The organism is Serratia sp. JSRIV004 (assembly GCF_019968705.1).
Taxonomy (GTDB): Bacteria; Pseudomonadota; Gammaproteobacteria; order Enterobacterales; family Enterobacteriaceae; genus Chania; species Chania fonticola_B.
Map to the genome: position 1 here is coordinate 1,090,132 of NZ_CP074140.1, position 230,686 is coordinate 1,320,817.

General features: G+C 53.6%; 187 protein-coding genes, 4 tRNA genes and 12 pseudogenes (1 of these 203 cut by a window edge). 137 read left to right on the top strand and 66 right to left on the bottom strand.

The features are described from left to right. The 15 genes from KGP21_RS05140 to KGP21_RS05210 all read left to right on the top strand — a co-directional run. Positions 1-814, top strand: the 3' portion of a protein-coding gene (locus KGP21_RS05140) for an efflux transporter outer membrane subunit (protein WP_371822175.1). Its footprint begins 482 nt before the window's first position; only the last 814 of its 1,296 coding nucleotides appear in the window; its start codon lies beyond the left edge, outside the window; it ends in the stop codon at positions 812-814. A 12-nt stretch (positions 815-826) separates the two neighbouring features. Next, the gene (locus KGP21_RS05145) at positions 827-2,077 is read left to right on the top strand and encodes a beta-ketoacyl-[acyl-carrier-protein] synthase family protein (RefSeq protein ID WP_094982142.1); all 1,251 of its coding nucleotides are present in this window, start codon (positions 827-829) and stop codon (positions 2,075-2,077) included. Then, on the top strand, positions 2,074-2,883 hold the full coding sequence (locus KGP21_RS05150; RefSeq protein WP_071926038.1) for a MaoC/PaaZ C-terminal domain-containing protein: 810 nt from the start codon (positions 2,074-2,076) through the stop codon (positions 2,881-2,883). Before KGP21_RS05145 ends, KGP21_RS05150 begins: the two co-directional genes overlap by 4 nt. Before the next feature lie 16 nt (positions 2,884-2,899). Next, positions 2,900-3,148, top strand: a complete 249-nt coding sequence (locus KGP21_RS05155) for an acyl carrier protein (RefSeq protein WP_021179352.1) — start codon at positions 2,900-2,902, stop codon at positions 3,146-3,148. 4 nt (positions 3,149-3,152) lie between these two features. Continuing rightward, the gene (locus KGP21_RS05160) at positions 3,153-3,887 is read left to right on the top strand and encodes an SDR family NAD(P)-dependent oxidoreductase (protein WP_209528848.1); all 735 of its coding nucleotides are present in this window, start codon (positions 3,153-3,155) and stop codon (positions 3,885-3,887) included. A gap of 352 nt (positions 3,888-4,239) precedes the next feature. Beyond that, entirely contained in the window at positions 4,240-4,800 is a 561-nt protein-coding gene (locus tag KGP21_RS05165; RefSeq protein WP_094982140.1) for a tyrosine-type DNA invertase, read from the top strand. Between the two features lie 464 nt (positions 4,801-5,264). After that, positions 5,265-5,813 carry a tyrosine-type DNA invertase gene (locus KGP21_RS05170; protein ID WP_039995509.1) on the top strand — a complete coding sequence of 183 codons (549 nt, stop codon included), beginning with the start codon at positions 5,265-5,267 and terminating at the stop codon, positions 5,811-5,813. Between the two features lie 498 nt (positions 5,814-6,311). After that, the gene (locus KGP21_RS05175; RefSeq protein WP_059199759.1) at positions 6,312-6,845 is read left to right on the top strand and encodes a fimbrial protein; all 534 of its coding nucleotides are present in this window, start codon (positions 6,312-6,314) and stop codon (positions 6,843-6,845) included. A 93-nt stretch (positions 6,846-6,938) separates the two neighbouring features. After that, positions 6,939-7,616 carry a molecular chaperone gene (locus KGP21_RS05180; protein WP_021179357.1) on the top strand — a complete coding sequence of 226 codons (678 nt, stop codon included), beginning with the start codon at positions 6,939-6,941 and terminating at the stop codon, positions 7,614-7,616. Between the two features lie 83 nt (positions 7,617-7,699). After that, entirely contained in the window at positions 7,700-10,267 is a 2,568-nt protein-coding gene (locus KGP21_RS05185; protein ID WP_094982137.1) for a fimbria/pilus outer membrane usher protein, read from the top strand. Between the two features lie 6 nt (positions 10,268-10,273). Next, positions 10,274-11,302 carry a fimbrial protein gene (locus KGP21_RS05190; protein ID WP_223537435.1) on the top strand — a complete coding sequence of 343 codons (1,029 nt, stop codon included), beginning with the start codon at positions 10,274-10,276 and terminating at the stop codon, positions 11,300-11,302. 71 nt (positions 11,303-11,373) lie between these two features. Continuing rightward, positions 11,374-11,898, top strand: a complete 525-nt coding sequence (locus KGP21_RS05195) for a fimbrial protein (protein WP_223537436.1) — start codon at positions 11,374-11,376, stop codon at positions 11,896-11,898. Between the two features lie 175 nt (positions 11,899-12,073). Further along, complete coding sequence (locus KGP21_RS05200) at positions 12,074-12,766, top strand: response regulator transcription factor (protein WP_080661042.1); 693 nt, start codon at positions 12,074-12,076, stop codon at positions 12,764-12,766. A gap of 9 nt (positions 12,767-12,775) precedes the next feature. Then, on the top strand, positions 12,776-13,477 hold the full coding sequence (locus tag KGP21_RS05205; protein WP_059199762.1) for a response regulator transcription factor: 702 nt from the start codon (positions 12,776-12,778) through the stop codon (positions 13,475-13,477). 20 nt (positions 13,478-13,497) lie between these two features. Next, positions 13,498-14,157 carry a helix-turn-helix transcriptional regulator gene (locus KGP21_RS05210; protein ID WP_166734100.1) on the top strand — a complete coding sequence of 220 codons (660 nt, stop codon included), beginning with the start codon at positions 13,498-13,500 and terminating at the stop codon, positions 14,155-14,157. Between the two features lie 109 nt (positions 14,158-14,266). On the opposite strand, the gene nadC is transcribed toward KGP21_RS05210, so the two are convergent. Next, positions 14,267-15,157: a carboxylating nicotinate-nucleotide diphosphorylase gene (nadC, locus tag KGP21_RS05215; RefSeq protein ID WP_115159084.1), complete on the bottom strand. Its 891-nt coding sequence runs from the start codon at positions 15,155-15,157 to the stop codon at positions 14,267-14,269. Positions 15,158-15,368: 211 nt separating this feature from the next. On the opposite strand from nadC, the gene KGP21_RS05220 reads away from it, so the two are divergent. The 3 genes from KGP21_RS05220 (at position 15,369) to ampE (ending at position 18,414) form a co-directional block, all read left to right on the top strand. Then, positions 15,369-16,523, top strand: coding sequence for an IS481 family transposase (locus KGP21_RS05220; protein ID WP_371822648.1), 1,155 nt, complete (start codon positions 15,369-15,371; stop codon positions 16,521-16,523). Between the two features lie 312 nt (positions 16,524-16,835). Beyond that, positions 16,836-17,204 (top strand): hypothetical protein, encoded by a 369-nt coding sequence (locus KGP21_RS05225; protein WP_223498886.1) that lies wholly within the window; start codon positions 16,836-16,838, stop codon positions 17,202-17,204. Between the two features lie 355 nt (positions 17,205-17,559). Continuing rightward, positions 17,560-18,414: a beta-lactamase regulator AmpE gene (gene ampE, locus KGP21_RS05230; protein WP_059199766.1), complete on the top strand. Its 855-nt coding sequence runs from the start codon at positions 17,560-17,562 to the stop codon at positions 18,412-18,414. 37 nt (positions 18,415-18,451) lie between these two features. Here ampE and hemL read toward each other — a convergent pair whose 3' ends face one another. Continuing rightward, positions 18,452-19,741 carry a glutamate-1-semialdehyde 2,1-aminomutase gene (gene hemL, locus KGP21_RS05235; protein ID WP_071682213.1) on the bottom strand — a complete coding sequence of 430 codons (1,290 nt, stop codon included), beginning with the start codon at positions 19,739-19,741 and terminating at the stop codon, positions 18,452-18,454. 177 nt (positions 19,742-19,918) lie between these two features. Between hemL and clcA the strand changes: the two genes are divergently transcribed. Both clcA and erpA read left to right on the top strand, forming a co-directional pair. Beyond that, a complete protein-coding gene (gene clcA / locus KGP21_RS05240) occupies positions 19,919-21,346 on the top strand; it encodes a H(+)/Cl(-) exchange transporter ClcA (RefSeq protein ID WP_115159087.1) in 1,428 nt (475 codons plus the stop codon). A gap of 89 nt (positions 21,347-21,435) precedes the next feature. Then, positions 21,436-21,780 carry an iron-sulfur cluster insertion protein ErpA gene (erpA, locus tag KGP21_RS05245; protein ID WP_021179368.1) on the top strand — a complete coding sequence of 115 codons (345 nt, stop codon included), beginning with the start codon at positions 21,436-21,438 and terminating at the stop codon, positions 21,778-21,780. Between the two features lie 54 nt (positions 21,781-21,834). On the opposite strand, the gene KGP21_RS05250 is transcribed toward erpA, so the two are convergent. From KGP21_RS05250 to mtnN, 4 genes are all read right to left on the bottom strand, one after another. Beyond that, positions 21,835-22,071 carry a hypothetical protein gene (locus KGP21_RS05250; RefSeq protein ID WP_059199768.1) on the bottom strand — a complete coding sequence of 79 codons (237 nt, stop codon included), beginning with the start codon at positions 22,069-22,071 and terminating at the stop codon, positions 21,835-21,837. Between the two features lie 224 nt (positions 22,072-22,295). Next, positions 22,296-22,910, bottom strand: a complete 615-nt coding sequence (locus tag KGP21_RS05255) for a TRIC cation channel family protein (protein WP_059199769.1) — start codon at positions 22,908-22,910, stop codon at positions 22,296-22,298. Further along, the gene (btuF, locus tag KGP21_RS05260; protein ID WP_021179371.1) at positions 22,907-23,713 is read right to left on the bottom strand and encodes a vitamin B12 ABC transporter substrate-binding protein BtuF; all 807 of its coding nucleotides are present in this window, start codon (positions 23,711-23,713) and stop codon (positions 22,907-22,909) included. Before btuF ends, KGP21_RS05255 begins: the two co-directional genes overlap by 4 nt. Position 23,714: 1 nt before the next feature. Next, positions 23,715-24,416 (bottom strand): 5'-methylthioadenosine/S-adenosylhomocysteine nucleosidase, encoded by a 702-nt coding sequence (mtnN, locus tag KGP21_RS05265; RefSeq protein WP_024483476.1) that lies wholly within the window; start codon positions 24,414-24,416, stop codon positions 23,715-23,717. A gap of 138 nt (positions 24,417-24,554) precedes the next feature. Here mtnN and dgt point away from each other — a divergent pair, with 138 nt between their 5' ends. The 3 genes from dgt to KGP21_RS05280 all read left to right on the top strand — a co-directional run bounded on the left by dgt (position 24,555) and on the right by KGP21_RS05280 (position 29,005). Further along, positions 24,555-26,072, top strand: coding sequence for a dGTPase (gene dgt / locus KGP21_RS05270; protein ID WP_115159088.1), 1,518 nt, complete (start codon positions 24,555-24,557; stop codon positions 26,070-26,072). A gap of 192 nt (positions 26,073-26,264) precedes the next feature. Continuing rightward, positions 26,265-27,671: a serine endoprotease DegP gene (gene degP, locus KGP21_RS05275; protein ID WP_059199772.1), complete on the top strand. Its 1,407-nt coding sequence runs from the start codon at positions 26,265-26,267 to the stop codon at positions 27,669-27,671. A gap of 179 nt (positions 27,672-27,850) precedes the next feature. Next, complete coding sequence (locus KGP21_RS05280) at positions 27,851-29,005, top strand: CdaR family transcriptional regulator (protein WP_071682220.1); 1,155 nt, start codon at positions 27,851-27,853, stop codon at positions 29,003-29,005. Positions 29,006-29,139: 134 nt separating this feature from the next. On the opposite strand, the gene garD is transcribed toward KGP21_RS05280, so the two are convergent. Next, positions 29,140-30,711: a galactarate dehydratase gene (gene garD / locus KGP21_RS05285; protein WP_223537437.1), complete on the bottom strand. Its 1,572-nt coding sequence runs from the start codon at positions 30,709-30,711 to the stop codon at positions 29,140-29,142. A 443-nt stretch (positions 30,712-31,154) separates the two neighbouring features. Here garD and KGP21_RS05290 point away from each other — a divergent pair, with 443 nt between their 5' ends. From KGP21_RS05290 to garR, 4 genes are read left to right on the top strand one after another with little or no spacing between them, the layout of a single operon-like run. Further along, positions 31,155-32,513 carry an MFS transporter gene (locus tag KGP21_RS05290; protein WP_024483471.1) on the top strand — a complete coding sequence of 453 codons (1,359 nt, stop codon included), beginning with the start codon at positions 31,155-31,157 and terminating at the stop codon, positions 32,511-32,513. 48 nt (positions 32,514-32,561) lie between these two features. Next, on the top strand, positions 32,562-33,893 hold the full coding sequence (gudD, locus tag KGP21_RS05295) for a glucarate dehydratase (RefSeq protein ID WP_094982131.1): 1,332 nt from the start codon (positions 32,562-32,564) through the stop codon (positions 33,891-33,893). Between the two features lie 21 nt (positions 33,894-33,914). Beyond that, positions 33,915-34,688, top strand: a complete 774-nt coding sequence (gene garL, locus KGP21_RS05300; protein WP_059199776.1) for a 2-dehydro-3-deoxyglucarate aldolase — start codon at positions 33,915-33,917, stop codon at positions 34,686-34,688. Positions 34,689-34,698: 10 nt separating this feature from the next. Beyond that, positions 34,699-35,583: a 2-hydroxy-3-oxopropionate reductase gene (garR, locus tag KGP21_RS05305; protein ID WP_115159091.1), complete on the top strand. Its 885-nt coding sequence runs from the start codon at positions 34,699-34,701 to the stop codon at positions 35,581-35,583. Positions 35,584-36,058: 475 nt separating this feature from the next. Here the strand turns inward: garR and barA are convergent, their stop codons facing one another. Continuing rightward, the gene (gene barA, locus KGP21_RS05310; RefSeq protein WP_059199778.1) at positions 36,059-38,791 is read right to left on the bottom strand and encodes a two-component sensor histidine kinase BarA; all 2,733 of its coding nucleotides are present in this window, start codon (positions 38,789-38,791) and stop codon (positions 36,059-36,061) included. Between the two features lie 67 nt (positions 38,792-38,858). On the opposite strand from barA, the gene rlmD reads away from it, so the two are divergent. The 11 genes from rlmD to KGP21_RS05365 all read left to right on the top strand — a co-directional run bounded on the left by rlmD (position 38,859) and on the right by KGP21_RS05365 (position 54,341). Then, entirely contained in the window at positions 38,859-40,196 is a 1,338-nt protein-coding gene (rlmD, locus tag KGP21_RS05315; RefSeq protein ID WP_179249330.1) for a 23S rRNA (uracil(1939)-C(5))-methyltransferase RlmD, read from the top strand. A gap of 9 nt (positions 40,197-40,205) precedes the next feature. Beyond that, positions 40,206-42,440: a GTP diphosphokinase gene (gene relA / locus KGP21_RS05320; RefSeq protein ID WP_021179385.1), complete on the top strand. Its 2,235-nt coding sequence runs from the start codon at positions 40,206-40,208 to the stop codon at positions 42,438-42,440. Between the two features lie 60 nt (positions 42,441-42,500). Continuing rightward, positions 42,501-43,295: a nucleoside triphosphate pyrophosphohydrolase gene (mazG, locus tag KGP21_RS05325; RefSeq protein ID WP_059199780.1), complete on the top strand. Its 795-nt coding sequence runs from the start codon at positions 42,501-42,503 to the stop codon at positions 43,293-43,295. Positions 43,296-43,661: 366 nt separating this feature from the next. Beyond that, positions 43,662-45,299 carry a glutamine hydrolyzing CTP synthase gene (pyrG, locus tag KGP21_RS05330; protein ID WP_024483442.1) on the top strand — a complete coding sequence of 546 codons (1,638 nt, stop codon included), beginning with the start codon at positions 43,662-43,664 and terminating at the stop codon, positions 45,297-45,299. Between the two features lie 80 nt (positions 45,300-45,379). Beyond that, on the top strand, positions 45,380-46,675 hold the full coding sequence (gene eno, locus KGP21_RS05335; RefSeq protein WP_021179388.1) for a phosphopyruvate hydratase: 1,296 nt from the start codon (positions 45,380-45,382) through the stop codon (positions 46,673-46,675). Between the two features lie 631 nt (positions 46,676-47,306). Beyond that, positions 47,307-47,840, top strand: coding sequence for a fimbrial protein (locus KGP21_RS05340; protein ID WP_059199781.1), 534 nt, complete (start codon positions 47,307-47,309; stop codon positions 47,838-47,840). Between the two features lie 138 nt (positions 47,841-47,978). Then, complete coding sequence (locus KGP21_RS05345; RefSeq protein ID WP_059199782.1) at positions 47,979-48,707, top strand: molecular chaperone; 729 nt, start codon at positions 47,979-47,981, stop codon at positions 48,705-48,707. 20 nt (positions 48,708-48,727) lie between these two features. Further along, the gene (locus KGP21_RS05350) at positions 48,728-51,295 is read left to right on the top strand and encodes a fimbria/pilus outer membrane usher protein (protein WP_223537438.1); all 2,568 of its coding nucleotides are present in this window, start codon (positions 48,728-48,730) and stop codon (positions 51,293-51,295) included. A gap of 29 nt (positions 51,296-51,324) precedes the next feature. Continuing rightward, positions 51,325-52,662, top strand: a complete 1,338-nt coding sequence (locus KGP21_RS05355) for a fimbrial protein (protein ID WP_071682260.1) — start codon at positions 51,325-51,327, stop codon at positions 52,660-52,662. A gap of 8 nt (positions 52,663-52,670) precedes the next feature. Then, positions 52,671-53,414 carry a molecular chaperone gene (locus KGP21_RS05360; RefSeq protein WP_179249332.1) on the top strand — a complete coding sequence of 248 codons (744 nt, stop codon included), beginning with the start codon at positions 52,671-52,673 and terminating at the stop codon, positions 53,412-53,414. Positions 53,415-53,579: 165 nt separating this feature from the next. Beyond that, on the top strand, positions 53,580-54,341 hold the full coding sequence (locus KGP21_RS05365; RefSeq protein ID WP_223537439.1) for a hypothetical protein: 762 nt from the start codon (positions 53,580-53,582) through the stop codon (positions 54,339-54,341). Positions 54,342-54,928: 587 nt separating this feature from the next. Here KGP21_RS05365 and KGP21_RS05370 read toward each other — a convergent pair. The 4 genes from KGP21_RS05370 to KGP21_RS05385 all read right to left on the bottom strand — a co-directional run bounded on the left by KGP21_RS05370 (position 54,929) and on the right by KGP21_RS05385 (position 61,423). Beyond that, on the bottom strand, positions 54,929-56,323 hold the full coding sequence (locus KGP21_RS05370) for an amino acid permease (protein ID WP_094982124.1): 1,395 nt from the start codon (positions 56,321-56,323) through the stop codon (positions 54,929-54,931). 140 nt (positions 56,324-56,463) lie between these two features. Next, positions 56,464-57,999, bottom strand: a complete 1,536-nt coding sequence (gene hutH / locus KGP21_RS05375; protein WP_059199788.1) for a histidine ammonia-lyase — start codon at positions 57,997-57,999, stop codon at positions 56,464-56,466. Further along, positions 57,996-59,687, bottom strand: a complete 1,692-nt coding sequence (hutU, locus tag KGP21_RS05380; protein ID WP_024483429.1) for a urocanate hydratase — start codon at positions 59,685-59,687, stop codon at positions 57,996-57,998. Before hutU ends, hutH begins: the two co-directional genes overlap by 4 nt. 398 nt (positions 59,688-60,085) lie before the next feature. Continuing rightward, on the bottom strand, positions 60,086-61,423 hold the full coding sequence (locus tag KGP21_RS05385) for an aromatic acid/H+ symport family MFS transporter (RefSeq protein ID WP_094982122.1): 1,338 nt from the start codon (positions 61,421-61,423) through the stop codon (positions 60,086-60,088). A 319-nt stretch (positions 61,424-61,742) separates the two neighbouring features. Here KGP21_RS05385 and queE point away from each other — a divergent pair, with 319 nt between their 5' ends. Continuing rightward, positions 61,743-62,414 (top strand): 7-carboxy-7-deazaguanine synthase QueE, encoded by a 672-nt coding sequence (gene queE / locus KGP21_RS05390; protein ID WP_021179399.1) that lies wholly within the window; start codon positions 61,743-61,745, stop codon positions 62,412-62,414. Between the two features lie 210 nt (positions 62,415-62,624). Here the strand turns inward: queE and queD are convergent, their stop codons facing one another. Next, a complete protein-coding gene (gene queD, locus KGP21_RS05395; protein WP_021179400.1) occupies positions 62,625-62,984 on the bottom strand; it encodes a 6-carboxytetrahydropterin synthase QueD in 360 nt (119 codons plus the stop codon). A 419-nt stretch (positions 62,985-63,403) separates the two neighbouring features. Between queD and cysJ the strand changes: the two genes are divergently transcribed. From cysJ to cysH, 3 genes are all read left to right on the top strand, one after another. Then, positions 63,404-65,206 carry an NADPH-dependent assimilatory sulfite reductase flavoprotein subunit gene (gene cysJ / locus KGP21_RS05400; RefSeq protein WP_094982120.1) on the top strand — a complete coding sequence of 601 codons (1,803 nt, stop codon included), beginning with the start codon at positions 63,404-63,406 and terminating at the stop codon, positions 65,204-65,206. Next, a complete protein-coding gene (cysI, locus tag KGP21_RS05405) occupies positions 65,206-66,921 on the top strand; it encodes an assimilatory sulfite reductase (NADPH) hemoprotein subunit (protein WP_059199791.1) in 1,716 nt (571 codons plus the stop codon). Before cysJ ends, cysI begins: the two co-directional genes overlap by 1 nt. A gap of 162 nt (positions 66,922-67,083) precedes the next feature. After that, entirely contained in the window at positions 67,084-67,818 is a 735-nt protein-coding gene (gene cysH, locus KGP21_RS05410; protein ID WP_223537441.1) for a phosphoadenosine phosphosulfate reductase, read from the top strand. A 51-nt stretch (positions 67,819-67,869) separates the two neighbouring features. Here the strand turns inward: cysH and KGP21_RS05415 are convergent, their stop codons facing one another. From KGP21_RS05415 to KGP21_RS05430, 4 genes are all read right to left on the bottom strand, one after another. Beyond that, entirely contained in the window at positions 67,870-68,196 is a 327-nt protein-coding gene (locus KGP21_RS05415) for a type II toxin-antitoxin system RelE/ParE family toxin (protein WP_223537443.1), read from the bottom strand. 13 nt (positions 68,197-68,209) lie between these two features. Then, positions 68,210-68,485, bottom strand: coding sequence for a hypothetical protein (locus KGP21_RS05420; protein ID WP_024485708.1), 276 nt, complete (start codon positions 68,483-68,485; stop codon positions 68,210-68,212). Between the two features lie 83 nt (positions 68,486-68,568). Beyond that, positions 68,569-69,651, bottom strand: a complete 1,083-nt coding sequence (locus KGP21_RS05425) for an aminopeptidase (protein ID WP_223537445.1) — start codon at positions 69,649-69,651, stop codon at positions 68,569-68,571. Positions 69,652-69,935: 284 nt separating this feature from the next. Then, a complete protein-coding gene (locus tag KGP21_RS05430) occupies positions 69,936-70,241 on the bottom strand; it encodes a LysR family transcriptional regulator (RefSeq protein WP_223537447.1) in 306 nt (101 codons plus the stop codon). 348 nt (positions 70,242-70,589) lie between these two features. On the opposite strand from KGP21_RS05430, the pseudogene KGP21_RS05435 reads away from it, so the two are divergent. Beyond that, positions 70,590-70,819, top strand: a pseudogene (locus tag KGP21_RS05435) (IS1 family transposase); the annotation flags it as partial. A gap of 622 nt (positions 70,820-71,441) precedes the next feature. Here KGP21_RS05435 and KGP21_RS05440 read toward each other — a convergent pair. The 5 genes and pseudogenes from KGP21_RS05440 to KGP21_RS05465 all read right to left on the bottom strand — a co-directional run bounded on the left by KGP21_RS05440 (position 71,442) and on the right by KGP21_RS05465 (position 76,092). After that, positions 71,442-72,435, bottom strand: a pseudogene (locus KGP21_RS05440) (IS630 family transposase). Between the two features lie 174 nt (positions 72,436-72,609). Beyond that, positions 72,610-72,717: pseudogene (locus tag KGP21_RS05445) on the bottom strand (IS3 family transposase); the annotation flags it as partial. Between the two features lie 267 nt (positions 72,718-72,984). Continuing rightward, entirely contained in the window at positions 72,985-73,563 is a 579-nt protein-coding gene (locus KGP21_RS05450; protein ID WP_223537448.1) for a LuxR C-terminal-related transcriptional regulator, read from the bottom strand. A 611-nt stretch (positions 73,564-74,174) separates the two neighbouring features. Continuing rightward, positions 74,175-74,399 (bottom strand): annotated as a pseudogene (locus tag KGP21_RS05460) (autotransporter outer membrane beta-barrel domain-containing protein); the annotation flags it as partial. Between the two features lie 784 nt (positions 74,400-75,183). Beyond that, the gene (locus KGP21_RS05465) at positions 75,184-76,092 is read right to left on the bottom strand and encodes an IS5 family transposase (RefSeq protein ID WP_223537449.1); all 909 of its coding nucleotides are present in this window, start codon (positions 76,090-76,092) and stop codon (positions 75,184-75,186) included. Positions 76,093-76,776: 684 nt separating this feature from the next. Here KGP21_RS05465 and fimA (KGP21_RS05470) point away from each other — a divergent pair. From fimA (KGP21_RS05470) to KGP21_RS05505, 8 genes and pseudogenes are all read left to right on the top strand, one after another. Continuing rightward, on the top strand, positions 76,777-77,337 hold the full coding sequence (gene fimA / locus KGP21_RS05470) for a type 1 fimbrial major subunit FimA (protein ID WP_223537450.1): 561 nt from the start codon (positions 76,777-76,779) through the stop codon (positions 77,335-77,337). A 178-nt stretch (positions 77,338-77,515) separates the two neighbouring features. Continuing rightward, positions 77,516-78,055 (top strand): fimbrial protein, encoded by a 540-nt coding sequence (locus KGP21_RS05475; RefSeq protein ID WP_223537452.1) that lies wholly within the window; start codon positions 77,516-77,518, stop codon positions 78,053-78,055. 116 nt (positions 78,056-78,171) lie between these two features. Continuing rightward, entirely contained in the window at positions 78,172-78,828 is a 657-nt protein-coding gene (locus tag KGP21_RS05480; RefSeq protein WP_223538504.1) for a fimbria/pilus periplasmic chaperone, read from the top strand. A gap of 172 nt (positions 78,829-79,000) precedes the next feature. Beyond that, a pseudogene (locus tag KGP21_RS05485) lies at positions 79,001-81,532 on the top strand (fimbrial biogenesis usher protein); the annotation flags it as partial. 10 nt (positions 81,533-81,542) lie between these two features. Beyond that, entirely contained in the window at positions 81,543-82,073 is a 531-nt protein-coding gene (locus tag KGP21_RS05490; protein ID WP_223538506.1) for a fimbrial protein, read from the top strand. 13 nt (positions 82,074-82,086) lie between these two features. After that, positions 82,087-82,590 carry a fimbrial protein gene (locus KGP21_RS05495; RefSeq protein ID WP_223537453.1) on the top strand — a complete coding sequence of 168 codons (504 nt, stop codon included), beginning with the start codon at positions 82,087-82,089 and terminating at the stop codon, positions 82,588-82,590. Positions 82,591-82,669: 79 nt separating this feature from the next. After that, positions 82,670-83,120: pseudogene (locus KGP21_RS05500) on the top strand (DDE-type integrase/transposase/recombinase). Positions 83,121-83,296: 176 nt separating this feature from the next. Continuing rightward, complete coding sequence (locus tag KGP21_RS05505; protein ID WP_223537456.1) at positions 83,297-84,241, top strand: fimbrial protein; 945 nt, start codon at positions 83,297-83,299, stop codon at positions 84,239-84,241. 71 nt (positions 84,242-84,312) lie between these two features. On the opposite strand, the pseudogene KGP21_RS05510 reads toward KGP21_RS05505, so the two are convergent. Beyond that, positions 84,313-84,545 (bottom strand): annotated as a pseudogene (locus KGP21_RS05510) (transposase); the annotation flags it as partial. A gap of 56 nt (positions 84,546-84,601) precedes the next feature. On the opposite strand from KGP21_RS05510, the pseudogene KGP21_RS05515 reads away from it, so the two are divergent. Next, positions 84,602-84,763, top strand: a pseudogene (locus KGP21_RS05515) (Tn3 family transposase); the annotation flags it as partial. 152 nt (positions 84,764-84,915) lie between these two features. Here the strand turns inward: KGP21_RS05515 and KGP21_RS05520 are convergent. Continuing rightward, positions 84,916-85,839 (bottom strand): fimbrial protein, encoded by a 924-nt coding sequence (locus KGP21_RS05520; RefSeq protein ID WP_223537458.1) that lies wholly within the window; start codon positions 85,837-85,839, stop codon positions 84,916-84,918. 444 nt (positions 85,840-86,283) lie between these two features. Between KGP21_RS05520 and KGP21_RS05525 the strand changes: the two are divergent. After that, a pseudogene (locus KGP21_RS05525) lies at positions 86,284-86,505 on the top strand (IS630 family transposase); the annotation flags it as partial. Between the two features lie 368 nt (positions 86,506-86,873). On the opposite strand, the pseudogene KGP21_RS05530 reads toward KGP21_RS05525, so the two are convergent. Then, a pseudogene (locus KGP21_RS05530) lies at positions 86,874-87,220 on the bottom strand (transposase); the annotation flags it as partial. A 150-nt stretch (positions 87,221-87,370) separates the two neighbouring features. After that, positions 87,371-88,062, bottom strand: a pseudogene (locus KGP21_RS05535) (IS630 family transposase); the annotation flags it as partial. A 37-nt stretch (positions 88,063-88,099) separates the two neighbouring features. Here KGP21_RS05535 and KGP21_RS05540 point away from each other — a divergent pair. From KGP21_RS05540 to KGP21_RS05565, 6 genes and pseudogenes are all read left to right on the top strand, one after another. After that, positions 88,100-88,577 (top strand): annotated as a pseudogene (locus tag KGP21_RS05540) (Tn3 family transposase); the annotation flags it as partial. Between the two features lie 124 nt (positions 88,578-88,701). After that, positions 88,702-90,132, top strand: coding sequence for a siroheme synthase CysG (gene cysG / locus KGP21_RS05545; RefSeq protein ID WP_223537460.1), 1,431 nt, complete (start codon positions 88,702-88,704; stop codon positions 90,130-90,132). Between the two features lie 10 nt (positions 90,133-90,142). Then, the gene (cysD, locus tag KGP21_RS05550; protein ID WP_024485711.1) at positions 90,143-91,051 is read left to right on the top strand and encodes a sulfate adenylyltransferase subunit CysD; all 909 of its coding nucleotides are present in this window, start codon (positions 90,143-90,145) and stop codon (positions 91,049-91,051) included. 12 nt (positions 91,052-91,063) lie between these two features. Next, a complete protein-coding gene (gene cysN, locus KGP21_RS05555) occupies positions 91,064-92,494 on the top strand; it encodes a sulfate adenylyltransferase subunit CysN (RefSeq protein ID WP_059199796.1) in 1,431 nt (476 codons plus the stop codon). A 1-nt stretch (position 92,495) separates the two neighbouring features. Then, positions 92,496-93,113: an adenylyl-sulfate kinase gene (gene cysC / locus KGP21_RS05560; protein WP_223537462.1), complete on the top strand. Its 618-nt coding sequence runs from the start codon at positions 92,496-92,498 to the stop codon at positions 93,111-93,113. An 88-nt stretch (positions 93,114-93,201) separates the two neighbouring features. Continuing rightward, positions 93,202-93,519, top strand: a complete 318-nt coding sequence (locus tag KGP21_RS05565; RefSeq protein ID WP_115160384.1) for a DUF3561 family protein — start codon at positions 93,202-93,204, stop codon at positions 93,517-93,519. A 48-nt stretch (positions 93,520-93,567) separates the two neighbouring features. Here the strand turns inward: KGP21_RS05565 and KGP21_RS05570 are convergent, their stop codons facing one another. The 3 genes from KGP21_RS05570 to KGP21_RS05580 form a co-directional block, all read right to left on the bottom strand. Continuing rightward, positions 93,568-94,290: an amino acid ABC transporter ATP-binding protein gene (locus tag KGP21_RS05570; RefSeq protein WP_059199799.1), complete on the bottom strand. Its 723-nt coding sequence runs from the start codon at positions 94,288-94,290 to the stop codon at positions 93,568-93,570. Continuing rightward, a complete protein-coding gene (locus tag KGP21_RS05575; protein WP_059199800.1) occupies positions 94,274-95,041 on the bottom strand; it encodes an amino acid ABC transporter permease in 768 nt (255 codons plus the stop codon). The genes KGP21_RS05570 and KGP21_RS05575 overlap by 17 nt, the downstream gene beginning before the upstream one ends. Before the next feature lie 83 nt (positions 95,042-95,124). Continuing rightward, the gene (locus tag KGP21_RS05580) at positions 95,125-95,895 is read right to left on the bottom strand and encodes a basic amino acid ABC transporter substrate-binding protein (RefSeq protein ID WP_059199801.1); all 771 of its coding nucleotides are present in this window, start codon (positions 95,893-95,895) and stop codon (positions 95,125-95,127) included. Positions 95,896-96,287: 392 nt separating this feature from the next. Here KGP21_RS05580 and ftsB point away from each other — a divergent pair, with 392 nt between their 5' ends. The 12 genes from ftsB (at position 96,288) to rpoS (ending at position 108,497) form a co-directional block, all read left to right on the top strand. After that, a complete protein-coding gene (gene ftsB / locus KGP21_RS05585) occupies positions 96,288-96,608 on the top strand; it encodes a cell division protein FtsB (protein WP_039995518.1) in 321 nt (106 codons plus the stop codon). 3 nt (positions 96,609-96,611) lie between these two features. Further along, entirely contained in the window at positions 96,612-97,319 is a 708-nt protein-coding gene (gene ispD, locus KGP21_RS05590; RefSeq protein ID WP_094982113.1) for a 2-C-methyl-D-erythritol 4-phosphate cytidylyltransferase, read from the top strand. 11 nt (positions 97,320-97,330) lie between these two features. Continuing rightward, positions 97,331-97,804, top strand: a complete 474-nt coding sequence (ispF, locus tag KGP21_RS05595) for a 2-C-methyl-D-erythritol 2,4-cyclodiphosphate synthase (RefSeq protein ID WP_021179414.1) — start codon at positions 97,331-97,333, stop codon at positions 97,802-97,804. Positions 97,805-97,807: 3 nt separating this feature from the next. Continuing rightward, positions 97,808-98,854: a tRNA pseudouridine(13) synthase TruD gene (gene truD / locus KGP21_RS05600; RefSeq protein WP_166734129.1), complete on the top strand. Its 1,047-nt coding sequence runs from the start codon at positions 97,808-97,810 to the stop codon at positions 98,852-98,854. Positions 98,855-99,236: 382 nt separating this feature from the next. Then, positions 99,237-99,962, top strand: a complete 726-nt coding sequence (locus KGP21_RS05605; protein ID WP_223537464.1) for a fimbrial protein — start codon at positions 99,237-99,239, stop codon at positions 99,960-99,962. Between the two features lie 82 nt (positions 99,963-100,044). Further along, a complete protein-coding gene (locus KGP21_RS05610) occupies positions 100,045-100,542 on the top strand; it encodes a CS1 type fimbrial major subunit (protein WP_115160386.1) in 498 nt (165 codons plus the stop codon). Between the two features lie 116 nt (positions 100,543-100,658). Next, positions 100,659-103,322 carry a TcfC E-set like domain-containing protein gene (locus tag KGP21_RS05615; RefSeq protein WP_223537466.1) on the top strand — a complete coding sequence of 888 codons (2,664 nt, stop codon included), beginning with the start codon at positions 100,659-100,661 and terminating at the stop codon, positions 103,320-103,322. Positions 103,323-103,332: 10 nt separating this feature from the next. Continuing rightward, entirely contained in the window at positions 103,333-104,517 is a 1,185-nt protein-coding gene (locus KGP21_RS05620) for a CfaE/CblD family pilus tip adhesin (RefSeq protein WP_094982109.1), read from the top strand. A 297-nt stretch (positions 104,518-104,814) separates the two neighbouring features. Next, positions 104,815-105,576 (top strand): 5'/3'-nucleotidase SurE, encoded by a 762-nt coding sequence (gene surE, locus KGP21_RS05625; RefSeq protein WP_094982108.1) that lies wholly within the window; start codon positions 104,815-104,817, stop codon positions 105,574-105,576. After that, positions 105,570-106,196 carry a protein-L-isoaspartate(D-aspartate) O-methyltransferase gene (locus KGP21_RS05630; protein ID WP_094982107.1) on the top strand — a complete coding sequence of 209 codons (627 nt, stop codon included), beginning with the start codon at positions 105,570-105,572 and terminating at the stop codon, positions 106,194-106,196. Before surE ends, KGP21_RS05630 begins: the two co-directional genes overlap by 7 nt. A gap of 267 nt (positions 106,197-106,463) precedes the next feature. Further along, a complete protein-coding gene (gene nlpD, locus KGP21_RS05635) occupies positions 106,464-107,444 on the top strand; it encodes a murein hydrolase activator NlpD (protein ID WP_172413947.1) in 981 nt (326 codons plus the stop codon). A 54-nt stretch (positions 107,445-107,498) separates the two neighbouring features. Then, positions 107,499-108,497 carry an RNA polymerase sigma factor RpoS gene (rpoS, locus tag KGP21_RS05640; protein WP_024484093.1) on the top strand — a complete coding sequence of 333 codons (999 nt, stop codon included), beginning with the start codon at positions 107,499-107,501 and terminating at the stop codon, positions 108,495-108,497. 125 nt (positions 108,498-108,622) lie between these two features. On the opposite strand, the gene mutS is transcribed toward rpoS, so the two are convergent. Continuing rightward, entirely contained in the window at positions 108,623-111,178 is a 2,556-nt protein-coding gene (mutS, locus tag KGP21_RS05645) for a DNA mismatch repair protein MutS (protein WP_094982105.1), read from the bottom strand. 551 nt (positions 111,179-111,729) lie between these two features. Here mutS and KGP21_RS05650 point away from each other — a divergent pair. Beyond that, positions 111,730-111,897, top strand: a complete 168-nt coding sequence (locus tag KGP21_RS05650) for a hypothetical protein (protein WP_172413946.1) — start codon at positions 111,730-111,732, stop codon at positions 111,895-111,897. Here KGP21_RS05650 and KGP21_RS05655 read toward each other — a convergent pair. The 10 genes from KGP21_RS05655 to KGP21_RS05700 all read right to left on the bottom strand — a co-directional run bounded on the left by KGP21_RS05655 (position 111,894) and on the right by KGP21_RS05700 (position 121,911). Continuing rightward, complete coding sequence (locus KGP21_RS05655) at positions 111,894-112,511, bottom strand: Fic family protein (RefSeq protein WP_094982104.1); 618 nt, start codon at positions 112,509-112,511, stop codon at positions 111,894-111,896. The two genes, KGP21_RS05650 and KGP21_RS05655, sit on opposite strands and share 4 nt — an antisense overlap. A 366-nt stretch (positions 112,512-112,877) precedes the next feature. Next, complete coding sequence (locus tag KGP21_RS05660) at positions 112,878-113,999, bottom strand: hypothetical protein (RefSeq protein WP_223537469.1); 1,122 nt, start codon at positions 113,997-113,999, stop codon at positions 112,878-112,880. 18 nt (positions 114,000-114,017) lie between these two features. Beyond that, on the bottom strand, positions 114,018-115,136 hold the full coding sequence (locus KGP21_RS05665) for a hypothetical protein (RefSeq protein ID WP_223498908.1): 1,119 nt from the start codon (positions 115,134-115,136) through the stop codon (positions 114,018-114,020). Between the two features lie 34 nt (positions 115,137-115,170). Then, a complete protein-coding gene (locus KGP21_RS05670) occupies positions 115,171-117,774 on the bottom strand; it encodes a fimbria/pilus outer membrane usher protein (RefSeq protein ID WP_094982103.1) in 2,604 nt (867 codons plus the stop codon). Between the two features lie 15 nt (positions 117,775-117,789). Next, positions 117,790-118,554: a molecular chaperone gene (locus KGP21_RS05675; RefSeq protein WP_094982102.1), complete on the bottom strand. Its 765-nt coding sequence runs from the start codon at positions 118,552-118,554 to the stop codon at positions 117,790-117,792. Next, positions 118,551-119,270: a molecular chaperone gene (locus KGP21_RS05680; protein ID WP_094982101.1), complete on the bottom strand. Its 720-nt coding sequence runs from the start codon at positions 119,268-119,270 to the stop codon at positions 118,551-118,553. The genes KGP21_RS05675 and KGP21_RS05680 overlap by 4 nt, the downstream gene beginning before the upstream one ends. A gap of 7 nt (positions 119,271-119,277) precedes the next feature. Further along, positions 119,278-119,844: a fimbrial protein gene (locus tag KGP21_RS05685; RefSeq protein WP_223537472.1), complete on the bottom strand. Its 567-nt coding sequence runs from the start codon at positions 119,842-119,844 to the stop codon at positions 119,278-119,280. Then, positions 119,819-120,535: a molecular chaperone gene (locus KGP21_RS05690; RefSeq protein WP_094982099.1), complete on the bottom strand. Its 717-nt coding sequence runs from the start codon at positions 120,533-120,535 to the stop codon at positions 119,819-119,821. The genes KGP21_RS05685 and KGP21_RS05690 overlap by 26 nt, the downstream gene beginning before the upstream one ends. A gap of 59 nt (positions 120,536-120,594) precedes the next feature. Further along, entirely contained in the window at positions 120,595-121,146 is a 552-nt protein-coding gene (locus KGP21_RS05695) for a fimbrial protein (RefSeq protein WP_094982098.1), read from the bottom strand. Positions 121,147-121,764: 618 nt separating this feature from the next. Beyond that, positions 121,765-121,911: a LuxR C-terminal-related transcriptional regulator gene (locus tag KGP21_RS05700; RefSeq protein WP_223500879.1), complete on the bottom strand. Its 147-nt coding sequence runs from the start codon at positions 121,909-121,911 to the stop codon at positions 121,765-121,767. A 588-nt stretch (positions 121,912-122,499) separates the two neighbouring features. Here KGP21_RS05700 and KGP21_RS05705 point away from each other — a divergent pair. Next, a complete protein-coding gene (locus KGP21_RS05705) occupies positions 122,500-123,120 on the top strand; it encodes a LuxR C-terminal-related transcriptional regulator (protein WP_094982096.1) in 621 nt (206 codons plus the stop codon). Positions 123,121-123,529: 409 nt separating this feature from the next. Further along, on the top strand, positions 123,530-124,102 hold the full coding sequence (locus tag KGP21_RS05710) for a helix-turn-helix transcriptional regulator (protein ID WP_094982095.1): 573 nt from the start codon (positions 123,530-123,532) through the stop codon (positions 124,100-124,102). Between the two features lie 103 nt (positions 124,103-124,205). Here the strand turns inward: KGP21_RS05710 and KGP21_RS05715 are convergent, their stop codons facing one another. Continuing rightward, a complete protein-coding gene (locus KGP21_RS05715) occupies positions 124,206-124,700 on the bottom strand; it encodes a hypothetical protein (protein WP_094982094.1) in 495 nt (164 codons plus the stop codon). Next, complete coding sequence (locus KGP21_RS05720; RefSeq protein ID WP_094982093.1) at positions 124,684-125,466, bottom strand: winged helix-turn-helix domain-containing protein; 783 nt, start codon at positions 125,464-125,466, stop codon at positions 124,684-124,686. The genes KGP21_RS05715 and KGP21_RS05720 overlap by 17 nt, the downstream gene beginning before the upstream one ends. Positions 125,467-125,999: 533 nt before the next feature. On the opposite strand from KGP21_RS05720, the gene KGP21_RS05725 reads away from it, so the two are divergent. The 10 genes from KGP21_RS05725 to KGP21_RS05770 all read left to right on the top strand — a co-directional run bounded on the left by KGP21_RS05725 (position 126,000) and on the right by KGP21_RS05770 (position 134,160). Next, positions 126,000-126,542 carry a fimbrial protein gene (locus KGP21_RS05725; protein WP_094982092.1) on the top strand — a complete coding sequence of 181 codons (543 nt, stop codon included), beginning with the start codon at positions 126,000-126,002 and terminating at the stop codon, positions 126,540-126,542. Between the two features lie 71 nt (positions 126,543-126,613). Beyond that, positions 126,614-127,156: a fimbrial protein gene (locus tag KGP21_RS05730; protein WP_141234349.1), complete on the top strand. Its 543-nt coding sequence runs from the start codon at positions 126,614-126,616 to the stop codon at positions 127,154-127,156. Positions 127,157-127,169: 13 nt separating this feature from the next. Further along, on the top strand, positions 127,170-129,680 hold the full coding sequence (locus tag KGP21_RS05735) for an outer membrane usher protein (RefSeq protein WP_223537474.1): 2,511 nt from the start codon (positions 127,170-127,172) through the stop codon (positions 129,678-129,680). A gap of 94 nt (positions 129,681-129,774) precedes the next feature. After that, on the top strand, positions 129,775-130,542 hold the full coding sequence (locus KGP21_RS05740; protein WP_371824842.1) for a fimbria/pilus periplasmic chaperone: 768 nt from the start codon (positions 129,775-129,777) through the stop codon (positions 130,540-130,542). Positions 130,543-130,617: 75 nt separating this feature from the next. Then, on the top strand, positions 130,618-131,220 hold the full coding sequence (locus KGP21_RS05745) for a fimbrial protein (protein ID WP_223498918.1): 603 nt from the start codon (positions 130,618-130,620) through the stop codon (positions 131,218-131,220). A gap of 61 nt (positions 131,221-131,281) precedes the next feature. Next, positions 131,282-131,749 (top strand): fimbrial protein, encoded by a 468-nt coding sequence (locus tag KGP21_RS05750; protein ID WP_223498919.1) that lies wholly within the window; start codon positions 131,282-131,284, stop codon positions 131,747-131,749. After that, complete coding sequence (locus KGP21_RS05755) at positions 131,746-132,234, top strand: fimbrial protein (RefSeq protein ID WP_223537478.1); 489 nt, start codon at positions 131,746-131,748, stop codon at positions 132,232-132,234. Before KGP21_RS05750 ends, KGP21_RS05755 begins: the two co-directional genes overlap by 4 nt. Positions 132,235-132,244: 10 nt before the next feature. Next, a complete protein-coding gene (locus tag KGP21_RS05760; RefSeq protein ID WP_223537480.1) occupies positions 132,245-132,730 on the top strand; it encodes a fimbrial protein in 486 nt (161 codons plus the stop codon). 10 nt (positions 132,731-132,740) lie between these two features. Continuing rightward, positions 132,741-133,286, top strand: a complete 546-nt coding sequence (locus KGP21_RS05765) for a fimbrial protein (protein ID WP_223498922.1) — start codon at positions 132,741-132,743, stop codon at positions 133,284-133,286. Positions 133,287-133,338: 52 nt separating this feature from the next. Next, complete coding sequence (locus KGP21_RS05770) at positions 133,339-134,160, top strand: PapG chaperone-binding domain-containing protein (protein WP_223500885.1); 822 nt, start codon at positions 133,339-133,341, stop codon at positions 134,158-134,160. 133 nt (positions 134,161-134,293) lie between these two features. Here KGP21_RS05770 and KGP21_RS05775 read toward each other — a convergent pair whose 3' ends face one another. Continuing rightward, positions 134,294-134,770 (bottom strand): hypothetical protein, encoded by a 477-nt coding sequence (locus KGP21_RS05775; protein ID WP_094982084.1) that lies wholly within the window; start codon positions 134,768-134,770, stop codon positions 134,294-134,296. After that, positions 134,763-135,560: a winged helix-turn-helix domain-containing protein gene (locus KGP21_RS05780; protein ID WP_115160364.1), complete on the bottom strand. Its 798-nt coding sequence runs from the start codon at positions 135,558-135,560 to the stop codon at positions 134,763-134,765. Before KGP21_RS05780 ends, KGP21_RS05775 begins: the two co-directional genes overlap by 8 nt. 394 nt (positions 135,561-135,954) lie before the next feature. On the opposite strand from KGP21_RS05780, the gene KGP21_RS05785 reads away from it, so the two are divergent. The 19 genes from KGP21_RS05785 to KGP21_RS05875 all read left to right on the top strand — a co-directional run bounded on the left by KGP21_RS05785 (position 135,955) and on the right by KGP21_RS05875 (position 153,406). After that, positions 135,955-136,626, top strand: a complete 672-nt coding sequence (locus KGP21_RS05785; RefSeq protein WP_172413943.1) for a helix-turn-helix transcriptional regulator — start codon at positions 135,955-135,957, stop codon at positions 136,624-136,626. A gap of 159 nt (positions 136,627-136,785) precedes the next feature. Further along, the gene (locus tag KGP21_RS05790; RefSeq protein ID WP_218519847.1) at positions 136,786-137,325 is read left to right on the top strand and encodes a fimbrial protein; all 540 of its coding nucleotides are present in this window, start codon (positions 136,786-136,788) and stop codon (positions 137,323-137,325) included. A 41-nt stretch (positions 137,326-137,366) separates the two neighbouring features. Beyond that, the gene (locus KGP21_RS05795) at positions 137,367-137,945 is read left to right on the top strand and encodes a fimbrial protein (RefSeq protein WP_223537482.1); all 579 of its coding nucleotides are present in this window, start codon (positions 137,367-137,369) and stop codon (positions 137,943-137,945) included. An 18-nt stretch (positions 137,946-137,963) separates the two neighbouring features. Beyond that, the gene (locus KGP21_RS05800) at positions 137,964-140,498 is read left to right on the top strand and encodes an outer membrane usher protein (protein ID WP_223537485.1); all 2,535 of its coding nucleotides are present in this window, start codon (positions 137,964-137,966) and stop codon (positions 140,496-140,498) included. A 14-nt stretch (positions 140,499-140,512) separates the two neighbouring features. Beyond that, entirely contained in the window at positions 140,513-141,268 is a 756-nt protein-coding gene (locus KGP21_RS05805) for a fimbria/pilus periplasmic chaperone (protein ID WP_179248821.1), read from the top strand. Between the two features lie 74 nt (positions 141,269-141,342). Further along, positions 141,343-141,777 carry a fimbrial protein gene (locus KGP21_RS05810; RefSeq protein WP_223537487.1) on the top strand — a complete coding sequence of 145 codons (435 nt, stop codon included), beginning with the start codon at positions 141,343-141,345 and terminating at the stop codon, positions 141,775-141,777. 14 nt (positions 141,778-141,791) lie between these two features. Next, a complete protein-coding gene (locus KGP21_RS05815) occupies positions 141,792-142,274 on the top strand; it encodes a fimbrial protein (RefSeq protein WP_223537490.1) in 483 nt (160 codons plus the stop codon). Positions 142,275-142,283: 9 nt separating this feature from the next. After that, complete coding sequence (locus KGP21_RS05820; protein WP_179248823.1) at positions 142,284-142,814, top strand: fimbrial protein; 531 nt, start codon at positions 142,284-142,286, stop codon at positions 142,812-142,814. A gap of 67 nt (positions 142,815-142,881) precedes the next feature. Then, positions 142,882-143,706 (top strand): hypothetical protein, encoded by an 825-nt coding sequence (locus KGP21_RS05825; RefSeq protein ID WP_209524110.1) that lies wholly within the window; start codon positions 142,882-142,884, stop codon positions 143,704-143,706. Positions 143,707-144,297: 591 nt separating this feature from the next. After that, positions 144,298-144,969, top strand: coding sequence for a tyrosine-type DNA invertase (locus KGP21_RS05830; protein ID WP_115160357.1), 672 nt, complete (start codon positions 144,298-144,300; stop codon positions 144,967-144,969). 405 nt (positions 144,970-145,374) lie between these two features. After that, positions 145,375-145,923 (top strand): type 1 fimbrial major subunit FimA, encoded by a 549-nt coding sequence (gene fimA, locus KGP21_RS05835; protein WP_024530428.1) that lies wholly within the window; start codon positions 145,375-145,377, stop codon positions 145,921-145,923. A 78-nt stretch (positions 145,924-146,001) separates the two neighbouring features. Then, on the top strand, positions 146,002-146,544 hold the full coding sequence (locus KGP21_RS05840) for a fimbrial protein (protein ID WP_021179445.1): 543 nt from the start codon (positions 146,002-146,004) through the stop codon (positions 146,542-146,544). A gap of 125 nt (positions 146,545-146,669) precedes the next feature. Further along, positions 146,670-147,338, top strand: coding sequence for a fimbria/pilus periplasmic chaperone (locus tag KGP21_RS05845; protein WP_059199855.1), 669 nt, complete (start codon positions 146,670-146,672; stop codon positions 147,336-147,338). Positions 147,339-147,420: 82 nt separating this feature from the next. Beyond that, the gene (locus tag KGP21_RS05850) at positions 147,421-150,060 is read left to right on the top strand and encodes a fimbrial biogenesis usher protein (RefSeq protein ID WP_094983302.1); all 2,640 of its coding nucleotides are present in this window, start codon (positions 147,421-147,423) and stop codon (positions 150,058-150,060) included. 22 nt (positions 150,061-150,082) lie between these two features. Further along, the gene (locus KGP21_RS05855) at positions 150,083-150,610 is read left to right on the top strand and encodes a fimbrial protein (RefSeq protein WP_161738761.1); all 528 of its coding nucleotides are present in this window, start codon (positions 150,083-150,085) and stop codon (positions 150,608-150,610) included. A 15-nt stretch (positions 150,611-150,625) separates the two neighbouring features. Continuing rightward, the gene (locus tag KGP21_RS05860) at positions 150,626-151,132 is read left to right on the top strand and encodes a fimbrial protein (protein ID WP_021179449.1); all 507 of its coding nucleotides are present in this window, start codon (positions 150,626-150,628) and stop codon (positions 151,130-151,132) included. Positions 151,133-151,145: 13 nt separating this feature from the next. Then, the gene (locus tag KGP21_RS05865; RefSeq protein ID WP_059199858.1) at positions 151,146-152,063 is read left to right on the top strand and encodes a fimbrial protein; all 918 of its coding nucleotides are present in this window, start codon (positions 151,146-151,148) and stop codon (positions 152,061-152,063) included. A 66-nt stretch (positions 152,064-152,129) separates the two neighbouring features. Continuing rightward, a complete protein-coding gene (locus tag KGP21_RS05870) occupies positions 152,130-152,795 on the top strand; it encodes a response regulator transcription factor (protein WP_094983300.1) in 666 nt (221 codons plus the stop codon). After that, positions 152,792-153,406 carry a helix-turn-helix transcriptional regulator gene (locus tag KGP21_RS05875; RefSeq protein WP_223537493.1) on the top strand — a complete coding sequence of 205 codons (615 nt, stop codon included), beginning with the start codon at positions 152,792-152,794 and terminating at the stop codon, positions 153,404-153,406. The genes KGP21_RS05870 and KGP21_RS05875 overlap by 4 nt, the downstream gene beginning before the upstream one ends. Positions 153,407-153,517: 111 nt before the next feature. On the opposite strand, the gene KGP21_RS05880 is transcribed toward KGP21_RS05875, so the two are convergent. After that, positions 153,518-154,093, bottom strand: coding sequence for a tyrosine-type DNA invertase (locus KGP21_RS05880; RefSeq protein ID WP_094983298.1), 576 nt, complete (start codon positions 154,091-154,093; stop codon positions 153,518-153,520). Between the two features lie 431 nt (positions 154,094-154,524). On the opposite strand from KGP21_RS05880, the gene KGP21_RS05885 reads away from it, so the two are divergent. After that, entirely contained in the window at positions 154,525-154,776 is a 252-nt protein-coding gene (locus KGP21_RS05885) for a DinI-like family protein (RefSeq protein WP_059199862.1), read from the top strand. 589 nt (positions 154,777-155,365) lie between these two features. Then, on the top strand, positions 155,366-155,755 hold the full coding sequence (locus KGP21_RS05890; RefSeq protein ID WP_021179454.1) for an SHOCT domain-containing protein: 390 nt from the start codon (positions 155,366-155,368) through the stop codon (positions 155,753-155,755). 149 nt (positions 155,756-155,904) lie between these two features. Here the strand turns inward: KGP21_RS05890 and KGP21_RS05895 are convergent, their stop codons facing one another. Next, positions 155,905-156,723, bottom strand: a complete 819-nt coding sequence (locus tag KGP21_RS05895; RefSeq protein ID WP_223537495.1) for a winged helix-turn-helix domain-containing protein — start codon at positions 156,721-156,723, stop codon at positions 155,905-155,907. Positions 156,724-157,442: 719 nt separating this feature from the next. Here KGP21_RS05895 and KGP21_RS05900 point away from each other — a divergent pair. The 8 genes from KGP21_RS05900 (at position 157,443) to KGP21_RS05935 (ending at position 166,656) form a co-directional block, all read left to right on the top strand. After that, positions 157,443-157,823, top strand: coding sequence for a winged helix-turn-helix domain-containing protein (locus KGP21_RS05900; protein ID WP_218519839.1), 381 nt, complete (start codon positions 157,443-157,445; stop codon positions 157,821-157,823). Between the two features lie 118 nt (positions 157,824-157,941). Then, positions 157,942-158,487 (top strand): fimbrial protein, encoded by a 546-nt coding sequence (locus KGP21_RS05905; protein WP_059199865.1) that lies wholly within the window; start codon positions 157,942-157,944, stop codon positions 158,485-158,487. A 53-nt stretch (positions 158,488-158,540) separates the two neighbouring features. Beyond that, positions 158,541-159,242, top strand: a complete 702-nt coding sequence (locus KGP21_RS05910; RefSeq protein WP_209524124.1) for a fimbria/pilus periplasmic chaperone — start codon at positions 158,541-158,543, stop codon at positions 159,240-159,242. A gap of 75 nt (positions 159,243-159,317) precedes the next feature. Next, a complete protein-coding gene (locus KGP21_RS05915) occupies positions 159,318-161,966 on the top strand; it encodes a fimbria/pilus outer membrane usher protein (protein ID WP_209524114.1) in 2,649 nt (882 codons plus the stop codon). A gap of 60 nt (positions 161,967-162,026) precedes the next feature. Then, positions 162,027-163,226 (top strand): fimbrial protein, encoded by a 1,200-nt coding sequence (locus tag KGP21_RS05920; protein WP_223498933.1) that lies wholly within the window; start codon positions 162,027-162,029, stop codon positions 163,224-163,226. A 122-nt stretch (positions 163,227-163,348) separates the two neighbouring features. After that, positions 163,349-164,533 (top strand): fimbrial protein, encoded by a 1,185-nt coding sequence (locus KGP21_RS05925; protein WP_209528810.1) that lies wholly within the window; start codon positions 163,349-163,351, stop codon positions 164,531-164,533. Between the two features lie 122 nt (positions 164,534-164,655). Next, entirely contained in the window at positions 164,656-165,234 is a 579-nt protein-coding gene (locus tag KGP21_RS05930) for a helix-turn-helix transcriptional regulator (RefSeq protein ID WP_218519837.1), read from the top strand. Between the two features lie 252 nt (positions 165,235-165,486). Continuing rightward, positions 165,487-166,656 (top strand): fimbrial protein, encoded by a 1,170-nt coding sequence (locus KGP21_RS05935; RefSeq protein ID WP_059199871.1) that lies wholly within the window; start codon positions 165,487-165,489, stop codon positions 166,654-166,656. Positions 166,657-166,700: 44 nt separating this feature from the next. Here the strand turns inward: KGP21_RS05935 and KGP21_RS05940 are convergent, their stop codons facing one another. From KGP21_RS05940 to KGP21_RS05950, 3 genes are all read right to left on the bottom strand, one after another. Beyond that, on the bottom strand, positions 166,701-168,155 hold the full coding sequence (locus KGP21_RS05940) for a carboxylesterase (RefSeq protein ID WP_223498936.1): 1,455 nt from the start codon (positions 168,153-168,155) through the stop codon (positions 166,701-166,703). A 147-nt stretch (positions 168,156-168,302) separates the two neighbouring features. After that, entirely contained in the window at positions 168,303-168,770 is a 468-nt protein-coding gene (locus tag KGP21_RS05945; protein WP_209555206.1) for a glycine zipper 2TM domain-containing protein, read from the bottom strand. Positions 168,771-169,092: 322 nt separating this feature from the next. After that, entirely contained in the window at positions 169,093-169,545 is a 453-nt protein-coding gene (locus tag KGP21_RS05950; protein ID WP_094983203.1) for a periplasmic heavy metal sensor, read from the bottom strand. A 153-nt stretch (positions 169,546-169,698) separates the two neighbouring features. Between KGP21_RS05950 and KGP21_RS05955 the strand changes: the two genes are divergently transcribed. From KGP21_RS05955 to KGP21_RS05965, 3 genes are read left to right on the top strand one after another with little or no spacing between them, the layout of a single operon-like run. Then, positions 169,699-169,872: a hypothetical protein gene (locus KGP21_RS05955; RefSeq protein ID WP_181817575.1), complete on the top strand. Its 174-nt coding sequence runs from the start codon at positions 169,699-169,701 to the stop codon at positions 169,870-169,872. Continuing rightward, the gene (locus KGP21_RS05960) at positions 169,862-171,634 is read left to right on the top strand and encodes an ATP-binding protein (protein ID WP_218519834.1); all 1,773 of its coding nucleotides are present in this window, start codon (positions 169,862-169,864) and stop codon (positions 171,632-171,634) included. Before KGP21_RS05955 ends, KGP21_RS05960 begins: the two co-directional genes overlap by 11 nt. After that, the gene (locus tag KGP21_RS05965) at positions 171,621-172,964 is read left to right on the top strand and encodes a sigma 54-interacting transcriptional regulator (RefSeq protein WP_223537496.1); all 1,344 of its coding nucleotides are present in this window, start codon (positions 171,621-171,623) and stop codon (positions 172,962-172,964) included. Before KGP21_RS05960 ends, KGP21_RS05965 begins: the two co-directional genes overlap by 14 nt. Positions 172,965-173,176: 212 nt before the next feature. Here the strand turns inward: KGP21_RS05965 and KGP21_RS05970 are convergent, their stop codons facing one another. The 4 genes from KGP21_RS05970 to KGP21_RS05985 all read right to left on the bottom strand — a co-directional run bounded on the left by KGP21_RS05970 (position 173,177) and on the right by KGP21_RS05985 (position 178,194). After that, positions 173,177-174,508 carry a cytochrome c gene (locus tag KGP21_RS05970; RefSeq protein ID WP_223537499.1) on the bottom strand — a complete coding sequence of 444 codons (1,332 nt, stop codon included), beginning with the start codon at positions 174,506-174,508 and terminating at the stop codon, positions 173,177-173,179. Positions 174,509-174,514: 6 nt separating this feature from the next. Next, entirely contained in the window at positions 174,515-176,785 is a 2,271-nt protein-coding gene (locus tag KGP21_RS05975; protein WP_371824843.1) for a molybdopterin cofactor-binding domain-containing protein, read from the bottom strand. Further along, positions 176,782-177,255 carry a (2Fe-2S)-binding protein gene (locus KGP21_RS05980; protein WP_021179470.1) on the bottom strand — a complete coding sequence of 158 codons (474 nt, stop codon included), beginning with the start codon at positions 177,253-177,255 and terminating at the stop codon, positions 176,782-176,784. Before KGP21_RS05980 ends, KGP21_RS05975 begins: the two co-directional genes overlap by 4 nt. A gap of 201 nt (positions 177,256-177,456) precedes the next feature. After that, complete coding sequence (locus KGP21_RS05985; protein ID WP_059199878.1) at positions 177,457-178,194, bottom strand: carbonic anhydrase; 738 nt, start codon at positions 178,192-178,194, stop codon at positions 177,457-177,459. Positions 178,195-178,461: 267 nt separating this feature from the next. On the opposite strand from KGP21_RS05985, the gene mltB reads away from it, so the two are divergent. Beyond that, complete coding sequence (gene mltB, locus KGP21_RS05990) at positions 178,462-179,541, top strand: lytic murein transglycosylase B (protein WP_071682374.1); 1,080 nt, start codon at positions 178,462-178,464, stop codon at positions 179,539-179,541. Positions 179,542-179,913: 372 nt separating this feature from the next. Further along, entirely contained in the window at positions 179,914-179,997 is an 84-nt protein-coding gene (dinQ, locus tag KGP21_RS29715) for a damage-inducible type I toxin DinQ (protein ID WP_363135933.1), read from the top strand. Between the two features lie 57 nt (positions 179,998-180,054). On the opposite strand, the gene KGP21_RS05995 is transcribed toward dinQ, so the two are convergent. From KGP21_RS05995 to KGP21_RS06015, 5 genes are all read right to left on the bottom strand, one after another. Then, positions 180,055-181,224, bottom strand: a complete 1,170-nt coding sequence (locus KGP21_RS05995) for an HlyD family type I secretion periplasmic adaptor subunit (RefSeq protein ID WP_059199880.1) — start codon at positions 181,222-181,224, stop codon at positions 180,055-180,057. A gap of 10 nt (positions 181,225-181,234) precedes the next feature. After that, positions 181,235-183,373 (bottom strand): type I secretion system permease/ATPase, encoded by a 2,139-nt coding sequence (locus tag KGP21_RS06000; RefSeq protein WP_223537504.1) that lies wholly within the window; start codon positions 183,371-183,373, stop codon positions 181,235-181,237. Positions 183,374-183,399: 26 nt separating this feature from the next. Next, entirely contained in the window at positions 183,400-184,797 is a 1,398-nt protein-coding gene (locus KGP21_RS06005) for a TolC family outer membrane protein (protein WP_223498941.1), read from the bottom strand. Positions 184,798-184,983: 186 nt separating this feature from the next. Then, positions 184,984-207,495, bottom strand: coding sequence for an Ig-like domain-containing protein (locus KGP21_RS06010; RefSeq protein WP_223537506.1), 22,512 nt, complete (start codon positions 207,493-207,495; stop codon positions 184,984-184,986). Positions 207,496-208,180: 685 nt separating this feature from the next. Next, positions 208,181-209,572 (bottom strand): MFS transporter, encoded by a 1,392-nt coding sequence (locus tag KGP21_RS06015; RefSeq protein WP_209524145.1) that lies wholly within the window; start codon positions 209,570-209,572, stop codon positions 208,181-208,183. A gap of 203 nt (positions 209,573-209,775) precedes the next feature. On the opposite strand from KGP21_RS06015, the gene pncC reads away from it, so the two are divergent. From pncC to luxS, 13 genes are all read left to right on the top strand, one after another. Continuing rightward, on the top strand, positions 209,776-210,264 hold the full coding sequence (gene pncC / locus KGP21_RS06020) for a nicotinamide-nucleotide amidase (RefSeq protein WP_059199884.1): 489 nt from the start codon (positions 209,776-209,778) through the stop codon (positions 210,262-210,264). A gap of 112 nt (positions 210,265-210,376) precedes the next feature. Next, the gene (gene recA / locus KGP21_RS06025) at positions 210,377-211,441 is read left to right on the top strand and encodes a recombinase RecA (protein ID WP_024485175.1); all 1,065 of its coding nucleotides are present in this window, start codon (positions 210,377-210,379) and stop codon (positions 211,439-211,441) included. Positions 211,442-211,499: 58 nt separating this feature from the next. After that, complete coding sequence (recX, locus tag KGP21_RS06030; protein WP_024485176.1) at positions 211,500-212,033, top strand: recombination regulator RecX; 534 nt, start codon at positions 211,500-211,502, stop codon at positions 212,031-212,033. Positions 212,034-212,164: 131 nt separating this feature from the next. After that, complete coding sequence (gene alaS, locus KGP21_RS06035; protein ID WP_223537507.1) at positions 212,165-214,792, top strand: alanine--tRNA ligase; 2,628 nt, start codon at positions 212,165-212,167, stop codon at positions 214,790-214,792. Positions 214,793-215,046: 254 nt separating this feature from the next. Further along, positions 215,047-215,232, top strand: a complete 186-nt coding sequence (gene csrA / locus KGP21_RS06040; RefSeq protein ID WP_004091602.1) for a carbon storage regulator CsrA — start codon at positions 215,047-215,049, stop codon at positions 215,230-215,232. Positions 215,233-215,564: 332 nt separating this feature from the next. Continuing rightward, positions 215,565-215,657 (top strand) — tRNA-Ser (locus KGP21_RS06045). A 3-nt stretch (positions 215,658-215,660) separates the two neighbouring features. Next, positions 215,661-215,737, top strand: a tRNA-Arg gene (locus tag KGP21_RS06050). Between the two features lie 61 nt (positions 215,738-215,798). Further along, positions 215,799-215,875: transfer RNA gene (locus tag KGP21_RS06055), tRNA-Arg, on the top strand. Between the two features lie 51 nt (positions 215,876-215,926). Then, a tRNA-Arg gene (locus KGP21_RS06060) sits at positions 215,927-216,003 on the top strand. Between the two features lie 179 nt (positions 216,004-216,182). After that, positions 216,183-216,749 (top strand): fructose-1-phosphate/6-phosphogluconate phosphatase, encoded by a 567-nt coding sequence (yqaB, locus tag KGP21_RS06065; RefSeq protein ID WP_024485178.1) that lies wholly within the window; start codon positions 216,183-216,185, stop codon positions 216,747-216,749. Next, a complete protein-coding gene (locus KGP21_RS06070; RefSeq protein ID WP_039996317.1) occupies positions 216,746-217,174 on the top strand; it encodes a YqaA family protein in 429 nt (142 codons plus the stop codon). Before yqaB ends, KGP21_RS06070 begins: the two co-directional genes overlap by 4 nt. A gap of 81 nt (positions 217,175-217,255) precedes the next feature. After that, positions 217,256-218,818: a glutamate--cysteine ligase gene (gene gshA / locus KGP21_RS06075; RefSeq protein WP_223537508.1), complete on the top strand. Its 1,563-nt coding sequence runs from the start codon at positions 217,256-217,258 to the stop codon at positions 218,816-218,818. A 164-nt stretch (positions 218,819-218,982) separates the two neighbouring features. After that, a complete protein-coding gene (gene luxS, locus KGP21_RS06080; protein WP_223537509.1) occupies positions 218,983-219,498 on the top strand; it encodes an S-ribosylhomocysteine lyase in 516 nt (171 codons plus the stop codon). Positions 219,499-219,751: 253 nt separating this feature from the next. Here luxS and KGP21_RS06085 read toward each other — a convergent pair whose 3' ends face one another. Both KGP21_RS06085 and KGP21_RS06090 read right to left on the bottom strand, forming a co-directional pair. Beyond that, a complete protein-coding gene (locus KGP21_RS06085; protein WP_021808138.1) occupies positions 219,752-221,041 on the bottom strand; it encodes an HlyC/CorC family transporter in 1,290 nt (429 codons plus the stop codon). A gap of 64 nt (positions 221,042-221,105) precedes the next feature. Continuing rightward, complete coding sequence (locus KGP21_RS06090) at positions 221,106-221,900, bottom strand: inner membrane protein YpjD (RefSeq protein ID WP_024530732.1); 795 nt, start codon at positions 221,898-221,900, stop codon at positions 221,106-221,108. A gap of 166 nt (positions 221,901-222,066) precedes the next feature. Here KGP21_RS06090 and ffh point away from each other — a divergent pair, with 166 nt between their 5' ends. The 6 genes from ffh (at position 222,067) to KGP21_RS06120 (ending at position 226,262) form a co-directional block, all read left to right on the top strand. Beyond that, positions 222,067-223,428 (top strand): signal recognition particle protein, encoded by a 1,362-nt coding sequence (ffh, locus tag KGP21_RS06095; RefSeq protein ID WP_021182183.1) that lies wholly within the window; start codon positions 222,067-222,069, stop codon positions 223,426-223,428. 214 nt (positions 223,429-223,642) lie between these two features. Continuing rightward, the gene (gene rpsP, locus KGP21_RS06100) at positions 223,643-223,891 is read left to right on the top strand and encodes a 30S ribosomal protein S16 (protein WP_004932501.1); all 249 of its coding nucleotides are present in this window, start codon (positions 223,643-223,645) and stop codon (positions 223,889-223,891) included. An 18-nt stretch (positions 223,892-223,909) separates the two neighbouring features. Beyond that, the gene (rimM, locus tag KGP21_RS06105; protein ID WP_021182184.1) at positions 223,910-224,458 is read left to right on the top strand and encodes a ribosome maturation factor RimM; all 549 of its coding nucleotides are present in this window, start codon (positions 223,910-223,912) and stop codon (positions 224,456-224,458) included. Between the two features lie 52 nt (positions 224,459-224,510). Further along, the gene (gene trmD / locus KGP21_RS06110) at positions 224,511-225,254 is read left to right on the top strand and encodes a tRNA (guanosine(37)-N1)-methyltransferase TrmD (protein WP_021182185.1); all 744 of its coding nucleotides are present in this window, start codon (positions 224,511-224,513) and stop codon (positions 225,252-225,254) included. Between the two features lie 77 nt (positions 225,255-225,331). Beyond that, positions 225,332-225,688 carry a 50S ribosomal protein L19 gene (gene rplS, locus KGP21_RS06115; protein ID WP_004712521.1) on the top strand — a complete coding sequence of 119 codons (357 nt, stop codon included), beginning with the start codon at positions 225,332-225,334 and terminating at the stop codon, positions 225,686-225,688. A 193-nt stretch (positions 225,689-225,881) separates the two neighbouring features. Beyond that, on the top strand, positions 225,882-226,262 hold the full coding sequence (locus tag KGP21_RS06120) for a VOC family protein (protein ID WP_021182186.1): 381 nt from the start codon (positions 225,882-225,884) through the stop codon (positions 226,260-226,262). On the opposite strand, the gene KGP21_RS06125 is transcribed toward KGP21_RS06120, so the two are convergent. The 6 genes from KGP21_RS06125 to KGP21_RS06150 all read right to left on the bottom strand — a co-directional run bounded on the left by KGP21_RS06125 (position 226,259) and on the right by KGP21_RS06150 (position 230,650). Continuing rightward, positions 226,259-226,906 carry a helix-turn-helix domain-containing protein gene (locus tag KGP21_RS06125; RefSeq protein ID WP_223537510.1) on the bottom strand — a complete coding sequence of 216 codons (648 nt, stop codon included), beginning with the start codon at positions 226,904-226,906 and terminating at the stop codon, positions 226,259-226,261. The two genes, KGP21_RS06120 and KGP21_RS06125, sit on opposite strands and share 4 nt — an antisense overlap. Before the next feature lie 118 nt (positions 226,907-227,024). Further along, on the bottom strand, positions 227,025-227,243 hold the full coding sequence (locus KGP21_RS06130; RefSeq protein WP_021182189.1) for a DNA-binding transcriptional regulator: 219 nt from the start codon (positions 227,241-227,243) through the stop codon (positions 227,025-227,027). Between the two features lie 56 nt (positions 227,244-227,299). Beyond that, positions 227,300-227,854 (bottom strand): lysozyme, encoded by a 555-nt coding sequence (locus tag KGP21_RS06135; RefSeq protein ID WP_059199889.1) that lies wholly within the window; start codon positions 227,852-227,854, stop codon positions 227,300-227,302. Continuing rightward, complete coding sequence (locus KGP21_RS06140) at positions 227,838-228,056, bottom strand: HP1 family phage holin (RefSeq protein ID WP_021808134.1); 219 nt, start codon at positions 228,054-228,056, stop codon at positions 227,838-227,840. Before KGP21_RS06140 ends, KGP21_RS06135 begins: the two co-directional genes overlap by 17 nt. Positions 228,057-228,335: 279 nt before the next feature. Next, complete coding sequence (locus KGP21_RS06145) at positions 228,336-229,100, bottom strand: YdiY family protein (RefSeq protein ID WP_021808133.1); 765 nt, start codon at positions 229,098-229,100, stop codon at positions 228,336-228,338. A gap of 203 nt (positions 229,101-229,303) precedes the next feature. Continuing rightward, entirely contained in the window at positions 229,304-230,650 is a 1,347-nt protein-coding gene (locus KGP21_RS06150) for an anaerobic C4-dicarboxylate transporter (protein ID WP_021182193.1), read from the bottom strand. Positions 230,651-230,686: the final 36 nt, after the last annotated feature.

Below are 230,686 nucleotides of genomic sequence, written 5' to 3' on the forward strand. Positions count from 1 at the left end.
AATCAGCCAGCAGACGCTGGCACTGGTGCAGTCACGTTATGCTTCCGGTGCTGCCGGACAGCTCGATCTGTTACAGGCGAAACAGTCGTTGCTTAATCGCGAGAACACCTATCGCACGTTGCAACAGCAGCGGGAAGAGAACCGTAATGCGCTGGCGATCCTGTTTAACCGTTCGCCCACCGATCGCCAGGCAGAGCGCAGCTCGCTGGACATCAATCAGGATGTGCCAATTGCCAAAGTGCTGCCGGTTGAGGTCATTGCCCGCCGTCCAGACGTGAAGGCGGCGGAAGGGCGTTTGCGAGCAGCCCTGGCCGGTTCGGATGTGGAGCGTTTAAGCTTCTATCCATCGCTGTCACTGGCTGCGTCACTCGGCTCTGCCAGCAGCATTTTCTCTCAATGGTTCAGCAATCCTGTCAGGACGCTGGGAGCCAACGCTGCGCTGCCGTTTGTGCAGTGGAACACGGTGCAATTGACCATTGAGAAATCCAATCTTGACGTCAAACAGGCGGCGATCGTCTTCCGCAGCAAGGTTTATAGCGCGCTGTCCGACGTGGATAACGCCATGTCGCAACGGCTCAGCTATCAACAGCAAAAAATCAATCAGCAACAGAATCTGCAGCTTAGCCAGCAGCGGCTGGTATTGGCTAGAAGCCAGTACCAGGCGGGGGCGGTCTCTTTCCAGAGCTTGCTGGATGCCGAGGACGATTTGCTGACCATCGAAACCAATTTGTCAGATCTACAGTACAACTACCTCAATGCCACCATGAAACTGTGGCTGGCGTTGGGCGGCGGTGTGGAAAAAACGGTGATATAACAGGATGAAGTCATGAATAAAGATGCTTTGCCACGTCGCGTGGTGGTTACAGGTTTCGGTGCGGTCACACCATTAGGGATGAATGCCGAGCAAAGCTGGGCAGCGATCATGGATTATCAACTGGGCTATCGCCATGTCGATATGTCTGCCAAGGGGATCCAGTCACGTTTCTTCGGCGTGATCGACGATGAACCCAGCCTGAAGGGCGTCCCGGCGGCGATCCGCCGTCGTCTGCCACGTTTTGCCCGTCTTGCGCTGGGGGCGGCCCGCGAAGCGATGGAGATGGCCTTCCACGGTGAGAGCCCGGCGGCGTATTACGATCTGCTGGACTGCGGCACTATCATCGGCAGCGGCTGGGCGGGTCAGGATGAAACCCATCTTAACTACGAAGGCTATCTGCGTACGGGGTTGGGCTCACCGTTTGGCTGCTTCCTGTCCATGCCGAATGCGGCTACGGCAGCGTGCAGCCTGTTCTGGGGCCTGCGTGGTTATCAAAATAGCCCGATTGCCGCCTGCGCCACCGGAACGATCGCCATTGGTGATGCGGCCGAGGTGATCCGCAGCGGCCGTGCGTCGATGATGTTGGCCGGTGCCGGTGAGTCGTTGCGTACCGATGCAGCCGTGTGGAACATCGATATTCTGCGCGCCCTGGCAAGTGAACAGGAGGATGCTAGCAAGGCCTGCTGCCCCTTTAGCCTCGATCGTAACGGCTTTGTGCTGTCTGAGGGAGCTGCCGTACTGTGTCTTGAAGAGCGCGAAGCCGCACTGGCGCGTGGGGCAACGATCTTTGGGGAGATCAAAGGCTACGGCAACTACTCCGATGCCTTTGATTTTACCGCGCCAGCGGAAGACAAGATTGCCCGGGTGAAAACCATCCAGCACGCGCTGTACCAGGCTGGGGTGACGGCGGAAGATATCGATTATATCAATGCCCATGGCACGTCCACGCCGCTCAACGATCTGAATGAGACCCAGGCAATCAAGCTGGCCTTTGGCGAGGCGGCCTACCGCACGCCGCTTTCCAGCACCAAGTCTTACTCTGGACACCTGATTGCGGCGGCGGGCAGTTTTGAGTCCATTATCTGCCTGCAGGCGTTGCAGCATCAGTTGATGCCAGCCACCTGTAACCTGAAAAATGCCGATCCGGAGTGCGATCTGGATTACATCAGTGAAGGGCACCGCCCGGCCAAATTGCAGAACATCCTGAATCTGAGCTTCGGCTTCGGTGGTGCCAACGCGGCGCTGGTCATTGGGCAGGCATGAGCATGATCCTCAACTACACCCTGCGCGATGCCGAGGAGTGGGCCGCCTTTTCCGGTGACTACAACCCGATCCACTTTGATCTGCAACACGTCCGCAAAATGGGGGCCGATCAATTGAGCGTTCACGGGATGCGGGCAATGCTGGATATGAAACGTCAGTTGAGTGCGGCGCTGCTTGCCAGCCCGCCGGAACATGACTTTTATGTATTCAGTACCCGCATGCGTCGGCCGGTGCTGTGCCAGACGCCGTATGACTTGCTGATTGGGGCTAACGGCAAACAGATCACCGGCGAGTTGTTGGATTGCGCGACGCAGAAAAACTGCTTCAACAGCAAGCTGGCTGCGGGCCGCCCGTTGGAACTGGCGGCTTGCAATCACGAACATGCGCTGACCGTGGCCGAGGTGATGGCGCTTTGCCAGCCCTTCCCGGGGCAGGCATTGGAAGCCACGCAGGCGTGGAGTTTTTTCGATGCCCTGCTGTTCCAACTGTTGGTCAAGTCTCCGGAAACGTTGGCGGCGCTAGCCACCGCATTACCTGAACTCCGGGCCGCCACGTTGATCGACGTGTTTGCCCAGATCCCGGTGGTGCAAACGCACCATGAAACTCACTTCAGCGCCCGTTTGTTTACCCCCACGGCGCTGTTTGAATCCGAAGATCGGTTGTATTACCACATCCAGCCGATGCTGATTATTGGGGATAGAAGCAACGGGTTTGTGCTACGTGCGGTGATCGAGGCCAGAACGCAGCAGTATCCGTTGCTCGTCACCTCGGTGACCTTAAAAACATGGCCATTGGCCGACAATTAACTACAGGGATTTCATCATGGAAAAGTATCAACAGGTTTATGACACCGTCACTGAAATGATTTGCGATGCCAAAGATCTCGAAATGAGCGATCTGTCGCCAGAGATGCCGCTGCATCAGTTGAAGCTGGACAGCCTGGACTATGTGGAGTTGATGGTGTTGGCCAAACGTGAGTTTGGGGCCACGCTGACTGCCGAAATGTTCATCGACAAGCCGAATATGACGCTGGGTGAACTGTGTCAAAGCCTGGTCGACGCGCAACAGTGATCCTATGACTAAACAATGGGTGTTAGTGACTGGCGGTAGCCGGGGGATTGGTCGGGCGTTGGTGGAGGAGTTGGCCAGGCAGTGGAACGTGGTGTTCACCTGCCGTAGTGGCTCTGAGGCGGAGTCGGCAGTTATAGAAGCTTGCGCGGGTTTGTCGGGGTTGGTGGAGAGCTGTGTCTGTGACGGCAGCGATGAGCAGGCAGTGGATGTTGTGGCTCCACAACTGCTGGCTCGCCTTGGCGCGCCTTTTGCGGTGATCCATAACGCCGGGATCACGCAGGATGGTTTGCATATCCAGCAAACCGGGGAGCGCTGGCGGCAGGTGATCGACACCAACCTCAACGCCATCTTCTACTGGAATCGGCACCTGTTGCCCGCCATGATGGCGCAGGGGGAAGGGGCGATGGTGCTGATGTCTTCGGTGACGGGCATCAAGGGCAACATCGGGCAAACGGCCTATGGGGCCAGTAAGGCGGCGATGATCGGCCTGGGGAAATCTCTGGCGCTGGAAGTGGCCCGTTTTGGTATCCGGGTGAACTGTCTGCTGCCCGGGATTATCGAAAGCGAGATGACGCAGGCCATTCCGCCGGAGGCGCTGAAGGCGCTGCGCAAGCAAATCCCTCTACGCCGCCTGGGCAAAGCCAGCGAAGTAGCGCGTACCACCGCGTTTCTCATCGGAGATGATAGCCGTTATATGACAGGCCAAAGCCTGATCCTTGACGGGGGTTTGACCGTCTAAGGTAAGCCTGATTAACTCTTCTATTGGGGTATCTCTGCATACCCCAAGCGTTTTCGATAACTCCCTATTTCCTTACTTCAGAGCATCTACGATCACCCCCTCCTTCTATCAAATGGTGAGTCTAGCTTACGGTTTGCGTGGTTAAATAAAGCACCGATGTTAGAATTGCCTGTTGAAAAAACAGACTGTCCCACACGTTATTACTACGATGTGAAATGAATTAATGGCACTAAACCCGCTGAAATTCGATTTATTCCACAAAGTTATGATGAGCATCAGGTTGTAGCTTGACCAGAATTTTCTTATGTCGTTAAATCCAATATCTGGAAAAATGTGTATAGGGAAATACCGCATGTCGGCTAACACCAATCGTAAGTTTTTGAGCATGGATGAAGTACAGCGTTTACTTGATGCAATTCCTGAGCATAAGAATACCGTCCGCGATAAATGTATGTTGCTGGTTTGCTTCATTCATGGATTGCGCGTCTCCGAACTCTGTAATCTGCGCCTGCAAGATTTGGATCTACTTAGCAAAAAATTGTACGTTAATCGCCTGAAAAATGGCTTTTCTGTCCAACATCCGATCCAGCCGCGTGAGCACTCCGCTCTGGTCAGTTGGCTGGCTCTGCGCCCGCAATATCTTGAAGCAGACAGTGATTTTCTGTTTCTTTCACGCCAGGGGGGGCGGCTTTCTCGCCAGCAGATGCATCGCCTGTTTCGCGAGTATGGTGAACTTGCTGGACTGAATGTCCCCGTGCATCCGCATATGTTACGCCACGCCTGTGGCTATGCGCTGGCTGATGGCGGCATCGATACTCGCTTAATCCAGGATTATCTGGGCCATAAAAATATACAGAATACGGTAATTTATACAGCCAGTAACGCGGGGCGTTTTCGTTCGATCAGAATATAATTAAAATCTGCTTGAAAAGCAGTTTATTTAATTCATCTATAATAGTTAGACTCATCCAATCTAGGTTGAGTCTACTATCGTATATATAGCCACCTCTAACCTATTATGCAGTCATGGATAAGAATGTTATGAAGATATAATATATCAATCCAGCGTTGGCTTCCGCACTCATTATTGATAGAGCATTTCATTACATTGAGAATGAGTTTTTTCGGATTTATCTCACACTTAAGAAAGAATAACCCTTTAAATCATAGATCATTGGCTTTTCTATGGCGTTTCTTTTTTTTTGTCGGATATCCTTAGCAATTCCATGGCTGTTGTCTTTTTTCCTCTCCGCTATACTGATTCTGGGATAGGTTGAAGCTGTAGCAACCCTTGCATCAGCGATCCTATGAATCTTGTAGGTATGTAAAAGGATGAATAGCCCTGCACATTTTTTAGTAAAGTCACAGTGAGGCACTATGAATAATCGCAAGCATCTGACTCCTTCCGAAGTTGCGCGTCTGCTAGGAGCTACTCAGCATGGTAAACATGCCGAACGCGATTACTGTTTGATTTGGATGTGTTTTATCCACGGATGTCGCGTCAGTGAGATCAACCGCTGGCGCCTTTCCGATATCGATTTGGAGGGTAAAAGCATTTATATCCATCGCCTGAAAAACGGCTTTTCCACCATTCATCCTTTATATGCCCAAGAACATAAAGCGTTACGCGCCTGGTTAAAGGTCAGACGTACTTATCGAGGCGCCGACAGCGACTGGTTATTCCTTTCCGAGAAAGGGAATCATCTATCCCGCCAGCGTATCTATTGGTTAATGCGTAATTACAGCGAGTTGGCTGGTCTGGAGGTTAACGCCCATCCTCACATGCTGCGACATGGTTGTGGATTCGCGCTGGCCGACCGCGGGATAGATACTCGGTTGATTCAGGATTTTCTTGGGCATAAGAATATTCAGCACACCGTACTTTATACGGCCAGCAACGCGCGGAGATTTAAAGAAGTCTGGTAAACAAATGTAATGATTTAATTCACCCGGTACACTTTGAACTAAACTGTCACGCACTCTAGGGATTATCTTTTCGCGAGTCAACAAATTTGTTGTAGGTACATTCTTAATTTTAAAATAACAATACATATCAATGATTTGTGTTTATTTCTAGCCAGTTATTCATTATTGACCTTCCCCAATAGTGGCTGTTCAAGCCCACTTCTGATGGTTCTATAAAATCCCCCCTCGATACCAAGCATAGCTTTAATTTTTTACTATTGTTTATTAATTGATCACCCATTGGAATTTAATGCTGTTTAAGTGTGATATTTAGCATAAATAATTGGACGGTACACTTTAGTTCAAAATGACTCGTCGGTGCGATAAGGCTTAACGGCTTGATGGGTTATTTAACGGGAGAGGTTCTCGCTTGGAGCTAAATAAACAGGGAACGACATAAGGCTATGTCAAATAATTTTGCTATGCACATGGGTGCATTACATTAAAGGAAAGTGTTGTATGAAAAAGAATCTGATTGCTGTTGCCGTATTGGCCTCCTCTGTGTTTGCCGTTACCGCTGCTGCCGCTGCTGATGGTCAAGTCGATTTCGTTGGTAAAATCACCGATGACGCTTGTGTTGTGACTAACAACCCAAGCAGCCCACTGCAGGTGAATCTGGGTGAAGTCGCTACCACTTCCTTCAACGTGGGCGGCGTTCCGACTGCGGGTGTTAAATCTTCTGCAACCAATTTCACCATCAAATTGACAGGTTGCCCGGCTGCGGCAACTCAAGCTTCAGTCAAATTTGACGGTATCGCTGTATCTGGTGACAACACCGTTCTGGCACTGACTGCTGGTGGCGCAACGGGTGTTGGTATTCAGCTGAGCGATGACGCTAACGCTGTGGTTCCATTGTTTACCGCATCTAAATCATATCCACTGGTTGTGGGTAACAACGATCTGAACTTCGTTGCACGCTATATCTCTACCTCCGCCACCATCACTTCTGGTGTTGCGAACTCCACCGCTAGCTTCACCCTTAACTACAACTAAGACTTTACCAATTCGACGTAGAGATTAGTTGTTCTGATTTCAGGCCGGCGGTAGTTGAGCTGGCCTTTATGTCTCATTTCACGGGGTGTTTGTATGAAATTTATTCCTGCCACGGTGCTGACGAGCTTGCTGATGATGAGCTGTGCTGCTCAGGCCGGTGTGGTTGTGGGCGGTACGCGCCTGATTTATGAAGGCGGTAAAAAGGAGTCTTCACTGAGCGTCAGTAACCCGGACAAGGGGCCGTACCTCATCCAGACCTGGGTAGAGACCACCGCAGGTGGCGCTGAGAAAGCCCCCTTTGTGGTGACCCCGCCGCTGTTCCGCCTGGATGGCGACCAGAAAAACGTCCTGCGCGTGGTGCGTGCCGGGGGCAATCTGCCCTCAGATAAAGAATCGTTGTATTGGATGAACATCAAGTCCATCCCCGCAGCCAGCAAAGCTGAAGTCCGCAATACGCTGCAAATTGCAGTGAAGACGCGCATCAAGCTGATTTACCGCCCGGAGGGCATCAAAGGCACGCCGGAGCAAGTCACAGAGAAACTGACCTGGCAACGCAGTGGTAATCACCTGCAGGTGAACAACCCGACGCCGTTTTATATGAACTTCTATGAGGTCAAGGTTGCAGGCAAGAAATTGAGCGATGTGACCTATGTGGCTCCGATGAGTACGGCAAGCTTTGCACTGCCAACCGGAGTGAGCGGCGGCCCGCTCAGTTGGAAAATTATCAATGATTACGGGGCGGTAAGCAAAGAGCAACTCGCGTCGTTATAGCCTTCAGAGAGCAGGGATCCCCACAGGCTGTGGGGCACAGGACACAGGGGTAGTTTCACCCTGTAGGCAATGGAGTCAAACGGATGAATAATTATAAAAGCCAGGCCGGGCACTCGCCGCGCGTCAGCCGGTTGGCGTATTTGATCGCTACCCAGCTGGCATTGATGGGAACCCTATCTTTTAGCGTACAGGCGCGTGACTATTTTAACCCTGCACTGCTGCAAATGGATAACCCAAACCAGGGCGCAACAGATTTAACGGTTTTTGAAGAAGGCATAGGTCAGGCACCGGGCACCTATCGGGTCGATATCTATCTCAATAACGAACAGCAGGACACACGAGATGTGACGTTCAGTATGCAAAAAGGGGATGATGGCAAAGAGCATCTGCAACCTTGTCTGAGCGTAGAGCAACTTAATGCCTTGGGGGTGAAAACCGATTTATTCCCAGGGCTCGGTGATGTCAAGTCACAATGCGCCAACATCAGTGCCATTCCCCAGGCCAGCGCCAAGTTCCGTTTCAGCGAACAGCAATTACTGATCAGTATTCCTCAGGCAGCCCTCTCACAGAAAGCGCGTGGTTACGTTCCTGAAAGCCAATGGGATCAAGGTATCCCGGCATTGCTGCTCAACTACAGCATGAGCGGAGCCAACACTTATGCACGCAATGGGAATAACCAAGACAGCAACAGCCAGTTCGTCAACCTGCGGCCGGGTGTCAACCTCGGGGCGTGGCGGTTGCGTAACTACACGACCTGGAGCCGAAGCAGTGACGGCCAGGATAAATGGGACACCATCTATACCTATGCCCAGCGTGACATTATCGCGCTGAAAAGTCAGATGACGCTGGGGGATAGCAGTTCGCCTTCGGACGTGTTCGACAGCGTACCGTTCCGTGGTGGGCAGTTGGCCTCTGACGACGAAATGATACCGGACAGCCTGAAGGGCTATGCGCCAATGGTACGGGGTATTGCACGAACCAATGCGCAGGTGACTATCCGCCAGAACGGTTATGTGATTTACCAGACCTACGTGGCGCCAGGTGCGTTTGAAATCAACGATATGTTCCCTACCGGGGGCAGCGGCGACCTGCTGGTGACCATTAAGGAAGCCGACGGTAGCCAACAGCAGATGGTAGTGCCGTTTGCCTCGCTGCCCGTGCTGCAGCGTCAAGGTCGTTTGAAGTACTCGCTCACCAGCGGGCAGTACCGTTCTTATGACAACAGCATAGACAAGACCCTGTTTAGCCAGGGTACAGCGATTTATGGTTTACCCAATGGCTTTACCGCCTACGGCGGTGGCCAGTTTGCCAGTAAGTACCAGTCTGTGGCCTTGGGGCTGGGCAAGAACATGGGTGACATCGGTGCCATATCGGCAGACGTGACCCAGGCATGGTCTACGATGCAAGACCAACCTAAGACCGATGGCCAATCATGGCGAGTTCGTTACAGCAAGAACCTGGTACAGACGGGGACCAACTTCTCGATTGCCGGATACCGTTACTCAACGGCGGGCTACTACAGTTTGCAGGAAGTATTGGACACCTACCGTGACGGTAGTAGTTACCGGCTCACCGACCGCAAGCGCAACCGCAGCGAGTTGACCATCAGCCAGAACCTGGGAGATGCGGCGGGAACCCTGTCATTAAACTGGGTCAGCGAAGATTACTGGAACAGCGATCGTACCTTACGCTCGATTGGTGTCGGCTATAACAACAGCTGGAACGGTATCAGCTACGGGTTGAGCTACAGCTATAACGAAAACTCGACGGCCAGTGGCAACAGCAGTGGCGCCATTTATGACCGCGATCAGATCTTTGCGCTTAACGTCAGCATGCCGCTGGATCGTTGGTTGAGCAGGACTTATGCCAGCTACAACCTGAACACCAGCCAGAAGGGGTCCACCAACAACTCCGTCGGTCTGAACGGTACGGCGTTAGCGGACAACAACCTGAGTTGGGGCGTACAGCAAAGCTATGGCAACAAAGGCATCGGCAACGGCGGCAACCTGAATGCCGACTATCGCGGTACCTATGGGGAAGTGTTGGCGGGCTATGCCTACGATCGCAACAATCAACGACTGAACTACGGCCTGCAGGGCGGCATTATAGCGCACCAGGACGGGGTGACCTTCGGCCAGCCGTTGGGGGAAACCATTGCGCTGGTGAAAGCGCCAGGAGCTGGTGGCACGGGGGTTAACAACCAGACCGGGGTTAAAACCGACTGGCGTGGTTATGCCATCGTGCCGTACGTCAGTCCTTATCGCAAGAATCAGGTGCAGTTGAATACCGAGACTTTGGCGGATGACGTTGAGGTGGAGTTGACCTCTCAGAACGTGGTGCCAACCCGTGGTGCTGTAGTTCGAGCCAACTTCCAGGCCAACGTGGGCCAGCGAATACTGATGACTCTGTTACGCCAGGGCGGCGCACCGGTACCGTTCGGTGCCACGGTGAGCGATCCGGCACAGAAAACGGCACAGGGCTTTATCGTCGGGGACGGTGGCCAGGTTTATCTGACCGGGATGGCAGACAGCGGCAGCCTGAATGTGAAGTGGGGCAGCGGTTCAGACCAACAGTGTCAGGTGAGTTACTCACTGACAAAACAGACAACGGAAAGTGCTGGCATTCAGATGCTGAATGCGCAGTGCCGGTAAGGAACGATGATGAAGTTAATCAGGTTAGTTAAATTAACATTGGGCGGCCTGCTGTGCCTGTCTTCCGTATCAAGCTTTGCGGCAACCGGGTGGTGTACCACTGTACGCGGCACGCAGATATATAACTTCCCCTTTGTCAAACAGTACGACAATCCAGCGGACAACAAGGCTGGCATGTATTTTAATCGAACCTACCAGTGGAATTTAGCGGCGAATTACGCTGCCAACTGTGATTGTACCACCCCGGCCATAACCTACTATAAGGCAGTGGTACCGGGCAATCTGACAGCTACGCGGGACTTTGATGGATTACATTTTTATTCATTAAATAAATATCTGGAAGTGGCTACTGAATTATGGATTGGAGGGGAAAGGAGGGAACACGTAGCCACCCCATTCAACGACGAGGGCAATAAATTTGTCAGCGCCTGTTCGGGTGTAACGAACTGGATATCCGGTGCTAATGGCTATGTGTCTTTATACTTTACCCGGCCATTTGTGGGGCAGGTCGTCATCCCAAGCACTAAGATCCTGGACCTTTATGGCTCAAAAGTCAGTGGATCCTATGGCGGGATGCCGATGTCGTCTGTCTATATGAGCGGATCGGTAACGGTACCACAATCTTGTGAAATTAATGCCGGGCAGGTCATTAATGTCAAGTTTGGCAATATCATGTCAAATGACATCAAGGATCCCGGTGAAATTGCCAAGGGGTTTACCCCCAAAGTCGTTGATATGACGCTGGCCTGTAACAATATTTCTAACGGTGTTGTCGTCAGCTTATCCTTTAGTGGTGAGCCATCGGGGGGGGACCCAACCGCATTGAAGACGGACAATAATGATATCGGGGTTCGGGTACGTGACGCGAACGGTAATATCGTGCCGCCGGTCAATGGAAATCTGCCTGTCACCTTCGACTATTCATCACAAACTGGCACCAGCTCTATGAGTCTGGCACCGATGAACGTGACTGGCAATCCCCCGGCGATAGGGCAGTTTAATGCCGTGGCCACCATTAATGCAGAAATTAATTAAGTTTTTTTAACTCAAGGAAATCAGGCAGGAATTCCCTGCCTGAATACAGACGGGAACAGTAAGGAAACCTCATGAAAAAACAAACTCAACGTACGCTGCTGGCCTTATTGGTTTTGGGGACCGGTGTTAATCAGGCAGTGGCAGCTCCAACTCAAGTTAATATTACCGGCGTTGTGGTCGCTTCTCCCTGCACGGTAGATACCACCAACTCAGACTTGAACGTTGATCTGGGGACCAGTCAGGCGAAGGACCTGGCGACGGCAGGAAACACCTCCACGGCGAAGCCATTCAAGCTGATATTGAAGGACTGTCCAACTGCAACCACCAAGGTTACCGCCTCGTTTAGCGGTACGGCGGATACCGAGGCTGGCGGGCGTTACGCGACGACTAGCGGTACGGGGATGGCAGATAACGTGGCGGTAGAAGTGGCGCAAGATGTGTCCCCGTATACCTTGCAAAACCCGGGGTCTACCATGGAAACGACAGTGGTAGGAAACACGGCAACATTCGCATTGAGAGCCAGTGCTTATGCTAAAGGGGTGGTTACGCCGGGTAATATTGCTTCGGTAATGTCAGTCGACTTTTCCTATAACTGATGAGCCAAGTCAGTTATCGCGGCGGGTAAAACACGGTCAAGTTTAGACGGCCGGCGTTGGTTTCCCTGGCCGCTGTGTGTATTGGCGTAGCAAGCTTTAACATCGGCACCCGAGTCTATTTTGGGTGCCAGCACCTATCAGGACAAGCTGAGTCATTAATAACGGAACTATTATCATGATGACATCAACCGTATGGAACAACACACCCCTACCGAAAATGCAGACGGCATGCCGCATCGACCGGGTATTGCTCATGGATGCTTGCCCGATAACGCGTGCCGGGATCTGCTCTGCATTCCAGCCACCACAGTTTCAGATCATGGATTGTGTGCACGTAGAAAAGGTGTGCGATCTGCCAGTGGCGATGCAGCAAGGCAAGGTGGATGTGGTGATCACCGAACTGTGTGGCGAAGGTGAGTCGGTATTGGAGGGGCTGCGAATGATTAGCCATTTACGCCAGTACTGGGCACGGGTGCCGCTTATCGTCGCCACCTCTTTGCAGGAACCGCACCTGCTTGCACAGTTGAGAACGTTGAGGGTCAGCGGTATCTACCTTAAACAGGATCCCCTGTCATCACTGACACAAGGCGTTCTCTGCGCGATGGCGGGGTTGTCCAGTCTTAGCCCGTCGGCGGTGAACCTGATTGGCAATGGCGCGCCGTCATTATCGCTAACCGGACGTGAGATGGACGTACTGGAGTGCCTGTTTGCTGGCAGAACCGTGACCGACACGGCGCGGGTGCTAGCTCGGGATGTACGCACCATCAGCACCCATAAACGCCGTGCCATGATTAAGCTCGGTTTCCATAGTGATAGCGATCTCTATACCCGTGGAGATTATCTGGCGCGTAATGGATTACTGATCTAGGAGTCGCTCATGAATACGCCTTTATCGGTTGTCAAATTAGCCGTTGTTGCCCCTATCCCCTTGCTTCAGGCAGGGATGGCACATTTTATTCAGAACCTTGATCCCCCTATGCATCTGGTGGTGATGGTCTCTTCGCTTGAGCAATTGCTGGCGCAATGGGCGCCGCCACAGATTGACCTGTTGGCGGTGGTGCTCAGTGGCTCGCCGCAGGAGATTGCCCGCGACACGCAACAGTTGCTGATGCTCTCTGAACGTGCGCCCGCGCTGCGTATTGTGGTGTGCACCTATTGCCGGGACATTGCGTTGTTGACGCGATTGAATCTCCGGCCGCACATCAGCCTGCTTGCCCGCCAGGAGTCGCAGGAGCAGACTCGCCGTGATATGGCACAGGCGCTGACCGGTGCCAAGGTTTGTAGCCCCAGTATGGCCATGTACCTGCTGCACAGTGCCACTCCTGCGCAAGTGCAGGACAGCTTGGTGGTGTTGACGCAGGCGGAACATAAGGTACTGGAGTACTTGCAGCAAGGAATGAGCGTTTCTGACGTGGCTGATTTACTGCATCGCAGTGTCAAAACCATCAGCGCACATAAGTGCAATAGCATGCGCAAGTTGGGGGTTCGCAATGATGCGGAACTGTTCCAGCATTTACGCAGTCAGGTCACCGATGCGCCCTACAACACGCCGAATTCCCCCTGGTATGTCGCGACATGATTAGCCAGAAGCGGTACCGGGTGGCAGTCGTTTCACCGTGCCGTTTCTTTCAGGCTGGGATCTGGCCGTTGCTCAATACCCACTCGCTATCGCGGGTCTGGCACTGCCAGAAAGCCGCTGAAGCGCAATGGTATCTGGATGAACAGCCGGTGGATGTGCTGGTTATGTCATTGCACGTTGGGCAACAGGCAGACTTATTGTCAGCCTTGCGCTTTATTCAGCAGGTGCGGATCTCTTTTCCCGGCGTTGCGCTGATGGCTATTCTGGATGACCCCATTCCTTATCTGGTGACTCGGTTGCGCCGTCTGGGGGTGAGACATATCGTGGATCTGGGACAACCGTTAGTCTTGTGGCATACGCATTTACGTCAGATTCTGTTGGGTGAGGATAGCCGGGCTGGCTGCACTTTACCGGGGTGTGATGAGGAAACGTTGTCTATGGGAGAGCGGCAGGTGGTCGAGTACCTGATACAGGGCATGACTCCCGCTGAAATTGCCGCGCTGACGAGGCGCAGTATCAAAACCATCTCCACACAGAAGGGCATAGCCATGCACAAGCTGGGGATCCGCCACTATGCCCAGCTTATCGCGATACAACGCGTCTTTACCGACAGTTGGCTGCCCCATGACGGAGTCCAGATGGTCGGGGAACTGACCCCAAGCCTTTGGTACTATTGCTGAGCTTATCAACGTGTTCGCTTGAATCCGCATTGGTAGATAGGGAGATGCAGTGTGAGTGGCTCTCACATAAGGTACAACGCCCCAGGAAGAGGCGTTGCCAATAACAGGCTCAGTTAAAACGCATTGACAGATCGAGCGCGGTAACGTGTTTGGTCAGCGCCCCGACAGAGATATAATCCACCCCGGTTTCGGCAAACTCGCGCAGGGTTTGATCGGTGACGTTGCCGGAAACTTCCAACTGCGTGCGTCCCTGGGCCAGGGCAACGGCATCACGCATCATCTCGACGCTGAAATTATCCAGCATCACAATATCGGCACCGGCATCCAGCGCCTGTTGCAGCTCATCCAACGATTCGACCTCCACTTCTACCGGCACGTCGGCATGCAGCCAGAAGGCTTTCTCTACCGCGTTTTTGATCGAGCCAGAAGCAATGATGTGGTTTTCCTTGATCAGGAAAGCATCCGAGAGGCCGAGACGGTGATTGCTGCCACCGCCGCACAGCACGGCGTATTTCAGCGCGGTGCGTAGGCCAGGCAGTGTCTTGCGGGTGTCCAGCAGCCGGGTTTGTGTGCCTTGCAGCAACGCTACATAGCGGCTTACCGCCGTGGCTACGCCGGACAGCGTTTGAACAAAGTTCAGCGCGGTACGTTCGCCCGTCAGCAGTATACGCGCTGGGCCGCTCAGGCGGCATAGCGGCTGGTTGGGTGCCAGTTTATCGCCATCTTCCACCAACCACTCGATCTTCACCTGTCCACCCAGTTGGATAAACACCTCTTCCAACCAGCGGCGGCCACAGAAAACGCCGGGTTCACGGGTGATCACCGTGGCATTGGCCTGCTTATCTGCGGGTAGCAGTTGTGCGGTGATATCGCGCTCGGCATCCACGGTGCCCCCCAGATCTTCGCTCAGCGCCTGGGCGACGGTGGCAGGGACATCATTGGCAATACGTTCGAGAAGCGCGGTACGGCGGCTGTCGGCACTGTAGCGACGGGTCGGCATGGCAAACTCCGGAAATGGGCTATAAGCGGTGAGTGCACATGCTACTCTGTTTTACAGCCCCGTGCCAGTCGCGAGTTCTACGTAATATCAATAGGTTAGTGATGCTGTAATCCCCCTCACCCTAACCCTCTCCCTGTACAGACCGGGGACATCATGAACACTTGTTCGGGGACATGGTAGACACTTACAACATAGGTATGAGTACTTCTGAGTGGAGTTGCTTATGCCGTGGGATGAGAGATCTGCCATGTCATTACGTACCGAGTTTGTGCTTTTCGCCTCGCAAGAAGGCGCTAATATCCGTGCGCTATGCCGTCAGTTCGGCATAGCGCCTGCTACCGCATACAAGTGGTTACATCGCTGGCACTCTGATGGGCGCGCCGGTCTGAACGAACGTTCTCGAGCGCCACACCATTCCCCCAGCAGAACCTCTGACACCGTTGTCCAACATCTCCGCGCTGCACACCTGGCCCATCCGATGTGGGGCGCACGCAAGCTCAAGCGGTGGCTCGAGATGCAGGGGCATACGTTACCGGCCGCCAGCACCGTGCATAACCTCATGCGCCGCCATGACCTGCTACCGGGCGGTCCGTCACCGGCGCCCACCGTCGGACGCTTTGAACATGACGCCCCGAACCGACTCTGGCAGATGGACTTTAAAGGCCACTTCCCCTTCGCCGAAGGGCGTTGTCATCCGCTGACCTTGCTGGATGACCATTCGCGCTTCTCGCTCTGTCTGGCGCACTGCCCGGACGAGCGACGTGTCACCGTGCAGTCACAGTTGATAGCGGTGTTCGAACGTTATGGCTTGCCGGAGAGAATGACCATGGATAATGGTGCCCCCTGGGGCGACACGACGGGCAGTTGGACCGCGCTGGAACTGTGGCTGATGCGTCAGGGTATCCGGGTGGGTCACTCTCGGCCTTATCATCCTCAGACTCAGGGTAAGCTGGAGCGCTTCCACCGCAGCCTGAAGGCAGAGCTCCTGCAGGGACGGTGGTTTACCCATGCCGCGCAGTTGCAGGAGGTGTTCGACGCCTGGCGAGATACCTACAACCTGGAACGCCCACACGAAGCCCTGTCAATGGCGGTGCCAGCGTCCCGTTATCAGCCTTCATCGCGACAGTACAATGGCAATCCGGCGGCAGCCGAGTATGACGAGGGGGTCCTGGTCAGGAAAGTGGATGTCAGTGGAAAACTGAGCCTGAAAGGGATGGGTCTGAAAGTGGGCAAGGCCTTTATCGGTGAATATGTCGGGCTGAAGGAAAGTGAGAGAGAGGGCTACTACGAGATATGGTGGTACAGCACGAAAGTGGGGATGATCGACCTGAGAAATAGGTCGATCATCATGGGTAAAGGATGTTAAAAAGTGTTCACCATGTCCTTGAACACCTGTCTACCATGTCCCCGGTCTGTACACTCCCACAGGGAGAGGGGACTGAATGTGCCACAATTTTACGTCCACATCTGACCTTAACACATGCCGCGCCCCTACGGCGTGCCACCTTAGCCATGCTGCAAGTTGTTCTACCAACAGCACAACCGCATTGAATATCTCAACCTTCCCTTATTTGACATACTGTTTATCCAGACAGTATTCTGCTGGGTTAATAAAATCATCAATAGAATTTTGCAATAACTTATAACTTACACCACAGGTGTATTACGAGGATTTACTATGAAAAAGCTACCGTTAAATGTTCTCTATCGACTGTATAAAGCAGAGGCTGGCGATACCATTGATAACACTTATGTTCGTCTAACTGGCGGTTGGATGACCGACGATCGGCGTGATGTCGATGATAAAGGGTTGCTCCAGAGAAGTACTATCTACCAGTTCGCATTTAAGGATTTATCCGATGGGCAATACTATCAGGCAAGTCAAGCTGCCACAGAAATGATCGTTCCCGATTCCAACGGTTTCTCTGTGGTAAGGTATAAAGAGCCATTCAGTGATCGCTCGAATTACCCTCATACCGTGTATACTTGCCAATACTCAGCAACTAGAGTGAGCATGGCTGAATATACGGAAGCGTTGCAGCCTTAATATTATTGAAGGCCAATGGTGACGAACGTGTTTTTTAACCTATAACGTTTTCATCATAGGATAATCAGGCCTATATTCAGTATTAATAAGATACTGGATATAGGCCATTCACCGCGTTATTTTAGGACTACGTTTGGGCAACTGAAAATAGTGTCCGTCAAGATGATTTTTTGTACTGACTGACATCAACAGGCCGCGAGTGCCGGGGACAGTGCTTGATGTGGCGGCGCAGGTAACTAATCCATTTATTATCAATGCATTAAATTCACTTCGCGGAAACATGCTACTCTGCTGCTGGCACTCGTCCCATCGCAAGCATTATGCTGGGGAACAGACAGAAGGAGAGGATTAGCTAATGACGCTGTTTACGCTGTTACTGGTTTTGGCGTGGGAACGCCTGTTTAAACTGGGTGAGCATTGGCAGTTGGACCATCGTTTAGAAGTGGTGTTTCAGCGGCTGCATCGGTTTTCTTTGGCACAAACGTTGGCAATGACCCTGGTCTGGATGTTTATCGTCTGGGGCATTCTGTGGTTGGCCCAGGGCCTGTTCTTCGGCGTTGTGGCGCTACTGCTGTGGATTGTGATGGGTCTGCTGTGCGTTGGGGCCGGGATCACACGCAAACATTATCGGGCCTATTTGCAGGCCGCGCGGCAGGGCGATACCCACGCCAGCGATCAGATGGCGGAAGAGCTGGCGCTGATCCACGGTTTACCGGTGCAGTGCAGCGAGGCAGAGCGCCTGCGTGAACTGCAAAATGCCCTGTTGTGGATTAACTATCGCTACTATTTGGCACCGCTGTTCTGGTTTGCGGTGTGCGGGCCATACGGGCCGCTCGCTCTGGCGGGCTATGCTTTTCTGCGGGCCTACCAAACCTGGCTGGCACGGCATCATACACCGCTGCAACGCTCGCAAACGGGGATCGACTTCCTGCTGCATGTGTTGGACTGGATCCCGGTTCGTCTGGCAGGGGTAGCGTATGCGCTGATTGGACATGGCGAAAGGGCGCTGCCCGCGTGGTTTGCTTCGCTGGGGGATCGTCATACTTCGCAGTATCAGGTATTGACGCGTTTGGCGCAGTTCTCTCTGGCCCGTGAACCGCATATGGACCCGGTTCAGACGCCGCGCGCCGCGGTAACGTTAGCGCGTAAAGTGACCCTGATTGTGGTGGTCGTCGTGGCGATATTGACGATTTACGGTACCTTGCTCTGAAGATAACGGCGGGCGCAGAGTGGCGCCCGCCAGCAGATTACAGCTTGGCGAAGCAGCGGCGCGCGGCATCGACGGTGCGCTGAATATCTTCCTCGCTGTGTGCGACAGACATAAAGCCAGCCTCGAACGCCGACGGGGCCAGATAAACCCCCTCATCCAACATCAGATGGAAGAAGCGCTTGAAGCGCTCGACATCGCAACCCATCACGTCTTGATAGCAGGTGACCGTTGGCGCATCGGTAAAGAACAGCCCGAACATGCCGCCTACATGGTTGACCACGAACGGAATATTCTCTGCCTTGGCCGCCGCCAACAGGCCTTCTGCCAGCTTGTTGGTCAGTTCGGTCAAGGTCTGGTGAATGCCAACCTGGGAAACCTCGGTCAGGCAGGCGAAACCGGCGGCCATGGCAATCGGGTTGCCGGACAGCGTACCAGCCTGATACACCGGCCCGGTAGGTGCCAGAGCGGCCATCACTTCACGGCGGCCACCGAAGGCCCCCACCGGCATACCGCCACCGATAATTTTGCCCAGGCAGGTCAGATCTGGTACCACATCGTAATAAGACTGAGCACCGGCCAGCGCGACGCGGAAACCGGTCATCACTTCGTCGATGATCAACAGCGCACCATACTTGTCGCACAGGGCGCGCAGGCCCGGAAGGAAGTCTGGCAGCGGTGGAATGCAGTTCATGTTGCCCGCCACTGGCTCAACGATGATGCAGGCGATCTCTGAAGGGTACTGCTCGAATGCGGTACGCACGGAGTCGAGATCGTTATAGGTACAGGTCAGCGTGTGCTTGGCGAAGTCTGCCGGCACGCCCGGTGAGTTCGGCTGCCCCAGCGTCAGTGCGCCGGAACCGGCTTTCACCAACAGGCAGTCGGCGTGGCCGTGGTAGCAGCCTTCAAACTTGATGATCTTGTCGCGGTTGGTGTAACCCCGAGCCAGACGAATGGCGCTCATGGTGGCTTCGGTACCGGAGTTCACCATACGCACCATATCCATAGTTGGGACCAGATTGGTCACCAGCTCGGCCATTTTCACTTCCATCTCGGTAGGTGCGCCGAAGCTCAGGCCGCGCTGTGCCGCCTCGATCACCGCATTGCGGATCGCCGGATGGTTATGGCCCAGCACCATCGGGCCCCAGGAACCGACATAATCGATATAGGCTTTACCATCGGCATCAAACAGATAGGCACCGTCGGCACGTTCGATAAACAGCGGGGTACCGCCTACACCGGTGAATGCACGCACTGGGGAGTTGACTCCGCCTGGGATCAGCTGTTGCGCCTGGGCGTACAGACTTTCGGACTTACTGTGTAAGCTCATAAACCGGCTCCTGGGTTTGCTGTTGAATGATTTGACCGCGCTATTCTAGAGGAGTGTACGCAGTTATGAAACGATCATGGACCGATACCGATTTTGTGGGGGCGGTAGGACAACGACTGAGCTAGAATAGCTTACATCGCTATTAGTCTGATTTTTCAATTCAATAATGAACCCACTATGACTGAATTACAGCAACAGCCTCCTGCGGCTTCAGGCGCGCGCCTGACTCGCAACTATAGGGTCCGTCAGTTTATTCGCCAGGATAAAACGCCGGTTGTCATCCTGATCATGGCGGCGGTTGTAGGGACGTTGGCGGGATTGTTGGGCGTCGCTTTTGATAAAGCGGTGGAATGGGTACAGCAGCAGCGGCTGTCGGGCCTGGCCTCCGTTGCCAACTCCTGGTTCCTGGTGTGGCCGCTGGCGTTTATATTGTCAGCCATGCTGGCCGCTTTTGGCTTTTATCTGGTCAAACGTTTTGCGCCAGAGGCGGGGGGGTCAGGGATCCCAGAAATCGAAGGGGCACTGGAAGAGTTACGCCCGGTGCGCTGGTGGCGGGTGATCCCGGTGAAATTTATCGGTGGTATGGGGACGCTCGGTGCAGGCATGGTACTAGGGCGTGAAGGGCCGACGGTACAGATGGGGGCCAATGCCGGGCGAATGGTGTTGGATATTTTCCGTATGCGCAGTGCGGAAGCGCGCCACTCCATGCTGGCCACCGGTGCTGCAGCGGGTCTCTCCGCCGCGTTCAACGCGCCTCTGGCGGGGATCTTGTTCGTGATCGAAGAGATGCGGCCGCAGTTTCGTTATAACCTGATCTCCATCAAGGCGGTGTTTATCGGCGTGATTATGTCGAGCATTGTCTTTCGCATTTTTAATGGTGAAAGTCCGCTGATCGAGGTGGGTAAACTCGCTTCGGCACCGCTCAATACGCTGTGGTTGTACCTGGTGCTGGGGACGGTGTTTGGCGCGGTGGGGGTGATGTTTAACGCACTGGTGTTTCGTACCCAGGATATGTTTGCCCGTTTTCATGGTGGCAAGATGAGCAAGTTCCTGCTGATTGGTGCTCTGCTAGGGGGCGCTTGTGGCGTGCTTGGGCTGATCGAGCCAGCAGCCGCGGGTGGCGGTTCGGCCTTGATCCCGATCGCGGCGGCGGGTAATTACAGCGTCGGCATGCTGTTATTTATCTTTATCGCACGGGTGATCACCACGGTGCTCTGCTTCGGTTCAGGCGCACCGGGCGGTATTTTTGCACCGATGCTCGCCCTGGGAACGCTGCTAGGCACCGCTTTTGGTCTTTTTGGCGCTCATCTGTTCCCAGAGTATGGGCTTGAGGCTGGCACCTTTGCTATTGCGGGCATGGGGGCGCTGTTTGCCGCTACCGTGCGTGCCCCGTTAACCGGTATTGTGCTGGTATTGGAAATGACCGATAACTATCAGCTGATTTTGCCGATGATTATTACCTGCCTCGGCGCGACCCTGGTGGCGCAGTTCCTGGGCGGTAAGCCATTGTATTCCGCCATTTTAGCCCGCACCTTACAAAGGCAGCAGCAGGCATTGGCCGAGAAAACAGGTAAAGAAAATACAACAAATGCGGTGAATACTTGAACGCAACACTCAGGTATTAGATAATCAGCACCATTAATCAGGTTACCGTCGTCGTCGCCTGATGTGAAACACTGTTGGGAGTAACGAGTATGAGTGATGAAACAGCACTGCCCCTGCAATTTACCGAGGCAGCAGCAAGCAAGGTGAAATTCCTGATTGCTGACGAAGAGAATCCAAACCTGAAGTTGCGGGTTTACATTACCGGTGGTGGCTGCAGTGGATTCCAGTACGGCTTCACGTTTGATGACAAGATCAACGACGGCGATATGACCATCGAGAAACAGGGCGTTGCGCTGGTGGTTGATCCGATGAGCCTGCAATATCTGGTTGGCGGCGCGGTGGATTACACCGAAGGGTTGGAAGGTTCACGCTTTATCGTGACTAACCCGAATGCCAAAACCACCTGCGGCTGCGGTTCTTCATTCAGTATCTGATCTGCCGCCGTTAAAAAACCCGCCTGCCTGTACGGTGCGCGGGTTTTTTTGTGCCTACCATTCCACGGTGATCAGTTCGCTTTCCCGATCGTCTACTATCCGTTTGCTATGGCTCATCTTCGGCTGTAAGACTGTGCCATTGCCGCATTCTACCTGTGGCGTGTTGCCGGTCGTGGTTACGCTGCAGGTGGGCACAATCGTCAGACTGATACCCATCTTGCCGCTGGTGTTTTCGGCCAGCACGCTGCTGCTCAACAACAGTGTGCTGGCGATCAAAAGATTTTTCTTCATGCTTAAATTCAAAACAATACCTATCCGCAGGCCACAGCAATAGGACCTATCGGCAAAAGTGAACGGAACTTAATGGCGCGGGATAATTTTTAACGAAGAGTTAACTGGATGATTACATTATTCAAGCGCATTTTAATAGCGCAAAATAATAGCACATTGCTTATATAATAGTCGAATATACTAATTAACAGCAAAGCCTCCGCCGAAGCTGGCGGAGGCAAGAATTACTGTTCGAGGATAAAGGCCGGTAGTTTCAGATGCCAACGAATGGCGGCCAGGCGGATGCCCAGCGTGATGATCATCCCCAACATCATGGCATGCTGTAACGGCATACCAAAGCTGTAGAACGCCGTGACGTGCACCGCTCCGCCAACGATGCAGGCGGTGGCGTAGACCTCGGTTCGCAGGATCATCGGGATCTCACGGGCCAGCACGTCACGGATAATCCCGCCGCCGACGCCGGTGATCACTCCCATGCAGACCGCCACCAGCGGTCCACTGCCTGCGGCGAACGCCTTATTGACGCCGATCCCGACGAACACCGCCAGCCCGATGGCATCCAGCACCGGCAGGATCCATTTCGGCAACCGACGCGGCTGGCGCACCAGCAGCAGCGTCAGCACACAGGTGATCATCGCCACCACCAGATCGGTGGGATCCTTTACCCAGAATACCGGGCCGTTGGCGAGCGCCATATCACGGATCGTCCCGCCGCCGACCGCGGTCACTACCCCCAGTACCAATACGCCAAAGGGATCCATCCGTAATTTGCCCGCCAGCAACACGCCGGAAATGGCAAACACCGCCGTACCAAGAATATCCAGCCAAAATACCATCAATGGATCTCCGCCAATTGACCGCATAGTGATTGTGCCGCCAGCATGATGCGTGGCCCGGCACGGTTAAACCAATCTTCCTCAAGGGCAATCACCGGCACGTCCAGCTGTGGGCCCCAGAAGGCTTTCACATTGGCGATCTGCTGGGCATTCCCGCTGATCACGATGGCCTGCGGTTTACGCACCAGCACCTGCTCACGGCTCACCTGCGGCCAAGGCACGGGGCTATCGGCAAAGATATTCTCTGCGCCGCACAAGGACAGCACCTGGCTTTGTAACGTGGCCGCCGAACTGGTGAACAGCGGTTGGGTGCCAAACTGCAGCAGCACTGGCCTTGGCGAATTGCTGGCATAGCGCGTTTTCAGCTCCTCTACCTGTTGGCGGAGGCTGGCAGCGGCCTGATGTGCCTGTTCCGGATGAGGGCTGTACTGCGCCAACGCATCCAGCGATTGGGCGATCTCGTCAATATTCTTGGCATCTGCATAAAAAATCGGGATGCCGAAGGAGGCGAGCTGATCCAATACCCGCTGGGGATTACCGCCACGCCAGGCGAGAACCAGATCGGGTTTCAACGCCAGGATCCGTTCCAGGTTGATCCCTTGCCAGGAGGCGACCTGTTCCAACTGTTTGGCGGCAGGGGGATAATCGGAGTAAGCGCTGACGGCCAGCAGGGTATCCCCCATACCGGCCGCGTAGGCAAGCTCCGTGGTGCTCGGTGCCAGGCTGATCACCCGTTGGGCGGCGCTGGCAGGCAGCAGCATCCCCAGGATCAGCCAGCTCAGCAGGGCGCACAGACGCAGCTTCACATTAACCGCGCTTGGCCAGGGCTTGCAGCATGGCATTGACCATCAGCGAGGACTGCTTGGCGGCCACCGCCAGGAACTCGTCGAAGCTCATATGGGATTCACTATCGGCAACGTCGGAAATCGCGCGTACCACCACGAATGGCGTGCCGAACTGATGGCAAACGTGGCCAACGGCGGCGGCTTCCATCTCAACGGCGGCAACGGTTGGGAAGGTGTTGCGGATGCGGGCCAGAGGCTCGGCACCGTTAATAAAGGCGTCACCGCTGCAAATCAGGCCGCGTACCGCGTTCAGGTTAAGCTGTTTGATGCAGTTTTCCGCTAGCTCGATCAACGCGGGATCGGCAACGAACGCTGGTGGGCAACCGGCCATCTGGCCTGGTTCATAACCAAAGGCGGTCACGTCGGCGTCGTGGTAACGCACTTCTTCAGATACCACGATATCGCCCACGTTCAGCGTAGCGGCCAGGCCACCGGCGGAACCCGTATTGATCACCACATCGGGTTGGCACTGTTCCAGCAGCAGGGTGGTACCCAGGGCCGCTGCCACTTTGCCGATGCCCGATTTGAGCAGGGCGACTTCCACGCCGTTGATTTGGCCGGTATAGATCTCACAACCCGCACGTTGCAGGGTCTGGCGGTTCGCAATTTGCTCGCGCAGCAGGGTAACTTCTTCTTCCATTGCGCCGATGATGCCTACTTTCATAAATAATACTCGCTGATAGGGTATGGAAATTGCGCCATAGTCTATCATGGCTCTGTGAGAGAGATAATCCGCAATACCGTTGCATCCGCCGCCGGGAATTGTTATCACGGAGGGAATGCGCAACGGGAGGAGAAACAGATGTCCGGGATCGACTTTAAGCAGAAGATCAGCTTTCAGCGGCCTTTTAGCAAGCCGATTGAAGCCGAAGAAGAGTACGACATCATTCGCCAGTTCGAGAGCGATCGCGGTCGCATTGTCAATTCTGCGGCGATACGCCGTTTGCAGCAGAAAACGCAGGTGTTTCCGCTGGAGCGTAACGCGGCGGTGCGCAGCCGTCTGACCCACTCGATGGAAGTGCAACAGGTGGGGCGGCATATTGCCAAAGAGATCCTCAACCGCTTCAAACAGGAAAAGCGTATTGATGCGCTTGGCCTGAGCAAGCTGCTCGATCCTTTCGAGAGCATTGTCGAAATGGCCTGCCTGATGCACGACATCGGCAATCCGCCGTTTGGCCATTTCGGCGAATCGGCCATCAACGACTGGTTCCGCCAGCGGCTCGATCCCGCCAGCTGTGGCAGTGAGCCGGGTAGCCACGATCGCTGCCAGGTAGAGGTGTTACGCCTGCATGAAGGGGAGAGCGACCTTAACCGGCTGCGCAGCCGTATTCGCCACGATCTCAGCCATTTTGAGGGCAATGCTCAGGCGATCCGCCTGGTCTACACGTTGCTGAAATTGAACCTGACCTATGCGCAGGTTGGCTGCATCCTGAAATATACCCGCCCGGCCTATTGGGCGAGCGATATTCCCGCCAGCCACAGCTATCTGATGAAGAAGCCGGGGTTTTATCTGGCGGAAGAAGCCTTTGTCGATCGTTTGCGGCGTGAATTACATATGGGAGAGTTCGATCGTTTCCCTCTCACCTATATTATGGAAGCCGCCGATGATATTTCTTATTGCGTGGCCGATCTGGAAGACGCGGTAGAAAAGAACATCTTTACCGTGGAGCAGCTGTATCAGCATTTAACCCAGGAATGGGGCGAGATTGCTCCAGGGGATCTGTTTGATAAGACCGTGGCCAGTGCGTTTCGCAAAATAGAGCGCAGCGGGGCGCGTCGCAGTTCAGAAGATCAGTTCTTTATGTACCTGCGGGTATTTACCGTTGCCAAATTGGTTCCCCATGCGGCCCAGCGGTTTATTGATAACCTGGACTCGGTGTATCACGGCCACTTTAACGGAGCCTTGTTGGAGGATGCCAGCCCGGCTTGCCGCCTGCTGGCTATCTTCAAGAACGTTGCGTTCAAACACGTGTTCAACCACCCGGAAGTGGAGCAGTTGGAACTCCAGGGTTACCGGGTGATCAACGGCCTGCTGGACATTTATAGCCCGCTGCTGGCCATGTCGCTGGCCGATTTCAGCCAGCTGGTGCGGGAAGACAGCCACCGGGCGTTCCCGATTGAAACGCGGCTGTTTCACAAGCTTTCGACCAAACATCGCCTGGCCTATGTCGAGGCGGTGGAAGGTTTGCAGCATCTTTCTGCCGAGCAGCAGGCTATTAGGGAATATTATTTCCGGGCGCGGTTGTTACAGGATTATATCAGCGGCATGACCGACCTTTATGCCTATGATGAATATCGTCGTTTAATGGCGGCGGAATAAAATCATGAGATAATTCTCGCTTATTTTAGCGAGATAACTCTCAAGCTGGAACATTATTTCGAGTTTTGTAAAGACCGACAATATTTGTTTACTATTAGCCCGCCGCACCAGGGGAACTTCAGCTTATCAGCAGGCTCTTACTAAGCACCAAGACCCGGTATTCCTTTTGAACGACTTTTAAGAGACACACAGATGAAAAAAACAGCACTGGTTTTAAGCGCCCTGGCTTTGAGTATTGGTTTGGCAATGGGTCCGGTAACGACCGCCAACGCCGCAGAAACGGCTTCTGCCTCCACTAGCGCCCAACCGATGCCAAGCCTGGCACCGATGTTGGAAAAAGTGATGCCTTCAGTGGTAAGCATTAACGTGGAAGGAAGTGCCGCGGTGAATGCGAAAACGGTACAGCAAATGTCGCCGTTCTGCCAGGATGGTTCACCCTTCCAAGGTTCCCCAATGTGCCAAGGTGGCGCGCCGGGTGGGCCAACTACCCAGGAAGCCTTTAAGGCCCTGGGTTCAGGCGTCATCATCAACGCGGACAAAGGCTATGTGGTCACCAACAACCACGTGGTAGACAATGCCAGCAAGATCACGGTGCAATTGAGCGATGGCCGTCGCTTTGAAGCCAAGGTGATCGGCAAGGATCCGCGTTCTGATATCGCGTTGATCCAGCTGAAAGATGCCAAAAATCTGTCAGCGATCAAAATGGCCGATTCCGAGCAGCTGCGCGTGGGTGATTACACCGTGGCGATCGGTAACCCGTATGGCCTGGGTGAAACCGTGACCTCCGGGATCGTTTCTGCCTTGGGGCGTAGCGGCTTGAACATTGAAAACTACGAAAACTTTATCCAGACCGATGCGGCGATCAACCGGGGTAACTCCGGCGGTGCGTTGGTTAACCTGAACGGTGAGCTGGTTGGCATTAACACTGCGATCCTGGCGCCGGACGGCGGCAACATCGGTATCGGCTTCGCTATTCCAAGCAACATGGTGAAAAACCTGACCTCGCAAATGGTGGAATATGGCCAGGTTAAACGCGGTGAGCTGGGCATCATGGGTACCGAGCTGAACTCCGAGCTGGCGCAAGCGATGAAAGTGGACGCCCAGCGTGGCGCATTCGTCAGCCAGGTTGTGCCGAAATCCTCCGCTGCCAAGGCCGGTATCAAGGCCGGTGACGTGATTGTCACCCTGAACGGTAAAGCCATCTCCAGCTTTGCGTCGTTCCGTGCTGAAATCGGCAGCTTGCCGGTGGGCACCAAGATGGCGCTGGGCATTATCCGCGACGGCAAGCCGGTGACCATTGACGTAACGCTTGAGCAAAGCAGCCAGGAGCAGGTTGATTCCAGCAATATTTACACCGGCATTGAAGGTGCAGAACTGAGCAACAGCACCGACAAAGTGAAAGGTGTGAAGATTGAGAAGGTGAAACCTGGCAGTGCCGCTGCGCGCATCGGGCTGAAAAAAGGCGACGTGATCATGGGTGTGAACCAGCAGCCGATCACTAACCTGGGCGAACTGCGTAAGGTGCTCGACAGCAAGCCTGCGGTGTTGGCGTTGAACATCCAACGTGGCGACTCGACGCTGTATCTGCTGATGCAGTAATGTTGTCACGTTGTTCTACAGAGGCACGCTTCGGCGTGCCTTTTTTTATGGCTAAAAACTGTGAGTTTGAGCACAAACTCACGCCCGGCCAAAACGCATTTGGGCATCTGCACAATGTGCCAGTAGAGGCGCGTCGGTATGCTGAACGTTGGTTTATCATCCGACGGGGATAAGACGCAATGGCGGAGTATCATCTTGATGCCAAGCTAGCCAGGGAAATTGTCGCTCGCACCATGAAAATTATTGATAGCAATATCAACGTGATGGACAACCGGGGCCGGATTATTGGCAGTGGCGATCCTGAGCGGCTGGGGGAACTGCATGAAGGGGCATTGCTGGTGCTGTCTCAGGCCAGGGTGGTCGCTATAGACGATGCCGTTGCCCGTCATTTGCACGGCGTTCGGCCCGGTATTAATCTGCCGTTGCACGTTGACGGGAATATCGTTGGGGTCATCGGCCTGACTGGCGATCCGGTGCAACTGCGGCAGTACGGTGAACTGGTCTGCATGACCGCTGAAATGATGCTGGAGCAGGCGCGATTGTTGAGTTTGTTGGCGCAGGACAGCCGCTTTCGTGAAGAGTTCGTGTTGAACCTGATCCGTACGGAGGATCTGTCACCGGCCTTGATGGAATGGGCGCACCGCCTGGGAATAGATCCCAACCAGCCCCGCGTCGCGGCGGTAGTGGAGGTGGATAGCGGCCAGTTGGGAGTCGACAGCGCCATGGCCGAGTTGCAGCAGTTACAGGAGCTGCTGACGCTGCCGGAACGTGACAACCTGATCGCCATTGTTTCTCTCAGTGAAATGGTGGTACTTAAACCGGCGCTGAATCACCATGGGCGTTGGGATGCCGAGGCCCACCGGCGGAGAGTGGAGAATCTGCTGGTGCGGATCAATGAAAGCAGCCGTTTACGAGTGCGTATTGCGCTCGGCAACTATTTCGTTGGCCCAGGCAGCCTGGTGCGTTCCTATCGCACTGCGCGCACCACCATGGCCGTTGGCAAGCAGCGCATGCCTGAGCGATGGGCCTATTATTATCAGGATCTGATGCTGCCGGTATTGCTGGGCAGCCTGCGTAGCGGTTGGCAGGCGGATGAGCTGGCTCGGCCGTTGGAACGTCTGAAAGCCATGGACGGTAATGGTTTGCTGCTGCGTACCTTAAATGCCTGGTTCCTGAATAATGTGCAACCCACCGCGACCGCCAAGGCACTCTATATTCATCGCAATACGCTGGAGTATCGTCTCAATCGCATTTCGGAACTCACCGGGTTGAACCTGGCCAATTTCGATGCGCGCCTGTTGCTGTATGTGGGGTTACAGCTGGATGAAGACTAGGCTAGCTGTACGCCAGCCTCAAGCTTCAGTGTCGCGATATTTAAACCCCCAGCTAATACGGAGTCGGGAGGCTAAATAGTTGCACGTTCGGTTCCCTCTCCTTGGGGAGAGGGTTAGGGTGAGGGGCGTTGCACTCAAGTAACCGGTGCCGGGTTAAATACCGCCAACGCGTTGAACAAACCCCATTGATCTGACCAGGTTTGCTTGCGGCCGCTGGCGATATCCAGGATCAGTTCAAACAGTTGCCAGCCCACCTGCTCAATGGTTGCCTCCCCGGTGGCGATAGTTCCGGCGTTGATATCGATCAGGTCGTGCCAGCGTTCGGCCAGCGCGCTGCGCGTTGCCATTTTGATCACCGGCACGGCAGTCAGGCCGTAAGGGGTTCCCCGGCCGGTAGTGAACACTTGCACCGTAATGCCGGAAGCCAACTGCTGCGTGCCGCAAACAAAGTCGCTGGCGGGAGTGGCAGCATAAATCAGCCCACGTTTGCTGGGGCGTTGGCCGGGGGAGAGCACTTCGACAATCGCGCTACTGCCAGATTTGGCAATCGAGCCTAATGCCTTTTCCACCACGTTGGCCAAACCGCCTTTCTTGTTGCCGGGTGAAGGGTTGGCGCTGCGATCGGTTTGCCCTTGGTTGAGGTAATCGTCATACCAGGCCATCTCCTCCAGTAAGCGCTGGCCAACGTGTTGATCGGCGACCCGTGGGGTTAACAGGTGGATGGCATCACGCACTTCGGTGACTTCGGAGAACATCACGGTTGCCCCGCAGCGTACCAGCAGGTCGGAAGCAAATCCCACTGCCGGGTTGGCCGTCACCCCGGAAAAGGCATCGCTACCACCACATTGCATTCCCACCACCAGCTCTGAGGCCGGCACGGTTTCCCGCTGGCGACGGTTCAGGCGTTGCAGGTGCTGCTCTGCCACGGCCAGAATATCGGCCACCATGGCCTGAAACCCAACGTGTTTCTCATCTTGCAGGCGCACAATCCGGCTTTCATCCACGGAGATGGGGTGTACATCTGGGGTTCCCTGCAGCAGGCGTTCCGGCTGCAACTTCTCGCAGCCTAGCCCCACCACCATCACTTCGCCGCCAAAGTTCGGGTTGAGCGCCAGATTATGTAAGGTGCGGATAGGGACCACCGCTGCGGGAGCGTTGATGGCGACGCCACAGCCATAGAGATGATTCAGACCCACCACGCCGTCAACGTTGGGGTATTTCGCCAGCAGGTCGCGCTCAATGATTTTCACCACATAATCCACCACACCGGCCACGCAGTGCACGCTGGTGGTGATCGCCAACAGGTTCTTGCTGCCAACGCTGCCGTCGGCATTACGGTAGCCTTCAAAGGTATAACCTTCCAGAGGCGGTAATGCCTGGGGCACATTGTTGGCTAGTGGCAAGCTGGCCAACTCGGGGGCCGGGGGAAGCAGTACCAGCGATTCATCAATCCAACTGCCACGGCGAATATCCCGTGCGGCAAAGCCAATCACTTCGCCATAGCGCAAAATAGTGCCGTCTTGAGGAATATCTTGCAGCGCAACTTTATGCCCTTGGGGAATATGCTCCAATAATGTCAGACCGCAAGGGAAGCTTGCCCCTTTAGGCAATCCATAGTCATTAACCACAATGGCGACGTTATCTTGCCGATGAACCTGAATATAGCGCGGTAATGCTTTAATACTGCCAACTGCATATTCGGACATAGTGAAACCTCACGTACTCTGATTTATGTACGCCGTGGGTAATAATCGAAAAACTGGCTCAGCAAAAAGCATAACATTCGCAATGGTGTCGGGCATTATGCAAATGACCTAGATTTGGCGTTTCCCGGGAGTCAATCTTTGGCATTGTGCTAATCCGCTGTGAGATAGCTCACGCAACTGGGGGATCCGTGAGCCAGCCCGCGCCCGATTGGGCATACGCCATAAACAAGCCGCCATATTAGCTCTGTTATTGGGTTATTTGCCCGATGAGTCGCGGCAGCCGGTTCCCTATACTTTTCTCCACCAAGCGTTAATGCGTTTAAAAATTGCCGATGCCGTATTAATCGAACTGCTCAAAAAAGGCTGCAATTTAATTTAAACCTTTCGTTCTGAGCTATTTTTAGCGGTTTTTCAGGATGAATATAGTAATGCAGGAGAGCACCATGTCTACTATCAGCGCTGCCAACAGTGCTATCAAGCGAACCAATAAGCGTTACTGGATCGTGGTAATGCTGTTTATCGTCACCTCATTTAACTATGGCGATCGTGCCACGCTTTCTATTGCCGGTACCGCAATGGCTCAGGATATTGGCCTCGATCCGGTTGGAATGGGTTATATCTTTTCGGCGTTTTCCTGGGCCTATGTGATTGGTCAGATCCCCGGTGGCTGGCTACTGGATCGTTTCGGCTCCAAACGGGTCTACTTCTGGAGCATCTTCATCTGGTCGCTGTTTACCTTGCTGCAAGGCTTCGTGGATATCTTCAGCGGTTTTGGCATCGTGATAGCGCTGTTTGCGCTGCGTTTCCTGGTCGGCCTGGCAGAAGCACCGTCATTCCCCGGCAACAGCCGGATTGTCGCCGCCTGGTTCCCTGCCCATGAACGTGGCACGGCGGTATCGATCTTCAACTCGGCCCAATACTTTGCCACGGTGATCTTCGCACCGATCATGGGCTGGCTGACGCATGCCGTTGGCTGGTCGCACGTGTTCTTCTTTATGGGCGGGCTGGGCATCATCCTGAGCTTTGTCTGGCTTAAGGTGCTGCACAATCCCAAAGATCACCCCAGCATCAACCAGGCGGAACTGGACTATATCGAAGCCGGCGGTGCCTTGATCAATATGGATCAGAAACAGGCCACGCAGGTGAAGGTCAAAGGCGAGAAGTGGTTCCAGATCAAGCAACTGCTGCAATCACGCATGATGATTGGCGTCTATATCGGCCAGTACTGCATCAACGCGCTGACCTATTTCTTTATCACCTGGTTCCCGGTGTATCTGGTGCAGGCACGGGGTATGTCCATCCTCAAGGCCGGCTTTGTCGCCTCGGTTCCTGCCATTTGTGGTTTTGTCGGTGGGGTGCTCGGCGGGGTGATTTCCGACTACCTGATGCGCCGTACCCAGTCGCTGACCTTCGCCCGTAAAACGCCGATCGTGCTGGGCATGCTGTTGTCGATGTCGATGATCTTCTGCAACTACGTTGAAACCGAATGGATGGTGGTGGGCATCATGGCCGCCGCGTTCTTCGGTAAGGGGCTGGGCGCGCTGGGGTGGGCAGTGATGGCAGATACCGCCCCCAAAGAGATCAGCGGCCTGAGCGGTGGCCTGTTCAATATGTTCGGCAATATCTCCGGCATCGTCACGCCGATCGCCATCGGCTACATCATTGGTACCACCGGATCGTTTAACGGCGCGCTGGTCTACGTCGGGATCCATGCGCTGTTGGCGGTGGCCAGCTACCTGTTCATCGTGGGAGATATCAAGCGTATCGAACTGAAACCCATGGCTAAGGCCAGCAGGCAATGACACGGCGGCGAGTTTGGCAACTGAACCCACAATTTTGAGGACATCTCTATGACAACAGCACCAAAAATTACTGCCATGCAGGTTGTACCGGTGGCCGGTTACGACAGCATGCTGCTCAATCTCAGCGGCGCTCACGCCCCATTCTTCACCCGTAATATCGTGATCTTGCAGGATAACGCCGGTAATACCGGGCTAGGGGAGATCCCTGGAGGGGAGAAAATTCGCCAAACCCTGGAAGAGGCCCAGTCCCTGGTGGTCGGCAAAACCCTGGGGGAATACAAGAACGTGATGAACCGGGTGCGCGAACGCTTTGCCGATCGGGATGCCAGCGGGCGTGGCCTACAGACTTTCGATTTACGTACCACCATCCACGTGGTGACCGGCATTGAAGCGGCAATGCTGGACCTGTTGGGGCAGTTCCTTGATGTGCCGGTAGCGGCCCTGTTAGGGGATGGGCAGCAGCGTGACTCGGTGGAAATGCTCGGTTATCTGTTTTATGTCGGCGATCGCAACAAAACGCCGCTGCCTTACCAGAGCCAGCCGGATGAGGCCTGCGACTGGTATCGCCTGCGTCATGAACAAGCGCTGACGCCGCAAAGCATTGTGCGCCTGGCGGAAGCGGCTTTTGATAAGTATGGCTTCAACGATTTCAAGCTAAAGGGTGGCGTATTGGCGGGCAGTGAAGAGGCTGAGGCCGTCACGGCGTTGGCGCAGCGCTTCCCTCAGGCGCGCATCACGCTCGATCCCAACGGGGCCTGGTCGCTGAAAGAAGCGATCGCACTCGGCAAACAGCTGCGTAACGTGTTGGCCTATGCCGAAGATCCTTGCGGGGCAGAGCAGGGCTTCTCCGGGCGGGAAGTGATGGCGGAGTTCCGCCGTGCCACTGGCCTGCCTACCGCGACCAACATGATCGCCACGGACTGGCGGCAGATGGGGCATACGCTGCAGTTGCAGTCGGTGGATATTCCATTGGCGGATCCTCATTTCTGGACCATGCAGGGATCGGTGCGCGTTGCGCAGATGTGCCATGAGTTCGGCCTGACCTGGGGCTCACACTCCAATAACCATTTCGATATCTCGTTGGCGATGTTCACCCATGTGGCCGCGGCGGCACCGGGCAACATTGCGGCGATCGACACCCATTGGATCTGGCAGGAGGGCAACCAGCGGCTGACGCGGGAACCGCTGCAGATTGTCGGTGGCCGCGTACAGGTTCCACAACGGCCAGGATTGGGGATCGAGCTGGATCGGGATCGTTTAATGCGGGGCAATGAGCTTTACCAGAAACACGGGCTTGGAGCACGCGACGATGCGCAGGGTATGCAGTACCTGATCCCTGGCTGGATCTTTGATAACAAACGCCCGTGCCTGGTGCGTTAATCCGTCTACAGAGGAAATTTCATGAAGAGCTGCCATAACCCTTTTCGTCAATCGTTGCTCGCGGGCGAAACCCTGATCGGCTGCTGGTCTGCGCTTGCCAACCCGATCTCCACCGAAGTCTTGGGGCTGGCCGGTTTCGACTGGCTAGTGCTGGATGGCGAGCATGCGCCGAATGACATTGGCACTTTCGTGCCGCAACTGATGGCGCTCAAGGGCAGCCCTAGCGCTGCGGTGGTACGGCCGCCCTGCAACGAACCGGTGATTATCAAACGCCTGCTGGATATCGGTTTCTACAACTTTTTGATCCCGTTTGTGGAAAGTGCTGAGCAGGCAGAGTTGGCGGTAGCGTCGACGCGTTATCCCCCTGCGGGGATCCGTGGGGTCTCGGTGTCGCACCGTAGCAACGGTTACGGCACCGTGCCGGACTATTTCGCCCAGATTAACCAGCAGATAGCGGTGCTGGTGCAGATCGAAAGCCAGCAGGGGGTCGATAACCTGGACGCGATAGCTGGCGTAGAGGGCGTGGACGGCATCTTTGTCGGGCCGGGGGATCTTTCCGCCGCTTTGGGGTATCTCGGCCAGCCAAATCACCCGGAGGTGCAGGCGGTGATCCGTCATATTTTTGAGCGAGCCAGCGCGCACGGTAAAGCCAGCGGCATCTTGGCACCGGCTGAGGCTGATGCCCGCCGTTATCTGGAATGGGGAGCCAGGTTCGTGGCCGTCGGCAGCGATCTTGGCGTATTCCGCACGGCCACGCAGGCCTTGTGCGATCGGTTTAAACAGGCTGTTGAATAAGGGGAACGGGATGAAAATTGGATTTATTGGCTTGGGGATTATGGGGAAACCCATGAGCAAAAACCTGCTGCAGGCGGGTTATTCGCTGGTGGTAATGGACCGCAATGCCGAAGCGGCGGCTGAACTGGCTGCGCTGGGTGCCGATGTTGCCGCCACGCCAAAGGCGGTGGCCGCATTGAGCGATATCGTGATCACCATGTTGCCTAACTCACCGCAGGTGCGGGAAGTGGCATTGGGAGAAAATGGCCTGATTGAGGGAGCCAAAGCGGGGACTGTGCTGATAGACATGAGTTCTATTGCTCCACTGGCAAGCCGTGAAATCAGCGAAGCCCTGGCTGCCAAACAGATCGCCATGCTTGATGCGCCGGTGAGCGGCGGTGAGCCTAAAGCGATAGATGCCACATTGTCGGTGATGGTGGGCGGCGATAAAGAGGTGTTTGATCGCTGTTTTGACGTGATGAAATCCATGGCCGGTTCGGTGGTGCACACTGGCGATATTGGCGCTGGCAACGTCACCAAACTGGCGAATCAGGTGATCGTTGCGCTGAATATTGCGGCCATGTCCGAAGCGCTGGTGTTGGCCACCAAGGCCGGGGTCAACCCAGACCTGGTATTCCAGGCGATCCGTGGTGGGCTGGCAGGCAGCACGGTGTTGGAAGCCAAGGCACCGATGGTGATGGATCGCAATTTCAAACCGGGTTTCCGCATTGACTTGCACATCAAGGATCTGGCCAACGCGCTGGATACCTCCCATGGCGTGGGGGCGCAGCTACCGTTGACCGCTGCGGTGATGGAAATGATGCAAGCACTGCGCGCAGATGGTCTGGGCAATGCCGATCACAGCGCACTGGCGTGTTATTACGAAAAGTTGGCCAAGGCAGAGGTTACCCGATAGGGGCAGCGGAGTACTGGTTAGTTAAGGTGACGCCCCTCACCCCAACCCTCTCCCGTAGGGCTGAGGAATCCCCAGAAAAATTAAGACGAGAAATAGGCTGTTTTTTACCCACAAACGGACTAAAAAATAGCCTCAAGCAGACGAGAAGAAGTGGTTCGTCATTCTCTCACTGCCAATTTACGAACAAAATGGAACAGATTGATCGTAAAACACTCGCTCTAATTTTCTGAAACCACTAAGAAAAAATTAGTGGGGATACCTCAGCCCGTAGGGAGAGGGAGCTGTTAGCCCCTGCTCTTTTGCAAATAAAGGGGCTATCTCAACAAACTCGATTGTCCCCTCATCCAAGGTACACCACCGAATTTTCAGGCCCACCCTAACCCTTTTACCCAGCTAACAGATTGACACGGCACCTTGCTACAACTCCGGACAGTCCCCTCTCCCTGTGGGAGAGGGTTAGGGTGAGGGGTCTGGCTTATCCCAACTGGAACTTCGCTTCCGTCTCCACCAGCTCAATCTCATCCAACAGCTCCAGCCATTCCGGTTCTAAATCACCGTTGCTCACACCCTGACGCAGTTGCTGCTCAAGATAGAAGCACAGTTGCTTAAGGCGCGGAACGCCGCTGTAGCTGCAACTGCCGTGCAGCTTGTGGATTAGATCGAGAATGGTGTCGTCCTCTTCTCCTTCCAGCACGGCTTTTACCCGATCGCTGACCTGCGGTAGGAACTCGATCAACATCTGCAACAGATCGCGCGCCAGATCCTCTTTATTGGCGGCCTGGCGCAATGCCAACGGCCAATCCAGCGATAACGGTGGTTCAGCTGGGCTACGCGGCTGGGCTGCCTCTGGTTCAAGCTCGATGGTGTGATAACGGGAGAGCACCCGTGTCAGCATGGCTTCGTCAATCGGCTTGGCCAGATAGTCATCCATGCCAGCCTCCAACAGGTGTTCTCGCTCGCCGCTCACCGCATGGGCGGTCACGGCGACGATCGGCGTGGAGTTGTGGTGCGGCATCTGGCGGATTAGCTCACTGGCGCGGATGCCGTCAATATTCGGCATCTGAATATCCATCAGGATCATATCCAGCACGTTATCACGTGCCAGCACGATGGCTTCCTCACCGCTTTCGCACAGCAGCGTTTTTTCTACCTGTTCTGCCAGCAAGGCACCGATCAGCTTCAGGTTGGCCGGGTTATCATCGACCGCCATCACCGTCAGTGGTAAGCGTCTATGTACCTTTGGTGCGTTCTGACGCAGCGGGGCCTCCAGACGCAGTAACGGATACAGGCGATTACTGCTGATCGGTTTGGTCAGGCAGCCGATAGCGCCCAGCTTTTTCATTTTTTCGGCATCGATCTGCGACTGGCTAGGTACCGCCAGGATCACCCGATCGGCAAGTTTCAGCGACTCCAGCAGCTTGTCTCGATGCTGGCCATTAGCATCCCGATAAGGGATCGGTACGCCTGCCAACAGGAAGTCATAATGATTTTTCGGCAATTGCCCCAGGGTTGGCGAATGGGTTACCACCAAATGGGTGACGCTCAACATATTCAGCGTTGCCTGGGCCGCCGTTGGGTTGGCTTCGATATAGGCCAACGTCTTACCGCGCAAGTCCGGTAGACTAGGTGGCAGCGACAACATGCCTTCGTTGAGATCGAGGGTGATGTGGAACCAGAAGGTCGAGCCACGGTTGAGTTGGCTGTGGAAGTTGATATCGCCCCCCATCTCTTTCACCAGCTTCTGGGTGATCACCAGGCCCAGCCCGGTGCCGCCATGGCGGCGCGAGATGCTGGCATCTGCCTGGCGGAAAGCCTGGAACAGCTGCGATTGCTGGCGTTCAGAAATCCCGATGCCGGTATCGTGGATCTGCACTTCCAGCTCAACCTGGCGTTCCAACTGGTTACGTAGCTCAACGCGGATATCGATATTGCCGGTTTCGGTGAACTTCACCGCATTGCCGAGCAGATTGGTGATCACCTGCTGTAGCCGCAGTGAATCGCCAATTACCTGCTCTGGCACATCGTTTTGCACATCCAGGGTCAGCTCCAGCCCTTTGTCGTGTGCGCTAGGGGCCAGCAATACCAGCACCTCATCCAGCGTTTCACGCAGCGAGAACGGAATATGTTCCAGGATCAGCTTGCCAGCCTCCAGCTTGGAGAAGTCCAGCACGTCGTTGATGATGGTCAGCAGGTTGTTGGCCGAGCGTTCGATAGTTTGCAGATAGTCGGTCTGGGTGGCGCTCAGGTCGGTTTTCAGCGTCTGGCGGGTAAAGCCGATCACCCCGTTGAGCGGGGTACGCAGCTCATGGGACATATTGGCCAGGAATTCCGATTTGATACGGGCAGCTTCCTGCGCGCGCTTCTTCGCCAGATCCAGCTCAACGTTCTGGATCTCCATTTGCTCCAGCGTTTCACGTAGGTCGGAGGTGGCCTGGTCGATGTTCTGCTGCATCTCCTCGTGATAGGCGGTCAGCGACATCGCCATCGAGTTGATGCCGTTTTTCAGCATTTGCAGCTCGCCGAGCATAAAGCCTTCGACCCGGCTATCCAACTGGCCCCGGCGGATCCGGTCGACGGTGTTGACCATATTGCGGATCGGGCCGGTGACGTCGCGCATCAGGCGGTAGGCAAACAGAATGGCAATACACATACACAGCAGCAGCAGCAGGGTAGAAACGAACACCTCTTTATATTGCTGTAGGCGTACCGATTGCAGATCCAGCTCGATCGCCACATAGCCGAGATTGCTGTCGGGATGTGCCTCCCCGCTGGTGTCCTCGTCCGGGAACTGTGACTCCGACAGGATTGGCGTACGCAGGATCAGCGAATCGCCACGCCGGGTCAGCATCATATCGGTGGGCATCGGCACACCTTTGGGCAACTGCAACTGGGTATAATTGTGGTGATAGTTGGAGGTGACAAACAGGTTGTTCTGCGAGTCAAATACGGTGATCGCCCGGACAATATCCGAATGGCGGCGATGCAACAGGCTGACCAGTTGCCGGACCGATTCACGGCTGCGGAAGGTCATGCCATATTCGCTGGCGACGGCCAGAGGTTCGATGATGCTGGCACCAGCATCGACTAATTGCTCCTGCAGCTCGTTGTAGCGGTGCACTACAAAGAAGGTGCTGAGCAGTAGACCGATCAATAAAGTCGGTGCCAGGATCAGGATCATCATGCGCGCGCGCAAGCTGTATTTGGTCATGGGATTCCAATGTGGGAGAATTGGAGGCTAATCTTAAGCTTAATTAACCAACACACAATCAATAATTATGGCGCAATTCTACTCTCCGAAACGCCGCGTGACGACCCGGCAAGCTTCACAAATATTCACGGTGACGGTAACGGACCTCGATCCATTTGGCCAGGGAGTGGCACGCCATGAAGGCAAAGCGGTATTTATCCCCGGCGTTTTGCCGGGGGAACAGGCCGAAATTCAGTTGACGCAGGACAAACGGCAATTCGCCAAAGGTCAGCTCAGGCAACTGTTAAATTGCAGCATTCAACGCGTTGAGCCGCGCTGCCCACACTTTGGTGTGTGCGGAGGTTGCCAGCAGCAGCATGTCTCCGAGGCGCTGCAACAGCAAAGCAAGGCGGCGGCGCTGGGGCGCCTGATCTACCGCGAAACCGGGGTGACGCCGCAGCAGGAACCGGTGATTGCCGGGCCGCAGTATGGTTACCGTCGGCGGGCGCGGCTGGGGTTACAGTGGCAACCCCAGCAGCACCGTTTGCTGATGGGTTTTCACCAGGCCGCCTCGTCCGATCTGGTGGCGGTGAAGCAGTGCCCGGTATTGGCACCGGAACTGGAACGGCTGCTGGTGCCGCTGTATCAATGCCTGAGCGGCTTGCAGGCCGTGCAGCGTCTGGGCCATGCGGAGCTGGTGTTGGCGGATAACGGACCGGTGCTGGTGTTGCGCCACCTGGATGCACTCAAGCAGGGCGATCGTCAGGCTTTGCAGCAGTTTGCCCAGCAAAATGGCACCACCGTTTATTTGGCACCGGATAGCGAACGGCTGGAAAAACTGTGCGGTGAAGCGCCGTATTATCAGGTTGACGGGCTACGCTTAGACTTCAATCCGCGCGATTTTATTCAGGTAAATGATGCGGTAAATCAGCAAATGGTGGCCCAGGCCCTTGAATGGCTCGAGATTGAGCCCAATGATCGCATATTGGATCTGTTTTGTGGCATGGGCAACTTTACCCTGCCGCTGGCCAAGCGGGCCAAGGCGGTGGTCGGGATTGAAGGTGTTGCCACGCTGGTAGCGAATGGGCAATATAATGCCGATAGGAATAGGCTCAGTAATGTCTCCTTTTTCCATGAAAATCTGGAAGATGACGTTGCGCGACAACCATGGGCAGCACAGGGATTTGATAAGGTGATGCTGGATCCAGCCCGCGCAGGCGCGGCTGGGGTGATGTCACACATTGTAAAACTGGCGCCAGAGCGCGTGGTGTATATATCCTGTAACCCCACGACGTTGGCACGCGACAGCAAAGTGTTGCTGGACGCCGGTTATCGTCTTGCGCGTGTGCGGATGTTGGATATGTTCCCGCACACGGGGCATCTTGAATCCATGGCGCTGTTTATCCACGGGTCGCGGAAAAAGTAGGGAGAAGTTATGGTCGCGGTAAGAACTGCACATCTGAATACGGCGGGTGAATTCGCGCTTGATGACTGGATAGCCAGCCTGGGGTTGCCCAACCCGCAGTCAGGTGAGCGATTAGCCGCAACCTGGCGTTACTGTGAACAGCAGACGAAAGACCATCCCGATGCGCCGTTGCTGCTATGGCGTGGCCTGGAGATGGTGGAGATCCTCTCGACCCTCAGCATGGATAACGACAGTATGCGCGCGGCGCTGCTGTTCCCGTTGGTGGACGCGGCGATCGTTCCTGAAGCGACCCTTACCGAAGAGTTCGGTTCCGGCATTACCTCCCTGGTGCACGGCGTACGCGATATGGACGCCATCCGCCAACTGAAAGCCACCCACAACGACTCGATGGGCTCCGAGCAGGTCGATAACGTGCGCCGCATGCTGCTGGCGATGGTGGAAGATTTCCGCTGCGTAGTGATCAAGCTGGCAGAGCGTATTGCCCACCTGCGTGAAGTGAAGGATGCGCCGGAAGACGAACGCGTGCTGGCGGCCAAAGAGTGTTCCAATATCTACGCCCCGCTGGCCAACCGCCTCGGCATTGGCCAGTTGAAATGGGAACTGGAAGATTTCTGCTTCCGCTATCTGCATCCCGATGAATACAAACGCATTGCCAAGCTGCTACATGAACGCCGTATCGATCGCGAGCAGTTTATTGATGACTTCGTGGCTTCATTGCATAGCGCGATGGAGATCGAAGGCATCAAGGCGGAAATTTATGGCCGCCCGAAACACATTTATAGCATCTGGCGTAAGATGCAGAAGAAATCTCTGGCGTTCGATGAGCTGTTCGACGTGCGTGCGGTGCGCGTAGTGGTAGAGCGCCTGCAGGATTGCTATGCGGCATTGGGCATCGTCCATACCCATTTCCGCCATCTGCCGGATGAGTTTGACGACTATGTCGCCAACCCGAAACCGAACGGCTATCAGTCGATCCATACCGTGGTGCTCGGGCCGCGTGGCAAAACGCTGGAGATCCAGATCCGCACCCGCCAGATGCACGAAGATGCCGAGCTGGGCGTCGCTGCACACTGGAAATACAAAGAAGGCGCGGTGGTTACGGCGCGTTCCGGCTACGAAGAACGTATTGCCTGGCTGCGTAAGCTGATCGCCTGGCAGGAAGAGATGGCGGACTCGGGCGAAATGCTCGACGAAGTGCGCAGCCAGGTGTTCGACGATCGCGTCTACGTGTTTACGCCGAAGGGCGACGTGGTGGATCTGCCAGCCGGCTCCACGCCGCTGGACTTTGCTTACCATATCCACAGCGACGTCGGTCACCGCTGTATCGGTGCCAAGATCGGCGGCCGTATCGTGCCGTTTACCTACCAGTTGCAGATGGGCGATCAGATTGAAATCATCACTCAGAAGCAGCCGAACCCTAGCCGTGACTGGCTGAACCCGAACCTGGGCTATGTCACCACCAGCCGTGGGCGCTCCAAGATCCACAACTGGTTCCGCAAGCAGGATCGCGATAAAAACATCCTGGCCGGGCGGCAGATGTTGGACAACGAGCTGGAACACCTCGGTATCAGCCTGCGGGAAGCCGAAAAGTTGCTGATCCCGCGTTATAACGTCAACTCGTTGGATGAAGTGTTGGCGAGCATTGGCGGCGGCGATATCCGTCTCAACCAGATGGTGAACTTCCTACAGGGCAAGCTCAACAAACCTAGTGCCGAGGAGCAGGATCGCGAAGCGTTACGCCAACTGACCCAGCAGAAAGCCCCGGCAACCTCGGCCCGCAACAAAGATAATGGCCGCGTGGTGGTCGAAGGCGTCGGCAATCTGATGCACCACATTGCCCGCTGCTGCCAGCCGATCCCGGGTGACGACATTGTCGGCTTTATTACCCAGGGGCGTGGGATCTCGATCCACCGTGCGGATTGCGATCAACTGGCGGAGCTACAGTCTCACGCGCCGGAACGTATCGTGGATGCGGTCTGGGGGGAAAGCTACTCCAGCGGTTATTCGCTGGTGGTACGCGTCGTGGCCAACGATCGCAGCGGTTTGCTGCGTGATATCACCACTATCCTGGCCAACGAGAAGGTCAACGTATTGGGCGTCGCCAGCCGCAGCGACACCAAAAAGCAGCTGGCCACCATCGATATGGACATCGAAATCTATAACCAGGTGGTGCTGGGGCGTGTGCTGGCCAAGCTCAATCAACTGCCCGACGTTATCGACGCCAAACGCCTGCACGGCGCTTGATTTTTGTTTTTTGCTTAAGGGCTCAGCATGCTGGGCCCTTAATTATTCAGAGAGTTCAACATGACCCAACCAACACCACTGCAACGCCTGCTGACCATTATGAAAACCCTGCGCGATCCGCAGGTGGGTTGCCCGTGGGATCGTAAGCAGACCTTCGCCACCATCGCACCTTACACTCTGGAAGAAACCTACGAAGTGCTGGACGCCATTGAGCGCCAGGACTATGCCGAGCTGCGTGATGAACTGGGCGATCTGCTGTTCCAGGTGGTGTTTTATGCTCAGATGGGCCAGGAGCAGGGGCTGTTTGACTTCGACCAGGTGTGCAACGCCATCAGCGACAAGCTGGAACGCCGTCACCCGCATATCTTCGGTGAGGCTGAGGCAGCAGACAGCGCGGCGGTTTCCGCCCGCTGGGAGCAGTTGAAGGCCGGTGAACGAGCAGAGAAAGCGCTGCACTCAGCGCTGGATGATATTCCCAATGCCTTACCGGCGCTGATGAAAGCTCATAAAATCCAGAAGCGCTGTGCCGCGGTCGGCTTCGACTGGAACACCTTGGGGCCGGTCGTAGGCAAAGTATATGAAGAGCTGGATGAAGTGATGCACGAAGCCCAGCAGGCGGTGGTAGACGAGCAGAAGCTGGAAGAGGAAATTGGCGATCTGCTGTTTGCCACGGTCAATCTTTCCCGCCATCTGGGTCATAAGGCGGAAAAGGCGTTGCAGGTGGCCAACCGCAAATTTGAACGCCGCTTCCGCCAGGTTGAGGAGATCGTGCAAAGCCGCGGTCTGACAATGCAGGAAGCCACGTTGGAGCAGATGGAAGAGGCCTGGCAGCAGGTAAAACGCCTGGAAAACTAATTGCCAATACCGTTGTCCTAACTGTGTCGCTTGTTTGATCGGCGACAATATTTGCTCAAGCTGAAACGGTTAAGCTCCGGGTTGTGGATTGCTGAATCTGGTTTAACCGGCAGAAAAGCTCAACAAACTGAAATCTAAGGTGTTTTATTGCATCTAAACTCGGTTTGTACGCAGTTTTTTATGCTAACCCATTGTTTCTAAAAGGCTCTAAAACGGGGGCCGAACGATTAAACCGGGATGAACTCACGAGGGTGGTTGAGATGATGGCAGGTAAAACGATCGTTTGTAGGTCAAGAGAGGTTCGGGTATACTACTTTCCCGTCTTGGTTCTTCCATCGTCTTTAAACCTAAACTCTCAGGTTCAGCATGACAACTAACTATATTTTTGTAACCGGCGGGGTCGTATCCTCTCTGGGTAAAGGCATTGCCGCAGCCTCCTTGGCGGCTATTCTTGAAGCCCGTGGCCTCAACGTTACCATCATGAAACTGGACCCGTACATCAACGTGGATCCGGGCACCATGAGCCCGATTCAGCATGGGGAAGTTTTCGTCACCGAAGACGGGGCAGAAACCGATCTGGATCTGGGTCACTACGAGCGCTTCATCCGTACCAAAATGACGCGTCGTAACAACTTCACCACCGGGCGTATCTACTCTGATGTGCTGCGCAAAGAGCGCCGTGGCGACTATTTGGGTGCCACCGTACAGGTGATCCCACATATCACCAATGCCATTAAAGAACGCATCATCGAAGGCGGCGAAGGCCACGATGTGGTGTTGGTCGAAATCGGCGGCACCGTCGGCGATATCGAATCCCTGCCGTTCCTGGAAGCCATTCGTCAGATGGCCGTCGAAGTGGGCCGTGAGCACACTCTGTACATGCATTTGACGCTGGTGCCATACCTGGCAGCCGCGGGTGAAGTGAAAACCAAACCTACCCAGCATTCGGTAAAAGAACTGCTTTCCATCGGTATTCAGCCAGATGTGCTGATCTGCCGCTCCGATCGCGCAGTTCCTGCTAATGAACGTGCTAAAATCGCTCTTTTCTGTAACGTACCGGAAAAAGCGGTTATCTCCCTGAAAGACGTTGATTCCATTTATAAAATCCCAGGCCTCTTGAAATCTCAGGGCTTGGATGATTATATTTGTAAACGATTCAGCCTGACACCGCCGGAAGCCAATCTGGGCGAGTGGGAGCAGGTGATCTACGAAGAAGCCAATCCAGGCGGCGAAGTGACCATCGGCATGGTCGGCAAATATGTCGAACTGCCAGATGCTTACAAGTCGGTGATCGAAGCGCTCAAGCACGGTGGCTTGAAAAACCGTCTGACCGTCAACATCAAGCTGATCGATTCGCAGGATGTTGAAACCCGCGGCGTTGAAGTGCTGAAAGATCTGGATGCCATCCTGATCCCTGGCGGCTTTGGCTATCGTGGCGTGGAAGGCAAGGTGATGACCGCACGCTACGCGCGTGAAAACAAAATTCCTTATCTGGGCATTTGCCTGGGTATGCAGGTGGCGTTGATGGAGTTTGCGCGCAACGTGGCGGGGATGGAAAATGCTAACTCCACCGAATTTGTGCCAGACTGTAAGTACCCGGTGGTCGCATTGATCACCGAGTGGCGTGACGAAGACGGCAACGTCGAAGTCCGTACCGAAGAAAGCGATCTGGGCGGCACGATGCGCGTCGGCGGCCAGCAATGCCACCTGACCGACAACAGCCTGGTGCGCAAGATGTACGGCGAGCCAACCATCGTGGAACGTCACCGTCACCGTTACGAAGTTAACAACATGCTGTTGAAGCCGATCGAAGCCGCAGGTATGCGTGTGGCGGGTCGTTCTGCGGACAACAAGCTGGTTGAGATTATTGAATTGCCTGATCATCCGTGGTTTGTGGCCTGTCAGTTCCATCCGGAATTTACGTCGACGCCGCGTGATGGACATCCGTTGTTCGCTGGCTTCGTCAAGGCGGCCGGTGAACACCAGAAGCGTCAGGTGAAATAAGAGTTTTAGTAAGCAACGCGCGGCCAAAACCGCGCGTTGTTTGTCTGGAGTTTTAGTTTAACTTGTCTGAGGAAAACCTAATGTCCAAAATCATTAAAGTCATCGGTCGTGAAATCATCGACTCACGCGGCAACCCAACTGTTGAAGCCGAAGTACATCTGGAAGGCGGTTTCGTCGGTCTGGCTGCAGCGCCGTCAGGTGCTTCTACCGGTTCCCGTGAAGCACTGGAACTGCGTGACGGTGACAAGTCTCGTTTCCTGGGTAAAGGCGTACTGAAAGCCGTTGCCGCAGTAAATGGCCCAATCGCTCAGGCGGTTGTGGGTAAAGATGCCAAAGACCAGGCTAACATCGACAAGATCATGATCGATCTGGACGGTACCGAGAACAAATCCCAGTTTGGCGCTAACGCCATCCTGGCTGTTTCTCTGGCTGCTGCCAAGGCCGCTGCTGCCTCTAAAGGTATGCCGCTGTATGAGCACATCGCTGAACTGAACGGCACCCCAGGCAAATTCTCTATGCCGTTGCCTATGATGAACATCATCAACGGTGGTGAGCACGCAGACAACAACGTTGATATTCAAGAGTTCATGATCCAGCCAGTTGGCGCTAAAACGCTGAAAGAAGCCGTGCGTATGGGTTCTGAAGTGTTCCATCACCTGGCTAAAGTACTCAAGAGCAAGGGCATGAACACCGCCGTAGGCGACGAAGGTGGCTATGCGCCAAACCTGGGTTCTAACGCCGAAGCGCTGGCTGTTATCGCTGAAGCGGTAAAAGCGGCAGGTTATGAACTGGGTAAAGACATTACTCTGGCGATGGACTGTGCAGCGTCTGAATTCTACAAAGACGGCAAATACGTGCTGGCTGGCGAAGGCAACAAAGCCTTCACTTCTGAAGAGTTCACTCACTTCCTGGAAGACCTGACCAAGCAATACCCAATCGTGTCTATCGAAGACGGTCTGGACGAATCTGACTGGGATGGTTTCGCATACCAGACCAAAGTGCTGGGCGACAAAATCCAGCTGGTGGGCGACGACCTGTTCGTGACCAACACCAAGATCCTGAAAGAAGGCATCGAGAAAGGCATCGCTAACTCTATCCTGATCAAATTCAACCAGATCGGTTCTCTGACCGAAACTCTGGCTGCAATCAAGATGGCGAAAGACGCAGGCTACACCGCGGTGATCTCTCACCGTTCAGGTGAAACCGAAGATGCTACCATCGCTGACTTGGCGGTAGGCACTGCGGCTGGCCAGATCAAAACCGGTTCTATGAGCCGTTCTGACCGCGTTGCTAAATACAACCAACTGATCCGTATCGAAGAAGCGCTGGGCAACCGCGCACCGTTCAATGGCCTGAAAGAAGTTAAAGGTCAGTAATATAACGGTTTGATTCGTTACTGAATCAGTAAGCAAACGGAGAGTGCCGTAAAGGTACTCTCCGTTTTTTTATGCCTATGTTAAATGAACTCACCAATCTGCGACATGGTGTAAAAATTTATTTAAGATTCTTCTTGGTGGCGGGGAGGGGTATTTCAGCGATAGATTTCCTGTTTTGTGGTGGTATTTTCCAGCCCCGGCGACCTAGTTTTCGACATCTGAATGGTAACTGAACAATCAATAATTATCTAAACAAAGACATTAAAATATTAAAATGACAGGAATATTCCTAACCTTAGGGAATACCCCCTAAAAAGGCCAATATGTTTCAAAATGTTTATTATTGTGGCGTTGTGATTATGGCGATATCTTAACCTATTGATATTTAATGTTTTAATTTACCTAAAAAGCAAGATTAATAGTTGTTACAAAATGTAAATAAATTCTATTATATGCGATTGCGACGAAAAAATGGTTGTTAGGAAAAATCTGGGTTTGTTAGAATAATCTCACATGTCCACAGGGCGTTTTAGAAATATAGTGTGACATGTATATTCTTAGTGAGTTTAAGCCAGTAATTAATTACTGCCAGGACTGCTTTATTGGAAAAAGTAAATTAAAAGGATTTCTTATGAAAATCAAAATGACGGCTCTCGCTTTAATTGCATTCTCTAGCACCTCCATGGCAGATTCAGCCAACACCGTGCAATTCAAGGGTGAAGTGAGTACTCAAACCTGCTCGGTGAATATTAACGGCAATGAAGCCAATCCGGTGGTGTTACTGCAGACGGTTGCGGCCAGCTCGCTCGCTACCAAAGGTGCCACCGCTGGTGACACAACCTTTACCGTTAACGTAACCGGTTGTACTACCGCGGCCAGCGACACCTCCATCAAGACGGTATTTGTGGGCAATAACACGACTACCAATGGCAACCTGGGTAACACCGGTGATGCGACCAAGGTTTCTATTCAACTGTTGGATAGCGATGCCACCACGCCACTGAGCTTTACTACGGGTTCAACGGCCACCACCAGCGCAATGACGCTGGCAACCGGCGCGACATCAACCTCGCAAGAACTGGTTGCCCGTTATTATGCCGAAGAAGCTGGGGTGACTGCAGGTTCAGTGATCGCCACGGCACAATATGCGATTACGTATAAATAATACTCTTCCGCTCCAGGTTGTTTCCGCCACCAGGCTCAAGCCTGATGGCGGGAAATAACCTGTTACCCATAATAACGTCAGCACCGCCCGAAACGCTAAGGGGTGCTGAGTTATTAGTCTTGTTGACTGGTCTCTCTTATGGCGTATACCACACGTACCTTTTCTTGTTGGGCGGCATTGCTGTTCAGCCTGACGTTGCTGATTGTCGATAGCGCTGCTGCCAGTGTCACCATGCTGGGCAACCGAGTGATCTACCCGGCTCAGGCACGCGAGAAAACGCTGCAGTTTACCAACGATGATGCTGCTCCGGCGCTGCTCCAGGTCTGGCTCGATATCGATAATGACAAATCGACGCCCGAAACGGCGGATGCCCCCTTTATCGCATCGCCACAGATTTTCCGGATGAATGCCCATAGCGGGCAAATGGTACGTTTGATGTACACCGGCAAAGGTTTACCGACCGACCGAGAATCCCTGTTTCACCTTAACTTCCTCCAGGTGCCAGCCGTCAAGCAAAGCGAAACGGATAAAAACAAGCTGGTACTGTTGGTCAGCAACCGGTTGAAGGTGTTCTATCGGCCAGAAGGGCTGCCGGGAGAGGGGAATCAGGCGGGTAAACAGTTGCAAATCCAGCGTAATGGCAATGCATTACAGGTCAGTAATCCCACGCCTTATTACGTCAGCATCAGCTATGCCAAAAGCGGCAATAAAAACCTGCATATTGAACCGGCCGATATGGTCGCGCCTTTTTCGCAGGTGAGTTGGCCGCTCGGCTCGGCGTTCCCCAAAGGGAAACTGAAAGTGGTGCTCGGCGTCATGAATGACTACGGGGTAGAGGTTCCCGTAACGTTAGAGACGCCGCACTAAAAAAGGACAGGGAGGTCCTGATGTCGCTTAAAAACTATCCCACATTTCCGCCTCTGCTATCAACGTGCTGCCGCTATGGCCTCTTTTTGCTCTCTTTGGGCGGGATCTCCCTGGCACAAGGCGCGACGGACGACGACTACGCCTTCGACGCCGATTTACTGCGCGGCAGCGTTTTCAGCACTACGCAACTCGAACAGTTCAACCAACAGGATCTGGTGACGCCAGGCAACTATGAGGTCGAACTGTTTACCAACGGCGTATTTGTTGAACGCAGCAAAATCCGCTTTGTTTTGGGTGACGATCGGCGCGTTTTTCCGTGTTTTGACCGACAACAGCTGGAACGCCTTGGTCTAAAGGAGGTGCCGGTGGCGCCTGCGGAAGGCTGCCTGCAACCTGGACGCGATCTTAAAGATATTCAGGTTCAGGCCGATATGTCACAACTAAGATTGGATCTCAGTATCCCACAGAGTTTGTTGAACCATAAACCCCGTGGCAGCGTCAGCCCTGACAGCCTGAGCAGCGGTGAAACAATGGCGTTTTTCAACTACAACGTTAACCAATATCACGTCAACTACCGCCAGGGGCAGACCAAGGATCTCAATTCCACCTTCGCCAATCTGAATGGGGGTTTTAACCTGGGGCTATGGCGTTACCGCCAGCAATCCAGCTTCCGTTTTGATAATGAATTTGGCAGCCATTGGGATACCAGCCGCCGCTATGTCCAGCGGGCGGTGCTGCCGTTACGCAGTGAGGTTTTGCTGGGAGAAGGTTTTACCGACGGCCATTTCTTCGCCGGGCTGGGGTTTCGCGGTGTCCGGATGACGTCGGACGATCGTATGTTGCCGGACTCGCTGCGAGGCTATGCTCCCGTGGTGCGCGGTATTGCTAACAGTAACGCCAGGGTGACCGTGTTTCAGGGCAAAAGCCAACTGTATGAAACCACGGTGGCCCCTGGTCCCTTTGCGATTGACGATCTGTTTGCCACCAACTTCTCCGGTGACCTGACGGTGGTGGTGACCGAGGCAGATGGTAGCGTCAGCACCTTTACCGTGCCATTCTCTGCCGTTCCCCAATCCATGCGCCCCGGCTCCTCACGTTATTCGGCGACTCTTGGTCGATCGCGCTTTATCGGCGACAACGATCTTTTCAGTGAGCTGACCTGGCAGTATGGTTTGAGCAACTCTCTGACGTTTAATACTGGCAACCAGTTGGCCGATGGTTATCAGGCCTTGATGCTGGGTGGGGTCTACAGTAACTCGCTGGGTGCTTTTGGCCTGGATAGCACTTTTTCCCATGCCAGCCTGCCGGAAGGCACCACCTCGGGCTGGATGCTGCACCTGTCCTATAGCAAAAGCTTTACCCCAACGGATACCACGCTTTCCATCGCCGGGTATCGTTACTCCACCGAAGGGTTTCGTGATTTGAGCGATGTGCTTGGCGTACGTCAGGCAGAACGCAGTGGACAAAGTTGGCAATCCGATTCCTATCGCCAGCAGTCGCGCTTTGAAGTGGCCGTCAATCAGGGGATCGGCTCATTGGGTAACCTGACGCTGTCAGGCTCTACGCAGGATTATCGCGATGGGCGTGGCCGGGATAATCAGCTACAGTTTGGGTGGGGCAAGGTATTTGGCAACGGCGTCGCGTTGAACCTTTCGGTGACGCGTACCCGTAGCCTGAACGGCAACAATAGTGCCTATTACGACGGAAATCAGCCTTATGTGAATAGCAATGGTTTCGCGAGTACCAACACCTCGCAAACCGTTAGTTCGCTCTCGGTTTCCTTTCCTCTTGGCCGTTCTTCTTCTGCGCCAACGGCATCGTTGTTCTCTAATCATAGCCAAGGACAGGGGGGGAGTTATCAGGCGGCGATCTCGGGCAACATGGGGGAGACGCAGCAGGTCGGTTATGGGCTTAATTTCACTACCGACGATAATAACCATAACAGCATCTGGGGGGGGAATCTGCAAACCCGCCTGCCTTATGCCAGTGCCACCGGCTCGGTTTCAGCATCCAGCCAATATTGGCAGGGATCGGCAGCACTACAGGGGGCAGTGGTTGCCCATCGCGGTGGAGTCACGCTTGGGCCTTATGTTGGGGATACCTTTGCCCTGATCGATGCCCCTGGTGCGCGTGGTGCGCAAGTGATGGATGGGCAGGGTGCCCGTGTCGATCGTTTCGGCTATGCGCTGGTTCCTTCGTTGGTGCCCTATCATTTCAATACCGTGGCTCTGAATCCACAGGGGATGAGCAGCAAAGCAGAATTGGAAGATGGGCAACAGCGCGTGGCACCTTTCGCAGGAGCCACGGTGCGTCTGCACTTCAAAACGATACGAGGTCAGGCGGTGCTGATCAAGGTTCAGCGGCCAGATGGCAGCATCATCCCGATGGGGACCTCGGTCTTTGATGAGAACAATAATGATGTCGGCATGGTCGGCCAGGCTAATCAGGTCTATCTGCGCAGCGATAAACCGCAGGGGAAATTGACCTTACGCTGGGGAAAAGGGGCGACTGAAAGATGCAGCTTGCCCTATAAATTACCCCCACCAAGCGATGAGCCGATCCTGTTATTGAAGGCGACATGCCGCTGATTTACCGATTTTCCACCGGAGGTTATGCCATGAAGTTATTTTCACTGCTGCGGTTGGCGCTGTTGGGAGGCCTATTTGCAGGGGTCTGCCTACCAGCGGCGGCCAGATGCACCCGCGTTTCGCCAGCCATTGACTCCGGTTGCGACGCCTGTGGCGTCGGGATCGGCCTGGGGCGTATCAACCTGACCAGCACATACCTGCAGCCCGTAGGCACGCCGCTGGGCAGTAGCGTGTTTGATTTCACCTCCGGCGTCCGTTACCCAGATCCGAACAAAGTTTTGTATGAGTGCGATGCTAGCGACGTCGGGCAGATTTTTGAAGTGTTTGCCACCAACGGTGACGACCGGGTGGGGGGGTATTATGATTTAGGGGCGGCGGACGGCAATCCCAACTATTTTGCCACCTACTTCCCCTATGTCGGTATTCGTCTCACTCATCTGGATTCGGGCAAGGTATTTACCCGTTACTGGCAGGCAACGCCGATCACCCGTTATGCCACCGTGGGTAACAAGATCCAGGTCCGGGTCAAGGATTTCAGCCCCATCCGGGCAGATCTGATCCGCATCAGCTCGCTCCCTGGCCGTGGAGCCAGTAACTACTGTGGTTACAGTGCCTCTAATCCATTGACTGGCATGGCTTCCACCACGGGTAATTCGAACTATACCTGCATCCAGCCTAATGGCTATGTGACCTTTCAAGGGCCGGGTATTGCGTCTGATCCTATTGGTAGCGATTCAGCCACCAACTATTCGACCTGGGGAACCGGGCGTTGGAACGCGATGGGGATGGGGACGTCGCCGATTTCTTCTCTTTCTTACACCGCCACCTGTGTGGCACGTAACGTCACGCCGCTGGTGATCCTGCCCACGCTTTCCGTCGGTCAATTAACCGCGGGGCGAACCTCGCAGGCCCAGTTCACCATCAATATCGAATGTGATAATGCAGCCGTTTCGGGGATTAGTACCAATCGTACGGCCTTGGGTCTGCAAGTCCCTTATGCCAGCTTTGCTCTGGCGCAACAGCTTGGTCTGGTCAACGCCAGCGGTGGCGTCAGCTATCTGCTCTCTGACGGTTATGGCACGGACAGCAGTGTAGCGACCGGCGTGGGAATTGCACTCTCTAACAGTAGCAACGGTACGCCAATGAACTTTGTCGGCTGGGCTCGTTGTAGTGCTGGCCAGTGCCCACAGGGTAACAATGCGGGTTGGTATCCAGTTCTCGATGGCGCAAGCAGCGGGGGCAGTACCGCGACGGGGTATACTCATTACACCACGCAGTTGACAGCCACATTATCACGCTTGCCGGGCCAGACCGTTACGGCGGGCAAGGTTGATGCCAAGGCGTATGTTTGGGTCAAGGTACAGTAGAGAACATTATGAAGAAAATCGTCTGTACGCTACTGCTGCTCGGTGGCTTGTTACCTGCCATGCTGGCTCAGGCTGGCATTATTGCCTCCGCGACGCGAGTGATTTTTCGTGAGGGCGATAATGAAAAAAGCTTGATGCTCCTCAATACCAACGACTATCCGATAGTGGTGCAAACCTGGGTAGACGATGGGGATGTCAATGCGGCCCCTGAGCAATCAACAGCGCCTTTTGTCAGCTTGCCTGCGGTATTTAGCATGCAGCCCAAGACCATGAAAGGGCTGAGGCTGATTTATAACCAGCAGTCACTGCCAACGGATAGGGAATCGGTCTTCTGGATTAATCTGTACGAAATTCCACCAACACGTCCGGTGATCCCCCCGCTTCAGCCTAGCGTGACCATGGCGATGAACACCCAGATGAAGATTTTCTATCGGCCCAAGGCGGTAGTCGCGGCAGAGAAGGATGCGCCCAAGCCGGTGTTCACACTGAAAAAGGAAGATAATCATTATGTCTTGCTGTGCGATAACCCGTCGCCGGTTTATCTCTCTTTTTCCCGTCTTGCGTTGCGCATTGGTCAGCAAGATTATCCGGTGCAACAAGAGAGCGATATGATGACGCCGCCTTTTGGCAGCAAAAAGTATCGGATTGATGGTATTGTTCAATCAGGAGCTATCTCCTCAGCGATGGTCAACGCCGCCATTATCGATGACCAGGGTAATGCGGTCGATCAACAATATGCCGTACGGAAATAACAGGCCTCACCTTGTGGCCAAATAGAGAAAAAGATGCTACCCAATAAACCTCAGATCGAACTTGAATTGGCACAACGGGCCGCCAGGATAAGAAGCTCGGGGCGGTTCCATCAGGCGATAATTAAACACGCCGTGATGATAGATGAAACCTATCGGAATCATCCTATGTTCTACAAAATCATCTTTCGTAACAGCCGCTTTATTATCTGCTCGACTCTGCTGGCCATTTATTACAACCAAAGAGAGGCCGCCCTGAAGGATGTTAAAGCCTTTTTTAAAGACAAAGATATTATCAGCGAGAACGCATTGGATTCGTTTCTGTTCTTTCTGCGCGTAGGGCGCTGGCTGGAGGTCAAGAAGGACAATCAAGACCGGCGCACGCTGTTGTTTAGGCCTACCCCGAATGCTTTGCGCCAAACCCATGAGCTGGTTTCCTCGATGGCGCTGCCCTATCAAACGTTAGCCCCCGAAATTCCGGTTGCCGACCTGTTGGATCAGAGCTGGTTTTTACCTGCGTTCTTCAAGGTTTACGGCCAACTGATGATACAGGAGATCTATCTGATCGATCTGGTTCCACAGGCCGCATTATTTATTACTAAAGATGCGGGCCATATGGTGTTACTGATGCTCTTTATAGAAAGTATCCGTCATAATTCCCACGTGCTGTTTTTGTCTTCGGCGGAGATCGCCAAGTTTAGCTCGGTGTCCCGTACGCATATCAATCGGATCCTGCTGGCGGCGGAAAAATCGGGCCTGCTCACCACCAAAAATAACGTGCTGATTGAGTTAAATAGCTCGTTTATTGAGATGGCAGAACGCTACTTTAGCCTGTATATGGCGATGGTGGGTTACAGCCTGGATGGAGCATGTCAGCAACATAACCAGCTCTGCCAGAAAAGCCACGATAATGATTTAGTTTTAAAATGAAATTCATAGCATTAAATTAACTGTCATGAACTCTGTTTTTATTCTCATAATACCATGATTTCATTGGTTTAATATAAATCCTATTTTTATATTCCTTTTTATTATGTCTTATGGTTATTAGCTATTAGACTTTTAGTTCCTTCACGGAAATATCTGCTTTCTCCTTCTGGATTAAATGCCTTAAATAGAGTCAGTGTAATAATGCCATGGCTAACGTACTTTGTTGTATGCAGACAGAGAGGTTGGAATGTGAAGTAGGATAATTATTGTATGTGGTGGTACGGGAGGTCCCCTAGTGGCCAATCTTTTGGCCGCCAAGTGACATCGGGAGGTTATCAATGATCAGGTTGAAATCATGATGGTTTCTGACCCACCGGTGCATTATTACAAGCCCGCGTTCATGTATGTCACCATGAGTGTCTTGTTCAAACAAGGACTGACCAGGTCACAGCGAAGTCTATACGGCCAGAGATACCGTTTACATGGTCAGGCTCCTAAGGCTTTCACCAAGCTGACGGCAACTCTTGGGCGAGTAAACCTGCCGCAGCGGGCACCAGCCTCATTAATCGAGGCTGGTGGGCTGGTTGTTAGCGGCTTTCTGTTGAGACTACGGCAGAGGTTTCCCCACCTTTTTTGCGTACCCACAACGTATAAGCCAGCGTCAGGAAGGCTACCCAGACTAGCCCGACATACAGCGCGATACGGCTTTCCTCGAAGTAACCGAGCAGGCCGATCACAAACACCATAAACGCCGTTGCCAATGCAGGAGCTACTGGCCACCAAGGTACTGGGAAGCTCAGCTTGGCCACTTCATCTTTAGTGAGCGTGCGGCGCATGGCGATCTGCGACATCAGGATCATCAACCACACCCACACCGTGGCAAAGGTGGCAATGGAGGCAATGATGATAAAGATCTGTTTGGGGATCAGATAGTTGAGCACTACGGCCAGCAGCAGGGCAATGGACATCACCAACACCGTCATCCACGGTACGCCGTTACCGGTCAGCTTGGTGAAGGCCTTAGGTGCTTGCCCATCTTGCGCCATGCCGTACATCATGCGGCCAGCGCCGAAGATGTCGCTGTTGATAGCGGAGATGGCAGCGGTGATCACCACGACGTTCAACACGTTAGCCGCCGAGCTGATGCCCATATGGCTGAAAATCTCGACAAACGGGCTACCGTTCTGGCCGATGCTGTTCCACGGATAGATAGACATCAATACCAGCAGGGTCAGCACGTAGAACAGCAGGATACGGACCGGCACGGCGTTGATCGCCTTGGGCAGCACCTTGGCGGGATCTTTGGCTTCGCTGGCGGTGATACCGATAATTTCAATCCCGCCGAAGGCGAACATTACCACCGCCAGGGAGGCAATGACGCCACCAATACCGTTAGGCATAAAGCCACCGTGTTGCCACAGATTGCTGAAGCCGGTCGCTTCCTGCGTGACACCGAAGCCGAACAACATCACGGCAGCCCCACCAACGATCATCGCCACGATGGCGGCAACCTTGACCAGCGACAGCCAGAACTCCATCTCGCCAAACACTTTGACGCTGCACAGGTTAAGCGCGCCGATAAACAGAATGATGCTCAGTACCCAGACCCATTGAGCGACATCCGGGAACCATAGCCCCATATAGATGCCGAAGGCCGTCACGTCGGCCAGGGCCACGATCACCATTTCAAAGGTATAAGTCCATCCGGTGAGGAAGCCCGCCAACGGGCCGAGGTAATGGCTGGCGTAGTGGCCGAAGGAGCCGGAGACGGGCTGATGCACCGCCATCTCCCCCAAGGCACGCATGACCATAAATACCGCCGCGCCACCCACCAGATAGGCAAGCAGTACGGCCGGGCCAGCCAGTTGAATAGCGCCAGCGGAACCATAGAACAGACCGGTACCGATGGCCGAACCCAGTGCCATAAAGCGGATGTGTCGCGCGTTCAGGCCACGCCGGAGCTGGGGTTTCTCATTACGCATGTTGCTTCTCCGTTTTAATCATATTGTTGTCGGACAGGCAGCGCTATCCGCACAGGGGGAACGAACCCCGGCGGGATAGAGGACGAATTGTGCAGGGTAATAGGCCGTGCTCCAGACTGACGGGGCACGGCCTAAAGGCGTTACGCCTGGCTAGGTAACAAAGTGGCTGGGATCAGCGCGGTCAGATGGCCTGCTGCCAACAGTTGGCTGGCTGCTTCGATATCGGGGGCGAAGAACCGATCCTTATCGTAGTAGGCGACATGTTCGCGCAGTAGATGCCGAGCCTGCTCCAGCCCTGCAGTGGTTTGCAGACCTTTACGCAGATCCAGCCCCTGGCAGGCCGCTAGCCATTCTACGGCCAGAATGCCGCGGACGTTATCCGCCATTTCCCACAGGCGACGGCCCGCTGCCGGCGCCATCGAGACATGGTCTTCCTGGTTGGCCGAGGTTGGGATACTGTCAACGCTGGCCGGGTGCGCCAGTGCCTTGTTCTCGCTGGTCAGCGCGGCGGCGGTGACCTGGGCAATCATAAAGCCGGAGTTCACCCCGCCGTTATCCACCAGGAACGGTGGCAACTGCGACATGTGCTTATCCATCATCAGTGAAATACGGCGCTCGGAGAGTGAACCGATTTCGGCAAACGCTAGCGCCAGGTTATCGGCAGCCATGGCTACCGGTTCGGCGTGGAAGTTGCCGCCGGACAGCACATCGCCCTGCTCGGCAAATACCAACGGGTTATCGGAAACGGCGTTGGCCTCGATCTCCAGCACTTCTGCGGCCTGGCGGATCTGCGTCAGGCAGGCACCCATTACCTGCGGTTGGCAGCGCAGGGAGTAAGGATCCTGCACTTTTTCGCAGTTGGCGTGTGAGTCTGACACGGCGCTACGCGCACCAAGCAGGTGGCGATAAGCGGCGGCGGCGTCGATCTGCCCACGCTGGCCACGTACTTCATGAATGCGTGGATCGAACGGGCTGCGAGATCCCAGTGCGGCTTCCACGGTCAGGCTGCCGGTGACGGTGGCGGCAGCAAACAGATCTTCGGCATCAAACAGGCCACGCAGCGCAAAGGCGGCGGAAACCTGGGTGCCGTTCAGTAGCGCCAGGCCCTCTTTGGCTGCCAGCGTTAACGGCTTCAGACCCGCTTTGGCCAGCGCCTCGGTGGCCGGTAACCACTCGCCCTGATAGCGGGCTTTACCTTCGCCCAACAGCACCAGACTCATGTGCGCCAGCGGGGCCAGATCGCCTGAAGCGCCGACGGAGCCTTTCAGCGGGATATGTGGATACACCTCGGCGTTCACCAGCGCCATCAGCGCCTGGATCACTTCCAGACGGATGCCGGAGAAACCACGCGACAGGCTGTTAATCTTCAGCACCATAATCAGGCGCACCAGGTTGTCATCGGTAGGTGCACCCACACCGGCCGCATGTGACAGCACGATGGAACGTTGCAGATTCTCCAAATCTTCGCGGGCGATACGGGTGGAAGCCAGCAGGCCAAAGCCGGTATTGATACCGTAAGTGGTGCGGTTCTCTTCCACAATGCGTTCCACGCAGGAAACGCTCTGCTGGATCGCGCCATAGGCGTTGTCGTCCAGCGTCAGTGTGACCGGGTGCTGATAAACCTGGCGCAGTTCGGCAAGCGTCAGCTTACCTGGGCGGATAGTCAGAGCCTTCATGCTTTTTCTCCCTGAGTAGCGGCAACCATTGGCAGGTTCAGACCTTGCTCGCGGGCGCAGTCGATAGCGATCTCGTAACCCGCATCGGCATGGCGCATGACGCCGGTGGCCGGGTCGTTATGCAGCACGCGGGCGATACGCTCGGCGGCTTCATCGGTGCCGTCACAGACGATCACCATGCCGGAGTGTTGGGAGAAGCCCATGCCGACGCCGCCGCCGTGATGCAGAGACACCCAGGTGGCACCGCTAGCGGTGTTGAGCAGGGCGTTGAGCAGCGGCCAGTCGGATACGGCATCAGAGCCGTCTTTCATTGATTCGGTTTCACGGTTCGGGCTGGCGACCGAGCCGGAATCCAGGTGGTCACGACCAATGACGATTGGAGCAGAGAGTTCGCCGCGGCGTACCATCTCGTTAAACGCCAGGCCCAACTTGGCACGTTGGCCCAGGCCGACCCAGCAGATACGGGCTGGCAGGCCCTGGAAGCTGATGCGCTCACGTGCCATATCTAACCAACGGTGCAGGTGCTCATCGTCTGGGATCAGCTCTTTGACCATGGCGTCGGTCTTGTAGATATCCTGCGGATCGCCAGATAGCGCCGCCCAACGGAACGGACCGACGCCACGGCAGAACAGCGGGCGAATATACGCAGGTACAAAGCCTGGGAAGTCAAAGGCGTTATCAACGCCCATCTCTTTGGCCATCTGGCGAATGTTGTTGCCGTAGTCGAAGGTAGGCACGCCCATTTTCTGGAACGCCAGCATGGCTTCTACGTGTTCGGCCATTGACTGTTTGGCAGCCTTCACCACCACCGCAGGTTCGGTTTGTGCACGGCGGCGATACTCTTCCCAGCTCCAGCCTTTTGGCAGGTAACCGTTGAGCGGATCGTGGGCGCTGGTCTGGTCGGTAACCATGTCCGGGCGAACGCCACGCTTGACCAGCTCCGGCAGGATTTCTGCCGCATTGCCACACAGGGCAATCGAGATGGCTTTGCCTTCGGCGCAGTACTTTTTCAGGCGCGCCAGTGCGTCATCCAGATCGGTGGCCTGCTCATCGACGTAGCGGGTTTTCAGGCGGAAATCGATGCGGCTCTGCTGGCATTCGATGTTCAGCGAGCTGGCTCCGGCCAAGGTAGCGGCCAGTGGCTGTGCGCCACCCATACCACCCAGCCCGGCGGTCAGCACCCAGCGGCCTTTCAGGCTGCCGTCGTAATGCTGGCGGCCAGCTTCGACGAAGGTTTCGTAAGTGCCCTGCACGATGCCCTGGCTACCGATGTAGATCCAGCTGCCAGCGGTCATCTGGCCATACATCGCCAGACCCTTGGCATCCAGTTCGTTAAAGTGTTCCCAGGTTGCCCAGTGAGGCACCAGGTTGGAGTTGGCAATCAGCACGCGCGGGGCGTTACTGTGCGTTTTGAACACGCCGACCGGCTTGCCGGACTGCACCAGCAAGGTTTCGTCGTCTTCCAGAGTTTTGAGGGTGGCAACAATCTTGTCGTAACAGTCCCAGTCACGGGCTGCGCGGCCGATACCGCCATAAACGACCAGTTCGTGTGGATTCTCAGCCACTTCAGGATCGAGGTTGTTCATCAGCATGCGCAGCGGCGCTTCGGTCAGCCAGCTTTTGGCGTTCAATTGTGTGCCGCGGGGCGCGCGAATATCAACATGGCGAACTTTGTTATTTGCAGTCACAGCTAGTTCCTCAAACAGTATCGGTACAAATCTCATCTTATGACGGCAACTCACAGGCCATAACAATGAGCGGGGTTTATTAACATATACTTGTATGTACAAGCATATGCAACAGCGGCGACAATTTGCGAAAAATGGCATAAGCAAATGTTATTTGTGTTTTAAATCATGTTGTTATGTTTTATTTTCGGATTAAGACCATTAGCCGGACGTGGCAAAACAGTGAGCTGCTCTACAAAAATGAATTAAAATAGTGTCATTTTTGAGCGACAAATCACAATAATTTTACATCTGGATTACAACTAAGCGGGAGAGATAAAAAAAACGTATTACCGGAGGATTGGGAGACAACGATTTGTAGGGCGCTGCATACAGCGCCCATTAATATAATCAATAGGTTAGATAGCCGGTTGCAATGCGCTTGAACGCGTCATTTTAAATACCGTGGCCAGGCTGGCTAGCAGCGCCGGGATCGCCAGGAACAGCAAAATACTCTGCACCTGCCACTCCATCGCCAGTAGCTGAGCCGCCATCATGGTGCCAGCCACGCCGCCAAAGCGGCCAATCCCCTGCATCCAGGCAATACCGGTAGCGCGGCTGTGCGTTGGGTAGTAGGTGGCAGCCAGGGTTTGCAGGCCGGATTGTGCGCCGTTCATGGTAATGCCCATCAGGAAGATAAAGGCGCCGAGCAGCACGATCTGGCTATCCTCGGTGGCCATCGCCACAATCAGCAGGGCGCTGATGGCAAAGCCGGTGGAAACCACCTTGTGGGCATTCCAGCGGTCCATCAACCAGCCAGCCATCAGGATCCCCAGCGTACCGCCGAAGGTGAACAGCGACGTCAGGATCGCCGATTGCTCAAGCTGATACCCCAACCCTTGCATCAACAGCGGCATCCAGCTCAGTAATACGTAGTAGATCACCAATCCCATAAAATAGGTGAGCCACAGCATCAGTGTCCCCACCAGGTAGGGGCGGCTGAACAGCAGGCCGACGCTGGTCTTCGACAGGGCCAGCTTGTCCTCATACAGGTAGAAACGGGAGATGTGGCTGATGTTATAGCTGATAAAACGTTGGGCAATCTGTTTGATTTTAGCGGCATCTTGCCCACGGTTAACCATGTATTTCACCGATTCCGGCAGCAGCAGGATCAACAGCACGGTGAGCAATAGCGGGGCAATGGCCCCCAGCAGCAACACGCTGTGCCAGCCGTAAGCGGGGATCAGCCAGGAAGAGATGGCGCCACCGCCTGCCGCCCCCAGCGGAAAGCCACAGTACATGGTGTTAATGGCCAGCGATCGGCAGCGCTGCGGAGCATATTCGGAGATCAGCGTGATGGCGTTTGGCATGGCGGCACCCAGCCCAAGCCCGGTGAGGAAGCGCCACAGCGTCAGGCTATTGAGTGAACCCGCGTAGGCGGTAGCCAGGCTGGAAAGGCCAAAGAACAGGCAGGAGAACACCAGCACCCGTTTGCGGCCAACGCGGTCAGAAATCGGCCCGGCAACCAGGGCTCCTAACGAAAGGCCAAGCAGCGCCGCGCTTAATACCGGCCCCAGATCCTGTTTCACGATCCCCCAGTCTTTGGCCACCGAAGGGGCGATATAGCCCATCGCCGCGGTATCGTAACCGTCAATTGCCAGGATCAGAAAACCCAGGATGATCAGGGTCCAGTGAAACAGCGAAAATTTGCTGTCGTCGATAGCCTGCTGAATATTCAACTCGGTGGAATGGGCCATAGTTTCCTTAAACGCAGATAGGATGTTGATGGATCGTCGGAACTGCGCCCGACTTGTGCCTGCCTGTCTATACATCTGCGTCACAGGCGCTTTTATGTCAAATATTTTTGTTTTAAATGTTAATTTTATGTTTGTTTTGAGCGGTGGATAACATGGGGGGTTGGTGTTAAATCTGCAATAAACGTCACCTATTAGCAGGTTAACCGGAGAAAGCTGCTGGTCATCGCCGAACGGACAAAATTTAATACACTTTTCCAGGTTTGGTCGCCCGGTCGGGATCTGCGATAATGCGTCTTTACCTAGACAGATTGAGAAAGCGATGCAGTACCCGATTAATGAGATGTTCCAGACTTTGCAGGGCGAAGGCTATTTCACCGGCGTTCCGGCCATTTTTATTCGCCTACAGGGTTGCCCGGTGGGATGCAGCTGGTGCGATACCAAACACACCTGGGAAAAGGACGCCGATCGGGAAGTGGATATGCAACGCATCCTGGTGAAAACTGCCGAGAGTGATGCCTGGGGAAGCGCCAGTGCGGAACAATTGCTGGAGGTGGTCGAACAGCAGGGCTATACCGCGCGCCATATCGTGATCACCGGCGGTGAGCCGTGCATCTATGATCTGATCCCGTTGACCAAACTGTTTGAGAATGCGGGCTACGGCTGCCAAATTGAAACCAGTGGCACCCATGAAGTCCTCTGTTCCCCCAATACCTGGGTCACCGTTTCACCCAAAGTGAATATGCGCGGTGGTTTGAAGGTAGTAGAGCAGGCGCTGATGCGGGCCGATGAGATCAAGCATCCGGTCGGGCGTGAACGTGATATTGAGGCGTTGGATGAGCTGCTGGCAACGTTGCACGACGAAAAACACCGTATTATCGCTTTGCAGCCGATCAGCCAGAAAGAAGAGGCGACGCGGTTGTGTATTGAGACCTGCATTGCCCGCAACTGGCGGCTTTCGATGCAGACGCATAAGTATTTGAATATTGCTTAAGACCTACCCCTCACCCCAACCCTCTCCCACAGGGAGAGGGAGCTGCCCGGAGCCTTTGGTGGGATCGTGCTGCTTCAGAAAAGGGGAGTAAGAACAAGAAAGGAAAGTAAAACGCTGAGCAATCAACGAACTCGATCGGTTCCCTCTCCTTGGGGTTAGGGTGAGGGAGATTGCACCGGAGCCAATCGCCTCACCCTGAGCCTTGCCCTGTTAACCTTTATATACGCAGCCTGCGGTACAGGTCTCTTTGACCATCACTGCCGACAATTCAGGCAGCTGCGGTTTCAACTGCTGCCAGATCCAGGCGGCGAGCACTTCGCTGGTCGGGTTCTCCAAGCCAGGAATATCGTTCAGATTATAATGATCCAGGCGCTGCCAAATCGGCTTGAAAGCGGCCTTCAGCTCGGCAAAATCCATCACCCAACCGGTATGGGCGTCTACTTCCCCGGTCACTTCAATACGCACCATAAACGAATGCCCGTGCAGGCGGCCACATTTATGGCCCTCCGGCACGTTTGGCAGATGGTGTGCGGCTTCAAACTGAAAATCTTTAAATAGCGTGGTTGCCATTATTACGGCCTCATTGACTCAAAAACCGCCGAATACTAACGGAAAGCGGCCCTGGTTACTATCTTTTGGGCTGCTTCAGGGGAGATCCAGGGGCGCAGCATGTAGCGCTGCTGGCATTTTTTATTTGGGCGGGATTGAGCCGATAGGGGGACGTTATCCACCTCAAATGCGAGTCATTCAAACTTTGAGAAATTAACTCATTAAATAACAATGAATTAAAAATAAACATCTAACGATTTAGCCACTATCCCTTACCAGGAAAACTGCTTAGTCGTTTTGGTTATTAATTATTGCTATCCCTTATTTAATCGTTGCAATGACGCTCGGTAACCTTACAAACTCTCCTGGTCTTTTCAGGACATTACACAACAACAATTACAGCGACTGACACTGGCTAAGCATAGGATATCCGTACCGCGATGACGACTCAGGTTCCTCCAACATCTTTGCTCCCGCTGACCCCCGAACAGCTTTCGAGTTTGCAGGCCGTCATTGGCGGGTACTCCCCAACGCAGCTGGCGTGGCTCTCTGGTTATTTCTGGGGCAGGGTTAATCAGCAGCCGGGAAGCGTGGCTTCAGCACCGGTTGCTGCGGCCCCTGCGGCCAGCATCACCCTGATTTCTGCTTCCCAGACCGGTAACGCACGCCGTCTGGCCGAACAGCTACGCGACGATCTGCTGGCGGCGAAGCTGAGCGTCACCCTGGTGAATGCCGGTGACTACAAGTTCAAGCAAATCGCCCAGGAGCGTCTGCTGGTGGTGGTCGCCTCCACTCAAGGGGAAGGGGAGCCAGCGGAAGAAGCGGTGGCGCTGCACAAATTCCTGCATTCGAAAAAAGCCCCCAAACTCAATGAAACCGCCTTTGCGGTGTTTGGCCTGGGGGATAGCTCTTATGAGAATTTCTGCCAGTCCGGCAAAGACTTTGATAGCAAGCTGGCCGAGCTGGGGGCCGAGCGCCTGGTGGAGCGCATCGATGCGGATGTGGATTATCAGGAACTGGCTATCGCCTGGCGCAAGCAGGTGGTGGAAGTCCTGAAGGCCCGAGCACCAGCGGAAAACAGTGCTCCGGCAGCATTGGCCAGCGGTGCGGTCGATCAGTTGGACAGCAGCCCCTACAGCAAAGAACAACCACTGACCGCGCAACTGGCGGCCAAGCAAAAGATCACTGGCCGCGCTTCCGATAAAGATGTGCGCCATATAGAGATCGATTTAGGCGATTCCGGCCTGCGCTATCAGCCGGGCGATGCCTTGGGCGTATGGTTTGACAACGATCCGGCGCTGGTGGAGGAGCTGGTTCAACTGCTGTGGCTGAAAGGCGACGAACCGGTCGAAGTTGAGGGGCAAACCCTGTCGCTGCGTGAAGCTTTGCGTAGCCACTTTGAACTGACGCAGAACACTACGCCGATCGTGGAAAAATATGCCGGGCTGTCGCGAGACGAAAAGCTGATTGGCCTGCTGGCTGACAAGCCTAAACTGCAACACTACGCCCATAACACCCCGATTGTGGACATGGTACGCCAGGCTCCGGCCGACCTGAACGCAGAGCAGTTACTCAGCCTGCTGCGCCCGCTGACGCCGCGCCTGTACTCCATCGCCTCCTCTCAGGCAGAGAATGAAAACGAAGTGCACATCACCGTTGGTGTGGTGCGTTACGACATTGATGGCCGCAGCCGTGCCGGTGGGGCTTCCAGCTTCCTGGCCGATCGTCTGGAAGAGGAAGGCGAACTGCGGGTGTTTATCGAACATAACGACAACTTCCGTTTGCCCGCCAACCCGGAAACGCCGGTGATCATGATCGGTCCAGGTACCGGCATTGCCCCGTTCCGCGCCTTTATGCAGCAACGTGAAGCGGAAGGTGCCGGGGGCAAGAACTGGCTGTTCTTCGGCAATCCGCACTTTACCGAAGACTTCCTGTACCAGGTTGAATGGCAGCGCTATGTAAAAGAGGGTCTGCTAACCCGCATCGATCTTGCTTGGTCACGGGATCAACAGCATAAGGTTTACGTGCAGGACAAGCTGCGTGAGCAGGGCGCGGAAATCTGGAACTGGATCCAGCAGGGCGCGCACATCTATGTCTGTGGCGATGCCAACCGCATGGCGAAAGACGTTGAAAACACATTGTTAGCACTGGTGGCCGAGCACGGTGGTATGGATACTGAGCTGGCAGACGAATTCTTAAGCGAGCTGCGCCTTGAGCGCCGTTATCAGCGAGACGTTTACTAATGAGTGATAAACATCCTGGACCTCTGGTGGTTGAAGGCAAACTGACCGATGCTGAGCGTCTGAAGAAAGAGAGTAACTTCCTGCGCGGAACCATTGCCGAAGATTTACAAGACGGTCTGACCGGCGGCTTTACCGGCGATAACTTCTTGCTGATCCGTTTCCACGGCATGTACCAACAGGACGATCGCGATATTCGCGCCGAACGTGCCGAACAAAAACTCGAGCCGCGCCACGCCATGATGCTGCGCTGCCGCTTGCCAGGCGGGATTATTTCCCCGCAACAGTGGCTGGGGATCGACAAATTTGCCGCGGAAAGCACGCTGTACGGCAGCATCCGTATCACCAACCGGCAGACGTTCCAGTTCCATGGCATCGTCAAAGGTAACGTGAAACCGGTGCACCAGTTGCTGAACCGCCTGGGGCTGGATGCGCTGGCGACGGCTAACGACGTGAACCGTAACGTACTCTGCACCTCGAATCCGGTGGAGTCGGAACTGCATCAGGAAGCGTACGAATGGGCGAAGAAAATCTCCGAGCACCTGCTGCCGCGTACCCGTGCCTATGCCGAAGTGTGGCTGGATAAAGAAAAAGTCGCGACCACGGACGAAGAGCCGATCCTGGGGGCCACTTACCTGCCGCGCAAGTTTAAAACCACGGTGGTGATCCCGCCGCAGAACGATGTGGATCTGCACGCCAACGACATGAACTTTGTGGCGATTGCCGAACACGGCAAGCTGGTGGGCTTTAACCTGCTGGTGGGCGGCGGCCTGTCTATCGAGCATGGCAACAAGAAAACCTATGCGCGTACGGCGAGTGAGTTTGGCTATATTCCGCTGGAACACACGCTGGCCGTTGCTGAAGCGGTAGTGACCACCCAGCGTGACTGGGGCAACCGCACCGATCGTAAGAACGCCAAAACCAAATATACGCTGGAGCGGGTGGGGGTTGATACCTTCCGCGCCGAGGTAGAAAAGCGGGCTGGCATCACCTTTGCGCCGGTGCGTCCGTACGAATTTACCGGCCGTGGCGATCGCATCGGCTGGGTCAAAGGGGTTGATAATCACTGGCACCTGACGCTGTTTATTGAAAACGGTCGCCTGCTGGATTATCCAGGCCGTCCGTTGAAAACCGGCGTGGCCGAGATCGCCAAGATCCATCAGGGTGATTTCCGTCTGACAGCCAACCAAAACCTGATCGTGGCTGGCGTACCGGAAAGCGAAAAGGCGAAGATCGAAGCCCTGGCACGCGAGCATGGCCTGATCGACGATGGCATCAGCGAGCAGCGCAAGAATTCGATGGCCTGCGTGTCCTACCCAACCTGCCCACTGGCGATGGCAGAGGCCGAGCGCTTCTTACCGGAGTTTGTGACCAAGGTGGAAGGCATCATGCATCGGCATGGCGTGGGGGATGAGCACGTAGTGCTGCGTATCACCGGCTGCCCGAACGGCTGTGGCCGAGCGCTGCTGGCGGAGATTGGCCTGGTGGGTAAAGCGATTGGCCGTTACAACCTGCATTTGGGCGGTAACCGTGAAGGGACGCGTATTCCGCGCATGTATCGGGAAAATATTAACGAAGACGAAATCCTGCAAACCATCGACCAACTGGTAGGGCGTTGGGCAACAGAGCGCACCGCTGGCGAAGGTTTTGGCGATTTCACCGTGCGTACCGGGATTATCCGGCCGGTGGTGGATCCCGCGCAGGATTTCTGGGAATAACTTGCACGGCTGCATTTATTACGCTGCAGCCAGTCTTCCTTACCCCGGTCCTTTTGGTCGATGTATAGAGTGATATGCCGACGAGGGCACATTTCGGTCCCCTCTCCCTGTGGGAGAGGGTTAGGGTGAGGGGCCACATCAACACTTTCAGGAGATCGCATCATGGCTGAATTGGATCTGGCGGCGCTGAACGCGTTACCGAAGTCCGGGCAGGCGCTGGCACTGGCGGTCGTCAACGGCCAGTTGGAACAGCTTTCGGCACAGGAGAGGGTTGCCTGGGCGTTGGAACATCTGCCGGGGGAGTTTGTGCTTTCCTCCAGCTTTGGTATTCAGGCGGCGGTGTGCCTGCATCTGGTCACGCGCATCAAGCCGGATATCCCGGTGATCCTGACCGATACCGGCTACCTGTTCCCGGAAACCTACCAGTTTATCGACCAACTGGCCGATAAACTGAACCTGAACCTGCAGGTATTCCGCGCCGAGCATTCACCGGCCTGGCAAGAGGCGCGCTACGGCAAGCTGTGGGAGCAGGGCGTTGAGGGTATTGAGCGGTACAACCAAATCAACAAAGTTGAGCCGATGAACCGCGCGCTGGAAACGCTAGGTGCGCAAACCTGGTTTGCCGGCCTGCGCCGTGAGCAATCGGGCAGCCGTGCCAATCTGCCGGTGCTGGCGGTGCAGCGTGGGGTATTCAAGATCCTGCCGATCATCGACTGGGATAACCGCCAGATTTACCAATATCTCACCGAACATGGGCTGAGCTACCACCCGCTGTGGGATCAGGGTTACCTGTCGGTGGGCGATACCCACACCACCCGTAAATGGGAGGAGGGCATGAGCGAGGAGGAAACCCGCTTCTTCGGCCTGAAGCGCGAGTGTGGTCTGCACGAAGGTTGATGAGCGCATAGTTAACGAACCGGGTTCTGCGAGGGCCCGACTAATTAAGTTCTAGCTCAATAACATGTGACGTCTGAGTGCGCGGGTCAAATCTTGGCGGGTATGCAAAAACAGCAAGATGTCGACGGTATGACCGGTGATTTCATACAGCGTCCGGTATTCGTGTTTATCCAGACGTTCTCGTAGTCCTAAGCCATAATCAGCCAAAGTGGCGTTAAAACGATAGCGCTTGGGATCTTCTCGCAACATGGCAGTAGCTTCCAAGAGCAATTGGTCTACAAAGTGCCCTGCATCCACTGAACCAATAGTGGCTGTTTTGAACGACTCTATATCGGCAAGGCACTGAAATGCGGTTTCGGTCAGACGCACTTCATACATGGTTGGTTACTCCTTAACCTCTTGCAGCCCTTAGCCTTTTTAATGCTTCATCAGGAGTCAGGACTTTCCCTTCGGCGACTTCTTGCTTGGATTTCAGCACCAGTTTTAGCAGTGCATGGGTTTGCTGCTCCTGTTCCCAGGCAGCCAATTCCTCTTGTCGTTCCAAGGCCGTTTGGACGAATAATTCTGCGGTTCCATTTTTAGTCACCCAAACACCTCCTTTGAAACTATCAGGTGAACCGAGACTCTCTCGTGTCGCTTGTTGCGATAAGGTTTTGTGCGTACTCATTAGTTTTTTCTCGAATACGGGTTTCTCTCAGTATACTTAACCGAGATGTCGAGTACAAAATTTGTACTCGATTTTACGTCCAATTATTTCTTCTTTTTCTTTTTCGGCTCAGGGACAGGATGCGCCTGCACCCATTCTTTTACCAACGGTAACAGGATCCGCACGCTGTCGCGGCTGCGCTTGTCGATTCGCCCTGGCAGGTGGGTTTCCAGATATTGCAGATTGTCGTATTGCGGACGATGCCAGGTAATCCCCTGTGGGAAACTTGGGCTGGTGGCGCGTTGTTGATAGCCGTCCTTATCCCCCAGCGACCAGTTTGTGGCTTCTACCGCCATCACCGGAATTTTGGCGTTATCGAAGACGATCTGATCGGAACAGCAACCGGTGCCGGTTGGAAAACCTTTGCTGCCTGGGTTGATGGCTGCCTCAATACCATAACGGTGGGCGATGCTCAGCGCACGATCGCGGGATCTGGCCACCACTTCCGGCTCGGTGTTACGCCCGGAGTGGAAATAGAGGCGATCGCCGGTGATCAGGCTATCGAGATTAATCACCAGTAGCGTGTTTTTGCGTTCCTCCAGCGTCATACGGCCAAGGTAGTTTTTAGCGCCTACTGACTTCAGCTCTTCGCCACTCATGGCCACAAAGCGCAGGGTATAGGTGGTGGGGATGTTTTTCAGCCTGTTGGCCAACTCCAGCATCACGCCCACGCCGGAGGCATTGTCATCGACCCCCTGCAGCGTCAGGCCACCGAGGTTATTGTCCACCTCATCGTCGCTCAGCGGGGTATAGGTATCGAAGTGCGCCATGATGATGACCTGCTGGGGCCGCTCACCCTTTTTGGTCGCAATCACCGAGGTGACGCTGATCTTGCGCCAGTTTTCACTGGTGTCTTTATTGGTGTAGAGATAACGGGCGTCAAAGGTACGGGTATCAGCCGGGTAGCCCATCTCGGTAAACTGCTGTTTCAGGTAGTCTGCGGCCAGTAATTCTGCCGGGCTGCCGGCCATGCGGCCGGGGAAGTAGGTAGCGATATGGCGGATCTGGTTGGCGGCGAACTGGCCCACTGGGGCTTCTTTTACGGGTTTGGTAGCGGCCGAAACGCTTACAGCACTGCCGAGAGCGACTAACAACAGCCCTGCCCTCAGACACAAGCGGGAAAACATACCGAAAAATCCTTCTCTGACAGCAGTGATGCCGATTATTTTTGCGGTAGTTAGTATGGGACGCCAGCGCCGATAAGACAATTTCTTCGCGTCCTATTTTTGTCTTGCCTAAAAGATAGGCTATACAACTTCTATCGACCGCTTGCCCTTATTACAACAGAACCTGTAATCTTCATGATGGACGCTCCCAGTTATTAAATGGTCGTTTTTGATACACTTCCATTTTGGCATATTGATACCGTTTAAGTTGGGGCGTCCATTCCATTAGAAACCTTATTCTTCACTCATGGCGTCTCATCTTTTATTACCTCATACAACCCGGTTAAACAATGCTTGAATTTTTCACATAAGACTATGGCGTATTCAGTAGGTAGCAGACACCTTCCCTCGCGAGTAAAAAGAGGTGTTTTTATAACATCCCGAAGATGCTTCAGATGAATACTAATATTGGGCAGAGAATACCCAAGAACTAGCGATGCCCCAAGTAGCGATTTTGTCTCAACAACGAAAACAAAAACAATAATTGCCTTTAGGTTTATCTGCGTAAGCGTTGACATCACACTTATATCAATTGCTTTATTTTTGGTCATTTTTCCGCTCCAACCATACATTAAAATTAGATTACTTCCGCGGCAAATGATATCCCTGTGCCCGATGCGGGTGCTTTTTGTTTAGTGTTCGAACATATCTGCTGGGGTCTTCACTGCCGTCAGTCGTCTGGCTTTGCTTTCATTCAACAGTGTGTTTTGATACATCATCCGGTAATCTAACCGGACAGTTGATAATTGCTACGTCGACTGCTTGCTTGAGTCCATACATACCGATACCTGCATCTTCGAAACAGCGGCAATGCAAAAGGAGTACGTATTTTGTTCACTGTTCTGATGGCCATAATCCACCGCCTATTTTTAGTAAATCATTTTCCTGCTGAAGCTCTCCCCTCTAACATCGGTATGCTAACCACAAATGAATGGGACAGCTATGTCACAGAGGTACCGCAAGAGACACATCTGACCGGCAAGATCTTTACTCAGCGTATTGAGCGCAACAATCTGAGACTGAGAACCCGAATCAAGCGTCTGGCTCGCAGAACCATCTGCTTCTCTCGTTCTGTTGAGCCTCACGAAAAGCCATAGGCGCTTTTATCGAAAAACACATGTTCTACTAATAGGATACATCACCAGATTTACTCGTGCCAATATAACAAAGAAGTCCATAACAGTTCAATTTACAAGTAACATTTTAATTCAGTATAATTATTTAAGGTTGTTTGGTGGTCCCGATCAGGTTAACACAGGCCGGATTAGCATCATAAATAAAATGTTCTAGCTTGATATCCATCAGGATTTTGTTTTATCAACGCCTAAGTATCTGTTAAAAAAACTCGAAACAGCCTAATGAAATACATTATCAACAATCAACTGTTTTGAAAAAATAAATTCTTTTAAAGAATAATGTTCATTAATAAATGCATGATGATGATTATGATTGATAGATGCATAAAATGATCTAAATCAATAATAAACCTGATTGGTCGATATAATTCCTAAAATTGATTATCACAACTTTATTTTTTGTAAAATTTAAATTGTTAATATCTATCGCCATAATAATTGTGATTTTTGTGATATTGTTCACATTTTGATTGGGTGTTTAATGTGCTGAAACGGCATCAAACGTAATACTCTAGTTCAATGAAAGTGCCGATGATCCTGCCGGAGTTATCGGGTCGCACAATGGAACTTCCCCTCTGCGCGATTCTGGATTCTCAATAGGTCTGCTTAATAGTGCTACACTTTTGCGGTTCCATGTTGGCCCCGGGAAGGAGGATGCCACCGTTATAAACTGCTTTACCTTCCGCAGCAGTTGCCACATCGAACGACATTTATGATTGCGTATCACGGTTTCGTGCAGAGCAAGCCAGAGGTGTTCAACATCATTGACCCAGGGGGGAATAAACAGGTTGGTAAAGCAGGATAAATTTGGGGTTGTTTTTAGCCATTCCAGCGTCTTCTAGTTTTTATGAGTAATGTAGTTATCCATTATCAATGTGATGCTTTCTGCCCGTCTGTATGTTCGCCTGAGAAGTTTCTTATTTACTCCACTAACATAATGTACTTTCCCTGTGCCTGCATGGAGCACGCCTGCAAGGTAGTGTTTCTCGTTTTTACCTAGGGTCGAACACGTTTTTGTTGACGTATCAGTTGCCAATCAGCATCAATTTTCGGATATCAAGTCGATATCGACTTCATCTTCATAGTACACGGGATGAACCGAACTGTTTCTCTCCAAATTTTCTGTTATTGCTGACATTTTCTCGTCTTTTTGGGGGCTCTGATATGAAGTGTCGGAGCCGCTCTTCGCCAGACCAGATTTGCCAAGGATAGCCACTTTCTCATCGTGGTCGAATGACTAGCGGTGTTAAAAATCCTATTAGTTTCAATGGTAAACAACACACTGCGCCAGCGAGAACGCAGATAACCATACTCTTGAGGCGAATGCTGTACAAACAATGGGAGTGTGCAAAGGATGCTTTCTTTTTCAAGCCACCGCAGGGGGCGGCCAGGGGGTAAACTTTTTAGTCCTTCACAACCATATAGCGTGAACCAGTTTATCCAGCGGCCAATAGAAGAACGGGCGGTACAAAGCACCTTTGCGGCATGGGTAACAGGGTCTCCGTGGTGGAGCATAAGCGTCGCCATAAGCCGACGGACCATGTGTTTGCTGGATAGTTTTTTGCGTGGTTTTGCGTTCATCAGTCGATATGGATGCTATGATCGGCATAACTCAGTCCGACGGGGTTGCTTGTTCTCATCGACGATTGATCAGAACGCTCAAACCGGATTGAGTTCCCTCTAGTGATCTACTAACAGCGCTGAAGAAAAAAGAGGTCACTGTCCTCCTGGCTTATGTATGTCTGATAGATCTTATCTTCGATACCATAGACAGTTACTGTCCTCACGGTGAGGCCTTTTCGAAGGCCTCCGGACTGGCGTCACCGAGATGACTGCCAGTCCGGGTACGGTTATAGAACACTTCAATATAATTGAAAATATCCGCCCGGGCCTTATTTACTTTCTGACTTAAAATCAACAAGGATGACGACTTTAAACAGCTACATATTTGGTTTTACGAATACTGATTATTGATGATATGAACGGCCAACTGGCCTGTTGAGGAGCCTGTAAAACGGAAAGGCTCATCTGAAGGCGTATATTTTCTAGCGGTATATTAGTCGCTGAACTCATCTAGGCGCGGGCAATTAAGTTCATTCAGACGCCGGATAGATTCAATCCTGTTAACGATATATTCAAAATCAGGTTGCAAAAACGGCTATGACCATAGATTCCTGCTTCTGAGATGAGCCCCAGTTGAATTTAATATTTGTTCCTTGATCGGCCATAGCTCAAATATATTTCTACCTCCAAGTTTATGAAATGCTCTCTTCCTGTGACCATAAACGGTTTTTATTGAAATACCTAGATGCTTACTCATGAAGTTAGGGCTTTTTCCTTGAAGAACGTATTGTAATATGGTAACCTCTCTTTTCGTTAGTTTTTCCATTACACTATTAGGTTGGTTTTCATCGTCTTTTGAGTGAATTTCCATTAAAATATTGTCAACGATGTCACGAACGGTAAGGGAAACCTTATTAAAATTATTACTGTGGTTTTTATTTGTGGGAATGAAAACCATTTTTCCATTAAAAAAACCAGTTGCGGCCAACAAGAGGGTATTAGCATTGTAATTATCTAAGAAAAATAAAAAAACCTCTTTCTCTTTTTGTGTGGTCCTATGTATTGTATTTATGTCCTTGGAGGACACTTTTAATATATTATTGTCCTCATCATCTAACTGGTGATGTATACCAAGAAAAAAATAGCTGTTATCAGTAATTACATTAATTTTCATTTTTTAACCTCCTTATTTGTTGGTGCTGTTACGTGGCTATTTTTACACTGGCGTTAAAAATAGTGCCAAGGTTACTTTTTACTAGGAATTAGTAAGCCTAATATAATCGCTTGTGCCGTATTGGCGTAGGAATGTCAGCCAAATAGGTATTTCTTTTTTTAGTTTTATCTATGCGCCACCGCAGACCGATAATGCGCTTTTGTCGGCGAAAAACCCTATCCAGCGGTGAACTTTAGTGTGATCAGTAATAATGCTACGTTCTGCCATCACCTCTTCCTGATTACATAAAATCAGGAGGTAAGCCAGATACTAGCAGACACACTGCGCGATAACATTGATGGGGTAATATAAGCGCCTGAAGGATTTTCGGTTCAGAGGTATCCGTTACGGGTTCTATGTTGATCCGGTGCAAGTAATTCAACAGTAGTACGCTTAACGGCTGCAATAAACCAGGGCACCGATATCGACTCTTAGCCGTCGAATAAATAAACTACTAAACAATAAACGAATAGCCAAAAAAGGCCGCATAGACAAAAAGTAACCAGCCAAACCTTCCCCCTAAAGCTCATAGTTCTCCCAGATGTAAGCTCTGATAACCATCCTAGCCCGACTCCCTGTTGATGGTCGTAACGATTGCTTTGCGTGTCAGGCTGGCCACTGCGGTCTTTTAAGCCATTATGCCCACTCACTTGACGCAGCCACGAACTCGTCACCTTTTGCTCTCCCGTTAACAACATATAAGTATACTGTGTTTCCCTTAGGCGGGCGTGCAACCGCTTAATAAACATTGTGTTAGCTGCAACCAGGTTTGCGGTATAGCTGACTAACTCTGGACGCACTGTCTGTGTACCAGACTTCTTTATCAGTACCTTGTCAGGTAATGCAAAAAGAGGATGCTCACTGTTCTGATGAGGATAATCAATCGCCTACTTTCAGTAACTCATTCCCCATCATTTTCCTACCTGACATGCGTTGAAGTTCTTTAAGTTACCTCTCCACAACGTCCAGCTCTGAAACAGGTACAACCTATTCTTAAAACTAAAACCATAGACCAGCCTGTTCTCACTTTAAGATTTGCTAGTGACAATATATACAATGAAGTTTATGACGGTTCAATTTATAACTAACATTTTAACTCAGTGTAATTATTTAAGGTTGTTTGATGGTCTTGATTAGGGTAATGCAGGCTAGATCAGTATCTGAAGTCAAATGCTATCATTTGATATTCATCGGGATTTTATTTTATAAAAACCTGGTTATCTGTCGGATAGCGGTCAGTATAGTCTAATGAGATGCATTATTAATAATTAACTGTTCTGGGAAATAAATTATTTAAAAGAATGATATTTATTAATTAAATATAATGATTATTATGGGTAATTGATGAATTAAATGATCTAAATCAAAAATTAACCTATTTAGTTGATGTGATTTCTGGAATTGATTATCACGACTTAATTTTTTATAAATTTTAAGTTATTAATTTTTGGTGCTATGATAATTGTGGTATTTTTGATGTGAATCACATTTTCATTATGAGATTCTTCCATCAGTATCGGGATATTTTAGCCGGAATTGGATTTTGTTGAATAAATAGCTTTTAGGGCTTTGTTGAATAAATCAGATTTGGACAAAAGCGAGCGTCATCTTGTTCAATGCACGGATCATCACCATAGCCTCACCGACCTGCGCATCATAGTCACGCAGCATAAGGTACCCGCCGAACAGTTGTTTGACTCGGTACATCGCCGTTTCGGCCACCGACTGCCGGTTGTAAGCCGTGTTCCATTTCCAGTAGGCGTTACTCCCGGTAAGCCGCTGCCTCGCTACCACCTGATTTCTGTCCGCGTATTCTGTTGGCCAGTAACCTGCACGGGCTCGCGGCGGGATCAGTACCTTGATTTTCTTACGTCTTAGCTCGTCATGGCACCGCTTTGTGTCATAAGCCCCGTCAGCTGAATCCACCTGGATTTTCCGGTGGGTCTGGCGGATAAGACCCGAGAATGCCTCTGCATCGGTCACGTTGTTCAGGGACTGGTCAGCACAGATAACCTCGTGGGTTTCGGCATCCACGGCGAGGTGCAGTTTTCGCCAAACGCGGCGCTTTTCCTGGCCGTGATTTTTCACCTTCCACTCGCCTTCACCGAAAACTTTCAATCCGGTGGAATCGATAATGAGATGCGCAATCTCGCCGCGTGTGGTGTTTTTAAAAGGGATGCAGACGAACTTGGCTCGTCTGCTGACGCAGGAATAATCCGGGCAACGAAGTGGGAGCTTCATTAACGTAAAAATGAAATCCATGAAGCCCTGAGCGGCACGTAGCGTAAGTCGAAAGACACGTTTGAGCATCATTACGGTGGCAATAGCTAATGCAGAATAACGTTGTGGTCGCCCTCGTGAAGACGTTTTGGGACCTTCGTACCAGGCCTGGATGACAGACTCATCAAGCCAGAATGTCAGTGAACCCCGATTGACGAGCGCCTTGTTGTAGGTGTTCCAGTTGGTGATTTTAAACTTTTTCTTTGCCATTGGATACCGCCAGAGGGGACAGGAATGTGGTGATCTGAACCTGATTGCGCCCAAAAGATCGATTTATTCAACAAAGCCACCCATTTATCGAAAAACACATGGTCTACTTATTGGACGCATCATCCCCGAGGGCGACTTAATGCGACAGAACCCAAAAACCTGATCTTTATCACATATTCTTTAGATATTACGTTGATGTTATCTAATGATTTGGGATTTTTAAACAAAGAAATCACTATAAACAATCCTAAGAATTATATCACCAAACTCAATTGGTTTTTGACTTGGATCATTTTATTCCTCAATTGGTTATAAAAAATATCATAATTTATTAATGTTTGTTTTTTTATTTATTATTTTAATTTATGAATAAATTCATCAGTAATAATCTTTTTCCTGATTGCACCTATCGGGTACTTGACTAGGCATAAAGATAGAAATTTTGTGATAAATCAACAAAATAACTTTTATGCCTGATGGCCTTGATTCCTATCGGCCTTCACTGACTTAAATATTATTTTCACATAAACTTAAATAACTATGTTGTATTGAGCTGCTCAAATTTAAGTTGAGCTGTAAGAGGTTGTTTGTATATTCTTCTTCCGGAAGTTGAATGCTGTTTCTGCGAACAGTCCTTTAACCCCTGATTACGGGGTTCAATAAAAAATAATGAGGGTTTTTATAATGATTAAAAAAGTAAAAACATTGTCAATAATGACTTTGGCAGCACTGTCTTTTAGCGCTGCTGTAGCGCATGCGGCAACGACAGCGACTATTGTAAATGGTGGCACCGTGCATTTCAAAGGAGAAGTGGTCAATGCAGCTTGTGCAGTAGATACAAATTCTTCTGATTCAACCGTTTTAATGGGGCAAGTACGTTCTGCCAAGCTTGCCACTCAGGGAGCCACAAGTACGGCTGTTGGTTTTAATATACAACTGAATGATTGTGATACCAGTGTTTCAACTCATGCTTCAGCTGCATTTTTTGGTCCTACCGTAAACAGCACCAATACGACTGTACTGGCATTACAGAATTCAGCAGCCGGTAGTGCCACTAATGTTGGTATACAAATCCTGGATCAGACAGGTACCCCACTGGTAATGAATGGTACAACCTTCAGTGCACAAAGCACATTAAGTAATGGTACTAACATTCTCCCCTTCCAAGCCCGTTACTTTGCAACAGGTGCTGCCACCCCAGGTATTGCTAACGCAGATGCTACCTTCAAGGTGCAATATCAATAACAATCAGATTGTTGCAAGGATAACTTCTTGACTGAGACCGCGCCTTAATTTGTATCCAGCCTATTCAGGGATTGTTTACTTATTCAGCGTATTTATTATCAGTAATTGTTACAGGGATGATTTATCTGGCCAGGAAGGCTAGGCGCTGGTCTTCAGTAACAAAACCGGAGAGATGCTGATGCAGCGGAGGAAAGCATTGTTGTTCATGATGTTATTTTCGTCAGCGGCTATGGCGGGTAATCGCTGGAATGTTACTTTACCTGGAGGAAGCATGCATTTTCAGGGAAACGTCATTGCAGAAGCCTGCCGAGTTGAGGCAGGGGATCAGGAGATGACGGTCAGGATGGGGCAGCTTAGTAGCAACAAGGTTTCTGGTGTTGGCAGTGATGCTTATCCGGTGCCTTTTACTATTCATTTACAGGACTGCAATACCAATGTAAGCCAACGTATCGGTGTAGCATTCTATGGTGTTGCAGATGACAAAAATCCAGAAGTGCTTTCTGTTGAGAGCACTTCAAATAGCGCAACAGGTGTGGGGATTGGGCTATTTGACGAACAGAACCAACTCATTCGATTGAATAGCCCTCCATTGACTTATAAATCACTAAAGTCTGGAGCTATGGATCTGCATTTTGTTGCGAAATACCGTGCTACAAGCCGTGAAGTAACTGGCGGTGTTGCCAATGCGCAAGCATGGTTTTCATTGACCTATGATTGATCCGCATATTTTTAATAAACGTAATCTCATGCTTTTATTAAATTTACATAGAGATGAAATAAAAAGGTGAAAATGTGATTAAAAGAGCGGGTTTAATTGAAAAACTGTTTTTTGGAATGTTGTTCCTGGGAATGACATCCGCATTCAGTGTGCAGGCCAGTGTCGCACTTGGCACCACGCGAGTTATTTACCCATCCGACCAAAAACAAGTGCAGTTGACTGTAAATAATAATGATAAAAAAAGCACCTATCTGATCCAGTCGTGGGTTGAAAATATGAATGGACAGAAAGACGGACTCTTTGTTATCACGCCACCACTTTTTGCCATGCAGGGAAAAAAAGAGAATACGTTGCGTATTATTGATGCGACTAATGGGCGATTACCAAAGGATCGAGAAAGCCTTTTTTGGATTAGTGTGAAAGCAATCCCATCAATGGAAAAGCAAAAGCAGAATGCCAATGTATTGCAAATAGCTATTATTAGCAAAATTAAACTCCTTTATCGGCCGATAAACTTGCCTCTTTCTCCTGAGCAGGCTCAAGATAAACTACAGTTCAAACGGCTGGATAATAAGCTTGTATTATCTAACCCAACGCCGTATTTTTTAACCGTTACTGATTTGCGTATTGGTACTAAGGAACTGGAAAATGCACTCGTTCCTCCAATGGGGGCAACATCGGTACCCTTACCTTCTGGTAGCAGTGGAAATATAACGTATCGTACGATTAATGATTATGGCGCGTTGACACCTCAAATACAAAGCAAGATGTAATAATCTCAAGCAGGATCTTGCCTACATGGTCTCATCGTTATTGATAGCCGGCGAGTTACTTCAGACCGGAGGGGATATGCTATATTTGAAATGCAGAGTACGAAAAAATAGATCCCGGCATATCTGTCGCTATCATTTATCATTCGCATTTTTTGCACTGATGATGGAGATATGCAGTTTTTCAGCTCAGGCTGAGTTATACTTTAATCCCCGTTTTCTATCGGATGACCCATCTAGCGTAGCTGATTTATCCGGATTTGAAAAAGGTCAAGAAGTACCAGAGGGCACATATAGGGTTGATGTTTATATAAATAATGGCTTTTGGTCTACTCGAGATATCACTTTTCATGCCGGTGAAGACGGTCAGCAGTTATCCCCGTGTTTGACCCGTGGCCAACTTGCCGCTATGGGCGTGAATACGTTGTCAGTACCTGGTATGGGCGCTTTAGCGGCTAGAACCTGTGTACCATTGTCAAGACTGATCAAAGATGCCACCACCCAATTTGATGTCGGGCAGCAACGATTATATTTAACTGTACCTCAGGTATATATGGATAATCGCGCCAGAGGCTATATCCCACCGGATCAGTGGGATAATGGAATTACCGCGGGCTTATTGAATTATAATTTAACCGGTAATAATGTGCACACGCGTAACGGAGGAAGGACAAATTACGCTTACTTATCTTTGAATTCGGGGGTTAATCTAGGGGCGTGGCGCCTACGTGATATCTCAAACTGGAGTTACAATAGTGGAAACAGTAGTGTAAATAGTGCTGAAAATAAAAACAAATGGCAGCATGTGAATACATGGCTGGAGCGAGATATTGTGCCTTTCCGCTCCCGGTTGACGGTGGGGGACAGCTATACCCGTGGTGATGTTTTCGATGGGCTTAATTTTCGAGGTGTGCAAATAGCTTCTGATGACAACATGCTACCGGATAGTCAGAAAGGGTTTGCTCCAACAATTCATGGTATTGCCCGAGGCACCGCACAGGTATCGATAAAACAGAATGGATATGATATCTACCAGACTACTGTTCCACCAGGACCTTTTACGATTAATGATCTTTATGCTGCCGGTAATAGCGGCGATCTTAAGGTAACAATTACTGAGGCAGATGGCAGCTCACAAGTATTCACTGTACCTTATGCCTCCGTTCCTGGACTACTGCGTGAGGGACAGACCCGGTACACTTTAACTGCTGGTGAATACCGCAGTGGAAATAAGCAGCAGTCTAAACCCAAGTTTGCTCAGGGCGTCATAATGAAAGGATTTCCTGAAGGCTGGACCTTGTATGCAGGAACCCAGCTCGCCGACCGGTACCGCGCAATTAATGTTGGGATCAGTAAAAATATGGGTATTTTGGGGGCTTTGTCATTTGATATTACTGATGCGAAAGCGACGTTACCTGACGGCAGTGAACATCAGGGGCAGTCATTACGATTTTTATATAACAAATCGTTAAATGAGCTGGGTACTAATATTCAATTGGTTGGTTATCGATACTCCACGCAAGGATACTTTAATTTGTCAGACACTGCATACTCAAGAATGAGTGGTTACAGTGTAATAACGCAGGATGGGGCCATACAGGTTAAACCAAAATATACCGACTATTATAACCTCGCATATAATAAACGAGGGAGGGTTCAGGTTAGCCTAACGCAACAATTGGCTAATCAGATGACTCTGTATCTTAGTGGCAGTCATCAGACTTATTGGGGAACCAATAAGGCCGACGAACAATTACAAGCGGGGCTGAGTGCTGCCACTGGTGATATTAATTGGACGGTCAGTTATAGCCTTGCAAAAAATGCTTGGCAAAATGGTCGTGACCAGATGTTGGCATTTAATATAAATATTCCATTTAGTCACTGGATGCGCTCAGATAGTACATCAGCATGGCGACATGCCAGCGCCAGTTATAGCATGTCAAATGATCTTAACGGACGCACGACTAATCTAGCCGGGATATATGGCACACTGCTAGAAGATAATAACCTGAGTTACAGCATGCAAACGGGCTATGCTGTTGGGAGTCATAATGGAAATGGTAGTTCTGGCTATGCAGCGTTGAACTACCGTGGCACCAATGGCAATGCGAATATAGGTTACAGTCGAAATGATGGATTTAGTCAGCTCTATTATGGAATGAGTGGCGGTATTTTGGCTCATGAAAATGGCTTGACGCTGAGTCAACCGATGAATGATACGGTTGTTTTGGTGAAAGCGCCTGGTGCCGGTAATGTAAAAGTGGAAAACCAGACCGGGATTCGTACTGACTGGCGAGGTTATGCCGTGCTGCCTTACTCGATGGATTATAGAGAGAACCGCGTGGCGTTAGACACAAATACATTGGCAGACAATGTGGATTTGGATGATGCAGTGGTCAGCGTGGTGCCGACACATGGTGCGGTGGTTCGGGCAGATTTTCGACCACGCATAGGGTTGAAGATATTAATGACATTACTCTTTGACGACAAGCCCGTACCATTTGGTGCGGTTGTATCGACGCCAGAGGGGCAGGGAGGAAGCATAGTGGCGGATAATGGGCAGGTTTATCTGACAGGGCTTCCGTTAAGCGGCCAGGTTATAGCGAAATGGGGCAAGAGTGCAGACACCCAGTGTGTGGCAACTTATGCATTACCACCTGAACGCCGGAAACAGGCACTGAATGAAGTGACTGCGACATGCAGGTAAGGAGCGGATGATGAAGGTAATACAGTTTATGCTTTCTGGTCTGTTGATACTGTTGGTATCCAGCCCCAGTCAAGCGGTGGACAGCACCATAACCATCTCCGGTAATGTGCAGGATAATGCTTGTGCTGTAGCGGTGGGGAGTCAGGATTTCACTGTGGATCTCATGAAATCATCGGCTAATCAGTTTAATGCCGTGAGAACTGTGACGCCCAAAGTACCATTCAGCATTGAGCTCACTGCTTGTGGTAGTAGTACAACAGCGGTAAAAGTGGGGTTTACCGGTACGGCAGATACCATTGATAACAGCTTGCTCAGGCTGAATAGTAATGCTGGCGCGGCTTCGGGGATTGGTGTGCAAATATTAGATGGCAACAGTAATACTGTCTTACTGAATGCAGACCAATCAACACTCTATTGGCAACCGTTAAAAGCCAATCAAAACAATACGCTAAACTATTATGCAAGATTGATGGCGACCAGACTGCCAGTTGTAGCCGGAGTCGTCGATGCAACCGGGATATTTACTCTAGAATTTCAGTAACTGGGGCATAATAATGAAAAAAATCATCTCTGGATTGATTCTGGCTGGTCTACTGTTAAGTAGTGTTTTTGCTGTTCAGGCTGCGGATGTGACTATTACTGTAACCGGGAGAGTGGTTGCGACGCCTTGTACGGTGTCGACGACCTCTGCAACGGTAGATCTCGGTGATTTGCAGACTTACGGCCTGAAGTTACCAGGATCATCATCAGCGTGGCATGATGTTGTTTTAAATTTGACTAACTGCCCTGCAGGAACCACAAGCGTGACCGCATTGTTTAGTGGTACATCAGGCGATTCGGGTTATTATAGAAATCAAGGAACGGCCCAAAATATTGAGATACAGTTACAAGATAGTGAGGGTAACCCGCTAAATAATGGGGGGCATAAAACTATTTCGGTAGGGGAAACAACGGCATCAGCCAGTTTCTCGCTAAAAGTCCGAGCTATAACTGTAAATGGTAGCGCAACACAAGGAAATATTCAGTCTGTAATTAATGTTACTTATACGTATTCCTGATAGATAGAGACTGAGGGGGATGTGGGCTGTCGTATTAAGGTGGCATCAGATAATATGCTTCTTGTGGTTTTGCCTGCCTATATCTCTAATCAGAAATGTATTCAAACGATTACATTATCCCGCCGATGTTATTGCTCAGTGTGCTTGCTGGTATCTGGCTTACGCCCTTAGCCTACGCAATCTTGAAGAAATTATGGCCGAGAGGAGGATTGTGATATGGCGAGTCTGAGGTGATTATTATCGATAAAAGTGGTGCTAATACAGTAACTTTAGTCATGCTCAACGCCGACAAACCGGATAAGGAGGCGATTACCATCAGGCAAAGTAAGTACTTGGACAACCTTGTTGAGCAAGAACACAGAAATATCAAACGATGGATACGACCGATGCAGGTATTCAAATCCTTTCAACGGGTACAGATCGTGTTAGCGGGTATTGAGTTGGTATAGATGATACGCAAATGACAATTTCACCATCTAGCCGAAGACCATTTATCTTCTGCTAACGAAATTTATCTGTTGGCTGCCTAAAAATATCGGTAGCGCAACGTTTGCTGACTTGTTGTCGTTAATGCGACAGAACTCTGCAGGCCACGCAAGTGCTTTGGGTTCAGGCAACCTTCAGTGGTGTCTGCAGTGCTAAGAATGGCGGCTTAGAGTTGAATTTCGGACTTGAGTCCGCTGGTCAAATATAAGGAAGTGAATGGATGAAAATTATTTCTTTGTTTGCATATCGTATAATGTTTTTCATTTGGTTAATTGCAGGCTTATCAACAGCACATGCTAACTGTGTTAGTGGGCAAGCAATACCGGTTCCGATTTCAATTAATTTTGGTAGTCATGTTACAATCCCAATCACTGCTCCTGTGGGGAGCACTATTGCGTCGATACAACTACCTCCCACTGGTCAACTTGTCGCTAGCTGTACTAATGGTGGTGGGTACCTTTACTACAATATGTTTTTACAGCCATCAAATATACCCCATGTGTACAAAACTAACTTAGAGGGAGTCGGTATTTTATTGAAAACAGGACGATATTTTGAAAATCCACCCAGTAAGTATCAGTACGGCGCTTCTGCTGGTTGGGTCAATAATGTTTGGGATTCGAGTTACAAGACAGTTAGTTTAGTCAAGACCGGCGATATAACTCCCGGCTCCCTTCAGTCTACCAAAGTTGGCAGCTGGTATGCTGACGATAGAATAGAACCGATGGTGTTTACGCTGACTGCCGGGGCAGTTATATCGCAATCTTGTGTTGTTAGCACACCGAATGTTAATGTTCCTTTAGATGATGTAGTTTCAAGTGACCTGACGGCTATTGGCTCAACGGCAAAGCCCAAGCCATTTAACGTTGAATTAATCTGTGACAAAAGTGTACCAATCTACTTTACTGCTAATGGGATAACTGATCCAGATGCTGGAAGTGACGGTGTATTAAAAAATACTGAAACATCAGGGGCTGCCAGCGGAGTGGGAGTGCAGATTATATACAATGGTACCCCGTTAAAACTCAATAACAAATTACAAGTAACAACATCGCCTAGTGGGCAAGAAAATTTACAGTTTTCCGCTCAGTATTACAAAACTAAAAATACAGCGTTTCCTGGCACGGTAAGAGCCATAATGACCATTGACATATCATATATGTAGATTTTAGCCTGTCCATAATTTTGTGTAATTGCCAACCGAATGAACAACCCCGCAGCAAGCAGCGGGGTATCTCAAAACAGTGCCAACTGATGAGTTGAGTGCAGTTTGTGGTATTCATTTCCTTGATTTTTAACATACTGCCCGATCATCTACTCATCTCCGTATTTACCAACCGTACTCGCAAAATAATAGTCAGTCCAAAACTCGCCGTCCCACAGGATTTTGGGCAACGCTTGAATATCTCACGGGCTGTAAGGCTTTTGAGTGTGCTTGCGGTGAGCTCGTATTGACAGGTCGATGAGACCTACATCTGGTTTTCAGGGGGGCTTTTCGGACGGCGTTATCGCAAACAAGACGGAACTGCTGACGCGGGGCTACCTGCGCGATCCGCAGCTGGAGCGCATCGTCCACCGTTCGCAAAACCGGATCGAATCCTACCGCCAACTGCGCGCCGCCATCGCCCAAGTGGGCGGCAAGAAAGAGCTGACCGGCCGCACCGACATTGAAATCGAGATTAGCAACAGTGCACTAGGTTGATCTGGCAACGACGCTGCCGTGCTCGCACTGAAGGTGCGCTACGTTCATGGTTAGGAGCCTGAATCGCTTCTTTTGAGAACGCCTGACCATGAACGTAGCACTAACCGTCCTGGGATTTCAACGTACAACCCCATGTACTACCGATACATAAAGGTCACACTAATAACTGACTGTACATTGCCGGCGGTAACCTGACCAGTAGTCCTTGCATAAGCAGCCACTAAATCAAGCGAGACCGCTGAGGTTCCAACAGAACCTAAATCAACCCTTTCATTTGTCGCTAACGGGGCACCGTTATGTAACAGTTGCACTCCAACCCCCTGGGCTGGGGAATATGCGGTGTTGGTAAAAATTGTATTATTTTCTGGCGCCGTCGTTCCCGTCAGATAATAAGTGAGATTTTTGCTGGATACACAATGAATAGTGAGATCGACTGGTGTTTGATTGGCTGGATAGTCCGGTAATGACACAGTGACATTGCGACTTGATACATCACAGGTGCCTGTTGGCATACGCACATCATTACTTGCCACAATGTTCCAAGTGAAATATTTTGGGTTTTGGATAGCTCCAGTATCCCATACATACTCTTTGTGCATATTTATTGATGCAATACGCTCACCGGCTCTGATAAAAATCGCACCAGCAGGTGGGTCATTTACCGGAGTAAACGTCATTTGAAGCGGTAATGGTGTATAAGCTCCGCTCGTTATGCTTACACTATCTGTCGCACCTGTCAATGGAATTGGGTAGGATCGACCATTCCATATAATTGTTCCCTCTAAAGATGAAATAGAGCTGGCAAAAGCCGTACCTGCTGTCAATTTGATGACATCAACAGCCCGATTATTCCATGGTGTCTCATTCAAACATTGAATGTGATCCCCTAAATCAAGCGCTATATTTTGACCCGGTCTGACTTGTGGGTTTATAGCTACACTTATATTAGTAGTTCCACTATCAATAGGGGCGCTATTGGCTGATGTTATGCATAAATATCCCCAGCTGACTTCTGAGTGCCCCATAAATATAGATAAAATAATGGCTAACCTTATCATCATAACGATAATACCTCTAATTGGTTTAGTTCGGTGGTCCATTTCCGAACGAGACGTAAAAAACCGTAAGTGGGCCCAGTGGGAGCGAAGCTACAAAATGCGATATTTGTCTTGGTAGGGTGTGCTGATTAACAAAAAACTATGATTTCCTCAATGCCTCAAATATCGATATCCATCGAAAACCTCTTGTACTGGAGGTGGCGGATCTGTTTGTTTTTCTCTTTGGTTTCTGACTGTATCTCATCACTAAATTTACTGAATTTTAGTTCCTAACAGTCCACATCCACTTTCTCCAGCACCTGCTCGACCTTCTCCTGAGGAAAACGCTTTTGCCAAATTGATGCCAATAGTTTTAACATTCATGATGGCCGTTCCGTTCAATTAGTGACGATTTATCGTCCCACTGTGGCACTAGAGATGGGAGGCGGCCATTCCATTAACAAAGCCCTGGAGTGGCTAAAAAAAAAGCCCAAATTTATCCTGCCTTACCAACTTGTTTATTCCCGCTGAGTCAATGATGTTGAACATCTCAGGCTTGCTCTGCGCGAAACCGTGACACGTAATCATAAATGTCGTTCGATGTGGCAACTGTTGCAGAAGGTAAAGCAGTTTATGATGGCGGTATCCTCCTTCGCGAGGGGGGGCCAACATGGAACCGAAAAAGTGTAGCACTATTAAGTACACCTATTTAGCGATAAGGTTACCTATAGTTATATCGACGCAATAGTGCTCCCCACAGGAGCAGTGACTGGGATTGCAACATGACTACCAAAATTAATTGAAATCGGAACCGGTGTTGCTTGTCCACTAACACAGTTAGCATGTGCTGTTGATAAACCCACACCAAAAAACGTAAAATATTACACCAAGATGTAAGAAAATTCCCACCCGTTTATCCCCTCATACTGTATGCCTTAATTGTGGGTTTGATATCGGACATAACGCTACCTTCATGGAGAGTATATTATAGGGTTTAGCGGCAATCCACACTGTGACCAAAATCATATTTTTATATTAATATATATACTATACACAAGTTAACTTGAAGGTGCATTTTCCAGTATCGGGAAATTATCATTAATACGACGAGCTAACGTACCTGCGATTGCAACCCATGTATGGTCAAAAAATTTATTTATCGCCGTCCTGAAGGCTTTTACAGTGGCGAAATAACGGTTATTTCGTACCTCTTCGTTCATCGCCTTCCATAACCGTATTATCGGGTTCAGATTGGGGCTATAAAGGGGCGGTTCATCACATATGCCCATTCTTTCACCAGCTCCGACCGCTGATAACTTGCGCCGTCAAGGATAATATACACCTTCTGACTCACCGGATAAGTCTCACGGATGGCGATAAAGAACCTACTGATATTCAAGCTGTTAGGCAATATCCCTTAATTTATTTTTATACAAACCAATACGATAGAAGCAGCGAATCAGAGTGATTTTCGAGCCAAAAATGCCAGAATCCACCCTAAAAATGCTCAGATTATGAACATATTCCCGTTTTTGGTAATGAAGGGACACAGCCTAATACTGTCATATTCTCGGATCACCGTACTGCCGATGTCGTTCAGATTCTGTGCACCCATGATGTTCAGTCTGGTGCGGCTACCTGTTGTTTCCGCAACGATTTCCTGGCCTTTGGGTATCCATCAATAAGCCAATTTTGCTCCCTGTGTTGGGTGCACACCATCAGTGAACAGGATGGGATCATCGCCCGCTTCCTGCTTCAGTTTCTCAATAGGTTTCCACGAACGCACGCTGTGCTTCAGCACAGTATTTGTGGGGAACACCGGTGGGCTTTTTGTAACTGAAGTCATTGCGGTGCAGCTACTTGTTCATGCTGAGAACGGTGTAACGGATATCCCACCACTCATTAACCAACTCAATGATAGCGTGCGTGGTAGGGAGAAGATTATCCGTCAGATGAGTGATAAGTTCTGCTGTCTGTGCTTCACTGAGATGACTGTCAGAGCCCCCATTTTGGGGCTTGAGTTTTTCGTCATTAAGCCAATCATGCAAATGACGGCGAACCGTTGTTTCATCAATAAGCTGGGAATTAGCGATCATGGCGATAATCCAGTCATCAGCAGCGATAAGTACACATCGAATTCTGTCACGCATACATACGGCAATCCCTACTGCTTTTGTGCAGCATTTCCAGGGCTATCCGTTGCTCAGAAGTCAGATGTATTTTCATGTCGGCCAGCTTGATCCTCATCGTGAATAAAATCAAGCATCTTCATTGATCACGGGTTTATACAGCGGCACTTAAAGTAGAACGACCGAACCCGAGGCTATATTGAGGCGATGCGCCCGCAATAACATTCAGCCCCAACCTATAAGAAGGCATTAGCGGAGGTGGGCAAAGCGATTAAGACCATCTTCCTCTGTCGCTATTTGTAAGATGAGTCGCTGCGTTGTGAAATTAATGCGGGCCTCAACGTCGTGGAAAACTGGAACAGCGTCAATGATTTTATTTTTTATAGTGAGCACGGTGAATTTACCCGCAACTGGGCAGCGGACCAGGAGATATCGAAGCTGTCATTGCATTTGCTGCAAATCAGTCTGGTCTATATCAATACATTGTTGATCCAAAATGTGCTGTCGGAGCCGACCTAACGTCAGCGAATGACTGAAGAAGACTGGCGTGGTCTGACGTCATTGATATATCACCATGTTAATCCGTATGGCCGTATCGAACTGAATATGGATCAGCGGCTGGCGTTGGCCGCCTGTTTAGGCCTCAGTGCTGGCCGCCTTATTCCTTTTAAGAACATCTCATGCCTTTTCGTCATTTCAGGGGGCAAATCGCACGCCGTATAGTCACCCTATCAATCTGTTATATGAAAAGGCCGTTGTGGACTATCTACCAATATTTGCCGACCTGAAACACCGCCCTGTGCTGGTGGTTGGCGGCGGCGAAGTGGCTGCACGCAAAGTCGACCTCCTGCTACGCGCAGGGGCGCAGGTACGGATCGTGGCGCAGGCGCTCTCAGAAGAGCTGGAGCACCAACACCTGCAAGGGCGCGTTGAGTGGCTGGGGCAGAACTTTGTGCCGCAGCAGTTAGACGACGTCTTTCTGGTGATTGCCGCTACCGACGATAGCGCGCTGAACGCCGAGGTGTATGCCGAAGCGGATAAGCGCCGCGTGCTGGCCAACGTGGTGGATGACCAACCGCGCTGCTCCTTTATCTTCCCGTCGATTATCGATCGCTCACCGTTGGTGGTGGCCGTGTCATCTAGCGGCCAGGCACCGGTATTGGCGCGGATGTTACGTGAGAAGCTGGAGGCATTGCTGCCTGCCAGCCTGGGGCAGATGGCGGAACTGGCCGGAGGGTTGCGTGGCAAAGTGAAGCAACGGCTGGCTTCCATCGGGGCCAGACGCCGTTTCTGGGAGAAAACCTTCAACGGCCGTTTCGCGACGTTGGTGGCGAATGGCCAGACGGAGCAGGCGCAGCAGCAGTTGGAACAGGATTTAACGGCTTTTGCGCAGGGTAATGAGGGGGCGCAAGGTGAGATCGCACTGGTCGGGGCAGGCCCGGGCGATGTCGGCTTGTTGACCCTACGCGGGCTACAGGTGATGCAGCAGGCCGACGTGGTGCTTTACGATCACCTGGTGAGCGAAGAGACGCTGGATTTGGTGCGTCGCGACGCCGAACGTATCTGCGTGGGCAAACGCGCCGGTGCGCACTCGGTGATCCAGGAAGAAACCAATCGGCTGCTGGTGGAACTGGCGCAGCAGGGGAAGCGGGTAGTGCGGTTAAAAGGCGGCGATCCCTTTATCTTTGGCCGGGGTGGCGAAGAGTTACAGGTGGCCGCCGCTGCCGGGATCCCTTTCCAAGTGGTGCCGGGCGTAACCGCAGCAGCAGGGGCTACGGCCTATGCCGGTATTCCGCTAACGCACCGCGATCACGCACAAAGCGTGACCTTTATTACCGGCCATTGCCGTGACGATGACGACGGCTTGGATTGGCCTGCTCTGGCGCGGGCGCGTCAGACGTTGGCGATCTACATGGGTACGATGAAGGCGGCGGATATCAGCCGCAACCTGATTGCCCATGGCCGTGATGCGAGCACGCCAGTCGCTGTGATCAGCCGGGGGACGCGGGCCGATCAGCAGGTGCAGACTGGCACCTTACAACAGTTGGAACAATTAACTCGGCAGGCCCCGTTACCGGCGCTGCTGGTGATCGGTGAAGTGGTGGAATTACACCATCAAATCGCCTGGTTTGGGCATCAATCGCAGACGGCAGTGGCAGCGCGCCCGGCCGTCGTGAATTTGGCTTAAAGGATCTGTTATGGACCAAAAACGACTCACTCATTTGCGGCAATTGGAGGCGGAGAGCATCCATATCATCCGTGAAGTGGCCGCCGAATTCGGCAATCCGGTGATGCTCTATTCCATCGGTAAAGACTCCTCGGTGATGCTTCATCTGGCACGCAAGGCGTTCTATCCGGGCACGCTGCCGTTTCCGTTGCTGCATGTGGATACCGGTTGGAAATTCAACGAAATGTACCAATTCCGCGATCGTACCGCCAAAGAGTACGGTTTCGAGCTGCTGATCCACAAAAACCCGGAAGGGGTGGCGATGGGGATCAACCCGTTTGTCCACGGCAGCGCCAAGCACACCGATATCATGAAAACCGAAGGCCTCAAGCAGGCGCTGAACAAGTACGGTTTTGACGCCGCCTTCGGTGGTGCCCGCCGCGACGAGGAGAAATCCCGCGCCAAAGAGCGCATCTATTCTTTCCGCGATCGCTTCCACCGCTGGGATCCGAAAAACCAGCGCCCGGAGCTTTGGCACAACTATAACGGCCAGATCAACAAGGGCGAGAGCATCCGCGTGTTCCCGCTGTCGAACTGGACCGAGCTGGATATCTGGCAATATATCTTCCTGGAGAAGATCGACATCGTTCCGCTCTACCTGGCCAAACCGCGCCCGGTGGTGGAACGCGACGGCATGTTGATGATGGTGGATGACGATCGTATCGATCTGCAACCGGGTGAGGTGATCAGCCAGCGTATGGTGCGGTTCCGTACCCTCGGCTGCTGGCCGTTGACCGGCGCGGTGGATTCTTCTGCGCAGACGCTGCCGGAGATCATCGAGGAAATGCTGGTTTCTACCACCAGCGAACGTCAGGGCCGCATGATCGACCGCGATCAGTCCGGTTCGATGGAGCTGAAAAAGCGCCAAGGGTATTTCTAAGGAGCCGCCGGAATGAACAACGTTATTGCACAACAAATCGCCGAACAGGGCGGGGTAGAAGCCTACCTGCACGCGCAGCAGCACAAGAGCCTGCTACGTTTCCTGACCTGTGGCAGCGTGGACGACGGTAAAAGCACCCTGATTGGCCGCTTGCTGCACGATACCCGCCAGATCTACGAAGATCAGCTCTCAACCCTGCATACCGACAGTAAACGCATCGGCACCCAAGGGGAGAAGCTCGATCTGGCCTTGCTGGTGGATGGCCTGCAGGCAGAACGTGAGCAGGGCATTACCATCGACGTGGCCTACCGCTATTTCTCGACCGAAAAGCGCAAATTTATCATCGCCGATACGCCGGGGCATGAGCAGTACACCCGCAATATGGCTACCGGTGCCTCGACCTGCGACTTGGCGATCCTGCTGATCGATGCGCGCAAAGGCGTGCTGGATCAGACCCGTCGCCACAGTTTTATCGCCACGCTGCTCGGTATTCGCCACCTGGTGGTGGCGGTGAACAAAATGGACCTGGTGGATTACAGCCAGGCGGTGTTTGAACAGTTCAAACAGGATTACCTGAGCTTCGCCGAGCAGTTGCCCAACGACCTGGAGATTAAATTCGTCCCGTTGTCGGCACTGGACGGTGACAACGTTGCTAGCCAGAGCATACAGATGCCTTGGTATAGCGGCCCGACACTGTTGGAGGTGTTGGAAAGTGTGGATGTCATCAGCGAGCGTGAACATCAGCCGCTGCGCTTCCCGGTACAATACGTCAACCGCCCGAATCTCGATTTCCGCGGTTATGCCGGGACTTTGTCTGCCGGTGTGGTCCGCGTGGGTCAGCGCATCAAGGTGCTGCCGTCTGGCGTTGAATCCACCGTGGCGCGCATCGTGACCTTTGATGGCGATCTGCAGGAGGCGGGGCCGGGTGAAGCGATCACGCTGGTGCTGAAAGATGAAGTCGACATCAGCCGGGGCGACCTGCTGGTGGATGCCAGCGAAACCCTACAGGCCACGCAAAGCGCCTTGGCGGACGTGGTATGGATGGCAGAACAGCCGTTGTTACCGGGCCAAAGCTACGACATCAAGGTAGCCGGGAAGAAAACTCGCGCCCGCGTTGAGAGCATTCGCCATCAGGTGGAGATCAACTCGCTGGCGCAGCATCAGGCCGATGTTTTGCCTTTGAACGGTATTGGGCTGGTGGAGCTGACCTTCGACGAACCGCTGGTGCTGGACAGCTATCAACAGAATCATGATACCGGCGGCCTGATCTTTATCGATCGTTTGACGAACGTCACGGTTGGCGCGGGGTTGATCCGCGAAGCCTTGCAGCAGGATAATCCAGCAGCGGCGGGCAATTTCAGCGCATTTGAACTGGAGCTGAACGCCTTGGTACGCAAGCATTTCCCACACTGGGGTGCGCGTGACCTGCTGAAGGGGAATTAACGTGGCTGAGGCTGAGTTAGCGAAAGACGAAAACGTTGTGTGGCACCCGCATGCGGTAACGCGTGCGGAGCGTGAAACCGCGAACGGCCATCAGGGTGTGGTGCTATGGTTTACCGGCCTGTCTGGTTCGGGTAAATCGACCGTGGCTGGCGCGCTGGAGCAGGCTCTGCATCAGCTGGGGGTCAGTACCTATCTGCTGGATGGTGACAATGTGCGCCACGGCCTGTGCCGCGACTTGGGGTTCTCTGACGACGATCGGCGCGAGAATATCCGCCGGGTGGGGGAAGTGGCCAAGCTGATGGTGGATGCTGGGCTGGTGGTGTTGACGGCGTTTATCTCACCGCACCGTGCCGAACGGCAGATGGTGCGGGAAATGTTGGCCAAGGGGCAGTTTATCGAAGTCTTTGTCGACACCCCGCTGGCGATTTGTGAGGCTCGCGATCCGAAAGGATTGTACAAAAAGGCCCGCGCCGGTGAGTTGCGTAATTTCACCGGTATCGATTCGGTGTACGAGGCGCCGGAACGACCGGATATCCGGCTTAATGGTGAACAATTGGTAACAAATTTGACCGCGCAATTGTTAGACCTGCTGCGTGGTCAGGCTATTATCAAACCCTGAATTCGCAAAAAGCGCGTGGCGTGATCGAGCTACGCGCTTTTTACTCTAGCAAGTCGCCGCAGAGCGAGCCAATAGACCAGGGAACGCTATGCAAAATGCCACGCCACTAGTGATTGATAGCCAACTCGAGCAAGAGGAACCCTCGTACTCCTTTTTGGGCGGCACCAGCGGCTTTGTCTTCTATTGGCTGGCGTTTACCGTGCCTTTTATGGTTTACGGTTCTAACACCTTGTTTTTCCTTCTTTATACCTGGCCGTTTTTCCTGGCTTTGATGCCAGCCTCGGTGCTGCTGGGTATCGTCTTCAGCGTGCTGCTGCGCGGGCGTGTGTTCCTCACGCTGCTGCTGACCGGTATCACCGTCATCTGTCTGTTTTGGCTGGTGTTCAGCTTTCTGAGTGGCTGGTAATAAAAAGGGCGCCAGTGCGCCCAAGAGATGTCAAAGCGGTGCCGAAGGTTACAAAACTTTGCTTAAAAATGCCTGGGTGCGCGGATTGGTCGGGTTACCGAAGATGTGCTCCGGTGTGCCTTCTTCCTGAATAATCCCCTGATCGATAAACAACACCCGGTCGGCCACTTCACGGGCGAAGCCCATTTCATGGGTTACCACCACCATCGTCATGCCTTCAAGAGCCAGCGCCTTCATCACCGCCAACACTTCCCCGACCAACTCCGGATCCAGCGCCGAGGTAGGCTCGTCAAACAGCATGATTTGCGGTTCCATCGCCAATGCGCGGGCGATGGCGACACGCTGTTGCTGCCCGCCGGACAGGCTGCTGGGATAGGCATCGATCTTGTCGAGCAGGCCCACTTTATTCAGTAGCACCTCTGCACGTTCAATAGCCTCGCTGCGAGGCAGTTTTTTCACGTCCATCGGCGCCATGATGATGTTCTCCAACACCGTCATATGCGGGAACAGGTTAAAGCGTTGGAATACCATGCCCACGCTTTCACGCATCTTGTTCAGATCGGTCTTCTGATCGTGAATGGCAAAGCCATTGACGTCGATCTCACCGCCCGAGAGCGTCTCCAGCGCGTTGATACAGCGCAGAAAGGTACTTTTACCGGAGCCGGAAGGGCCGATAATGCATACTACTTCTTTCGGCGCGATCTGGCAGGAGATCCCGCGCAGCACGTGGGCTTCGCCAAATTGTTTTTGCAGGTTATGTACGCGAATCACTTTTACCGAACCTTTTTTCCATGTGTTGCACCATCAGCGAGAGCAGGAAGGTGATGACCCAATAGATCACTGAAATAGTCAGATAGGGCTCCCAGTAGGTGGCGTACGCGCCGGAAACGGTACGCGCGGCATAAGCCAGATCCGCCAGACCAATCGCGGAGGCCAGGGACGAATCCTTGACGATGGCGATGGCGTTGTTGCCAAGCGGCGGCAGCATGCGGCGGAAGGCCTGCGGCAGGATCACCTTACGCATGGTCTTGCCGTAGCCCATCCCCAACGAGCGTGAAGCCTCCATCTGGCCGCGGTCGATCGACTGGATCCCGGCACGGAATATCTCCGAGACGTAAGCACCGGCGTTCAACGTGATGGCGACTACGCAAGACAGGAAGGCACCGTAATCGGAACGCAATGCGCGTGCAAAGTCGACGCTCATCAAACCGTTGCTGACCAGCAGGCCGTCACGCGGGTTGATAAACAGCGGCACCAGCGCGAAGTGGACCACCATGATTTGCACAAACAGCGGTGTGCCCCGGAAGGCGCTGATGTAGATGCGCACCGGCCATTGCACGCAATAGTGCAGGATCGGTTTCCAGATGCCGTGCGGTGCCTGCGCCAGGCGGCCTAACCCGAGGAGTAGCCCCCAGGTAGTGCCCAGGATCACGCAGATGATGGTACATTTGATGGTCATCCAGGCACCCTCCATAAACAGCGGAGCGTATTCCTCAATGATCTCCCAACGGAATGCTGACAAAATATAATCCTTACGGTGGTAGTGCGAACTTGTGGACCTAATGCGTAGGGGCACAGTCAATTGCGCCCCTATTTACAGCCGGTTTATTCTGCTGGCAGCGTAGGGACGTTGCTGTCGAACCAGGTCTGGTAAATTTTGGCGTAGGTGCCATCGGCGATGATTTTCTTCAGGCCACTGTTGATCTTGTTACGCAGCTCATCGTTGCCCTTGGCCACCGCAATGCCGAAATACTGGCGCTCAAACTTGGCGTCTGACACCAGCTTGAACTCTTTCTCCGGGTGGGTCTTGATATAGAACTTGGCCACGCCAACGTCACCCACGGCCGCGCCAATGCCATCTTCATACAGCTCTTGCAGCAGCAGCGGGGTGTTATCAAAACGCTTGATGGCGGTGCTGTTCTTACCCAAGACGTCGGAAACCACGATGTCGCCGGTGCTGGAGTTAACCACGCCCACCTTCAGGGTTTTCAGCGCGTCGATAGAGTCTACCGTAGACTCTTTCGGTACCACGATAGCCTGCTCTGCCGGGAAGTATGGCGTAGAGAAGTCGACCATCTGCTTGCGCTTGTCGGTAATGGTGATGCCGGAAATGATGATGTCGCGGTCGCCAGAGTTCAAGGTGGCAAAGATGCCTTCCCATGGCGTATTTACCAGCTTCACCTGGAAACCTTCCGCTTTGGCGACGGCCTTGATCACATCGATATCAAAACCTTCCAGCTCTTTTTTGCTGTTTTCGTATTCGAACGGGCGATAGGTACCGCCGGAGCCGACAACATACGTCGGTTCTGCGGCAAAGGAAGCCGCGGAAAAAGTGGCCGCCAGGCAGGCACTAATCAGCACTAAACGTTTTAACATGAGCATTCCCCGAATAAGTTGAGTCGTTGAGTAAAGGTTATATATTGGATTTATTTATGCACTTTAGATGCATAAAAATAAACTTACATGAATAAAAACACAACCCCTACCTGATGATGAAAATGCTAACAGTGTTAAATATGAATAATTATTTAAAAATTGGCGTAAATGTCGGTGGAAATGCCATCGATCCAGTTATTCTTACTGCATACTGACGCAAGGGGCGGTGCACGTTATGCCTGTCTGGATTTAATGCCGCTTTCAGGCGACAATCAGGCGCTAAACTCAGGAAGTTCTGATTACGCTTGAGGGCTGCAGGTGAAAAGCCGCTGCTGGTGTGGAGTCAAACGGCAAGTTGTGGGATGATTAAGCGCTTTTTTTAGGGGGCGGAGATGGGAAAACTGACGCTGCTATTGCTGGCGCTGCTTGGCTGGTTACAGTATTCGCTGTGGCTGGGGAAGAATGGTATTCACGATTATGTGCGGGTCAATGATGACGTTACGGCTCAGCAGAGCAGCAATGCCAAATTGAAAGCGCGTAACGATCAGCTGTTTGCCGAGATCGACGACCTGAACGGTGGTCAGGAAGCGATAGAAGAACGCGCACGTAATGAACTGGGCATGATCAAGCCCGGCGAGACTTTCTATCGTCTGGTGCCTGAATCTTCCGGACGCAATGCGGCGTCTGCCACACAGAACAACCCACCGAAGTAACGCATGAATCCATCCATTGGCTCCTCCCCTCAGGTGATCGCCGTCCTGCCCGCTGCCGGTATTGGCAGCCGTATGCAGGCCGATTGTCCGAAGCAATATTTAACCATCGGCCATCAAACCATTCTTGAGCACGCCATCCACGCCTTGTTACGTCATCCGCGTATTACCCAGGTGATCGTGGCTATCAGCCCCGAAGACCAACAGTTTAAAACGCTACCGATCGCCAGCGATCCGCGGGTGTTGGTCACTGAAGGCGGGCAACAGCGCGCCGATTCGGTGCTGGCCGGGCTGCAACTGGCTGGCAACGCGCACTGGGTATTGGTACATGATGCTGCCCGCCCTTGCCTGCATCCTGACGATCTGGAGCGGTTGCTGGCGATCACGGCACACAGTAAGGTCGGCGGCATTCTTGCCGCGCCGGTGCGTGATACCATGAAGCGTGCGCAGGTGGGCCAAAGCATCATCTCGCACACCGTGGAACGACAGGATTTGTGGCATGCACTGACGCCACAGCTGTTCCCGCTGGAACTGCTTAAACTCTGCCTACAACGCGCCCTGGATGAAGGGGCGACGGTAACCGATGAAGCCTCGGCGCTTGAACATTGCGGTTATCATCCGCTGCTGGTGGCGGGGCGTGCGGACAATATTAAAGTGACGCGGCCAGAGGATTTGGCGCTGGCGGCGTTCTATTTGACTCAGTTGAACAACTAAAGGAGCGCATCATGCGTATCGGTCACGGTTTTGATGTCCATAAATTTGGCGGCGAAGGGCCGTTGGTGATCGGCGGTGTTCGCATTCCTTATGAAAAAGGACTGCTGGCTCACTCCGATGGTGACGTGGCGCTGCATGCGGCCACCGATGCTCTGCTGGGGGCGGCGGCGTTGGGGGATATCGGCAAGCTGTTCCCGGATACCGATCCGGCCTTTAAAGGCGCGGACAGCCGTGAGCTGCTGCGCGAAGCCTGGAAACGCATTCGTGCCAAGGGCTATCGTCTGGGTAATCTGGATGTCACCATCATTGCGCAGGCACCGAAGATGGCACCGCACATTCCTCAGATGCGCATCTTCCTGGCGGAAGATCTGCAATGCCATATGGATGACGTTAACGTCAAAGCGACCACCACCGAACAGCTGGGCTTTACCGGCCGTGGCGAAGGCATTGCCTGCGAAGCGGTTGCCCTGTTGATCAAGGAATAACGTATGGACATGGCCAATCTGACTTGGTTGCACGGCAAGCCAGCGGCTACCGGCGTGCTGAAAGCCAACCCGGAAGACTTTGTGGTGGTTGAGGATCTGGGCTTTACCCCAGATGGTGAAGGTGAGCACCTGCTGGTGAACATCCGCAAGAACGGCTGCAACACCCAGTTTGTGGCGGACGCTCTGGCGAAGTTTGCCGGCATTCATGCCCGTTCGGTCAGCTATGCCGGTTTGAAAGATCGCCATGCAGTCACCGAGCAGTGGTTCTGTCTGCATCTGCCGGGGAAAGAATCTCCCGATCTCAGCCGGTTTGCGCTGGAAGGCTGCGAAGTACTACAGGCCGCTCGCCACCTACGCAAGCTGCGCATCGGTACGTTGAAGGGGAACGAATTCACCCTGGTGCTACGCCAGATCGGCGATCGCCAAGAGGTGGAGCAGCGTTTACAGGCTATCGCGGCGGGTGGCGTGCCGAACTACTTTGGCAGCCAGCGCTTTGGCCGTGGGGGCAACAACCTGACGATGGCGCGCCGCTGGGCCAACGATGAGATCCGGGTTAAGGAGCGCAGCAAACGTAGCTTCTACCTGTCCGCCAGCCGCAGTGCGTTGTTCAACTTCATTGCCAGCCAGCGTTTGGCTAACCAACAGCAACAAACGGTGCTGGAAGGGGATGCGTTACAGCTGGCCGGGCGCGGGAGCTGGTTCGTGGCCAAAGCGGAAGAGTTAGCCACCCTGCAACAACGGTTAGACGCGGGTGAACTGATGATCACGGCTCCATTGCCGGGGGATGGTGAACCCGGTACTGCCGGGGAAGCATTGGTCTTTGAACAAGCTTGTCTGGTGTCACAGCCAGAGCTGATGGCGTTATTAAAGCGTGAGCGTGTAGAGCCTGCGCGGCGGGCCTTGCTGCTACAGCCGCAGAAAATGCAGTGGAGCTGGTGGGATGATGTCACCGTGGAATTACGTTTCTGGTTACCAGCAGGCAGTTTCGCTACCAGCGTAGTGCGTGAAATAATGCAATTGGCTAGCGATGAGGCAGATATTGCCGAGTAGCCGTTAGCTTAACCCTCAGCTATTAATCCTTACTTTCTCGTTCAGGCGGAGCGGAACTCGGCCTGAACAGAAATGAAACAGCGAAAATGTTGTCATCGGGCCTGGCTTGCCAGGCTAATTCCCCCCATAGTGATCCGATAATTAATATCTTATCTTGCAATTCACCTTAATCATTATAATTTATTTATTTCTTTCTTTATAATTAAAAATTATCTTGTTTTTTATCATGACATTACGGAGGTTGTGATTATTATTATAATTATTAAGTTGATCTGGGTGTTGATTGGTTTTTATACTTACTGAGAATTTTACGAGACTAAGCGTGGCTGGAATTGGCTGTGTTTTAAAGTTTGATATAAGAGACTCTCATTACGGATTAATCATGAAGCTCAATATAATTAAACGCCTGATCGGTGTTGCTATTTTTTGTTTTTTACCCGGTTTTGTATTGGCCAATATGAGCGTTTATCCTATGGAACTCGGCATCGGCGAAACCGGAGTCGCTCAAATAAGGATTATATCCCAAAGCGACGGGGTGCAATTCGTCAAGGTAACTGAGAAAAAAATACTCAATCCTGGTACTAAACAAGAACAGGAAACGGACGTTGAGCAATTTGGACAAAGCTCGCTGGTGATAACGCCGCAAAAACTGGCTATTTCGGCAGGTAGTCAACGCCTGGTACGGTTGGTTGCCCTGGAGTTACCGGAAAAGGAAACCACTTGGCGAGTCTATTTTGAAGGCGTACCGGAACTAGAAGATAACGTCGCTGTTGCCAGCCCACAGAAGACCTCGACCAAGGTGGGTATCAACCTGGTGTGGGGGGCATTGGTCCACGTAGCGCCGAAAAAGGCCGTTGCCAGCCTTACGTTGGATGCGCAGCGTGGCCAGGTTATCAATGATGGCACGCTGCGTATTCCGCTACGAGAGGTGGGAGTTTGTGACCAGTCCGGTGTTTGCGACTGGAAAAAAGAAACCACCACAATATATCCCGGTACCGAGCTTAAAATTGCTTCTCTAATGGTAAAACCTGGGAAGAAGTATAAAGCGCGTTATTTTAATTGGCTTAAAAAACGCGTTGAAGAAATTGATTTGTCTATAAAACGTTAAATGTGGAGTCAAATCATGTATAGCCCCGATCGTATGGGGTGAGTAAAGCTGGATGTTATTTGTAAAATAAAATGGAGATTTTATGAAAAAGTTTATTAAACCACTGCTGATTGTTTCAACCATGGCTGCCGTATTTTCCACTCAGGCCGTACAGAAAGATATTACTGTGAATGCCAACGTGGATGCGACGATTGATATGACGCAGCCTGATAATACCGCCTTGCCAAGCAGCATCGATATGCAGTATTTGCCAGGCAAAGGCCTGACGCCGTTTAACCTGAACACCAAGGTCTGGTCTAACAACGCTACCGCTGGCGTTAACATTCGCCTGGTTAGAGCGGCGAGCCTGGCGGATGTCAATGGGGCTAACAAGATCCCATTGACCATAAGCCTGGGCGATAAGGTACTGACCACCACCAACCAACTGCTGGAAGCAGCGACCCTGTTCCCGGCGGGAATCGAAAATGGCTCAGACGTCCTGCCACTGCGTTTTGCCCAGACCGCGCAAGGCACTATTGCTACCGGCACCTACAGCGGTATTGTCAGCCTGGTGGTGACTCAGGCAACCAAGGCTCCTTAAGGCGGCTCAATTAAAAAGTTTTATTCATATCTTGTGGGGCTTTATAGCCCCACTGTTATCAGGGATGAACAATGGCTTTTCGCGCTAGCCTATCTGCAGGGTTGTTGGTAGGCCTTATGATTACGCAACACGATTTGTCGGCTACCCCTAAAATTCCACCAGGCTTTGAGTCCTTGGCACAAGGGCAGCTTATCTGGGTTGATGTTTCCCTCTATGGCAAGTCTCTCGGGCTTTATGAAGCCAATATTAATCTGGAACAGGTTGTCTTCATAAAGCCAGCGGAACTGGCTGATGCCGTGAAGCAGCACTTCAACGACGATCCTGAACTGGATGCTCAACTGATGACCGGGTTGGTGCAACCGCTAGCGCGTAACGGCAACCTGGCCTGCAGCGGTAACGGTAACGCACCAAGCTGTGACTATCTGGAAACCCAGACGGTTGGCATCATCTATGACGAGAATAATTCCCGGGTTAACCTGTTTCTTGACCGTCGATACCTTCCGAAAAAAGTTGCCGGTAGCGGTTTCTATCAGGCGACGGCAGAAAGTGAAAATGCGCTGATCCATCAGCAAAACCTCAATTTTGTCGCTGATGAAAACTATCAGTCATTGTCGCTACAGGGGACTGGATCACTGGGCGTCACTGAAAATGGCTATCTTAATGCCGATTGGTTCTATACGGGGCAGCGCTATCGCCATAGCAACCATCAGCAGATAGAGATGAACAATGCCTATTTTAGGCAGGACTTGTGGAAAAGCTTCTATCTACAAGGCGGCATGATGGACTCCCGCGACATCTTCAGCAACGCGGGGGGTAACATCAACCTGAGCCAATTGCCGATTGGCAAGATCCGTGGGCTACGGGTTGGTTCGACCACGGCCTGGGTCAACCAGAGCCAGGTTTCCCGAGGGACCCCGGTGTCGGTCTTCCTATCACGCAACGCTCGCATCGACGCCTATCGTGACGAACAGTTACTGTCATCTTTTTACCTGAACGCCGGGGCCCTGGAGCTGGATACGCGCACCTTCCCCAGCGGCAGCTATACCGTCACGCTGCGGTTCTATGAGGATAACCAGTTAGTCAGGACAGAAACCGTCCCTTATACCAACACCGGCGTGGCTCAGCTCTATGGCCCTCAGTGGTTCCTGCAAGCCGGGGTTGAGGTAGACCACGATACGCATCCTATGTCGGGCGATCGGCAGGTGGTGCAAGGCGGGTTGCGAATTCCGTTGACCGATACGCTGTCGCTGACGGCGGGGAGCACGGTATTGAGCGACGTACACTACTGGGAAGGGGCGGCGGACTGGAGGCATGGTTTTAACAGTGGCCTGTTGGATGGCTTCATGACGGCTCGCGTCAGTTATCTGGCTGGCAGTGAGGGGACGCGGGGAAATATTCAGCAAATTAACTATAACGACGGTTTTTCATTGAGCTTCTACCGCTCGGCCCTCTCGGCGCCTGACTGCGACTCTCAACAGAGAAACTATGGCTTTAGCGGTTGTTATCAGAGTTCCAACCTGATGTTTTCGGTCCCGCTCGCGCAGTGGTTTGCCAATATTGGCTACTCGCTTAACAGCAGCGGAGGGCGTTATCGTTATCGCAGTGAACTGAATGACAATGATGAAACCCATCAGGATATCGCCCCTTGGGAGCAGGTCTACACGACGCGTTCGCGTAGTCAAACCTGGCAGATGGGGGTCAGCCGTTCCTTTGCGTTCAACGACATTAACATCAACAGCGGAGTCAGCGCGTTCAGGCGTCACGATAGCGGCCAGCAGGGAACCGATAAAGGCGGCTACCTCACGGTCAGCCTATCATTCTCCGGGCGTCGTGGCGGCGCCACTAACAGCAATACCTCTCTGGGTGCCAATTATCGCAATAGCCAGCGTGGGGAAGGGCAACTCAGTTATAACGCGGACTACAGCCGCTATATGGACCAGAGTGGACAAAATGAGCTGGGGGCTTCGATATATGGCGTCAATAGCCAGACCCTGACCGCTTCAGCTTATGCTCGTGCCGCTGGGCCGTACGGTAATGGCAGCTTCGCCGTCAGTGATGCCTATGACAAGGTAGCGAACCGGCACACGCTCAGTAGCAGCGGCAGCTATAGCTCCTCTTTGCTGGTCGATCGCAGCGGACTTTATTGGGGACGCTGGGGGGATGGCCGCCCGGCCTCCGCGATCACGGTTGGGATGGTCACAGGGGAAGAGAGCAGTGCCTCGTTGATCAACGTAACGGTAGACGGTAGCGGTCAGACGGACGTGCGCAGCAACAGCCGGGCACTGTTTACCGTACCGGGCTATCAGCCCACCACCTTTGATATCAACGAGTCACTTAGCGCTCCTGCCGGTATCAGCAGTGAGATCCGCCGAGGGGCGGGAACACGTACGGCATTTATGGTGCCAGGGAAAGTGCTGCGCCGGGATATCGAGGTGACTTCACGCTACACCTGGTTGGGCAGAATGCTGGATGAGCAGGATCGACCTTTAGTTAACGGCATCCCTCTTAACGTGCTGTCCTGGACGCCACTGGGTGAAGGCGGTTTTAGCCTGGAAACCACCCGGCCAATGAAGCGGCTGTATCTGATGCGTGGCTCACAGTTCTATCAGTGTGCCATGAAAGTGCAGGCCATGCGTGACGTGGTGCGCTATGTCGGTACTACCCGCTGTGCCGGGGTAGCCATGGCCAGTATACCGCCAGCCGAGCAGAAGCAGGCGCAATTGATGACCGTGCGGCAGGGCCATGGCTCTGGAGTGCCGGTAGCGATGAAAACAAACTAGGAAATGATTAATGCTATTGAAAATAATCAGCGGTTTTAAATTTATCATTGCGGGAGCCATTAACCCTTTTAACCTGTGCGTTGTGCTGGTGGGGCTGAGCGCACAGGCGTACGGTGCCAATATTGCCCCGCAGGCACAGAATACCAAGGTTAATGTGACCTTCGATCGTATGAGCCTGCCGGCAAAAATTTACATTTGGGAGCGGGTTTTTGGTGGGAGTAGTGATAACGGTGAATGTACGTCGGCTATTGATTGCAAAGACAAGGATGTTATTAACTCCCTAACGTGCTATTCCGACACCGATCCAACCAATGGCGCCTGTCAGGTAAAATTGTGGTGGTGGAATAGTTCTTTCAATAATAATTCGAAAACTCTGACACTGCGCTTTACTCACAGCAGTGGAAAGACCAAAGATTTATTGGTCACCTCTATTAAAGGTGCAGGTGATTATAGTTCCTGGATTAGTGGAGTCGTATTGTATTCCGCGGGATTCAGTTCTTATATCCCCGCCTCCGAGTTGAAGAAACTATCTGATACCGGTGTTTGGCGCGCTGAACTCAAGATGCAGGTGAAAGCCTGGGATGATTGCGGTGCATCTGCCTACGGCTGCCCAGGCATTTTCCGCGTTGCCTGGAAGGCGAGTCTGGTTCTCAACGTGACAGATTATGGTAACCAACAGATTTACCTACCCGCTTTTCCAACTTCGGCACCGGTTATCAACCTGAATCTGATTACTCGGCCGGGAGGGGGCGCGAGAAAGAGCGTCAGCGGCAGTACTGGCCTGGATATGTGCCTCTACGATGGTAACGACTCGGCCAGTAACCGTATCAGCCTGCTGTTGCAGGACGAAGGGGACACGGCTCCCGATCGCATCAAGGGGCAGTTTTCACTGTATCGCCGTGGCGGTGATAAAGCCAAGGCCAGTGACCGACTGGACTACCAGGTCAGCGTGATCAATCCCACCACTGGGGCAGTACAAGAGATCGCCAACGGCAAAGAGGTCATCTGGAACGATACCAATCGCCGCAATATCCAGCGGCCGGTGGTGTTACCTGGCGGTGGTGCTCCGACATTTTGCGTGCCGGCCCCGCTGACCCTGACAACGCCAGCCTTTTCAATGGCGGATAAAACGGCGGGGGATTACACTGGCCAGCTACGCATTATTTACACGCCAACCACCCAGACGGCCCCATAACCTGGGAATTTAACGACCAACCTCAGATAATCATCCCAGCCTCCTTTGCCGAGGAGGCTATCCTGCCCCGTTTGCCACTGATGACCGTTGAATTGTATAGTAGATCGCATAGCTGGCCGTTTTGGCTAATACTATCAGCAACAGCGAGGCAAGCCTTGCTGTACCACGCAAATCACAACGGGTAACACGGTGGGTTGGGCTTACTATTGAAAATTTCATTAAAAACAGATAGATGTAATAAAATAGGGCAAAATCCTCGTTTTATCGCTTTCAGCAAGAAAGTTGTTTAACTGCAATATGAGAATACTACTGAGCAACGACGACGGCGTTAGCGCCCCGGGTATCCAGATACTGGCGGCGGCGTTGCGCGAGTTTGCCGAAGTGCAGGTGGTGGCCCCCGATCGTAACCGCAGTGGTTCCTCTAACGCGCTGACGCTGGAGTCGCCGCTGCGTACGCTGACGTTGCCCAACGGCGATATCGCCGTGCAGCAGGGCACCCCGACGGACTGTGTCTACCTTGGCGTTAACCAACTGATGCTGCCAGCACCGGAGATCGTGGTGTCCGGTATCAACGCCGGGCCAAATCTGGGTGATGATGTTATCTATTCCGGCACGGTGGCTGCTGCGATGGAAGGCCGCCATCTGGGGTTGCCCGCGTTGGCAGTATCGCTCAATGGTCATCAGCATTATGAGACGGCGGCGGTAGTCACCTGCCGTATATTGCGCGCGTTACAACAAGAACCGCTGCGTACTGGTAAAATTCTGAATATCAATGTCCCTGATTTACCGTTGTCGGAAATTAAAGGGATACGCGTGACCCGCTGTGGCAGCCGGCATCCCGCAGACAAGGTGTTTAGCCAACCAGATCCGCGTGGCCAGATGCTGTATTGGATCGGGCCGCCGGGGGATAAATTCGATGCGGGCCCAGACACGGACTTTGCCGCCGTGGATCAGGGTTACGTGTCGGTCACGCCTTTGCAGGTGGATTTGACCGCCTACGGGGCGCAAGATGTGCTATCAAAATGGTTGACCAAAGCAGAGGTTAGCGGGGAATGGTGAACAAACGCATACAAACGCTGCTGGCACAGCTGCGCCAGCAGGGTATCAGGGACGAACGGCTGCTCAAGGCAATCGAGAACGTACCGCGTGAGCGTTTTGTTGATGAAGCTTTAGCACATAAGGCCTATGAAAATACGGCACTGCCTATTGGTTCAGGGCAGACCATCTCGCAACCTTATATGGTCGCGCGCATGACCGAGCTGCTGAATTTGCAGCCAACCTCGCGGGTGCTTGAGATCGGCACCGGTTCCGGTTATCAGACCGCGATCCTGGCGCATATGGTGCAGCATGTCTGCTCTGTTGAACGCATCAAAGGGCTACAGTGGCAGGCCAAGCGTCGCCTCAAGCAGCTTGATTTGCACAATGTCTCGACCCGTCATGGCGACGGTTGGCAAGGCTGGAGTTCGCGTGGACCCTTTGATGCGATCATCGTGACGGCCGCACCACCGGAGATCCCGCAGGCGTTGATGCAGCAGTTGGACGACGGTGGCATTTTGGTGTTGCCGGTGGGCGAACAGGCCCAGGTACTGCAATGCATTCACCGGCGGGGCGGTGAGTTTTCCATTGATGCCGTTGAAGCAGTGCGATTCGTTCCCTTGGTCAAGGGCGAACTGGCTTAGCCTGTGCAGATCAAAGTGACGGATAAATAAGTTGAATAATATTAATTTTCATTAGAATTGTTCCAGTATGTCGTTGTCTTATGGCGTGATCGTGCCAATGTGGCTAGCATTGGCACCACGGTTTTTTAGCTCCCTGGTGGGTGATCTTCTGGTTTTCAGGGATCGGCCGGGGAAACCTTGTGCTGTAGAACGATAAAGCTCGGCTACGATGTATAAGGTATTTTTTGATATTGCTGTCATGGGGGAAGCATGAGCACGGGAAGCCCAATGAGTTCTTTACGCCGAGTTGCGGTGTGTACGATGTTAAGTGTGTGGTTAGTTGGCTGTTCGGATAAAAATTCTACCTCGGCACCTATCAGCAGTGTCGGTGGTGGTGGAGCCGCCGCATCGGCTAACTCTGGTGGCGGCAACGCATCACAGGGGCGTATTGTTTACAACCGTAGCTATAACTCGATCCCTAAAGGGAGCTATAACGGTGGTAGCACCTATACCGTTAAACGTGGCGACACGCTGTTCTATATTGCCTGGATCACCGGCAACGATTTCCGCGATCTGGCCCAACGCAACAATATTCCACAGCCATACAGCCTGGAAGTCGGCCAAACCCTGCAGCTGGGGAGCGGTTCTGCCAACGGCGGCGGTGGGATGTTAGCTGGCGGTAATGGTACGGTGTCAAAACCGCCTTCTTCCACTCAGATACAAACTGCAACGGTTGATTCTCAATCAACGAACGCGTATTCTGATAACTCGAGTAAACAGAATGTAGGTAAAATGTTACCTGCATCAGGAGCCGTAGTGGCAGGCTCAGCCGCAGCTCCTGTTACCGCACCAGCCGCTACGCCATCGGCGAGCAGCACCGCCAGCAACAGTGCCCCAGTAAGTACCTGGAAATGGCCAACTGACGGTAAGATCATCGATAACTTCTCCTCATCGGAAGGTGGGAACAAAGGCATCGATATCTCTGGTTCCCGTGGGCAGCCGATTGTCGCTACCGCCGATGGCCGTGTAGTGTACGCAGGCAACGCTTTACGGGGTTACGGTAATCTAATCATCATCAAACACAACGATGATTACTTGAGTGCCTACGCCCATAACGACACCATGCTGGTCCGGGAACAACAAGAAGTGAAGGCGGGGCAGAAAATAGCAACGATGGGAAGCACCGGAACCAGTTCAGTACGTTTGCATTTCGAGATTCGTTACAAGGGGAAATCCGTAAACCCGCTGCGTTATCTTCCGCAGCGATAGATTGGGCAGAATGCGCTGTATTCTGCTCGCGGTATCACGGGTAGGAGCCGCTTTATGAGCCAAAATACGCTGAAAGTTAACGAGTTACATGACGATGCAGATTTCGATGAGAACGCCATGGAGGCTGAGTCATTCGATGAAAAAGCGCAGGTAGAAGAAGAGACCAGCGAGAATGACTTGGCAGAAGACGAACTGTTGTCTCAAGGTGTTACCCAACGCGTATTGGATGCCACGCAGCTCTATCTGGGCGAAATCGGTTACTCCCCTCTGCTGACTGCAGAGGAAGAAGTTTATTTTGCGCGGCGTGCACTGCGCGGAGACGTGCCGTCCCGCCGCCGCATGATAGAAAGTAACCTGAGGCTGGTAGTGAAAATTGCCCGTCGTTATAGCAATCGCGGCCTGGCGCTGCTGGATTTGATCGAAGAGGGTAACCTTGGTCTGATCCGTGCGGTGGAAAAGTTTGACCCAGAGCGCGGTTTCCGTTTTTCCACCTATGCGACCTGGTGGATCCGCCAGACGATTGAACGGGCGATCATGAATCAAACCCGGACTATCCGTTTGCCGATCCATATCGTCAAAGAACTGAATGTTTACTTGCGCACCGCGCGCGAGCTTTCTCACAAACTGGACCATGAACCCAGCGCTGAAGAGATTGCGGAGCAACTCGACAAACCGGTTGATGATGTCAGCCGTATGCTGCGCCTGAACGAACGTATCACGTCTGTCGATACGCCGTTGGGTGGGGATTCAGAGAAAGCCCTGTTGGACATTCTGACCGACGAGAAAGACAACGGGCCTGAAGACACCACGCAAGACGATGATATGAAACAGAGCATCGTCAAATGGCTGTTCGAATTGAACGCCAAACAGCGTGAAGTGTTGGCTCGCCGTTTCGGCCTGTTAGGCTATGAAGCGGCTACGCTGGAAGATGTTGGCCGTGAGATTGGCCTGACACGTGAGCGTGTTCGTCAGATCCAGGTTGAAGGCTTACGCCGCCTGCGTGAAATTCTGCAGATGCAGGGCCTGAGTATTGAGGCACTGTTCCGCGAATAAACGCGTTATAGACATAAACTAAAAACGGTGAGCGTTAATGACGCTCACCGTTTTTTTTGCCTGCGATTTACTGTGATTGACGGCGATTTACCCTTGTCTAGGGCAGAACGTCGTCGATATCTGACTTACACCAGGCTTTTCAGCCGGTAGATCCACTCCAACGCCTGGCGTGGCGAAAGAGAATCCGGGTCCAGCGTTTCCAACGCTTCAACTGCCGGTGACACCTCTTCGTTCAACAGCGTCAACTGAGTCGCATCTACCGTACCCGCCGCCGTCTGACTGGAGAGGCTCTCCAACTCACGCAGCTTCTGGCGTGCACGCTTGATCACATCGCGCGGCACACCAGCCAACGCCGCCACCGCCAAGCCGTAGCTCTTACTGGCCGCGCCATCTTGTACGCTATGCATAAAGGCAATGGTGTCGCCGTGTTCCAACGCATCCAGATGCACGTTAACCACGCCCTCCATTTTCTCCGGCAAGGTGGTCAGCTCAAAGTAATGGGTGGCAAACAGCGTCATGGCCTTGATGCGGCTGGCCAGGTTTTCTGCACAAGCCCAGGCCAGAGAAAGCCCGTCGTAGGTGGAGGTGCCACGGCCAATCTCATCCATCAACACCAGGCTGTTTTCCGTGGCGTTATGTAGGATATTGGCAGTCTCGGTCATTTCCACCATAAAGGTAGAGCGGCCAGAGGCCAGATCGTCTGCCGCGCCCACGCGGGTAAAGATACGATCCACCGGCCCGATGGTGGCTTTTGCCGCCGGTACGTAGCTGCCGATGTGCGCCAGCAACACAATCAGTGCCGTTTGCCGCATATAGGTACTTTTACCGCCCATATTCGGGCCGGTAATGATCAGCATACGGCGCTGTGGTGATAGGGAAACCGGGTTGGCAATAAAGGGTTCTTTCAATACCTGTTCCACCACCGGGTGACGGCCATCGCTGATGCGAATGCCGGGTTGCTCACTGATGGTTGGGCAGGCGTAGTTCAGCGTTTCGGCACGTTCTGCCAGGTTGGCCAACACATCCAGCTCGGCCAAGGCTCCGGCGCTCTGTTGCAGTTGCTCCAGGTGCGGCAACAGCAGATCGAAAAGCTCGTCATACAGCCCTTTTTCGATCGCCAAGGCTTTCCCTTTTGAGGTCAGTACCTTGTCTTCATACTCTTTCAGCTCGGGAATGATGTAGCGTTCCGCATTCTTCAGCGTTTGGCGGCGCACATAGTGGATCGGCACCAGATGGCTCTGCCCACGGCTGACCTGAATGTAGTAACCATGCACGCCGTTGAAACCGACCTTCAGCGTATCCAGGCCCAGCTTCTCGCGCTCACGGATCTCCAGGCGATCCAGATAGTCGGTAGCACCGTCGGCCAGCGCCCGCCATTCATCCAGCTCTTCGTTATAACCCGGGGCAATCACGCCACCATCACGGACCAGCACCGGTGGGGATTCCACAATGGCGCGCTCCAGCAGTGCCTGTAATTCGTCAAACTGGCCGACCTGTGACAACAGCTTTTGCATCTGTGGTGCATCAGCGTTTTCCAGCAGGGCGCGGATATCCGGCAACTGTTGGAAGGCGTGGCGCATGCGGGCCAGATCTCGTGGGCGAGCCGTGCGCAGTGCCAAACGGGCAAGAATACGTTCCAGATCGCCCACCTGGCGCAGTGGCTGCTGCAACTCGCTGCTCAATGGCTGCAATGCGGCGATAGCTTGCTGACGGTTGTTCAGCACCTGGACGTCGCGAGTTGGCATATGCAACCAGCGCTTGAGCATACGGCTACCCATGGGGGTAACGGTACGATCGAGGATGGCGGCCAAGGTATTTTCACTGCCGCCGGATAGGCTTTGGGTGATCTCCAGGTTACGGCGAGTGGCCGCATCCATGATGATGCCGTCCTGCTGGCGCTCCATGGTGAGGCCACGGATATGCGGCAGCGAGGTACGCTGGGTATCTTTGACATATTGCAGCAGGCAGCCCGCCGCGCGCAGCGCCTGATGGGCCTGCTCGACGCCAAAGCCGGTCAGATCGCGGGTGCCGAACTGCAGGTTCAACTGCTGGCGTGCGGTGTCCAGCTCAAATTCCCACAGTGGGCGGCGGCGCAGGCCGTGGCGCTGTTCGATCAGCGCCATTTGCTCGAAGTTTTCCGGGTATAGCAGTTCTGCCGGGTGGGTTCGTTGCAGCTCGGCCGCCATGGTTTCAAGATCTTCTGGCTGGGCGACGCGGAAGCGGCCGGAGCTGAGATCCAAGGTGGCATAGCCAAAGCCGCGGCCATCCTGCCAGATGGCGGCCAGCAGATTGTCCTGGCGCTCTTGCAGCAGGGCTTCATCGGTGATGGTGCCAGGGGTAACGATGCGCACCACTTTACGCTCGACCGGGCCTTTGCTGGTGGCCGGATCGCCAATCTGCTCACAGATCGCGGCCGATTCCCCAAGCTGTACCAGCTTGGCAAGATAGTTCTCCACTGCATGGTGAGGTACGCCCGCCATTGGGATCGGCTCCCCAGCCGAGGCTCCGCGTTTGGTCAGCGAGATATCCAGCAACTGAGAGGCGCGTTTGGCATCGTCATAGAACAGCTCGTAGAAATCCCCCATCCGGTAGAACAGCAAGATCTCGGGATGCTGCGCCTTAAGGCGCAGGTATTGCTGCATCATTGGGGTGTGCGAATCCAATTTTTCGTTGCTAGTCATAACGTTACCGTTTCCAATCCATTGAATTTAAATTTGATTGTGATATTCATTGGCATCATTGGGTATCACGTCGCCTCATTAAAAAAACCGCCAAAACGTTCAGGATGAGCAACAGCCAGCGCTGCTCAAATAAATCAATCGGTTGGTCAAGGGAACGAGCATATATGACCAGCAAACAGGCTGGCAAACCTTTGTCACTTAAAGCCTGCACAATGACCAAATCAACAGAAAAAAGCCAGACGGAACCCAGTAAGATCTGAAGGTTGCATGCCGTAGACCGCGGGATTGATTTTCAGCCGTTATACTAGCCCAGCGGGCAATCGGCTGTCACAGCCAAAAATTGGAAGCGCTACGCAAACTACGTTTGCAATGGCTCGTATGAGGTTGCAAGAACTAAAACAAATTGGCAATGAAGGGCGCTGCCCTGATACAGAGTTGAAAGAAGAAAAGCAGGGTCGCTTGGAGTTTCGAACAAGATAAGTGCTAATGGCAGCAGTTCTCTACGATCCTTGATATACTGTAACCAATGGATGAGTTAATCAGGAGTCGCTATGAGCACTAACAAAAAAGAGCAGGTGACATACGCTAAGCCGTCTCGCACGGACATTGTGCGTTCTGTGGCGACGTCAACGGCAATTGAAACAGGCCAGCCCTCAGCCAAGGTTGAAGCTTCGCTGGCAGTTGCGCGCAAAAAGTTTGCGCATCTTCGCCTTGCCTAATCCCTTCTTAAAGCCTCACTGACCCAGTGTTTCATCGGCTCGTAGTCTAATGACATACCCGCGTGAATAGCCGAGATATACTGGGTTTTGTTCTGTTCCCAGCTTTGATAATCCAGAGGCTTATAGTCCCCCTGAACCGCCATCACATCGGCTAATAGTCGCGACAAACGCCCATTTCCTTCTCTGAAGGGATGGATGAGGATTAGTTCCAAGTGGGTTATTGCGATAGCTTCAATCAGCTTTTGTTCGCTCATGCCTGTACAGGGTGTGTAACGAGCGAGGTATTTCATATCGAACTCGTTCAGCAGTTTGGGCAGTTGTGCGCAGGGAGCAAACATAAAGCCGCCTTTGCTGATATTGACGGTCCTTTCCTGTCCCGCCCACTCATAGATGTTGCCTAACCAGCGATGGTGCCAGTTTTTTAGCATCCCAACGGTGAGCTGTCCCAGCGGAAAGTGCTCTTCAAAAACAGACCGGTAGAGCTGCTCCAGTAGCACCAGCTCGGCATCATCGATCTCGTCAGGATCGGCAATCCCGAGTTTATTCGCTAAAACCTGTTCGTCAGAATCTTTCTCATACTGCCCTTCGCTGCCAGAAACGTGGTATCGGTTCATGAGTATGCTCGGGAGTGGTGACGGGTGGAGATGAAAGTATAGCGTTCAACCAGTTAAGTACAATACTCATAAAATCAGCCAGTTAATGGAGTGTCGGCGAAAGCAGGGTTTGTCCTTATTTTCTAAAATAATCGTTATTTATCAGTGCTAACCAATGACCAAATCAACAGAAAAAAGCCAGGCTGAACCCAGCAAGATCTGAAGGTTGCATGCCGTAGACAGCGGGATTGATTTTCAGCCGTTATACTAGCCCAGCGGGCAATCGGCTGTCACAGTCAAAAATTGGAAGCACTACGCAAACTAGCTATTTAATGGTGATTAAGATTGCCATAGCGCAAGTCAATCAGAAGTGAAGGGGGACAGACCTCAATTAAACGTCACCAGCATTTCGGCAGCGGCGCTAACGTTGCCAAGCGGCAGATCTTTGCCCCCCGAACACAAGCGCCAGGTCACCTGATGGGTGGTATTCAGGCTGGTTTCCGCCTTGGTGATACGGCCGATTTTTAGCTGGCTATTATCGAACGGTAGCCCGCTGGTGGCACTGCAGCTTCCACTGCCGGTCACGCCGTTATCAATCTCACCGGTGATATAACCGTCGCCTTCGCGCAGCGCCAAACGGCTCGGGACTGATTGATACAGGCCGGTTAACGGCCGGAACTGCAGGTTGATATTGGCATCGATAAAGTCGGAGGATTGTCCACAACTGGTGATGAGTGGATAGGATTGCACGGCCAGCTCGGCTCCGGCCTGCGGGTCCTTCATCACGTTGCCAAAGGCGATTGAAATGGGGGTATTGACCGCACACTCGAGCGTGGATATGCGCAGCTTGATAGCGGACGGGAGGATTGAAGCTCTTCTATCCCCAGCCGCTACCTCTGAGAAACTGGCAGCATACATCTCCGGTAAGGTTATTTCGGCAGCCTTCTGTTGACCATCGGCAACCAGCACCCAGGTACCCGATATTACGGCAGCACGAGTCGTGGAAGGGGAATAAAAATATTCCTGAGAAGTCATTGCTGGCGGCAGGCACCAGCTATAAGCCTCAGGTGAGGTTACTTGAGTTCCGTTGCTGCTTACCCCTTTGGTTTCTGGCAGCCCCAGCGTACCGGATAGCAAAACGAAGCTGCCCATAAAGGTGTAATAGCCTACCTGACCGCTGGCTCTGGGTATGAGCCCCACGCCCGGTGCTATCTCTAGGGCTGGATAACCCGCAATGACCTTCAGAAAACCAGTCCCTTGGCAACTGCCCTTACTTGAAGAAACAGCCAATAGCCCGTGTTTGACATTAAGGCGTGCATGCTCCATAGAGCCACTTAAGCTTGCCGTAAACGGCAGACCTTCCCACAAAATCCCCGTCCCTTTACCAATGATAATGGTTTTTGCCAGAACGGCTGGTGGGGTCAGGCTCAATAACAGCGCCAGCAGGCCGAGTGCGCAGCAGCGGTGGCAATATAGAGTAGGCTTTGGCGTACTGGCGCTGTTTTTCACTTTATTGTCCTAGCTATGCTAATTAAACGTCACCAGCATTTCGGCGGCGGCACTAACGTCACCGAGTGGCAGATCTTTGCCGCCGGAACACAAGCGCCAGGTCACCTGATTGCTGATACTCAGGCTGGTTTGCGCCTTGGTGATACGGCCGATTTTTAGCTGGCGATTATCGAACTTAAGTCCGCTGGTGGCGATACAGCTTCCGCTGCCGGTCACGCCGTTATCAATCTCACCGGTGATATAGCCCCCGCCCTCGCGCAGGGCCAAACGGCTCGGGGCTGATTGATACAGGCCGGTCAATGGCCGGAACTGCAGGTTGATATTGGCATCGATCAGGTCTGAACTTTGCCCACAGTTGGTGATCAGTGGGTAGGATTGCACGCCCAGTTCGGCCCCGGCCTGCAGGTTTTCCATCACGCCACCAAAGGTGATTGAAGTGGGAGTATTGACCGTACACTCAAGCGTGGATATGCGCAGCTGGATATTGCTCGGGAGGATAGAGGCCGATAGGTCCCCAATCGACACCGATGAGAAACTGCCGGCATACATCACCGGGACGGTTATTTCAGTAGTCTTCTGCTGACCATCGGCAACCAGTACCCAGGTGCCTGATATTGTGGCTTTTCGAATATAGTTAGGGTTATAGTAATTGTTTTGGTATTTCATTGATGGCGGCAGGCACCAGCTAAAAGTATTAGGTGCGATTACTTGACTCCCGTCGCTGTTCCCCCCTTTGGTTTCTGGTAGCCCCAGCGTACCGGATAGCGAATCTTCCTTGAGGGAAGAATACCGGGCAAAGGTTGCATTACCGAAGCCTCTGGGAATGAGCCCCACGCCTGGCGCTAGTTTGAGTGCTTGATAACCCGCGATGGACGACAATTCATCATTGGGTTGGCACATATTGGAGTGTGAAGAGATCGCCAATAGCGCATACTTAGGAGTAAGGTCTTGTCTCCCTATCGTGCCACTTAAGGTGACATTAAACGGCAGGCCTTCCCACAAAATGCCTGTACCTTTGCCAATAGTAATGGTTTCCGCCAGTGCGGCTGGTTGGCCCAGGTAGGCTAACAGCAGTATGCAGGAGGCTTGGTAGCGGCGGTTTAGCGTATGTCTTGGTATGCCGGCGGTATCTTTCACTGTCACTTGTCCTTGTGGATTGGTTTGTGCATGGTTATCGGCCTGTTTCACAACGTGCCGTCAGTTGGCGGATCGGGTTGCTTGCAGAGGGAGCGGCAATGCCGCTCAGGTTGAAACTGGCACGGCACTGCTGATGGTCAGCGTGCCCCCATTTCGCGGTCAGTGTGCCCTGTTCCGGTAGCCCGCTCAGATACACTTGGCCCGAATCTCCAACGATACCGGTATTGTTTTTTCCTGCCGGAGTATCCGCCACCGTAATCACCGTGCCGAATGGCAGGCTGGTATCCCCCCGTAGCAGCGTCACCAGCGCCTGGTAACCCACTCGGGTGTCAAATCTCGCCATGACGACGGCCCCTTTGGTTGGGGAGACGTTAAGGCTTGATTGCGCCATATCCACATCCTCCGGCAGGGTAGTGGGGTTCAGACTGATGCTGTTGTTCTGGTAGTTCGCCAGATACGGCACCAGCGCGTAACCGCGGCTGTCGGTGCGAATGTTGCCGTTGAGCACCTCAACGCCGCCAGCGCCTGGCGCGCTGACCACCGCCACCGAATTGCCGAGCATGGACCCTAGCGTCACGCCTTCCGGGTGCAGCAGCAGGCTGCCGTTGCCGCTGAGGTTGAGTGAGCGGAACTGGTTGCTGTAGCTGTAGCCCAGATTGGCCTGGCCTTTACTCCCCCGATAGCCCATATTCAAGTTGCTGTTATCACTACCATTATCGTTCGACCAGCCCTGCATCAGGTTGTAGGAGAGGCGATCGTCCATGGCGTTGCCACTGATGCCCGCCTGTTGTTGTATCTGGCCTTGATTGTTATGGGTTACCTGGTAGCTGGCATAACTTTGGCTATTGGCAGCCGCACTGCCAAACAGGCGGAAGGGGACCTGCACCGACATCGATAGCTGGCGGTTCTCTGGCCAGCTGCCGTCGCCCTTGATGCGGTCAATCCCATAGGCAACGCCGTAGCTGACACCACGATAACTGCCGTTGTAACCAACGGAAACGGTGTTGTTCACTCGGCTGTTCCCCCAGTAATCGTTGCGTGAGGCCGATAGGTACAGGGCCCCCCAAGAATCCAACTGCTGGCTGATACGCAGTTGGAAATTGGAGCGTTGGCGTGTCAACGCCCAGGGCACCTGCCCTGCGTTGAGCTCAAAGCCCAGGTTGTTAAAGTCGGCGAAGGTGTAATAGTTGCGAGTGGAGTAGCGGTAGGCCGCGAGATCTACCGAGGTCCCGGTGCTGAGCAGGCTTTTGGCATAACGCAACCGATATGAAGCCCCTTGGTGGCGTTGGTTTTGCCCTGCTAACCGGGCATCCGAGGTGGTGACGTCTGCCGAGATGGCGCCGAAGTCACCCAACGACAGGCCAGAGCCTGCCACCAGGGAGTGATAATCGGTGGCAACCAGCGCACCTCCGTACAGAGTGACGTTATAGGGTAGGCCATACATTAAGGTGCCCAACCCGAAAGTCGCTTCTCGGGAGGCTTGGGTGATCCCTCCGTTATAGCGCCCGCTGGTGAGTTCATACTTCAGTGCGCCAGGGCGTTGCATCACCGGTAATGACGAGAAGGCCAGGGTTTGGCTGCGTACTGAACCGTCTGCCTCGGTGATGGTGACCGTCAGATCGCCACCTTGGCTGCTCTGGTACAGATCGTTGATACGAAACGGGCCAGGAGCGACATAAGTTTGATAGACAATGTTGCCGTTCTGGCTCACCGTTACCCGTGCGTTGCTTTGGGCAATGCCGGTGATCACCGGAGCAAAGCCGCGCAGGCTATTGGGCAGCATATCTTCGCTGGAATTCAGTTTGACGCCCCGGAAGGGAATGCTGTCGAACACGTCATTTCCGCTGCTGCTTTCACCCGCCAGGATCTCGGAGCGCCACGCACGGATATCGTGTTGTAAATAGGTATCGGAGAATTGGCTGCGCTGATAACGGTTTGAAGAACCTCCCACACGGCTTTCATTTTGGGTATAGGTCATGGTGCTGCGCAGGCGCCACCCTTGGTAGTTGATCCCGCCAAGCAGGTTGGCGAACAGATTGCTCTGCTCGCTTTTGCCCATGCCGGACTGTGCGCGTTGCCAGTTGCGGCTCCCGTTCAGGCTATAATTCAACAACAATGCGGGGACACCCTCGTCCCATTGTTCAGGGTCGACGTAGTCCCGGGCATGTTGCTGCATGGCGACCTGCGGAATACTGATGTCCAGACGCAATTGGGCCAAATCGAAGCGTAGCTGCGATTCAGGAATGAGCTTTCCCAGGCTGGCGATGGGAGTCTCAGGCGGCAAGCCGCTAAAGCTGGGAAGTGCCTGAGTATTGACGCCAAGCTGGTGGAGGAATGCCGGAGTCAGCTGCGGTAGCACCTGGCCCTGGGCATCTTTTTTGAATATCAGACTGTATTGCCCTTGTTCCGACTGATTCATCCACAGCGTCACCAGATAGCGCCCTTCAGGGGTCTGGCCGGAGGATTCAAACACGGTCAGATCGGATGTAGCCAACTGGTTGCCACCTAGCGCCAACAGGCCGGGATCGAAATAGTCTCGGCCCCAGGCAGGTACGGCACCGGCCAGCAGCAGGGCTCCGGCCAAAGAAGGTGAAAGACCTCGAGTGCCGGGCCTGTTTTTTATTGATGTTCTATCCATGATTTTAGCGCGTCCTTAAACATCCAATGGGGGCAAGTCCTGCTGACAAACGGGAGTATTCCAACCATCCTCATCAATAAGTTGCCACTCGACATGGCCGCTGGTCCCGGTAGGGGCGGGATAGCGTTGTTGTCCTTTCGGCGGCACCATCAAACGTAACGCGGGTTTATCCAGCGAGACGCGGTCCGATTTCAGCCGCGAAAAGGTGAGCCAATAGGGAGTGGGGTTATCGGCAATCAACTCTTTTCCCGCGCGGTGAAAACGCAGTTGGCAGGCCACGTCGGCCACGGCGCGTTTAGCCAATCCCTTAGGGCGGTAGAACAATTTCATATTGCTGACTACCGTCACCGCCATCTGGCCTACCGGCTGTGGTTGAACGTTTTGCACCTGCGCGGGGATCGCTTTCATGGAGATAAAAAATACCGACTCGCGATCTGTCGGCAAGGGTTCTCCATTGCGCCGGATACGCAGTGTCAGTTCACTCTTGGCCTCTAAGCGCGCCAGCGGTGGCGTGACAATAAACGGCATTTTCGCTTGCTCGCCCTCGCTCAAATCGACATCGCCGGTCTGGCTATCGACCGGGCGCACCCGGGACTGCATCAAATAGGCGGCTGCGCTTTTGTTGTCTACCGCCAAACTGACGCCTTGCTTGGCGCTTTCGGGATAAATCACCCGCAGAACATAAAATGAGATCCCCGTGGAGTCGGGCTCTGCCGCCTGGGGAGCGGTCAAAAACGGCAGGCTGCACAGCAGCAATATCGCTTGGCCAAGGTGTTTCATGCGGGTGGGTCCTTTGGTGATGGCAGGGCCTGCAGGCATGGTGCAGATAAGCCGCCGAAGTCGGTAATGGTTTGCCAAACGGCTTGTCTGGCCGACGGGTTGCCGGGGTACACCTGTGCGCTCATCGGGGCAATCATCGCTGGCTGGGTGTCCAGATCGATAAGCTGACCATCGAACTTCAGTGAAGCAAACGTGAGAAAATAGGGGGTCGGGTTGTCAATGCGCACCCCTGCTGCCGTAGGCGTCAATCGCAGTTGGCAACTGGCGTCCCTCGGGGCGATGTTGAGGCCCTCAGGGCGGTAAAACAGTTTGATGGCAAAGCGAAACCCCATCGATAAGTGCGCCTCTGCTAGTGCCGACTGTTTCTGTGCGGGGATCGCCAATACCGAAAGGTAAAACAGCGACTCCCGATCCGTGGGCAATGCCTGATCCTGTTTGAGGATGCGCAGTAATTGTTTGCGCTCAGGGCCGAGCTGCAACAGCGGCGGCGTGACGATAAATGGCGTTGGAGCCTGGTCGTCGAGTGCGCGTTGGATACGGCTTTGGATCAGAAATTTTTGTGTGCCGCTATTATTCACCGTGACGGTTTGTGCCCTGTCCGCTGCGGAAAACACCACCCGGGTCTGATTTAAGCTGATACCGCCGTCGGCTATTGCCATCGGTCCGGTAAAGAGCAACAGCAACAGTGCGATAGATGAATAGCAGGCAGATGACATGGCAACCTCAGCGGTAGGCGAATGTAAAGGTGATACGGGCGATAACCTTCCCCGGCTTCACCGTCGCGCAGCCGGTACTACCACCGCAGCTGATACCAGCAAAAAAGGGGAGGTCTTTACCGACCGGTATCTGCCCCATGGCCGCCAAGGGGTAAGTATCGGTAGGTTTGACCTCGGTACTGTTGTAATTGGGCATGTTGGCACTTTGTACCAACATCACCCCGCTCCCACCGGCACTGGAGTCGCTGCTGCGAAACAGCCATTTGCCATCTTGGGTCACGCCCTCACCGCCGACCGTAATCATCGGCTGTAGGCCAGCAGTGGCGACACCGTCACAGTTGCCAGCCTTGAGGGTAAACGGCTGTGAGTTGATCAGGGCACCGCTACGCAAGCGCGCCTGCGACATCTCATCCAGCGGCAGTACGCTTTTATCCAGGCTTAGGGAACAGGTGCCTGGCATGATCGTTGCGGAAAAGTTCAGCGTCACGGCGGGGGCCGTGCTGCTGGTTAATCCGGTAACCATAGCGAGTGAGATGAGGGATACCTTCTTAAGGCAGAGCCTGTTTAAACGCATCAACGCCTCCCTGATCGTTAATGGTCTGCCAGTCAATGGCCCCACTTTTCGCCGTGGTGGGATAGATATGGGAACCGAATGGCGCAATCATCAGCGCGTCCGGCGTATCCAACTTGAGCCGTTGCCCGGCAAAGGTCAGGCTGGCCAGGCTGACAAAATAGGGGGAGGGGTTACTGACCCGCAGCCCGCTATTGACGCGGGTGAAGCGCAGGTTTTTCTGTGCTGAACCCGAATCTGCTGGTAGCTCTGTAGGGCGATAAAACAGCTTGATGATGTTGCCGACGCCAAATTGGGCGGTGGCACTCACGTTGGCGCTCTGTTGGCTGGCGGTCGGCTCGGTTGCGGCTGGGATCGCCATGGCCTGGAAATAGAATACCGACTCGCGATCTTTGGGCAAGGATGCGTCATTACCGGTAATGCGGACCTGACTCTCGCTCTTGGCTTCCAGCCGAAAAACCGGTGGTGTGACCGTAAATGGAGCGGCGTCACGACTATCTGGGGTCAGGCTTACCGCAGCCTGTACCAGATAAGGCAAGGCGGGCTGAGTGTTGCGCAGCGTAACGGCAATGCTGCCTGCTCCCTGCGGGTAGATAAGCCGGGTTGCATTAATACCAAATCCCTCCGCCACTACGGCGGACGAACTGCACAGCAGCGCCATCAGGACGGGAAAAAATAGCGTTATGCGCGTCATTTATTGCCCCTTGGTAGGAAAAAAAAGCAGGTAGCCGAAGCCGCCTGCCTAGAGGTAAATCAGTTATAGGAGAAAGCAAACAGGATCGGTGCCTTGACGGAGCCAATGTTGGTTTTGTCCGCGCTGGTGGAGGCCAGGCCCACCTGCAGGCTCAGCGTTTTGGCATTAAAATCGCCAGCGGCTGGCGTTGCGCCTGCGGTTGCGATCAGGAGTTTGTCACCTGCCTTGATATAGACGTTTGGCTTGCTAACTTCGCTCAGCATGATACCGGTGTTGGTGCCGGTGGAGTTGAAGACGTTTGAGTTGGCAGCCAGCGTTTGGCCGCTGACGACCAGGTTAGCGGTATCAGCAGCGGCAACAGGGGCCTCACAGTTGTTCAGACCCACGGTGAACTGTTTCTGGCTGGACGCGATCGGGGTCAGAACGCCGGTAAATTGCTTGGGTGAAAAGTTACCCAGATCCAGGCTGTTGGTAGACAGTGAAACGTCACAGGTGGCAGCAACCACGTTGGCCGTTACGGTTAATTGGGCGTTAGTTGCCGCTTGAGCGTTGCCCGCTACGGCCAGTAAAACCAATGCAGCCGGAGCCAGAGTGAAAATTGATTTACGCATGAGTGCTATTCCTTTAGATTGAGATGGCTTATTAAAAACGAGTTGATGCTTGCTAGACTTACAGTTATCTCTGCTCAGAAATAACTGGATGTCTATCTGTTAACGGGTTTTTTATTCATTTACTACGCTAGGTAGGCGATATTTACCCCCGAGGGGGGGTCCCTCTGTATTTCGCTTTTAATAATTTCAAAATACGTCATGGTTGTCAAAATGTAAGGGTGGTGCATGGTTTAAATTTAACACATTGATTTATAAGATTTATTATTTAATTTATGGATTTTTTATGTGAAAATATTAGTTTTTAATTTTGTTACTTTAGGTTTTCATAGGTTTTTATTCTTATATTAATGTTTACTTGGTTTTTATGTCTTTTTTTTGGGTGTTTTTTATGGAGTAGGTGAGGGAAAGGCATTTGTAGGCTATAGATAATAAAAAATTATGGAAATTATCTAAATTAAGTGGGTGCAGACCAATTTAATTATGTTGCGGATTGATAGTCTAAAAATAATTATGTCGCTATTACGTTCATAGAATAAAAAAAGTGGTTTTGCGTTCACCTAGGGGGGGCAACTCTCGGCGATCCTAAGTCTGGATGAGCAGCTCGAGACTCTTGCGGAATCAGATCAAAGACAGGCCTACCAGATGAGAGGAGTCACGCAGTTCCATCCACCGGTACAACTCCTGGTTAGTCTTGACGCACAGTTTGCGCATGGCATTGCGCTTATGGCCATTGACAGTCTTGTCCTTGATGCCCTGCGGTGCCACGCCCGCTCATTCCTATGGCCAGATACTTCAGCACTTCAGTTCCTTGAGCGTCAGTAATGAGGAACATCCGCTTTTCCCTACCGTGGAGCGCTCTACTTCCTGCAGGAATAAGGCTTTGTCGAGTAGGGCTTCAATTGCCTAAAAATCAAAGCGTAAAAATACGCATTGATTGGGTTAGACATTCTGATTGAAAATTAATTTGCTGGGTTGTATTGAATGTCATGCTTTATTGTATTGCCGTTCATAACGGATTTAAATGGGAGTTTTCTCTTTGTTTTTTCTTTTTGTCTTATAATTGGTTGCATGCTTGAATAAATTCATCCATAAGCGATTATAAAATATGGGGAATATTTCTCATGATATCTAATGGTTATTGTAAGCAATAAAATCGATTGACGATAATAATTTTATAAGAATATACTGATAAGGCTGGGTGTAAAGGAATGTCATAACTTTATCCAGGTGGTGAGAGAGTTGTTTACATAAATCAAAGAGCCAAAAATTAATTTTGGTTTGCTCTGCCTATGGTATTAGAACCTGGATATACATTAAAGACGATATTGGGTTGCCAGTCATTGGTGCACCTGAATGCTGCGCGTTCCAATATGGATGGATTATTTTTACCAGGAGGTAAGTATTCCAATGATTCTAATAGACTCGGATTATTCCTGTTCGCTAAGTAAAATAACCTTTAAATCGATCATCGATTCCTTAAGGTGTGATCTAACCCCTGCCTTGCGTTATGGCGAGGGTTCAATCGCTTTTGTTGATGGGGATTCGGCTAATATCTACAGCGTCGTCAAGTCGGTTTACGAGTTACGCAAGAACAGCGAAGTTGTTTATATGGTCACATTGCTGTCAAAAGATAAAGATTGCTCCTCAGTGATCAGGCATTTATCTGATTATGTAGTGGATAAAAAAATCACCTATGACGATCTGCAACGGCTGATCAGAACCATGGTTACGGCAAAACCCAAGGCGTTAGCAGATAATGTTTTTGGCGATATCTGGGGGGATATCTTGAAGTCTTCTCATAAGGAGTATCTGGTGTTGAAGCTGTTGCTGGATGGCCACAGCCAATACAAAATAGCCAAAATGTTAAACTTATCGATAAAAACCATCAGCAGTTATAAGGTTAAGGCGATAAAAAGACATGGGGCAAGAAACTTCAACGAGCTCTACATGTTAAAGCTAAGCAATCATGATTGATATCATCCAATAGACAGCATCCTTGGCGGTGAGGTTAAGCAACAGGGTGAGTTGTTGCTGAATACCACCGCTGCCTCTATAGTGTTAAATCCCTTTTTATTGTTAAAAAAACTTAAAAGCAAGAATTTAAACCTATAAATAGTGTGTTTTTAGTTATAAATAACTCCGTGGTAACTTTTCATGTAAATTAAGGCTCAGATTGATGCAAGGCGCAGTTTGCCGGGTTTAGGCCTGGCAGGCCGCAATGTCAATCCTGAGTAGTCACGATAAGTTAGGTACCAGGTAGAGATCAGAAAAACCCTTAAGGGGTTAGGCCTCTGACGTCGATTCACAATGAACAAGGTTATCTTGGATAGCCTTAGACCTGGTACTTCACCAAATCTACATATTATTTTGCAGGAAGTTACCCATGTTTATATTTGACACGAATTACCCTTGCCATTTTAATAAGATTGCCTTCGATTCAATAGTCGAGTCCTTAAGTACTGAGCAAAACTCAAACTTACGTCATAATGAAAGTTACGTCGCTTTTATTGACGGGGACTCAAACGATATATACAACACCATAAAACAGATTTATGGTCTGAAAAAGGAAGGCAAAACAATTTATGTGATCACGCTGCTTTCCAAAGGTAAAGAGTGTTCTGCGATGGTTAAGCATTTATCCGACTTTGTGGTCGATAAAAAAATTGCCTATGCCGATCTGAAAAATCTGGTCAAAACTATGGATTCAGCGCAACCCAGGACGGTAGCGGATAATCTCTTTGGTGATATTTGGGGGGAGGTACTGAAGTCGTCGCAGAAAGAGAACCGAGTATTAAAGCTTTTAGTGGAGGGTTACTCGCAATCACAAATAGCCAATATGCTGCACCTTTCGATAAAAACGGTCAGTGGCTATAAGGTCAAGGCGGTAAAACGGCATGGAGCAAGAAACTTCAATGAACTTTATATGCTTAAGTTCGGTAATACTCATGTGCAATAAACCACGACATACTCGTGCGATGGCGTTGGATGTTATCCTTCAGCCACCGCATTCACCGAATGGCTAGAGAGAGCGCTTTATAGCTTAGCTATAAATTGGCCTGTTATGGATTGTGTATGCACATCATCACTGGCGAAAAGTCATTCCACAACAAATAGCCATCACCGACTTCGGTGATCCTCAATTGTCTGGCTTTCACCGAAAAATCAAAAATGGACTGGTTAAACAGCTCATTCGGCATAGTATCGCTGGCATTTTTATTGACATCCACCAGCTGCAAGGCGAGGTGGCCATTACCTTCATAGCGATAGTCAAAATTGACGTTACGCAGAAGATTATACTTTACTGCGCCAGCGCTATCCCTGACCGTTGCGGAAATATGCATCCTCCCATGGCTTACACCATCAATATGCAAACTCATGACGCCCCGAGTTTGTAAGTCGCTTTGTACCAGGAAAAAGGCGGCACAGCTCACTTTGGGGCCTTTCTCAGTAATGAAAAATTTGTGCATCAGGAGGTTGAAGAGCAAAGCTACGGCGACCAAGGCGAGAGCAACCACCCCGATGAACTTGCCTGAGTGATTATTTAGCGAAAGCATAGACGCCCTTACAGTCAGAGAAATGAGACAGGGTATGATCACTATTGGTACAACGGATTATGAAGGCTCTGCCGGATTGTTGGTAGGCATAGTGTTCACCAGAGTGAAAAATAAACACCTCATTGTTGGCGCACGGAACATGCGCAGCAGCCAGCTCTGCGGCGAGTTTTTCCTTGCGTGCAGCAATGTCAGGCGAGCTAGCGCTAAGCGTATAGAGAGGACAGGTTGCTATATTGCCAATTTTATACAAAGTAGATTTTGGGAAACGGTAATCCAGATGATCAGTAGCGAAACGGAAAGGTTGTAGGACCAATAAGGTTGAGATGATCAAGCTGATCGCGAGCAACGCGGGTTTATACCCTCTGAGTAGCCTTGATTGCTTTATTGCAGGTTGAGCTTTGGTGCTCGTGGTTTCAACGCTCGGCGGTGTTTCCTGATTGTAAGATACCAATTTCCCGGAGATATAAAACCCGACGCGAGGAATAGTTTTAATGATCTCTTCCTCACAACCTAACTCACTCAATGACTTACGGATCAGCGAAATATACTGATTGACCGAGTTACTCGACGGTTCCAGACCATATTTATTCCAGATATTATTGAGTAATTCTTCACGGCTTACCATTTTATCGGCGTTTTCCAACAGGTAGGTAAAGAGCCGGGCAGGAATGGTAGTGAAGGAGACCCGTCTATCGGGCTGCGCAATGTTCCACATCGCCCCGTCTGAGCTTCTGAACGCAATCATGTTAAAAATCGTAAAAACCATGTCTCCCCCTGCAGGTTAAGATCTGACTCCACCTGATTAAACCAGCCTACTCTGCTGTTAGGCTACAGTACAGTGTCGCAGTCTCACAATTTTAAATTATAGCTGACACGGTCTCCTGCTTGTGGCATCACGGTATGCATAAGAGGGGAAAACGCTTAGCTCGCGACGAGTGGTTGCGCGAATGTTAAAAAACGTTTATCTAATGTATTTCGTGCAGAAAGTGTTGATAACAATACCCTGCATAGGCTTTTTTTGCCTATTTTTTAGCAAAAAAAAGATTAATTAAAATACTGTTTTTTTATTTTTATTAGTATATTCATGTGCTTAATGGATTCGTTATTAAGGCGTTTTTTTTTATAAGACAGTAAGAGAAAACAAAGAGGAATGTCCTATATAAGTATTTTTCTCTGGCGTTATTATAGCGCCAATCCTAAGCAACGGCATTATTGTTGGGTAGTGATAAAAGGCGTAAAAGTGTATTTCACAATTCGCCTAATATTTTAGTTAATATATAAATCATAGGAACGGATTTCATGAAAGTTAAAGCAATTGCAATGATCATTGGCGCTTCCCTGGTGGCTAGCACGGCTTACGCAGCTAACCAAGGCGAAGGCAAGATCACCTTTACCGGCTCTATTACTGATGCACCTTGCTCTATCGCTGCAGGTTCACTGGATCAAGTTATCCCATTGGGTGCCGTGTCTAACGTTGTTCTGGCAGCTAACAATAATACCGGTGTTTCTACGCCACAAGCTTTCAGCATTGAGCTGAAAGATTGCGTCATTGCTACTGCAGGCACCAAAGATAAAGTCTCTGTGACCTTCACCGGCACGGCTTCTTCATATGATGCTACCAGTCTGGGTCTGATCGGTACTGCTGAAGGTGCTTATATTCTGATGTCTCAGGCTGACGGTGCCAAAGTGGCTCTGAACACCCCTACCGCAGCTCGAACTTTGGTTAATGGTACCAACAACTCCCTGACCTTCACTGCTGCTTTGAAAGGTGGCGGCGAAGATGCCGTGATCAAACCAGGTAGCTTCCAGGTTCCAACCAACTTCGTACTGTCTTATCAGTAAGTCTGTTGCGTAGTGTTGAACAACCTGCGGCGGCTCTGCCGCAGGTTTTTTTGCGCCCCATAGAGCTGTTAATGAAATGGACTTATGACGCTTCACCTTGTGTGGTGCCTTCCCTGCTGATGTGTTGTGCCCTGGCGTTTTCCGGGTGTGCATTTTCCGCTGATGTGCTGGGGCAGGGGCGCGTCAGCATGGAAGGCGCCATTGTAGAGACGCCTTGTGCGATTGAAGTCGGGGACCATGACCAGAGTCTGGTAATGGACACCCTCCCGGTCAGCCAACTGATCCGGGAGGGGCACGGGCCAGAAAAAGAGTTCTCCATACGCCTGGTGAATTGCGTTCTGGTCCGTATTGACGCGACAGCTCCCTATTGGCAGCGCTTTCAGGTGACCTTTGATGGCGACGACGAACACGGTCATTTCGACATGAGCGGAGAGGCACGCGGCGTGGCGTTGATGATACGTGATGCCAAAGGCGAGGTAGCAGCACCGGGTGATGCTTTGAGGCCAGCTCCATGTTGCCAGGAGAGAGGCAACCGCATTACACCTGATAATCAACAGACGTTGCGGGCAGGGGATTACCGTACGGCAATACGGTTCAGAATGGATTATTACTGAAGGGACTTTCTTCATGGCGCGTTATTTTTCCCGCTCCCTGCTTGCCATCTTGTATCAGGCCAGCTTGGGCAGCAGCGTATTGCTCGGCGCAGTGAGCGTGGCCCAGGCAAAAGATATCCAGTTCAACACGGATGTCCTGGATCTCAAGGATCGTGACAACATTGATTTAGGCCAGTTTTCGCACCAGGGCTTTATCCTGCCGGGTACTTATGATCTTGCTTTGAGCTTGAATAACCAGGTGCAACCGGCACGCCCGGTAACCTTCTTGGCGCCGGACGACGATCCGAAAGGCAGCCAGGTCTGTCTGAGCAAAGAGATGGTGGACCAGTTGGGTCTGACCAAGGCCGCATTGGCTGGTTTGACCTGGTGGCATCAAGGCGAGTGTCTGGATCTGGCTAGCCTGGATGGGCTTCAGGCCCGTCCCGATCTCGGTACCAACACGCTGTACCTCAGCATCCCGCAGGTTTATCTGGAATACAGCGGTGCGAACTGGGATCCGCCTTCGCGCTGGGAAGAGGGGATCCCTGGCATTTTGCTGGATTACAACCTGAATACTCAGGTTCAGCGGCAGAACCAGGACGACACCCAGAATTACAACCTCAGCGGCAACGGAGTGGCAGGGGCGAACCTGGGAGCTTGGCGGCTACGGGCTAGCTGGCAGACCAGGATCGACCATCAGAGCGATTCGGCAAAAGAGAATACCCGCAGTTTTGACTGGACACAGTACACCGCCTACCGGGCGATTGTACCGTGGCGCGCCAAGCTGACGTTGGGGGAGGATTTCCTCAATTCCGACATCTTCGACAGCTTCCGTTTCACCGGGGGCAGCCTGGTCTCTGATGACAACATGTTGCCACCGAATCTGCGTGGTTATGCGCCAGAAGTGACCGGTGTGGCGCGCGGCAACGCCAAGGTCGTTATTAGCCAGCAGGGGCGGGTGATCAAGGAAGTGCTGGTCGCCTCCGGGCCATTCCGTATTCAGGATTTGGATAGCGCGGTCTCTGGCGCATTGGATGTGCGCGTTGAAGAGGCCGACGGCAGCGTACAGAACTTCAAGGTTGATACCGCCACCATTCCGTATCTGACCCGGCCAGGACAGGTGCGTTTCAAGCTGGCGGCAGGCCGACCATCTGACTTCCAGCATAAGGTCAATGGCCCTATGTTTGCCACGGGTGAGTTCTCCTGGGGCGTGAGTAACGGTTGGTCGCTGTACGGCGGCGGGCTGGGTGGGGATGAATACTCGGCCCTGTCACTGGGGATTGGGCGTGATTTGATGATTTTTGGGGCCTTGTCTGCGGACGTGACTCAGTCCCGGGCTCGGTTACCGGATCAAGGTACTCAACAGGGGGGGTCTTACCGCCTGAGCTACTCGAAGCGCTTTGATGATACCGGCAGTCAGATCACCTTTGCTGGCTACCGCTTCTCCGACAGCGGTTTTATGTCGATGGCGGACTACTTGAGTGCCAAGGATAACGCCAATGGGATAAGCCCAGGGCGTAGCAAGGAGATGTACACCCTGTCCTTCAGCCAGCAGTTCGAGTCGCTGGCGATGAGTGGGTACCTTAACTACAACCACCAGACCTATTGGAACCAGGCTACCAGTGACCGCTATGACATGACGCTGGCGCGCTATTTTGATATTGGCCGCTTTCGTAACATCAACCTGTCGCTGACGGCTTATCGCAACAATTTCAGCAACACCAAGGATGACGGCATGTATCTGTCGCTGTCCATGCCGTGGGGAAGCAGCGGCATGCTGGGTTATAACGGGTCTTATGCTGCGGGAGACAATACCAACTCGGTCAACTATTCCGATCGGGTCGGTGATACCGACAACTATACGGTCCGGGCTGGGATGGCGAATAGCGATGCTGATTTCAGCGGCTATTACTCACATCGTGGCACCCTGGCACAGGTGAATGGCATGGCCAGTTACCGCTCCGGGCAGTATAGCTCGGCAGGGGTGTCGATGTCGGGCGGAGCTACCCTGACGGGTGAAGGCGGCGCTTTACATCGTACATCGATCATGGGCGGGACGCGGATGCTGGTTGATACCGATGGTGTAGCAGGAGTGCCGGTGGGCGGTTATGGCAACACGGTAAACTCCAATAGCTTCGGTAAAGCGGTAGTGGCAGATGTGAACAGTTATTACCGCAGCAGCGTACGTATCGACGTAGACAAACTGGCGGATAACGCCCAGGCCACCGGCTCGGTGCTGCAAGGCACGCTGACCGAAGGGGCCATTGGCTATCGTCACTTTGAAGTCGTAGCGGGTGAGAAGGCGATGGCGGTAATACGCCTGGCCGATGGTTCGGTGCCCCCTTTCGGAGCCACAGTACTGAACGCCAAGCAACAGGAAACCGGCATGGTGAACGATGCAGGCAACGTCTATCTCAGCGGTATCAAGCCGGGTGAGACCATGACGGTGCACTGGAACAGTGCCGAACAGTGCCGCATTACGCTGCCGAAGGAAATAGCGGCGGGGATGACCGCCAACCTGCTGCTGCCTTGTGTAAACGGATAACGGCAGCGAATTAAACCCATTGAACAGTAAGGGCGTCGTCGCCTGCTGGCTTAAGAGTCGGCAGGGATGACGTCTGATAGGAAGAGTAAAGGTAATGATGATGAAAAGATTTTTAGTGATGAGCCTGTTGGCTGGGGCCACGGTGGCCACCCTGGTTCCGTCTGCACAGGCGGCTATTTCCCTGGATCGGACCCGCGTGGTGTTCCCGGGGAATGAAAAGTCGGTGAGCCTGACCGTGCGCAATCAGAACCCTGAACTGCCTTATCTGGCTCAGGGCTGGCTGGAGGATGCCCACGGCACCAAGCTGGAAGGGAACAGTGCGTTTACCGTGCTGCCACCGGTACAGCGTGTTGAACCCAAAGGGCAGACCCAGGTAAAAATCCAGGCAACGCCGGGAGCCAACATGTTGCCACAGGATCGCGAATCGCTGTTCTTCTTCAACCTGCGGGAAATCCCGCCGAAAAGCGACAAATCGAACGTATTGCAGATAGCGCTGCAGACGCGCATCAAGATGTTCTATCGCCCGGCAACACTGGCCGAAGCGGCGGCTAAGCAACAGGCGACGCCTTATCAGGAGCAACTGACGCTGAGCAAAAAGGGTGACCAATACACCGTCAACAACCCAACGCCGTATTTTGTGACGTTGATTGGTGCCAGCGCCAAGAAACAAGGCGACGTGGTAAAAGGTTTTGAACCGGTGATGGTGCCACCGAAGGACAGCGTCAAGCTGGGCGGCAGTGCGGCGGCATTAGGGGCGAGCCCGGTGCTGGTGTATGTCAATGACTACGGCGGCCAACCGACGCTGACTTTCAAATGCAGTGGCAGCGACTGCCAGGTGGATGAAAGCAAACGCGACAAATAATCACCCGGTGTCAGGGGGCGTGATGGACGGTGCCCAGCGGGCATGAACCGTGAAGGAAGAACAAGGAAAACAGTCATGGAAAAGAGAAGACTGCCCGGCAAGACGACAAAGTGCTCCGTCCTGAGCGGACTGGCACTGGCTGCCCTGCTTACCCCGATGGCACAGGCCGCAACGGGGTTGATTGACGGTGAACACGGCGTGCTTCGCGTGTCGGGGTCGCTGACCGAAAGCGCTTGCCGCCTGGAGATGAGCAGTGCTGACCAGTCGGTCGAGTTGGGCGAGGTGGGAACGGGCCGCCTGCAACACGTTGGCGATCGTGGCACGGCGGTGGCGGTTCAGCTGCGTTTGCAAGACTGCCTGCGCAGCGCGACCAACAATCGTGACCAGCAGGGTAACCTGACCTGGAGCACCAACCAGCCTGCAGTGTCGTTGACCTTTACCGGCGTGCAGGATAACTACGAACCTAATCTTTTCCTGGCGCGCGGTGTGGGCGGTATGGGGTTGCGTCTGACGGATGACTCCCGCCGCGACGTCGTGCCGGGGTTGGTCGGACAACCGCAGTTGCTGACACCTGGCAACAACGTACTGACCTACTATATCGCGCCGGAGCGTACCGGGGCGCCGCTACAAGCGGGCGCATATCTGGCCCATATCAACTTCAGGCTGAGCTATGAATAGGCTGGTTTATCGGCTTAAGGGCCGTTCCGCTCTCAGGAGCCTTTGGTGTACGGCTCTCGGTATGGTGGGGAGCCTGGTGTTGTGTCTGTCGGTGGCACAGGCCAGCAACCAGCTTGCGCTCACCATCAAGGGGATCGTGATGACGGGACCTGCTTGCATAGTGAATGGTAACACCGCGATTGACGTGAACTTTGGCAGTGCCTTGCAGACCACCAGCATTGATGGCAACAACTATGCCACGCCGGTGCCGTTTTCCCTTAGCTGTACCGGCAGCGCTTCCAGCTTGCGTCTGCGGTTCCAGGGATCGGCTAGCGGCTTTGATCCTGGCGTGTTGGCAACCAACTTTACGGATTTGGGGATCAAACTGTTGAAACCGGACAGCAGTGCGTTAGCGCTGGGTGAATGGTTTACCTTCGGCTATTCGGCCACGCCGCCTGCCATCAGTGCTGTGCCAGTGAAACGGCCGGGGGCCATTCTGCCGGGTGGAGTATTCAACAGCACGGCAACGCTGCTGGTGGAGGTGTTATGAAACAGCTAACAGCGGTATGGCCTGTTCTGGCCCTGATGATCGTTCTGAGTAGCGCTTTACCGGCGCAGGCCGTGGACGTCAAGTTCACCGGCACCCTGGTGGTACCACCGCCTTGCGTGATTAACAGCAACAGCGATATTTCGGTGGTGTTTGGCAACGATATGCTGGCCGGGCGGATAAATGGGGTGAATTACGAACAGCCCATCACTTATACGCTGGACTGCACTGGCGCGACCTCCGCAACGCTGAAACTGCAATTTCAGGGCGGAGGGGCAGGTTTTGATGCCAGCGTGCTAGGTACCAGCAAAACCAATCTGGGCCTCGAGTTGCGCAGTGACGGCGTCAAATTGCCGATGAACACCTGGCTGAATTTTACCAACCCGGCTCGCCCTGTACTGACGGCAGTTCCGGTTAAGGCCACGGGCAGCACTTTGAGTGGAGGGGCCTTTACCGCGGCTACCACGCTGTTGGTGGACTATCAGTGAGAGATGAATAATGACGGCTAAAACAGTTTTCTTGGCAATGTTGCTGGGCATGATGGCTGCACTGGTGCAGCCAACGCAAGCGGTGCAGGTGAACTTCCAGGGCGGCCTGGTGGAAGCACTGCCCTGTACTATCAATAACGGTGACCCGATCGAAGTGGATTTTGGCGACAACCTGGTGATCCGTAATCTCGACGGGGTACGTTACCGCAAGCCGGTGCCTTACCAGATTGATTGCAGCGCCGCAGGGTCAGTTCGGATGAGCATTCAGGGCACGGCAACCCGTTTTGATGGTGCTGCCATTCAGAGCAGCATCGCGGGATTGGGCATTCATATGTCGCTGGGAAATGACAATCCGTTTTATCTGAACTCGTTTGCCAGCCAAGTTACAGCGCAATTCCCCCCGCCAATAATGGCGGTACCAGTGGCCGATCCGGCGCAGCCACCGAGCCCGGGAGCATTTACCGCACGCGCCACGCTGCTGGCCGAATACCAATAGGAGCCGTTTGATGAAGCAATGGCAAGCGTTACCACGGATCGGTCTGGCACTACTGTCAACCTGCCCGCTTTTATTTTGCACCTCGGTTCAGGCAGTTGAGAACATGGAATTCAGAGGCGCGCTGGTGAATGCGCCCTGTACCCTGCGCCCGGGTGACGAGGCCATAGAGCTGAATTTTGGCACGCTGGTTAATAAGTTCCTGTACACCAATACGCGCACCCCCAGCCAGGCGTTCTCGCTGCATCTGGATGACTGTGATACGGCGGTGGCAACGGGTGTGAAGCTGACCTTTATGGGCACCGAGAGCACGGCATTGCCAGGGCTGTTGGCGCTGGATGCTGCCAGCGTGGCCCGCGGGGTGGCAGTGGGGATGGAAACAAGCGCTGGCCAGGCATTGCCGCTCAATGTCCAGGGCTCCACCACGCCACTGACGCAGGGCAACATGACAATAGCTTTGCAGGCCTATGTGCAGGCAGAACCTGCGGCCAAGGCCAACCAAGGGATAGTCGAAGGGGGATTTACGGCCACGGCGACTTTTGCGCTGGAGTACCAGTAGCAAGCCGTGCCGCCTGATAGCGGCCCTTTCCTGAAACCGAGATTTGAGAAATATGTACAACATCGTGAAACGAATACAATCGCTGATTACTTTACTCTGCCTGATGGCCAGCCCGTCCAGCTTTGCTGCGTTCGTCATCACCAGTGCGCAATTCGACCAGGCAACACAAGAGCTGTTCTTCACCTATACCGACGGTGTCGAACAATACGATACAACAAACATCCGCCCAGGCACGACCTCGTTCTTTAACGTGTGTGTGACCAAGAATAATGTTGGATGGAATGCCTATGCCACTGATACCTACTGCGCCTTTAGTTATTATACTTCCACCTATGCAAAGAATTACTATTATTGGTCGGATTTCCAAACGGAACTAATGAAGAGAACCGGGCTCGGAACAGGTGGGAGCTGGAAGGGCAAAGCTAGCAGGGTTAATACGAACATAGGAAACACTCGCACCTGTGTTGTCTATGAAGGTCCTAACAGCACTAATGCGAGGCTGACAACGTCGTGCGTAAACACTGTTCTCAAACCCTTCACCACCGGGTGCGATATAACCGGGCCAACAGTGCTCGACCATGGCCTGGTGGACAGCACTGACTTTAATGGGAATACCGCCAGCCTTACGGCGAAGATAACCTGCCCGACTCCCGCTAAGGTTGTGATAACTGTCCCAGCTCTATCGGATAACACCGTCAATTTCTACAATGGAATACAATCGACTATCACTATCAACGGCTCAAAATTCCCGCCGCCAATCACCATTAATGGTTCGGCAGATGTGCAGATTGCATCGACTCTCGCCCCCACTGGGGGTACCGTCAAGGCTGGCGCGTTCAGCGGGTCTGCGGTTGTTGTGGTAGATGTGCTGTAGATAAGCCGTACCAAACCACGGCGATATTATCACCGTAGGAAAGAGATACTTTCCTACGGTTTTCTGTTTTAGCCATTCGATCTCAGCGTTAACGAGCATCCTCCACAAAGTGAAACTCGTTAACGTCAAAATTTCACTTACGTGCACAGTAAAATGACGGTACCTGCCCGGTAGAAAAAACGTACCCTTCTTTGGTAGCAGGGTAAGCGGTGAAGTCGAACTTCAGCCCCGGTTCCAGGTAAAAAAGAGGGAGGTAACGGGCGAGATCTTTGCTGTCACTGTTGTCGGCCGGTGTGGTCACCGCTGAAATTGACTTAAGATGATAAACTTGTTTCATCTGATTGAAATCAAAATAGCTTTTTCTGCTGACGCTGGTGGTCTTATCGCCCTGCTTAAGGGTGCCCTTCAGGCTGGCGATGCCATTATCACCCTGGAAGATAAAGTTAACCATGAGGGCCAGTTCCGCATCATCTTTGTGAACCAGCAGCATGGCTTCGCAGTTAAAATGTGTTTGCTGATATTGGCTATAGAGGCGGTATGCTCCCAGCGCGAGCAACAGGAACAACAAAGAGAGTAGTGTAAATACACCGAAAAGTTGGGGCTTATTCATGATGCTGCCACTCCAGATAATATTCAGAAATACAGAGATTCTTGGTCCCTGAAGCAAATGGCCATTCGCAGCGAATGACTGAGGCTCGTGGAACCAATGGGTTGGCAGTAAAGTAGACAACCTCCTGTTTTTTGCAGGTGAAGTTGTTCTGCGCAATAAATTGCCTGTAGGACTGCAACGATGTCTGGCCGCTGTGGAGGTAGACCGAACACTGCTCTATATTCCCTACGAAGTTAAAATGAGAGAAGAAATTCTTGTTCTCTGTGCTATTCCATGCAGCTAACAGCGCAATACCGACACCAAAAGAGAGACTAAGCAATATTGCCCACAGATGGCGAGGCCGAGAGGATGCTTTTTTATCCACTTTGCTGGGTGTTGGCAGTGGGTTTTCCTCTACACTAAATATTTCTTCGGCAGAGGTTGTACTCGTGTCCGGTATTATTTTTGCTACCGGAACCATTGAGGGAACGGTAAGGCCCTGGCGGGGCACTGTTTTTATCACTGCTTGCTCATAGCCGGCAAGCTTTAATCCTTTACGTAACATAAGGATGTTTTGGTAAAAGGTATTGTTAGACACCTCTAAACCATTTTTTTGCCATCCGGCTTCAAACAGATCCCGCTGCGGAACCAGTTCACCTTGTTGGCTTAATAATAGCTGAAGGCAGCGTGAGGCTGCGATAAATAGCGTGATTTTCTCACCGTTGACACGAGAGTAAAGCAAGTTTTCCTCAGGCCAGAACTCAACGCTATCACCGATGAGATAATAATAACCGCTACAGTTACTAGTCATTCCTTTCACTTCCTTGTCCAAAATCACGAGCGTTATTAAAACAAAAAACAACGGATAGTATACGATTTTATTAAATGAGATTTTTCTTGCTGATTGTTAAAGCATCACCGTTGAACCGCCAGGATACAGGCCGTTACTGGTCTTGCGTAATAAAACTTAGCAAGATTTTTCTGATTAGTAAATTGTTTAATATCGATTAATGCTCAAATATTCCGCTCTAGGCATCTTCTTAAGCTTGGTTGATCTTAAGTGAAATTTTTCTCATCACCATGATTTTATTGATTTTTTTATATTAATTAAATGAAATTTCACAGGTTGATATAAATTGATTATGACATTTTGGCGTCGGTCGCTAACATGCATCCAACTTTTCAGCGATAGTGGCGGGAAGCAGATGTACGATAGCCGATATGGATTTGGCGATAAGTTTGGTAGTGTTATGGATGACGGGTGTGGTGTGAGTGAATATGATTTCGATTATCATAGTGAAGATATCACTGAGATTTCGTTCCATATCTCCAGCAACAATAGCTACTTTTTACAAGGTATCAGATGTAATTTACTTAAATTGCAGCAACAGCATGGTCATACTGCCTTTGAACATTCGATATCGGATGGTTCGGCACGTAGTGCGTTGTTGATTAGCGAAATGATACGTGAGAAGAAAAGCCGAACGTTGATGGTGGTGATTGCCAGTACTGCGTTATTGAATATATTGTCGCTAAGCATTGAGCAACGCTATAGAGATCGGGTTGTTTTTATTGCGGCCAATGAGTGTTCGCATGCACTGCTGAAACAGATTGCCGATTCACCAAATACAACATGGGCAAAACGCGACAAGTTTATCCCTAAAGGGACCCTGGCTGCGTTAAGCAATAGAGAAAAACGAATTTGCTATTATCTTTTTCGCGGATATACGCCAAAAATGATCGGTGCGATTTTAGGTATTAATATAAAGACGGTCAGCAGTCATCGCGTGTCCGTTATGAAGAAAATTGGTTGCACCAATAAAATAGGGTTGTATAAGACCCTGCGGGTCTATTACGGTACCAGTGTGGAAGGCTGACCGTTATAACCTACCTTGAGTGCCCGGAGTATAAAAAATGAAGCGTATCCCTATTGGATAATGGGCGAGCGTCTCATGTTTTTTGCAGTCCCCAGACCATGTTTGACATGGATGGTTATTAGTCGTTTATATCAATTTATTTAATAAAGGAATAGAAATATGAAACTGAACAAATTCATGGTTGCCGCAATCGCTTTGGGTTTTGTTTCTGCTGCCAATGCTGCACAGGACGCGGGCCATGGCACAATCGAATTCTACGGTTCCATCATTGATGCACCTTGCTCTATCGCCCCAGGCGATGACAACCAGCGTATCCCTATGGGCCAGATCGCTAACGTGGCACTGAAAGACGGCGGTAAATCTACCCCTGAAAACTTCTACATCCACCTGGAAAACTGTGATGCCACGACCCTTAAAACGGTAACCACCACTTTCACTGGCCCAACTTCTGCGGGTAACGCCGATCTGCTGGGCATCACCGGTACTGCTCGTGGCGCTAGCCTGGCTATCACCGACGGTAGCGGCACGCTGATCAAACTGGGCCAGGCAACTGCTCCACAGGGTATCCAGGATCAAACCAACATCCTGAACTTCTCTGCTTACCTGCAGGGTGACATGGGGGCAGACGGTAAAACTGCTGCAGAAATCGTCCCAGGCGACTTCAGCACCACCACTACCTTTACCCTGGCTTATCAGTAAGTTTTAACCGGTTTAACGGTCACACATGCGGGGAAACCCGCATGTTTATTCTTAAGGTCATGGTGTCGAAGGGAATTAACAGCGTGAACAACATGGAATATTTTGTGGCGAGTTGCCTGCTCAGCGCTCTGTTTAGCGTAACCGCAACGGCGGATACGTTTTTGGGACGGGGCCGTGTGGTCATGGAAGGCAGCATTATTGAAACGGCCTGCGCCATTGAGATGAGCAGCCGTGAGCAAGTGATTGAGATGATCACCGTTCCTGCGTCACAGATTGCTCATGATGGGCAAGGTATCGCCAAACCTTTTGTTATTCGCTTAATTAACTGCACCTTGCCACGCTTTGATCCCACGATGCCCGATTGGCAAGCATTCCGCGTGACCTTTGATGGTTTGAAGGATGGCGCCTTGCTGGGGATTGAAGGCGAGGCCCAAGGCGTTGGGCTACAGATCAAAGACCAATCCGGCAACATCGCATTACCCGGCGTAGCTATGCCCCTGGCAGAGTTAAGCTCCGGAGATAAGCTCCTGCAATACACCGTAAACCTGTTGCCGAATCACCAGATACTGCGAGCCGGTGAGTACCGCTCCACCGTGCGTTTCAAAATGGATTATTACTGATAAACGGAATTTTTATCGATGGCCAAACCTGTTGCGAATTCTACTTTCCGGCTGCGCGGATTGTGGGTCTGTATTGCTTTATCGCTGGGAAGCCCGGTTTATCTTACGCATGCCGCAGATGATATTCAGTTCAATACCGATGTGTTGGATATTAAAGATAGGGAAAATCTCGATCTCAGCCATTTCTCCCGTGGCGGCTATATTATGCCAGGGACTTACACCATGGCGGTGTTTCTCAACCGGCAGCAAATCGCGGAGCGTTCAATCACCTTCGCGCCCTCTAAAGCAGATCCTAAAAGCAGCGAACCTTGCCTGACGCCTGAACTGATCGAGCTGTTTGGCCTGAGAGACAGCGTGCTCAAGGACATTGTCTGGGAAGACGATGGGCAATGTCTCGATCTGCAAAGCATTTCAGGATTGACGGTACAGGGCGATTTGGCGACTTCATCCCTGCAGCTCAGCGTGCCGCAAGCCTATCTTGAATACAGTTCTGAGGATTGGGATCCGCCTTCCCGTTGGGATAATGGCATCACAGGTGCGTTGTTTGACTATAACCTGAATTTCCTGACCTCGCGCCAGCAGCACCAGGATCAGGCCTATAGCCTGAGTGGTAATGGGACTACCGGGGCCAACTTTGGCCCTTGGCGTCTGCGCGCGGATTGGCAGTTGCAGATGAGAAATCAGTCTGGCGGCAACGGCGAAAATAGCCTGGATTGGAGCCGTTATTACGCTTATCGGGCCTTGCCCAAGCTGCTTGCCCGCCTGACGCTGGGGGAAAACTTTCTCAATTCCGATATTTTCGACAGCTTCCGTTTCACCGGCGTTACGCTTAACACCGATGACAACATGCTGCCACCTAACCTGCGCGGTTATGCCCCGGAAGTGAGTGGCGTCGCCAAAAGCAATGCCAAGGTGACTATTAGCCAGCAGGGGCGGGTGTTGTATGAAACTCAGGTTGCCCCTGGCCCGTACCGTATTCAGGATTTGAACGATGCGGTTTCTGGCCAACTGCAGGTTCGCGTTGAGGAGCAGGATGGCAGCGTGCAGGAGTTCACCGTGAACACCGCCAGCATCCCTTATCTGACCCGTCCAGGTTCGTTGCGCTATAAACTCGCGGCAGGCCGGCCAAGCGATTGGAAACACAACGTCAGCGGGCCACTGTTCTCCACTGGCGAATTCTCCTGGGGGGTTAGCAACGGCTGGTCACTTTACGGTGGCGGCGTGGGGAGCGACGACTATAACGCGTTGGCGTTGGGGGTTGGCCGCGATCTGATGATGCTGGGTGCACTGTCGTTCGATGTCACCCAATCCCGCGCTAATTTGCCGCAGGAAAGCTCGTTGTTTGGTAACTCTTACCGCCTCAGCTATTCCAAGCGTTTTGACGATTATGACAGCCAGGTGACGTTTGCAGGCTATCGCTTCTCCGAACGCAACTTCATGAACATGAGTGAATTTTTGGACGCACGGACTACCGGTTACCGCACCCAGAGCAGTAAGGAGATGTACACCGTTACGTTCAATAAGCAGTTTGTCGACCTGGGCCTGAGCACGTTTATCAATTACAGCCACCAGACCTATTGGAACGACAGTGCCAACGATCATTATAACCTGTCGCTGGCGAGATACTTCGATCTGGGCAAGTTCAAGGATCTTAACCTCTCGTTGACCGCCTATCGCAACAAATTTAACGGCACCAACGACGACGGCATGTATCTGGCGATCACCATTCCCTGGGGTCACTCCAGTTCCATCACCTACAGCGGGTCATGGGATCGCAATGAAAACACTCACCAGGTGGGTTATTTCGGCCGTGTGAATGACGCCGATTCCTATCAGATCAGTGCAGGCGCTGCTCGCCAAGGCGCGGTTGCCAGCGGTTACTACACCCATTTGGGCAACGACGCGCAAGTGAGTGCCAACGCGGGTTATCAAGCTGGGCGCTCCAGCTCTCTGGGCCTGATGCTGCAAGGTGGGGTCACGGCGACCGGGGAGGGCATGGCTATGCATCGGATTGGCATGCCAGGCGGAACGCGCATTTTATTGGATACCGACGGAGTCGCAGGCGTTCCTGTGCGCGGCTATGGTGCCACCACCTTATCCAACCGCTTTGGTAAAGCCGTGGTGTCCGATCTCAACAGCTACTACCGCAACCAGGTCAGCATCGATCTGAACGCGCTGGACGATAAGACCGAAGCGCTTAGTTCGGTGCAGCAGGCGACATTGACCGAAGGGGCGATTGGTTTACGGCGTTTTGAAGTGGTGGCTGGTGAAAAAGCGATGGCGGTGGTTCGTCTGGCTGACGGGTCATCACCGCCTTTCGGGGCTACGGTACAAAATAGCAAGCAACGGGACGTTGGCATTATCAACGATGACGGCACCGTTTACCTGAGTGGTATTCAGCCCGGTGCCAAGATGACCACCAGTTGGAATGGTATCACCCAGTGCGAAATAACACTGCCAACGCATATCCCACCGCAAGGGACACAGAATTTACTGCTGCCTTGCCGGCCAATCGCCGCAGGGGAAAATCCGGCAACGGAAAACAGAAGCTGAACGGAAAAAGACTGATGAAATTAACGACCACACATTTATTAACTGCTGGCGCATTGCTGCTGGCCATCCTTAGCTCACAGGCTAATGCGGCGATTGCCCTGGATCGTACCCGGGTGATTTATAACGCTTCCAGTAAGTCTGTCAGCATGAACGTCAGCAATGAAAACAAACAACTGCCTTATCTGGCTCAGGGGTGGATTGAGGATGAGCAGGGCAACAAGATCACCAGCCCGCTGATCGTTCTGCCTCCGGTGCAGCGTATTGAGTCTGGTGCCAAAAGCCAGGTGAAAGTGCAGGGGCTGCCAGCTTTGCAGCAATTGCCGCAGGATCGTGAATCGCTGTTCTATTTCAACCTGCGTGAAATTCCACCGCGTAGTGACAAGCCGAATACGCTGCAAATTGCGCTGCAGACACGCATTAAACTGTTCTACCGCCCGCAGGCGATTGAACCGACCAAGGAACAGATGAGTACGCCGTGGCAGGAAAAAATGACGCTGACGCGCCAGGGCGATCGCTATGTGATCAACAACCCGACGCCGTATTACATCACCATCGTTGAGGCTAGCACCACTAAAGGTGGCCAGAGCGCCAAAGGGTTTGTTCCGTTGATGGTTCCCCCTAAATCCAATGCGCCGTTAAGCGCCAGCGTCAGTGCTTTAGGTAGCGCGCCGGTGCTGACCTACGTGAATGACTTCGGCGGCCGCCCAGAACTGATTTTCCGCTGTGCGGGTGATACCTGTCAGGCAGAACCTGGCAAACGTAACTCATAGCCTACACGCAACAGAGGTGAACTATGCCGTGGAAAACGTCGACGGGATTTGCAGGTTTGATACTGGTTTTGGGCATGTCAGCGGCCGTTGCTGAGACGACCAGCCTGACTATCTCGGGCAATATTTTACTGCCACCGCCCTGCGTGATTAACGGGGAACAAACTATCACGGTGGATTTTACCAACGAGGTGATGACGACCCGGGTTGATGGTATCAACTACCGCCAGCCGGTGCCTTACACGTTGGAATGCTCGGCAGGCAATACCAACGCGTTAAAAATGCAGATCCAGGGCATGGACGCCGGTTTTGCTGGTGCTCTGCAAACCTCGAAGGGCGATCTGGGGATCGCTTTATCGAGTAATAACCAGGCAATGGCAGTGAATAGCTGGCTGAATTTCACGTTGCCGGATCAGCCAAAGTTGTTTGCCACCTTAGTGAAGCGCCCAGGTACTACCCTCACCGCTGGCTACTTTACGTCGGCAGCCACGATGGTGGTCGACTACCAGTGAAACGGGAGAAAGGAATGAGATCGGTTGCAGGGATGTCACTATTGCTATCGTTTGCTCTGCTGGCCATAAGCCCGTTGCAAGCGGCAGAAAACATGAGCTTTAGCGGTACGTTGATTGAGCCGCCCCCTTGCCTGGTGAACAACGGCAAAGACCTCGACGTGCCTTTTGACCGGATCGGCGTCAAGAGCGTGGATGGGGTGAAGCACCGCAGACAGGTTGATTACGTGCTGGACTGTACGGCGGGATCCGCCTGGAGCATGGTGCTGACGCTGATCGGCCCGACCGCCGCCTTTGAGCAGGCAACGCTACAGACCAACATTGCCAATCTGGGCATCAAAATTTACCAGAACGGCGAGCCGTTTGAACTTGGTAAGCCTATCGCTGTTGACCCGCTCAATCCACCGGTGTTAGAAGCTGTGCCGGTTAAAAAACCGGGCACCGAGCTGACAGAAGGGGCCTTTGAAGTCACGGCAACGCTGCTTGCGGATTATCAATAAGGAGCTGATATGCGCCAAATACTGAGATATCTCTGCGCCACCGTCGCTCTGCTTGCTCTGAGCCAGGGTGTTCAGGCGGCAAACATGCGCTTACACGGCACGCTGGTGGCGGAACCTTGCATCATCCCGCCGGGTGAGGAAACCGTCCAACTGGATTTTGGCACGGTGATTGACAAGCAGTTGTATCACAATCAAAGAACCACCAGTAGGGAGTTCAAACTGCACCTGAGCAACTGCGATCTGACGCTGGGCAAATCGGTGCAGGTCACGTTCACCGGAGTGGAAAATCCTGCATTGCCTGGATTACTGGCGCTGGATGCCTCCAGCCAGGCATCGGGCATTGGTATTGGTGTTGAGTCAGAAAATGGCGCTCCTTTGCCATTGAACCAGTTAGGTACTCATCGCTACCCGTTAGCGGCAGGGGACAACTACCTGCGTATGATGGCTTATGTGCAAGGCGAGCCAGACGCGATTACCAACCGAACCATAAACCGTGGCCCTTTCAGTGCCAGCATGACCTTTGCATTGACCTATGACTAAGGCCTGACGCCGCTTGGCCTCTGTGAAGAGGCCAATCAGCAACAGTGCAGAGCAATAAGGAACAGAGATGAAGTTTATAGGGACAGTACTGCTTAAAAAAAACGCCGTGATTATCGGCCTGCTATTGCTTTTTCTTTCTCACCCCGTCGCCTCCGCGATAAGAGAGGAAATTGTATGGAGCAATCAGAATGGACAGATATTAATTGAAAAGGCGACCTATAAGCAGGCAACGTTTAATATGGCGATGTGTTCGACGGTGCCCCGCTTTACAGAATGCCGCATGTTCTTTGCTCCCTCTAATGGCAATGGTCAGCCCGCAGCGGGCAGTGGTATCACTATTGCCAGCAGTCCCTCACTGACCGATACCCAGTATGCAGCAGCTTTGGCCACCTTTAACGGAAAACTACTGGCTTTGCCTGCCGATAGAGGGCTTTGTATCTGGCGGTATGAGAGAGACAGAAGCGGCGCTAACGTTATAATGGAAGGCTATAACTGTGGGTCTGGAGGGACCGGGATATTACCTTCCGTGCCAGTGGTACCAAAATGTTCTGCGATAGGTGGCCCGGTTGAGATCGCCTATGGTGATATTCAGGCTAGTGCAGCTCCCGGCCTGAAAAAAACCGCCGATCTATTAGTGAGGTGTGACGCAAACGTGACGATCAAAGTGACGGTGAGCGGCTTATCCACCTCTACCGGAATCATGCTGCGCTCGGATGGTTCACTGACGGCGGATGTGTTGGTGCGTGACCAGCTAGCCAATGTCGGTAGCCTTGAGAAGATGACTGCCAACCTATCGGTCGCTGTCCCCATATCCTCGGTGTTGAAAGTTAACGGTGAGCTGGCGGGGGGGGCATTCCGTGGCTCGGCAATTATCAATATGGATATCCTTTAACGTGTTATCCTGAGGACGTCAGCCTGCGTTTTGCGGGCAGACGCCCTCAGCCGTTTCCGACAGGTTCCACGACCGTCTACCGTGCGGGTTGTTATTACCGTTCCACTGCCTTCCCTTTATCTGAACTTCCCAATCAATAAAGCGAATACACGTAATAAGCTAATGTATTACCGCTATAGTTATGTGACATTCTGTCAGGTTAAAAATAACAGGATGAACAATTGATTAGCAAAATAGCGTGAGGGCATTTTCATCTTATTACAAAATTTAAAATTCTTTTTGGCTGATTTTTGTCTACCAGAGTGATTAGGAGAAAACCTCGTTTTATCTGTAGGTGTCAGTCTAGCCCTGGCCTTGCTTGAAAAACGCTCTTTTGGTGAGATAAATCTTACGCTTGTGAAGTGTTGGAAATAGCCCATTAAATTTTTATGGTCTTGCTGCTTTTTTTAGTTTTAGCCAGCGGGTGGGTAAACCTATTTTTATTTGGTAATCCTTCATCACAATAGGCTATGCTTTAAGCAATCTGTCAGCGACAGATTTTATTAATTCTTGAGCGAGTAATATCCAGCCTAATTGCAATAGGAGTTTTTTGTGGCACAACGTAAATTTCTCACTCTCACCGAAGTTAACAACCTGATGAGTGCAGCCCGGAATAAACAGACCGGGATACGGGACAGTTGCCTGATCCTGCTTGCCTTCCGCCATGGGTTTCGTATCAGCGAGTTGTTGAACTTGCGTTATCATGACCTTGAAATGATTGAAGGACGGATAAATATACGCCGGCTTAAGAATGGATTCTCTACCGTTCATCCTCTGATGAGTGATGAATGCAAGGCGATTATGGAGTGGAACCAGGTCAGGGCGCAGTGGAAGCCTGCAGTGGATCCACAGATTGTTTTTATCTCCCAGCGTGGTACTCAGCTATCGCGCGGCCAGGCTTGGCGAATTATCCGTCAGGCAGGGGAACTGGCGGGCACCGCTACCCATACGCATCCCCATATGCTGCGCCATGCCTGCGGCTATGAATTGGCGGAAAGGGGCACAGATACCCGTTTGATTCAGGATTATCTGGGGCATCGTAACATCAGGCACACCGTGCGATATACCGCCAGCAACGCGGCGCGCTTTGTCGGGATGTGGGAGCGTAACGGATTGGTTATAAAGGATTTATTGATAAATAATCAGGTGAAAGATGAAACAATTGGGGCTAAACTGTTCCTAATTCTTAAACGAAAGATAAGATTTTGCAATGCCCTGTATTAGAAAATTCCTTGATCAAGATCTATCTAACTGAAAAACAAAGTTATATTTTTACTTCCGTAAATCGCTATCTCTACCCTATAAATTTTGGCCACTGCGCCAGCCCGCTGTTGCAAATTCCTTGAATATCCAAAAACACATTCCCCTAATAATAGCAAAGCATTTAATCTTTTATTTTAATGATTAAGCAATGAAAATCAGTCAATTAATTCGATGTTAATGTGTTTACCGTTTTTTTATAGGGTGCGACAAAATAGCCCCAAATGTCTCATGTTGTTGGCGAAAACTGAACGGAATAGGGAGGTCCGGCCGTGAGTAGAAATGAAGTCTGTGCGGTTGCCCGCCAGGGGAATCGACCTCCACACTTTTTCATGGTTATGAAACATTATGTGTTCAAAGGAAAATAGTATGAAAATCAAATCACTGGTTGCTGGTATTGCCGCAGTTCTTTCTCTGGCTGGCGTCGCTAATGCGGCAACGGTTACTACCGTCAACGGTGGCCCTATCCATTTTAAAGGGGAAGTTGTTAATGCGGCCTGTGCCGTGGATGCCGGTTCTATTGGCCAGACAGTGCAATTGGGGCAGGTTAAAACAACTTCACTGGCTACCGCTGGTGATGTTAGCTCCGCTACCGGGTTCAACATCCAACTGAATGATTGTGATTCAACCGTTGCTACCCAGGCAGCTGTTGCTTTCAGCGGCACAGCGGTTAACGCTACCTATCCTACCGCGCTGGCCCTGCAAGGCTCTGCGGCGGGTAACGCAACCAACGTCGGCGTTCAGATCCTTGACCGCACCGGTACTGCGTTAGCGGTTGATGGCGCTACCTTCAGTGCGGCTACTACGCTCTCTGATGGCACCGTTATTGTTCCATTCCAGGCTCGTTATATCGCGACCGGCGTAGCCACTGCCGGTATTGCCAATGCTGATGCGACCTTCAAGGTGCAGTATCAGTAAGCTGAATTAGCTTATCAAGGATGATGATGACAGGCCAGGGAGGCCTGATTTTCAGCTATCGGAGGCAAGGAGTGTGCGATGTGGAGAATGGGAGCGGGACTCCTGCTAACTCTGCTGTTGGTGGGGAAGGCCGTTGCTGACGATCGTTGGGAGGAACAACCTCTCGGTGGTCTGATGCGCTTTCAGGGTGAAGTGATCGCTGAAACCTGTTCGGTGGAAGCCGGAGATCGCAATTTGACGGTATCGATGGGGAATATCACCACCGACCGGTTTCGTATGCCTGGCGATGAGGCCGATCCAGTCCCCTTTGATTTACATCTGCAGAACTGTACTTCCACGGTCAGTCGTAACGTGGGCGTGATGTTCCATGGCATGGCAGACAGCAATAATCCGCAGGTGCTTTCTGTTGGTGACGGGCCAGGTGTCGCCTCTGGCGTAGCCGTGGCGTTGTTTGATGACAGAGGCCGATTTATTCCACTCAATACCGCGCCGCGGTACTGGGTGCCGTTGCAAGAGGGGCCGGTGATCCTGCATTTCGTAGCGAAATACCGTGCCACCGGACAGCCGGTGAACAATGGTTTGGCTAACGCTCAGGCCTGGTTCGCACTGACTTATCAGTAGGCCTTGGCCGCAAGATGAAAAGTAATAGCGCTGTGAATGTTTGGCCTTTGGCCACGCAGTGTTATGGAAGTCAGATCCTGATGGACGAGGTAAATGTGAGAACAATTTCGAAGGTTGGAAAGGCAATGTCCGTGCTGTTGTTGTTGGCGGCGGGGCATGTGGGTATGGCAAACGCCGGAGTCGGCCTGGGTGCGACCCGGGTGATCTATCCTGCCGATCAGAAGCAGGTGACTTTGGGAGTCAGCAATAACGATGAGAAAAGTACCTATCTGATCCAATCCTGGGTAGAAAACGCCGATGGCCAGAAAGACGGTCGGCTGATTATTACGCCACCGTTATATTTGATGCAGGGAAAAAAAGAGAACACGCTGCGCATTATTGACGCGACTAATCAAAGCTTGCCGAAGGATCGGGAGAGCCTGTTCTGGGTTAACGTCAAAGCGATCCCCTCACTGGACAAATCACGCCAGGATGAAAACACCCTGCAATTGGCTATTACCAGCCGTATCAAACTGTTTTATCGCCCCAATGGGCTGAGTATTGCGCCAGACAAGGCTCCGGAGCAACTGCGTTTTAAACGTAGCGGCAAAGAGTTGACGATCGTCAATCCTACACCCTATTTCATCACGCTGAGCGAGTTGAACGCCGGCACGCGGCAGTTGGCAAACACCATGGTGTCGCCGATGGGATCGACCAATGTGGCGCTCCCCGCCGATGCAGGCAGCACGATTTCCTATCGGACGATCAACGATTACGGTGCCCAAACGCCGGTATTCAAGGGTGTGATGCAGTAAGGCCTGGAGCCGCCATCCACTTCATCAAGCTATAACCAGATAAATCAGGCAGCCGGGCGACCTGTATCGAACCGGAGGGATCATGCTATACCTGAAAAACGGCACGGAAAGTCGCAGAGTGATAAACGATAACCACCAGGGTGCCCCCATCTTAAAGCTGACTTTAACGCCTTTAGCCTTGATGCTGTGGGCGCTATGTGGCGATGCATCGGCTCGAGCGGAAAATTACTTCAACCCTCGTTTTCTGGCTGACGATCCGGCGAAGGTAGCCGATCTGTCAGGGTTCGAAAAGGGACTTGAGGCGCCTCCGGGTATCTACCGTGTCGACATTTATATGAATGACGGGTTTATGTCGACCCGGGATGTCTCTTTCCGGCCCGATGCCGACAACAAGGCCTTGGTGCCTTGCCTGACTCGCAGCCAACTGGCCACCATGGGCGTTAATACCCGGGCTGTCCCAGGAATGGCCATCTTGGCATCGGAAGCCTGCGTACCCTTAACCTCGCTGATCAAGGAAGCCTCCACTGATTTTGACGTCGGGCGGCAGCGCCTGTCTATCAGTGTTCCCCAGGCTTACATGGGCAACTCTGCCCGTGGTTATATCCCGCCTGACCAGTGGCAAAACGGCATCACTGCCGGGCTGCTCAATTACAGCTTCACCGGCAGTAATGTCCGTAACAGCCAGTCGAGCAACAGCAATTACGCCTTCCTTAACTTACAAAGCGGCGTGAATCTGGGAGCCTGGCGACTGCGGGATAATACTACCTGGAGCTATACCAGCGGCGGCGGATCGAGCTCCAATCAAAATCGCTGGCAGCACGTCAATACCTATTTGCAGCGGGATATTGCGCCGCTGCGCAGTCGCCTGACGTTGGGTGACGGCTATACCTCAGGGGACGTTTTCGACGGCGCGAACTTCCGCGGCGTACAGGTGGCGACGGATGACAATATGTTGCCAGACAGCCAGCGAGGGTATGCTCCCGTGATCCGCGGAATTGCCCGTGGCACCGCCAGGGTCACGGTCAAGCAGAATGGGTTCGAGGTGTATCAAACCACGGTGCCGCCAGGCCCATTTACCATCGACGATCTGTCTGGATCGGGCAGCGGCGGTGATTTGCAGGTCAGCATTCAGGAAGCCGACGGCACGGCTCAGGTCTTTACCGTGCCCTATACGTCGGTTCCTGGGCTGCTGCGCCAAGGGCAGGTGAGATATACGGTGATGGTGGGGCAGTATCGCAGCGGCAACGATCAGCAAGAAAAACCTACCTTTGGCCAGGGCACCCTGATGTGGGGGCTGGCCGACGGCTGGACGCTGTCTGGCGGTACTCAGCTTGCCGACCGCTATCGTGCATTCAACCTTGGGGTGGCTAAAAACCTGGGCATTTTCGGCGCGGTGTCGTTTGACATCACCCAGGCTCGCGCCACCTTGCCGGATGACAGCACCCATCAGGGGCAGTCGCTGCGCTTCCTTTATAACAAGGCATTAAACGAGTGGGGCACCAACCTGCAACTGCTCGGTTACCGCTATTCCACCAGTGGCTATTACGCGCTGGGTGATACGACCTGGCGCCAGATGAGCGGTTATAAGGCGGCAACCGATGAAGGTATTGTCGAACTCATGCCGAAACTCACCGATTACTACAATCTGGCCTACAACAAGCGTGGGCGGTTGCAGATGACGGTGACTCAGCAGGTTGGGGACAATGGCACCTTTTATCTGACCGGTAGCCACCAGACTTATTGGGGGGTAGGTAAGGCGGATGAACAACTGCAGGCCGGTTTCAGCGGTACGTTGGAGGATATCACTTATACCCTCAGCTACAGTCTGACCAAAAATGCCTGGCAGGACGGACGCGACAATATGCTGGCCTTCAACATCAGCATCCCGTTCAGCCATTGGCTGCGTTCCGACAGCCAGTCCGCTTTCAACCGCTCCAGCGTCAGCTACAGCATGTCTGACGATCTGAGCGGCAGGATGACCAATCAGGCTGGGGTGTATGGCACGTTACTGGAGGATAACAACCTGAGTTACAACGTGCAGGCCGGTTACGCCGGAGGCGGAACGGGCACTTCAGGCGGGACGGGTAACACCTCGCTGAACTATCGCGGGGCTTCTGGCAACGCCAACGTGGGTTACAGCCGCAGCAGCGGTACCAGCCAACTGTATTACGGGCTAAGCGGCGGCGTGCTGGCGCATGAGAACGGCATCACCCTGAGTCAACCGCTGAACGACACCCTGATCCTGGTCAAAGCACCGGGGGCGGGTAACGTGTCGGTGGAAAACCAGAGCGGGATACGTACCGACTCGCGGGGGTATGCCGTACTGCCGTTTGCCATGGATTACCGGGAAAACCGCGTGGCGTTGAACCCTAATACGTTGGCAAACAACGTCGAGCTGGATGACGCGGTGGTCAGCGTGGTGCCGAATCACGGCGCGGTAGTGCTGGCCGATTTTAAAACCCATGTCGGGCTGAAGGTACTGATGACGCTGACTTATAACGGACAGCCGTTGCCATTCGGGACGGTAGTGTCCTTCGATAATGGCCGCTCTGGCAGCATTGTTGCCGACGGTGGGCAGGTCTATCTGACCGGGCTGCCACCACGTGGCGAGGTGAAAGCCAAATGGGGTGAGGGTGCAGGCGAGCAATGCGTGACGAGTTACCAACTGCCGCCGGAAAGTCAGCAGCGGGCACTCAGCTATCTAACGGCAGTATGCCGATGACGCCGGGCGGGAGAGGCGAGCAATGAGAATACAACTTTATAGCCTGTGTCTGCTGGCGCTGTTTAGCTCCAGGGTAGCGCAGGCCGCGGACAGCACCATCGCCATTAACGGTTACGTTAAGGACAATGCCTGCTCAATAGCTCCGGGGTCGCAAAGTTTTGTGGTGGATCTGATGAGTAATGCGGCTAAGCAGCTGCATCGGGTAGGGGCGACGACGCCGATGGTGCCGTTCAGCATCGTGCTCGATAAATGTGGCGGTTCAGCCATCGCGGTGAAAACGGGTTTCACCGGTGTGGCAGACAGCGACAATCTGACGTTGCTGAGAATCGACGGTGGTGCCGGTGCGGCAGCTGGCATGGGCATACAGATCCTCGATAACAGCGGTAATGCCATTGCTCTCAATGAGATCTCGAGTGGGCTGAACTGGTCAAACATCACTGCCGGACAATCCAATACGCTGTATTTCTATGCGCGTCTGATGGCGACCCGCGCCCCGGTGACTGCCGGGCAGGTCAGAGCGACGGCAAACTTCACCCTGGAATTTCAGTAACCGGAGAAAAGAGCTATGAACATGAGCAAGCGGGTTCCGATCGCAGGGTGGTTACTGATGATGGTACTCCCCCTGGCGCATGCGGCAGACGTCAACATCACCATCAATGGCAAGGTGGTGGCAAAACCCTGCACGGTATCCACCGTGTCTACCACGGTAGAACTGGGTGATTTATATACCTTCAACCTGCTGGCGGCAGGTGCCACTTCGCCATGGCATTCGGTGACATTAAACCTCACCAACTGCCCGGTAGGGACCTCAAAGGTGACCGCGACCTTTTCCGGCACGGCCGATAGCACCCGGAACTATTACGCCAATCAGGGCGCGGCCCGCAATATTGCATTGCAGCTGGCCGATAGCGGCGGGGTAAATCTGCCCAACGGCAGTACCAAAGTCGTGGCGGTGAATGACGCATCGCTGGCCGCCAGCCTGGTTTTGCAAGTGAGGGCCATCACGCCCAGCGGCAATGTGACGCAGGGGTCGATTCAATCCCTGATCAACGTGACTTACACCTATTCCTGATGATGAAGAACATATGAAAGACTTAATCCGCGTATTTCTGAAATATCTGGGTGCAGCTGCGCTCTTGATTGGCTATTCATCCAGTGCCCATGCCTTTGCTTGCCGAACGGCGGCCGGGGCAACCATCCCTATCGGTGGCGGCAGCGCTAACGTGTTTGTGGATTTGACTCCGCAGATCGGGGTGGGCCAAAACCTGATCGTTGATTTGTCCCGTCAGATATCCTGCCGAAATGATTATCCAGATACTCGAATAGACTACGTTTCTCTGCAAAGAGGTTCGGCCTATGGTGGCGTACTAGCAAGTTTCACCGGTAGCTTTGTGTATGACGGTACTTCTTACCCATTCCCGACAACCTCTGAAACCAAGTCCGTTGTCTATAGAACCACCACTATGACGCCATGGCCCGCCGTGCTTTATCTCACGCCTATCAGCACCGCAGGTGGAGTGGCGATTACCAGTGGTTCTTTGATTGCGGTGTTAAATATGCATCAAACCAATAACGTGGGGGAATCGCATGCCTATATTTGGAATATCTATGCCAGCAATAGCGTGGTGATCCCTACCGGTGGCTGTGATGTCTCTTCCCGAGATGTCACCGTGAATCTGCCTGAATATCCGGGAACGGTTTCGATACCGTTGACGGTACGCTGTGCCCAGAACCAAAACCTGGCCTATTACCTGACCGGGCCAACCACGGATGCCGCATCCACGATTTTTGCCAACACTGCCTCTGCACCGGTGGCTCAGGGAATTGGTATTCAGGTTGCCAACCGCAATGGCGCTATTCCGACCAACAGGAACGTCGCGCTGGGGACCGTCGGTAGTTCTGCAGTCAGTTTAGGTTTGACCGCCAACTATGCACGCACAACCGGTCAGGTAGTGGCGGGTAACGTCAAGGCCGTGGTGGGTGTGACCTTTTTGTATCCTTGAATGTGCGTATGAACGAGGCCTCAAGCCTGGGGAAACGGCACTAAACACGGTTATTTAGGAGGAAAAATGCAGCAGGCAAATCATCAGCAAGCCGAGCATGCGACAGCGGAAAGCCGCAAGCGAATTCTGGTTGTTGAGCCATCCAGGATCAATTGGATCGGGCTGCAGCGGTTACTGGGGGACGCGGGCAGCACGGAGTTAAGTTTTTGCCGGGTCAGTAAATTGACCGATGCCAAAAAGAAAGTTTATGAATTTAAACCTGATGTGATCTTGTTTAGCTCATTATCTCGTGGCACTGACTATCTGTCGTTATTATCCTTTTTGTCAGATATTGCCAGTTATCATCATAAAACCAACTCGGTGATCTGGTTGCAGCATGATATGGCCTGGATGGTGCAACTTCTCCACGCGTTTGGCGTAGATACGGTATTGATCGATCCGGTTAACCTTTATCAAATCACCCAGTGTTTAGGCCGCGATCGGACTGACAAAGCGCCCAAAAATGCGGCTTTATTAGGTAAGCAGGAAAGATTGATTGCGCTGGCCTTACTGCGCGGGCGTAGTGCCACGGCTATCGCCAATGTGACCGGCAAAGATGTACGAACCATCAGCACGCAGAAGAAATCGATCATTAGAAAGTTACAGATGACAACCAATGAGGAGCTCTACCTGCTGGCGGGTAAGCTGGTTTATTTAACCAAGATAAACGGACTGAGTGGTGAGACTCGATGAAAAAAATAATGATTATGCATCCCTGCATTGTTACCTGGCATGGTTTGCATCAGCTATTCAGGCGCAAACTGCCCGACGCTGAGATCGTACCGGCGCACTCTATCTATGATTTGGTATTTGATGATGATTTATCTGATGTTGATCTGATCGTCAGTGAGCTCTATGGTCTGAATGAAAATATCACTATGGGGGCGAAGCTGCTGTCATTTGTTCAATCAGTCAGGCAGGACAAACCGTTACTGATTATGACCGATGTGCCAGGAAAACAGGTGTTGGAATGCCCAGGTTATCTACCGGGGGTGTCCTATATTGCTTTATCTGAAGATATTCGTCAGTTAGTTAATCAGGTCGATCAGGTTCTGGCTGGCAAGATTGTTATCAGTCCGTCTCTGCGTAGTGAACAGGGGGCCAGTCTGCCCAACGCCGATGCCAGACCTTTTTCCCGATCGGAAATAAAAGTTTATAGCTTATTGCAGGAGGGCTTCAGTATTTCGCAGATAGCGAAGAAGATTTCCCGCAGCGTCAAGACCGTGAGTGCACATAAACGCAACATGATGGGCAAGCTTGGCATTGAGAGTGAAGTCGAGCTCTATGCCTGTTTTAATCAATAGCCCTATATCGGTTACCGCCTGATTTGGAGATCGCTGTCATCAGCGATCTCCGGCGGTGGTGGAGCATAGTTTGCTGTATAATACACAAAAAGTAAGGCTATTCCGGCGGGTTTAGCCGTTTTTGCGTTTACCCGCTTCCCATATCCCCGCGAATCGTGCCGCATTACTGGCGGTATAGCGTACGGTATGGCGAATATTTCGGTGCCCCAGATAATCCTGAATCAATCGGGTATCCGCACCTCTTTCCGCCAGTTCATAGCCGCAGGCATGGCGTAGCATATGGGGATGCGTATTGATGACCGTGCCCGCCAGTTCGCCAGCCTGACGGATAATGCGCCAGGCTTGACCCCGCGATAGCTGGGTTCCTCGCTGAGAAATAAAGATAATGTCCGGGTCTGCACCGGGTTTCCATTGGGCCCTGTGCTGCTTCCATTCCAGAATTGCCTCGCATTCGTCATTCATCAGAGGATGAACGGTAGAGAATCCATTTTTAAGCCGGCGTATATTTATCCGTCCTTCGGCCATTTCAAGATCGCGAAAGCGCAGGCGCAGCAATTCGCTGATACGGAATCCATGGCGGAAAGCCAGTAAGATCAGGCAGCTATCTCGTACTCCTGTCGGTGTATTTCTGGCAGCACTCATCAGTTTGCGGACTTCTGTTAGAGTGAGAAATTTACGCTGTACCAAAGAAAACTCCTATTTTTTTTCGCTTAAAAAACGCCAGAGTTAGGATTAAATAGAATAAAGTTCTTACCTACCGTTATTAAATCCAAAGAGTGCAATAAAAGTTTGTTAAAAGTGCAGTTGGAGGTAATCTCATAGGATAATTCCTATTTGGTGTTTATTGTGATGTTACAGGTGACTACCGTCAATATCCAGCATTTACGGGGGAGGGCAATTGCACTGTTTAATTAGCATTGATAATACAGTCTATAATTTGACTGTTTCCCGCAAACATAATGAATATTGGGTTTCTTAATAGAGTAAAGTGTAATGAATTTCACATTTGTCAGAATAAAAAGTTGATGTACAGCGTAGTGAACCGGCACTAGCCAAAAATTGTACATTGAGCCTATCATGATAAGGATAACCCCAAGCCCCTTGCTAGAGACTGCCAAATGAATATTCAAATAAAAGTTGATAACAATCTGTTCGACAACCTCTCTGAGAAAGCCCGTGAGGCGTTGCTGGACGAACTGCAAACTCGCGTCCATGAGGTCTACCCGGCTAGTCACCTCACGGTGATTGCTGGGCTGAATGATAAGACTGAGATCGTGACCAGTGATTTTTTTAACGACGTTGAGGCAAAATTGACCGTGCAGGAAATTGTCGACGATGTCATCCTGCATGGCCACTGGCGTAACGCATAGCCCTCACCCAACCCTCTCCCACAGGGAGAGGGAGCTGTTAACCCCTGCTCGTTGGGTAGTAAAGCGATAAGCTCAGCACACTCGATCTCTTTCTCATCCAAAGTGAATCCCCTAAGGGAGAGGGAGCTGTCAGCCCCTGCTCGTTGGGTAGTAAAGCGATAAACTCAGCAAACTCTTCCACAGGGAGAGGAGGCTTGTTAGTCCCTACTCTTTGGAAGTAAAGAAGTCATCTCAGTAAACTTGAACGCCCCCTATCCAAGATATATCACCGCATTTTCAGCCCACTCGATCGGTTCCCTGGAGAGGGGAGCTGTCAGTTGGAAGTAAAGAAGTCATCTCAGTAAACTTGAACGCCCCCTACCCAAGATGTATCACCACATTTTCAGCCCACTCGATCGGTTCCCTCTCCCTGTGGGAGAGGGTTAGGGTGAGGGCCCCGTACTTTACCCATCCAGATGCCCTCCCTGCGCCGTATTTTCCCCGCCCAACATGGAAAAAATGAAAGTTCGACATATACTTATGGTGCAAAACATCAATTTGTTATTGAAAGCCGTTTTATCCTGGTTTTGCTAGACCATAAGGAGCGCTAATGACCTATCACCTACTTACCCTGTGGGATATTCTGGTTACCACGTTTTCATTTTTCTTTTTCATCGCCTACCTGTTTATCCTGTTCCAGGTCGTCTCCGACCTGTTTCGCGATCACCAACTGAGCGGCTTTTATAAGGCAGTATGGATTGTGTTCCTGCTGTTCATCCCGCTGTTAACGTCCCTGGTCTATCTGATTGCCCGTGGTAAAGGCATGGCCGAGCGGCATCGTGCGCAGGTGCAAAAATCCGTCTCTGCCACCAACGAATATATCCGCGGTGTCGCGGGTAAATCGCCAGCCGAGCAGATTGCAGACGCCAAAAAGCTGTTGGATGACGGTGTGATCACCGAAAGTGAATACCAGCAGTTGAAGGCTAAAGCACTGGCCTGAGGTTGGAGTGGGCAGGAAATATGACATGAGAGAGAAGGGGGGCCGCAAGCTCCCCTAATAACCCATATTCGGCAGTGAACCCACCTTGAGATCTCTTGCAATCTACCGCTCAACCAAGCGCCGCCGTTGGTCATTATATGGCTGAACCGCTATTGCCTCCCTGCTGGTCGTAGGCCAGCAAGAGGGTCGTGCTGATTATCGATTTGAAATCGTGAGGAACATCTCAGATCGCCTTGTGCAGTGGTATCGCAAAATAATACCAGCGTGTTGTGGTTTGCCGGGGTTCGGGTAATGTAGACAAACTCATCCGGATTACAGACTACATTGTTAACGGTTAAATACTCCTTGTAGTCGGCCACATTGGTTTCCAGATCGTCTCTATCAATATAGACAGAACATTGATTGATCGTGGCCGCTTTAGTGTGGCTGTCAAAAAAACGTGCGCTTTGCGATTGATTGCTGGCCAGCAGGATCAGCATAGCCAGGGTGAACGCCGTAAATAGGCCATAGCGCAATAGCTTGTTCTGGTTTAAAACCGTGCGTTCTGGCGGCAGAGTTTCGGCCTGTGAGCTCTCGACTGGGAGCGGAGCTAGCTTATTGCTTTGCTGCACTATGATGTTGGCGCTCTCTTCTTGCTGTATTTCAACGGTGCCGGAAAAAACCACTCCGACTTTGGGAACCGTGCGGATGATGTTTTTGCTCAGCCCGGCTTCCCGCATTCCTTTTCTTACCAATGAGATGTTCTGATAGAGGGTATTGGCAGTGACATACTGGCCATGTTTTTGCCAGACTTCATTGAAAAAGTCGCTTTGACTGATTACCTCGCCCGGGCGTTGCAACATTAATTGCAGGCAACGGCTTGCAGGAACGTTTAAAACGGTTTCTTTGCCTCGAGCGCGCAGCGGGCACAGACGGTGCTCTTCTGGGAGGTACAGTACGGTGTCGTTAATGATAACTTTATGTTTCATTTCAGTATGTTATCTTTTTGTTGTCTGAGTGTCCGGATTATTTAAAGTATAGTTTAACCGTTTATAGTGGCATGAAAAATCAGTAACAATTCACATTCATTTAAAAAACAATATGTTAATAATCAATCTTAAATGAGAGTGACTGTCATTTAAGAGCGGTTGAGAATAGTCTGTTCTGATTTAATATTTTTCTTTAATTTATTGAATTGCATGCATTTTTTGTTTTTTATCAAGAATAAAACTACTTCACTCAGAATAATCCCATCAATCGCCTAGTATTTATTCCATCAGCAAGGGGAGAGCGAAGTAAAGCGGCTTCATCTTACTGAGGTAAAGGATAGATTCACCGGTAGCGTATTTTATATATCGGTGTAACAGATAAATCTTAATCGTAGGTTTGTAGGTAATTGATTGAATGTTAATGAGTAAAAAATAATAGCCAGCGATAAATGTCGCAAGATAAAAATCTTTGACATTTATGACTACTAAAATGAGGTGGAGTAATGAGATATGAAAAACACCAGGATGATTCGCGTCAGCTAGCGTTAAATGCTGATCGAGCTTTGTTTTTCGGTATTTAAGGCTGTTGCGAGACTTTTAGAGATAGCAATGTGATCATCTTGGCGCGGTTGCCATAGTGGAAATTGCTCCTATAATGTCTCACCTAAGGGAGGTTTGTTATTTTTGTTATTAAACCAAAATAATAATCCGAGATGCATATGGAAAATAGACTTTATGGATTCCTAATTGATGATGACATTCAATTCGATATTGCCAATCGAAGACTCCTTTATTACTCTGATGGAGCTTCGGAGCGCACCCTGTTTTTCAAGGTTATCTCTCTAAACGAGATCCAGACCCGATTACTGATTTATTTGCTGGCGAATAGCCAGGATGCCGTCATCTATAAAAATGACATAATGAAAAACGTTTGGGAGGAGATTAATTTATCTTCGTCCAGCCAGCGTTTATGGCATGCAATAAATGAATTGCGTAAGAAACTGGCGTCACTTGGGCTCCCGGAAGATTTTATAGCGAACGTTCATGGTATTGGCTACTCCGTCGATAACCAGCGAGTCTCTTCGCTATTTGTTAAGTAAGTTGTTGTTAATATAAATGCTGGAGTCATCTAGCTATATCCATCCCCATGGGTATTCACCAGGCCATTTTAATGGATATTAAAATGGTATTCATAATACAAGGTAAGTAGGAATATATATGAAAAAGTTAGCAATCGCTGCATCCCTGATCGCTGTTTTCGGTACTGTTGGCCTGGCCCAGGCAGCTTCTACCGGTACCATCACTTTTAACGGTGAACTGACTGCCAATACCTGTGACGTTGTGGTTGATGGCCAGGGTGCGGACGCGACCGTCATTCTGCCAACCGTCGGCACCAACCAACTGCAAAACGCTGCTCGCACAGCAGGTGATACCGGCTTCGTGATGTCCCTGAGCAACTGTTCAGGGACCCTGGAGACTGCCTCCGCTTTCTTCCAGGCGGGTTCTTCTGTTGATACGGTGACTGGCCGCCTGTTTAACACAACCGGTACGGCTACCAACGTCAGCCTGCAATTGCTGGACGCTTCCAGCCCGACTCAGGCCGTGATCAAAGCCGGTAGCCAAGAGCAGACCACCGCGATGACTTATAAAGACGTTACCAGTGGTAGCACCACACTGCCGTACATCGTTCGCTACTACGCAGAGGCAGCAACCACTGCGGGTACCGTAGTCAGCAACGTTGTTTATTCTATTCAGTACCAGTAATGGACTGTGGGAGGGGTACGCCCCTCCCAATCTGTCAGTTCCCGGAGTTTATGATGAAATTACTCTCTACTAATGTGCTAAAAGTTGGCGTTGTTGCCGCCGCAGCCTTGTTCAGCGTCAGTAGCCTGGCCAGCGTGGTGATTAGTGGTACGCGGGTGATTTACCCCTCTGATGCCAAAGAAGTCAGCGTCAAAATCAGTAATGGCGGTCCATCACCGGTGTTGTTGCAAAGCTGGATCGATAACGGTGACGCCGACGCCAAACCGGCCGCGATCAAGGTGCCGTTTGTCCTGACGCCCCCGATGAACCGTGTGGAGCCGAGCAAGGGCCAGACGTTACGTATCAGCTACGCCGGTGGCTCGCTGCCGATGGATAAAGAATCGGTGTTCTGGCTGAACGTACTGGAAGTTCCGGCTAAAACCCAGGCTAAAGTGACCGAGAACCGCTTGCAGATGGCTTTCCGTTCGCGCATCAAGCTGTTCTATCGCCCTGCGGGTCTGCAAGGTAACGCCAATGAAGCGGCTAAAGCGCTAACCTGGAACAGCCAGGGTAACCGGGTACAGGCCAGCAACCCAACGCCGTATTATGTCTCGTTGGTCAACCTGTCGGTTAATGGCAAAAAACTTGACCATGCGATGGTGGCCCCCCGTAGCACCATGACATTGGACTTGGCGGGCAGTGCAGGTAGTAAGGTTACAGGGAGTTTCGTAAATGATTACGGTGCGGTTAATACTTTTGATGCAGTGATAAAATAACGCCCCCGCTATATAAAACACTCTCGCATTAATCGGTTGACCGCTATTCAGGAATCAGTTCTTGAAGGGATATCTATGTCTAAATATTTTCAATATGGCCTGTGTAGCCAGTTATCACCACTGGCCATAGCTATTTTATCAACTTTTTTTGCGGCTAACGTTAATGCTGAGAACGCGGTTTCTGCACCACAAGACATCGCCAAAAATCTTGAGTTCGATGCGTCATTCCTGAATGTGGATGATGAGAAGTCCGTGGACCTCAGTCGTTTTGCCAATGGCTCTTCGGGATTGCCTGGGATCTATAAAACGGCTTTATATGTTAATAATCAACCGATCAGCAATACTGACATTGAATTCAAAGCGCGGACAGATAAAAGCGTTTATCCCTGCCTGACCCGCGAACTGATTAAAAACATTGCGTTTGATTACGCCAAGCTGCCAGCGGATTTTTTAACCTCGCTGGACAAAGGGGATGTCTGCTTCGATCTCCAAAGCAAGTTACCGGAAGCTCAGGTGAATTACGACAGTAATGAGCAACGTCTGGATATTGTGGTGCCGCAGGTTTACATGCTCAACACCGCCCGCGGCACCGTTAGCCCGGAGCTGTGGGACAGCGGCGTACCGGCACTCTTGATGGGCTACAACGTCAACGGCTACACCAGCGAATCGCACGGTAATACCTTCAATTCGCTGTTTGCTGGCGTGAACGCCGGGCTGAATGTCGGCGCCTGGTATCTCCGTCACAACGGGTCTTATACCCGTATGGACAACGGACCGAACCAGTACAACAACCTCAATACTTATTTGCAGCGCGATATTCCAGTACTCAAGGCGCGCGTGTTGATGGGCCAATCGAACACCACCGGGCAACTGTTCGATACGCTGCCGTTTACCGGTATTCAGTTAGCTACTGATGAGCGGATGTTGCCGGAGTCCCTGCGCGGTTATGCGCCGGATATCCGTGGCATTGCCCGTACCAACGCCCGCGTTACCGTACGCCAGGGCGGTCAGGTGTTGTATGAAACCACGGTCACCCCGGGCGAGTTCCTGATCAACGATCTGTACCCGACCGGCTACGGCGGGGATCTACAGGTCACTGTACGTGAGTCCGACGGTACCGAGCAGACTTTCAGCGTGCCTTATGCTTCGGTGGCCCAACTGCTGCGACCTGGGTCATCACGGTATTCGATCACCGCAGGTGAAGTACGTAGCGATAACCTGCGTGAGAAACCGGCGCTGTATCAGGGCACCTACCAGTTGGGGTTAACTAACGCCATCACCGGCTATGGTGGCCTGCAGGCCAGCCAGGATTACTACGCACTGCAGTTGGGTGCGGCGGTAGGCACGCCGATTGGTGCCTGGGCATTTGATGTTACCCAGGCGCGTACTCATTTGGGGAACGGCACCGATGCCAATGGCCGACATGAGTCGGGTAATAGCCTGAGTGGGCAAAGCTACAAGGTGAGCTACAGCAAGCTGATCAGCGAAACCAACAGCAATCTGTCGCTGGCAGCGTACCGCTTCTCAACCGATGGCTTTATGGACTTTATGACCGCGATGCAGACTCGTGACGCGGTAGCAGAAGGGTTCTCGCCGGAGTCGATCTCAAGAGCCAAAAATCGCCTGACGGTGACTGCGGGACAAGGTCTGCCGGAGAACTGGGGCCAGCTGTATATCAGCGGCTCCTTGCAGAATTACTGGAACAAAGACGGCAGCGAGAAGCAGTACCAGATAGGTTACAACAATCGCTACAAGGACCTGTCCTACGGCCTGAGCATTAACCGCAGCTTCTCCAGCCTGGGTACGGCGCAGACCAACTATCTGTTGAGCTTCAGCCTGCCGTTGGGGCGTAGCGACGAAACCCACACGCCACAGTTGCGTATGGACTTGTCCCATGACAGCAGCGGCCGTTATGGCCAGCAGGCTACGGTATCCGGCACCACAGGGCAGGATAACCAGTTCAGCTATGGCGTGACGGCGATGAATGCCAATCAGGGTATGGGTTCCAGCGGCTCGCTGAACGGTAACTACCGTAGCCCGGCCACGGCATTGAGCGGTACTTACAGCACGGGTAAAGGCTATCAAAGCGCCTCTGCCGGGATGAACGGTACGGTGATCGCCCACTCTGGCGGGGTGACCTTTACACCGTACACGTCGGACACCTTCGCGCTGGTGGAAGCCAAAGGTGCAGAGGGGGCTAAGGTTTCCTCATATCCCGGCGTGAGCATTGATTCACGAGGGTACGCGATAGTGCCTTACCTGAATCCGTACCAGATGAACGAGATCAGTCTCGATCCGAAAGGGACGGCGGCCGGTGTGGAATTGGATAACACCAGCCAGAAAGTGGCGCCATATTCCGGTGCGGTGGTGAAGGTGAAATATACTACTAAGCAGGGGACGCCAATTCTGGTGAACGCAACCTATCAAGGGGAGCCGGTACCGTTCGGGGCCGATATCTTTGATAGCAAAGGCAACAGCGTAGGCTCAGTGGGCCAGGGCGGGCAACTGTATGCGCGTGTGGCGCAAGACAAGGGCCAGTTGCAAGTGAAATGGGGAGAAGGTGGTGAGATGCAATGTACCGTCAGCTATATGCTGATGCCTATGGCCAAGGGCCAAGAGCAGATACAACAATTCAATTCGCCTTGCACGACGATGGCCCCTGCCAGTTCCCTGCGGTCGAAACTGGCGAACAATGACACGCTATCGGCTGTTAACGAGGGTTAACAGCCAGGCATGACAACTGTTTTCCTTTCTGGTAACGCCTGCCAGAAAGAGGGTTAATGAATGATGAAATTATCGATAAATAAAGTGTCGGGTCTGCTCGGCGGTATTTTGTTAAGTGTTATCAGCGCCAATAGTTGGGCTGTGGCGAATTGCTCGTTTGATGCTGGTGCAACCCAAACGGAAACGGTGCCGCTGAGCCCGCCGGTGATTTCTGCTGGGGTTGATATTCCCGTGGGGACCGTGCTTTATCAAGGCAGTTGGTTGATGAAAAACACCAAGATGGGCTGCCAGTGGGCACAGGCCGACGTGGGTAAATCATTTTGGTACAGTAGCTCAACGCTGATTAGCAATGCTCCGTTGCCTCTGAGCGGCTTGATGACCGGCCCGTTTGCGGGCGCAGTCTATCAAACGAATATTCCCGGGATTGGCGTGGCTATCTCACGTACTCCTGATGGCAGCCCGATAATACCTAATCGGCCAGCAGTGACCACCGATGTAGAGAACCCTATCAGGCAGGTTGGCAATGAGTTAGGTGGAGCGCTTAACTTTACCGGTTCAACACGTTATATCTCGCTAATTAAAACAGGGCCGATCACCCCCGGTAGCTTTACATTAAGCGGGGCAAATCTCCCGAGTATCAAGACTATGCTTGAACAACCGGTGAATAGCCATCCTGGCTCCGTCGCTGTCACCGGGCTGCCGTTTACTTTTTATAATATCAATTTCCAGGGGACTCTGACGGTCTCTACGCAAACTTGCACCACCCCGGTGGTTGCTGTTTACATGGGGGCTTATGAAATAGGCGAGTATTTTGGCCGAGTGGGAGCGGCCACTCCTTGGCTTGATGCGTCTATCAATCTGACCAACTGCCCGACATTTTACGGTTTTTATAATGCGACCAATACCACGAAACTGATGGATTACAACACTGGATTGGCGACGGTTTCCAATGCACTGAATAACAATATTGGTGTGAGATTAACCCCGACAACGTCGGTGATCGATGCTGCCAATGGGATTATGGCTATTGATTCGACGGTATCTGGCGCGGCTTCAGGCGTAGGCATCCAGATTGGCTGGGGGGAAAGTAGCCAGGCGCCGACGATGTTCAACTTTGCCGCGGAACAAACGGTGACACTGCCGAAAGATGGCAGCCGAACCATTCGCATCCCTTTGTCTGCCCGTTATATTCAAACGGCTGCGAACCCTACGCCGGGTCTGGCGAATGGCAAAGTGACGTTTACGATTAATTACTATTGAGCAACAAAAAATTTGCCTCTCGGATAAATAAAGACGGTTGACCCTAGTTAGCGCAGCCACCAATTCCAACTTTATTCTTTCTGTCATGGCCTACATAGATTATGAGAAAGAGGATATTACTCATGAAAAGATCGACAGATAAAGTATCAGGATTGTTGATGGGAATAGTGCTAGCGGTTATCTCTTGTCCAAGCTGGGCAACGTTTACCGCGACGCTAACAGGCGGCCAGCAAACCGTCATCGTTCCCTTGAGCCCACCGGTGATTTCGGCCGGTGTAGATGTGCCAGTGGGGACGGTAATATATCAGGCAAGCTTGACCATGAAAGATACCTATATTGAAGGGAAATGGGTTGCCTCCGATGTTGGAAAATATCTGTATTATGCGACATCATTGAGTTTAAAGACTACGCCAAAACCGCTCTCCGGCCTGACAACCGGACCTTATGCCAATGGAGTGTATGAAACCGGTATCCCAGGTATCGGTGTGGCGATTATCACCGGCGTGTCAAATAGAGCGATAACCCCCACAAAACTTTATGCTGAGGGGCAGAATTTATTAGACTCATCATTAGGTATTAGAATTACCCCTATCGGCGCAAGCTCACCGAGAAGTATTGTATTGGTTAAAACGGGCCCTCTGGTACCAGGAACCTACAGCATCAATGGTGCAAATTTCCCTACCACTCAGGAGGCGATTGACTATTCACCCACTAGCCACACTAATGCCGTAACGATCACTGGGTTACCATTGTATTATTGGATCTTCAGTTTTCAAGGCAGTATAACGGTATCAGCACAGACCTGTTCCACACCTGTTGTTGCTGTTTACTTGGGGAGTTACGATATAAATGAGTATTTTAGCACGGCGAATGCCGCCACTCCCTGGGTTGATGCATCAATTAACCTGACTAACTGTCCTCAATTCTACGGCTTTTATAATTCGACAAATGCGCCGCTATTAATGAATTACAATACCGGGAGCAGCACGACTACCACTTCGCTGAATAACAGCCTGGGTGTGCGCCTAACGCCAACAACCACGGTGCTGGATGCCACCAATGGCATTATGGCTATCGACTCAACGGTATCCGGAGCGGCCAGCGGCGTGGGCATCCAACTCGGCTGGGGGGAGAGTGCTCAAGCACCGACGCCGTTTAACTTCTCGGCAGAGCAGAGCATCACATTACCGAAAGACGGTAGCTCAACCGTTCGGATCCCCCTGGCTGCCCGCTATATTAAAACGGCTGCAACACCGACGCCGGGCAAGGCGAATGGCAAAGTGGTCTTTACCATTAACTATTATTGAGTTGTGGCCCGTAGATAGCATAACTCATAACTATACGAACGTTCCACTCGCCATATTTGGGCCTCGGTTTGCTGTGACAGCGATGAGATGGAGATGTGTTTTTATAAAGGAGCGCCATTACTATGCCTGGGAAAATTAATATCATTACTGATAACTATTATTTTTTTGTTGGGCTCAAGGCGTATTTGCATGCCGAGGGGCGAGTGATTAACCAAATGGCACTCAATGAACTGAAAAACACCAGTGCCAGTAGCTTTGGTAAAGAGGATGTGCTGGTGTTTTATATGTTGAATTCAATCAGTGAAATGTCGTTCTTGATTGCCGTTGCCAAATTCCCTGGGAAAATAATTTTTTTGCCAACCGCAATGAAAATAAAGTTCAATCTGAGTGTTGAGCGGCATATTGCCTTGGCAGAGGATGCTGATGTAGACGCGGTGTTTAATGAGTTAGTCAACATAGTCGGTGGGGAGCTTCCTGTTGCTACTTTTCTCCATGATAGCTTAACCCGCAGAGAGAAGGCCGTATTGCTGTCTATGATCGATGGTATGAATATGCAAGCCATCGGCCTCAGCTTACGTATCTCAACCAAAACCGTGTATACCCACCGGCGTAATGCTTTGCATAAATTGGGGGTGCGTAACCTGTTTCAGGCATGCCCAATAAAAACCAGCGTGCTCAATTCGTCTATTTTTGCAGGTTGAAAAACCACGGCCAGCACCGATTAGGCACTGGCCGTGGTTAACCCACCTTATTTCGTTGGTACCGGGCCGATATTGTCATGCGAGAAGCAGAAGCAACTGGACTACAATAACTAGTATAAGAGCCTATCTTATGGCTCGAGTCAGGCCGCAGTTTCTCCAGCCTGGGCACGGTGCAGACCAACTTAACGGTGGGGTATCTTAGCCTTATTTAACGTCGCAAGTGTGTTACACCACTGTGTCAGAGGAAGTAAAATGAACAAAATATTGCAATATATGACAGGTGTGCTGGTATGCATGGCTGTCGGCAATAGTGCTTGGGCTGCGGTGGTGTGCTCACCGTTGAATGGTGCACCGCGTACCGATACCGTTCAACTAAGCCCGCCAGCAATTTCAGCAGGGACAGATATTCCCGTTGGGACGGTGATTTATCAAGGGCGATGGATAAGTGGTGAAACCGGTCTCAGCGTGATGAAATGTGCCTCGGCGGTCGATACCTCAATGTGGTTTAATATTGCGTGGAGTATTGATCAGGCACCGATGCCGCTGGCCAACTGGAGCGGTAGCCCTTTCGCTGGCGCGGTTTATCAAACTAATATTCCAGGGGTCGGCGTTGCCATCTCGCGCAGCCCGGACAGTGAAGCGTTCATCTTGGGTCAACCTTTTTATCGATTCCCATCTGACACGAGCAGTCCGGTGACCGGCGGTTCGTATGAGCCTTATCTGACAAGCCGGGATATCTATGTGTCGCTAATTAAAATAGGCACTATCGCGCCGGGAAATTATATTCTCGACTCAGCAAAGTTACCGACCCCTAGCATATCGATAACAAATCCATTATCTCATCCGGCGACTACCGGGCTACCTATCAAAGCTTATATTGTCAAACTTCAAGGCCAGCTAACGGTATCGGCGCAGACCTGTACGACACCGGATGTGAATGTCAATTTAGGTAGTTTTGATATCAATAAAAATTTCACCGGTCGGGGGGCTACGACTCCGTGGGTAGATGCATCGATCGCATTAACCAATTGCCCGACCTTTTTCGGTTTTTATAACGTCGCCAACAGCACGCTGATGTTTGATTACACTCTTGGCGGCGGGAAGGTTGCCAATTCAACCAATAACAGCATCGGTGTGCGCCTGACCCCAACCACCTCGGTGATTGATGCAGCAAATGGTATTATGGCTATCGATTCGTCGGTTTCCGGTGCGGCAGCGGGCGTAGGTATCCAGATCGGCTGGGGCAATAGCAGCCAAACGCCAACCTTGTTTAATTTTGCAGGGGAGCAGACGTTGACGCTGCCGAAAGACGGTAGCCCAACCATTCGTGTCCCGCTGGCTGCCCGCTATATTCAAACCGCAACGAGCGTTTCTCCGGGCAAGGCGAATGGCAAAGTGGTGTTTACCATTAACTATTATTGAGTTGCGGCCAGCGCCGATTGGGTGCTGGCCGTGGTTAACCGACCTTATTTCGTTGGTGCCGGGCCGATGTTGTCATCAATACGCTTGAGCATATAAGGGAAGAACGGGTTTGAGGACAGACGCATCAGTGAGTCCAGCCCGACCACCAGCACTGCCCGCTCGCCACGTGCGGCAAAGGTCCCCAGGCTGATACCGTACTGATTGCGTGGTTCCGGGTAACGTCCGTACAGGGAATCACTCAACGGGAACGGCAAGGCCACGTGCGACAGCGAGAAGATATCCGGCAAGTAGGTGATACCGAGCAGATCCGTGGTCTCTGCCGTTTGCCCTGCGACGATGGTACGCGCCTCAGTATCGGTAGTTTCTGGCGTTACGTTAGTGACTATGGTGGCCGTATAGTTACGCGGAGGCGGTGGTAGCAGCCGCGGCAGCGCGGTATAGGATGAGCTTCTGAGTAACGGCCCAAACGCCACCGCCTGGTTTAAATCAAATAACACCACCTCACTGCCGTTGGCTGGCAGGTGGTTATACAGGGCGGTGATTACCGCACGGGTGCTGACGGTAGAATCCATCACCGATTGGAACGTCAGGATCGGCGGCAATTCGCCCATTTTGCCGTTGCGTGAATCGGCGGCAATCTGCTTTTGCAATGCCTGGGTAAGCTGGAAGGACTGGCGTGCCGCATTTACCGGGAACGAATTGTATTTGAACGGGTTAAACTCCGGCACAATCCCCAACCAGGCCGCCTTGGCAAACGCCGGGAAGATGGCAGGCCAACCGGCAATACCGGCAAAACGAGCAAAGCTGGTGACGCCGATCATCGGCGAAATCAGCACTACACGCTGGGGTTTCGTCAGGCGGGGGTCATCCAACGCATCCAGCGTGTATTTCATCGCCAATGCGCCGCCGTTAGAGAAGCCAACAATATGCAGCGGTACGTCGTCACCCGCCAGGCGTTTGGCTTCACGGATCGCCAGGCGAGTGGCTGCCATCCAATCCTGCCAGTCTACGTCGGTCAACGCACCCGGTACGGTACCGTGCGCGGGTAAACGAATACCGACCGCCACATAACCATATTCACGGTAATTATCTGCGATATGCCGCAGGCTGTAAGGGGTATCGGTCAAACCATGTAACAGCACCACGGCGCCTTTCGGTTTGCCTTCCGGCATCATAATGTAGGAGCGGTTCCAGTCGGTAGGAAACTTTTCGGGATAGATTGGGCTGTTGACATAGTAGCGGTTCAACGAGGTCTGCTGGCTGCTGTCCAGCTTGTCGGTCACATTCTGGCGGACCTCTTTGAAAATGGCGTCCTCGGCAGTCAGATAATCCGCCCAACTGGCCTTATCGATCTCATCGGCGCGCATTTCATTGGGGACAAAGGTATGCCAAAGCTGTAACGATGGCCCACGTTGAGTATCATAAACTCGCATGCCCAGCGCACCGACGATTAACACCACCAGCAGCAGGGCAATGCGTTTAATCCATTTGATAAACATCAGGTTTAACTCCGTTTTTTATTGTAATGGCCGAGCCGGAAAACTCGCTATTATCCCGCAAGGAGAGATCGTCCCTGGAGCCGGTATCGCAGTAGTAAGGAGCCATATTGCGGTCTGGCTCCTAAACCTTGAAGTAACCTATTCCTTTTAGCGTGGTGAGACGGTGGTGGTGGTGCCATTGGTCACCAGTGCAACGCGTTGCCCTGTATGGAACTGGGTTGAGCCCTGTGCCTGAACGACCACGATATTCACGCCATCATCTCGGCGCACTTCCAGTTCCACCCCGGCGCTGCGATTCATGGCACTTTGGATACCTGAGCCAGCGGCTGCGCCCCCGACGGCACCCGCTGCGGTTGCCAGATTGCGTCCGGTGCCACCACCTACCGTGTTACCCAGGAAGCCACCGACTACGGCCCCGCCAATAGCCCCAGCGGCGTTGGTGCCATCACCCCCCTGGATGGTGACCGGCCGCACGGACACCAGCGTGCCATAAGTGACGAAGTTGGCCTGCCTGGCCTGTGCTGCAGTAAAGGTATCGCCGGAAGCGGTGCGATTAGCGTTACATCCGCTGAGAACGGCGGCAGCAAGAGTGACAACAATGATGGTTTTATTCATGAGAAAACTCCGGGCAAGTTAAGTGCGCAAAGAGACAGTCGCTGTCTCATGCAAATAAGTATGGCAGGAACTTGATTTTATTCAGGCGGTACGAAAAAAAATTATAATCGGGCGTAAGAATAAGGATTAAGCGTTTTAGTGTGTTGTTTTACGTCAATTAACCAAGAATATTCTCATTAATCAGTGTTGTTAATTGTTCAGCAGGGGATAAATGTATCGCGGGGGTGACAGCCTGAACGATCCGGGAAGGGGGAAGAATTGACGGGAGAAGCCAGAAAAGATCTGGTGTTCTCCCGATGTTATCTGAGGATAACGTTAAGGCTTAACGACAGCCACGTCCGCCGTGCATCCCCGCTCCCCCCATCCCGTGGCCCATCATCGGTACGCCAGCCTTGGCCAGATCGGTATCGAGCGCCACACGCTGTTGGTACAGGTTATCACGCAATGCGGTGATTTCTTTGCTCACGGCCAAGACCTTCTGCTCATCCAAAGGCTTGCTGGTCAGCAATGCCTGATATTCGTATTGCTTGGACATCAGTTGTTGGCGCAGATCGGCGGTTTTCAACTGGAATTCATCAAAGGCTTTCTGGCTGACGGCTTGCTGTTCAGGCGTCAAGTTCGCGCGGTTACCGTGCTGATAACCCATCCCCTGATGAGTTCCCTGTGCATTGGTCATGTTTGCGCGGTTGCCATTTTGCGCCAGCGCGGTAGTGCTAACACCGGCCAGCAGGGCAACGGAGATAATGGCGGCGAAGGTGGTTTTAGTTAGCGTCATGATTGATTTCCTTTGGTTGAGGGTTCATGGATTCCATTTCTTTAGTTGCAACCGTCGTGCCAGCTTCAGGCTGGCATGGGAATTGTATAGATACAGGATCGCCGTTAGGGCTTGGCTATCTCAGCCAACGGGCGCCAGCCAAGGAACTCCAGCATGCAGCGCGTTAAGTTTATGACAGTAATAAAAATAACTGATGGTGGAGGATGGCCGTTTGCTGGTCGCCATCCAGAGATAAAGTGGGTTATTTTTACTCGCCATACTGATAGTGTGGGTAATAATTACCCGCACGCTGGCGTGCCGGTTGCAGAGGAAGCCCATGGAATTTAAAACCAAATCGACGCTCTTACCTGCCTGGATTGCGATCGCCGCGGTCGCGTTACTGCTTGGCATTATCATCACGCTGGCCATTAAAGATCTGCAGCGTGGGCGTGAGGTGGAGATCCAGACGCTACGAGAAAAAAGCGCGGTGTTGATGAGTTCGTTTGAATCCGGTGCTCGTACCGGTATGGGCATGCGCTGGCGTCACGATCAGCGTCAAACCCTGTTGGAGGAGATGGCCTATCAGCCGAACGTGCTGTACATCGCCATTACCGATCGCTCTGGCCGCATTCTGGCGCACAGCGATCCGCAACGAGTTGGCCAGCAGCTGTATAGCCCGCAACAGATGGCTGAGCTGAAGATTTCCAGCGATGCACAGTGGCATATGACGACCTTTGATGAGCCGCAGGCTCAGCAGCAGAATGCTTTTGAAGCCTACCGTTGGTTTAAGCCGCTTAAGCGCGGTAGCGGCCACTCCGGCCATATGATGAACCGATCGCGTATGCAGGAGGCTGCCGAGCCTCAGGATGATGAGCAGGCCGTCATTTTTGCGGCGTTAGACACTGTCGCGCTGGATGCCGCCCAGGCAAAGGATATGCGCAACACCTCCATTTTGCTGTCCATCCTGCTGTTGCTGGCGTTAGCCAGTTTGTTGGCGCTGTTCTGGGGGCGGCGTTATCAACGTTCCAGCCAACAGTTGCAGGACTCAAGGGCCTTCTCCAGCGAAATTATCAGTAACTTGCCGATGGGCTTGATCACCACCAATGATCAGCACCAGATCCGGGTGGTTAACCATGCGGCAGAAGTGATGCTGGGTTGTAGTGCCGCCGAGCTGTTTGGCCAGCCTAGCCATCAGGCGCTGCCAGCCGAATGGCAGCAACTGGCGCAGAAAAGTAGCCACGGCCAGCCTATTATCGAACAGGATATTGACCATCGTCTGGCTGGTGGGCAGAGCCTGCCGTTGAGCATCAGCGTGGCGAATATTGTTAATCACAGCGGCCATTTTCTGGGCAACGTGTTTATCTTCCGCGATATGCGGGAGATTCGCCAACTGCAAGCGGAGATCCGCCGCAAAGAAAAGCTGGCGGCTATCGGCGATTTAGCGGCTGGCGTGGCCCACGAAATCCGCAACCCGCTTTCCTCCATCAAAGGCTTCGCCAAGTATTTTGCCGACCGCTCGCCTGCGGGTAGTGAACAGCATGAACTGGCCAAGGTGATGGCGAAAGAGGTCGATCGTCTCAACCGGGTGATCACCGAGTTACTGGCGTTGGTGCGCCCTGCCGATCTGCGTTTGCAGCGGGTGGCGATTAACGAGGTGATCGAGCATTCGCTGCACCTGATCCGTCAGGATGCTGAGAGTAACAATATCGCCCTCCGTTCCCGCTGTGATGAAGCATTGCCGCTGGTGGAGATCGACCCCGATCGCCTCACTCAGGTGTTGTTGAATCTGTATCTCAATGCCATCCAGGCGATTGGCTCGGATGGCGTACTCGAGGTTGACGTTGAAGCGACCAAGGAGGGGGCGATGCGCATTACCGTCAGCGACTCGGGGGCTGGTATCCCACCTGACGACCTTGGAAAAATCTTTAACCCTTACTTCACCACCAAGGCGACGGGCACCGGCCTGGGGCTGACCATGGTGCAGAAAGTGATCGAGGAGCACCAGGGGACGATCGCTGTCACCAGCGGCCAGCCAGCGGGCACTTGCTTTACAATGGTGATCCCGCTCAGGCACAACAATCAACAAGGGGAGGCTCATGCAGACGTCTAATGCACATATTTTGCTGGTTGAGGACGATCTCAGCCACTGCACTATCCTCGAGGCTCTGATAAACGGCTGGGGCTACCGGGTCAGCGTGGCGCATAACGGCCGACAAGCGTTGGAACAGGTCAGGGCACAGCCGTTCGATCTGATCCTGAGCGACGTGCGGATGGCGGAAATGGACGGCATCGCGGCGCTGAAGGCCATCAAAAGCTATAACCCGGCGATCCCGATCCTGATCATGACCGCCTACTCCAACGTGGAGTCTGCCGTGGAAGCGATAAAGGCGGGGGCTTATGACTATCTGACCAAGCCTCTCGATTTCGATATGTTGCAGCTCACGCTGGCACGCGCGCTGGAGCATACCTCGTTAAAGAGCGAGAACCAGGATCTGAAGCAGCGTTTGCGGTTCGATCAGCAAAATTTTATTGGCCGCAGTGAACCGATGCGCAAGCTGCTGGAAATGATCGCCATGATCGCCCCTTCCGAAGCGACGGTGTTGATCAGCGGCGAATCCGGCACCGGCAAGGAGCTGATAGCCCGGGCCGTACACGCCAACAGCCTGCGCAAGGAGCGGCCATTGGTGAGCATTAACTGCGCCGCCTTGAGCGAATCTCTGCTGGAGTCGGAGCTGTTCGGTCATGAGAAAGGGGCATTTACCGGTGCCGATAAACGCCGGGAAGGGCGATTTATGGAGGCTGACCAGGGTACGCTGTTCCTGGACGAGATTGGAGAAGTCTCGCCGCTGATGCAGGCAAAATTACTGCGGGCGATCCAGGAGAGGGAGATCCAGCGGGTGGGCAGTAATCAGACCCTGTCGGTGGATGTACGTCTGATCGCAGCGACTAACCGGGATCTGTTGGCGGACGTGGAGGCTGGCAGGTTCCGCCAGGATCTCTACTATCGGCTGAACGTGGTGACGGTGGACAGCCCGCCGCTGAGGGCGCGCAGCGAAGATATTCCCCTGTTGGCAATGCATTTTCTGGCCAAATTTGCCGAGCGTAACCGTAAGCCGGTTAAAGGATTCACCCCGCTGGCGATGGATATGCTGCTGAAATACCCCTGGCCGGGCAACGTGCGTGAGCTGGAGAACAGCGTTGAGCGCGGGGTGATCCTGCTGAGTGGGGACTTTATCAGTGAAAAAGAGCTGCCGCTGAGTATCAGCCAGTGCGTCGATGTGCAGCCGGATCGCCGATGTAGCCAAGCGATCCAGCCGTTGGAGCAGGTCGAGAAACAGGCGATTTTGGCGGCGCTGGAACAAACCGCCGGTAACAAGACCGAGGCGGCCAAACAGCTCGGCATTACCCGTAAAACGCTGTTGGCCAAGTTACAGAAGTAGCTTCTGGACCCCTCACTCTAACCCTCTCCCACAGGGAGAGGGAACCGATCGAGCCACCACTTAATTATAGTAAATTGTCTTTACATCAATTGTTTACAGACTAACTCCTGTGCTGACGACAACGCAGTGTCAATTGGGAATGGGAGTAAGCGTGCTACAAATTAACTATCAAATAGTTACAGAATAACTTTGCACCCTGCCACGCGCTCCGTTCAGCCCCCTCTCCCTGTGGGAGAGGGTTGGGGTGAGGGGTCAGTCTCCGCCCGCAGTTCAGTCACCCGCTGCTGCAAATCAGGCCACGGTTTCTGCTTGGTAAAGTCCTGCCGTAGATAGTTCAGCAGCGCGGCGATTTGCTCGTCGTTGAGGTTATAACGGAACGCAGGCATATAGCCTAACTCGCCTTTGGCCGGCTGCTGGATACCGGAAAGCACCACGCGGATGGCATTATCCGGGCTGCTGCTATACAGGTTGCTGTTCAGGGCCAGGGAAGGGCGTACGCCCTGCATCTGCGCACCTTTCTCCTGGGAGTGACAAGCCATACAGGCACCGGAGAAAATCCGTGATCCCTGTGAAGTCAGCGGCTCAACCCTTTGCTCTGCCAACCGGTTTATCTCTGCGGCCTTACCCGAGATGCTTTCATCCTGAGAATGGAAAGAGCGCAAATAGGTGGCAATCGCCTGCAAATCCTCTGGCGGCAACTGAGAAAGGCCTTCCTCGATCACCGGTGCCATCGGCCCAGCAGCCACACCGTGGTTAGCGGAGTAGCCGGTTTGCATAAAGGTCAGCAGATCCTGCTGGCTCCAGGCCAGCGGTAACTGAGCGTTGGCGGTCAGGGCCGGAGCGGTCCAGCCCTCTGCGACACCACCGCTCAAATGTTTACTGCCCCCTTGCTCCCCAAACAGGAAGTTTCGTGGCGAATGGCAGGCGCTGCAATGGCCCAGTCCCTCCGTCAGATAGGCCCCCCGGTTCCACTCTTTACTCTGGCTGGCGTCTGGCTGCATGGCACCGGGCGTCAGATAGAGCCAGTTCCAGGTCACGATCCCCTGACGGATATTGAACGGGAAATGTAATGAGGTTTTCGGCGGCTGGTAGTGCACCGCTGGCTGCGTCATCAGGTAGGCGTACAGTGCCTTGAGATCTTCGTCGCTGGTGCGGGTAAATGCGGTATAGGGGAATGCCGGGTAGAGGTAATTGCCCTGGCGATCGACGCCGTGGCGCATGGCGCGCTCAAAGGCGGGATAGGACCATCCGCCAATCCCCGTTTCCAGGTCGGGCGTAATATTGCTGGTATAGATGGTACCGAACGGGATCTCCATCGCCAGCCCGCCGGTATTGCGTTCGCCACCGGGGCGCGTGTGGCAAACCGCACAATCACCAACGGCGGCCAGACGCTCACCTTTTTCAATCTGCGCCTGGCTGAAGGTATGGGTATCCAGGCGATCGATTTGCACCATTTCTGGCTGCCAGGTGGCAATCGCCCCCACGGCAACGATGATGGCAACGGCCAGCGCGCCCAGCCCGGCGATTTTCTTTATCTTGTGCATAATATGTTACCCGTTTGCATGGCTGGAAGAGGTGGCGGTAGCTAAAGCCTTCAGGATCCGTTCCGGGGTGAAGGGGACTTCGCGCAGCCTGACGCCCAGCGCATCAAATAACGCATTGGCGATGGCGGCAGCACTCGGTACGGAGGCGGATTCCCCTGCTCCCATCGGCGGTTCATGCGGGTTATCCAGCAGTTGGATATCCACCTCTGGCAGTTCGTCAAACCGTAGTAGGGGATAACCGCCCCAATCCAGTGAGGTCACTCCGCTGTGGTCAAAAGTGACAAACTCTTTCAGGACCCGGCTGGCCGACTGGATGATGTTGCCATGCACCTGATGGCGCACCCCGGCCGGATTGACGATTTGCCCGCAGTCGTGGGCCACGTAGATCTTGTTCAGTGTGATCTGCCCGTTGCGGCGATTAACGCTGAGATCGCAGACCCAGGCCGCCCAGGCGGCACCAAACCCGGGGAATTTGCTGTGGAAGTAACGGGCATAGGCGAAACCTCGACCATTGACCTCCTCTTGATCCTCGACCACCGGATTATGATGGGCGGGGCCATCCTGCCAGTTGGCCTGTTTTTTCAGCGCGTGGATCAACGTAATGGCGCGCGGATCGGTTAAATATTGCAGCCGATAGGCGATCGGATCCTGTTTGGCGAGGTAGGCCAACTCGTCGATCCAGCTTTCATGGGCAAACACGTTCGGCAGCGCCGACACGCCACGCATCCAGGAAGCCCGCACGATGGGCGCTGCATCTTCCGCAATCACCCGCATATGCGGATATTCATATTGCGGCACGGCAGTACGGTCCCCCATCTGCTGTACGTCTGGCCGATTGGCAACCATGCCGGTTAATACCAGCGGCAGGGTGACGGCATTGTTGGAGGGATAGCTGGTTCTCAGCTCGTAGGCGGCGACCTGATGATTGGCATCCAGCCCGCCACGAACGCGGATCAATTGCCCGGTACCTTTTGGTTCCCAACCCGCTTCCTGCTCGCGCATCAACTGCACCCGCACTGGCTTGCCGGTGGCATGTGACAGTAAGGCCGCATCTGCAGAAACGTCGTCGGCACAGTTACGTCCATAGCAGCCGGAAGCTTCCATGCGGTTGATATGCACCTGCTCCGGCTCACGGCCAAGCAATTTGGCAATGTCTTTGCACAGGTCGTGGGGGTTTTGCGTACCGGACCAGATTTCCACCTGATGCGCATTTACCTCGGCCACGGCACAGGAAGGGCCGATAGAGGCATGCAAATGATAAGGCCAGACGTAGTCGGCATTGACCTGCGTTGCGACTGCGGCAAGGGCGTCGGTGGTGCCAGGATCGTCGCGCAGAATTCGCTCGGCTTTCGGCATGGCTTCCAGCGTCGCGTGCAGCTTATCCAAAGACAGATCCGGTAACCCGGCCCAGGGTTGCCATTGCACCTTTAGTTGGCGCATGGCTGCGATCGCCTGCTCCTCACGCTCGGCGACGATGCCGATAAAGTCATTGATGACCACCAGTTTGACAATACCGGGCAGGTGGGCGATGGATCCCCGATCGACGGAAATCATCGCTTTTCCCAATGGTGCACTGCTGTCTGCTCCGGCATAAGGCGGGCGCACTACCCGCCCATGTAACATGCCTGGTAGGCGCATATCGTGCACATAGGTCAGTTGGCCGCGAACCTTGGCTGGAATATCGACGCGTGCCACCGGTTTGCCCACATACTGGCCGCTTTGCGGGCTTTTCAGCACCACATTGCTGTCCAGCGGCAGATGCAGATCCTGCCCACGCGCCAGTTCGGCGTAGCTCAGGCGGGCTGAGGGGGCATCTGGGGCAAACACGAAGCCATTGGCGGTTGTCAGCTGTGTGGCCGGGCGCTTGAAGGCAATAGCGGCCAGTTCCACCAGCAATTGTCGCACCTGCGCAGCCGCCTGACGCAGGGGAACCGAGGTTACCTGAATGGTGGCGCTGGCGATGGTTGGGCCTTGATCGGGCGTGCGATTGGTATCGCCCAGGATCAGCGTGACATCGTCGAAAGCCACGTCCAGTTCATCGGCGACAATCTGTGCCAGTGAGGTGCGTATGCCGGTGCCGAGATCGACGTGGCCGTTAAACGCGGTCACTTTGCCATCGGCACTGAGGGCAATAAAGCTGCTGATACGGTCCAGGGGGATCGCTTTACCAGTGGCTGCAGGGCTGCTCGCCAGCGCGTTGAAGGGTAACAGACTGCTGACCATCACTACGCCACCCGCCTGCAGTAGGCGGCGACGGGTTATTTGCATCTCCATCATTGGGCACCGCGCTCGGCCAGAAGCCGCTTGGCCTGTTGCGCCGCAGCCAGAATTTCCAGATGGGTACCGCAACGGCACAGGTTGAAGGCTAATTCGTTTTTGATCTGTTGCTCGCTGGCTTGGGGATCGCGTTCAAACAGCGCCACCAGCGTCATAATCATGCCGTTGGTGCAGTAGCCACACTGTGCGGCCTGTTCATCGATAAAGCCCTGTTGCACCGGGTGTAAATGGCCTTCATGGCTTAGCCCTTCCAGCGTGGTGACCGCTTTCCCCTGGGCAGCAGACAACGGGGTGGAACAAGAACGGGTCGCAACGCCGTCGATCAGTACGGTACAGGCGCCGCATTCGCCCAGGCCACAGCCATACTTGGGGCCGTTGAGTTGTAGATCGTTGCGTAGGACATACAGCAGGGGAGTCTCTGGTGGGATGTTGCTCAGTGCGACCAAACGGCCATTAACCTTAATTTCCATGTAAAACCCTATCCTTGATGAGTTTAATTTTTTGTGAATTCTATGTTGATGGCTGGGGGCTTGTTTGATCAAAAGAGGGGTTTTCAATAATTAGCAGAATAATTATTGAAACAGAATGTGATGTAATGCATTGATACTCAAGAAGAGTTATAAGCAGCGGCGAGCCAATGCCCGCCGCTGTTGTGAGGGGTTACCTAGGGGTTAAGCGAGAAACTCAACCTTGCCGCCGTCCAGATGGTACATGCTGCCCACAATCTTGATTTTTCCTTCCTCTTCCAGCTTTTTCAGCACCGGGCTGTTTTTGCGGATATCGGCGATGGTCAGCTCGACGTTGGTTTTGGCGACGGCATCAACAAAATCATAGTTGCTACCGCTGCGGTCGCCTTTGAATTCGGTTTTGTCGATGGCCGGTTTGATCTTGTTGAGTAATCCGGTCAGGTTACCCAGCTCGACATTCTCGATAGCGCCTCTTATCGCACCACAGGCGGTGTGCCCCATCACCAGGACCACTTTTGCTCCGGCAGCAGCACAGGCAAACTCCATGCTGCCCAGAATGTCGTCATTCTGAATGTTACCAGCAACGCGCGCGTTAAAGGTTTCACCAATGCCGACGTCAAACAGAATTTCTGCCGGGGCGCGTGAGTCAATGCAGCTTAAAATGACCGCTGCTGGGAACTGCCCCTGAGCGCTGGCCTGCTTCTGGGCGACATAGTCATGCTGCTGCATTTTGCCTTCCCGAAAGCGCATATTGCCTTGTTTAAAGCTGGCGATGATGTCGTCCGGCGTCATTTTATCGCGCTGTTCTTTGGTCATCGCGGCGGCAAAGGCCACTGAAGGTGCGGTGAAACCGGCAATGCCGGTCATAGCTAATACTGAAAGGGCTGCGGTACGTTTTAGCAGGGCACGGCGTGGCGGTTCTTGATCGGGGAGCTTACTCATATACGTTATTCCTCGTGTGCTGTTTTGGAGAGAAAACACGTTGATTGCGCCAGTTCCCAGAGGTAATGAAACAACCGGGCGTAGTGGCGTTGAACGGGTATCGCCTTGATAAAGGTAAGCACTAGTAAGTGTATATGTGCCCTTGCTTTTCAGCTGGATATTTTGTGAACAAAATGAGGCCGCCGGGAACCAGATTCCTGTTTGTTCGCGCCAGACAATGGCTTAACATAGCGACAACTATTTTTGCCTGGCCTATATGGATATCCGATGCGTCATCTGGTTACGCTTTTACCCCTGATCCCTTTGCTGGCTGCCTGTAGCAGCGAGCCTAAACCTACCGAGCAACTGGCCCCCCCAGATAGCCTGGTGCAGAGTGGTTTTGTGCTTGAACCGGAGCATGCCATTCATCCGTTGGGCGGCGACTTTGCCAATAATCCGGCGACGGCGCGCTTTATCGACAAGATGGTGCAGGAGCACGGCTTTGAGCGCCAGCAGTTGCATGACGTACTGGCCCAGGCCAAACAGCTGGACTGGGTGGTGGCTCTGATGGATAAGCAGGCACCCGCTGGCAAGCCAGCGACGTCGCCAAACGGCGCCTGGATCCGCTATCGCAACAAGTTCCTGACGCCGGATAACGTGCAGAACGGGGTGGTGTTCTGGAATAAATATGAGGCGGATCTCCAGCGCGCCTATCAGGTTTACGGTGTACCGCCAGAAATTATCGTGGGCATTATTGGGGTGGAAACCCGTTGGGGCCGGGTGATGGGCAAAACGCGCATTATCGATGCGTTGGCGACGCTGTCGTTTAACTACCCACGCCGTGCCGAGTACTTTAGCGGTGAGTTGGCTACCTTCTTGCTGATGGCGCGTGCCGAAGGTGACGATCCGCTTTCCCTGCGCGGCTCCTACGCCGGTGCGATGGGCTATGGCCAGTTTATGCCTTCGTCGTTCAAGAGCTATGCGGTTGACTTCAACGGCGACGGCCATATCAACCTGTGGGATCCGGTGGATGCCATCGGCAGCGTAGCCAACTACTTCAAAGCTCATGGCTGGACGCGTGGGGCAACGGTGGCGGTGCCAGCTAATGGCCAGGCTCCTGGTTTAGAGACCGGTTTTAAAACCAATTATTCGGTTGCTACGCTGGCTGCGGCTGGGTTGACGCCGCAAGGCTCGTTGGAAGGTAATCAGCAGGTCAGCCTGCTGCGCCTGGATATGGGCAACCGTTATCAATACTGGTACGGCCTGCCGAACTTCTACGCCATCACCCGCTATAACCACAGCGTGCATTATTCGATGGCGGTGTGGCAGTTGGGTGAAGCGGTGGGCAGGGCTCGGCGCGGGCAGTGAGTTTTTCTGATTTTTGAGCGAGTTTCAGGCGTAAAAAAACCCGATGGTGAATCGGGTTTTTTTACTTTCCGGCCTGAGTTGGTGGCTCTAACCAGAGTGAAACAGCCAATATCTAACTCGATCAGTATACGCAGGATTTGATTGATTTTCAAACTACCGCGTAGCGGATATAATCAGAGGGTTAGCTCTGTTTGCTGTTGAACTCTGGTATGCGAGGGAACGTATTCAAGTCCTGGCTAGAGTTACGGGTGGTGCCGGTTCTGGTGCTCTAGCCGGAGTGAAGCAGCCAATATCTAACAATGAAGGGCAACTCCTATAACAGGCAATGTAAGGGCAAGTAGGGGGCTCTCACTCCTTTTTAAGGAGTAACGGATGAAAACTTTCATTGATAAAGTTCTCATCGTTCTGAAAGCGCTGGTTGCGCTGTTGGAACTGATCCGCAGATTCATCGACTGATGAAGGTGGAAACGTAAATAAGGCCAGGGAGGCTAACCACTCTCTGGCCTTTAATAATTACCGTTCCCGCAACGACTCTTTCACCTTGTTCAGCGGCTTGATCAGGTAATCCAGCACGCTTTTCTGCCCGGTTTTGATCTCCACGCTGGCCACCATTCCCGGCACGATCGGGAACTTCTTACCCGCCTTATTCATCAGCTCCGCCTGCTTGGTGCGCACGTAAACCCGGTAGTAATACTGGTCACGTTTGACCTCGTCCTGAAGGGTATCCGGGGAAACGTTCTCCACCTCGCCATTCAGGTTGCCGTAGATCGACGAATCATAGGCGGTTACCTTGACGGTGGCGGGCAGGCCAGGGCGGATATAGGCGATATCCCGTGGGTTGATGCGGGTTTCGATCAGCAACTGATCTTCCAACGGCACGATCTCCATCAGCTTGCCGCCTGGCTGCAACACGCCGCCCACGGTGGTCACCTGAATATCCTTCACGATCCCACGCACTGGCGAGACCATGGTGGCGCGATCCAACTGATCTTCCTTACCGTTCACCAGCTCTAACTGGGCGTCGAGATCGGCGTTGTTTTTTACCTGCTCCTCACGCGCCCGCACGGCATACTGGTTAATTGCTTCGTCAATCTTGCCGCGCAGTTCGCTGACCTGCCGCCGCAGACGGATGACTTCAACCTGGCCGGCAGCCCCTTTGGCAACTAGCGGTTCGGTCATGCGTAACTCCTGCTGGACCAACTGCATCGACTGTTGCAGGTTGCTGACGGTCTCATCGCGGTTGCGCTTGCGGGATTCATACAGCTGGCGTTCACGGGCCACCAGACTTGGCTCCTTCAAGGTATCGGCGCTGAACTGAAGTGGCTCGCCGGTCAGCTCGGAACGCAGGCGTTCGGCGGAGGCGCGCAGGGTGCGTACGCGGGAAAAGGCCTCGCCATAGTTGGACTGGAAGCGTTTCACATCCAACTGCGCCAGTTTCTGGCCCTTGTTGACGATGTCCCCTTCGTGCACATACAGGTGGTCGATAATCCCACCGTCCAGGCTCTCAATCAGCTGCGCCCGGCTTAAGGGCGTGACCTTGCCGGTGCCGACGGTGACCTCATCGAGCAGGGCAAAATAGGCCCAGACCACAAACAGGATCATCCCCAACAGCGTCAACCAAAGTACCGAGGAATGCCGCCGCCCCTGGCGTGCCAGATCGTCTTGCATGGTGATATTGCTCATTGCCTGCTCCTCATGCTACGCCCTGTTCTTTATTGATCGGCTTATTGGCTGCCTGCAGGATCTGATCCTTTGGCCCATCGGCCACCACGCGGCCGTTATCCAGCACTACAATGCGATCTACCAGCTTCAACAGCGCTGGCCGATGGGTGACCAGCACCAGCGTGCGGCCGCTGAGCCAGCCGTGCATCTGGCGGATCACGTACTCTTCCAACTGTTCATCCATGGAGGCGGTGGGTTCATCCAGCAGCACGATTTGCGGGTTACGCAGGATCATACGGCTCAACAACACCATCTGGCGCTGGCCGCCGGACAGGCCGCGGCCTCCTTCATGAATAATGCGATCCAGGCTGGCGGCATCTTGTTGCACCAGGCTCAGTGCCCCCGAGATCCGCAGCGCCTGAAGCATTTCCGATTCGGTAGCATGAGGGTGGCCGAGCATCAGGTTCTGGCGCAGGCTGCCGAAAAACAGCCGCGACTCCTGCGAGAGAAAGCCCAGTTGGCGGCGTAAATCGCTGGGATCGATATGGCTGATGTCGACCCCGTCGATGATCACCTTGCCCCGGGTGGCGCTGGCTTGACCGGAGAGCAGCTTCAGCAGCGTCGATTTCCCCGCGCCGACCTTGCCGAGGATCGCTACCCGTTCGCCGGGTTTGATCTCCAGATTATTGACGGTGATCGAGTTTTCCCCTTTCTCCACGTCGTAGCTGTATTGCAGATTGCGCAGTTGGAAATGGCCGCTGAGCACCGGGCAATGAGCCATCTTGCCCTCTTCCGGTTTATCGAGCGGCTTCTTCAACAGATCGTCAAGGCCGGTCATGGCGGTTTTGGCGTGCTGCCAGCGTGAGAACACCATGGTCAACTGCATCAGGGGGGCGATGGTGCGTGAGGAAAGCAGGCTACAGGCCACCATGGTACCGGTCGTGATATCGCCCGCGAGCACCAGATAGCTGCCAAACACCAGCATCCCGGCATAGGTCAACTGCTGCACCGTTGAGGCCCAACCGCTGAGCCGCGCGCCCCACAGCCGCTGCTGCATACCGATGTTGGCACTGACCGCGTGGGTCTGCTCCCATTGGCGCTGGAAGTAGGGCTCGGCTTGTAGTGCCTTGATATCCTCAACCCCTTCGATCGACTCAACCAGCACCGCGTTGCGCAGAGCGCTTTCCCGCATGCCTTCCTTCGCCAGCTTGGCCATCGGCCATTGCAGCAAGATGCCAGGAATGACGATCAGCGGGATCGCCAGCATCGGGATAAACACCAGCGGGCCACCAACCAGCGCCATAATGGCGAGGAACAGCAGCACGAAGGGCATATCCGCCGCCGCGCCCACGGTGGTGGAAGTCAGCAATTCCCGTACCTGATCGATCTCCCTCAACTGCGAGATAAACGAGCCTGTCGATTTTGGCCGCGCTTCGTTTTTGATCGCCAAGGCGCGGGCAAACAGCATGCCTGAGATCTTCAGGTCGATTTTCTTGCCCATCAGATCGGAGATCACGGTGCGCGACAGGCGGATGGCATACTCCAGCGCCGCCGCGATCAGCACCCCAAAGAACAGTACCCATAAGGTGGAGTAAGACTGGGCCGGAATAACCCGGTCATAGACCTGCATCGAAAACAGAATACCGGCCAGTGCCAGCACGTTGCTGATGATCGATGCCAGCGAGATCTCGCCGATTTGCCGTTTGGCCCCGCGAAAATGTTGCCAGAACCAGTGTTTGCGATAGGGCTGTACGAAGTCGTCGATGCGCGCATCCTGCCCGCGCTTCGCCGCCCCCAGCAGCACAATGGTGCCTTGCCCTTTCAGCAGCAGCTCTACCAGCTCGGCCTCTCGTTGCACGTCGCCGCTGTCGTTGAGCCAATACAGCGCCTTACCCTCGCTATCGAGGGATTCGATCACCATCAGGCCGCCGTCGTCGATCTCGATCAGCGCGGGCAGGATCTCATTGCGCCAGCGGACTTTCTCCCGTGGCTGCAAGCTGACGCTAAGCCCCATCAGGTGGCCCAGACGTTCCAGGCGGCGCGGGGCTGGCAGTTGTTCATACCAGCGCATTTGCTGGCGGACGGATTTGATATCGACAGCCAGACCGTAGCCGTTGGCCGCTCGGGCCATGGCTGCGATCCAGGCTTCGAGTGAAGCAGGTTGTGACATAAGCGCTCCTGGCAAAATCATTCAGACTACAGCGACGGTAAGCTGTCGCCACTGGCTCGTTGGCGCTCGATACCCAACATATCCAATAAGTTGTCGACCGCGGAGGCGTAGCGCACCGCCGCGTCCCAGCCGTCGTACAGGGCGATAACGCGTGAGCTTTCTGCCTGTAGCACGTCTTGTTCCACGCTGAGCAGGTCGTTCAGGCTGCGCTTGCTGAGCTTGTACTCGTCCTGGTAGACGCTTCGGGTGTAATCCGCGCTGCTCAACTGCTGTGCACCGGCAAGCTCTCGCTGCTGGGCACCGATCAGGTCCGCATAGGCGGTGGAGGCTTTCTGGTTCATATCCAGCTTGGCGGCCTCGACCTGAGCCTGTGCCGCCTGGCGATCGCCCTCGGCGGCATCGACCTTGGCATTGACCGCGCCGCCCTGATAGATCGGTGCCTGCACTACGAGCTGCAGCTGATCGTTCCAATAGGATTGGGCATCGTTGCCATCGCTCTCATAGCGGGTGCGGCCTGCCTGAACCGAGATGGTAGGCCAGTGCTGGGCTTCGGCCTGGCGGATGCGCTGGGTCGCGGCTTCCTGCTTGGCCTGGGCGCTGAGCACCGCATTGCTTTTTTGATAGGGCAGCGACTTGAGGGTGATTTTCTGTTGCAACAGTTGCTGCGGCAGGTCGGGCAATTTATCCGGCACGACGCCGGTCAGTACGGAAAGCTGCGCCAGGGCCGAACGGTGTTGGGCGCGATACTGTTCCAGCGTGGCGTTCATCCCGGCGATGCGGGTTTGCGCCTGTAACACGTCGGATTGTGAACTGAGGCCAGCATTGGCCCGCAGCTCGGCAATTTCCTTGACCCGGTTCAGTGACACCAGGTTGCGCTCCGCCGCTGTACCCAAGTCCTGATAGCGCTTGACCTGTAGGTAAGCCTGCAGCGTTTGTTGGCCCACCTCGGTCATGGTTTGGTACAGCGTGTAGCGATAGGCGTCGGAGAGGTTATTTTGTTCCTCAATGCTGCCGCTGGTTTTGCCGAAGTCATACAGCAACTGATTCAGGGTTACGCCTGCCGAGGCGTTGTTGTTCAAGGTGCCAGAGGAGTCGGTCTGGCTGGATTTGCCAAAATTGCTGTTGAGGGCAATTTGCGGGAACCAGGCGCTTTGTGCCAGCGCCAGATCGGCCTTACCCACGTTAATCTGCGCCGAAGCCTGGGCGATCTGCGGGTTACGAGCAAAGGCTCGCAGGATCGCATCCTGTAACGTCAGCGTCATTACCGAACGTTCTGTTGGTGCGGCTTGCCAGTTAAATTCGACCTGCGGTGCGGCGAGAGACTGACCAGTCAGCCCGCCTAATCCGCCCAAAAACAGTCCGATTGTGGCCGCACGCCGTAGCGTGAGCCGAGTTCCATCCATGCCATAAAGGTGTCTTTTCATTATCGCTACCACATCTATGCCGATAACTGCGCTGGGTTGCCGTTTCGGCTTTGTTATTGTGACGATCGTTAATTTCGGCGGCCCGTCTCCCGAACGGAACCGCCGCACTGCCTTGGCCTGAACTCTGTCATTCCCATGCCACTGGCTCGCTGCGTACGAGCCAGTGGCTGACGGATGGGCCGGGTACTACACCAGATTGACGTGCAGGCCTTGCTGCACCAGGACATCTCCCAGGGTGTTGCCGCTTTCAAGGGCGGAGTTGTGGTAAACGTCGAACACTTGGCCATCGACCGTCCGTTGGCCCACCGAGCTCCAGGTGCCGCCTTCGGCCTGGGTCAGATTGACCTGGTCACCGACGCTGCCCTTGATCAGCAGGTTGTCACTGGCCGCATCCTTGACGTTCAGCGCCTCGTGCAGATCCAGCGTGATGCTGTTGGTGCCGCTGGTGCCCAAATCGAAGATATCGATGTGTTGCACCTTCAGGCCCAGCGCCGTCAGATCCAGGTTGAGGTTGTTGCCATCCAGCTCCAGGGTGTCGATACCCGCGCCGCCGTCGATCGACAGGAAGTCGAGGGCGTTGACGTGGATCACATCATTACCGCTGCTGCCATGGATGGTGTCACCGCTTGCGGTAGTGCCATCCGCCAGATTGATGGTGACGCCGCCAATGCTGAAGGTGGTGTCCTCAACCGTGGTAACACCAGCGGTATCAACCGGCAGCGTTGGGTTCACCACCAGCGTGCTGGTGACTGGCTCGCTGGTCTCCGTGGTGGTCTGGGTACTGCTGACCTCGCTGGTTGGCGTGCTGGTTTCTGTCGTGGTGTGTTGCACGGCGGCTACCTGAGCATGCTGTACTGTAGTGAGATCGGTCGCGCTGTCGGTGCTGGTGTTTTCGGCACCCGACGTATCCAGTGACAGCGTTTCGACCGCCGCGTTGGCCGTCAGCAGCAGTGGCAATTCGATACCGGATGTCAGCCCTGCAGAGACGCTAACCCCGTTACCCGCCAGGTCGGTGACCGAAGCTGCCACTACGGTGCCCAACAGAGTAGGGATCAGGTTGAGCACATTTAGACCCTTGAGGGCGTTGGTGGTGTCGAATTTCACCGACCAATGACCGGTGGCGTCTACGGTGCCTAGCAGCGTACTGCCCAGCAAGGTGACGCTGACTTTCGCGCCTTGCTGCACGTTCAGGCTGGTACCGCTGACGGTCAGGCCGTTGGTCAGAATGCCCAGCGCACCCGTCAGAGTCCCTAGAGCATCAATACCCAACAGCGGCAGCGCGTGGATTTTCACCGTAGCGTTGGCGTTGGCCGAGCTGGTGTTACCGTAGCGGTCGGTGACGGTAACGCCGACCGACAATGGCCCATCAGCCAGATTGACCAGGTTCAGGGTAGGAACGCTGACGCTCCATTTCCCGTCGTTGCCTACGGCGGCGGTCAATACCAGTCCCCCCACATTAACGCTGACGCTACCGCCGATGGCGTTGGTGGTGGTGCCGCCGATCAGCTGGTTCAGGTTGGCTTCGCTCAGGTTGAGGAAACCATCACCAAACAGACTGCCCAGGCTGACGGTCGGCAGGTTGTGGATACCCACACCCAGATCGGCGCTGATGCTGCCGGTTTTTCCTGCGGAGTTGGTGACCGAAACGCCCAGTGACAGATTGCCGTCCAGCAGGCTGGACAGGTTGAGCGGCGTCAGGCTGAGTGACCAGCTACCATCCGCTTTCACCTGGGTGGTGAAGGTATTGCTGCCCAGATGAACCTGAATGGTAGAGCCCGGTGCGTTGGTAGCGTGCCCGCTGATGATCTGGTTGCCGGTCGCTTCCAGCGCATTCAGCAGGCCATCGCCGCCGAACAGCGGATCCAGCGTCAGGGTTGGCAGGGCGTTGATCAGCACGTTGAGCGGGCTGACCTTGCTCACGGTGTTACCTGCCGCATCGGTGAGGCTGGCGGTGACGTTGGTCAGGCCATCCAACAGCCCTTGCAGATCAAGAGCTGGGATCGGCAACTGCCATTTGCCGGTGGCATCGACGCTGGTGGTGTAGGTGTGACTGCCCAGCGTCAGAGTGATGGTGGTCCCGGCCGACACGTTACCAGCGTTGCCGCTCAGGATCTGCGGTGACAGCAGATCGCTCAGATCCAGCGTGCCGTCGCCAAACAGAGGGTTCAGCGTCAGCGTTGGCAGAATGGTCGCCACGTTGAGGCCTACGCTGGCACCGCTGGAGTTACCTGCCGGATCGGTGACCGTGGCGCTGACGATCAGATTGCCCGCCGCCAGATCCGCCAACTGCAGCGGATTGATGGTGGCGCTCCAGCTACCGTCGGCACCGACCGTGGCGTTCAGTTGCAGCGTACCGACCTTGATCACCACCTGGGAACCTGCCGCCGCATTGGTGGTGGTCCCGCTGATGGTCTGGGTCAGCAACGCTTCGGCCGCATTGAGGAAGCCGTCGCCGCCAAACAGCGGGTTCAGCGCCAGCGTTGGCAGCTTGTTGACGATCACATCAATCGCCGTATTCAGCACGCCGGTGTTACCGGAACCATCCAGCACCGAAACGCCAACGTTGATATTGCCGTCCAGCAGGGTATGCAGATCGGCAGGTTGCAGCACCAGGCTGAACTTGCCGTCGGTACCGACGGTGGTCAGGAAGTTTTTACCGCCAAGAGAAACCTGCACCTGCGCACCGGTGCTGGCGAAGGCCACGGTACCGCTGACGGTTTGTGCCACCAACGCTTCCGCCGCGTTGAGGAAGCCATCACCGCCAAACAGCGGATCGAGCGTGATCACCGGCAGTTTGACATCCAGCTGTAGCCCGGCGGTGGCGCTGGTGGTGTTACCCACCGAGTCGGTCGCCGAGGCGGTGACGGTAAAGTTACCGTTGCCCAGCCCTTGCAGGATACCGAGGATATCCGGCGTGACGGTGGCGCTCCATTTGCCGCCGTCGCCTACGGTGGCCGTCAGCGTTTGCGAACCGGCAATATCCAGATTGATGGTGGCACCCTTCGCCAGATTGGTGACGGTGCCGCTGATGGTCTGGTTAAGCAGCAGGTCGGCCACGTTGAGGATACCGTCGCCAAAGATCGGATCCAGCACGATATGCGGCAGATTGTGGATGATAGCGGTGATATCGATGTTTTTACTCACCACGTTACCAGCAGAGTCGGTCACCGAGACGCCCAGCGCCAGATTGCCGTCGCTCAGGGCAGCCAGATCCAGCGGTGGGATCGACAGGCTCCAGACACCGCCCGCGCCCACGCTAACGGTATAGGTTTTGGTGCCCAGGCTGACGCTAACACTGCCGCCGCCGATACCAAGGCCGTTAATCACCCCGCTGATGGTCTGAGACACACCGGCTTCAACCGCATTCAGCAGGCCATCGCCAAAGGCGGTGACCGGGCCGATCACCGGCAGGTTCTGCGTAAGGACATCGATATCGATCAGGTCGTTGACCACGTTGCCGTGGGAATCAACGATTTGCACCTGTATCTGTGCCAGACCGTCACCCAACAGGCTCAGTTGGCTTGGCAGCAGTGAGACGCTCCACTGGCCGTTGCCGCCCACGTTGGCATCCAGCGTTATCCCGGCAACGGTGACATGCACCACCGCACCGTTGTAATCGCCAGTGGCGTTACCGCTGATCACCTGAGTCAGCAGCGATTCGGCCAGGTTCAGCACGCCATCACCGCCAAACAGGGCGTTAACCCCCGCGCCGAGCGTTTTGTTCAACGCCACGTTCAGCGTTACGTCGGTATGGCTGCTGTTGCCAGCGGTGTCGGTCAGCGTGACGCCGATGATCTGCGGCCCATCGGTCAAGCTTTGCAGATTGAGCGACGGCAGCGGAATGCTCCATTTGCCATCCGGGCCAACCACCACGCTGGCGGTCAACGGCCCTAACGTAACGGTGACGGTTTCGCCAATGCCGCCAGTCCCGGTCAATGTCTGGCCGAGCAGGGCTTCTGCCAGCGTCAGGATATTGTCCCCGGTCAGCAGATCGACCGACAGCAGTGGTGCCGTGGTATCGGTAGTAATGACATGCGTTGCCGGCGTGGTGTTGCCTGCCGCGTCGGACAGGGTGGCATTAATGGTGCTACTGCCCTGCGGCAGGTTAACCAGATCTGCCGGTGGCACGTTGACCGACCAGGTGCCGGCTCCACTGACCTGCGCACTGTAGGTTTTGCCGTTCAGCGTGACGGTGACAATGCGGCCCGCTTCCGAAACCGAAGCGGTACCGGAGATCGCCTGGGCGACTGAGCTTTCACTGGCGTTCAACACGTCGTTACCCGCGAAGGTATTGATGGTGAGCGTTGGTGGAATGCGATCGACCAACACGGTTTCACTGGCGGTAAATACCGTTGGCAGTGGTGTCAGCAACGTGGTGCTGGCCGAAACCACGATATTGCCGTCAACCGGGAAGGTCACCACGGTGCTGAAGGTGCCATCCGCCAGGGTGGTCACCGGGATCCCTAGTGGCAAGCCACCAACGATAATGGTGACAACCTGACCAAGCCCGATCCCGCCAACCACTTTACCGGTCAGGTTGATGATCAGCCCAACTTCGCTGGCGTTAACGATGTTATCGCCTGTCACCGGATCGAGAGTGATGATCTGGCCCGGAGGCGTCAGGTTAACGGTGAAGTTGTGGTTGTCGACGGCGACGTTCCCGGCCTGATCGCTGACCTGAGCCGTGATGCTTGGCGTCCCGCTCAGGGCTTTCAGATCGGCAGGCAGGACAGACACGCTCCAACTGCCATCGGCCAACACCACACCGGTATAGGTTTTGCTATTGAGCGTAACGGTCACTTGTTGCCCAACCGCGACGTTGGTGGAGGTACCGGTTATCAACTGTACCGATTGGCTCTCGGCATAGTTGATGATGTTATCCGCCGTAAAGTTACTGATGGTGACAGACGGCAGCGAGTTGACGGAAATATGTACTGAAGAACCGGCCGTGCCCTGGTTGCCAGCGGCATCCGTGGCGGTCACGGTGATGGTATTATCGCCCTCGGCCAGCGCTTTTAACTGCGGCGTAGTCAGCGCCAGGCTCCAGTTGCCGCCGCTGACCTGTGCGGTAAAGGTTTGCGTCCCAATCTTCACGCTGACCGTAGTCGCATCACCTGCGCTGCCTGTGAGAATTTGCCCCAGGTTGGCCTCGGCCAGGTTGAGGAAACCGTCACCGAACGGTGTGTTGATGGTTGGCACCGGTGCAGTGAGATCGCTGGTGAAGTTCAGGCTGCTGCTATTGGTGTTGCCCGCGGCGTCGGTCGCCGTGACGGTCAGCACGTGTGGCCCATCCAGCAAGGTGCTCAGGGTGGCCGCAGGCAGCGGTAACGACCAGTTGCCGTTGATATCAACCTGCGCGTTGTAACTGACGCCATTGACATCGATAACCACTTTCACCGCCTGGCCTGAGCCATTTACCCCGGTGGTGCCGGTGATCGTCAGCGCACCGGCGGCTTCGCTGATGCTCAGCACACCGTCAACGCCAAACGGCGGAACTATGGTAGGAGTCGGAAGCGTCAGCAGGGCATTAACGTCCAGCGGTGAGGTGGTGGCCGTATTGCCTCCACGATCCTCGACGGTGACCTCAATGGTATGTTGCCCGTTGGTGAACACGGCAAGTTGTGCTGCAGTGAGTTGCAGAGACCAGCCACCCAGCCCATCGGCCTGAGCGGTAAAGGTCTGCTGATTTGGCAGACCTTCGTCCACCGTCACCGTGACGATCTGGCCGCTGCCGATCAGCCCGGTTTTGCCGGTCAGGGTTTGCGTCAGCGCGGCTTCGGCAATATTCAGCAGGCCATCGCCAAAGGGCAGGTCCAGTGTTGGCAACGGCAGCTTGTTGACCAGGATCTCCAGCGCGCCGTTGGTGCTGCTGGTGTTACCCACTGCATCGGTAACCGTCACCGTGATCGGCCAGTTGCCATCCGGCAGGCCGAGCAGGGTGGCACTGTCGAGTGGCAGCGTCCAACTGCCGTCGGCATTTACCGTAGCGGCCAGGTTCAGGCCGTTGACGTTGACCATCACTTTCTGGCCTACGTCGCTGGCAAGCCCGGTGGAACCGGTGAGGGCTCCGCCCAACAAGGCTTCGGCATGGTTGACAATGCCATCGATAAACGGCGTGTCAAACCCGGCCACCGGCAGCCCGGTGAGGATGCTGTCAAAGTCCAACGTCGTGCCGTGGCTGTTGCCGCCTTTATCGGTAGCGACCACGCTGATGGTGTGCGGCCCATCCAACAGCTCCAGCAGATCGGCGGTTGGCAGTGTGACACTCCATTGGCCGTTGTTGCCGACCGTGGCGTTGTAGTCTTTACCGTTGAGGCTGACTACCACCGTTTGACCGTTGCCAATAATGCCGGTGGTGCCGGTCAGCAACTGATTGACCCCGGCTTCCACCAGGTTCAGTGCGCCGTCGCCAAACGGCAGGTTAATGGTTGGATTCGGCAGGATATGCGACAGGATCTCCAGTGAACCACCGGCGCTGGCAGGGTTACCGGCCGCATCCACGGCGGAGACCACCACCTGCACGGTGCCGTCTGCCAGCAAGGCTAGGGCATTGGCTGGGATCAGCGCGCTCCAGGTACCATCGTTATTCACGATACCGTTCACCACGTAGGTGCCAATCTTGACCAATACCGGGGTGTTAACCAGCAGGTTGGCCGCTGCACCACCGATTGGCGTAGCGATGCCCAGTTCGGCAATATTGAGAATATTGTCACCGAACAGCGGGTTCAACGTCAGTGATGGCAGCGTATGGGTATTGACCGCCACCGTGATGGAGTCTGACACGCCGTTACCTGCGGCGTCGGTGACGCTCACGCCGATGGTCACGCTACCATCCAACAGCCCTTGCAGGATATTGCTTGGGATATTGACGCTCCACGCGCCGGTCGTCGGATCCGCCAGGGCGGTATAAACGTTGGCACCCAGCGTGACGGTAACGGTCAGGCCCGGATCGGTATGCCCGCTCAACACTTGCCCCAGCAGTGCTTCCGCCAGGTTCAGGATGCCGTCACCAGCGAAGATATCGATCTCCAGCAACGGCGGCACGGTATCAACAGTGACGTTATGGGTAGCGCTGGCCGGGTTCTCGGCGATATCGGTCACCGAGGCAGTCACGGTCTGCGAACCTTGCGGCAATGCCTGCACGTCGGCTGATGGCACCGTTGCGCTCCAACTGCCGTCTGCTTGTACCACGGCGGTGTAGGTTTTGCCGTTAAGCAGCACGCTGACCACCTGGCCAGGCTGCACGTGGCTGGATCCCCCGCTGATGATGATGGCAGCTTTCGCCTCATTGGCGTTGATGATGTCATCACCGGCAATCACGTTGACCGACAGCTGTGGCAGATTGCCCGCATCGGTGATCACGGTGAGGTTGTGGTTGGCGGTAGCCTGGTTGCCAGAGGTATCGCTAACCGTGGCGGTGAGGGTGTCTTTACCGTCTGGCAAGGCCCCCACATCCACCGCCGGAACCTGCAGGCTCCAACTGCCGTCCGCGCCGACGATGGCGGTGTAGGTTTTGCCATTGAGCGTTACGGTGACCTGTTGCCCCTGTTCGACGCGCTGGCTACCCCCGCTGATGGTCAGCGGCAGGTTGGATTCCGCCAGGCTGAGGTAGTCATCGCCGGACAGGGTGTTGATGGTCAACAGCGGCGCCTGGGCCGGGTCGGTATCCAGGGTGATGCCGTGGCTGACGCTGCCGGTGTTGCCAGCGGCGTCGGTCAAGGTGGCGGTGATGGAAGAGGCACCGTTCGGCAGGTTAGCCAGATCGCCAGCCGGAATGGTGACGCTCCAACTGCCATCCGCCAGCACCAGCCCGTTATAGGTCAAGCCGTTGATGGTGACTTTCACCACCACTGGCTGGCCGCTGTCGTTGATCGGTGCAGTACCGGTGATTTGCAGCGCTTGCTGGCTTTCGGCGATGTTGATGATGTCATCACCGCTGATGGTGTTGATGGTCAGCACCGGCACGGTCAGATCGACTGTGGCGCTGGAGTTGATGCTGGAGGTATTGCCAGCCACGTCGCCGACGGTGACTCCAATGTTGGTTGGGCCGTCAGGCAGGGCCGCCAGATCGGCACTTGGTACGTTCACGCTCCAGTTGCCGTTGTTATCGACAATGCCGGTATAGGTTTTCCCTCCCAGCACCACGCTGACGGTTTGCCCGCTGCCGCTCACCCCGGTGGTGCCGCTTAGCGTTTGATCGCTGGTGGACTCCGCCTTGTTCAGATAGCCATCACCGAACGGCGTGTTCAGGGTGGCAACCGGCAGGCTGTTGATCAGCACGCCCAACTGCTGCGAACCGGTGACCAGGTTGCCCGCTTCGTCGGTGGCACTGACGGTGACGGTCAGTTTGCCATCGCCCAGGATTGTCAGATCCGCTGAAGGAACGGTTGTCGTCCAACTGCCATCGGCCTGCACTATTGCCTCGTAGAACTTACCGTTCAGTGCAATAGTGACGGTTGCACCGGCGGCAACGTTGGTGGAACTCCCGCTGATGCTGATCCCTGCGGCGGCTTCGATGGCGTTCAACTGGTTATCGCCAGTGATTGGAGCAATCGCCAGGGCGCTCTGGGTGAGATCGACCGTAACATCATGGGTGGCGCTGGCCGGGTTACCGGCTTTATCGGTGACGTCGGCGGTGATCGTTAAGTTACCGTTGGTCAGCAGAGCCAGATCGGCCGTCGGTACGCTGGTGCTCCAGGAACCGTCTGCCTGCACGGTGGCGGTATAGGTTTTGCCATTGAGGGTGATGGAAACGATCTGCCCGGCTTCAACGTTCAGGCTGCTGCCGCTCAGGGTTTGCGTTGCCTGCACCTCGGCACCGTCAATAATATTGTTGCCCGCAAAGGTGCCGATGGTCAGCACCGGTGCGTTCAACGCGCTGGCATCAACCCCGATGGCGTGGGTGACGCTAGTGCTGTTACCGGCGCTATCGGTCAAAGTGGCGACCAGGTTATAGCTGCCATCGGACAGTGCGGTGAGATCGGCGCTTGGCAGTGAAGTGCTCCACGAACCATCAGGCTGAACCACTGCGGTGTAAGTCTTACCGTTCAACGTCAGCGTTACGGTACGACCAGCATCGCCGATGGAGGCGGTGCCTGAGACGGTCTGGTTAAGCAGCACTTCTGCGCTGTTAAGCACGTCATCCCCGGCAATGACGCCGATGGTGAGGGTCGGAGCGACCTTATCGACCACGACGGTGCCACTCAGGGTGTTGCTGTTGCCCGCAGAATCGGTGGCCACAACGTTGAGCAATGGCGTCCCATCCGGCAATGCCTGCAGATCGCCAACCGGAACGGTGACGCTCCAGTTGCCGCTACCGTCCACCGTGGCGGTGTAGGTTTTATCCCCAAGGATCACGGTCACGGTTTGCCCCGGCGTGGTAATGCCGGTGGAGCCGGTGATGGTCTGCGGCTGGCCCGCTTCCGTGCCGTTCAGGATGCCATCGCCAAACGGCGTATTGAGGGTGGCGTCTGGCAGGTTATGGATAAATACGCCCAAGGTATGGCTGCTGCTGACCGGGTTACCGGCCTGGTCGACAGCGGAAACGCTCAGGTTGATATTGCCGTCTGCCAACAGCGCCAGATCGGCCGGTGGAACCAGCACACTCCAGGAACCGTCCGCCAGCGTAATGCCGGTGTAGGTTTTGCCGTTCAGCGTTACGGTCACGCTTGCGCCAATGGCCAGATTGAGGCTGCTGCCGCTGATAGCTAATGGCAACAGGCTTTCGGCCAGGTTCAGCTTATCGTCACCGGCAATCACGTCGATGGCGATGCCGCTCAGGGCCGTGTTGACCAGCACGTTGTGCGTTGCTGTGGCCGGATTGCCGGAAGTATCGCTAACGGTGACGTTAATGGTGCTGTTGCCCTGAGCCAGTTGGCCCAGATCGGCGGCGGATACGCTGGTGCTCCAGGTACCGTCTGCCAGCACGGTGGCGGTGTAGGTTTTGCCATTCAGCGTGATGGTCACCAACTGGCCTGCTTCCACGTGGGTGGTGGTGCCGCTCAGCGTCTGGCTGGTTTTCACCTCTGCGCCGTCGATAATATCGTTACCGGCAAACACATTGATGCTCAGGGTTGGCAGATCCAGCGGATTGGCGTCGATCGTCACGGTGTGGGTGACGGTAGTGGTGTTGCCCGCCGCATCGCTCAGGGTGGTGGTCAATGGATAACTGCCATCGCCAATTGTTTGCAGATCGGCGCTTGGGATGGTGGCACTCCAGGTGCCGTCGTTGGCGACTACCCCGGTATAGGACTTACCGTTGAGGGTTACCGTGACGGTACGACCGGCGTCACCGATGGAAGCGGTGCCGGAAACCACCTGGTCGCTGAGGCTTTCCAGGGCGTTAACCTTGTCATCCCCGGCAAACGGCTTGACCGCCAGAGTGGGTGGCACCAGATCGACCTGTGCCGTAGTGCTGCCAGGTACGCTGTTACCCGCGGAGTCCGTAGCGGATACGCTAATGGTATTGCTGCCCGCTGGCAGGTTTTGCAGATCGGCCGATGGGATGGAAACGCTCCAGTTACCGCTGCCATCGACGGTTGCGGTATAGGTTTTGCCACCCAGAGTGACGATCACGCTTTGTCCTGCACCAGGGATGCCTGTGCTGCCGCTCAGCAGTTGTGCCGTGGCGGCTTCAGCCTGATTGAGGAAACCATCGCCAAACGGCAGATTGATGGTTGGCTCTGGCAGGGTATGGATATGCACATCCAGCGAATGACTGTTGCTGACCGGATCGACTCCTGGGTTGGAGACGCTGGCGGTGACCGTGGTCAGGCCGTCTTGCAGGGCCAGCAGATCGGCGCTGTTCACCGAAACGCTCCAACTGCCGTTGGCCAGAACGACGCCGGTGTAGGTTTTACCGTTCAAGGTTACGGTAACGGTTTGGCCTGCGTTCACATTGACCGTAGTCCCGCTGATGGTCAGCGGCTGTGAGGCTTCGGTCAGGTTCAGCTTATCGTCGCCGGCAATCAGGTTAATGGCGATGCTTTCCACCGCCGTATCAACGCTGATGGTATGGCTGCCGGTGGCCGGGTTGCCTGCCCGATCGCTGACGCTGGCGGTGATGGTAGCCTGGCCGTTGGCCAACAGCGCCATATCCGCCGCCGGAACGTTAACGCTCCAGCCGCCGCCTACCTGCACGGTGGCGAAGTAGGTTTTGCCGTTCAAGGTCAGGGTAACGGTCTGGCCCACCTCGACATTGGTGGTGGTACCGGACAGGGCCTGAGTGACCAGCGCTTCGGCCCCGTTAACGATATCGTCCCCGGCGAATGCGCCGATGCTCAGCGTTGGCAGATTGGCCGGGTTGGCATCGACATTGAGGCTGTGGGTGACGCTGGTGCTGTTGCCAGCCGCGTCGGTGAGGGTAGCGACCAGATTGTGGCTACCGTCGGTGAGCGCTTGCAGATCGGCGGCAGGCAGGCTGGTGCTCCACGATCCATCTGGCTGTACCACGGCGGTGTAAGTCTTGCCGTTCAACGTCAGGGTCACGGTGCGACCCGCATCCGCGACCGAGGCGGTGCCGGACACGGTTTGTGCCACTAGCACTTCGGCGGCGTTCAGCACATCATCCCCGGCAACCAGACCCACGGTGAGGGTAGGCGCAGTTGCATCAACGGTGACGGTGGTGTTCAGCGTATTGCTGTTACCGGCGGCATCGGAGACCACTACGGACAAGGCTGGTGTGCCGTCAGGCAGCGCTTGCAGATCGGTAGAAGGAACGCTGACGCTCCAGTTACCGCTGCCGTCCACGGTGCCGGTGTAGGTTTTACCGCCCAGGGTGACCGTGACGGTCTGCCCTGGCGTGGTGATGCCGGTAGACCCTGTGAGGGTCTGAGGCTGGCCCGCTTCGGCACCGTTCAGAATGCCGTCGCCAAACGGCGTATTCAGGGTAGCTTCTGGCAGGCTATGGGTAAAGACGCCCAGGTTGTGGCTGTCGCTGACCGGGTTACCGGCCTGATCGGTGGCAGTGACGGTCACGGTAGCGGTGCCATCGGCCAGCAATGCCAAGTCGGCGGCAGGTACGGAGACGCTCCAGGAACCATCAGCCAGTGTGGTGCCGGTGTAGGTTTTACCGTTCAAGGTCACGGTAACCGTGGCGCCGACGGCCAGATTGGTACTGCTACCGCTGATTGCCAACGGCAGTTGGCTTTCCGCCAGGTTGAGTTTGTCATCACCGGCGATCACGGCAATCGACAGCCCGCTGAGGTCGGTATCGACGGTCACCTCATGACTGCCGCTGGCCGGGTTACCTGCAGTGTCGTTGACGGTGGCGGTAATGGTGGTCTGGCCGTTGGCCAACAACGCCAGGTCGGCAGCCGGTACGCTGGTGCTCCAGGAGCCATCGGCCAGTACGGTGGCTGTGTAGGTTTTACCGTTCAGCGTAATGGTCACGATCTGGCCCGCTTCCACATGGGTGGAGGTGCCTGACAGGGTCTGAGCGGTTTTCACTTCCGCGCCGTCGATGATGTCGTTACCGGCAAATACACCGATGCTGACGGTTGGCAGGTTGGCCGGGTTGGCGTCGACATTGATGCTGTGGGTGACGCTGGTGCTGTTGCCAGCCGCATCGATGAGGATTGCCACCAGATTGTGGCTACCGTCGCTGAGCGCCTGCAGATCGGCAGCGGGTACGCTGGTGCTCCACGAACCATCCGGCTGCACCACGGCGGTGTAGGTTTTGCCGTTCAAGGTCAGGGTCACGGTGCGACCCGCATCCGCGATCGAGGCGCTGCCGGAGACGCTCTGTGCCACCAGCACTTCGGCGGCGTTCAGCACATCATCGCCAGCAATCAGGCCCACGGTGAGGGTAGGCGCGGTTGCATCGACGGTGACGGTGGTATTCAGCGTATTGCTGTTACCTGCGCTGTCAGTAACCGTAACGGTCAAGGCTGGCGTGCCGTCTGGCAGCGCTTGCAGATCGGCTGCCGGAATGGCGGCGCTCCAGTTGCCGCTGGCATCCACGGTGCCGGTATAGGTTTTACCGCCCAGGGTGACCGTGACGGTCTGGCCTGGTGTGGTGATGCCGGTGGACCCCGTGATGGTTTGCGGCTGACCCGCTTCTGCGCCATTCAGAATGCCATCGCCAAACGGCGTGTTCAGCGTGGCGTCTGGCAGGCTATGGATAAACACGCCCAGATCGTGGCTGCCGCTGACCGGGTTACCGGCCTGATCGACGGCGGTCACGCTGAGAGTGGCGGTGCCATCGGCCAGCAACGCCAAGTCGGCGGCAGGCACGGTGACGCTCCAGGAACCGTCTGCCAACGTGGTACCGGTGTAGGTTTTACCATTGAGCGTGACTGTCACGGTTGTCCCCGTGGCCAGGTTGGCACTGCCGCCGTTGATGGTGAGTGGCAGCAGGCTTTCGGCCAGATTCAGCTTGTCGTCACCGGCAATCACGGCAATCGACAGGCCGCTGAGGTTGGTGTCGACGGTCACGTCATGGCTGGCACTGGCCGGGTTCCCGGCACTGTCGCTGACGGTGGCGGTAATGGTGGTCTGGCCGTTGGCCAGCAGTGCCAGATCGGCAGCCGGTACGCTGGTGCTCCAGGAGCCATCGGCCAGCACGGTAGCGGTGTAGGTTTTGCCGTTCAGGGTAATAGTGACGGTCTGGCCCGCTTCCACATGGGCAGTGGTGCCAGACAGGGTTTGAGCGGTCTTCACCTCTGCGCCGTCGATAATGTCATTACCAGCAAATACACCGACGCTGATGGTCGGCAGGTTGGCCGGGTTGGCATCGACGTTGATGCTGTGGGTGACGCTGGTGCTGTTGCCCGCAGTATCGGTGAGGGTAGCGACCAGGTTATGGCTACCGTCGCTGAGCGCCTGCAGATCGGCGGCGGGCAGTGACGCACTCCACGAACCATCCGGTTGCACCACGGCGGTGTAGGTTTTGCCGTTCAAGGTCAGGATGACGGTGCGGCCAGCATCACCAATTGAGGCGGTGCCGGATACGGTTTGTGCCACCAGCACTTCGGCGGCGTTGAGCACATCATCGCCAGCAATCAGGCCCACGGTCAGGGTTGGCGCGGTTGCATCGACGGTGACGGTGGTATTCAGCGTATTGCTGTTGCCAGCGGCATCGGTGACCACTACAGACAAGGCCGGTGTACCGTCTGGCAGCGCTTGCAGATCGGCAGTAGGGACGGTGACGCTCCAGTTGCCGTTGGCATCCACGGTGCCGGTATAGGTTTTACTGCCCAAGGTGACGGTAACGGTCTGCCCCGGCGTGGTGATGCCGGTGGAGCCCGTGATGGTCTGCTGTTGGCCCGCTTCCGTGCCGTTCAGGATGCCATCGCCAAACGGCGTGTTCAGGGTGGCGTCCGGCAGAGTGTGGATAAACACGCCCAGATTATGGCTATTGCTGACCAGGTTGCCGCCCTGATCGACGGCGCTGACGCTGACGGTGGCGGTGCCATCGGCCAGCAGCGCTAAATCGGCGGCTGGGACCTGAACGCTCCAGGAACCGTCTGGCAGGGTTAGGCCGATGTAAATCTTGCCATTCAGCGTCACGGTGACGATGGCACCGAGCGGCAGGTTGGCGCTGTCGCCGGAGATCGTCAGCGGCTGCAGACTTTCGGCCAGATTCAGTTTGTCATCTCCTGCGATCACGGAGATGGACAGCCCACTGAGATTGGTATTGACGGTCACGTCATGACTGGCGTTGGCCGGGTTACCGGCGCTGTCGCTGACGGTGGCGGTGATGGTGGTCTGGCCGTTAGCCAACAGTGCCAGGTCGGCAGCCGGTACGCTGGTGCTCCAGGAGCCATCGGCCAGCACGGTAGCGGTGTAAGTTTTGCCGTTCAGCGTGATGGTGACGGTCTGGCCCGCTTCCACATGGGTGGTGGTACCGGTCAGGGTTTGGGCGGTTTTCACCTCTGCGCCGTCGACAATGTCGTTACCGGCGAACACGTTGATGCCGAGCGTTGGCAGATTGGCCGGGTTGGCGTCGACGTTGATGTTGTGGGTGACGCTGGTGCTGTTGCCCGCCGCATCGGTGAGGGTGGCGACCAGGTTATGGCTGCCGTCGCTGAGTGCTTGCAGATCGGCGGCAGGCAGGCTGGTGCTCCATGAACCGTCTGGCTGCACCACGGCGGTGTAGGTTTTACCGTTCAAGGTCAGGGTGACGGTGCGGCCAGCATCACCAATCGAGGCGGTACCGGAGACGGTCTGTGCCACCTGTACTTCCGCGGCATTCAACACATCATCCCCAGCCACTACGTTAACGGTGAGGGTTGGGGCAGTCTCATCGACGGTAACGGTGGTGTTCAGCGTATTGCTGTTACCGGCGGCATCCGTAACGGTTACGGACAGGGTAGGCGTGCCGTCTGGCAGCGCTTGCAGATCGGCTGCCGGAATGGTGGCGCTCCAGTTGCCGCTGGCATCCACGGTGCCGGTGTAGGTTTTTCCGCCCAGGGTGACGGTAACGGTCTGCCCCGGCGTGGTGATGCCGGTAGACCCCGTGATGGTTTGTGGCTGACCCGCTTCTGCGCTATTCAGAATGCCATCGCCAAACGGTGTGTTCAGGGTGGCGGTTGGCAGACTATGGATAAACACGCCCAGATCGTGGTTGCCGCTGACCGGATTACCGGCCTGGTCGACGGCGGTGACGGTCACGGTGGTGGTGCCATCGGCCAGTAAGGCCAAGTCGGCGGCAGGCACGGAGACGCTCCAGGAGCCGTCTGCCAGCGTGGTGCCGGTGTAGGTTTTACCGTTCAAGGTCACGGTAACCGTAGTCCCGACGGCCAGGTTCTGGCTGTTGCCATTGATCGCCAGCGGCAGCTGGCTTTCCGCCAGGCTGAGTTTGTCATCACCGGCAATGACGGCGATAGACAGCCCGCTGAGGTCGGTATCGACGGTCACGTCATGGCTGGCGCTGGCCGGGTTCCCGGCGCTGTCGCTGACGGTGGCGGTAATGCTGGTCTGGCCGTTGGCCAGCAGCGCCAGATCGGCAGCCGGTACGCTGGTGCTCCAGGAACCGTCTGCCAGCACGGTGGCGGTGTAGGTTTTGCCGTTCAGGGTGATAGTGACGGTCTGGCCCGCTTCCACATGGGTGGTGGTACCGGTCAGGGTTTGGGCGGTTTTCACCTCTGCGCCGTCGACAATGTCGTTACCGGCGAACACGTTGATGCCGAGCGTTGGCAGATTGGCCGGGTTGGCGTCGACGTTGATGTTGTGGGTGACGCTGGTGCTGTTGCCCGCCGCATCGGTGAGGGTGGCGACCAGGTTATGGCTGCCGTCGCTGAGTGCTTGCAGATCGGCGGCAGGCAGGCTGGTGCTCCATGAACCGTCTGGCTGCACCACGGCGGTGTAGGTTTTACCGTTCAAGGTCAGGGTGACGGTGCGGCCAGCATCACCAATCGAGGCGGTACCGGAGACGGTCTGCGCCACCAGCACTTCGGCTGCGTTCAGCACGTCATCCCCTGCAACCAGACTCACGGTGAGGGTTGGCGCGGTCTCATCGACGGTGACGGTGGTGTTCAAGGTGTTGCTGTTGCCCGCCGCATCGGTGACCGTGACGGTCAAGGCTGGCGTGCCGTCTGGCAGCGCTTGCAGGTCGGCCGCAGGAATGGTGACGCTCCAGTTGCCGTTGGCATCCACGGTGCCGGTATAGGTTTTACCGCCCAGGGTGACGGTAACGCTCTGCCCCGGCGTAGTGATGCCAGTGGTACCGGTGAGCGTCTGGGATTGGCCCGCCTCTGCACCGTTCAGGATGCCATCGCCAAATGGCGTGTTCAGGGTGGCGTCCGGCAGGCTATGGATAAACACGCCCAGGTTGTGGCTGTCGCTGACCGGGTTACCGGCCTGATCGACGGCGCTTACTGTCACGGAGGCGGAACCATCGGCCAGCAACGCCAGATCGGCGGCAGGCACGGTGACGCTCCAGGAGCCGTCCGCCAGGGTAGTGCCGGTGTAAGTTTTACCGTTCAGGGTCAGGGTGACCGTAGTTCCGACGGCCAGGTTGGCACTGCTGCCGCTGATGACCAATGGCGACTGACTTTCTGCCAGGCTGAGTTTGTCATCACCGGCAATGACGGCGATAGACAGCCCGCTCAGGCTGGTGTCGACGGTCACGTTATGGCTGGCACTGGCCGGGTTCCCGGCGCTGTCGTTGACGGTGGCGGTGATGGTGGTCTGGCCGTTGGTCAGCAGCGCCAGATCGGCAGCCGGTACGCTGGTGCTCCAGGAACCGTCTGCCAGCACGGTGGCGGTGTAGGTTTTGCCGTTCAGGGTGATGGTGACGGTCTGGCCCGCTTCCACATGGGTGGTGGTACCAGTCAGGGTTTGGGCGGTTTTCACCTCTGCGCCATCGACAATGTCGTTACCGGCGAAGATGCCGATGCTGACGGTTGGCAGATTGGCCGGGTTGGCGTCGACGTTGATGCCGTGGGTGACGCTGGTGCTGTTGCCCGCCGCATCGGTGAGGGTAGCGACCAGATTGTGGCTACCGTCGGCCAGGGCGGCGAGGTCGGCCGCAGGCAGGCTGGTGCTCCATGAACCATCTGGCTGCACCACGGCGGTGTAGGTTTTACCGTTCAAGGTCAGGGTCACGGTGCGGCCCGCATCGGCCACGGAAGCGGTGCCAGACACGGTCTGTGCCACCAGCACTTCGGCAGCGTTCAGCACATCATCGCCAGCAATCAGGCCCACGGTCAGAGTTGGTGCCGTCGTATCGACGGTAACGGTGGTGTTCAAGGTGTTGCTGTTGCCCGCCGCATCGGTGACCGTGACGGTCAAGGCTGGCGTGCCGTCTGGCAGCGCTTGCAGGTCGGCCGCAGGAATGGTGACGCTCCAGTTGCCGTTGGCATCCACGGTGCCGGTATAGGTTTTACCGCCGAGTGAGACGGTGACGGTTTGGCCTGGCGTGGTAATACCTGTGGTGCCAGTGAGGGTCTGCGGTTGACCCGCTTCCGTGCCATTCAGGATGCCATCGCCAAACGGTGTGTTCAGGGTGGCGTCTGGCAGGGTGTGGGTAAAGACGCCCAGGTTGTGGCTATCGCTGACCGGGTTACCGGCCTGATCGACGGCGGTGACGGTCACGGTGGCGGTACCATCGGCCAGCAACGCCAAGTCGGCGGCAGGCACGGTGACGCTCCAGGAGCCGTCTGCCAGCGTGGTGCCGGTGTAGGTTTTACCGTTCAGGGTGACAGTAACCGTAGTCCCGACGGCCAGGTTGGCGCTGCTGCCGTTAATGGCCAGCGGCAGCTGGCTTTCCGCCAGGCTGAGTTTGTCATCACCGGCAATGACGGCGATAGACAGCCCGCTGAGGTCGGTGTCGACGGTCACGTCATGGCTGGCACTGGCCGGGTTCCCGGCGCTGTCGCTGACGGTGGCGGTAATGGTGGTCTGGCCGTTGGCCAGCAGCGCCAGATCCGCAGCCGGTACGCTGGTGCTCCAGGAACCGTCTGCTAGCACGGTGGCGGTGTAGGTTTTGCCGTTCAGGGTGATGGTGACGGTCTGGCCCGCTTCCACATGGGTGGTGGTACCGGTCAGAGTCTGAGCGGTTTTCACCTCTGCGCCGTCGACAATGTCGTTACCGGCGAACACGCCGATGCTGAGCGTTGGCAGATTGGCCGGGTTGGCGTCGACGTTGATGCCGTGGGTGACGCTGGTGCTGTTGCCTGCCGCATCGGTGAGGGTAGCGACCAGGTTATGGCTACCATCGCTAAGCGCTTGCAGATCGGCGGCAGGTAGGCTGGTGCTCCATGAACCGTCTGGCTGCACCACGGCGGTGTAGGTTTTACCGTTCAAGGTCAGGGTGACGGTGCGGCCCGCATCGGCAACGGACGCAGTGCCGGAGACGGTCTGCACCACCAGCACCTCAGCAGCGTTGAGGATATCGTCGCCTGCGATGGTGTTGATGGTGAGGGTTGGCGCGGTCTCATCGACGGTGACGGTGGTGTTCAGCGTATTGCTATTGCCCGCCGCATCGGTGACCGTGACGCTCAAGGCCGGCGTGCCGTCTGGCAATGCTTGCAGATCGGCCGCAGGAATGGTGATGCTCCAGTTGCCGTTGGCATCCACGGTGCCGGTATAGGTTTTACCGCCCAGGGTGACCGTGACGGTTTGCCCTGGCGTGGTGATGCCAGTCGTCCCAGTCAATGTCTGCGGTTGGCCCGCCTCTGCGCCGTTCAGGATGCCATCGCCAAACGGCGTGTTCAGGGTGACGTCCGGCAGGCCATGGATAAATACGTCCAGGTTGTGGCTGTCGCTAACCGGGTTACCGGCCTGATCGACGGCGCTCACTGTCACGGAGGCGGAACCATCGGCCAGCAACGCCAGATCGGCGGCAGGCACGGTGACGCTCCAGGAGCCGTTCGCCAGGGTAGTGCCGGTGTAGGTTTTACCGTTCAGGGTCAGGGTGACCGTAGTTCCGACTGCCAGGTTGGCACTGCTGCCGCTGATGACCAATGGAGACTGACTTTCTGCCAGGCTGAGTTTGTCATCACCGGCAATGACGGCGATAGACAGCCCGCTCAGGCTGGTGTCGACGGTCACGTCATGGCTGGCACTGGCCGGGTTCCCGGCGCTGTCGTTGACGGTGGCGGTGAGGGTGGTCTGGCCGTTGGTCAGCAGCGCCAGATCGGCAGCCGGTACGCTGGTGCTCCAGGAACCGTCTGCCAGCACGGTGGCGGTGTAGGTTTTGCCGTTTAGTGTGATGGTGACGGTCTGGCCCGCTTCCACATGAGTGGTGGTACCGGTCAGGGTCTGAGCGGTTTTCACCTCTGCGCCGTCGACAATGTCGTTACCGGCGAACACGCCGATGCTGAGCGTTGGCAGATTGGCCGGGTTGGCGTCGACGTTGATGCCGTGGGTGACGCTGGTGCTGTTGCCTGCCGCATCGGTGAGGGTGGCGACCAGATTATGGTTGCCGTCGGCCAGAGCGGCGAGGTCAGCTGCTGGCAGTGAAGCGCTCCAGGTGCCGTCCGCTTGTACCACAGCGGTGTAGGTCTTGCCGTTCAAGGTCAGGGTGACGGTGCGGCCCGCATCGGCAACGGACGCAGTGCCGGAGACGGTCTGCGCCACCAGCACCTCAGCAGCGTTGAGGATATCGTCGCCCGCGATGGTGTTGATGGTGAGGGTTGGCGCGGTCTCATCGACGGTGACGGTGGTGTTCAGCGTATTGCTGTTGCCCGCCGCATCGGTAACCGTGATGGTCAAGGCCGGCGTGCCGTCTGGCAACGCTTGCAGATCGGCGGCAGGGATGGTGACGCTCCAATGGCCGCTGCCATCCACGGTGCCGGTATAGGTTTTACCGCCCAGGGTGATGGTGATGGTCTGGCCCGGGCTGGTGATGCCGGTGGTGCCGGTAAGCGTCTGTGGCTGACCCGCTTCTGCGCCATTCAGGATGCCATCACCAAACGGCGTGTCCAGAGTCACCGCAGGCAAATCATGAGTGTAAACGTCCAGATTGTGCGTGGTGGTCACGGTAGAACCATCGTTGCCTGTCACGCTGGCAGAAATGGTGTTGCTGCCTTCGGCCAGCAGTTGCAGATCGGCGCTAGGCACCTGCAATGTCCAACTGCCGTCTGCCAATACCAGCGCGGTATAGGTTTTGCCATTGAGCGTGACGGTAACGGTAGCCCCGGTGGCGACGTTGGCCGTGGTGCCGCTGATGGCAAGAGGAAGCCCGGCTTCGACGGCGTTGAGTTTATCGTCTGAAGAGACAATACCGATATTGATTGCCGAAGCATTGCTGTCTACGGTGATCACTTGTGGGGCGGTAGTGGTGGTATTGCCTGCCTGATCGCTGAGCGTGGCGATCATCTGATAGCTACCGTCGATCAACGCGGCCATATCCGCGGCTGGCACGCTGATGCTCCATTTGCCATCGGCACCTACGATGCCGGTATAGGTTTTACCATTGAAGGAAATGCTGACCACCTGCCCAGCCTCGCTGACGGAAGCGGTGCCGGTGATGTTTTGCGCCGATTTTTGCTCGTCGACGGTGATCAAATCGTCGCCGGTAAATTTATCCAACGTCAGCACCGGTGGCACGGTATCTACCTGCAAGTGCTCCGTCACGGTAGTGCTGTTGCCTGCGGCGTCGGTAGCCGTCACGGTGAGGGTATTATCCCCTTGAGCCAACGCCTGCAGGTCTGCGGCAGGCAGTACCAGGCTCCACTTGCCATCCCCGCCAGTGACTGTCGTGTAGGTTTTACCATTCAGGGTAACGACAATGGTCTGGCCAGGATTGCTGGTGCCGCTCAGGGTCTGTGATGTTTGCGCCTCGGCGGCGTTGAGTACGTCGTCTCCGGCCAGTTTGTTGACGGTCAGCACCGGGGCGGTCAAATCGACGGTGATGTTCTCATGCGCATTGGCGCTTTGGCCTGCTTTGTCGGTGACGGTGGCATTGAGCGTGATCGAGCCATTGGCCAGCGCGGCCAGATCGGCGGCAGGCAGTGAAAGCGACCAACTGCCATCGCCTTGAACCACTGCGCTATAGGTTTTGCCGTTCAAGGTGATGGTAACGGTTTGCCCTGCTTGAACATTTTGCGTATGGCCGCTCAGCGTTTGGGTGCTTTTCGCTTCGTTGGCGTTGATTACGTTATCGCCGGTCAGGGCGTTAATCGTGATCTGCGGGGTAGGATTAACTACGGTGGTATCAACCGAGATCTGATGATCGACCGTGGTTTGGTTGCCCACTTTATCGACGGAGGTCACGATTAACTCGTAGTTACCGTTTTTCAGCAAAGCCAGATCTGCCGCAGGCAGTTGCAGGCTCCATTTGCCGTCGCTACCCACCGTCGTGGTGTAGGTTTTACCGTTCAGGGTAATGGTAATTGTCAGCCCGACCTCGCCGGTACCGCTCAGCGCCTGCGCCGCTTTTAACTCGGCACCGGTCAGGTGGTCATCGCCGGTCAGCTTGTTGACGGTCAAGACAGGCGGGGTGGTATCGACCAGTACGCTGATCGTTTTTTCGACGCTGATCCCCTCCTGGTTAGTCAGTTTAACCGTCAGTTGATAATTGCCGTCTTTTAGGCCAGCAAGCGCAGCGGAGCTGAAATCAAAGCTCCACTTGCCATCGGCCCCGACGGTAGTGGTGTAACTTTTGCCGTTGAGCGTCAGCGTGATGGTCACGCCTGCGGCAACGCCGGTGGTCAGGCCGCTCAGTAACTGGGCAATTTTAACTTCACTGGCGTTGAGAACGTTGTCCTGACCCAGTTTTCCTACGGTCAGGGTAGGTTGTTCTGGTGGTACGGACGGTTCGTCATTGTTGTGGTCGTTCTTCCCCGTCCCGGTAGCTATGGCGACGCCAGCCCCCAGCGCCAGGCCGGCTAGAATGGCGGCGATGGCACCGTTGGATAAATCATGGTTGCCAATTAGCAGAGGTGAAACGTCAGACAGTGATTCAAACTGCGGCGTGATCAGCATTGGTTCAGTGGTAGCGGCGGTTGCCGGGAATATCGCGTGCTGGATGGCGCCATTGCCATCATCAAACACCAATTCGCTGTGTTTACCGTCGGCGTCCACTTCAAAGAAGCTCTGATAACGTACCGTGGTGCCATCTTTCATATGCACGATCAGGTCGTTACCTTGGCGTTCATAGCTGCTCACCAAAGCCTGAGTACCATGGATCCGCACAATACTGCTTTGTGTGAGGCTGACGGAACGGGTACCGGTTGCTACGTCAGCGATTTTCGCGCCGCCATGACGAGCAATAATATCAACAGCCCCAAGGGTAAAATTGGATTGTGCCATGTGGTTAGCCTCTGAACGCCAAAGTTAATTTGCATAGCGCGCCAAAGCCGTTTGTGTGGCTTTTGTAGGCGCGCTGGAATGCCCGAGGGGGTGCCCTAGAGCTAAATTTAACCTGGTGTTTAGATGACTAATTAATACAAAGTTAACACTAAACTCATCCCTGAAAGGGTTTTAAGATTAATCTTCCTAATTTATCCGTGAGGTAAGGTATAAGCGAGCTTTGATAAAAATGCCATACGTAGTAATGATTATTGTGCGAATTTGCTATTGATAAAAATTCTTATTTACCAAGGTGGGTAAGTACCCATGGATAATTGATGGTTTCTTAATTCAGCGGGGTGTTTTAATTTTAAATTAGATAATTTGTATTTTAATTACCATTTAAATTAGCTGCCATTACATAGTTAATTTATTAAAATCAATAGGTTAATTTTTTTTACGTTAAAGGTTTTACTTATTTTATAACTGGTGCTACCGGGTGGAGTAAATAAGATAATTACATTACAAAGTTAACGGTTTTTACGGGTTTTATTGGCATGTCTTTGCGGGCTAATAAAGAGATGTTTTTTGAAAGTGTGAGGCTAATGCTTTTTATTTATTAGTTATGTTACTGATTTATCTATGCGTCATAAGAAAATCTTCATATTCTGGGGTGAGGAGGCGTGGCGGACCACGCCTGGCTGACCTATAGCATGGTGTAGGCTTTTTTCAGCCCGGTGTCTTCTTCGGGATCTGCACCTTGGGGATGGGCGGGCTCTTCTTCAGGCAGCAGTTCTGCCAACGGAGTTTCTGCTAGCGGGTCGGGAGCGGCCTCCGGCGCTGGCATCGTATCTTGAATGGTCTGCTCATCGAACGTCGGGTTTAATGCCGGGGAAAGTGGGGAGCTGGAGAGGCTGTCTGGCATGGCGATATGGGGCACTGGCGCATCTTGTACAAACTGCGACTCATCCTGTTTGACCGTTCTGCTGAAGGCCATAATCAACAGGCCACACAGTGCGAAAAACACGTACAGGATATTCCCACCCAAAGGCTGGATCAGCGCACCGACGGCCAGCGGCCCGATGCTGGCCCCCACGCCAAATGCCATGAGCAGACAGGCAGCCAGGGAGACGCGGCGCTCTGGCTCAATCATGTCGTTGGCCAGCGCTACCGCCAGCGGATATAGGGTGAACTGCAACATGCTGACTATGAAGCCGACGATCAGTAACACCGGGAAATCGATATGGGGCAACAGGGCCAGCGGTAAGGCGGCAATCACCAGCAGTAGTGCATTAACCCGCATCAGCAGCGTGCGGTTGTAACGGTCTGACAGCCAGCTCAGCGGAAACTGCGCCACCAGCCCGGCAAAGATAGCTATGGCCATAAACAGACCGGTTTGCTGAGTGGTCAATGCCTGCTGGCTGGCATATACCGGTGCCAGCCCGTAGAAGGAGCCTACCACCATGCCGATCACCAGCGTGGTGGCCAACACTTTAGGAATGGCATGCACAAAATAGCGCAGCTCCATCGGGGCGGGCGACATATGCCGGGCATTGGTACGGGTTGTCAGGGCGATCGGCACCAGGCAGAGGGAAAAACACAGCGCGATGAGCAGCAGCGTGCTGATGCCAAGGTTGGCTTGTAGCATAAGCACAATCTGCCCCAGCGACATGCCAAGGTAGGAGGCCGCCATATAAAAGCCGAATACCATGCCGCGCTGATTGGATTCGGACTGATCGTTCAGCCAGCTCTCCAGCACCATGTACTGGCACATCATACACAGGCCGATAATCAGCCGCAGCACCACCCAAACCGGGATGTATTCCGTCAGGCCGTGGCCCAGCACCGCAGCGGTAATGATCCCGGCGCAGGAGACATAGGCGCGGATATGCCCTACGCGGGCAATCAGAAAGTGGCCGACCTTGCCGCCGATCACCAGGCCGATGTAGTTGGCGGCGATAATGGCCCCGATCAGGGCGCCACTGACGTTGATGGAGGTTAACCGCAGGGAAATGTAGGTGGTCAGTAACCCTGAACCCAGCAGCATCAGCAGGGTGGTGGTATACAGCGGAAAGAATACACCTAACGTTTTTTTCACTCGGCCTTCCTGTTTTAGTCGAAGATTGAGGCAAACGGGTTTGCCGCAACAAGCTGGACGTATCCCCGATACTAGCAGTTAGTACAACAGCTTAAAACCGCAGCACTGCGAAGCGCATGGCATTTCGGCCGGTAAAATGCCGTAGAGGCTTGATAAATGCTACCATCAGGCGCATATACCTTGATTGATTCAAAGGAGAGTCCATGAGTGAGAAGCGGTTGCGTGAGCTCAGTATTGCCGTCGGACAAAGGCTAAAGGCCAATGGGCGTTGGATCAGCTGTGCAGAGTCCTGTACGGGCGGCGGTATTGCCAAGGCAATTACCGATATCGCCGGCAGCTCGGCCTATTTCGATCGCGGCTTTGTCACTTATAGCAACGCGGCAAAGCACGAACTGCTAGGGGTGGCGGAAGCGACCTTGCAGGCTCATGGCGCGGTCAGTGAGGAAGTGGTGCGCGAGATGGCGCAGGGCGCGATGCACGCGGCCAAAGCCGATCTTGCGCTCTCGGTCAGCGGCATTGCCGGCCCAGACGGTGGCAGTGTGGAAAAACCGGTGGGTACCGTCTGGTTTGGTTTTGCCGAACGTTCCGGCCGGGTACTGGCGCGCAAAATGCAATTTACCGGCGATCGCGATGCGGTGCGCCTGCAGGCAACCCTTTTTGCGCTGCAAACGGCGCTTGATGAATTTTTGTAAAATTAGGCTTGATACTGTATGACCATACAGTATAATTAGCAGCAATTTCCTGCACAACATACATTCAGCGGCAATGTGAGTCACACTGACATTGCGCAACGAAGGAGCAAAAATGGCTATTGATGAGAACAAGCAAAAGGCGTTAGCTGCAGCACTGGGCCAGATTGAGAAACAGTTCGGCAAAGGCTCCATCATGCGTCTGGGTGAAGACCGCTCCATGGACGTAGAAACGATCTCCACCGGCTCGCTGTCACTCGATATCGCACTGGGCGCAGGCGGCTTGCCAATGGGCCGTATCGTCGAGATTTATGGCCCGGAATCCTCCGGTAAAACCACCCTGACTCTGCAAGTTATTGCCGCTGCACAGCGCGAAGGTAAAACCTGTGCGTTTATCGATGCCGAGCATGCGCTGGATCCTATCTACGCCAAGAAACTGGGCGTGGATATCGACAACCTGCTGTGTTCTCAGCCGGATACCGGTGAGCAGGCGCTGGAAATCTGTGATGCGTTGACCCGCTCTGGTGCGGTTGACGTCATCATCGTTGACTCCGTAGCGGCATTGACGCCGAAAGCGGAAATCGAAGGCGAAATCGGTGACTCCCATATGGGGCTGGCGGCACGTATGATGAGCCAGGCCATGCGTAAGTTGGCCGGTAACCTGAAGAACGCCAACACCTTGCTGATCTTCATCAACCAGATCCGTATGAAAATTGGCGTGATGTTCGGTAACCCGGAAACCACCACCGGGGGTAACGCCCTGAAGTTCTACGCTTCTGTCCGTCTGGATATCCGCCGTATCGGTGCGATCAAAGAAGGTGATGAAGTGATCGGCAGCGAAACCCGCGTGAAAGTGGTGAAGAACAAAATCGCTGCACCGTTCAAACAGGCAGAGTTCCAGATCCTGTATGGTGAAGGGATCAACAGCCGTGGCGAACTGGTCGATCTGGGCGTGAAACACAAGATGATCGAGAAGGCCGGTGCCTGGTACAGCTACAACGGTGAGAAGATCGGTCAGGGTAAGTCCAATGCCTGTAACTTCCTGAAAGAAAACCCGGCCATTGCTGCGGAACTGGATAAAAAACTGCGCGACCTGTTGCTGCACAGCAATGGTGAAGCGGCTGCTGCCAGTGCCGAGAAGGCCGATGACAACGAAGCAGAAACCAGCGAAGAGTTTTAATCTTTGCCGGTGGGTATACGCCCCTTAGGGCGTATACCGATCACCAAGGCTTGCAGATATGAATGATGTAGGTTCCCAATCTGCTGGTAATCAGCAAAATACGTTGATTAGCCGTGCGATGCGGCTATTGTCCCAACGCGATCATAGTGAAGCCGAACTGCGCCGCAAACTTGCGGCGCCGCCATTTATGGCTAACGCCAGATTCGGTAGCAAATCCCCTACAGAACCCCCCGAAGAACCCGTCGATCCTGCAATCATTGAACAGGTGATTAGCTATTGCTACCAGCATAACTGGCTGGACGATCGGCGTTTCGCCAATAGCTTTATTGCCAGCCGCAGCCGCAAGGGATATGGCGCGCAACGCATTCGCTCAGAACTGATGCAAAAGGGCGTAGATAAAGAAATAGTGCAGGACGCCCTGGCGGAATGCGAAATCGACTGGTGTGAGCAAGCCAGGGAGATCGCGCTGCGCAAATTTGGCGATCCGTTACCGGTAGAATGGAAAGAGAAAGCCAAGGTGTTGCGCTATCTGCTCTATCGCGGCTTCTTCCAGGAGGAAATTCAGTCGATTTATCGTGATTTTGCGCAATGAATGCACACGGCGTTTTACTTCCCCCCGAAGAAAATTTATCTTATCCCCACATTTAGTTCGTGAACCAGAGGATATCGTCAGGATGTCGAGCCTCGTTCACGCATCGTTATTCTAGTCTTTCCGGGAAAATTATGAGCAAGAGCACCGCTGAGATCCGTCAAGCGTTTCTCGATTTCTTTCATAGTAAAGGCCACCAGGTTGTAGCAAGCAGCTCCCTGGTACCTAACAATGATCCGACATTGCTGTTTACCAATGCCGGCATGAACCAATTTAAAGACGTTTTCCTGGGGCTGGACAAGCGCGCCTACTCGCGTGCCACCACTTCACAGCGTTGCGTGCGTGCCGGTGGCAAGCACAACGATCTGGAAAACGTCGGCTATACCGCCCGTCACCATACTTTCTTTGAAATGTTAGGCAACTTCAGCTTCGGTGACTATTTCAAGCACGATGCCATCAGCTACGCGTGGGAACTACTGACCGGTGAAAACTGGTTCAACCTGCCGAAAGAAAAGCTGTGGGTCACTGTCTATGAGACCGATGACGAAGCCTTCGACATCTGGCAGAAGCAGATTGGCGTGCCTGCGGAACGCATCATCCGCATCGGCGATAACAAAGGCGCGGCCTTTGCTTCCGATAACTTCTGGCAGATGGGCGACACCGGCCCATGCGGTCCGTGCACCGAGATCTTCTTCGATCACGGCGACCATATCTGGGGTGGTCCTCCGGGTAGCCCGGAAGAAGATGGCGATCGCTATATCGAGATCTGGAACATCGTGTTCATGCAGTTCAACCGTCAGTCGGATGGCACCATGCTGCCGCTGCCGAAGCCTTCGGTGGATACCGGCATGGGCCTCGAGCGTATCGCTGCGGTGCTGCAACATGTCAATTCCAACTACGAAATCGATCTGTTCACCACCCTGATTGCCGCCGTCGCCAAACTGACCGGCGCAACCGATATGGGTAACAAGTCGTTGCGCGTGATTGCGGACCATATCCGTTCTTGTGCCTTCCTGATCGCCGATGGCGTGATCCCGTCGAATGAAAACCGTGGCTACGTGCTGCGCCGTATCATTCGCCGCGCGATCCGTCATGGCAATATGTTGGGTGCGAAGGATACCTTCTTCTACAAGCTGGTTGCTCCGTTGATCGAAGTGATGGGCCCGGCTGCCGACGAACTGAAGCGTCAGCAGGCACAGGTTGAGCAGGTACTGAAATCAGAAGAAGAACAGTTTGCCCGTACGCTGGAGCGCGGTTTGGCGCTGCTGGATGACGAACTGGCCAAGCTGCAGGGCGATACCCTGGATGGCGAAACGGCATTCCGTTTGTATGATACCTACGGTTTCCCGGTGGATCTGACCGCCGACGTCTGCCGTGAGCGTGGTCTTAAGGTTGATGAACAAGGTTTTGAGCAGGCCATGGAGGCTCAACGCCGCCGTGCGCGTGAGTCCAGCGGTTTTGGCGCGGACTACAACAGCCTGATCCGTGTTGACGGCGCAAGCCAGTTCAATGGTTACGATCGCGAAGAGCAACAGGCGAAAGTGACCGCTTTGTTCCGTGATGGTAAGCCGGTGGATGAGATCCATGCGGGTGAAGAGGCCGTTGTGGTGCTGGACGAAACGCCATTCTATGGCGAATCGGGTGGCCAGGTCGGCGATAAAGGCGTGCTTAAAGCGGCCGGCATCGAGTTCGTGGTGAGCGATGCGCAGAAATATGGCCAGGCTATCGGTCACCTGGGCAAGTTGGCTAGCGGCTCGCTGAAGCTGAATGACCGCGTTGATGCGGTGATCGACAGCGAACGCCGTAACCGTATCCGCCTGAACCACTCCGCCACTCACCTGTTGCATGCGGCATTGCGCCAGATCCTGGGTGAGCACGTCGCGCAAAAAGGCTCGTTGGTTAACGACAAGTACCTGCGTTTTGACTTCTCGCACTCCGAAGCGATGAAGCCAGAACAAATCCGCGCGGTAGAAGATTTGGTTAACCAGCAGATCCGTCGTAACCTGTCGGTGCAGACCGAAGTGATGGCGCTGGATGATGCCAAAGAGAAGGGCGCGATGGCACTGTTTGGCGAGAAGTACGATGACCACGTGCGTGTGCTGACGATGGGCGATTTCTCTACCGAACTGTGTGGCGGTACGCATGCCAACCGTACCGGTGACATCGGCCTGTTCCGCATCCAGAGTGAGTCTGGTACCGCAGCTGGTATCCGTCGTATTGAAGCTGTGACGGGTGAAGGGGCGATAGCGACCTTGCATCAACAGAGTGACTTGTTACAGGATGTTGCTCACCTGGTGAAGGGGGACAGCAATAACCTGAGTGATAAAGTGCGTGCGGTGCTCGATCGCACTCGTGCGCTGGAAAAAGAGCTGCAACAGCTGAAAGATCAGCAAGCTGCGCAGGAAAGTGCTTCGCTGTCGAGTCAAGCCAAGCTGGTCAATGGTGTGAAGCTGCTGGTCAGCCAGCTGGATAACGTTGAGCCGAAGATCATGCGTACCATGGTTGACGATCTTAAAAATCAGCTGGGTTCTGCGATCATCGTGTTGGCCACGGTGGAAGAAGGCAAAGTCAGCCTGATTGCGGGGGTTACCAAAGATCTGACCGACCGGGTTAAGGCCGGCGAGCTGATCGGCAACATCGCACAGCAGGTTGGCGGCAAGGGCGGTGGACGCCCTGATATGGCAATGGCTGGGGGCAGTGATGCCAACGCCTTGCCTGCGGCATTAAACAGCGTAGAGGCCTGGGTGGCCGCGAAACTGTGAATATAAATAAATAGGCGCGTTACTGACGCCGTAAGCCACTGTGGCTTATGGCGTTTTTAGACTGTGCTAACACAATGTAGTGACAATTGCGGGAACAAAGTTTTCCAGGTCGGCTAAACTTATTCTTAATCTGGAGTGACACCAAGTCTGCTTACATTTATTGTGGGTTCTTGACTTACGTTTTCACTGCATATAATGGATAATGGCGGGGAAACTGAGAGACCCGACTCTTTTAATCTTTCAAGGAGCAAAGAATGTTAATTCTGACTCGTCGAGTTGGTGAAACCCTCATGATTGGCGATGAGGTTACGGTCACAGTGCTAGGGGTTAAAGGCAACCAAGTTCGTATTGGTGTGAATGCCCCCAAAGAGGTGTCTGTTCACCGCGAAGAAATCTACCAGCGCATCCAGGCCGAGAAGTCTCAACAGACGACTTACTGATTTCTAAGTAGCGTCTCGTTCTACAACGAGACGCTTCTTGCTTTTCTTGACCCGCTTTCCCCCTTCTTTTCATACTAACTGTTATCTCCCCCCATTTTTTTGCCAATAACTTTCTCCTGCGATCAAACTCCTATCCGCGGTAGCACGGCATTTTCTTGTTGATAAAGCACTCTTTTTGCCGCGAAATCACTCATGTTGCCTGTGATTTGTGCAAACGCGCGAGAGTTGGGAAAAATTGTTTGACTTATAAACCCACGAAAGTAATATGTGCGCCACGCAGTGCCGATGAGCTTCTCTAAAGCAAGTTAGGCACGATTCGCAAGAAGCGTACTGGTGAGGTGGCCGAGAGGCTGAAGGCGCTCCCCTGCTAAGGGAGTATGCGGTCAAAAGCTGCATCCGGGGTTCGAATCCCCGCCTCACCGCCATTTGCATCCATAGCTCAGCTGGATAGAGTACTCGGCTACGAACCGAGCGGTCGGAGGTTCGAATCCTCCTGGATGCACCATATTTTGCAGTATGGTGGGGTAGTAACGACATACCATACGGTATCAAAAAAGAATTCCTGTGCATCCATAGCTCAGCTGGATAGAGTACTCGGCTACGAACCGAGCGGTCGGAGGTTCGAATCCTCCTGGATGCACCATTCTTCAGTGACGTTTCACGGAACGAAACATATTCGCTAAAAAATTAGATTGCATCCATAGCTCAGCTGGATAGAGTACTCGGCTACGAACCGAGCGGTCGGAGGTTCGAATCCTCCTGGATGCACCATCTTCTTAGAGAAACCCGCTTCGGCGGGTTTTTTACTTTTCATTTCTAAGTTCCCACCTTCTGTTTTCTGTCTTACGCAACCTCTTATCTACACCGCATTTTCCGTCATGCTCTGGCAGCGACAACCTTTCGGCTTTACGCTAAAGTAGCTTTCTTTGCTCAATGGTCATGGAGTCACGATGTACGATCGCTATCAGGGTCTGATCTTCGACATGGACGGTACCATTCTGGACACCGAGCCAACGCACCTCAAGGCATGGCACGAGGTGTTGGCACGTTACGGAATGAAGTTTGATGCGGCCGCCATGACAGGGCTGAACGGCTCACCTACCTGGCGTATTGCTCAGGCGGTGATTGCCGCACATCAGGCCGATCTCGATCCTCATCAACTGGCCGCCGAGAAAACCCGCGCGGTAGAAAGCATGCTATTAGACACGGTGCGTCCGTTACCGCTGATTGAGGTGGTAAAGTCTTATCATGGCCGTCGTCCCATGGCGGTAGGGACGGGCAGTGAGCACCGGATGGCGGAGATGTTGCTGCGTCATTTAGGGCTGTTCGACTGCTTTGATGCCATCGTCGGGGCTGATGATGTTCAACGCCACAAGCCGGAACCGGATACTTTCCTGCGCTGTGCGGAGTTGATCGGCGTTCCTCCGGAGCACTGCGTGGTGTTTGAGGATGCCGATTTCGGCATTCAGGCCGCCAGAAGCGCCAATATGGCCGTGGTGGACGTTCGCACGTTGTGAGTAGTACGCTGGCGGTCATGTCGCTGTTTGGCAGCAGCTTCCTTAGTGCGACGCTGTTGCCTGGCAATTCAGAGATCGTGTTGGTTGCGTTGTTGACCAACAGCAGCGCTTCACCAGGTTTACTGGTGCTGGCTGCAACGTTGGGAAATACCCTGGGTGGGTTGACCAACGTCATTATCGGGCGCCTGTTACCGGCGTTGAAACCACAACGCGGGCTGGAAACGGCTCTTGGTTGGTTACAACGCTTTGGCCCGGCTGCGCTGTTGCTCAGTTGGGTGCCGGTTGTGGGCGATTTATTGTGCGTGTTGGCAGGCTGGCTGCGCATGCCATGGGGCTTTGTCACGCTGTTTCTGTGTATCGGAAAAGCGTTGCGTTACATCATCTTGACGATGATCACGCTGCAGGGTATCGCCTGGTGGCATTAACCAAGTGAATATAACTCAATATTCTCTAGGGAGCGGATTCAGTATGCTTACAGCTATCGTTTTTAGAAGCGGGAGGTCAATTTGATCCCGGACGTATCACAGGCGCTTTCTTGGTTGGAAGCCCACCCTCATGCATTAAAAGGGATCCGGCGCGGTATTGAGCGTGAAACACTGCGGGTAACCGCAGATGGCACGCTTGCCAGCACGGGTCATCCAGAACAACTGGGGGCGGCATTAACGCACCATTGGATCACTACGGACTTTGCCGAGGCGCTGTTAGAATTTATTACACCGGTTGATGATGATCTCGATCACTTGCTGACGTTCCTGCGCGATATCCATCGCCACGTGGCGCGCAATCTGGGTGAGGAGCGCATGTGGCCGCTGAGCATGCCGTGCTTTATCAACGCCGAGCAGGATATCGAGCTGGCGCAGTTTGGCACCTCCAACGTTGGCCGGATGAAAACGCTGTACCGGGAAGGGTTGAAGAACCGCTACGGCGCGTTGATGCAAACCATTTCCGGTGTGCACTACAACTTCTCCCTGCCGCTGGAGTTTTGGCAGGCGTGGGCCGGTGTTGAGGATGAAGAGAGTGGTAAAGAGCAGATCTCTGCGGGATATTTCCGCCTGATCCGCAACTACTACCGCTTTGGTTGGGTGATCCCGTATCTGTTCGGGGCATCGCCAGCCATCTGTTCCTCGTTCCTCAAAGGCCGGGAAACCGATTTGCCGTTTGAGCGCAATGAACGGGGCATGTGCTATTTGCCTTATGCCACCTCGCTGCGCCTGAGCGATCTGGGCTATACCAATAAGTCGCAGAGCAATCTGGGCATTACCTTTAACGATCTGCAAACCTATGTGCAAGGTCTGAAACGCGCTATCGCGACGCCTTCAGAAGACTATGCCAAGCTGGGAGTGAAAGAGGGCGATCGCTATCTGCAACTGAACAGCAACGTGTTGCAGATCGAAAACGAACTCTATGCCCCGATCCGACCAAAACGTGTCACCCACAGCGGTGAGACACCGTCAGATGCGCTGTTACGCGGCGGTATCGAATATATCGAGGTGCGCTCGCTGGACATCAACCCATTCTCGCCAATCGGTGTGGATGCGGTGCAGGCGCGTTTCCTGGATCTGTTCCTGGTGTGGTGCGTATTGGCGGATGCGCCAGAAATGAGCAGCGATGAGTTGCTGTGCACGCGTAAAAACTGGAACCGGGTGATCCTGGAAGGGCGTAAGCCAGGCCAGACCATTGGCATCGGCTGTAACGATACCCGTGAACCGTTGGATAAGGTTGGTAAGGCGCTGTTTGACGATCTGAAGCGCGTGGCTGAGGTGTTGGATAGCGAAGCGGGCGATCGGCAATATCAGCAGGTGTGTGAACAACTGGTGGCGGCGTTTGACGATCCGGAGCTGACCTTCTCGGCCCGTATCCTCAAGAAAATGAAAGCGCAGGGCACCGGTAACGTTGGCCTGGAACTGGCGGAAAAATATCGCAAAATGCTGATAGAGGAACCGTTGGAGCTGCTGACCGAAGAGCAACTCGCTCAGGAGCAGCAAGCCTCGTGGCAGCGCCAGCGCGACATAGAAGCCAGTGATACGCTAAGCTTTGAACTGTTCCTGAAGGAAAACGGCGGGGGCTGAAAAAGAAAAAGGCCACATCACTGTGGCCAAATACACATCTCTGAAAACAGTGATGATGATAACAAATGCGCGTCTTTCATAGATTAAGACCCGCAGGGTTGTAAAAGGTTTCATCGGTACGAAAAAAGTTTCGAAATAATTTCATTTTACCAAGAGGTGATGACATGCCACTGCTGGATAGCTTTACCGTAGATCATACTCGCATGGCGGCTCCGGCTGTCCGCGTTGCTAAAACCATGCAAACTCCTCGTGGAGATACCATCACCGTATTCGATCTGCGCTTCTGTCGCCCGAATCTGGAAGTGATGCCAGAGCGAGGGATCCATACCTTGGAGCATCTGTTCGCTGGCTTCATGCGCGACCATCTGAACGGTAACGGCGTGGAGATCATCGATATCTCACCAATGGGCTGCCGTACCGGCTTTTATATGAGCCTGATTGGCGTACCGGAAGAGCAGCGCGTGGCCGATGCCTGGCAAGCCGCTATGGCCGATGTGCTGAAGGTGACTGACCAGCGCAAGATCCCTGAACTCAATGAGTTCCAATGCGGTACCTACCATATGCACTCGCTGGAGGAGGCGCAGGAAATTGCCAAGCATATTCTTGAGCACGGTGTGGTAGTGAACCATAACGAAGAGCTGGCGCTGCCGAAAGATAAGCTGCAAGAGCTGCACATCTAGGCCCTCACCCCAACCCTCTCCCACAGGGAGAGGGAGCTGATAGTCCCTGCTCTTTTGGAAGTAAAGAGGTGATCAAGCAACGTCTCTTTAACCAGGATGAGTAAGGTCAGTCAGCCGGTGTTCATGAACAATCACAACTCTTTCAACCTAACCGCTCGCCCCTTCAACCTTCGGTGCTTATGGAGAATCACCCTACTTTCAGCCTAACTCGATCGGTTCCCTCTCCCTGTGGGAGAGGGTTAGGGTGAGGGGACTAGTGGTTCTGTACGCTGGCCTGTAAGGATTTAATCGGTGTGACGCGCACCTGCTTGATCATATTATCCTGCACGTCAAGGATATCGATATCATAGTGGCTGATACGCAGCCTGGTCCCGATGCTGGGGATCTCCTCCAGCTCTTCAAGCAGCATGCCGTTGATGGTTCTGGCCTCGGTGGCTGGCAGCGTCCAGTTGAAGGCCTTGTTCAGCTCACGCACGTTGGCACTGCCGTCGATCAATACCGAGCCATCGCTCTGTGGATTCACTTCCTCCGCCAGCGTAGGTGACATTGAGGTGGTGAAGTCGCCGACGATTTCTTCGAGAATATCCTCAACCGTCACCAGCCCCTGGATATCACCATACTCATCGACCACGATGCCGACCTTCTCTTTGTTGCGCTGGAATTTCACCAGTTGCACATTGAGTGGTGTGCCCTCTGGCACGTAGTAGATCTCATCGGCTGCCCGTAGCAGGTTCTCTTTGTTGAACTCTTTTTTCTCGGTCATCAGCCGGTAGGCTTCGCGTACGCGCAGCATGCTTATGGAGTCGTCCAATGAATCCCGATACAACACGATGCGGCCGTGTGGAGAGTGTGTCAGCTGGCGCATGATCGATTTCCAGTCGTCGTTGATATCAATCCCGACGATCTCATTGCGCGGCACCATGATGTCTTCCACTGTCACCTTCTCCAGATCCAGCACAGAAATCAGCATGTCCTGATTACGGCGCGAAATCTTCGACTGGGACTCGTTCACAATGGTGCGCAACTCCTCTTTACTCAATGCGCCGCTGATGCGTACGTTGGTGCGGATGCCGAAAATCCGCAGCACCAGGGTGGTAATGCCATTGAGCAGCCATACCAGTGGGAGCATGACTTTTTGCAGCGGGGCCAGCAGGAAGCTGCTAGGGAAGGCAATTCGTTCAGGATAGAGAGCGGCAAAGGTTTTGGGTAACACTTCGGCGAACAACAGTACGACAAAGGTCAGCACCCCGGTGGCGATTGCCACGCCAATATCGCCGTACAGGCGCATCCCGACAATGGTTCCCAGCGCAGAGGCCAGGATATTGACCAGGTTGTTGCCAATCAGCACCAGGCCAATCAGGCGGTCAGGCTTTTGCAGCAGCTTCTCTACCCGGCGTGCGGCACGGTTGCCTTGCTTAGACAGGTGGCGCAGACGATAGCGGTTGAGCGTCATCATGCCGGTTTCGGATGCTGAAAAATAAGCGGAGACCACGACCATAATCACCAAAATGAAAATGAGGGTCTCTGTCGAAACGTGCTCCAACGCGGTATTCCTTATGTTGGGGGAGAAGAGTGCCTCAGCAGGGCGATGGAGCGCCAGGCCAGACTTAGCGCACCATCATCAGTTCCTGGAGCAGGCGGCTCCCGAAGTAGGCCATGGTAAGCAGAAAAGAGCCGGCAAAGCTGAACCAGACCACGCGGCGGCCACGCCAGCCCTCGTGATAATGGCCCCACAGCAGCACGATATAAACAAACCACGCCATGATGGACAGCACGGCCTTGTGCACGTTTTCTTTGCTAAACAGGTTGTCCATATACAGTAGGCCGGTACACAGCGTCAGCGTCAGCAGCACCACACCGATTTGGGTGATATGAAACATCTTACGCTCAATACTCATCAGCGGCGGCATATCGGCACTGAAACTGAGTTTTTTATGTTTCAGCAGGTAATCAAGCCAGGCGAGTTGCAGGGCGTACAGCGTGGCGATAATCAGGGTGGAGTAGGAGAACAGCGCCAGGCCGATATGCACCATCAGCTCCGGGCTGGCTTCCAGATGGGTGATAAACTCCCCAGGCAGAAAGCTGGCAAACGCCAGGTTGATCATGGCAAAGCTGTAGACGATCGGCAGCAGGAACCAGCCGCGATCGCGGGAGGCGACGTAGGTCATCACCGAACAGATAATCAGGCCAACGATGGAACCGATGTTTAGCAGGCTGAGATTTTGCCCGGCGCTGACGTCAAAAATGCGCTGCTGGAGGGCAATGGCATGGCAAACCAGCGCCACTACGGCCGAGACCAGCGCCAGCCGACGGTATGCGCTATTCTTCCGCAACAAACTGGGAATGATCAGTCCAAGGCTGAGCAGGTAGGCCATCAAAGCCACAAGAGAGAATACTGGCATAGCGTTATTTAGCATCGGCATGGTTAATTGGAATGCCAGTATAACGTTGAGCGGCCCCTACTCCAACCAATCTCCAACGCTGAGGCAGAGATCGTTGTAGCAACGTGTTATAATCGCCGCAATTGTGTCGCCACTGCGGCCTGACTCTTACGTTGAGCATGAGACGATGTTTGAAAATTTAACCGATCGATTGTCGCGCACCCTGCGCAATATCAGCGGCCGCGGGCGGCTGACCGAAGAGAACATTAAAGAAACCCTGCGTGAAGTGCGTATGGCATTGCTGGAAGCGGACGTTGCGCTGCCGGTCGTGCGTGACTTCATCAACCGTGTAAAAGAGAGCGCGGTTGGGCATGAAGTTAACAAAAGCCTGACGCCGGGCCAGGAATTCGTCAAAATCGTCAAGAGCGAGCTGATTGCCGCGATGGGCGAAGTGAACACCGAGCTGAACCTGGCGGCGCAGCCACCGGCGGTGGTGCTGATGGCCGGCCTGCAAGGTGCGGGTAAAACCACCAGCGTGGCCAAGCTCGGCAAATTCCTCAAAGAAAAGCAGAAGAAAAAAGTCTTGGTGGTTTCTGCCGACGTGTATCGCCCTGCGGCGATCCGGCAGTTGGAAACCCTGGCGGAAGGCGTCGGCATCGACTTCTTCCCGTCAGACGTTAAAGAAAAACCGATCGACATCGTTAACCGTGCGCTGCAACAGGCCAAGCTGAAGTTCTACGACGTACTCATCGTCGATACCGCGGGCCGCTTGCACGTAGATGAAGCGATGATGGACGAAATCAAACAGGTACATGCGGCGATCAAGCCGGTGGAAACCCTGTTTGTAGTCGATGCCATGACTGGCCAGGATGCGGCCAACACCGCCAAGGCCTTTAACGAAGCGCTGCCGTTGACCGGCGTCGTTCTGACCAAGGTCGATGGTGATGCGCGCGGCGGTGCGGCGTTGTCTATTCGCCACATTACCGGCAAGCCGATCAAATTCCTCGGCGTGGGCGAGAAAACCGACGCGCTGGAGCCATTCCATCCGGATCGCGTGGCCTCACGTATTCTCGGCATGGGCGATGTGCTGTCGCTGATCGAAGATATCGAAAGCAAGGTTGACCGCGCACAGGCGGAAAAACTGGCTAGCAAGCTGAAGAAGGGCGACGGTTTCGACCTGACCGACTTCCTCGACCAGCTTAAGCAGATGCGTAATATGGGCGGTATGGCCAGCATGCTGAGCAAACTGCCGGGCGCGGGCCAACTGCCAGACAACGTCAAATCGCAGATGGATGACAAAGTGCTGGTACGCATGGAGGCGATCATTAACTCAATGACGCTGAAAGAGCGTGCCAAGCCGGAAATTATCAAGGGGTCACGCAAACGTCGTATTGCGATGGGCTCAGGCATGCAGGTGCAGGATGTTAATCGGTTGTTAAAACAATTCGACGATATGCAGCGCATGATGAAAAAGATGAAAAAAGGCGGAATGGCGAAGATGATGCGTGGCATGAAAGGTATGATGCCGCCGGGCTTCCCAGGCCGTTAAAACCACGCCGCAGCAAGGCTGTGGCGGGTTTGCCGATTTACCGATCACGGTAAAACCTGTCCGAGAGCGTGATGGTGCAAAAACGAATTACCGGCAATCTACGCTTTAGATTGCTTTTTGCGCCAAAATGAGTAAAATTTTCGGGCTTTTTATATTGCAACCGGGCCCCGTCCCTCAATGGGGCCCGGCTGTTTTATTAACTAAAGAGGATGTTATGGTAACAATTCGTTTGGCACGTGGCGGCGCTAAAAAGCGTCCGTTCTATCAAGTAGTAGTGACCGACAGCCGCAATGCTCGTGATGGTCGTTTCATCGAGCGTGTAGGTTTCTTCAACCCAATCGCATCTGGTCAGGCTGAAGCACTGCGTCTGGACCTGGATCGCATTGAGCACTGGGTTGGTCTGGGTGCTACCGTTTCTGATCGCGTTCACGCGCTGATCAAAGACGCTAAGAAAGCAGCTTAATCTGTCGCGGTGGTGGCAATGAGCAAGCAACTCAAACCGGTAGCACCTAAGCAGCCGATTGTACTCGGTAAGATGGGGTCTACTTACGGCATCCGTGGTTGGCTCAGAGTGTTTTCATCCACCGAGAACGCCGAAAGCATATTTGACTATCAGCCCTGGTTAATCCAGCGCTCTGGTCAGTGGCAGTTTGTCGAGTTGGAAGACTGGAAACGCCACAGTCAGGATCTGATCATCAAAGTCAAAGGCATTGACGATCGGGATGCCGCGAATTTACTGACCAATTGCGAAATTGTCGTAGATTCCGAGCAGTTGCCTCCGTTGGAAGGCGATGATTACTACTGGAAAGACCTTATGGGCTGCCAGGTAGTCACCACTTCCGGATACGAACTGGGTAAAGTCATCGATATGATGGAAACCGGTTCTAACGACGTTATGGTCGTGCGGGCAAACCTGAAAGATGCATTCGGTATGAAGGAGCGGTTGGTCCCGTTTCTTCATGGGCAGGTTATCAAGAAAGTCGATCTCGCCGCCAAGATTATCGAGGCTGAGTGGGATCCTGGTTTTTGACCTCCGGATTTCATGGTCGAAGCAAGTGGAATAACAACATGGGGATTGGCTGGTGTTCATTGGTATCGTAAGCCTGTTTCCTGAGATGTTTCGCGCAATCACCGATTACGGGGTAACTAGCCGGGCAGTAAAAAATGGCCTGCTGAGCGTGCAGTGTTGGAGTCCGCGTGACTTCACCTACGACCGGCATCGTACCGTGGACGATCGCCCTTACGGCGGCGGCCCGGGAATGCTGATGATGGTGCAACCCTTGCGGGAAGCTATTCATGCAGCAAAAGCAGCGGCAGGCGAGGGAGCAAAGGTGATTTATCTGTCACCTCAGGGGCGCAAGCTGGATCAAACCGGTGTGCGCGAACTGGCGGCTAACCAGAAGATGATCCTGGTGTGTGGCCGCTACGAAGGGATAGACGAGCGCGTGATCCAAACCGAAATTGACGAAGAATGGTCAATCGGCGATTACGTTCTCAGTGGCGGTGAACTACCGGCAATGACCCTGATCGATTCGGTCGCCCGCTTTATACCGGGTGTTCTGGGCCATCAGGCTTCGGCAGAAGAAGATTCTTTCGCTGAGGGATTGCTGGACTGTCCGCACTATACCCGCCCGGAGGTGTTAGAAGGGATGGAGGTTCCGCCAGTTCTGCTGTCGGGCAACCATGCCGAGATACGTCGCTGGCGTTTAAAGCAGTCGCTGGGCCGTACCTGGCTTAGAAGACCTGAACTTCTAGAAAGCCTAGCTCTGACTGACGAGCAAGAGGTGTTGCTGGCCGAGTTCCAACGGGAACATCGAGCTAAGTAACAGGACTATGAAGGGAACGTCTGAGCGTTGTCTCGACGAGACCGATATATCAGTTTACCTAGGGTAAGAGACATATTATGAGCAACATTATTAAGCAAATTGAACAAGAGCAGATGAAGCAAGACGTACCTGCATTCCGTCCGGGTGATTCCGTGGAAGTGAAGGTATGGGTCGTTGAAGGTAGCAAAAAACGTCTGCAGGCATTCGAGGGCGTGGTTATCGCTATTCGTAACCGCGGTCTGCACTCTGCATTCACTGTTCGTAAGATTTCCAACGGCGAAGGTGTTGAGCGTGTATTCCAGACTCACTCTCCAGTAATCGACAGCATTACTGTTAAACGTCGTGGTGCCGTTCGTCAAGCCAAACTGTACTACCTGCGTGAACGTACTGGTAAGTCTGCTCGTATCAAAGAGCGTCTGAACCGCGTTAACTAACGCTGCATCCAAAAGTTAATAGTTATAAGGGGATTACCGTCATGGTAATCCCCTTTTTTTATGGTGCGCCGGAATGGCGTTGCGGTTTGACGATGATGACCACACTCGTTAATTCGTCTGTCGTATTTATCCAATACGCGGTAAGGCGGATTTGTAAAACTACCGCCACTGATCACTGAATGGAGCGCCTGCGATGCAATTTGCCTATACGATTTTATATGTTGATAACGTGCAACAAACGATGGATTTCTATCATCGAGCCTTTGGCTTTGAGATCCATTGTTTGCATGAAAGCGGGGACTGGGGAGAGTTGGCTACCGGTGCCACGCGACTGTCATTTTGCTCAAGAGAGTTGCTGGCTGGGCAGGGTAAAAAGAGCGCTAAAAGTGATTATCACCATCCGGTGTTTGAAATTGCCTTCACTACCGACGATGTGCCGAAAGCGCTGAAAACCGCGTTGGATGCCGGTGCGGTACTGGTTGAAGATATTCAGCACATGCCCTGGGGGCAAACGATATGCTACGTGGCAGATCCAGAGCATAACCTCGTCGAGATCTGTTCCGTAATGGCCTAATCGTAGCCTTCGCCAAACGCCTGTTGCCAATGGGGATTGATACGGAATGCGGCAGGCGTGATCCCTAACCAGTGCTGGAACTCCCTATTCATGTGCGACTGGTCACAATAACCACCGTTTAGTGCGATTTCTGTTAGGGACACACGATCGCAGGCAGTTAGCATTGATGCAGTTCTTCTCATCCGTAATAGACGAAGCCAGAATAACGGGCTCTTGCCGGTTTTATTCTTCACCAGTCGTTCCAGAGTACGAACGCTAATCCCCAACTCCAGGCTTGCCTGAGTCAGAGAGTTGGCAAGCCGTAACGACTGCAATGTTTCGGCAAGCTGCGTATCCACACGAACGGTATCGTGAATGATAGACACTAATGTTGGATGCTCCGGTGTTAATCGGGATGCGTTGAGGTAATGAAATAATTTGCCTTCATCGATAACACAATCTGGCCGAAACCGGAAACCATCATATTGGTCACCTGCGGCGCTTTCCACGCTATAGGCACAGGTGTCGATCTTAGTGATCTTCATCTCCTGCTGCCCATTCCCGTCAGTCAGAAAAATTAAATCCCGACAGCCATCAGGAACAACAATTTGCCGTGTCGTTTTTGGCGCATGAAAACTCCAGTGTTCCAAGACCAGCTGTTGCATTTGATCTCCCTATCATCTCAAGGACCCGGTTTCCAAAGCTTACCATCTATTCCCTCTGGTTGGATTATCGTTATTCTGGTGAAACCAAGGGATTACCAGATGGTAACCCCTTTTTTCATTACATCGCAGCGGCGCGTTGTTTGCTTTCTTGCGGGTGCGGCTGCGCAGGAATGATGTCGCCGGGTGAAACGATGACCCGGGCCACGGATTCATGGGTGGCAAAGGTACAACTGCAGTTAATGTTACGGCATTGATGATAGCGTTCTTTGGTCGACTCGCTCAGATAGCGGCTGGAGCGAGTGTGTGCCACGCTACCGCACAGTGGACAATGCATCATAGAGACCCCCTCTTGATAAAACGGTGAAAAACTATTCGTCAGCAATGCTCGAAAAGTTACTGAGCGAGCTGTTCTTTCCCTGGGAAACTGGTGGTGTTCGGCGTGCTGAGACCTTTTAGGCACAGCTCACGTTCGGCGGCCCGGCGGCGTTCCAGCCCGCGGTTTTTGACGCCATTGACATAAATCCAGCGCGGTAACTGATCGCAAGCCTGCTGCCATTGGCCATGGTTAAGGAAATAAACCAGGGTAGAGCGACATGCGGCTCCCGTACCAACGTTAAAGGCAAACGCCATGACGGCATCATAAGTGGCCTGGGGCATCTGCTGTGGCAGACAGACCGCCATGCGGCTCTCTACCCGGCGGATATCTTCCAGCAGGTTTTCCGCCGCCTGAACTGGCGTGATGGACTTACCTGGAATAACGCCGGCCGTATGGCCGACACCTTGCGTCCAAACCCCTGCTGCGCATTGATACGGGGTTAACTGGCACCCCTCAAAATCGGCAATCAGGTATAGCCCTTGTTCGGAGGTTTTAATGTGATTGGCCTGCGGCAGCAGCATGGCGATCGCCAGAATGGCCAGGGCGCTGCAACGCTTAACGATTGAGTTCATCAAAAAGTCTCCGTGCTGCCGCATCGCGTTCGATGCTTTTGAGGATCTCCAGACTCTTGCGTCTGTAGTACCAATTAACCAGGAAGGTGCCGATTCCTACGGCCGCGCCGATCAGAAAGGCCACATCCTGCGGTGAGAGCTTGCCAAGCCAGGCGAGAAATAGCGCCGCGGAGTAGGTAATGAATGAGGTTAATCTCTCCATCCCATTAACTCCACATCTGCTGTCGCAGCGGGTTGTTTTGTAGGATAACGCGACTGTCGGCCACGATAAGCGGGTCGATATTGGCCTCATTTGCCGGGTTTATCATGGTTTTTACCTTAGCAATAATTACTGTATATGCATACAGTATTAATCAAAATGCTAAAGTCGTCAAGCGGGGATAGGACTATTTTTAGCAAAATGGTCAACATGGGAATGGGAATAAAAAAAGCCCATTAATTATGGGCTTAGAGGAGGACTGCGCGGAGCGGTAAGACGAGATTACAAACCGTACACCAGCGTTACTGACGTCGTGGTATCGGTATTTTTCGGTGCCGAGGCAGGTGGCTTGGTGTTGTAGACCACCGTGTAGGCCAGCCGTAGGGCAAAGTCGTTATTGATGGCGACGTTTAACGCGGTTTCGGAGTTAACGGTGGTTTCGTCGTTCGCCAAAGCGGATAGACCTTCGGATAGGCGGGCCGTGTCTGTCAGCCTGTAGGAATAGTTGGCTGCGCCATAGGCCAGGGCGCGGGTGGTGCGGCCACCGCCGTGGTATTCATCATGGCGTACGCCTGGGCCGAATTCGACACGCAGGTCCTGACGCGGGTCGCTAAAGATCTGGCGCCCGTAACCCCCGGTTAGCGTAGAGCGTGAATCGTACCCGTTGTAACGGTCGTTCAACCAGCCAACCTGGCCAAACATATAATTACGAGCCGACAGATTATAACGGGTACGGCCACCGGCCTGGTATTTCTCCGAGGAGCGTACGTTGGAGGAGGTGGTGTTGTTCGCCGAGCCCCACAGGCTGTAAGCCGTATCGCTGTTAAACCAGGTCATGGTGGTGTTGGCCAACAGGGTCGAGTTCTGTGTGTTGCCTGACTGGGCGTTATAGCCAGCCTGGACGTTACCATCAAACGGCTTTTTGGCGGTGGCCGGATCGTCCATCGCGGTGAAGAGGGTATTGTCGGCGAACACGGAAACACTGGTGAAGGCGGTCAAGCAGCTAAAAAACAGCGGAATGGCGCGACGAGCGCGTAAAGAGAGCATTTTGGATCCAGTAGTTAAGTGTGATTATAAGTGATAGCGGTCACATTATATCGATTCGCCGAGGGGACAAAAATAGGCCTGGTTAGCTTATGTTTTTAGTTTAAACAGGGGGCTTATGCACTTTTCGTCTAGTGATACCGTTGGCTTTTTGCGGCGGTGTTAGCTGCGGCAACGGGGAGCGTCCGTTGCCGGCAGAAACGTGATTAAAGGAAGGTCATCACCAGCAGATAACCGGTGATGCAGGAGCACAGCACGCCGATCAGGCCAGGGATAATGAAGCTGTGGTTGATGATAAATTTACCGATGCGAGTGGTACCAGAGCGGTCAAAGCCGATGCAGGCCAGATCGCTTGGGTAGGTAGGCAACACGAAGTAGCCATAGGCCGCCGGGAAGAAGGCCAGCAACATTTTAGGCTCGACGCCTAGCTGCAAGGCCATTGGAGCAACGGCGGCCAGAGCAGCGGCCTGGCTGTTAACCAGTTTGGAAACCAGGAACAAGACGATGGCGTAAGTCCAGGGCTGGCTTTTCACCACGTCTTCCAGCACCACTTTTAACTCCCCCATATGTGCCTGGAAGAAAGTGTCACTCATCCATGCCACACCGAATACCGAGAAGATGGCGACCATTCCCGCTTTGAATACGGCACCGTTGGCGATATCGCTAGGTTTGACTTTACAGCCCATCAGGATCACGGCACCGGCGATCAACATCATCATCTGGATCACCAGATTCATCGACAGCGGTTTCAAGACACCCTTGGCATCGGCAAAGGAAGGACGCAGATCGGCAAAGGCGCCGAGCATAACCACGATAGCGATAGCGCCGAAGAAGATCAGCGTTGACCAGTAAGCCTGCTTGGGAAATGTTTGATTGAGCAGGGTTTCGGTGCCGCCATAAATATAGGCACGCTGCTCCGGATCCTGGATCCTGGCCTGGAAATCCGCATCCTTATCCAGATCTTTGCCACGGCGCAGGCTCCACAATGCTGCCATCAATACGCCGACCAGCGAAGCCGGGATAGAAACGGCCAGGATCTCCAGCAGCGAGTAGGCTTTACCGATCCCATGACCGGCGGCAATGATCGAAACCAGTGATACTACGGCCACGGAAACCGGGGATGCGGTGATAGCCATCTGTGAGGCAACAGAGGCGACGGCCATAGGGCGTTCTGGACGGATCCCTTTTTTGATGGCGATATCAGAAATGATCGGGAACATGGTGTAGACCACGTGGCCGGTACCGCACAGAAAGGTCAGCGTCCAGGTGGTAAAAGGGGCGAGTAAGGTGATGTGTTGTGGGTGGCGGCGCAGTAGTCGCTCGGCATATTGCATCATGACATTCAGGCCGCCAGCGGTTTGTAACACCGAGGCACAGCCGATCACCGCCAAAATGGTGAGCATGACATCTACAGGAGGTTTTCCTGGTTCCAAACCGAAAATAAAGCACAGCAGAAATAAGCCAATACCACTTATTAAGCCTAGCCCCATACCGCCAAATCGGGTGCCGACTAATAGGCAGATAATAATAATTGCGAATTGCAATGTGATCATGAGAGTCCCTTGTCAGAAAGAAATAACTGCTAACGC

Bases quoted from the DNA above. Each gene is read 5' to 3' on its own strand.
- KGP21_RS05145 (WP_094982142.1), top strand. From the start codon at position 827: ATGAATAAAGATGCTTTGCCACGTCGCGTGGTGGTTACAGGTTTCGGT.
- KGP21_RS05150 (WP_071926038.1), top strand. From the start codon at position 2,074: ATGAGCATGATCCTCAACTACACCCTGCGCGATGCCGAGGAGTGGGCC.
- KGP21_RS05155 (WP_021179352.1), top strand. From the start codon at position 2,900: ATGGAAAAGTATCAACAGGTTTATGACACCGTCACTGAAATGATTTGC.
- KGP21_RS05160 (WP_209528848.1), top strand. From the start codon at position 3,153: ATGACTAAACAATGGGTGTTAGTGACTGGCGGTAGCCGGGGGATTGGT.
- KGP21_RS05165 (WP_094982140.1), top strand. From the start codon at position 4,240: ATGTCGGCTAACACCAATCGTAAGTTTTTGAGCATGGATGAAGTACAG.
- KGP21_RS05170 (WP_039995509.1), top strand. From the start codon at position 5,265: ATGAATAATCGCAAGCATCTGACTCCTTCCGAAGTTGCGCGTCTGCTA.
- KGP21_RS05175 (WP_059199759.1), top strand. From the start codon at position 6,312: ATGAAAAAGAATCTGATTGCTGTTGCCGTATTGGCCTCCTCTGTGTTT.
- KGP21_RS05180 (WP_021179357.1), top strand. From the start codon at position 6,939: ATGAAATTTATTCCTGCCACGGTGCTGACGAGCTTGCTGATGATGAGC.
- KGP21_RS05185 (WP_094982137.1), top strand. From the start codon at position 7,700: ATGAATAATTATAAAAGCCAGGCCGGGCACTCGCCGCGCGTCAGCCGG.
- KGP21_RS05190 (WP_223537435.1), top strand. From the start codon at position 10,274: ATGATGAAGTTAATCAGGTTAGTTAAATTAACATTGGGCGGCCTGCTG.
- KGP21_RS05195 (WP_223537436.1), top strand. From the start codon at position 11,374: ATGAAAAAACAAACTCAACGTACGCTGCTGGCCTTATTGGTTTTGGGG.
- KGP21_RS05200 (WP_080661042.1), top strand. From the start codon at position 12,074: ATGATGACATCAACCGTATGGAACAACACACCCCTACCGAAAATGCAG.
- KGP21_RS05205 (WP_059199762.1), top strand. From the start codon at position 12,776: ATGAATACGCCTTTATCGGTTGTCAAATTAGCCGTTGTTGCCCCTATC.
- nadC (WP_115159084.1), bottom strand. From the start codon at position 15,157: ATGCCGACCCGTCGCTACAGTGCCGACAGCCGCCGTACCGCGCTTCTC.
- KGP21_RS05225 (WP_223498886.1), top strand. From the start codon at position 16,836: ATGAAAAAGCTACCGTTAAATGTTCTCTATCGACTGTATAAAGCAGAG.
- ampE (WP_059199766.1), top strand. From the start codon at position 17,560: ATGACGCTGTTTACGCTGTTACTGGTTTTGGCGTGGGAACGCCTGTTT.
- hemL (WP_071682213.1), bottom strand. From the start codon at position 19,741: ATGAGCTTACACAGTAAGTCCGAAAGTCTGTACGCCCAGGCGCAACAG.
- clcA (WP_115159087.1), top strand. From the start codon at position 19,919: ATGACTGAATTACAGCAACAGCCTCCTGCGGCTTCAGGCGCGCGCCTG.
- erpA (WP_021179368.1), top strand. From the start codon at position 21,436: ATGAGTGATGAAACAGCACTGCCCCTGCAATTTACCGAGGCAGCAGCA.
- KGP21_RS05250 (WP_059199768.1), bottom strand. From the start codon at position 22,071: ATGAAGAAAAATCTTTTGATCGCCAGCACACTGTTGTTGAGCAGCAGC.
- mtnN (WP_024483476.1), bottom strand. From the start codon at position 24,416: ATGAAAGTAGGCATCATCGGCGCAATGGAAGAAGAAGTTACCCTGCTG.
- dgt (WP_115159088.1), top strand. From the start codon at position 24,555: ATGTCCGGGATCGACTTTAAGCAGAAGATCAGCTTTCAGCGGCCTTTT.
- degP (WP_059199772.1), top strand. From the start codon at position 26,265: ATGAAAAAAACAGCACTGGTTTTAAGCGCCCTGGCTTTGAGTATTGGT.
- KGP21_RS05280 (WP_071682220.1), top strand. From the start codon at position 27,851: ATGGCGGAGTATCATCTTGATGCCAAGCTAGCCAGGGAAATTGTCGCT.
- garD (WP_223537437.1), bottom strand. From the start codon at position 30,711: ATGTCCGAATATGCAGTTGGCAGTATTAAAGCATTACCGCGCTATATT.
- KGP21_RS05290 (WP_024483471.1), top strand. From the start codon at position 31,155: ATGTCTACTATCAGCGCTGCCAACAGTGCTATCAAGCGAACCAATAAG.
- gudD (WP_094982131.1), top strand. From the start codon at position 32,562: ATGACAACAGCACCAAAAATTACTGCCATGCAGGTTGTACCGGTGGCC.
- garL (WP_059199776.1), top strand. From the start codon at position 33,915: ATGAAGAGCTGCCATAACCCTTTTCGTCAATCGTTGCTCGCGGGCGAA.
- garR (WP_115159091.1), top strand. From the start codon at position 34,699: ATGAAAATTGGATTTATTGGCTTGGGGATTATGGGGAAACCCATGAGC.
- barA (WP_059199778.1), bottom strand. From the start codon at position 38,791: ATGACCAAATACAGCTTGCGCGCGCGCATGATGATCCTGATCCTGGCA.
- rlmD (WP_179249330.1), top strand. From the start codon at position 38,859: ATGGCGCAATTCTACTCTCCGAAACGCCGCGTGACGACCCGGCAAGCT.
- relA (WP_021179385.1), top strand. From the start codon at position 40,206: ATGGTCGCGGTAAGAACTGCACATCTGAATACGGCGGGTGAATTCGCG.
- mazG (WP_059199780.1), top strand. From the start codon at position 42,501: ATGACCCAACCAACACCACTGCAACGCCTGCTGACCATTATGAAAACC.
- pyrG (WP_024483442.1), top strand. From the start codon at position 43,662: ATGACAACTAACTATATTTTTGTAACCGGCGGGGTCGTATCCTCTCTG.
- eno (WP_021179388.1), top strand. From the start codon at position 45,380: ATGTCCAAAATCATTAAAGTCATCGGTCGTGAAATCATCGACTCACGC.
- KGP21_RS05340 (WP_059199781.1), top strand. From the start codon at position 47,307: ATGAAAATCAAAATGACGGCTCTCGCTTTAATTGCATTCTCTAGCACC.
- KGP21_RS05345 (WP_059199782.1), top strand. From the start codon at position 47,979: ATGGCGTATACCACACGTACCTTTTCTTGTTGGGCGGCATTGCTGTTC.
- KGP21_RS05350 (WP_223537438.1), top strand. From the start codon at position 48,728: ATGTCGCTTAAAAACTATCCCACATTTCCGCCTCTGCTATCAACGTGC.
- KGP21_RS05355 (WP_071682260.1), top strand. From the start codon at position 51,325: ATGAAGTTATTTTCACTGCTGCGGTTGGCGCTGTTGGGAGGCCTATTT.
- KGP21_RS05360 (WP_179249332.1), top strand. From the start codon at position 52,671: ATGAAGAAAATCGTCTGTACGCTACTGCTGCTCGGTGGCTTGTTACCT.
- KGP21_RS05365 (WP_223537439.1), top strand. From the start codon at position 53,580: ATGTTCTACAAAATCATCTTTCGTAACAGCCGCTTTATTATCTGCTCG.
- KGP21_RS05370 (WP_094982124.1), bottom strand. From the start codon at position 56,323: ATGCGTAATGAGAAACCCCAGCTCCGGCGTGGCCTGAACGCGCGACAC.
- hutH (WP_059199788.1), bottom strand. From the start codon at position 57,999: ATGAAGGCTCTGACTATCCGCCCAGGTAAGCTGACGCTTGCCGAACTG.
- KGP21_RS05385 (WP_094982122.1), bottom strand. From the start codon at position 61,423: ATGGCCCATTCCACCGAGTTGAATATTCAGCAGGCTATCGACGACAGC.
- queE (WP_021179399.1), top strand. From the start codon at position 61,743: ATGCAGTACCCGATTAATGAGATGTTCCAGACTTTGCAGGGCGAAGGC.
- queD (WP_021179400.1), bottom strand. From the start codon at position 62,984: ATGGCAACCACGCTATTTAAAGATTTTCAGTTTGAAGCCGCACACCAT.
- cysJ (WP_094982120.1), top strand. From the start codon at position 63,404: ATGACGACTCAGGTTCCTCCAACATCTTTGCTCCCGCTGACCCCCGAA.
- cysI (WP_059199791.1), top strand. From the start codon at position 65,206: ATGAGTGATAAACATCCTGGACCTCTGGTGGTTGAAGGCAAACTGACC.
- cysH (WP_223537441.1), top strand. From the start codon at position 67,084: ATGGCTGAATTGGATCTGGCGGCGCTGAACGCGTTACCGAAGTCCGGG.
- KGP21_RS05415 (WP_223537443.1), bottom strand. From the start codon at position 68,196: ATGTATGAAGTGCGTCTGACCGAAACCGCATTTCAGTGCCTTGCCGAT.
- KGP21_RS05420 (WP_024485708.1), bottom strand. From the start codon at position 68,485: ATGAGTACGCACAAAACCTTATCGCAACAAGCGACACGAGAGAGTCTC.
- KGP21_RS05425 (WP_223537445.1), bottom strand. From the start codon at position 69,651: ATGTTTTCCCGCTTGTGTCTGAGGGCAGGGCTGTTGTTAGTCGCTCTC.
- KGP21_RS05430 (WP_223537447.1), bottom strand. From the start codon at position 70,241: ATGACCAAAAATAAAGCAATTGATATAAGTGTGATGTCAACGCTTACG.
- KGP21_RS05450 (WP_223537448.1), bottom strand. From the start codon at position 73,563: ATGAAAATTAATGTAATTACTGATAACAGCTATTTTTTTCTTGGTATA.
- KGP21_RS05465 (WP_223537449.1), bottom strand. From the start codon at position 76,092: ATGGCAAAGAAAAAGTTTAAAATCACCAACTGGAACACCTACAACAAG.
- fimA (WP_223537450.1), top strand. From the start codon at position 76,777: ATGATTAAAAAAGTAAAAACATTGTCAATAATGACTTTGGCAGCACTG.
- KGP21_RS05475 (WP_223537452.1), top strand. From the start codon at position 77,516: ATGCAGCGGAGGAAAGCATTGTTGTTCATGATGTTATTTTCGTCAGCG.
- KGP21_RS05480 (WP_223538504.1), top strand. From the start codon at position 78,172: ATGTTGTTCCTGGGAATGACATCCGCATTCAGTGTGCAGGCCAGTGTC.
- KGP21_RS05490 (WP_223538506.1), top strand. From the start codon at position 81,543: ATGAAGGTAATACAGTTTATGCTTTCTGGTCTGTTGATACTGTTGGTA.
- KGP21_RS05495 (WP_223537453.1), top strand. From the start codon at position 82,087: ATGAAAAAAATCATCTCTGGATTGATTCTGGCTGGTCTACTGTTAAGT.
- KGP21_RS05505 (WP_223537456.1), top strand. From the start codon at position 83,297: ATGAAAATTATTTCTTTGTTTGCATATCGTATAATGTTTTTCATTTGG.
- KGP21_RS05520 (WP_223537458.1), bottom strand. From the start codon at position 85,839: ATGATGATAAGGTTAGCCATTATTTTATCTATATTTATGGGGCACTCA.
- cysD (WP_024485711.1), top strand. From the start codon at position 90,143: ATGGACCAAAAACGACTCACTCATTTGCGGCAATTGGAGGCGGAGAGC.
- cysN (WP_059199796.1), top strand. From the start codon at position 91,064: ATGAACAACGTTATTGCACAACAAATCGCCGAACAGGGCGGGGTAGAA.
- KGP21_RS05565 (WP_115160384.1), top strand. From the start codon at position 93,202: ATGCAAAATGCCACGCCACTAGTGATTGATAGCCAACTCGAGCAAGAG.
- KGP21_RS05580 (WP_059199801.1), bottom strand. From the start codon at position 95,895: ATGTTAAAACGTTTAGTGCTGATTAGTGCCTGCCTGGCGGCCACTTTT.
- ftsB (WP_039995518.1), top strand. From the start codon at position 96,288: ATGGGAAAACTGACGCTGCTATTGCTGGCGCTGCTTGGCTGGTTACAG.
- ispD (WP_094982113.1), top strand. From the start codon at position 96,612: ATGAATCCATCCATTGGCTCCTCCCCTCAGGTGATCGCCGTCCTGCCC.
- ispF (WP_021179414.1), top strand. From the start codon at position 97,331: ATGCGTATCGGTCACGGTTTTGATGTCCATAAATTTGGCGGCGAAGGG.
- truD (WP_166734129.1), top strand. From the start codon at position 97,808: ATGGACATGGCCAATCTGACTTGGTTGCACGGCAAGCCAGCGGCTACC.
- KGP21_RS05605 (WP_223537464.1), top strand. From the start codon at position 99,237: ATGAAGCTCAATATAATTAAACGCCTGATCGGTGTTGCTATTTTTTGT.
- KGP21_RS05610 (WP_115160386.1), top strand. From the start codon at position 100,045: ATGAAAAAGTTTATTAAACCACTGCTGATTGTTTCAACCATGGCTGCC.
- KGP21_RS05615 (WP_223537466.1), top strand. From the start codon at position 100,659: ATGATTACGCAACACGATTTGTCGGCTACCCCTAAAATTCCACCAGGC.
- KGP21_RS05620 (WP_094982109.1), top strand. From the start codon at position 103,333: ATGCTATTGAAAATAATCAGCGGTTTTAAATTTATCATTGCGGGAGCC.
- surE (WP_094982108.1), top strand. From the start codon at position 104,815: ATGAGAATACTACTGAGCAACGACGACGGCGTTAGCGCCCCGGGTATC.
- KGP21_RS05630 (WP_094982107.1), top strand. From the start codon at position 105,570: ATGGTGAACAAACGCATACAAACGCTGCTGGCACAGCTGCGCCAGCAG.
- nlpD (WP_172413947.1), top strand. From the start codon at position 106,464: ATGAGTTCTTTACGCCGAGTTGCGGTGTGTACGATGTTAAGTGTGTGG.
- rpoS (WP_024484093.1), top strand. From the start codon at position 107,499: ATGAGCCAAAATACGCTGAAAGTTAACGAGTTACATGACGATGCAGAT.
- mutS (WP_094982105.1), bottom strand. From the start codon at position 111,178: ATGACTAGCAACGAAAAATTGGATTCGCACACCCCAATGATGCAGCAA.
- KGP21_RS05650 (WP_172413946.1), top strand. From the start codon at position 111,730: ATGAGCACTAACAAAAAAGAGCAGGTGACATACGCTAAGCCGTCTCGC.
- KGP21_RS05655 (WP_094982104.1), bottom strand. From the start codon at position 112,511: ATGAACCGATACCACGTTTCTGGCAGCGAAGGGCAGTATGAGAAAGAT.
- KGP21_RS05670 (WP_094982103.1), bottom strand. From the start codon at position 117,774: ATGGATAGAACATCAATAAAAAACAGGCCCGGCACTCGAGGTCTTTCA.
- KGP21_RS05675 (WP_094982102.1), bottom strand. From the start codon at position 118,554: ATGAAACACCTTGGCCAAGCGATATTGCTGCTGTGCAGCCTGCCGTTT.
- KGP21_RS05680 (WP_094982101.1), bottom strand. From the start codon at position 119,270: ATGTCATCTGCCTGCTATTCATCTATCGCACTGTTGCTGTTGCTCTTT.
- KGP21_RS05685 (WP_223537472.1), bottom strand. From the start codon at position 119,844: ATGCGTTTAAACAGGCTCTGCCTTAAGAAGGTATCCCTCATCTCACTC.
- KGP21_RS05690 (WP_094982099.1), bottom strand. From the start codon at position 120,535: ATGACGCGCATAACGCTATTTTTTCCCGTCCTGATGGCGCTGCTGTGC.
- KGP21_RS05695 (WP_094982098.1), bottom strand. From the start codon at position 121,146: ATGCGTAAATCAATTTTCACTCTGGCTCCGGCTGCATTGGTTTTACTG.
- KGP21_RS05705 (WP_094982096.1), top strand. From the start codon at position 122,500: ATGCTGCGCGTTCCAATATGGATGGATTATTTTTACCAGGAGGTAAGT.
- KGP21_RS05710 (WP_094982095.1), top strand. From the start codon at position 123,530: ATGTTTATATTTGACACGAATTACCCTTGCCATTTTAATAAGATTGCC.
- KGP21_RS05715 (WP_094982094.1), bottom strand. From the start codon at position 124,700: ATGCTTTCGCTAAATAATCACTCAGGCAAGTTCATCGGGGTGGTTGCT.
- KGP21_RS05720 (WP_094982093.1), bottom strand. From the start codon at position 125,466: ATGGTTTTTACGATTTTTAACATGATTGCGTTCAGAAGCTCAGACGGG.
- KGP21_RS05725 (WP_094982092.1), top strand. From the start codon at position 126,000: ATGAAAGTTAAAGCAATTGCAATGATCATTGGCGCTTCCCTGGTGGCT.
- KGP21_RS05730 (WP_141234349.1), top strand. From the start codon at position 126,614: ATGAAATGGACTTATGACGCTTCACCTTGTGTGGTGCCTTCCCTGCTG.
- KGP21_RS05735 (WP_223537474.1), top strand. From the start codon at position 127,170: ATGGCGCGTTATTTTTCCCGCTCCCTGCTTGCCATCTTGTATCAGGCC.
- KGP21_RS05740 (WP_371824842.1), top strand. From the start codon at position 129,775: ATGATGATGAAAAGATTTTTAGTGATGAGCCTGTTGGCTGGGGCCACG.
- KGP21_RS05745 (WP_223498918.1), top strand. From the start codon at position 130,618: ATGGAAAAGAGAAGACTGCCCGGCAAGACGACAAAGTGCTCCGTCCTG.
- KGP21_RS05750 (WP_223498919.1), top strand. From the start codon at position 131,282: ATGGTGGGGAGCCTGGTGTTGTGTCTGTCGGTGGCACAGGCCAGCAAC.
- KGP21_RS05755 (WP_223537478.1), top strand. From the start codon at position 131,746: ATGAAACAGCTAACAGCGGTATGGCCTGTTCTGGCCCTGATGATCGTT.
- KGP21_RS05760 (WP_223537480.1), top strand. From the start codon at position 132,245: ATGACGGCTAAAACAGTTTTCTTGGCAATGTTGCTGGGCATGATGGCT.
- KGP21_RS05765 (WP_223498922.1), top strand. From the start codon at position 132,741: ATGAAGCAATGGCAAGCGTTACCACGGATCGGTCTGGCACTACTGTCA.
- KGP21_RS05770 (WP_223500885.1), top strand. From the start codon at position 133,339: ATGTACAACATCGTGAAACGAATACAATCGCTGATTACTTTACTCTGC.
- KGP21_RS05775 (WP_094982084.1), bottom strand. From the start codon at position 134,770: ATGAATAAGCCCCAACTTTTCGGTGTATTTACACTACTCTCTTTGTTG.
- KGP21_RS05780 (WP_115160364.1), bottom strand. From the start codon at position 135,560: ATGACTAGTAACTGTAGCGGTTATTATTATCTCATCGGTGATAGCGTT.
- KGP21_RS05785 (WP_172413943.1), top strand. From the start codon at position 135,955: ATGTACGATAGCCGATATGGATTTGGCGATAAGTTTGGTAGTGTTATG.
- KGP21_RS05790 (WP_218519847.1), top strand. From the start codon at position 136,786: ATGAAACTGAACAAATTCATGGTTGCCGCAATCGCTTTGGGTTTTGTT.
- KGP21_RS05795 (WP_223537482.1), top strand. From the start codon at position 137,367: ATGTTTATTCTTAAGGTCATGGTGTCGAAGGGAATTAACAGCGTGAAC.
- KGP21_RS05800 (WP_223537485.1), top strand. From the start codon at position 137,964: ATGGCCAAACCTGTTGCGAATTCTACTTTCCGGCTGCGCGGATTGTGG.
- KGP21_RS05805 (WP_179248821.1), top strand. From the start codon at position 140,513: ATGAAATTAACGACCACACATTTATTAACTGCTGGCGCATTGCTGCTG.
- KGP21_RS05810 (WP_223537487.1), top strand. From the start codon at position 141,343: ATGTCAGCGGCCGTTGCTGAGACGACCAGCCTGACTATCTCGGGCAAT.
- KGP21_RS05815 (WP_223537490.1), top strand. From the start codon at position 141,792: ATGAGATCGGTTGCAGGGATGTCACTATTGCTATCGTTTGCTCTGCTG.
- KGP21_RS05820 (WP_179248823.1), top strand. From the start codon at position 142,284: ATGCGCCAAATACTGAGATATCTCTGCGCCACCGTCGCTCTGCTTGCT.
- KGP21_RS05825 (WP_209524110.1), top strand. From the start codon at position 142,882: ATGAAGTTTATAGGGACAGTACTGCTTAAAAAAAACGCCGTGATTATC.
- fimA (WP_024530428.1), top strand. From the start codon at position 145,375: ATGAAAATCAAATCACTGGTTGCTGGTATTGCCGCAGTTCTTTCTCTG.
- KGP21_RS05840 (WP_021179445.1), top strand. From the start codon at position 146,002: ATGTGGAGAATGGGAGCGGGACTCCTGCTAACTCTGCTGTTGGTGGGG.
- KGP21_RS05845 (WP_059199855.1), top strand. From the start codon at position 146,670: ATGTCCGTGCTGTTGTTGTTGGCGGCGGGGCATGTGGGTATGGCAAAC.
- KGP21_RS05850 (WP_094983302.1), top strand. From the start codon at position 147,421: ATGCTATACCTGAAAAACGGCACGGAAAGTCGCAGAGTGATAAACGAT.
- KGP21_RS05855 (WP_161738761.1), top strand. From the start codon at position 150,083: ATGAGAATACAACTTTATAGCCTGTGTCTGCTGGCGCTGTTTAGCTCC.
- KGP21_RS05860 (WP_021179449.1), top strand. From the start codon at position 150,626: ATGAACATGAGCAAGCGGGTTCCGATCGCAGGGTGGTTACTGATGATG.
- KGP21_RS05865 (WP_059199858.1), top strand. From the start codon at position 151,146: ATGAAAGACTTAATCCGCGTATTTCTGAAATATCTGGGTGCAGCTGCG.
- KGP21_RS05870 (WP_094983300.1), top strand. From the start codon at position 152,130: ATGCAGCAGGCAAATCATCAGCAAGCCGAGCATGCGACAGCGGAAAGC.
- KGP21_RS05875 (WP_223537493.1), top strand. From the start codon at position 152,792: ATGAAAAAAATAATGATTATGCATCCCTGCATTGTTACCTGGCATGGT.
- KGP21_RS05885 (WP_059199862.1), top strand. From the start codon at position 154,525: ATGAATATTCAAATAAAAGTTGATAACAATCTGTTCGACAACCTCTCT.
- KGP21_RS05890 (WP_021179454.1), top strand. From the start codon at position 155,366: ATGACCTATCACCTACTTACCCTGTGGGATATTCTGGTTACCACGTTT.
- KGP21_RS05895 (WP_223537495.1), bottom strand. From the start codon at position 156,723: ATGAAACATAAAGTTATCATTAACGACACCGTACTGTACCTCCCAGAA.
- KGP21_RS05900 (WP_218519839.1), top strand. From the start codon at position 157,443: ATGGAAAATAGACTTTATGGATTCCTAATTGATGATGACATTCAATTC.
- KGP21_RS05905 (WP_059199865.1), top strand. From the start codon at position 157,942: ATGAAAAAGTTAGCAATCGCTGCATCCCTGATCGCTGTTTTCGGTACT.
- KGP21_RS05910 (WP_209524124.1), top strand. From the start codon at position 158,541: ATGAAATTACTCTCTACTAATGTGCTAAAAGTTGGCGTTGTTGCCGCC.
- KGP21_RS05915 (WP_209524114.1), top strand. From the start codon at position 159,318: ATGTCTAAATATTTTCAATATGGCCTGTGTAGCCAGTTATCACCACTG.
- KGP21_RS05920 (WP_223498933.1), top strand. From the start codon at position 162,027: ATGATGAAATTATCGATAAATAAAGTGTCGGGTCTGCTCGGCGGTATT.
- KGP21_RS05925 (WP_209528810.1), top strand. From the start codon at position 163,349: ATGAAAAGATCGACAGATAAAGTATCAGGATTGTTGATGGGAATAGTG.
- KGP21_RS05930 (WP_218519837.1), top strand. From the start codon at position 164,656: ATGCCTGGGAAAATTAATATCATTACTGATAACTATTATTTTTTTGTT.
- KGP21_RS05935 (WP_059199871.1), top strand. From the start codon at position 165,487: ATGAACAAAATATTGCAATATATGACAGGTGTGCTGGTATGCATGGCT.
- KGP21_RS05940 (WP_223498936.1), bottom strand. From the start codon at position 168,155: ATGTTTATCAAATGGATTAAACGCATTGCCCTGCTGCTGGTGGTGTTA.
- KGP21_RS05945 (WP_209555206.1), bottom strand. From the start codon at position 168,770: ATGAATAAAACCATCATTGTTGTCACTCTTGCTGCCGCCGTTCTCAGC.
- KGP21_RS05950 (WP_094983203.1), bottom strand. From the start codon at position 169,545: ATGACGCTAACTAAAACCACCTTCGCCGCCATTATCTCCGTTGCCCTG.
- KGP21_RS05955 (WP_181817575.1), top strand. From the start codon at position 169,699: ATGCAGCGCGTTAAGTTTATGACAGTAATAAAAATAACTGATGGTGGA.
- KGP21_RS05960 (WP_218519834.1), top strand. From the start codon at position 169,862: ATGGAATTTAAAACCAAATCGACGCTCTTACCTGCCTGGATTGCGATC.
- KGP21_RS05965 (WP_223537496.1), top strand. From the start codon at position 171,621: ATGCAGACGTCTAATGCACATATTTTGCTGGTTGAGGACGATCTCAGC.
- KGP21_RS05970 (WP_223537499.1), bottom strand. From the start codon at position 174,508: ATGCACAAGATAAAGAAAATCGCCGGGCTGGGCGCGCTGGCCGTTGCC.
- KGP21_RS05975 (WP_371824843.1), bottom strand. From the start codon at position 176,785: ATGATGGAGATGCAAATAACCCGTCGCCGCCTACTGCAGGCGGGTGGC.
- KGP21_RS05980 (WP_021179470.1), bottom strand. From the start codon at position 177,255: ATGGAAATTAAGGTTAATGGCCGTTTGGTCGCACTGAGCAACATCCCA.
- KGP21_RS05985 (WP_059199878.1), bottom strand. From the start codon at position 178,194: ATGAGTAAGCTCCCCGATCAAGAACCGCCACGCCGTGCCCTGCTAAAA.
- mltB (WP_071682374.1), top strand. From the start codon at position 178,462: ATGCGTCATCTGGTTACGCTTTTACCCCTGATCCCTTTGCTGGCTGCC.
- dinQ (WP_363135933.1), top strand. From the start codon at position 179,914: ATGAAAACTTTCATTGATAAAGTTCTCATCGTTCTGAAAGCGCTGGTT.
- KGP21_RS05995 (WP_059199880.1), bottom strand. From the start codon at position 181,224: ATGAGCAATATCACCATGCAAGACGATCTGGCACGCCAGGGGCGGCGG.
- KGP21_RS06000 (WP_223537504.1), bottom strand. From the start codon at position 183,373: ATGTCACAACCTGCTTCACTCGAAGCCTGGATCGCAGCCATGGCCCGA.
- KGP21_RS06005 (WP_223498941.1), bottom strand. From the start codon at position 184,797: ATGAAAAGACACCTTTATGGCATGGATGGAACTCGGCTCACGCTACGG.
- KGP21_RS06010 (WP_223537506.1), bottom strand. From the start codon at position 207,495: ATGGCACAATCCAATTTTACCCTTGGGGCTGTTGATATTATTGCTCGT.
- pncC (WP_059199884.1), top strand. From the start codon at position 209,776: ATGAGTGAGAAGCGGTTGCGTGAGCTCAGTATTGCCGTCGGACAAAGG.
- recA (WP_024485175.1), top strand. From the start codon at position 210,377: ATGGCTATTGATGAGAACAAGCAAAAGGCGTTAGCTGCAGCACTGGGC.
- recX (WP_024485176.1), top strand. From the start codon at position 211,500: ATGAATGATGTAGGTTCCCAATCTGCTGGTAATCAGCAAAATACGTTG.
- alaS (WP_223537507.1), top strand. From the start codon at position 212,165: ATGAGCAAGAGCACCGCTGAGATCCGTCAAGCGTTTCTCGATTTCTTT.
- csrA (WP_004091602.1), top strand. From the start codon at position 215,047: ATGTTAATTCTGACTCGTCGAGTTGGTGAAACCCTCATGATTGGCGAT.
- yqaB (WP_024485178.1), top strand. From the start codon at position 216,183: ATGTACGATCGCTATCAGGGTCTGATCTTCGACATGGACGGTACCATT.
- luxS (WP_223537509.1), top strand. From the start codon at position 218,983: ATGCCACTGCTGGATAGCTTTACCGTAGATCATACTCGCATGGCGGCT.
- KGP21_RS06090 (WP_024530732.1), bottom strand. From the start codon at position 221,900: ATGCCAGTATTCTCTCTTGTGGCTTTGATGGCCTACCTGCTCAGCCTT.
- ffh (WP_021182183.1), top strand. From the start codon at position 222,067: ATGTTTGAAAATTTAACCGATCGATTGTCGCGCACCCTGCGCAATATC.
- rpsP (WP_004932501.1), top strand. From the start codon at position 223,643: ATGGTAACAATTCGTTTGGCACGTGGCGGCGCTAAAAAGCGTCCGTTC.
- rimM (WP_021182184.1), top strand. From the start codon at position 223,910: ATGAGCAAGCAACTCAAACCGGTAGCACCTAAGCAGCCGATTGTACTC.
- rplS (WP_004712521.1), top strand. From the start codon at position 225,332: ATGAGCAACATTATTAAGCAAATTGAACAAGAGCAGATGAAGCAAGAC.
- KGP21_RS06120 (WP_021182186.1), top strand. From the start codon at position 225,882: ATGCAATTTGCCTATACGATTTTATATGTTGATAACGTGCAACAAACG.
- KGP21_RS06125 (WP_223537510.1), bottom strand. From the start codon at position 226,906: ATGCAACAGCTGGTCTTGGAACACTGGAGTTTTCATGCGCCAAAAACG.
- KGP21_RS06130 (WP_021182189.1), bottom strand. From the start codon at position 227,243: ATGATGCATTGTCCACTGTGCGGTAGCGTGGCACACACTCGCTCCAGC.
- KGP21_RS06135 (WP_059199889.1), bottom strand. From the start codon at position 227,854: ATGAACTCAATCGTTAAGCGTTGCAGCGCCCTGGCCATTCTGGCGATC.
- KGP21_RS06140 (WP_021808134.1), bottom strand. From the start codon at position 228,056: ATGGAGAGATTAACCTCATTCATTACCTACTCCGCGGCGCTATTTCTC.
- KGP21_RS06145 (WP_021808133.1), bottom strand. From the start codon at position 229,100: ATGCTCTCTTTACGCGCTCGTCGCGCCATTCCGCTGTTTTTTAGCTGC.
- KGP21_RS06150 (WP_021182193.1), bottom strand. From the start codon at position 230,650: ATGATCACATTGCAATTCGCAATTATTATTATCTGCCTATTAGTCGGC.